159 protein-coding genes and 2 pseudogenes (1 of these 161 cut by a window edge) are annotated in these 172,756 nt (G+C 56.7%); 96 read left to right on the forward strand and 65 right to left on the reverse strand.

From position 1 onward, the window contains the following. From ASF29_RS02805 to ASF29_RS24830, 15 genes are all read left to right on the forward strand, one after another. Positions 1-490 carry the 3' portion of a TetR/AcrR family transcriptional regulator gene (locus ASF29_RS02805; protein ID WP_062448287.1) on the forward strand. Its footprint begins 143 nt before the window's first position, so the window shows 490 of its 633 coding nt (coding positions 144-633); its start codon lies beyond the left edge, outside the window; the stop codon is at positions 488-490. A gap of 172 nt (positions 491-662) precedes the next feature. Further along, the gene (locus ASF29_RS02810; protein ID WP_062448289.1) at positions 663-1,514 is read left to right on the forward strand and encodes a 3-keto-5-aminohexanoate cleavage protein; all 852 of its coding nucleotides are present in this window, start codon (positions 663-665) and stop codon (positions 1,512-1,514) included. 34 nt (positions 1,515-1,548) lie between these two features. Beyond that, on the forward strand, positions 1,549-2,682 hold the full coding sequence (locus ASF29_RS02815) for an alpha/beta fold hydrolase (protein WP_062448291.1): 1,134 nt from the start codon (positions 1,549-1,551) through the stop codon (positions 2,680-2,682). 16 nt (positions 2,683-2,698) lie between these two features. After that, positions 2,699-3,010 (forward strand): subunit of meta cleavage enzyme, encoded by a 312-nt coding sequence (locus ASF29_RS02820; protein WP_062448659.1) that lies wholly within the window; start codon positions 2,699-2,701, stop codon positions 3,008-3,010. Next, a complete protein-coding gene (locus ASF29_RS02825) occupies positions 2,998-3,849 on the forward strand; it encodes a 2,3-dihydroxyphenylpropionate 1,2-dioxygenase (RefSeq protein WP_062448293.1) in 852 nt (283 codons plus the stop codon). Before ASF29_RS02820 ends, ASF29_RS02825 begins: the two co-directional genes overlap by 13 nt. Continuing rightward, positions 3,842-4,966 carry an FAD-dependent monooxygenase gene (locus tag ASF29_RS02830; protein WP_062448294.1) on the forward strand — a complete coding sequence of 375 codons (1,125 nt, stop codon included), beginning with the start codon at positions 3,842-3,844 and terminating at the stop codon, positions 4,964-4,966. The genes ASF29_RS02825 and ASF29_RS02830 overlap by 8 nt, the downstream gene beginning before the upstream one ends. A gap of 3 nt (positions 4,967-4,969) precedes the next feature. Next, complete coding sequence (locus ASF29_RS02835) at positions 4,970-5,746, forward strand: alpha/beta fold hydrolase (protein ID WP_062448295.1); 777 nt, start codon at positions 4,970-4,972, stop codon at positions 5,744-5,746. A gap of 43 nt (positions 5,747-5,789) precedes the next feature. Then, positions 5,790-8,141, forward strand: a complete 2,352-nt coding sequence (locus ASF29_RS02840) for a xanthine dehydrogenase family protein molybdopterin-binding subunit (RefSeq protein WP_062448297.1) — start codon at positions 5,790-5,792, stop codon at positions 8,139-8,141. After that, a complete protein-coding gene (locus ASF29_RS02845) occupies positions 8,138-8,578 on the forward strand; it encodes a carbon monoxide dehydrogenase subunit G (protein ID WP_062448298.1) in 441 nt (146 codons plus the stop codon). Before ASF29_RS02840 ends, ASF29_RS02845 begins: the two co-directional genes overlap by 4 nt. 25 nt (positions 8,579-8,603) lie before the next feature. Then, complete coding sequence (locus tag ASF29_RS02850) at positions 8,604-9,092, forward strand: (2Fe-2S)-binding protein (RefSeq protein WP_062448299.1); 489 nt, start codon at positions 8,604-8,606, stop codon at positions 9,090-9,092. Between the two features lie 16 nt (positions 9,093-9,108). Next, positions 9,109-9,912 carry a xanthine dehydrogenase family protein subunit M gene (locus tag ASF29_RS02855; protein ID WP_062448301.1) on the forward strand — a complete coding sequence of 268 codons (804 nt, stop codon included), beginning with the start codon at positions 9,109-9,111 and terminating at the stop codon, positions 9,910-9,912. Between the two features lie 58 nt (positions 9,913-9,970). Next, on the forward strand, positions 9,971-11,254 hold the full coding sequence (locus tag ASF29_RS02860) for an MFS transporter (protein ID WP_062448303.1): 1,284 nt from the start codon (positions 9,971-9,973) through the stop codon (positions 11,252-11,254). 186 nt (positions 11,255-11,440) lie between these two features. Further along, positions 11,441-11,578, forward strand: coding sequence for a transposase (locus ASF29_RS25020; protein WP_280136417.1), 138 nt, complete (start codon positions 11,441-11,443; stop codon positions 11,576-11,578). Beyond that, positions 11,538-11,837 (forward strand): transposase, encoded by a 300-nt coding sequence (locus ASF29_RS24825; protein ID WP_280136414.1) that lies wholly within the window; start codon positions 11,538-11,540, stop codon positions 11,835-11,837. The genes ASF29_RS25020 and ASF29_RS24825 overlap by 41 nt, the downstream gene beginning before the upstream one ends. Beyond that, positions 11,801-12,199, forward strand: a complete 399-nt coding sequence (locus ASF29_RS24830; RefSeq protein ID WP_082453346.1) for an IS5 family transposase — start codon at positions 11,801-11,803, stop codon at positions 12,197-12,199. Before ASF29_RS24825 ends, ASF29_RS24830 begins: the two co-directional genes overlap by 37 nt. Before the next feature lie 18 nt (positions 12,200-12,217). Here ASF29_RS24830 and ASF29_RS02875 read toward each other — a convergent pair whose 3' ends face one another. The 3 genes from ASF29_RS02875 to ASF29_RS02885 form a co-directional block, all read right to left on the reverse strand. Then, positions 12,218-12,946, reverse strand: coding sequence for a hypothetical protein (locus ASF29_RS02875; protein WP_062448306.1), 729 nt, complete (start codon positions 12,944-12,946; stop codon positions 12,218-12,220). A gap of 307 nt (positions 12,947-13,253) precedes the next feature. Further along, positions 13,254-14,126, reverse strand: a complete 873-nt coding sequence (locus tag ASF29_RS02880; RefSeq protein ID WP_156462503.1) for a transglycosylase SLT domain-containing protein — start codon at positions 14,124-14,126, stop codon at positions 13,254-13,256. A gap of 103 nt (positions 14,127-14,229) precedes the next feature. Then, the gene (locus tag ASF29_RS02885) at positions 14,230-14,922 is read right to left on the reverse strand and encodes an SDR family NAD(P)-dependent oxidoreductase (RefSeq protein WP_348271298.1); all 693 of its coding nucleotides are present in this window, start codon (positions 14,920-14,922) and stop codon (positions 14,230-14,232) included. A gap of 188 nt (positions 14,923-15,110) precedes the next feature. On the opposite strand from ASF29_RS02885, the gene ASF29_RS02890 reads away from it, so the two are divergent. Next, positions 15,111-16,781 carry an FAD/NAD(P)-binding protein gene (locus tag ASF29_RS02890; protein WP_062448664.1) on the forward strand — a complete coding sequence of 557 codons (1,671 nt, stop codon included), beginning with the start codon at positions 15,111-15,113 and terminating at the stop codon, positions 16,779-16,781. 3 nt (positions 16,782-16,784) lie between these two features. Here ASF29_RS02890 and ASF29_RS02895 read toward each other — a convergent pair whose 3' ends face one another. The 3 genes from ASF29_RS02895 to ASF29_RS02905 all read right to left on the reverse strand — a co-directional run bounded on the left by ASF29_RS02895 (position 16,785) and on the right by ASF29_RS02905 (position 20,714). Further along, positions 16,785-17,528, reverse strand: a complete 744-nt coding sequence (locus ASF29_RS02895) for an MOSC N-terminal beta barrel domain-containing protein (RefSeq protein WP_062448308.1) — start codon at positions 17,526-17,528, stop codon at positions 16,785-16,787. Positions 17,529-17,627: 99 nt separating this feature from the next. Continuing rightward, complete coding sequence (locus tag ASF29_RS02900; RefSeq protein WP_062448309.1) at positions 17,628-19,475, reverse strand: ABC transporter ATP-binding protein; 1,848 nt, start codon at positions 19,473-19,475, stop codon at positions 17,628-17,630. 42 nt (positions 19,476-19,517) lie between these two features. Then, the gene (locus ASF29_RS02905; RefSeq protein ID WP_062448311.1) at positions 19,518-20,714 is read right to left on the reverse strand and encodes an aminotransferase class V-fold PLP-dependent enzyme; all 1,197 of its coding nucleotides are present in this window, start codon (positions 20,712-20,714) and stop codon (positions 19,518-19,520) included. Positions 20,715-20,814: 100 nt separating this feature from the next. On the opposite strand from ASF29_RS02905, the gene ASF29_RS02910 reads away from it, so the two are divergent. Beyond that, positions 20,815-21,654, forward strand: coding sequence for an IclR family transcriptional regulator (locus tag ASF29_RS02910; RefSeq protein WP_082453347.1), 840 nt, complete (start codon positions 20,815-20,817; stop codon positions 21,652-21,654). A gap of 15 nt (positions 21,655-21,669) precedes the next feature. Here ASF29_RS02910 and ASF29_RS02915 read toward each other — a convergent pair whose 3' ends face one another. The 5 genes from ASF29_RS02915 to ASF29_RS02935 form a co-directional block, all read right to left on the reverse strand. Beyond that, positions 21,670-22,167 (reverse strand): RidA family protein, encoded by a 498-nt coding sequence (locus ASF29_RS02915; RefSeq protein ID WP_062448314.1) that lies wholly within the window; start codon positions 22,165-22,167, stop codon positions 21,670-21,672. A 47-nt stretch (positions 22,168-22,214) separates the two neighbouring features. Next, on the reverse strand, positions 22,215-23,420 hold the full coding sequence (locus ASF29_RS02920; protein ID WP_062448317.1) for an amidohydrolase/deacetylase family metallohydrolase: 1,206 nt from the start codon (positions 23,418-23,420) through the stop codon (positions 22,215-22,217). Between the two features lies 1 nt (position 23,421). Beyond that, positions 23,422-24,300, reverse strand: coding sequence for an ABC transporter permease (locus ASF29_RS02925; RefSeq protein ID WP_062448318.1), 879 nt, complete (start codon positions 24,298-24,300; stop codon positions 23,422-23,424). Between the two features lie 12 nt (positions 24,301-24,312). Then, positions 24,313-25,254: an ABC transporter permease gene (locus tag ASF29_RS02930; protein WP_062448320.1), complete on the reverse strand. Its 942-nt coding sequence runs from the start codon at positions 25,252-25,254 to the stop codon at positions 24,313-24,315. A gap of 81 nt (positions 25,255-25,335) precedes the next feature. Next, a complete protein-coding gene (locus ASF29_RS02935) occupies positions 25,336-26,865 on the reverse strand; it encodes an ABC transporter substrate-binding protein (RefSeq protein WP_062448321.1) in 1,530 nt (509 codons plus the stop codon). Positions 26,866-27,098: 233 nt separating this feature from the next. Between ASF29_RS02935 and ASF29_RS02940 the strand changes: the two genes are divergently transcribed. Beyond that, positions 27,099-28,022 carry an ROK family protein gene (locus tag ASF29_RS02940; RefSeq protein ID WP_062448323.1) on the forward strand — a complete coding sequence of 308 codons (924 nt, stop codon included), beginning with the start codon at positions 27,099-27,101 and terminating at the stop codon, positions 28,020-28,022. Positions 28,023-28,078: 56 nt separating this feature from the next. Here the strand turns inward: ASF29_RS02940 and ASF29_RS02945 are convergent, their stop codons facing one another. Then, entirely contained in the window at positions 28,079-29,194 is a 1,116-nt protein-coding gene (locus ASF29_RS02945; protein WP_062448325.1) for a GTP-binding protein, read from the reverse strand. Positions 29,195-29,321: 127 nt separating this feature from the next. Beyond that, positions 29,322-30,383, reverse strand: a complete 1,062-nt coding sequence (locus ASF29_RS02950) for a D-alanyl-D-alanine carboxypeptidase family protein (RefSeq protein ID WP_062448665.1) — start codon at positions 30,381-30,383, stop codon at positions 29,322-29,324. Positions 30,384-30,844: 461 nt separating this feature from the next. Between ASF29_RS02950 and ASF29_RS02955 the strand changes: the two genes are divergently transcribed. The 7 genes from ASF29_RS02955 (at position 30,845) to ASF29_RS02985 (ending at position 38,421) form a co-directional block, all read left to right on the forward strand. Continuing rightward, positions 30,845-31,546, forward strand: a complete 702-nt coding sequence (locus ASF29_RS02955; RefSeq protein ID WP_062448327.1) for a FadR/GntR family transcriptional regulator — start codon at positions 30,845-30,847, stop codon at positions 31,544-31,546. Between the two features lie 77 nt (positions 31,547-31,623). Further along, complete coding sequence (locus ASF29_RS02960) at positions 31,624-32,598, forward strand: sialic acid TRAP transporter substrate-binding protein SiaP (RefSeq protein ID WP_062448329.1); 975 nt, start codon at positions 31,624-31,626, stop codon at positions 32,596-32,598. A 109-nt stretch (positions 32,599-32,707) separates the two neighbouring features. After that, a complete protein-coding gene (locus ASF29_RS02965; RefSeq protein WP_062448331.1) occupies positions 32,708-33,283 on the forward strand; it encodes a TRAP transporter small permease in 576 nt (191 codons plus the stop codon). Position 33,284: 1 nt separating this feature from the next. Then, positions 33,285-34,691 (forward strand): TRAP transporter large permease, encoded by a 1,407-nt coding sequence (locus ASF29_RS02970; protein WP_062448333.1) that lies wholly within the window; start codon positions 33,285-33,287, stop codon positions 34,689-34,691. Positions 34,692-34,754: 63 nt separating this feature from the next. Beyond that, on the forward strand, positions 34,755-35,810 hold the full coding sequence (locus ASF29_RS02975; protein WP_062448334.1) for an L-idonate 5-dehydrogenase: 1,056 nt from the start codon (positions 34,755-34,757) through the stop codon (positions 35,808-35,810). A gap of 11 nt (positions 35,811-35,821) precedes the next feature. Beyond that, positions 35,822-37,018, forward strand: a complete 1,197-nt coding sequence (gene uxuA / locus ASF29_RS02980; RefSeq protein ID WP_062448667.1) for a mannonate dehydratase — start codon at positions 35,822-35,824, stop codon at positions 37,016-37,018. Positions 37,019-37,020: 2 nt separating this feature from the next. Next, a complete protein-coding gene (locus ASF29_RS02985; RefSeq protein WP_062448336.1) occupies positions 37,021-38,421 on the forward strand; it encodes a mannitol dehydrogenase family protein in 1,401 nt (466 codons plus the stop codon). Between the two features lie 71 nt (positions 38,422-38,492). Here the strand turns inward: ASF29_RS02985 and ASF29_RS02990 are convergent, their stop codons facing one another. Next, complete coding sequence (locus tag ASF29_RS02990) at positions 38,493-40,379, reverse strand: MFS transporter (RefSeq protein ID WP_062448337.1); 1,887 nt, start codon at positions 40,377-40,379, stop codon at positions 38,493-38,495. A gap of 501 nt (positions 40,380-40,880) precedes the next feature. Between ASF29_RS02990 and ASF29_RS02995 the strand changes: the two genes are divergently transcribed. Then, the gene (locus ASF29_RS02995; RefSeq protein ID WP_062448339.1) at positions 40,881-41,915 is read left to right on the forward strand and encodes an aspartate-semialdehyde dehydrogenase; all 1,035 of its coding nucleotides are present in this window, start codon (positions 40,881-40,883) and stop codon (positions 41,913-41,915) included. Positions 41,916-42,142: 227 nt separating this feature from the next. After that, entirely contained in the window at positions 42,143-42,922 is a 780-nt protein-coding gene (locus ASF29_RS03000; RefSeq protein WP_062448668.1) for a lytic transglycosylase domain-containing protein, read from the forward strand. 25 nt (positions 42,923-42,947) lie between these two features. On the opposite strand, the gene ASF29_RS03005 is transcribed toward ASF29_RS03000, so the two are convergent. The 3 genes from ASF29_RS03005 to ASF29_RS03015 all read right to left on the reverse strand — a co-directional run bounded on the left by ASF29_RS03005 (position 42,948) and on the right by ASF29_RS03015 (position 45,314). Next, positions 42,948-43,589, reverse strand: a complete 642-nt coding sequence (locus ASF29_RS03005) for a carbonic anhydrase (RefSeq protein ID WP_062448341.1) — start codon at positions 43,587-43,589, stop codon at positions 42,948-42,950. A 75-nt stretch (positions 43,590-43,664) separates the two neighbouring features. After that, positions 43,665-44,540: a pyridoxal kinase PdxY gene (pdxY, locus tag ASF29_RS03010; RefSeq protein ID WP_062448343.1), complete on the reverse strand. Its 876-nt coding sequence runs from the start codon at positions 44,538-44,540 to the stop codon at positions 43,665-43,667. Positions 44,541-44,666: 126 nt separating this feature from the next. After that, positions 44,667-45,314, reverse strand: coding sequence for a GntR family transcriptional regulator (locus tag ASF29_RS03015; protein WP_062448346.1), 648 nt, complete (start codon positions 45,312-45,314; stop codon positions 44,667-44,669). A gap of 252 nt (positions 45,315-45,566) precedes the next feature. On the opposite strand from ASF29_RS03015, the gene ASF29_RS03020 reads away from it, so the two are divergent. The 6 genes from ASF29_RS03020 to ASF29_RS03045 all read left to right on the forward strand — a co-directional run bounded on the left by ASF29_RS03020 (position 45,567) and on the right by ASF29_RS03045 (position 53,207). Beyond that, positions 45,567-46,823: an NRAMP family divalent metal transporter gene (locus ASF29_RS03020; protein WP_062448347.1), complete on the forward strand. Its 1,257-nt coding sequence runs from the start codon at positions 45,567-45,569 to the stop codon at positions 46,821-46,823. 16 nt (positions 46,824-46,839) lie between these two features. Next, positions 46,840-47,607 (forward strand): 5-oxoprolinase subunit PxpA, encoded by a 768-nt coding sequence (locus ASF29_RS03025; protein WP_062448349.1) that lies wholly within the window; start codon positions 46,840-46,842, stop codon positions 47,605-47,607. 9 nt (positions 47,608-47,616) lie between these two features. Then, the gene (locus tag ASF29_RS03030) at positions 47,617-48,426 is read left to right on the forward strand and encodes a putative hydro-lyase (RefSeq protein ID WP_062448351.1); all 810 of its coding nucleotides are present in this window, start codon (positions 47,617-47,619) and stop codon (positions 48,424-48,426) included. Between the two features lie 7 nt (positions 48,427-48,433). Continuing rightward, positions 48,434-50,053 carry a 5-oxoprolinase/urea amidolyase family protein gene (locus ASF29_RS03035; protein WP_062448352.1) on the forward strand — a complete coding sequence of 540 codons (1,620 nt, stop codon included), beginning with the start codon at positions 48,434-48,436 and terminating at the stop codon, positions 50,051-50,053. Beyond that, entirely contained in the window at positions 50,050-51,771 is a 1,722-nt protein-coding gene (locus tag ASF29_RS03040; RefSeq protein ID WP_062448354.1) for a biotin carboxylase N-terminal domain-containing protein, read from the forward strand. The genes ASF29_RS03035 and ASF29_RS03040 overlap by 4 nt, the downstream gene beginning before the upstream one ends. Before the next feature lie 152 nt (positions 51,772-51,923). Beyond that, positions 51,924-53,207, forward strand: coding sequence for a glucoamylase family protein (locus ASF29_RS03045; protein WP_244473466.1), 1,284 nt, complete (start codon positions 51,924-51,926; stop codon positions 53,205-53,207). Here ASF29_RS03045 and ASF29_RS03050 read toward each other — a convergent pair. After that, the gene (locus ASF29_RS03050; RefSeq protein WP_062448670.1) at positions 53,204-55,099 is read right to left on the reverse strand and encodes a sugar phosphate isomerase/epimerase and 4-hydroxyphenylpyruvate domain-containing protein; all 1,896 of its coding nucleotides are present in this window, start codon (positions 55,097-55,099) and stop codon (positions 53,204-53,206) included. The genes ASF29_RS03045 and ASF29_RS03050 overlap by 4 nt on opposite strands. Before the next feature lie 120 nt (positions 55,100-55,219). On the opposite strand from ASF29_RS03050, the gene ASF29_RS03055 reads away from it, so the two are divergent. After that, positions 55,220-55,915 carry a TetR family transcriptional regulator gene (locus tag ASF29_RS03055; protein WP_062448356.1) on the forward strand — a complete coding sequence of 232 codons (696 nt, stop codon included), beginning with the start codon at positions 55,220-55,222 and terminating at the stop codon, positions 55,913-55,915. A gap of 51 nt (positions 55,916-55,966) precedes the next feature. Here the strand turns inward: ASF29_RS03055 and ASF29_RS03060 are convergent, their stop codons facing one another. The 5 genes from ASF29_RS03060 to ASF29_RS03080 form a co-directional block, all read right to left on the reverse strand. Further along, positions 55,967-56,836 carry a shikimate dehydrogenase gene (locus ASF29_RS03060; protein WP_062448357.1) on the reverse strand — a complete coding sequence of 290 codons (870 nt, stop codon included), beginning with the start codon at positions 56,834-56,836 and terminating at the stop codon, positions 55,967-55,969. 61 nt (positions 56,837-56,897) lie between these two features. Further along, positions 56,898-57,659 (reverse strand): amino acid ABC transporter ATP-binding protein, encoded by a 762-nt coding sequence (locus ASF29_RS03065; protein ID WP_062448359.1) that lies wholly within the window; start codon positions 57,657-57,659, stop codon positions 56,898-56,900. A 15-nt stretch (positions 57,660-57,674) separates the two neighbouring features. Then, the gene (locus tag ASF29_RS03070) at positions 57,675-58,514 is read right to left on the reverse strand and encodes a transporter substrate-binding domain-containing protein (protein ID WP_062448361.1); all 840 of its coding nucleotides are present in this window, start codon (positions 58,512-58,514) and stop codon (positions 57,675-57,677) included. A gap of 33 nt (positions 58,515-58,547) precedes the next feature. Next, positions 58,548-59,198 (reverse strand): amino acid ABC transporter permease, encoded by a 651-nt coding sequence (locus ASF29_RS03075; RefSeq protein ID WP_062448363.1) that lies wholly within the window; start codon positions 59,196-59,198, stop codon positions 58,548-58,550. A 10-nt stretch (positions 59,199-59,208) separates the two neighbouring features. Then, positions 59,209-59,877 (reverse strand): amino acid ABC transporter permease, encoded by a 669-nt coding sequence (locus ASF29_RS03080; RefSeq protein ID WP_062448365.1) that lies wholly within the window; start codon positions 59,875-59,877, stop codon positions 59,209-59,211. Positions 59,878-60,219: 342 nt separating this feature from the next. On the opposite strand from ASF29_RS03080, the gene ASF29_RS03085 reads away from it, so the two are divergent. Continuing rightward, positions 60,220-61,761, forward strand: a complete 1,542-nt coding sequence (locus ASF29_RS03085) for a cryptochrome/photolyase family protein (protein WP_062448367.1) — start codon at positions 60,220-60,222, stop codon at positions 61,759-61,761. A gap of 33 nt (positions 61,762-61,794) precedes the next feature. Here ASF29_RS03085 and ASF29_RS03090 read toward each other — a convergent pair whose 3' ends face one another. Continuing rightward, complete coding sequence (locus ASF29_RS03090) at positions 61,795-63,828, reverse strand: PAS domain-containing sensor histidine kinase (protein ID WP_062448369.1); 2,034 nt, start codon at positions 63,826-63,828, stop codon at positions 61,795-61,797. Positions 63,829-63,859: 31 nt separating this feature from the next. Next, positions 63,860-65,362 (reverse strand): ATPase domain-containing protein, encoded by a 1,503-nt coding sequence (locus ASF29_RS03095; RefSeq protein ID WP_062448673.1) that lies wholly within the window; start codon positions 65,360-65,362, stop codon positions 63,860-63,862. A gap of 476 nt (positions 65,363-65,838) precedes the next feature. Between ASF29_RS03095 and ASF29_RS03100 the strand changes: the two genes are divergently transcribed. Further along, positions 65,839-66,465 (forward strand): outer membrane protein, encoded by a 627-nt coding sequence (locus tag ASF29_RS03100; RefSeq protein WP_062448371.1) that lies wholly within the window; start codon positions 65,839-65,841, stop codon positions 66,463-66,465. 59 nt (positions 66,466-66,524) lie between these two features. On the opposite strand, the gene ASF29_RS03105 is transcribed toward ASF29_RS03100, so the two are convergent. The 14 genes from ASF29_RS03105 to ASF29_RS03170 all read right to left on the reverse strand — a co-directional run bounded on the left by ASF29_RS03105 (position 66,525) and on the right by ASF29_RS03170 (position 80,796). Then, complete coding sequence (locus ASF29_RS03105; protein WP_244473467.1) at positions 66,525-67,610, reverse strand: hypothetical protein; 1,086 nt, start codon at positions 67,608-67,610, stop codon at positions 66,525-66,527. A gap of 2 nt (positions 67,611-67,612) precedes the next feature. Further along, the gene (locus ASF29_RS03110; RefSeq protein ID WP_062448373.1) at positions 67,613-68,413 is read right to left on the reverse strand and encodes a tetratricopeptide repeat protein; all 801 of its coding nucleotides are present in this window, start codon (positions 68,411-68,413) and stop codon (positions 67,613-67,615) included. A gap of 87 nt (positions 68,414-68,500) precedes the next feature. After that, positions 68,501-69,796, reverse strand: a complete 1,296-nt coding sequence (locus ASF29_RS03115; RefSeq protein WP_062448375.1) for an LLM class flavin-dependent oxidoreductase — start codon at positions 69,794-69,796, stop codon at positions 68,501-68,503. A gap of 12 nt (positions 69,797-69,808) precedes the next feature. Continuing rightward, positions 69,809-71,152, reverse strand: a complete 1,344-nt coding sequence (locus tag ASF29_RS03120) for an MmgE/PrpD family protein (RefSeq protein ID WP_062448376.1) — start codon at positions 71,150-71,152, stop codon at positions 69,809-69,811. Continuing rightward, the gene (locus tag ASF29_RS03125) at positions 71,149-71,937 is read right to left on the reverse strand and encodes an amino acid ABC transporter ATP-binding protein (protein WP_062448378.1); all 789 of its coding nucleotides are present in this window, start codon (positions 71,935-71,937) and stop codon (positions 71,149-71,151) included. The genes ASF29_RS03120 and ASF29_RS03125 overlap by 4 nt, the downstream gene beginning before the upstream one ends. A gap of 12 nt (positions 71,938-71,949) precedes the next feature. Beyond that, complete coding sequence (locus ASF29_RS03130; RefSeq protein WP_062448380.1) at positions 71,950-72,732, reverse strand: amino acid ABC transporter permease; 783 nt, start codon at positions 72,730-72,732, stop codon at positions 71,950-71,952. Then, on the reverse strand, positions 72,729-73,475 hold the full coding sequence (locus ASF29_RS03135) for an amino acid ABC transporter permease (RefSeq protein ID WP_062448382.1): 747 nt from the start codon (positions 73,473-73,475) through the stop codon (positions 72,729-72,731). Before ASF29_RS03135 ends, ASF29_RS03130 begins: the two co-directional genes overlap by 4 nt. 23 nt (positions 73,476-73,498) lie before the next feature. Beyond that, positions 73,499-74,338 (reverse strand): transporter substrate-binding domain-containing protein, encoded by an 840-nt coding sequence (locus ASF29_RS03140; RefSeq protein WP_062448384.1) that lies wholly within the window; start codon positions 74,336-74,338, stop codon positions 73,499-73,501. 278 nt (positions 74,339-74,616) lie between these two features. Further along, positions 74,617-75,687, reverse strand: coding sequence for a sn-glycerol-3-phosphate ABC transporter ATP-binding protein UgpC (gene ugpC, locus ASF29_RS03145; RefSeq protein WP_062448385.1), 1,071 nt, complete (start codon positions 75,685-75,687; stop codon positions 74,617-74,619). After that, positions 75,684-76,511 carry a carbohydrate ABC transporter permease gene (locus ASF29_RS03150; RefSeq protein ID WP_062448387.1) on the reverse strand — a complete coding sequence of 276 codons (828 nt, stop codon included), beginning with the start codon at positions 76,509-76,511 and terminating at the stop codon, positions 75,684-75,686. The genes ugpC (ASF29_RS03145) and ASF29_RS03150 overlap by 4 nt, the downstream gene beginning before the upstream one ends. Further along, positions 76,508-77,410, reverse strand: a complete 903-nt coding sequence (locus tag ASF29_RS03155; protein ID WP_062448389.1) for a sugar ABC transporter permease — start codon at positions 77,408-77,410, stop codon at positions 76,508-76,510. The genes ASF29_RS03150 and ASF29_RS03155 overlap by 4 nt, the downstream gene beginning before the upstream one ends. A 118-nt stretch (positions 77,411-77,528) precedes the next feature. Then, on the reverse strand, positions 77,529-78,764 hold the full coding sequence (locus ASF29_RS03160) for a sugar ABC transporter substrate-binding protein (protein WP_062448676.1): 1,236 nt from the start codon (positions 78,762-78,764) through the stop codon (positions 77,529-77,531). A gap of 80 nt (positions 78,765-78,844) precedes the next feature. Further along, positions 78,845-79,750 (reverse strand): sugar phosphate isomerase/epimerase, encoded by a 906-nt coding sequence (locus ASF29_RS03165; RefSeq protein ID WP_062448390.1) that lies wholly within the window; start codon positions 79,748-79,750, stop codon positions 78,845-78,847. A gap of 11 nt (positions 79,751-79,761) precedes the next feature. Next, on the reverse strand, positions 79,762-80,796 hold the full coding sequence (locus ASF29_RS03170) for a Gfo/Idh/MocA family oxidoreductase (RefSeq protein WP_062448392.1): 1,035 nt from the start codon (positions 80,794-80,796) through the stop codon (positions 79,762-79,764). A gap of 132 nt (positions 80,797-80,928) precedes the next feature. Between ASF29_RS03170 and ASF29_RS03175 the strand changes: the two genes are divergently transcribed. After that, a complete protein-coding gene (locus tag ASF29_RS03175) occupies positions 80,929-81,945 on the forward strand; it encodes a LacI family DNA-binding transcriptional regulator (protein WP_062448394.1) in 1,017 nt (338 codons plus the stop codon). A gap of 48 nt (positions 81,946-81,993) precedes the next feature. Here the strand turns inward: ASF29_RS03175 and ASF29_RS03180 are convergent, their stop codons facing one another. The 5 genes from ASF29_RS03180 to ASF29_RS03200 all read right to left on the reverse strand — a co-directional run bounded on the left by ASF29_RS03180 (position 81,994) and on the right by ASF29_RS03200 (position 87,405). Next, complete coding sequence (locus ASF29_RS03180; protein WP_062448395.1) at positions 81,994-82,914, reverse strand: SMP-30/gluconolactonase/LRE family protein; 921 nt, start codon at positions 82,912-82,914, stop codon at positions 81,994-81,996. 28 nt (positions 82,915-82,942) lie between these two features. Continuing rightward, positions 82,943-83,890: an ABC transporter permease gene (locus ASF29_RS03185; protein ID WP_062448397.1), complete on the reverse strand. Its 948-nt coding sequence runs from the start codon at positions 83,888-83,890 to the stop codon at positions 82,943-82,945. Continuing rightward, complete coding sequence (locus tag ASF29_RS03190) at positions 83,887-84,828, reverse strand: ABC transporter permease (RefSeq protein WP_062448399.1); 942 nt, start codon at positions 84,826-84,828, stop codon at positions 83,887-83,889. The genes ASF29_RS03185 and ASF29_RS03190 overlap by 4 nt, the downstream gene beginning before the upstream one ends. Beyond that, positions 84,825-86,288 (reverse strand): sugar ABC transporter ATP-binding protein, encoded by a 1,464-nt coding sequence (locus tag ASF29_RS03195; RefSeq protein ID WP_062448401.1) that lies wholly within the window; start codon positions 86,286-86,288, stop codon positions 84,825-84,827. Before ASF29_RS03195 ends, ASF29_RS03190 begins: the two co-directional genes overlap by 4 nt. Before the next feature lie 100 nt (positions 86,289-86,388). Further along, on the reverse strand, positions 86,389-87,405 hold the full coding sequence (locus ASF29_RS03200) for an ABC transporter substrate-binding protein (RefSeq protein WP_062448403.1): 1,017 nt from the start codon (positions 87,403-87,405) through the stop codon (positions 86,389-86,391). 291 nt (positions 87,406-87,696) lie between these two features. On the opposite strand from ASF29_RS03200, the gene ASF29_RS03205 reads away from it, so the two are divergent. Both ASF29_RS03205 and ASF29_RS03210 read left to right on the forward strand, forming a co-directional pair. Then, complete coding sequence (locus ASF29_RS03205) at positions 87,697-88,929, forward strand: GAF domain-containing sensor histidine kinase (RefSeq protein ID WP_062448405.1); 1,233 nt, start codon at positions 87,697-87,699, stop codon at positions 88,927-88,929. Position 88,930: 1 nt separating this feature from the next. Beyond that, positions 88,931-89,662 (forward strand): response regulator transcription factor, encoded by a 732-nt coding sequence (locus ASF29_RS03210; RefSeq protein WP_062448407.1) that lies wholly within the window; start codon positions 88,931-88,933, stop codon positions 89,660-89,662. Between the two features lie 79 nt (positions 89,663-89,741). Here the strand turns inward: ASF29_RS03210 and ASF29_RS03215 are convergent, their stop codons facing one another. The 5 genes from ASF29_RS03215 to ASF29_RS03235 form a co-directional block, all read right to left on the reverse strand. Continuing rightward, complete coding sequence (locus ASF29_RS03215) at positions 89,742-90,551, reverse strand: DeoR/GlpR family DNA-binding transcription regulator (RefSeq protein ID WP_082453350.1); 810 nt, start codon at positions 90,549-90,551, stop codon at positions 89,742-89,744. 92 nt (positions 90,552-90,643) lie between these two features. After that, positions 90,644-91,651 (reverse strand): ABC transporter permease, encoded by a 1,008-nt coding sequence (locus tag ASF29_RS03220; RefSeq protein WP_244473478.1) that lies wholly within the window; start codon positions 91,649-91,651, stop codon positions 90,644-90,646. Between the two features lie 71 nt (positions 91,652-91,722). Continuing rightward, positions 91,723-93,267: a sugar ABC transporter ATP-binding protein gene (locus ASF29_RS03225; protein WP_062448410.1), complete on the reverse strand. Its 1,545-nt coding sequence runs from the start codon at positions 93,265-93,267 to the stop codon at positions 91,723-91,725. Beyond that, positions 93,264-93,881 (reverse strand): DUF2291 domain-containing protein, encoded by a 618-nt coding sequence (locus tag ASF29_RS03230; RefSeq protein WP_062448412.1) that lies wholly within the window; start codon positions 93,879-93,881, stop codon positions 93,264-93,266. The genes ASF29_RS03225 and ASF29_RS03230 overlap by 4 nt, the downstream gene beginning before the upstream one ends. Before the next feature lie 68 nt (positions 93,882-93,949). Then, a complete protein-coding gene (locus ASF29_RS03235) occupies positions 93,950-94,891 on the reverse strand; it encodes a D-ribose ABC transporter substrate-binding protein (protein WP_062448414.1) in 942 nt (313 codons plus the stop codon). A gap of 372 nt (positions 94,892-95,263) precedes the next feature. On the opposite strand from ASF29_RS03235, the gene ASF29_RS03245 reads away from it, so the two are divergent. The 22 genes and pseudogenes from ASF29_RS03245 (at position 95,264) to ASF29_RS03350 (ending at position 120,050) form a co-directional block, all read left to right on the forward strand. Continuing rightward, complete coding sequence (locus ASF29_RS03245) at positions 95,264-96,244, forward strand: TIM barrel protein (protein ID WP_062448418.1); 981 nt, start codon at positions 95,264-95,266, stop codon at positions 96,242-96,244. 46 nt (positions 96,245-96,290) lie between these two features. After that, positions 96,291-97,112 carry a transketolase gene (locus ASF29_RS03250; protein ID WP_062448420.1) on the forward strand — a complete coding sequence of 274 codons (822 nt, stop codon included), beginning with the start codon at positions 96,291-96,293 and terminating at the stop codon, positions 97,110-97,112. Next, positions 97,112-98,074, forward strand: a complete 963-nt coding sequence (locus ASF29_RS03255; protein WP_062448422.1) for a transketolase C-terminal domain-containing protein — start codon at positions 97,112-97,114, stop codon at positions 98,072-98,074. The genes ASF29_RS03250 and ASF29_RS03255 overlap by 1 nt, the downstream gene beginning before the upstream one ends. Continuing rightward, a complete protein-coding gene (locus tag ASF29_RS03260; protein ID WP_062448424.1) occupies positions 98,071-99,561 on the forward strand; it encodes an FGGY family carbohydrate kinase in 1,491 nt (496 codons plus the stop codon). Before ASF29_RS03255 ends, ASF29_RS03260 begins: the two co-directional genes overlap by 4 nt. Positions 99,562-99,648: 87 nt before the next feature. Beyond that, positions 99,649-100,902 (forward strand): extracellular solute-binding protein, encoded by a 1,254-nt coding sequence (locus ASF29_RS03265; protein ID WP_062448425.1) that lies wholly within the window; start codon positions 99,649-99,651, stop codon positions 100,900-100,902. A gap of 91 nt (positions 100,903-100,993) precedes the next feature. Next, the gene (locus ASF29_RS03270; protein ID WP_062448427.1) at positions 100,994-101,893 is read left to right on the forward strand and encodes a sugar ABC transporter permease; all 900 of its coding nucleotides are present in this window, start codon (positions 100,994-100,996) and stop codon (positions 101,891-101,893) included. Then, the gene (locus ASF29_RS03275; protein WP_062448429.1) at positions 101,890-102,774 is read left to right on the forward strand and encodes a carbohydrate ABC transporter permease; all 885 of its coding nucleotides are present in this window, start codon (positions 101,890-101,892) and stop codon (positions 102,772-102,774) included. The genes ASF29_RS03270 and ASF29_RS03275 overlap by 4 nt, the downstream gene beginning before the upstream one ends. Positions 102,775-102,809: 35 nt before the next feature. After that, positions 102,810-104,330, forward strand: coding sequence for a DUF5060 domain-containing protein (locus ASF29_RS03280; protein WP_062448430.1), 1,521 nt, complete (start codon positions 102,810-102,812; stop codon positions 104,328-104,330). 18 nt (positions 104,331-104,348) lie between these two features. Continuing rightward, positions 104,349-105,413 carry a sn-glycerol-3-phosphate ABC transporter ATP-binding protein UgpC gene (gene ugpC, locus ASF29_RS03285; RefSeq protein WP_062448432.1) on the forward strand — a complete coding sequence of 355 codons (1,065 nt, stop codon included), beginning with the start codon at positions 104,349-104,351 and terminating at the stop codon, positions 105,411-105,413. Between the two features lie 246 nt (positions 105,414-105,659). Then, positions 105,660-106,544: an AraC family transcriptional regulator gene (locus ASF29_RS03290; RefSeq protein ID WP_062448434.1), complete on the forward strand. Its 885-nt coding sequence runs from the start codon at positions 105,660-105,662 to the stop codon at positions 106,542-106,544. A 107-nt stretch (positions 106,545-106,651) separates the two neighbouring features. Continuing rightward, positions 106,652-107,563: an ABC transporter substrate-binding protein gene (locus tag ASF29_RS03295; protein WP_062448435.1), complete on the forward strand. Its 912-nt coding sequence runs from the start codon at positions 106,652-106,654 to the stop codon at positions 107,561-107,563. A gap of 70 nt (positions 107,564-107,633) precedes the next feature. Further along, a complete protein-coding gene (locus ASF29_RS03300) occupies positions 107,634-109,136 on the forward strand; it encodes a sugar ABC transporter ATP-binding protein (RefSeq protein ID WP_062448437.1) in 1,503 nt (500 codons plus the stop codon). Continuing rightward, entirely contained in the window at positions 109,126-110,109 is a 984-nt protein-coding gene (locus ASF29_RS03305; RefSeq protein ID WP_062448438.1) for a ribose ABC transporter permease, read from the forward strand. The genes ASF29_RS03300 and ASF29_RS03305 overlap by 11 nt, the downstream gene beginning before the upstream one ends. A gap of 38 nt (positions 110,110-110,147) precedes the next feature. Continuing rightward, positions 110,148-110,879, forward strand: a complete 732-nt coding sequence (locus ASF29_RS03310; protein WP_062448440.1) for an SDR family oxidoreductase — start codon at positions 110,148-110,150, stop codon at positions 110,877-110,879. Between the two features lie 71 nt (positions 110,880-110,950). After that, complete coding sequence (locus ASF29_RS03315) at positions 110,951-112,585, forward strand: FGGY-family carbohydrate kinase (RefSeq protein WP_062448442.1); 1,635 nt, start codon at positions 110,951-110,953, stop codon at positions 112,583-112,585. A 236-nt stretch (positions 112,586-112,821) separates the two neighbouring features. Beyond that, positions 112,822-112,968 (forward strand): annotated as a pseudogene (locus ASF29_RS03320) (SDR family NAD(P)-dependent oxidoreductase); the annotation flags it as partial. A 62-nt stretch (positions 112,969-113,030) separates the two neighbouring features. Then, positions 113,031-113,743, forward strand: a pseudogene (locus ASF29_RS03325) (SDR family oxidoreductase); the annotation flags it as partial. Positions 113,744-113,936: 193 nt separating this feature from the next. After that, on the forward strand, positions 113,937-114,443 hold the full coding sequence (locus ASF29_RS03330) for a sigma-70 family RNA polymerase sigma factor (protein WP_062448448.1): 507 nt from the start codon (positions 113,937-113,939) through the stop codon (positions 114,441-114,443). Positions 114,444-114,526: 83 nt separating this feature from the next. Beyond that, positions 114,527-115,480, forward strand: a complete 954-nt coding sequence (locus ASF29_RS03335) for a FecR family protein (RefSeq protein ID WP_062448450.1) — start codon at positions 114,527-114,529, stop codon at positions 115,478-115,480. Between the two features lie 108 nt (positions 115,481-115,588). After that, complete coding sequence (locus ASF29_RS03340) at positions 115,589-117,982, forward strand: TonB-dependent siderophore receptor (RefSeq protein WP_062448451.1); 2,394 nt, start codon at positions 115,589-115,591, stop codon at positions 117,980-117,982. Then, positions 117,982-119,217 carry an MFS transporter gene (locus ASF29_RS03345; protein ID WP_062448453.1) on the forward strand — a complete coding sequence of 412 codons (1,236 nt, stop codon included), beginning with the start codon at positions 117,982-117,984 and terminating at the stop codon, positions 119,215-119,217. Before ASF29_RS03340 ends, ASF29_RS03345 begins: the two co-directional genes overlap by 1 nt. A 107-nt stretch (positions 119,218-119,324) precedes the next feature. Further along, positions 119,325-120,050: a L,D-transpeptidase gene (locus tag ASF29_RS03350; protein ID WP_062448680.1), complete on the forward strand. Its 726-nt coding sequence runs from the start codon at positions 119,325-119,327 to the stop codon at positions 120,048-120,050. Positions 120,051-120,056: 6 nt separating this feature from the next. Here ASF29_RS03350 and ASF29_RS03355 read toward each other — a convergent pair whose 3' ends face one another. Continuing rightward, positions 120,057-120,674, reverse strand: a complete 618-nt coding sequence (locus ASF29_RS03355) for a hypothetical protein (protein ID WP_062448454.1) — start codon at positions 120,672-120,674, stop codon at positions 120,057-120,059. A 130-nt stretch (positions 120,675-120,804) separates the two neighbouring features. On the opposite strand from ASF29_RS03355, the gene ASF29_RS03360 reads away from it, so the two are divergent. From ASF29_RS03360 to ASF29_RS03370, 3 genes are all read left to right on the forward strand, one after another. Next, positions 120,805-121,233, forward strand: a complete 429-nt coding sequence (locus ASF29_RS03360; protein WP_062448682.1) for a DUF1810 domain-containing protein — start codon at positions 120,805-120,807, stop codon at positions 121,231-121,233. A gap of 326 nt (positions 121,234-121,559) precedes the next feature. Then, the gene (locus tag ASF29_RS03365) at positions 121,560-122,264 is read left to right on the forward strand and encodes a carbonic anhydrase (protein ID WP_062448456.1); all 705 of its coding nucleotides are present in this window, start codon (positions 121,560-121,562) and stop codon (positions 122,262-122,264) included. Between the two features lie 5 nt (positions 122,265-122,269). Beyond that, positions 122,270-123,841 carry a SulP family inorganic anion transporter gene (locus ASF29_RS03370; protein WP_082453351.1) on the forward strand — a complete coding sequence of 524 codons (1,572 nt, stop codon included), beginning with the start codon at positions 122,270-122,272 and terminating at the stop codon, positions 123,839-123,841. Between the two features lie 232 nt (positions 123,842-124,073). Here the strand turns inward: ASF29_RS03370 and ASF29_RS03375 are convergent, their stop codons facing one another. Genes ASF29_RS03375 through ASF29_RS03385 form a run of 3 tightly spaced genes read right to left on the reverse strand, consistent with a single transcriptional unit; the run spans position 124,074 to position 126,408 of the window. Next, on the reverse strand, positions 124,074-125,435 hold the full coding sequence (locus tag ASF29_RS03375; RefSeq protein ID WP_062448458.1) for a HAMP domain-containing sensor histidine kinase: 1,362 nt from the start codon (positions 125,433-125,435) through the stop codon (positions 124,074-124,076). After that, positions 125,432-126,091 (reverse strand): response regulator transcription factor, encoded by a 660-nt coding sequence (locus ASF29_RS03380; protein WP_062448459.1) that lies wholly within the window; start codon positions 126,089-126,091, stop codon positions 125,432-125,434. The genes ASF29_RS03375 and ASF29_RS03380 overlap by 4 nt, the downstream gene beginning before the upstream one ends. A gap of 5 nt (positions 126,092-126,096) precedes the next feature. Further along, positions 126,097-126,408 (reverse strand): PepSY domain-containing protein, encoded by a 312-nt coding sequence (locus ASF29_RS03385; RefSeq protein WP_082453353.1) that lies wholly within the window; start codon positions 126,406-126,408, stop codon positions 126,097-126,099. Between the two features lie 142 nt (positions 126,409-126,550). Between ASF29_RS03385 and ASF29_RS03390 the strand changes: the two genes are divergently transcribed. Next, on the forward strand, positions 126,551-126,823 hold the full coding sequence (locus ASF29_RS03390) for a PepSY domain-containing protein (RefSeq protein WP_062448463.1): 273 nt from the start codon (positions 126,551-126,553) through the stop codon (positions 126,821-126,823). A 73-nt stretch (positions 126,824-126,896) separates the two neighbouring features. Here the strand turns inward: ASF29_RS03390 and ASF29_RS03395 are convergent, their stop codons facing one another. The 3 genes from ASF29_RS03395 to ASF29_RS03405 all read right to left on the reverse strand — a co-directional run bounded on the left by ASF29_RS03395 (position 126,897) and on the right by ASF29_RS03405 (position 131,156). After that, complete coding sequence (locus ASF29_RS03395; RefSeq protein ID WP_062448465.1) at positions 126,897-128,906, reverse strand: hypothetical protein; 2,010 nt, start codon at positions 128,904-128,906, stop codon at positions 126,897-126,899. 216 nt (positions 128,907-129,122) lie between these two features. Continuing rightward, on the reverse strand, positions 129,123-129,593 hold the full coding sequence (locus tag ASF29_RS03400; protein ID WP_062448466.1) for a heme-degrading domain-containing protein: 471 nt from the start codon (positions 129,591-129,593) through the stop codon (positions 129,123-129,125). Between the two features lie 174 nt (positions 129,594-129,767). Beyond that, entirely contained in the window at positions 129,768-131,156 is a 1,389-nt protein-coding gene (locus ASF29_RS03405; RefSeq protein WP_062448468.1) for a gluconate:H+ symporter, read from the reverse strand. Positions 131,157-131,426: 270 nt separating this feature from the next. Here ASF29_RS03405 and ASF29_RS24785 point away from each other — a divergent pair, with 270 nt between their 5' ends. From ASF29_RS24785 to ASF29_RS03485, 17 genes are all read left to right on the forward strand, one after another. Next, positions 131,427-131,786: a hypothetical protein gene (locus ASF29_RS24785; RefSeq protein WP_210166794.1), complete on the forward strand. Its 360-nt coding sequence runs from the start codon at positions 131,427-131,429 to the stop codon at positions 131,784-131,786. 15 nt (positions 131,787-131,801) lie between these two features. Further along, complete coding sequence (gene gnd / locus ASF29_RS03410; RefSeq protein WP_062448470.1) at positions 131,802-132,806, forward strand: phosphogluconate dehydrogenase (NAD(+)-dependent, decarboxylating); 1,005 nt, start codon at positions 131,802-131,804, stop codon at positions 132,804-132,806. 617 nt (positions 132,807-133,423) lie between these two features. Continuing rightward, positions 133,424-134,101: an isochorismatase family protein gene (locus ASF29_RS03415; protein ID WP_062448685.1), complete on the forward strand. Its 678-nt coding sequence runs from the start codon at positions 133,424-133,426 to the stop codon at positions 134,099-134,101. 22 nt (positions 134,102-134,123) lie between these two features. After that, positions 134,124-135,050, forward strand: coding sequence for a polysaccharide deacetylase family protein (locus tag ASF29_RS03420; protein WP_062448687.1), 927 nt, complete (start codon positions 134,124-134,126; stop codon positions 135,048-135,050). Beyond that, on the forward strand, positions 135,050-135,973 hold the full coding sequence (locus tag ASF29_RS03425) for a polysaccharide deacetylase family protein (RefSeq protein WP_062448472.1): 924 nt from the start codon (positions 135,050-135,052) through the stop codon (positions 135,971-135,973). Before ASF29_RS03420 ends, ASF29_RS03425 begins: the two co-directional genes overlap by 1 nt. A 72-nt stretch (positions 135,974-136,045) precedes the next feature. Beyond that, positions 136,046-137,452, forward strand: coding sequence for a 3-isopropylmalate dehydratase large subunit (leuC, locus tag ASF29_RS03430; protein WP_062448475.1), 1,407 nt, complete (start codon positions 136,046-136,048; stop codon positions 137,450-137,452). Positions 137,453-137,462: 10 nt separating this feature from the next. After that, entirely contained in the window at positions 137,463-138,077 is a 615-nt protein-coding gene (gene leuD / locus ASF29_RS03435) for a 3-isopropylmalate dehydratase small subunit (RefSeq protein ID WP_082453369.1), read from the forward strand. Between the two features lie 55 nt (positions 138,078-138,132). Next, positions 138,133-139,350 carry an ABC transporter substrate-binding protein gene (locus ASF29_RS03440; RefSeq protein ID WP_062448479.1) on the forward strand — a complete coding sequence of 406 codons (1,218 nt, stop codon included), beginning with the start codon at positions 138,133-138,135 and terminating at the stop codon, positions 139,348-139,350. Positions 139,351-139,419: 69 nt separating this feature from the next. Next, complete coding sequence (locus tag ASF29_RS03445; protein WP_062448481.1) at positions 139,420-140,289, forward strand: branched-chain amino acid ABC transporter permease; 870 nt, start codon at positions 139,420-139,422, stop codon at positions 140,287-140,289. Beyond that, on the forward strand, positions 140,286-141,263 hold the full coding sequence (locus ASF29_RS03450) for a branched-chain amino acid ABC transporter permease (protein ID WP_062448483.1): 978 nt from the start codon (positions 140,286-140,288) through the stop codon (positions 141,261-141,263). Before ASF29_RS03445 ends, ASF29_RS03450 begins: the two co-directional genes overlap by 4 nt. Further along, the gene (locus ASF29_RS03455; protein ID WP_062448485.1) at positions 141,256-141,996 is read left to right on the forward strand and encodes an ABC transporter ATP-binding protein; all 741 of its coding nucleotides are present in this window, start codon (positions 141,256-141,258) and stop codon (positions 141,994-141,996) included. The genes ASF29_RS03450 and ASF29_RS03455 overlap by 8 nt, the downstream gene beginning before the upstream one ends. After that, positions 141,989-142,690 carry an ABC transporter ATP-binding protein gene (locus ASF29_RS03460; RefSeq protein ID WP_062448487.1) on the forward strand — a complete coding sequence of 234 codons (702 nt, stop codon included), beginning with the start codon at positions 141,989-141,991 and terminating at the stop codon, positions 142,688-142,690. Before ASF29_RS03455 ends, ASF29_RS03460 begins: the two co-directional genes overlap by 8 nt. A 56-nt stretch (positions 142,691-142,746) precedes the next feature. Next, the gene (locus tag ASF29_RS03465; protein WP_200925502.1) at positions 142,747-143,640 is read left to right on the forward strand and encodes an oxaloacetate decarboxylase; all 894 of its coding nucleotides are present in this window, start codon (positions 142,747-142,749) and stop codon (positions 143,638-143,640) included. Between the two features lie 16 nt (positions 143,641-143,656). Beyond that, complete coding sequence (locus ASF29_RS03470) at positions 143,657-145,057, forward strand: FAD-dependent oxidoreductase (RefSeq protein WP_062448491.1); 1,401 nt, start codon at positions 143,657-143,659, stop codon at positions 145,055-145,057. An 18-nt stretch (positions 145,058-145,075) separates the two neighbouring features. After that, positions 145,076-145,849, forward strand: a complete 774-nt coding sequence (locus ASF29_RS03475; RefSeq protein ID WP_062448493.1) for an aspartate/glutamate racemase family protein — start codon at positions 145,076-145,078, stop codon at positions 145,847-145,849. Then, positions 145,846-146,622: an aspartate/glutamate racemase family protein gene (locus tag ASF29_RS03480; RefSeq protein ID WP_062448495.1), complete on the forward strand. Its 777-nt coding sequence runs from the start codon at positions 145,846-145,848 to the stop codon at positions 146,620-146,622. Before ASF29_RS03475 ends, ASF29_RS03480 begins: the two co-directional genes overlap by 4 nt. Then, complete coding sequence (locus ASF29_RS03485) at positions 146,622-148,031, forward strand: MmgE/PrpD family protein (RefSeq protein ID WP_062448497.1); 1,410 nt, start codon at positions 146,622-146,624, stop codon at positions 148,029-148,031. The genes ASF29_RS03480 and ASF29_RS03485 overlap by 1 nt, the downstream gene beginning before the upstream one ends. A 4-nt stretch (positions 148,032-148,035) precedes the next feature. Here the strand turns inward: ASF29_RS03485 and ASF29_RS03490 are convergent, their stop codons facing one another. Together ASF29_RS03490 and ASF29_RS03495 are read right to left on the reverse strand one after the other, a co-directional pair. Next, positions 148,036-148,803 carry a GntR family transcriptional regulator gene (locus ASF29_RS03490; protein WP_062448499.1) on the reverse strand — a complete coding sequence of 256 codons (768 nt, stop codon included), beginning with the start codon at positions 148,801-148,803 and terminating at the stop codon, positions 148,036-148,038. Positions 148,804-148,853: 50 nt separating this feature from the next. Beyond that, positions 148,854-149,786, reverse strand: a complete 933-nt coding sequence (locus tag ASF29_RS03495) for a 3-hydroxyacyl-CoA dehydrogenase NAD-binding domain-containing protein (RefSeq protein WP_062448501.1) — start codon at positions 149,784-149,786, stop codon at positions 148,854-148,856. 375 nt (positions 149,787-150,161) lie between these two features. Here ASF29_RS03495 and ASF29_RS03500 point away from each other — a divergent pair, with 375 nt between their 5' ends. Further along, a complete protein-coding gene (locus ASF29_RS03500; RefSeq protein ID WP_244473479.1) occupies positions 150,162-151,343 on the forward strand; it encodes a RhtX/FptX family siderophore transporter in 1,182 nt (393 codons plus the stop codon). Positions 151,344-151,351: 8 nt separating this feature from the next. On the opposite strand, the gene ASF29_RS03505 is transcribed toward ASF29_RS03500, so the two are convergent. Further along, positions 151,352-152,308 carry a helix-turn-helix transcriptional regulator gene (locus tag ASF29_RS03505; protein ID WP_200925503.1) on the reverse strand — a complete coding sequence of 319 codons (957 nt, stop codon included), beginning with the start codon at positions 152,306-152,308 and terminating at the stop codon, positions 151,352-151,354. A gap of 161 nt (positions 152,309-152,469) precedes the next feature. On the opposite strand from ASF29_RS03505, the gene ASF29_RS03510 reads away from it, so the two are divergent. Then, a complete protein-coding gene (locus ASF29_RS03510) occupies positions 152,470-154,746 on the forward strand; it encodes a TonB-dependent receptor (RefSeq protein WP_062448690.1) in 2,277 nt (758 codons plus the stop codon). A 216-nt stretch (positions 154,747-154,962) separates the two neighbouring features. On the opposite strand, the gene ASF29_RS03515 is transcribed toward ASF29_RS03510, so the two are convergent. Then, positions 154,963-155,346 (reverse strand): DUF6180 family protein, encoded by a 384-nt coding sequence (locus ASF29_RS03515; protein ID WP_062448505.1) that lies wholly within the window; start codon positions 155,344-155,346, stop codon positions 154,963-154,965. Positions 155,347-155,518: 172 nt separating this feature from the next. Between ASF29_RS03515 and ASF29_RS03520 the strand changes: the two genes are divergently transcribed. Both ASF29_RS03520 and ASF29_RS03525 read left to right on the forward strand, forming a co-directional pair. Beyond that, positions 155,519-156,052 (forward strand): cytochrome b, encoded by a 534-nt coding sequence (locus ASF29_RS03520; RefSeq protein ID WP_062448507.1) that lies wholly within the window; start codon positions 155,519-155,521, stop codon positions 156,050-156,052. A gap of 81 nt (positions 156,053-156,133) precedes the next feature. Then, the gene (locus tag ASF29_RS03525; RefSeq protein WP_062448509.1) at positions 156,134-156,898 is read left to right on the forward strand and encodes a RibD family protein; all 765 of its coding nucleotides are present in this window, start codon (positions 156,134-156,136) and stop codon (positions 156,896-156,898) included. On the opposite strand, the gene ASF29_RS03530 is transcribed toward ASF29_RS03525, so the two are convergent. Genes ASF29_RS03530 through ASF29_RS03545 form a run of 4 tightly spaced genes read right to left on the reverse strand, consistent with a single transcriptional unit; the run spans position 156,827 to position 160,077 of the window. Then, positions 156,827-157,624, reverse strand: coding sequence for a class I SAM-dependent methyltransferase (locus ASF29_RS03530; RefSeq protein ID WP_062448511.1), 798 nt, complete (start codon positions 157,622-157,624; stop codon positions 156,827-156,829). The two genes, ASF29_RS03525 and ASF29_RS03530, sit on opposite strands and share 72 nt — an antisense overlap. Beyond that, positions 157,621-158,667, reverse strand: a complete 1,047-nt coding sequence (locus tag ASF29_RS03535) for a glycosyltransferase family 4 protein (RefSeq protein WP_062448513.1) — start codon at positions 158,665-158,667, stop codon at positions 157,621-157,623. The genes ASF29_RS03530 and ASF29_RS03535 overlap by 4 nt, the downstream gene beginning before the upstream one ends. After that, positions 158,664-159,062 (reverse strand): 6-carboxytetrahydropterin synthase, encoded by a 399-nt coding sequence (locus tag ASF29_RS03540; RefSeq protein WP_062448515.1) that lies wholly within the window; start codon positions 159,060-159,062, stop codon positions 158,664-158,666. Before ASF29_RS03540 ends, ASF29_RS03535 begins: the two co-directional genes overlap by 4 nt. A gap of 10 nt (positions 159,063-159,072) precedes the next feature. Beyond that, positions 159,073-160,077: a zinc-binding alcohol dehydrogenase gene (locus tag ASF29_RS03545; RefSeq protein ID WP_244473468.1), complete on the reverse strand. Its 1,005-nt coding sequence runs from the start codon at positions 160,075-160,077 to the stop codon at positions 159,073-159,075. A 154-nt stretch (positions 160,078-160,231) separates the two neighbouring features. On the opposite strand from ASF29_RS03545, the gene ribA reads away from it, so the two are divergent. The 3 genes from ribA to ASF29_RS03560 are packed head-to-tail and all read left to right on the forward strand — an operon-like array spanning position 160,232 to position 162,877. Next, on the forward strand, positions 160,232-161,338 hold the full coding sequence (gene ribA / locus ASF29_RS03550; protein WP_062448517.1) for a GTP cyclohydrolase II RibA: 1,107 nt from the start codon (positions 160,232-160,234) through the stop codon (positions 161,336-161,338). Positions 161,339-161,360: 22 nt separating this feature from the next. Further along, a complete protein-coding gene (locus tag ASF29_RS03555) occupies positions 161,361-162,125 on the forward strand; it encodes a CDP-alcohol phosphatidyltransferase family protein (protein ID WP_062448519.1) in 765 nt (254 codons plus the stop codon). Continuing rightward, entirely contained in the window at positions 162,122-162,877 is a 756-nt protein-coding gene (locus tag ASF29_RS03560) for an FkbM family methyltransferase (protein WP_062448521.1), read from the forward strand. The genes ASF29_RS03555 and ASF29_RS03560 overlap by 4 nt, the downstream gene beginning before the upstream one ends. An 8-nt stretch (positions 162,878-162,885) precedes the next feature. On the opposite strand, the gene ASF29_RS03565 is transcribed toward ASF29_RS03560, so the two are convergent. After that, positions 162,886-163,803, reverse strand: a complete 918-nt coding sequence (locus ASF29_RS03565; protein ID WP_082453354.1) for a lysylphosphatidylglycerol synthase transmembrane domain-containing protein — start codon at positions 163,801-163,803, stop codon at positions 162,886-162,888. 74 nt (positions 163,804-163,877) lie between these two features. On the opposite strand from ASF29_RS03565, the gene ASF29_RS03570 reads away from it, so the two are divergent. From ASF29_RS03570 to ASF29_RS03595, 7 genes are all read left to right on the forward strand, one after another. Then, positions 163,878-165,497, forward strand: coding sequence for a hypothetical protein (locus ASF29_RS03570; RefSeq protein ID WP_062448523.1), 1,620 nt, complete (start codon positions 163,878-163,880; stop codon positions 165,495-165,497). 201 nt (positions 165,498-165,698) lie between these two features. Continuing rightward, entirely contained in the window at positions 165,699-167,873 is a 2,175-nt protein-coding gene (tssI, locus tag ASF29_RS03575; protein WP_082453355.1) for a type VI secretion system tip protein TssI/VgrG, read from the forward strand. 8 nt (positions 167,874-167,881) lie between these two features. Continuing rightward, positions 167,882-168,736 carry a DUF4123 domain-containing protein gene (locus ASF29_RS03580; RefSeq protein WP_062448525.1) on the forward strand — a complete coding sequence of 285 codons (855 nt, stop codon included), beginning with the start codon at positions 167,882-167,884 and terminating at the stop codon, positions 168,734-168,736. Continuing rightward, on the forward strand, positions 168,729-169,292 hold the full coding sequence (locus ASF29_RS24255) for a hypothetical protein (RefSeq protein ID WP_156462507.1): 564 nt from the start codon (positions 168,729-168,731) through the stop codon (positions 169,290-169,292). The genes ASF29_RS03580 and ASF29_RS24255 overlap by 8 nt, the downstream gene beginning before the upstream one ends. A gap of 4 nt (positions 169,293-169,296) precedes the next feature. Next, entirely contained in the window at positions 169,297-169,989 is a 693-nt protein-coding gene (locus tag ASF29_RS03585; protein WP_062448526.1) for a hypothetical protein, read from the forward strand. A gap of 738 nt (positions 169,990-170,727) precedes the next feature. Next, entirely contained in the window at positions 170,728-170,985 is a 258-nt protein-coding gene (locus ASF29_RS03590; RefSeq protein WP_244473469.1) for a PAAR domain-containing protein, read from the forward strand. 4 nt (positions 170,986-170,989) lie between these two features. Next, positions 170,990-171,373 (forward strand): hypothetical protein, encoded by a 384-nt coding sequence (locus tag ASF29_RS03595; RefSeq protein WP_156462508.1) that lies wholly within the window; start codon positions 170,990-170,992, stop codon positions 171,371-171,373. Positions 171,374-172,756: the final 1,383 nt, after the last annotated feature.

The raw sequence follows: 172,756 nt of genomic DNA on the forward strand, positions 1-172,756 counted from the left end.
TACCGTGTTCGTCTATGCCGAGACGAAACGCGACCTGCTGTTTCTGATTGTAAACGATGGGCTTGAGGCGTGCATCCTTGAAGCGCGGTCGACCATCCGAGTGGAAAACTCTCTTTTACGCAATCTGCTGATCATCTTGCGGCGTCATTACCAGTATTTTGCTGAAAACCCCGTGCTCTCACGGGCTGCGCTACGGGAAATGTATTTTTACCAGTCCGGCAAACAGGCGGAGCGCTTCAATCGCACCCGGCATGCTCTGCGCCATCTGTTGATCGATCTTATCAGCGACGCAATGGAGCAACGAGCAATTGTATCGCACGAGGCACCCGAGCTGATCGCTCAAGCGGTGTTTGCTATTTATCAGGTCGATTTGCGAATCTGGCTTTCCGAAGACGATCTGGATATCGATCGTGGTACCGACAGGCTACGCCGCCAGATCGAAATCGTGCTCACCGGCCTTTCGCCGCAGGCATCCGCTCTTACCCTGTAAGCGCCCGCAATCTTTATTTTCAAAAATTGAGCATGATCAAATTGACAGCGTGATCGCGATATGCAATTTTTGATCATGCTCAATTTTCTGATGGAGGTTGGATGTTGAGCCGCACGGGTGCCATATCCCGTGACATATAGAGGCGCGAAAGTCGCGCCTTGGGAGGACATCGATGACTGAATTGAACACAACGGCGCCCCGCGACCGTGGCATTGCCATCGCGGTGGCTCCGAATGGCGGTCGCCGCTTGAAGGCAGATCACCCGGCGCTTCCGATCTCGCCAGACGAACTGGCCGAATGTGCCGTCGCATGTCTCGATGCGGGTGCAAGCATGATCCACGTTCATGTGCGCGACGATGATGGTCGTCATTCTCTCGACGTGGAGCGTTACCGCGCCGCTATCGCAGCAATCCGGGCTCGCGTGTCCGATCGGCTTATCATTCAGGTCACGACGGAAGCGCTTGGTCTTTTTAAACCCGCTGAGCAGATCGACCTTGTTCGGGTTCTTCGCCCGGAAGCCTGTTCGATAGCGCTTCGCGAAATCGCTCCTGACGCATCCTATGAGGGCGATTTTGCCGATCTGCTGGCCTGGATGCGTCGGGAGCGCATCGTTCCTCAGATCATTCTCTACGACAGCGTCGATCTGGAGCGCCTTGAGGATTTGCTGCAGCGTGGAGTCATTCCTGCTGACGACATTCCTGTGCTGTTTGTACTTGGTCGCTACACGACGCATCAGCAATCGAGCCCGCTCGATCTCTCGGTTTTCACCAGAAGTGCGGCCGTGCCTTTTGCCCATTGGAGCGTCTGCGCGTTTGGACGCGATGAGGCCGCCTGTGCAGTCTCTGCGGCGCTGATGGGCGGCAATGTACGCCTAGGCTTCGAAAATAACCTTCATCTACCGGATGGGACGACCGCAGCAGACAATGCTGCCCTGATAGCACCTGTCAGAAACAGCCTGCACCTTCTGGGGCGCAAAATTGAGACAGCCGAAACGCAACGTGCGGCGCTGGAGACGATCTGGTGATCGGGCCGCTGAAATTGAGTAATGGAGACGACTGATGCCAGCACCGATCGGTGAATTGACCGGACCAAGATCTCTTGAAAACGCCAAGGACTGGATGCGCGCCCGCCTCGGCAAACGTATTCATCCGCTTGGCCTGACCGACCCGAACACGACGATGGATACCATCGACGCGCTGGAGGGGCTGGATGGTGAAAACTGGGCAAAAGCCTGGATCGCGGCGGGACATGGTTACATGAGAAAGGCTGAGGAGCTGATCTCCACAGGTGATACGACCGCAGCGCGTGATGCCTATTATCAAGCCTATGGGTTCTATTTCCTCGGCCGGTTTCCGTGCCCGAACCACCCGGCCAAGGAAGAAAGCTACCGGTTGGAACTTGATGCCTACGCGAAATTCGGGGCACTCGCCGAACCACCCATCGTGCCGGTCAGCATTCCCTTCGATGCGCCTGATGTGCTCTCGAACGAAATCCGATTTTATCTGCGCAAACCCGTGGGTGTGGAAAAGCCCCCGGTCGTCATCATATGGGGCGGCGTCGATGCCTGGAAGGAGGAGATGACCGAGCTGTCCAACGCTCTGGTTTCGGCAGGTATCGCAACGATCGCAATGGATAATGTCGGTACTGGCCAGTCGCCGCTCAAAGCGCGCCGTGATGGTGAAATCCAGTTCAAACCAGTGATCGAATGGGTATTGCAGGCGGGCGATCTGGATGGAAGCCGCATCGGCCTGATTGGTCGATCCTTTGGTGGCCATTGGTCAACGAAATTGGCGCATCAGTTGCCGGAAAAACTTCGCTGCGCTGTCAACTGGGGCGGCGGTATCCACTTCATGTTCCAGAAGGAATGGGTTGAGGCCTCACGCTATCCCGACAGCTATCTGATGGAGCTTGTCGAGACCCGCAGCCGGATGCTGGGTGCGCAAAACGATGAAGAGTATGTCGACGGTTTCCGCGCCTTGTCCCTCCTCGATCAGGGACTTCTGTCTCAACCCTGCGCCCCTTTGCTGTTGGTCAACGGTAAGGAGGACAAGCAGTGCCCCATAGCCGACATCGATCTGCTTCTTGAGCATGGCAGCCCGAAATCGGTGCGTCTGTTTCCGGGCGGCCATATGGGCTTTGGCCCGCATACCGTTCCCACGATTGTCGCGTGGGTCGGCAATCACCTGAAATGATGTGAAGGAACGTTTCATGAGCAATTGGCGACTGATGATGCCGACCACGGAGGCCTATCTGCTGGATAAGGTTCTCTACGAACTCCACCATAAGCCGGATGATCTTGCTGCCTATAATGCGGACAAGGATGCTTATCTGGCACGGTTCAAACTCACTCCCGATATGGCTGCAAAGATCAGCGGCAACGATGTCGCTGGTCTCTACGAAGCCGGTGTCAATCCTTACCTGCTGCGCGCCCATTGCATCGGAGTGCGGATTCCCGAGGACGTATCGCTCGCTGCCCTGCGCAGCCTGATGAAAGAAGGAGACGACAAATGGCTGAACTGACGGGAATCTATACTGCGAGCCACACACCGGTGATGCTGAATTTCCCTGATCGCATCGCTGCGGATCTGCGCAACGAAATTTTCGGTGCCTACGAGGCGATGGGTCGGGATTTCGAATCCGGCAAGCCCGATGCATTGGTAGTCCTCTCCAATGATCATTTGCACAATTTCTTTCTCAACAATTTTCCGGCACTGTGCATCGGCGTCGGTGAAAGTTATGAAAGCCCGATCGAGCACTGGCTGAAAGCCAAACGGCGCGTCTTCGCCGGCGATCAGGCCTTCGGCGCCTATCTCTTGCAGGAGGCATTGAAAGCCGATTTCGACCCGTCTTTCTCCATGGACATGGTGTTGGACCACGGCTCGTTGACCCCGCTGGAACTGGCAGGGCTGGATCCGGACCTGCCGATCGTTCCGGTGCTGTTCAACTGCGTCCAGCCTCCGATGCCGACAATGCGTCGCTGCTATCAGTTCGGCAAATTCCTTGGCGACGCGATCCGCCGTTATGACGGTGTGAAGCGTGTGGCGATCCTCGCGACTGGCGGTATCAGTCATGATATCGCAACGCCGAGAATGGGTATGGTCAATCGCGAGTTCGATGAGACGTTGCTTCAGCTTCTCGAAGCTGGCGATCCTGATGCGGTGCTGACCTATGCAACGGAGCAGGTCCACACCGCCGGCAATGGGGCGGAAGAAATTCGCATGTGGATGGCGGCTATGGGTGCCGCTGGCGGCTTGCCCTTCCGGCGCGCCTATTACCGTGCCGTCAATGACTGGTACACGGGCATCGGCATCGGCCATTTCGGTCAGGCTGAACTGGCGGCGGCAAATCATCATGGCTGAAACGCGAAAGGCCCTCATCATCGGTGGCGGCATCGCTGGCATGTCGGCAGCCATCGCATTGCGCAAGGCCGGCCTTCAGGTGGACCTCTGTGATCAGGACCCGCATTGGCGGGTCTATGGTGCCGGTATCACTATTACCGGTCCGACGCTGCGGGCCATGGGCAGGCTCGGCATTCTCGATGCGGTACTGGAACATGGATATGCTGCCGATGGTATCGATATCTGCTCGATTGACGGCAAACCTTTGTTCAGCATCGATACGCGCAACGACGCGTTGGGAAATATTCCCAGTGCGGGGGGCATTCTGCGACCGACGCTGCATCGAATCATGTCGGAGCGGTTGCTTGCCTTGAACCCGACGCTGATGCTCGGTGTGACGGTCGATGCAATCGACTGGCACGACGATGTCGCCACAGTGCGCCTCAGCAACGGTGCGTCTGCTACCTATGATCTGGTGGTGGGCGCTGACGGGATCTATTCACGGACCAGACAACAGATGTTCGAGGCCGCACCGGTCCCACGCTATGCGGGGCAGATGTGCTGGCGGCTGATGATGGAACGACATCCCGCCATCGTGCGGCGAACCTTCTTCCTTGGAGGGCCCGCCAAGGTTGGTCTCAACCCCGTCGCACCGGATCAAATGTACATGTTCTATCTTGAGGCCCAGCCGGAGCCGGTCTGGCGTGACGAGGCAGGACAATACGAAGTTCTGCGAACGTTACTGCAAAGCTATGGCGGCGTCCTGCGTGAGGTTGCGGACAGTCTCAACGCGCGTTCGAACGTCATCTGTCGTCCGCTGGAAACGGTTCTGGCCGGTGAGACCTGGGTGCGATCGAACACCGTATTGATCGGTGATGCCGCCCACGCAACGACCCCTCAATTGGCGTCGGGTGCAGGTATGGGCATTGAGGACGGCTTGGTTCTGGGGGACGAAATTGCTCGCCACACGGATGTCCCGACCGCGCTTCAAAGCTTCATGCAACGACGCTACACGCGCTGCAAACTGGTTGTCGACTCCTCGCTGGAGATCAGTCGGCTGGAGCGGGAACGGGCCGCCCCGCAGATGCAGACCGCCGTTGTAGAAAAGGCGCTTGCGGCGCTGAACGAGGAGTTCTGAGAAATGTTCATCAGCGTCGATGGTCACAATCTCCACGTTGCTCTGCACGGCGATGAAAAAGCGCCGGTGCTGGTTCTTCTGCATTCGCTCGGAACATCCCATGACGTTTGGCAGGAGCAGGTGCGGGTGTTCAGCCGGTCGCATTATGTGATTTGCCCTGACTTTCGTGGCCATGGGTTGAGCGACCTTTCACAATCGCCTGTGACAATCGACGCCCTCTCGAGTGACGTCGTCGCCATCCTGACTCGGCTCGATGTGAAGGACTTTCATCTCGCTGGCATCTCCATCGGCGGACTGGTGGCGCAATGCGTTGCGGCGGCTTTATCCGACCGGGTGCAGACGATGACAGTGTTCGATTCCAATATCGTCAGCCTCGCCCCCCAGATGTGGAGGGACCGGGCGTCGAAAATCAGAGCAGATGGGTTAGCATCCATTGCTGGCGGCGTGTTGGCGCGATGGATGACGCCACAGGCGTTCGATACCAACGAAGGCCGGGGCCTTGCGACGATGCTCGCACGCATGTCGTCTGAAGGTTACGCCGCTGGCTGCGACGCGCTGGCCATAGCCGACTGTCGCCCCCATGCGCCGCATCTGACCATGCCGGTCTCGGTCGCCGTGGGAGAGTTCGACGAAGCAACGCCACCTTCGGCGAACAGAGCCCTAGCAGATGCCATTGCCGGAGCGAAGTTCCAAATCATTCCAGGCGCCGCGCATATTCCGCTTTTCGAACAGGCGGAGGCTGTCAACACGATCCTTGCACAATCCATCAGGGAGACCTGATCGAAGTTGATCGGGGTGTGGCAATGACAGGGAGGAGGGCCATATGACCATCGGAAAACCGGCATTAAGAATTGAAGATCGTCGCTTTCTGATTGGCCAGGGACGATACGTCGATGACATGACGTTGCCTCGCCAATGCCACGCGGCAATGGTGCTGTCGCCGCATGCCCACGCCGATGTCGTGTCGATCGACAAGAGCGAAGCCGTGGGCATGCCTGGCGTTCTAGCCATTCTGACTGGCGAAGATGTGGAAACAGACGGGCTGGGCAGCGTGCCGCCGTTCTTCATGCCCGAACTGTGGGGCGGGCCGCCCGGTTTTGCGACATTGCGGCCTCTGCTCGTCAGGGACAGGGTCCGCTTTGTTGGAGAGCGTGTGGCCATCGTAATCGCGGAAACGGCGGACCAGGCCCGCAACGCGGCAGATGCGGTATTCGTCGATTACGCCGAGCGTCCTGCGGTAGTGGATGCGGAGGCCGCCCTTGATCCCGGTGCGCCCGTCCTGTGGGACGAATGCGAGACCGGGAACCGTTCCGTCACGCTGAATTTTGGTGACGCTGAAAAGACGGCGAAAGCGTTTGATGCCGCGCATCTGGTCATAAATCGCAGTTTCGTCAGTGGCCGGGTCGCGCCGTTCTCGCTGGAGCCACGCGGCTGCATAGGCGACTACAATTCTGGTGAAGATCGCTATACGCTTTATACGAGTTCGCAGGATCCGCACGGCGTTCGCCGCGTTCTGGCGTCCGTCGTGCTGAAAATACCGGAATCGTCACTGCGTGTCGTTTCGCCCGATGTCGGCGGCGGCTTCGGTCTGAAAGCTCACATGCACCCCGAAGACGGGCTGGTTCTTTGGGCATCCCGGCGTGTGGGAAGGCCAGTCAAATGGATCGCAACCCGCAGCGAATCCATGCAGACGGACACGCAGGGACGGGGACAGACAGCACATGCCGAAATGGCACTGGACGCCTCTGGCCATATTCTTGGCGTCAGGGTGCGAGCCTTTCACAATCTTGGTGCATATTTCTGGGGTACGGCAACGCCGCCTCTATTCTTCTCGATGCAGCTTATTCCGGGCACCTACGCCATTCCCGCCGTAGATCTGGAAACCAATGCCGTGTTTACCAACATCGCGCCCTTATCGGTCTATCGCGGCGCTGGTCGTCCTGAAGCGGCTTTCGTCATCGAGAGGCTGATGGATGAGGCGGCCACAGCTCTTGGACTTGACCCACGCGAGATCAGGGCGCGCAACTATGTCTCCCCTGACCGGATGCCCTATCCCAATATGGCAGGACTGACCTATGACAGCGGTGATTTTCCCCGTCTGGCAAAAGAGTGCGCCGAGGTCGCAGACTGGGATGGCTTTGCCGCCCGGCGCATGGCGAGCGAGGAACGCGGGCGTCTGCGTGGCCGCTCGATCACGTCCTATATCGAAGTTGCCGGTGTCATGAACGAGCGGATGGAAATCCGTTTCGATCCATCTGGCACGCTGACCATTATTGCCGGTACTCATTCGCACGGGCAGGGACATGCAACGGTCTTCAGCCAATTGGTGTCCGAGTGGCTGTCGATCGATATGAAGGACATCCGCTACGTGCAGGGAGATACGGACAAGGTCCTGATCGGGCGAGGCACCTTTGCCGCACGCAGTTCCATGCTGGGTGGCACCGCCCTGCGAAAGGCTGCGGACGATCTCATTTTGCGCGCGTCAAAAATGGCGGCGATGCTGATGAAGTCGGAGGAAAGTGACATCGAGTTCGCCGATGGTCTGTTCCGTTCGCGTAGTTCAAATCAGACCATGGGGCTGAAGGATGTCGCCCGCTTCTTCTACCTGCCAGCGGGACCCGTCATGCAATTTTCGCTCGGCCTCTATGGCGAGGGAACCTCTGCAGGCAAGCCGGGGGCGCAGCCGAATTTTCCCAACGGATGCCAGGTTTGCGAGATCGAGGTGACACCGGAAACGGGTGAGATCAGCATCGATCGCTTCGTTTGCGTCGATGACGTTGGACGAGCACTCAATCCCATGATTTGCGAAGGGCAGATTCATGGTGGTTGCGCACAGGGCATCGGTCAGGCGCTGTTCGAGGAGGTTGTCTATGATGAAACAGGGCAGCTCACCACCGGTTCCCTTATGGATTACTGCCTTCCTCGTGCCGAGCATATGCCGGTCATTCAATCAAGGCTGGTCGAGATTCCAAGCGCATCCAACGTGCTTGGTGTGAAAGGCATTGGTGAATCGGGAACGATCGGAACCCCCGCTGCCATCGTCAACGCAATCTTGGATGCCGTCAGACCACTCGGCGTCGCCGATCTGCAAATGCCGGTGACAGCCGGAAAACTCTGGGATGCCATCCAGGCGGCAGGCAGCGCGCCAGCCGGAATGAAAGGACTGAACACGTGAATCTCGAAGGTAATTTTTTCGTCCCGCGTCCGCGCGCGGAGGTTTGGGGCCTGATCAACGATCCGGAGGTTTTGCGGCAAGCCATACCGGGTTGCCAGACTTTGGAGGCTGTCGATGAGGGATACACCGCTACAGTGACTGTCGCCATCGGGCCAGTAAAGGCAAAATTCAGTGGCCGCGTCCAGCTTCTGGATATCAAGGCACCGGAAAGCTACCGGATCGCCGGCGAAGGAAATGGCGGAATAGCTGGGTTCGCAAAAGGTGGGGCCAACGTCCAGCTGGAGGAGCAGGATGGCGGCACGGTCGTGCATTACACTGTCGATGCGAATGTTGGTGGCAAGCTGGCCCAACTCGGCGGACGGCTGATCGAATCGACCTCGCGCAAATTATCCCAGCAGTTCTTCGATCGTATTTCTGAAATTGCGCAGGCGAGCTGAAGTCGGCATTCGGAGGAGGAAAGCCATGTCTGACATCGAACTATCGATAAACGGCCAGCGGGTCCGCAAATCTGTCGAGGATCACCGTTTGCTGGTGTCCTTTCTTCGAGAGGATGTGGGGCTGACCGGAACCCATGTCGGCTGTGATACATCGCAATGTGGCGCCTGCGTGGTATCCGTCGATGGCGCGACCGTCAAATCCTGCACGATGCTTGCCGTGCAGGCGCATGGTCGATCTGTGACGACGATAGAAGGCGTGTCGAAAGACAATGTACTTCATGTCGTTCAGGACGCCTTTCACCGTCATCATGCCTTGCAGTGCGGTTACTGCACGGCAGGCTTGGTTATGACTGCAATTGATCTGATCGAGCGCGAAAAGGATCGGTTGACGCGAGACGGGGTTGCGCACGCATTGAAGGGCAACCTCTGTCGTTGCACAGGCTATCAGAACATCATCAACGCCATTCTGGATGCGGCGGCGCGTTTGAATGCCGAACCGCAGGCTGTGCAATGATGAAGGGGAAAAGGTGATGAGACCATTCGCCTATCATCGACTTGTATCTGACGAAGATCGTCTCTCCGTGCTGACAACATGTGACGACCCGAAATACATCTCTGGCGGCATGACATTGTTGCCATCAATGAAACTCGGTCTCGCCATGCCGTCCGACCTTCTTGATGTCACTGGACTGCCGGGCATGGCTGACATCACCGGCAATGGCAGCCGGGTGCGCATAGGCGCATCTGTCACCCACGCACAGATCGCAGAAAATCGGATGTTGCAGTCCGCTTGCCCGGCGTTGTGCGACCTTGCCCGCCAGATCGGTGACAGGCACGTTCGCAATCGCGGCACCATCGGCGGCTCCGTCGCAAACAACGATCCGGCGGCGGACTATCCTGCGGCACTCGTGGCGCTTGATGCCGAAATAGAGACGGACCGCCGCAACATAGCTGTTGCCGATTTTCTTCTGGGGATGTTCGAGACGGCGCTGGATGACCACGAGTTGGTGACGGCGATTGCCTTCGACACGCCCGATGCAGCGCGTTACGAAAAATTCCCTCATCCGGCATCGGGCTATGCAATGGCGGGTGTTTTTCTCTCTCGTACAGGTGGCGCGTATCGTGCAGGCGTGACCGGTGCCTCCGGTCAGGGTGCCTTTCGCTGGCACGATCTGGAGACGTTGCTGGATGAGGGTATGCCTCACGCAGAAATATCGAAACTGCAATTTGATGACCGCGATATCTTCGAGGATCGTCACGGCTCACGTGCCTATCGAGAAAACCTTATTCGCGTTCTGGCGATCCGGGCAGCAGCTTATGTCCACTCACAATAACGCACGCACGTTCTGAAAATATTCATTCATAATATCACTGTCACCGGGAGGAAACCACATGACAGACAATGCACTCAATGCCGCATCTGGGGAGGATGGGCAAAAGATGTCGAAAGGCAATCAAGGCACTGCGCTCGGTGCAACGACTGCGGCAACCGTGGGACTCGTCTTCGGCCCCAGCACCATTCTCCTGTTCCTTTTTGGTGCTTTCGTTGAGCCACTCTCAACGACTTTCGGATGGTCCAAGCCATCGATCCTCTTTGCTGCGACCATCGTGTCCTTGATGATCATGGTGATATCGCCGGTCCAGGGCTATCTTATCGACCGATTTGGCGCTCGACCTGTTGTTCTGGCATCCAGCGTTACGTTCGCGCTTGGTCTGGGTGGAATGTATTTCCTGTCGGGCAGCATCATCGCCTTCTATTTTATGTATGCATTGCTGCCGCTGCTGGCGATCGGCCTTTGGCCTGTTTCCTATCTGCGGGTGGTCAGCACTTGGTTTGAGCGTCGTCTTGGCCTGGCGATCGGTGTTGCCAATGGTGGTATCGGACTTGGAGCTGCGTTGCTCCCGCCGCTCATCACCTTTGCCATCCTCAACGGCTCGGTCCAATGGGCCTATGTCTGCCTCGGCGCGATTATTCTTCTCATTGTGCTGCCGGTCAACGCGCTTTTCCTTTATGAAGCACCGGCTGCGCCGTTGGCCAATACTGCCGGTTCTAGCGCTCAAAATGGCAAGAGTGATTTCAAAAGCCTCATCAAAACGCAGGGTTTTGTGGTTCTTGCGATCGCATTTTTCCTTCTTGGATTCGTCAATACGGGTCTTGTGACAAACCAGATTTCCCTTTTGATCGACAGCGGCGCAACGCCGCAGCACGCAGCCTTCGTCCAGTCGGTATTCGGTATCGCGGTGCTTCTCGGCCGGTTTTTGACGGGTGTCCTGCTGGACTACATGTCGGCAAAGCGTTTGATGAGTGCCGTCTGCATAGGCGGTGCCGCGGCCTGCCTTATTTATGCATCGGGACCGGCAGGCGGACTGGTCTTCGTTTGCGCTATTCTCATCGGCATGGTCTATGGCGCCGAGTTCGATGTCTTGAGCTACATCATCAAACGCAATTTCGGCCTGGCAGCCTTCGGTCGCATCTACGGCACGATATTCGCAGTCTTCCAGCTTGGCGCAGCACTGGGCGCAACGCTCTTGCCGCTAAGCCGCGCATATTTTCAGAGCTATGGTCCGGGCCTGATGGCCTATGCGACTGCGCTGGTCGTCAGCGGGCTACTTTTCGTGCTTTTGAAAGAGCAGTCAGCGAAAAATTCGGCTCCCGTTTCCGGCCTGCCGGCATAGCAATTGCCAACGTCGTAAGGGGATTGCGGCCTACATGCGCCGTACAATCAGCCTCTGATGACCGGTATTCGTTTCGGTGAAGCCTGATCTAGGGCCTGTTGACAAAGTGGATTCCCAAATCATCTCAAGCGTGATTCAAGACTGCCTTTTTAGGAGGCAGTTTTGGCTCGCGGCGACCTCACGGATATGGAATGGCGGATCATCGAGGGGCTGTTGCCCACCGAACGCGGCAGGAAGTCCCGGCCCTCGCATGATAATCGACGATACCTGAACGGTATGCTGCATGTTCTTCGGGTCGGATGCCCTTTGGCGCGACATGCATGAGCGCTATGGCAAGTGGAATTCCGTTTATGTGCGTTTTCGCCGTTGGGCCGAGCAAGGCGTTTGGGACGCTCTTCTTGAGACCTTGGTCGAAATGGGGCTGACGGATGATTGGCAACATATGATCGACAGCACCACGGTTCGCGGCCACTCTCAGGCAGCGGGCGCAAAAGGGGGACTTATCAGGAGGCTTTTGGTTGATCACGCGGCGGTTTTACGACGAAAATCCCCGCCCGTGCAGACGGTCAAAGACGCCCTCTAGGCTTCATCCTAACCGGCGGAGAGGCTTCGGACTACAGTGCCATTCCTGATCTGTTGACAATACCGGTCTGGAAACCGAGATTATTTCTTGCAGACAAAGGCTATGACAGTGACATTCTGCGTGAAGAACTCCTGACCCACGGGATCAGGCCGGTTATCCCGCCAAAGGCCAACCGGAAGAACCCGCCTGCCTGCGACTTCCGAGCGTACAAGGATCGAAACCTCATCGAACGGATGTTCAACCGTCTCAAACAGTTCCGTCGCGTGGCAACCCGATACGACAAGACACGACAATCCTTCTCCGCATTCCTAGCTCTGGCCGCCGCAAAGATATGGCTGCCATACTTTGTTGAAAGGGTTTAATTCTATGGCAAGCACAAATTATCCCCCTCTTCTGAACTGACTTGGTGTTATCTTCAACGCAAAAGGTATTTGGCTGAACGGGCCATAAATTCTAATGTTTTCTTGAATTTGCTCTGTCCAGATTTTCGAAAATTCGGTCCCAAGTACCTTCACGACTCTTCCGGTCGTCAACGGCTCACTCGTGATCCCCAGTCGAATAGACACAAGCCTGTAGCCATTACCGAAAGCGGCTTCGAGATTTTCGGGTTCTACCTTCACCGCTGTCGATGGATCGGTTGGCTTTGTAAAGGTCACCAGTGTCGGAAAGCTTGCTCTTGGAACTTCGCGTGTTTCTCGAGATGCTTGGATAGCCTCGTTTTCCGCACGAATTTGGTTCCTGAAGCCATCCGCTGTGATGTAAGGACGCTTAACAGGCTGCGGGCGAAAAACCTTATCAACGGCGGGGTGGTCATACGTTTTCAATAGCGCAAATAGATATTTGTTAGGGGCAACCTCGACAAATGCCGCCTCGCCTTTCAAATCATTCGTGAACCAGCCGCCGCTATCGCCAATCTTCGACCAATGCGGGCTTTCACTCCAAACGACACTTTGCACCGAATCGCCCGTGCGAACGCCGCCCGGCGTCTCCACAACGATGGTGACCTTCTGGTTCCATTGCCAGGAATGGAACCCGAGGATGTCACAACCACTCAAAAGAGTTGTGAGGCAAATAAAGATCGCACAGGTGTAGCTACGATATCGGGGCATCGTCTATCTCTTGATAGAAAAACTTGAAATGTTCGGCATGCAAGAAACAAATTTGCCGGACAATGTCAAAATTCGGAGTGCACGTCTCGGTAAATCCATCACGTCGGGTATTCAATAGATCGCGACGCGCCAACATAGCCTCATAAAACGCAGGCTTGAATGACGCTTCTCCTGATTTTAAAATCCACTTTGTCAACAGGCCCTAGATCATTGTAGCAGCCGGGAGGATCCAGGCTGCTACAGTGCTTATGCCGAGTAAGCCCCGTAATTTCCGAGCGGGTGGGCGTAAGGGGTAAACGTTACCATCTCACCGGTTTCGCAGAACGGTGCAGGGAACCGATGCGGCTCTGATCTTATCGCACAGACTGTTGGCTTCGGCGCGGGTTTCGCGGCCCAGTCTTGCGGCATAGCGAGGTCGGTTGCCGAAATTTCCACCGCGTTGCCGTACGATGAGTGCGCGCTCCTCGTTCAGTGGCGATGGCAGGCGGCTGATTGCGCGGGTAAACAGCGCCTCCACAACGGCAGGGCGGTAGTGAGCCGAAAGCTGAACGCCCCACGGGGCCCAGTCTGCCGAGCCTGCAAAAACCGGCTCCTGCATCCGTCTCGTTTGCGCCAGGACCACGCAGGCTTTGTGAAAGGGCGCAGCATCGTCAAGGTCAGGAGCTGCTACCTTGGGGGTAGCGTCCCGCCACGTCTCTATGGTCTGGCCGGTGATCGCAAAGACATAATCGCGGGTCTCGATCGGTAGTCGGCCATTCACAAGAAAGCGCGACAGACCGTTCTCACCTGCATTATAGGCCGCAGCTGCATAGCCGAAATTGCCGAAGCGGTTTTTCAGTTCCTTTAAATAAGCGGCTGAACTGTCGAGGGCGTCGATGACTTCGAAACTGTTGTTGAGCCCCCTGCTGCGGGCGGTCGATGGCATGAACTGTGCAATTCCTTCCGCGCCCTTGTAGTTTACGGCTTCAGGGCGAAATAGGCTTTCGCGCCAGATCAGACGTGCAAAAAAAGCAGCAGGCACCTCATGCGTCACTGCGAAATGCTCGATTGTTCGGCACAGATCGTCATTGAAGGTTTCTTTTTTGATGCAGATGGAAGACGTACTGCCCTTGCGTTCATAGAGGCATGACTTGTCGTCATCCGGTGCGGCTCGCACGCCACCGGCTATGGTGCACGTCATAGCGATCGTCAATGTAATCCATAGTGCCGTAAGGCAACGGTGGAAACTCATATCTTGCGCGCCCGACATCTGCCTAAGAGAGCTTTGATCCGTGATCTCTCGATTACCACGGTATTGTGGTGCCGTCATAGGCGATGAACGACCCTGATTGATCGGGTGTCAACATATTCAAAGCAGTTAAAATGTACGTTGCTGCCTGTTGTGGACTGACTGTGGGATGACCTGCGGCAAAGGGCGCGGACAATTCGGTTCTGACGGTTCCGGGATGGATGGCCGTCAGCACCATGGCCGGATGCGTTCTGGCATATTCGATAGCTGCGGTGTGAACCACCTGATTGAGAGCGGCTTTCGAGGCCCTATAGGAAATCCATCCTCCCAGCCGATTATCTTCGATTGAACCGACACGGGCAGACAAAAATGCGACGATCACGCGCTCCTTTCGATCCAGTCGCGGAAGGAAATGTTTGGCGATCAGCGCAGGCCCTACGGTGTTGATGGCAAATTGGCGCAGCATTCTGTCAGGGTCGATTTGCCGAACCGTCTTTTCTGGTGGGTGACCGTCGACCCCCAGTATGCCCGTTGCGCAAACGAGAAGCCGGATCGGCTTGTCGGCCAGGTGCTGTGCCGCCGCCTCCACGCTCGCCTCGTCCAGGATATCGATCTGTTTTTCGCTGCGCGACAGGGGGAATACTTCGCTCATATGGGGTTCGCGGCTCAGACGATCACAGAGAGCCGCGCCGATTCCGCCACTGGCACCAATGACCACGGACCCGAAACCGGGAGGGAGGGAATTCAACAGTTTTTCCGAAGGCTTTTCCATGGAAGGAGTAACGATTGACGGCCTTCTATGTTCAAAAATCCCACAGGCGGTGTGGAAGAAGGGCACGATCTCATATCTGCAGGTGTACCGAGGGAACTTCGAGGCGTCTTCTCGGTTTGATGGACGGCGCCAGCGGGCGTCTCGTCACGAGGTTTTTTCCACATATGACACCTAGAATTGCGATCATTGGATCCGGCCCAACGGGCATTTACACGTTGAAGGGCCTGGTCGGTCATGCCGCGCCGCTTTCCATCACGATTTTTGAAAGCGAGGCTGATCCGGGCAAGGGCACGCCTTATCATCCGGCTCTCAATGATCGGGCCATGCTGTCCAACATTGCCAGTATCGAGTTGCCGCCCGTGTGTGAGACGCTGATGGACTGGCTTTTGCGCCAATCCAATGAAGAACTGCAGCGGTTGGGGGTGGAACGTTCTTTGATCGATCCACGTGAGTTCTATCCGCGTGTTGTCCTCGGGGAATATCTGCATGCCCAGTTCACGCAGCTCCTGAACCTTGGCGTGGCTAACGGGCACACGATTGAGGTCAAGGCATCTCACCGCGTTGCGGATATCGAATTGCGTCCAACGGATATTCGTCTCAGTGTGACGGCACCTGATAGCGAGCAGCTCGAATTCGCCTTTGACCATGTCGTCATGGCCACTGGTCACGACTTTCCGGAAACGACGGAAATCAGGCCGGGATATTTCGTTTCCCCTTGGCCTGCCCCAGTGCTGAAAAGCATCAAGCCATGCAGGGTCGGCATTTTGGGGACCTCGCTGAGCGGTATCGATGCGCTGATCACGGTGGCGACGGCGCATGGCCGTTTTCTTCTCGATGAGCAGGGAGACCTGCAATACCACTCGCTGCCTGATACAGAAGCCCTGCATGTAACCATGATGTCCCGAAAGGGCGTTCTGCCTGAAGCAGACTTTTATCTCGAAGTTCCCTATCGACCGTTGGAAATCTGTACGGAAGCAGCGATTGAGAATCTGATCGCTACGCATCGCCACGGTTTGCTGGATGCCGTATTTGAGTTGTTCAAGGCTGAGCTTACGCTATGCGATCCCAGTTATGCTTCCCGTATCGGGCTTTCCCAATTGACGGTGGAAACGGTTGCCAAGGCCTATTTTCAGGATCGCGAGAGTACGCCTCCCTTCGTTTGGGCGGCGCGCAACCTCGCAGAGGCCGAGGCGAACAAGGTGAACCGATATGTGGTGGAGTGGCGTTATGCCATCCTGCGGATGCACGAAGTCATCGCATTGGCTATTCCACATCTGGATGAGACGGACCTCGAGCGTTTTCATAGACACTTCAAGACGGTTTTCGTGGACGACTACGCCACCGTTCCGCATGATTCCATACGGCGCCTGCTCGCACTCTACCGCGCTGGCAAGCTTGAGATCATGGCATTGGGCAATGATAGCGATATCGATAACAAAGCTGTAGAGCATGGGGCTGTCGTCAATGCCAAAGGCTCGAGCTATCAGTTCGACGCCTTTATTGACGCAACCGGCCAGCACACATTGTCAGCCCGAGACATCCCATTTCCGACGCTTAAAAAACAGGGTGTTGTTCGCAAGGCAAGCACGAATGCGGCAACAACACTTATCGGTTTCGAGCAGCCACAGGTGCGGACAGGTGGCATTGATCTGGACGACAAGTTCAGGCCGGTGTTTCAGGACAATCTCAGCAATCAGCTTTACTGTGGATCGATTGCTTTCCTGCTCCATAAGTTGCCGTTTGTGCAGGGCATCACCAGCGCGCAAGATATCGGAAAGACAGTGTCGCAGGCTATTCTCGAGAAAACGAGGGAAATGGCCCTTTCCGCAGCCTGACACTCAGCTTTTGCGGAGATGGACTTCATCGCCGACACTGATGGTGCCGGCGGTTTCGATGGAGGCGTAGAGGCCGAAATTGCGACGGTTGTGGCGCAATACGGTTCTGAGAATATCAGCGTTCTCAGGGATACCAGGTTGGGCAATGAGCGTCATGCCACACCTTTTTGTTTCTTCGGTGGCGCGAGCGACGAGGCCGGCACCGATCTGCAACTCATGCCCAATCCATGACTTCTCGCGAAACTCTGCTTCGCCGCTTGTTCTTAGCAGCAATGTCGGTCGAAAGCGTCGGGTTTGGACGGCGTCTTGACCCAGAAGTGTTGCGAGATGGTCCAATGCGCTTGTTGTAACGAGATGCAAAGGGCTGGGATCATATCGATTTTCTGCAGTTTTCACATCTGACGATGCTGCCGGATCATCACTGCGGTAGGGTCTTGCCGTGACATCGAAACCGAAGTGATCCGACAATCGAGCGGATATGACCGATCTAGAGGCGTTGATCCAGGTGCCATCGGGAAAGCCGATTTCGGTCGCTTCGCCATTAAGTCTTGAATTCAGAAATAACGCGGGACGCCAACGTTCCTGTTTTTCTGGCGCTGCGGCTTCTCCCGACTGGGTGTCCACTATGGCCCAGCACCTGTCACCTTGTATGCCGTGTTCCCTGACGTGAATGGATGCTAATTGCTCACCGCCGAGCGAGCTCACGGGATAGCGCCAGATTTCTTCGACCGTCCCCAAAAATGTCAATGCTGCCCCGATTTCTTACCGCTTGATCGCCAACAGGGAACTGCGTTGAGCGGGCCTGGTTCCATGCATACACACCAACAGCCATGTATTTCCGAGGTGTCATGTCTCTGCCACAAGGTGTCCGGCTGAAACTTCCCGAAAAACGGGCGGCATGATCTTGTAGTCCACCGGGCGGATCGGACTCTTCAGTTCTTCGACAGCGACAGTATTTTTCAGCCGGCGTCTATCCGGGTCCGGCACGGGGACCGCAGCCATAAGGCGCTTCGTATAGGCGTGTTGCGGATTGCCGAAAACCGCTGCGCGTGGACCGATTTCAACGATTTCACCGAGATACATCACCGCGACCCGGTGGCTGACGCGCTCCACGACCGCCATGTCGTGAGAAATGAACAGGAAGGCCAGGTCAAGGCTCTGCTGCAAATCCAGCATGAGATTGATAACCTGCGCCTTGATGGAAACATCGAGTGCCGAGACGCTTTCATCGGCGACGATGACTTTAGGCTGTAGCGCAAGTGCACGGGCAATGCAGACACGCTGTCGCTGTCCGCCTGAAAATTCGTGCGGATAACGCTTCTCCATATCGGGCGTCAGGCCGACTTTGGTGAGCATATCCGCAACCACGTCTCTGGCCTGCTTCCTATCGCCCATCTTGTGTTCCAGAAAAGGCTCGGCGATAGCGGCACCGACGGTCATACGGGGATTGAGCGAGGCGTATGGATCCTGAAAGATCATCTGCACGGACTTGCGCATTTCACGCATATCCTTTTTGTCCAGCGCCAACACGTCACGGCCTTCAACCATGACGGAGCCGCTGCTAGGCTCTATCAAGCGCATGATAGCGCGCCCGGTGGTGGATTTGCCGCAGCCGGATTCACCTACCAGAGAGAGCGTTTCCCCAGCATGAAGATCGAAGGAGACATCTTCCACCGCGTGCACGCGACCTGAAAGCTTGCCGAAAAGACCGGAGTGGATATCGAAGCGCTTGGTGAGGTTTTTGACCTCCAGCACCGGCTGACCGGTCGCCACCGTGTCACTCACCTCCACCGGTACATCGGACTCTCCAGTCGCGACATTGACGACCGGGAACCGACGCGGACGCTCGAAGTCCTGCATCGACCCCAGAACCGGTACGGCTGCTAGGAGTGCCCTTGTATAGGGATGCTGGCCGCGATGGAATATATCCGCCGTCGCGCCGGTCTCCACCTGCTCGCCCTGATACATGACGACTGTTCGATCCGCGATCTCTGCCACGACACCCATGTCGTGCGTGATGAAGAGGACAGACGTCCCTTCTTCATCCTGAAGCGTCTTGATGAGATCGAGAATTTGGCCCTGAATCGTCACGTCCAGCGCGGTCGTCGGCTCGTCGGCAATCAGCAGTCTGGGTTTCGTCGCCAGTGCCATGGCAATCATCACGCGCTGGCGCATGCCGCCTGAAAATCGGTGCGGGTATTCATCGAAACGGGATGCCGCAGAGGGGATGCGGACCTTGTCGAGAATGCGAATGGTCTCCGCCTTCGCATCGGCCTTGCTCATCGGGGTGTGGCACAGCAATGCCTCCGAAATCTGATCGCCGATGGTGAAGAGCGGATTGAGGCTCGTCATCGGCTCCTGAAAGATCATTGCGACATCGTTGCCGCGTACCTTGCGCATCTCATGCTCCGGTAACGCCAGAAGATCGCGACCGGCCAGAAGCACCCGTCCTTCGATGCGGCTGGTGTCTGGCTGCAGCAGGCGCATGATGGAAAGCGAGGTGACCGATTTTCCCGAGCCGCTTTCGCCGACGATTGCCACAGTTTCACCCGGCGCAACCGTAAATGAGATATCGCGAACGACCGGCTTCCACTTGCCGTCGACCATGAAGGAGGTACGCAGATTTTCGACCGACAGGACCGGGTCGGCCACCGTCCCTGCAATCGGCGTCTTCTGAGCGGCAAGTGTGGTCATGGTCGTTCCCTTTTCTCGTTGCGTCAGCGGGCTCTGGACATCTCAGTCCGGCCAGCGCAACGCGCCATCGAAGCGGTGGCGCGACAAATCCTCGAATGGTGTGGCAATGATCTCGTTGGAGGCGCGGGCCTTGTCGAGTTCCTCTGCCAGCCTCTGCGCCACGACCGTTTCCTGGCCGGGATGCAGGTTGCAGGGGTCGAGATAGAAGTAATGGTGCTCGACTTCGTGATCACGAACGATGATTGGCTGCGGCCCCTGTCTTAAAGCAGCCGCCAAATCCCAGGCGGTAATATGCGCTTCTTCAGGCGAGATGATAACGCGCATGCGGTCAAGCGGGTTGTTGGTAGGGTCCGGTTCGATCAGCGCGGTGACACCTGGACGATCCGCCAATGTCTGCTTCCACAGATTCAGGTAGCCGGTTTCCCGTTCGCGAATGCCCGTATGGTCACGCTTTTCCCATGCTTCGAGCGCCGCCATCACGCCATAGATACTTTCCTTGCCGACCTTCATGCCACGTCCGATCCCCATGTTTTGCAGGAAGGCGTTGCGCACGAGTTCTTTTCTTCCAGCCACGATACCCGACGTCGGGCCGCCCAGGAACTTGTGGCCGGAATAAAGTGCGATATCCGCGCCCTGATCGATGAATAGTTGCAGATCGTATTCCGAGGCCGCATCCACGATCACTGGCACGCCCCTGGCGTGGGCGATTTCCACGAACTCCTTGAGGTTCAGCAGGCCGTAATCAACGACATGGTGCGAGACGACATAAACTGCCGCTGCCGTCTTGTCGGTGATGGCATTTTCCATGTGATAGCGGTGGGTCGACGTCGCCTGACCGATCATGACCACCTTGCCGCCTGCGAGCCTGATCGATTGATCGACCGGTGCGCCATAGCTCACCACATGCCCCATCTGAAGCAGTACCTCGTTCTTCGGCGTTGAGGTTTCCGGAAGTTTCTCAATGGCGAGCAGGTCCGGACCGGTGATCGCGCCTGCGACCGCAAGGCTGATGCCAGACGAGCAGGAAGCCGTGACGAAGCCTGCTTCGGCACCTGTCAGCCGAGATATGATGACGCTTGCCTTGCGCTGAAGATCGTTGATTTCCACGAACTGCGGCAGGATGGCAGCCATTGCCCTGACGGCTTCCGGTACCACGATGGAGGCTCCCAGACTGGTCATTGTACCGGATACGTTGATTACCGGACGAAGGCCAAGTTGGGTTCTGATATCGTCGGACATTGTTATTCTCCAGTCTGTAAGCCATGGACGGCTTGGATTTCGGTTGCTCTGCAAACGGCTATGCCATAGTAATGCAATAGGTTCTTAAAGGTGTGGGAGTGTGATTTTGGATTTGAAAGCATCATCGGACGCTCATTCCGAAACGATATCCGCCGCTGAAAAAGGAGGTGACGGTCAGACGCGCCGCTCCCGCGTCAGTGGCATAGATCGCGCCCTTCAGGTCATTGATTATCTTTATGAAACCGGCTCGCCTGCCGGCGCCTATGCCATTGCCAAGGCGGTGAAGGCACCCTTGTCCACCGTTTACGTCATCATTGACGATCTGGTTGAGAAGAACATGCTGGCGCGCAATGCCGACGGCATGATCTGGCTTGGCGCACGCCTTTACCACTACGGGCTCGCCTACGCCCGATCGCTTGATTTCATGAGCGTCGCCACCCAGGAAATGCACGATCTTTGCCGCGAAGCTGGTGAGACGGTTCAGGTTTGCGGGCGCGATGCCGAGCACATGCTGGTGCTGGCCATGTCGGATGGCCCCAACCATTTTCAGGTCGCCTCGCGCGTGGGCACGCGCGTTCCGCTGAACTGGACAGCGTCGGGCCGGCTTCTTGTCGGTCACATGCCGGAGGAAGAGCGGGTAGAGCTGTTTAAGCGCGGTGCCCGTATTTCGCCCACAGGCCGTGCGACGATCGATGCGGCAACCCTGTCGGACGCGGCCCGCAAAGCTTTCGAGGAGCGGCTGTCCATTCAGGCGGGAGAATCCGATTACGCCGTTGCCTGTATTGCGTCCCCAATTGTCGATAATCGCGGAGACTGCGTGGCGACGATTTCCATCGTGCTTCCCGAACAAAAGATCGTTGCCGACAAGTCCGGCTACGCCGACCGCGTCAAGGCATCGGCAGCAAGGATCGAAAAGCTGATGGGCTGGCGTAACCACTGACCGTCTCCCTTTCCGTTACCCGTGCAGGGCGACAATAGCTTCGATCTCGACCGTGATATTACCCGGCAGTGAACCGAAGCCGACCGCTGATCGCGCGTGCTGCCCTGCTTCACCGAAAACGGCGTTGAAGAGGTCGGAGCAGCCGTTGATCACCTGCGGATGATCGAGAAAATCCGGCGCGGCATTCACCATGCCGAGCAGTTTCACGACCCGCCTCACGCGAGAAAGGTCACCCAGAGCATCGTGCATGACAGCGAGAAGGTTGATCCCGGTCAGCCGCGCATCGGAATAGGCCTTTTCGACCGTCACATCCGTGCCGACCTTGCCTGTGTGCAGAAAGCCATCAGCCTCGCGGGGGCCTTGTCCCGACAGATAGAGGATGTTGCCCTCGATGACGTGCGTCACGAAGTTAGCGATGGGTGGCGGGGCGGGCGGCAGTTCGATGCCGAGCGCGGACAGCCTGGTGTAAGGCGTATCCGATTTCGCGTCGGCTCTGATCGGGGACTGGGTCACACAAACTCCTGTGTCATGCAGAATTCTCTGACGCGATGTCACGGCGTCTAGCGATACGAATAGCCATGGCTGTGACGAACGAGCTTGCGGGCTCGAGGGATATAGCGGCTGGCCGCCGTCGCTTCCGCGCCTATGACGGCGTAGCGAGGTTCGAACAATTGTTTCAGTTGTGAAACATCGCCGTTGGAATCGGTGGCCTCGAGGTCGGAATCGATGACGTCGAAAACGGTGAAATCGGCCCGCGCGCCGACAGAGAGGCGGTTTTCCATATCGAGCTTGATGACTTCAGCCGGCGCATGCGTCACGGCATTGACTACCTTGTCGAATGGCATGCCGACAGACATCAGCTTCGACATCGTCGTCGCCAGATCCCAGACCGGAAAGTTCATGGAGTGGCCGTGCAGGTCGGTCGAAATGGAGTGGGGCAGAAGTCCTCGCGCAATGGCAGCTTCTGCAACCTTGAACGAGAAGGACGCGCCACCGTGGCCAATGTCGAGCCGTACACCTTCCGAGGCACAACGTTCGGCCAGATTGAACAGATCCTCGTCTTCCAGGATCGACGAGCCGGCTTTGCCGTTGAAGCAGTGTGTAACGACATCGCCGGGTCCGAGAATTTCGAGAACCTCGTCATAAAGCGCTGGCGGCTCGCCGACATGGACCATCATTGGTATCTTCAGAATTTTTGCGATCTTCTTGCCGAGCTTCACGGGCGTTACGCCCCAGGAGCCGGTGATGACGTGGCTGGCGCGCACTTTCAGGCCAACGATGTGTTCGCTATTTTCTGCGTAGCATTCGAGAATACGGTCAAGGTCGATGTCCCTGATATCGCGCAACTCGGCCACGCGATTACAGGCCACCAGGCCGATGGAACCGAGGTTCAAGAACGCCTTGATACGCTCCTTGGATGGCTCGATGATATACTCGCGGAAACCATGAAAATTGGCTTCCCCGGCAGAACCAGCGTCCACCAGTGTTGTGACGCCGCGCTCTGCACCGCACTCGGAAGGGCGGATCGAAATGTCGGTGCCGCCGTGCCATATGTGCACATGCAGGTCTACCCAGCCGGGAGAAATCCATGCGCCCTTGCCATCGATGCGGGTAGCCTCTGACGGTGCCGCGATCGATTGGCCGATGGCCGCGATCTTGCCGTCACCACCGACGAGAATATCGGTCGCGCCCGTTTGTGCCGTGTCTCCGAACGCCATCGGTTTGACGTTTGTGATGAGGAGCGGCTTGGTGTTTTCGCCGGTCATATTACAAATCCCTTCGCAGTCTTGGGTCGAGCATGTCCCGCAATCCATCGCCCACCATTTGCAGCGACAGCACGGAAAGAATGATGGCAAAGCCGGGGAAGTAGGTCATCCAGTCGGCCTGTCCGATGTATTGGCGACCGGCGGCAATCATTGTTCCCCAGGTTGGAATTTCCGGGCTGACGCCCAGGCCGAGAAAAGAAAGGCCGGCTTCGGCCAGCATGGCGCTGGCAAAAAGGAATGTCGCCTGCACCAGAATGGGTGAAAGTAGATTGCGCAGCACGTGCCGGGTCATGATGTGGAAGGTCGAAATGCCAAGCGCCTGAGCTGCCTCGACATAGGGCAATTCGCGGATCACCAGTGTCGAGGCGCGCACGATGCGGGCCAGACGTGGCGCATAGACAATCGAAAGCGCGACGATGACGGTGGTGAGGGACGGCCCGAGAGCCGCGACCAGCGCAATTGCCAGAAGAATGTCCGGAAATGCCATCATCGCATCGATCAGCCGCGCGATCGGCGTGTCCAGTCGTTTGAAGAAACCGGCCAACAATCCCAGTGTGACACCGATTGCCGCAGAAAGAGCCACCACCGATGCACCCACCAGCAGGGACAATCGACCTGCATAAATGGTCCGCGAAAAGACGTCCCGCCCGAATTCGTCGGTGCCGAACCAGAAGATCTCGCTTGACGGCTTCAGCCGGTTGACGATGGAAAGCTTGGATGGCGAATAAGGAGCAATCCAAGGTGCCAGAGCCGCCAGAATGACGAAAACGATCAGTATGATCAGCCCGAATGCGACCGTCTTGCGCTTCAAGAAGCGTCGCAAGAATTTCGATCCTTCGCTTGCGGCGGGTTTTGGCGTGGTCGCGGTAATATCTGCCATCCGTCTCGCCCCTTAGTATCGTACGCGAGGATCGATGGCCAAATACAGCATGTCGATCGCGAAATTGATGAGAACATAGAGCGCAGCGATCACCAGCAACGCACCTTGGATAACCGGATAATCCCGCCGCAGGACGGCGGACACCACAAGGCTTCCGACGCCCGGCAGTCCAAATACGGTTTCTGTTACGACCGCGCCCGAAATCAGCACGGCAGCCGTCAGCCCGATAACGGTCAGGATTGGAATGAGGGCGTTCTTCAGAGCATGCTTCATGATCACGCGGCGCTCCACGAGCCCCTTGGCGCGTGCAGTTCGGATGTAATCGTCGCCCAGTACGTCCAGCATGGAGGCGCGGGTAAAGCGCAGGATAAGTGCTGATGAAACGATGCCGAGTGCGAAGGCGGGAAGCGTCAGGTGGTACATCCGCTCCATGAAGCTGGAGCCCGGCCCGCCGTAGCCGGAGACGGGAAAGATGTTGAGCCGTACGGCGAAAAACTGCATGAGAATAAGCCCAAGCCAGAAGCTCGGGATGCTTGCTGCCAGCATGGCGATGGTGGTTGCCGCCTGATCGACGAAGGAACCCCGGCGGTAAGCCGCATAAATGCCAATCGGCAGTGCGATGATGGTGGCGATTGCCAGCGAAAAGACGGTCAGGAAAAAGGTGGGTTCGGCGCGATCCAGCAAGGCCGACGTGACCGGCATGTTGAGAAAGATCGACTGACCGAGATCGCCCTTCAGCATCTGGCCGAGATAGATGAAATATTGGACCAACAGCGACTGGTCGAGCCCCAGCCGTGTTCTCAAATCGGCAATGTCCTGCGCCGACGCATCCGGTCCGAGCATGACGGCGGCGGGATCGCCGGGTGTGACGCGCACAATGACGAAGACGATGGTCACGACAAGGAACATCACGACGATCATGCCGAAAAGGCGCTGAAGAATGTAACGGATCATGTAGATCTCTTCCCATGCCTCAAGCGAGGAACGTTTCCGAAGCCGGAGCCGCCGAGGGCGGCGTCCGGTCCGTCGAAAGCATTACTTCTTGATCGAGGCATTCCAGAAATACGGCCATGGGGCAGGATCAACGCCTTCGACCTTCTTGGCCTTGGCAGTCAGGCCGTTGAAGTCGCCGATCTTCATATATGGAATTTCCTCATACATGGCCTTTTGCACGTCGGCCCATAGCGCCAATCTCTTTTCCGGATCGGCTTCTGCGGAAAAGGCCTCCACCGTCTGCTTGCGTAGCGGCGTATCCCACCAGCCTGGAGAGGTCGGTGCCAGCGAGCCGATCAATGCCGGTTCGGGCAGGAACGGGCTATGGGTTATATAGATGTCCCAAAGGCCCTTATCGGCGCGGCGCTGGGTCAACGTTGCCCAATCCACCACCTGCATGTCGACCTTGAAACCGGCAAGTTTCAGATACTCCGCCGCGACCTGTGCCATCTTGTAGTGGAACTCGTACTGGCGGCTGGTCAGGATGCGGATCGGTGTCGTGCCGTCATAGCCTGCAGCCTTGGCGGCGGTTGCGGCACCTTCAGGGTCTGCAAGGTTATAGTTACCCTCGACGCCCGCATCCGTGCTCCAGACGTAGTTCTTTGGATAGATATCTCCATCGACCGTATAGAAATCGGTGCTGCCGAACGCAGCAGCCAGCATGTCTTCCATGCTAAGCGCCTGTCGGATGGCTTTACGCATCGCCACATCCTTGGCGAGACCCTCTGCCGTGTTGAACACGAACACGGGGTAGCCGAAGGGCTTCAACACAACGGGCTCGGTCGCTGAAGAGGATTTGATCTTGTCGAAGGATTCAACCGGGAGGCTGTCGATATAGTCATATTGACCCGAAACGGCTGCTTCCACACGGGTATTGGCGTCCGGGACAGGGACGAAGCGGATTTCATCCAGATATTGGTGGCGGGCTCCGCCATAGCCGTTGCTTTCGCCTTCGCGGGATTTGTAGCCGTCAAAGCGCACGAGCTGAATGTACTGGTCTGCCTTGCGTTCCTTGAGCATATAGGGACCGGTGCCGATGAATTCCTTCATCGGTTCATCCTGCTTTTCCGCAGGCAGGATGATGGCTGCCGAATTGTTGAAGGCCAGCAGCGAAACCAGAGGCGCGTAAGGCTGTTTGAGGGCGATCGTTACTGTGGAAGGATCGGTCGCTTCGATCTTGTCGATGAAGGATGCCGCCTGCTTGCCGCGCGATGCGACTTTTATCCAGCGGTTCAGCGAGGCGACGACATCATCGGATGCCATGTCGGAGCCGTCGTGGAACTTGATGCCGGACCGCAACTTGATCGTATAGGTTTTGCCATCAGCGCTGATCTCCGGCAAGCTTTCGGCCAGAAGTGGCGTCGCCTTCCAGTCCTTGTCGAAGGTGTACAGTGTCTCGAACATATGCTGCGTGACGATACCGACGAGATCAGCCGTCGACGCCATTGGATCGAGGGTCGGCGGTTCGCCGATTGTCGCAACATTGATCACGCCACCCTTTTCCTGTGCAGCAAGGAGGGATGGAGATGCGATCAATGCGGTAGCAAGTAGAAGTGCCAGCTTGAGTTTCATGCGAAGGCTCCCAGTTTTAGAAGTTCCATTATTATGTTATATAAAACTTTATAACAGAATATCCAAAACATCCCGCCTGTCAATCAGTCGCGCGGATTGTTCTGCGTAATCTCTAATGTAGCTGCTTCGATCTGCCGCTTATGCGAGACGAATTGACGTTTGTCTGGCATAAGGCCATGGCTTGAATTACTGCAAAAGAGGTCAATCGCGTTGCGCATGCCAGGAGTTTCAGTTTGATTGTTTGCTTCGATATTGGCGGCACTGCCATCAAGGGCGCCGCGGCCTTCGACAACGGTGATATACGCCCGGTCGCCCGCAGGCAGACACCACTCCACGATTTCGATGCGTTCGCATCGGTCTTGACGTCGGTCATTGCGGAAATTGGTGGAGAGCCGGAATGCGTCGCGCTTTCCATCACCGGCATTATCGATCCCGATACGAACAAGTCCTTTATTGCCAATATCCCGTGTGCGCATGATCGCTTTTTGAAGGCCGATCTGGAGGCGCGCTTGGGCCTTCCAGTCGTCATCGCCAACGATGCGGACTGTTGCGCGCTGGCGGAATACGGTGTGGGTGCAGGTCGTGGGCACCGCGTTGTCTTCAGCGCCATTCTCGGCACCGGCGTCGGCGGCGCACTGGTCATCGATGGGAAGCTGATCAACAGCGCAGGTGGCTTTGCTGGTGAATGGGGTCACGGACCTGTTGCCTCGACGCGTGCTGGAAATCCACCGCTGGATTTGCCGCGGTTTGCATGTGGTTGCGGCCTGGAAGGTTGCCTCGATGCGATTTGCAGCGCGCGCGGAATGGAAAAGCTGCATCGGCATCTGACCGGAGTTGAGATGGATGCAGAAGCTATTCTGGCTGAATGGCAGGCGGGAGATGCCGGGGCGACGCGCACGATCGACATCTTCATCGACATGCTGGCCGGGCCGCTGGCGCTGGTGGTCAACGTCACCGGCGCGACCATCGTGCCGGTCGGCGGCGGTCTCTCCAATTCGGCCCCACTCTTGTTCGAGTTGGATGAGGCAGTTCGCTCAAAGATATTGCGTCGATTTGCTCGCCCGCTTGTGGTGCGCGCACAATGCACCGTCGAGCCGGGTCTCGTCGGCGCTGCCGTTCTGGGCTTCGATGCGCTCAACCAAAAAGCAACTGCTTAAAAGCACTTGAAATGGTTATGGTGCTGATCCTCAAGTGCCCTTGAACATCAATGCACTTAGAACCGCATCCCCGGTACCGCCAGCGGATTGTCAGCGACCGCGTGGCGGTCCGGGGTGTCGATCTGGATTGCCCCGGTGAAGGCGCCAAAGAGGTCCTTGACGAAGGCCTCCGGTAAGTCGTCGGTGATCAGGACCATGCGCGTACGCTGATCCGATGGATCGGGCCATGCGGCGAGTCGCTGTGGCGGGTGAAAAATAGACTGCACGCCATGCAGCACAAGCGGACGCTCGGGCCTATCGGAGAGTTGGACGATGGCTTTCATGCGCAAAAGCTTTTCGCCATGGGCGGACCGCAACAGGTCCACGAACATTTCGAGGGCCATGGGTTCAATCGGGCGGTCATGCACGATTGAGAAGGACCGGATCGAGGCGTTGTGCCTGTTCACATCATGATGGTGATGATGGTGTTGATCATGATCGTGATGGCTGTGATGATCATGCGAGGCTTCTTCCCCAAGCCAGCGACCGACGTCGCCGATCTTGTTTGCAGCATCGTAGAGGCCGTTTTCGAGAAGTGCGACTGCAGGCCATGCTTCCTGATCGCCGTCTTCAATCGAGGCGCGGGGGTTGAGCGTCTCCAGCCTTTCCTTGAGGGTGGCGACCTGCTCTTTGCTTGCCAGGCTCTGCTTCGTCAGCACCAGCCTGTCTGCCACGGCCACCTGCTTCACTGCTTCGGCGTGCTTGTCCAGAGTGGAAAGCCCGTTTGCGGCATCCACAACCGTGACCACGCCGTTCAGCGAGAAATTCTGCGCGATGACGGGATTGCCAATGATGGATTGCATGACAGGCGCCGGGTCGGCCAGTCCAGTGGTTTCGATCACCACCCGGTTGACCGCCTTCAGCTTGCCGGTCTGAATCCCGTCCATCAGTTCAGCCAAAGTGTCGACCAACTCGCCGCGGACCGTGCAGCACAGGCAGCCTTCAGCCAATTCGATGATGCCATCGCCAGACCGCTCCACCAGCATGTGATCAATGCTGACATCACCAAATTCGTTGATGATGATGGCTGCATCCTGCATGGCAGGATCCTTCAGTAGCCGATTGAGCAGGGTCGATTTTCCCGCACCGAGAAAACCTGTGATGATGGAAACCGGAATACGATCAAGTGCCATAAGACGACCTGCGATGTTAATATATTACATTCTGAGACATGTCTTATAGCAAGAAAGTATCCCAGTGGAAGTAGGGAACGATGAGACGATACCGGCCACTTTTAAGAGCGTGTCGTTGAGTTACCTATCAGAAGGCCGGCCGCGGTATAGGGATCGGTACGTTTGCCACATCACCCTTGGCACTTGCGCCTGTCGTGGTGGTGTTGGCCGCCACCGTTTCGCTGCCGGGGATCAGTCCTGCATAGGAATAAACAGGCGGGCGCGTCATTTCGCGCACATAGGGCGATTTGATGATCATCCGGCCTGCCTCGTCACGGCTTTCGCTACGCACCTTGGCAGCCTTGGGATTGCAGATATCGGCGCTGATATCGTTGACGAACTGGGTTTCGCCATAGGGCGCCAATGATGCCAGCGAGACCCCTTGGCCGGATGGTGAGGTCAGCCCCATCTGCAGCAGTTCGGCTGACTGGTCGGTGCGGCCCGCAAGACTGTCAGCCCCCAGAACGACGCTGATGACCTGACGACCATTGCGCACAGCGGACGAAACCTGGTTGAAGCCGGAGGCGCAGATGAAACCTGTCTTCATGCCGTCCGCCCCTTCGAAACGGCCAACGAGCATGTTGTAATTTGCGTAGTTTTTCTTTCCGGTGCTGACGCCCTCCAGCGAAAAATAACCCGCATATTCGGGAAACTCGCGTTTGAGCAGCAATGCCAGAACGGCCAGATCGCGCGCTGTCGTATACTGTCCCTTGCCCGGCAATCCGTTGGGATTGACGAAATGTGTGGACGTCATCCCCAGGCGTGAGGCCTGCGCATTCATCTGGGTCACGAAATTATCAGTCGTGCCGCCGACAGTTTCTGCAATGGCCACGGCCACGTCGTTGGCGGATTTGATCAGCAGCAGCTTCAACGCACTATCGAGCGTCAACTTGGAACCGGCCTTGAAATACATCTTGCTGGCAGGCTGGTCGGCAGCCTTCTTGCTCATCACCACTTCCGTTTCGGGACTAAGCTTGCCGGACTTCATGGCGCTGAAAGCCAGATAGGCGGTCATCAGCTTCGTTAGCGAAGCGGGATACCATTTGCGAAACGCTTCCTGATGAGAAATCACCTTGCCGGTGCGTACGTCGATGACGATCTTGGGATTGGCCTGCGCCAAAGAGGTCGTCGCTACAATGGTAGCGCAGATGGCGGCAATGGTTTTTACGAGCCGCCCTGCGGCACGGTTCTGTCTCGATTGTTCCTGCAAGGCGTGTCCTCGAATTCCCGTCAGCGTTTCGGGATGTGCAATATGCATCATATATGGCCTAGCCATGGCAACAGGCATTGCCCATGTCACAACATCCACAACCACGGTTCGCATTTCCTTTGTGGTGAAAGCATAGACATCAGCGGGTTGCGCCGCGCAAGAGAAAACCGGCGGACATGACGCAATTTGATTGCGGATTGGCGGCCTCAGCGGTTTTGTTTGCAGTCTTGTCGGCGCCTCGACTGCGTAATGTACTGCCTTCTTTCCTGAACGACGAATGGGACGATGCGCGAGGTGGAATTCCCGAACGTCCTAAAGAAGTGTTGACTTTGACTTTTTTCCAGTTTTAGTAGGTTGTAATTGGTAAGACCATTTTACCAGATGAGATCGGGGAGGATTTCATGTTCGTGGCGTTGGAGCCGCGCCGCCTTCACCGGCAGGTCGCGGACCAGATTCGGTCATTGATCGAGGCGGGGGAGCTCGGTCACGGCGCAAAGCTTCCAGCTGAGCGTGATCTTGCCGAGCGTTTCGCCGTTTCCCGCCCTACCATTCGTGAAGCGTTGATCGTGCTGGAGGTGGAAGGCTATATCCAGATCCGCATGGGATCGGGCATTTACGTCAGCCAAAGGCCCACTCATCCGCGCCAGGTTTTACCTGTTGATGACAATGACAGTCCTTTCGAAATCCTTCAGGCGCGCAGCATCATCGAGGGCGCGATTGCGGAAGAGGCTGCGCGGGTTGCGACGGCAGAGGGCGTCCAGCGTCTGGATGATTGTCTGCTGCACATGGAAAAGGCCATCGGTGATCCAGCCGATATGCTGGTTCAGGACCGGGCGTTTCACACGGCAATCACGGACATCATCGGTAACGCTACGCTCCACCGATTTACCGGTCAGATTTTCGACCGCCGCATGACGCCCTACTTCGAGCGCCTTGCGAGCCATTTCGAAGGACCCAAAACGTGGCGTCTGGCGCTTGAGGAGCACAGGGTTATCAGGGACGCGATCGCAAAAAACGACATGGCGGGGGCGCGCGACGCAATGCGTCGCCACCTGACGCAGTCGCAAAAGAGGTTTTCCGAAAGCTTCGGGGAGGAGCTGTAGGAGAGGGAGGATCTCGCATGGAGAGAGATGCGGGATCAAAGACAGCAAACATCTGACATCAATCCGGGAGGGAACCTATGACGTCCAGATTCATCACCTTACTAGGCGCAACGGCCATCGTTGCGGCGTCCGCTTTGGCGGCACAGGCGCAGACCGCGCTAAAATGGGCCCACGTTTACGAAACATCAGAGCCGTTCCACACGGAATCGGTTTGGGCTGCCAAGGAAATCGAAAAGCGTACGGAAGGCCGTTACAAGATCGACGTTTTTCCCGCTTCCCAGCTTGGCAAGGAAGTCGATATCAATCAGGGACTTAAGCTGGGCACGGTGGATATGATCATCTCCGGTTCCAGTTTCGCTGCGCGTGATTACAAGCCGATCGGGGTAACCTATTTTCCCTATATCTTCCGGAATCCGGAGCATCTGATCGCTTACACAAAGAGTGATGTCTTCAAACGTCTGGCAAAGGGTTATCAGGACAAGACCGGCAATGTCATTGCCGCCGTCAGCTATTATGGGACGCGCCACACCACTGCCAACAAGCCGATCGCGACCTGTGCCGATCTGGCTGGTGTCAAGATGCGCGTTCCAGATGTTCCGGCCTATCTTGCCATGCCGCGTGCCTGCGGTGCCAATACGACCCCTATTGCATTTGCCGAAGTGTATCTGGCTCTACAGAACGGAACGGTCGATGCGCAGGAAAATCCGCTGACGACCATAGAAGCGAAGAAGTTTTTCGAGGTTCAGAAGAACATCGTGCTGACGGGTCACATTGTCGATCACCTTAACACGGTGATTTCCAAGAGCCGCTGGGCGAGCCTTTCTGACGAAGACAAGAAGATCTTTGTCGAGGTCATGCAGGAAGCCGCGACCAAGACCACAAAGATCATCGAGGAGCGTGAGAACAAGCTGGTCGATGAATTCAAATCCCGTGGTCTGACGGTGACTGAAGTCGATAAGGCGGATTTCGAAAAGAACGTTCTTGAAAAAGTGAAATTCGAAGATTTCGGCTATGACAAGGCTGACTGGGAAGCCATTCGCGCCATCAAGTAAATCCGTGTCGGGCGCGGTTGGACAGACCGCGCCGTTTTCTCGTTTTCTCAAGCAGCGCTGCGAACAGCTTTGTCCGCTTCCATCATGCTGCTCCAGCCGGGACAATTCAATGTCGCAGGAAACTCACACTCAGGTGACGCCTGAGGAACTTGCCCAAACCTTTGATGAAGCGCCGCCAAATGTCGATCTTACGGTTTATTCTTTTGAGGATTGGCTTACGCTTGGCCTTTTCTGGATCATGACAGGCTGCGTTTTTCTCCAGTTTTTCACCCGCTACGTCCTCAACGACAGCTATGCATGGACGGAAGAAATTGCGGTCAACTGCCTGATCGGCGTTGTCTTTCTCGGTTCGGTCATGTGCGTGCGCATGTCCCGGCATATCCAGGTGGATGTGCTCTACCATTATTTGCCGCCGCATGTGACGCGGGTCATGTCACTGTTGGTGGACGTGCTGCGTATCGGCTTCTTTGCTTATACCTCATGGCTGATGTGGCGTTATCTCGAACTCGTCGCAGACGAGGAGATGGTCACTGTCGCACTGCCCCGCAGCATCGTGTTTTACACTGTCTTTGCAGCATTCTTCCTGATGTTGCTCCGCTCCATTCAGGTTTTCATCGCCAATCTGCGGCGCGGTTATTCCGTTCTGGAAAGACCGGAAGAATTCCAGACCGTTGAGGAACTGTGACATGCTGGTATTGATCGGTTCATTTCTGCTTCTGATGCTTATTGGCCTTCCGGTCGCCATCTCGATGGCCGCATCGTCACTGATCTATATTCTCGCTTACAACGTCGCGCCTGACATCATCGCGGCGCAGCGCATGATTGCCGGTGTGGAAAGCTTTCCGCTACTGGCGGTTCCCTTTTTCATCCTGGCTGGAAACCTGATGAATGTGGCAGGCGTAACCGGCCGCATCTATTCCTTTGCTGTCGCTCTGGTGGGCTGGATGAAGGGCGGGTTGGCTCAGGTCAACATCATAGGGTCGGTCATCTTTTCGGGAATGTCCGGCACGGCTCTTGCAGATGCAGCCGGCATCGGCACGATCGAAATCAAGGCGATGAAAGACCACGGCTATCCCGTTGAGGCCGCCGTTGGCGTTACCGCCGCATCGGCGACCCTTGGACCAATCTTTCCCCCGTCACTGCCGTTCGTGATTTATGGAATGATGGCCAACGTTTCCATCGGCGCGCTGTTCATGGCCGGTATCGTTCCCGGCGTCGTCATGACCGTGCTGATGATGATCACCGTCGCGGTCTTTGCCTACATCAAGAACTGGGGCTCCGATACGCCTTTCAGCCTGCGCACCATATTCGGCGCATCACTGGAAGTCCTAGTGGTGATGCTGGTGCCAATCGGCGTCTATGTGCTGACGATGCTGGGAATGTCTCTCAACCTTGCCATCTTCATCGTGCTGGCCGTGTTGATTGCTTGCGACTGGTATTTCGATTTTTCCGCTGTCATGGCGCTTATGACACCGGTCATTCTCATCGGCGGCATGACGATGGGATGGTTCACGCCAACCGAGGCAGCGGTTGCTGCCGTGTTGTGGTCACTGTTTCTCGGTCTCGTGCGCTATCGCACCATGACGTTCAAAACATTGGCAAAGGCAACGTTCGATACCATTGAAACTACGGCCTCCGTTCTGTTTATCGTTGCAGCTGCCTCGGTTTTTGCATGGCTTTTGACCGTCAGTCAGGCCGCTCAAGTGCTTTCCGGAGCGATCCTGACGTTGACGGACAGCAAGTGGATTTTCCTCGTGCTGGTCAATTTGCTGATGCTGTTTGTCGGCTGCTTCCTGGATACGATCGCCGCGATCACCATTCTGGTGCCGATCCTTCTGCCGCTGGTGCTTCAGTTCGATATCGATCCGGTGCATTTCGGTCTCATCATGACGCTCAACCTCATGATCGGGCTGTTGCATCCGCCACTCGGAATGGTGCTGTTCGTACTGTCGCGGGTGGCAAGATTGTCGGTGGAGCGAACGACGATGGCCATTCTGCCCTGGTTGGTGCCGCTCTTCGTCGCGCTTTTGCTCATCACCTTCATTCCAGCCGTTACTCTCTGGTTGCCGACGGAAATGGGTCTGATCCGATAAGATACGGGTCTGCGCGGAACACCGCGCAGACCTCCTCACAGATTGAAAAGAAAGCAAAAATTCATGTCGACCCGCGTTGCGCGTCTTTATGGAAAACGGAACCTTAAAGTCGAAACACAGGACGTGAGGCCAGTCGGCGCCGGTGAGGTGCTGTTGCGCATGGCGGCCGGTGGTATTTGCGGTTCGGACCTGCATTATTATCAGGATGGCGGTTTCGGCCCGATTCAGGTGCGTGAACCCATCATTTCGGGTCACGAGGCCTCTGGCCATGTCGAAGCGCTGGGGGTAGGGGTTACCGGCCTGGATCTCGGTGCGCTCGTTGCCGTCAATCCATCTCAACCCTGTGGCAAATGCCAGTATTGCAATCAGGGACTGCCTATCCATTGCCTCGACATGCGCTTCATGGGAAGCGCGATGCGGCTGCCGCACGAGCAGGGTATGTTTCGCGATTGGCTGGTGGTCAAGGCTGAGCAATGCTTTGTCTTCGGGCAGGAGACAAGCCCGGGCGAGGCTGCCTGTGCTGAACCTCTCGCCGTTTGCCTGCATGCCGTCGCGCAGGCAGGCCGCCTCTCGGGCCGTCGCGTGCTTGTTACAGGAGCAGGGCCCATCGGACTGTTGACGGTGGCCGCTGCGCGGCATGCCGGAGCCGCCGAAATCGTCGTGACGGATATTGCCGATGCGGCGCTGGCGCGAGCGCCCGCCATGGGTGCCAGCAAAACGATCAATGTCCTTTGTGATCCCGAGGCGCTTGCACCCTATCAGGCGGACAAGGGCTCTTTCGACGTCGCGTTCGATTGCTCCGCCGCCGGTCCGGCGCTGCGCGCGGGCTTCGCCGCCATAAAGCCAAGAGGCACTATCGTGCAGGTGGGCGTGACGGGCGACATGACAATTCCGCTGAACGCACTGGTGGGCAAAGAGATCATCTGGCGTGGCTCGCAGCGTTTCGATCAGGAATTTGAACAGGCCGTGCAGTTGATCTCCTCGCGCAAAATCGATGTGCGGCCGATCATCTCTCATCAATTTCCGCTGAAAGACGCGGTCGCCGCATTCGAGCAGGCGGGTGACCGATCTGTTGCCTGCAAGGTGCAGATCACATTCGGCGCTCAAACTGATACGTGAAGGACAACGATATGAAACACACATGGCGCTGGTTTGGACCTATAGACAAGGTTTCAGTGCGTGACGCTGCGCAGGCTGGAGCAGAGGGCATCGTCAGTGCGCTCCATCACATGGAAACCGGTGCCGTCTGGCCGGTCGAGGAAATCGTCAAGCGGCACGAAGAGATCAAGGCGGGTGGGCTCTATTGGGATGTCGTGGAAAGCGTGCCGGTGTCGGAAGATATCAAGACACAGACCGGGGACTGGAGGACGCATATTGCCAACTGGCAGGAGACATTGCGGCGTCTGTCGGCAACTGGCATTCGCACGGTATGCTACAATTTCATGCCCATTCTGGACTGGACCCGTACCGATTTACGCTGGGACACCCGCCACGGTGCCAAGGCAATGCGTTTCGACCTGACGGATTTCGCCGCCTTCGACCTCCATATTCTCAAACGTCCTGACGCAAATGCGGATTACCCGGACTGGCTGATAGAAGAGGCTGCTCGGCGTTTCGCTGATATGCCCGATACGAAGATCATTGCGCTCAGCGTCAATATCGGTGCCGGTCTTCCGGGCTCTGCCGACGGTTACACGCTGGATCAACTTTTGGAAAAACTGCGGTCCTATCACGGTGTCGACCGGTCGAAGCTTCAGGCCAATCTCGTGGATTTTCTGTCCCAGGTCGTGCCAGTGGCGCAGGAGGTGGGCATCAATATCTGCGCCCATGGCGACGATCCGCCCTGGCCGTTGCTGGGGCTGCCGCGCATTCTTTCGACAGAGGAAGACTATGCACATATGCTTGGCCAGGTCGACAGCCTGGCAAATGGCGTAACGCTGTGCACCGGCTCGCTCGGCGCACGCGCAGACAACGATCTGCCGATGATCGCCAAACGATTTGCGGATCGGATTCATTTCGTTCACCTTCGCAACGTGACCCGCGACACCGAAACGGTACCATGCTCGTTTTTTGAGGACGAGCATCTGGAAGGTGCCACGGACATGGTGGCGGTCATTGCTGCGCTGCTCGATGAGGAAAAGCGTCGGCGCGCAGAGGGACGTGAGGACCATCGGATTGCGATGCGACCGGATCACGGGCAGGAAATTCTCGACGATCTGACGCGTGGTGCGCAACCGGGCTACCCTGCCATTGGACGTCTTAAGGGACTGGCAGAGTTGCGCGGTATCGAACGTGCTCTTTCGCATCCGAAGTTCGGAAGGGCCTAGCAATGGAAAGACTATCCAGTTCAGCGCACTTGAAATCCGCTATCACCAGCCCTGATTTTGATCGCAAGATGCTGAAGCCCGGCATTGTCCACATCGGGCTCGGCGCGTTCCATCGCGCTCATCAGGCTGTGTTTACGCAGCGGGCGCTTCAAAGGGATTTCGGTCCCTGGGGTATCGTCGCGGTCAATCTGCGTTCGCCCGAACCGGTTGACGCGCTGGCGAGACAGGATGGCCTTTATTCGGTTATCGTGCGCGGCGGCGAAGGCGACGAAGCTGAGGTCGTAGGCTCAACCGTAGACTGGCTCTGCGCAGCCCAGCGGCCAGAGCGCGTTCTGGATTATCTATCCAGTCCCGACATTCGCATCTTGACGCTCACGGTCAGCGAAAAAGCCTACGGGCTCGACCCTGTAACCGGTGGGCTTGATGTGAAACATCCTGCAATCGTTGCCGATATGGCCAGTCCCCACACGCCAACAGGCGTCATCGGTTTCCTCGTGGAGGGATTGGCGCTGCGTCTGCAAAAAGGTCTTGCACCTTACACCGTGCTTTGCTGCGACAACCTTCCCTCCAATGGCAAGGTCGTGCGCCGTCTGGTGTTGGAAATGGCTGAACTGAGAGACGCCGAGTTAGCGCGGTGGATTGCACAAAATGCCAGCTTTCCGTGCAGTATGGTGGATCGGATCGTACCCGCCGCGACGGATGAGACGCGGACGCGGGCGGCTGGACTTCTGGGGGTGGAAGACACGCTTGCGATTGAAACAGAGCCATTCATGCAGTGGGTCATTGAAGATGATTTCGTTGCGGGTCGTCCAAGCTGGGAAGCAGCCGGAGCCGTTTTCACGCAGTCCGTCGTGCCGTATGAGGACATGAAGCTGCGCCTGCTCAACGGTTCACATACGCTGATCGCGCATCTCGGTATCCTGCACGGTCTGGAATTCGTCAGGGATGTGATGGCACAGCCAGAATTCGTCGCAAAGGTGAAGCGTCACATGCAGGCGGCAGTTCTAACGCTCGATCCCGTTCCTGGCATCGATCTGCCTTTTTACATCAACCAGCTTCTGGAGCGTTTTGCCAATCCTACCATCGCCCATCGCAATGAACAGATCGCGATGGATACGAGCCAGAAATTGCCTCAGCGTATTCTGGCGGCAGCGGTCGAAACCTTGGAGGCGGGCAGGGATGCAGCCGAGTTTGCCTATGTTGTCGCACTGTGGATCGCCTCGATCCATAAACGTGGGGAGATGAACGATCCGCGCCGTGCCGAGATTCTCGCTGCGGCCCGTCAGGTCGATGACGCAGACCCTTCGGCATTCCTGTTTGAAGTCGAAGGGCTGTTTCCGGCTCAGCTGTCACAAAACAGAGCGTGGCGCGATATCGTCAATCGAGAGCTTGCCAGCTTGTAAGCCATGAGAACCACCGTTCAACGTGAAAACCCGGCGATATGTCGCCGGGTTTCTTTTTGGGTGGAGAAGGATCAATCCATTTTGTGGATATCGCGATCCTTGGTTTCGGGCAGGAAGAGCAGACCGACGACCAGCGTGATGCCTGCGAAGATGATCGGATACCAGAGACCGTAATAGATATCGCCCTTGGCGGCACTCATGGCGAATGCAGTTGCGGGCAAGAGGCCACCAAACCAGCCGTTACCAATGTGATAGGGCAGGGACATGCCGGAATAGCGGATACGGGTCGGGAAGAGTTCGACCAGAAGCGCTGCAATCGGGCCGTAGACCATCGTCACGTAGATGACGAGAACGGTGAGAACAGCGATGATGACGATCCAGTTGACCGCGGTAGGGTCGGCAACCATTGCGAAGGTGCCGCCGCCAGCCACCGTGTAGACCGTCATATCTGTCGCGCCATTCAACTCCGCAGGCGTCATCAGCTTGTCTGCCACCAGCTTATCGGCTGGTACCGTTTTGGCGGGTGTTGCGCGAACCGCATCGGCGTTGAGGCCGAGTTCCGGGTTGGCGGCTATGAAGGCATCCAACTTGGCAGCCGGAACCTGTGCGGCACCACGAACCAGCGGATAACCGCTGTCGTGAAGCGCGATGTTGATCTGCTTCTGGAACGTACGGTCGTTGGCGGCAGCGTTTGCACCGGCTGCAACAGCGTCATAGCTGGTCACCGTTGCATTGCCGATCTTGACTGTGGCTGGCTGGCCTGCAGGGCCTTCTACCACATCGTAAGGCACCGAGTTTCTGGTCAGGAACGAGGTTGCGATATCGCAGGACGTGGTGAATTTCGCCGTGCCTGTCGGGTTGAACTGGAAGCGGCAATCGCCAGGAGCAGCGGTGACCGTTGCACGGACAGAAGCCTGAGCCTGTGCCAGTGCAGGGTTACCTGCCCATGTCAGTGCCTTGAACAGCGGGAAGTAGGTCAGCATCGCCAGAACGAGGCCTGCCATGATGATCGGCTTGCGTCCCACCTTGTCCGACAGCCAGCCGAACAGAACGAAGAAGCCGGTGCCGAGCAGCAGTGCGCAGGCAACCATGATGTTGGCCGACTGCCCATCCACTTTCAGAATACTTTGCAGGAAGAACAGGGCATAGAACTGACCCGTGTACCAGACGACCGCCTGACCGATGACCGCACCCACGAGGGCGATGATGGCGATCTTGGCGTTCTTCCACTGGCCGAATGCTTCGCTCAGCGGTGCCTTGGAGGTCTTGCCTTCTTCTTTCATCTTTTTGAAGGCAGGCGATTCGCTCATCTTCAATCGGATCCAAACGGAAACGCCGAGCAGAATGACCGACAGAAGGAATGGAATGCGCCAGCCCCAATCGGCAAAGGCTTCGCGACCGACGGCGAACTGTACGCCAAGAATCACGACCAGCGACAGGAAGAGACCGAGCGTCGCCGTCGTCTGAATCCACGATGTATAATAACCGCGACGGCCATTAGGGGAGTGTTCGGCAACATAGGTCGCCGCACCGCCATATTCGCCACCCAGCGCCAGACCCTGCAGCATGCGCAGGATGATCAGGATGATCGGCGCTGCGATGCCGATCTGCGACGCGTTGGGCAGTACGCCGACGAGGAACGTGGAAAAGCCCATGATGAGGATGGTCACAAGGAACGTATACTTACGACCGACGAGATCGCCCAGACGGCCAAATACCAGCGCGCCGAAAGGGCGCACGAGGAAGCCTGCGGCGAAGGCGAGAAGAGCAAAGATATTGCGTGTCGTTTCGGGATACTGGCTGAAGAAGTTCGCGCCAATATAAATGGCCAGAGAGCCGTAAAGATAAAAATCGTACCACTCGAACACTGTTCCCAGAGAAGAGGCGAAAATCACCTTCTTCTCCTCGCCCGTCATGGGACGGGCCTTCTCCGCTGTCGCGGTTGCTACATTCGCCATTGTCTGTCCTCCACAGATGTCAAAACGACACATCGCAGCAGTCCGTTTCTCCCCCGGACTGCCCTTGCGGCACGATGCACCTGATCACAGAGTGACAGAAAATTAACAAAAGGAAGAGCGATGCTTTCGGCTTATGACTTTAGTCTAATGCGCGAAGGGCGCATTGCGGCCACACAACATCCCGTAGCCGTGATTGCAGGCTGAATTGCGGCGTGTTTGCGCTTGACAGAAACCGCAAACCCCATAATAGCTTTGCCTCGAAAAGGAGCGCGATCTTGATCGAACATGTGCATAACATGGTTGTCATGCAAAACCCGGCACAGCCTGCCGGTGATCAATCGTGCTTTGCTCACTCCACACGAATTACGGCCAAAACGACGATTAAAACCGTCTAACGTCTCTGGCCCGCCGCTCTCTCCCCGGTTTGGTCGGGGAAGAAGGAACCCGCCGACTTGCGGGGTCCCCTCACCAAAAAGAGGAGAGGCAGAAAGAGAGCTTATCATGGGTTTCAAAGTTGCAATTGCAGGCGCCACCGGTAACGTCGGTCGCGAAATGCTCAATATTCTCGCCGAGCGCGGATTTCCGGCGGACGAAGTCGTTCCATTGGCCTCCGCCCGCAGCCAGGGCACGGAAGTCTCCTATGGCGACCGCACGCTGAAGGTTTCCAACCTGGAGAATTATGATTTCTCCGATACCGACATTTGCCTGATGTCGGCGGGTGGCGATGTCTCCAAGAAGTGGTCGCCGAAGATCGGCGCGCAGGGCTGCGTCGTCATCGATAACTCATCCGCATGGCGTTACGATCAGGACGTTCCTTTGATCGTCCCGGAAGTCAATGCCGACGCCATCGAAGGTTTCAAGAAGCGCAACATCATTGCCAATCCCAATTGCTCCACGGCGCAGCTCGTCGTTGCCCTGAAGCCGCTGCATGATTTCGCCAAGATCAAGCGCGTCGTCGTCTCCACCTACCAGTCCGTTTCCGGTGCCGGCAAGGAAGGCATGGACGAACTGTTCCAGCAGACCCGTGCGGTCTTCGTGGCAGACCCGATCGAAGCCAAGAAGTTTACCAAGCGCATAGCCTTCAACGTCATCCCGCACATCGATGTGTTCATGGAAGACGGTTACACGAAGGAAGAGTGGAAGGTTCTGGCAGAAACCAAGAAGATGCTTGACCCGAAGATCAAGGTGACCTGCACCGCCGTGCGCGTTCCCGTGTTCATCGGCCACTCGGAATCGGTCAACATCGAATTCGAAAACGAAATCACTGCCGATCAGGCCCGCGATATTCTGCGCGAAGCACCCGGCTGCCTCGTCATCGACAAGCATGAAAACGGCGGTTACATCACCCCGGTCGAGTGCGCTGGCGAAGATGCGACCTATATTTCGCGTATCCGTGAAGATGCAACTGTCGAAAATGGTCTCAACATCTGGGTCGTTTCCGACAACCTTCGCAAGGGTGCAGCCCTCAATGCCATCCAGATTGCCGAGCTTTTGGTCAATCGTGGATTGATAAAGCCGCGTAAGGCAGCCGCCTGATACGGTTTTTTAATAAATATTAACTATAACCCGTCCACTCCACTGCGAGATGGACGGGTTTTTAGGTTTGTTGCTTATCACGGCCAGTTTATTTGCTGGTTATGATGTTGGCAGGCACTTTGAAATCAACACATTCTCTGTGACGTGGCCACAGGCTGGGTATCATCCCAAAATATTGAAGGCAGATTCTGATGCGGGCAATGAAAGCTTTTTCCGTTGGCGTGGTAATGGTTGCGGCACTGGCGGCAACACCGGTCTTGGCCGCGCAATGCGGTAATACCTCGGCGGGCTTCGATGCCTGGGTCAGCGCGTTCAAGCAAGAGGCAGCGGGCCGTGGCGTCAGCGCCTCCGTTCTGGACCGCGCTTTCTCGAATGTGTCCTATAATCAGGCGACGATCCGCGCAGACCGTGGCCAGCATAGTTTCAAGCTTTCCTTCGACCAGTTCATGCAGAAGCGTGGTGGTCAGGCGATCATTTCTCGCGGCAAGGCCATGAAGAAAAGCAATGCAGCACTGTTCGCCAATATCGAACGTGCCTATGGCGTGCCAGCCGGTCCGCTTCTGGCCATCTGGGGCATGGAAACGGGCTTTGGCGGTTTCATGGGCAATCAGCACACGCTGTCTGCGGTCGCCACACTGTCCTACGACTGCCGCCGTTCGGATTACTTCACGGAGCAGCTTTACGCGGCATTGAAACTGGTCGGCAGCGGTAACCTGAGCGTCACGGCCAAGGGTGCGGCCCATGGCGAAATCGGCCAGACGCAGTTTCTGCCGCTCAACGTCGTGCGCTACGGCGTAGACTTCGACCGTAACGGTCGTATCGATCTGGTCGGCTCGCGTGCCGATGCTCTGGCATCGACAGCGAACTTCCTAGTCGGTCATGGCTGGCAGCGCGGTGCTGGATATCAGCAGGGCCAGACGAACTTCTCGGCCATTCAGGGCTGGAACGCGGCCAGCGTTTACCAGCAGTCGATTGCTTACATCGGCAAGGCTATCGACGGCCAGTAGAACCAGCCGTCGATATCAGGATCGATCATACATCCGGGCGGCGAAAGTCGCCCGTTTTGCTGTCCATGACCCACAATTCGCCGGTCGAGATGTCGAACCATGCGCCGTGCAGTTTGACTTTTCCCGCCACTTCCTGCGCCTTGACGAAGGGGAAAGCGCGCAGGTTGCTGATGGAATTGCGGATGGAAACACGTTCCAGCGCGGTCTGACGCTCGGAGGCGGTCATCACGTCGTTGCTCTGGATTTGCTCGGCAGCGGATTTCACCATCTTCATCCACTTGCCGATGAAATCGCCCGGAGAAAGAGACTCGAAATTGGGATCGAGCGCGGCCTGAATGCCGCCGCAACGACCGTGGCCCATGACCACGATGTCTTTGACCTTCAAGACCTGCACCGCATATTCAATGGCTGCCGAGGTTGCGTGAAATTGTCCATCCGGCTCGAATGGTGGCACCATGTTGGCGACGTTTCTGACGACGAACAACTCTCCCGGCCCGCAGTCGAAAATGGTTTCCGGTGCGGAGCGGGAGTCACAACAGGCAATCAGAAGCGTCTGTGGCTTTTGACCCGTGTCTGCCAGTGCGCGGTAGCGTTCGCGCTCATGGGTGTAACGGCCCGTCATAAAGTTCTTGTAGCCGGTGAGAAGGTATTCTGGAAAATCGCTCATGATATCGCAGTACCGTTGTCTTGGGGCCGGGCTCGTCAATGAACCGGCCTATGTTGAAACCCGTTTTTCGCTCCGCTATGTGCGCTTGCTTCGCGAAGGATGCAAGAGATGACGCATATGAACCATGGCCATGGGTGTGGAAAGACTGGACGCATCCGTTTCCAGAGTCAGTTCGTTGACGCCGCGTTTCATGGTGCGTGCCAGCACTTCGAAGACGCTGGCCGTTGCCAGTTGCAGGGCCTTTTCATCGTCCATGCCCTGCAGCAGCCGTGCCAGAAACAGTGCGGCTATAAGATCGCCGAGCCCATTCGGCACATTGTCGATGGAGCGATGCTCGGCCAGTAGCGCGTGACGACCGCTGAGGAAAAGATTGCCGATCCCGCCCGCCATCATCGGAACGGCTGACGTCACCAGCATTTTCGCCGGTCCCAGCGCAAGAGCGGCATCCATGATCTCGTTGTTGGTTTCAAGCTCGGCACCGCTCATCCAGGCTAGTTCATAGCGGTTGGGCGTGCAGACGGTTGCCAGCGGTACCAGTTCGTCACGAATGGCCTGCGCCGTTTCAATCGGCACATAAAGCCCACCCTTGTCTCCCATCACGGGGTCGCAGACATAGATGAGGTCAGGGTTGCGATCTTTCATGCCTCGAATGAGCCGGGCGACGGAGTGCACCTGATCGGCGCTGCCGAAATAGCCGGTCAGGATGGCGCGAACTTCACCGGCCCATTTGGAGCCGGCCAGATCCTGCATGGCCTTGTCGAATTCGCCATTGTCGAAGCGCAACCGTGTCGAAGGTCCGTGACCGGGATGCCAGGGCATGACGATAGTCGGAACCGCCCAGACTGGAAAGCCAAGGGTTTCAAGCCCGAAAACGACAGCCCTGTTGCCGACGGAGCCACGCATGACGTGGCTGGAAATAACGATGACGGAGCCGTTGGTGTTTTCCTGCATGGCGTACTCATTCAGTTTGGCAACCGGTGCCGCGTCTGACGTCACGTCTTTGGCAGCATTCCCGGCCCGTCATGGCATATTGGCCCACCGCTTTCCACTGCTATGTCGCAGTGCAGGATACGGTAGCTATTTCCCGGCGCGTTCCAGCGCTTTCAGCACGGTGCGCTCGGAAAGGTTCAGATAAAGCTCCATCTGCGATGCTGCTTCCGTCACCTTGCCGCTTTCAACGAGGCCGAGGATTTGGTCATTCATATCCACGAAGGGAGAATGCAGCTGCTCTGGGTCGTTCAGAAGCCCGAAGCTGAGGCGCAGTTCCGCTGCGACACGCGCGTAAAAATCGCTCAGGCGGCTGCTGTCGGAAAGATCGACCACGGCGGCGTGGAAGCGCATATTGGCGCTGCCGACTTCACGCCAGTCACCCAGTTCGCGCTGTTTCTTGGCATGGTCCACCGCCTGCCGCATGGTGGCCACTGATGGATGCTTGGGCCATGCCTGACGCAGAGCGCCGCACTCCAGCATGCGTCGCACGCGGTAGATATCGATGATCTGGTCCGTGCTGGGCACTGAGACGAACACGCCGCGATTGGCCTCGTGCCGCAGCAGCCCATCCTTGGTCAGAAGCCGAAATGCTTCCCGCAGGGAATTGCGCGATACATCCAGACGTTCGCTGAAGGCGGCTTCCGACAGTCTTTGGCCGGGCGTCAACGCACCAATGATCAAGAGATCGCGAATGTCTTTAGCCACGCGGTCCGCTAGCGGCAAAGGTTCAGTCATGGCGGTCCTTCATCTGGTCGTCTGTGGCGGGCAATTGTGGTTGTTGCCGGTCCTCTATACCGGTTGCAATACCACAATTTATGAGCAGGACACGTAAAAATCCTGCTTATTTTCAACGCATTCGTCCCAAATATTGCGCAGAATGAAAGAACGATAAAATTTAATTGTTCAACAATATTGACAATTTTGTAGATGCGGCCAAAATCGCCTTAATGCATCCGCGAGGGGCGGAGCGCGACAAGGAGAAAATCCATGGATAAGAGTGAGCCGCAAGCGGCGAGCGTGGAGACGGCTGCGCAAAAATCAAAGAAGCAGCGCTATGCGCTTCTTTCCGCAATGTTCCTGATGTCGATGTCAGCCGTCGGTCCCGGTTTCATCACCCAGACGGCGACGTTCACCGTCAAGCTCGGCGCGGCCTTCGCCTTCGCCATCCTCATTTCCATTCTCATCGATTTCGTCGTTCAGGCCAATATCTGGCGCATCGTCACCATCACCCGCATGCGTGCACCTGCTATCGCCAATGCCGCCATTCCAGGCTCCGGCTATCTTCTGGCAGTCCTCGTCATCATCGGTGGTCTGTTCTTCAACGTCGGTAATATCGGCGGCGCAGGCCTTGGCTTCAATGCGATGATCGATCTCGATCCGAAAATCGGCGGGATCATCGGTGCGGTCGTTGCCATCGGCATCTTCCTGTCACGCCGCGCAGGCATCGCCATGGACCGCGTGGTCTTCGTGGCTGCTTTCGTGAAGCTTGCCCTGATCGTCTACGCAGCCATCGTCTCCGGCCCACCGGTTGCCAATGCCTTCAAGCAGACATTCCTGCCTGACACGATCGACTTCTTGACCATCACCACTATCGTGGGCGGCACGGTCGGCGGTTACATCACCTATGCGGGCGCGCACCGTCTGCTGGACCGTGGAACGGTGGGTGTCGAAAGCATCGGTGCCGTCAACCGCGCAGCCTTGAGCGGCATCGCAATCACAGGCGTCCTCCGCTACATCCTCTTTCTTGCCATCCTCGGCGTCGTTGCCAGCGGCACGGTCATCGATCTCTCGGGCAAGAGCGCCAACCCTGCCGCACAGGCCTTCCATGCCGCAGCCGGTGACATCGGTTTCCGCCTGTTCGGTGCGGTGTTCCTGGCATCTGCCATGACCAGCATCATCGGTGCTGCCTATACGTCGGTGTCGTTCCTCACGGCCTTCAAGCCCGAGATGACGGAACGCCAGCGCAACCTGTCTACGGTCGCCTTTATCGGCATCTCGCTGATCGCCTATATCCTCATCACCACGCCACCTGCGGCCATGCTGGTCTTCGTCGGTGGTCTGAACGGTCTTGTCCTGCCAATTGGCCTCTCCATCCTGCTGTTCGCGGCATGGAAGCGGTCCGATCTCATGCATGGCTACCATTATCCGCGTTGGTTGCTGGTGCTGGGCGCGCTGACCTGCTGCCTGACATGGTATATGGCCTACAAATCCGCTGGTGCGATCTTCGCATTGCTCGGCTACTAAAACGAGGGAGAGAGACATGGCATCCATCGATCTGAACAGCGATCTTGGCGAAAGCTACGGTGCATGGAGCATGGGAGACGATGGCGCGATGCTGTCAGTTGTTTCCAGCGCCAACATCGCCTGCGGTTTCCATGCGGGTGATCCCTCGGGCATTTACCGCACGGTCAAAGCTGCCGCTGAAAACGGTGTTGTCGTTGGAGCCCATGTCTCCTATCCAGACCGCGTCGGCTTCGGTCGGCGCGACATGGATGTGACGTCGGAAGAACTGATCGCCGATGTCATCTACCAGATCGGCGCGCTGCAAGGCATTGCAGCCGCTGCCGGAACCACAGTGCGTTACGTCAAGCCGCATGGCGCGCTTTACAACCGCATCGCCAATGATGCGCGCCAAGGCCAAGCGGTCATCGACGGCATCAAGGCCATCGACGCGTCGCTGGTGCTGATGGGTCTTGCCAATGCGCCCATTCTGGATCTTGCCCGCAAATCCGGACTGTCGGTGGTGGCGGAAGCCTTTGCCGACCGCGGCTATACGCCGCAAGGCCAACTCGTGTCCCGTCGTGAGGCCGGTGCGGTGCTGCATGATGCGGAGAAAATTGCTGATCGCATGGTGCAGCTTGCCCGTGAAGGCACGCTCGAAGCCATCGATGGCAGTATTATCACCATCGAGGCGCAATCCATCTGCGTTCACGGCGATAGTCCCGGTGCGGTTGCCATTGCCCAGCAAATTCGCAAGCGGTTCGAAGCCGAAGGCATCGATATCCGTTCTTTCGCGTCCAGCAAATAAGGAGCGTCCATGACGATCCCGACATCCTACCTCAACCACACGGATGCGACAGCCGCCCGCAAGGCACGCACCGATTATCGTAACGGTCTGGTCGCGCCAACTTCTGGCATCGCCCCCGGTTTTACGCAGGCCAACATGATCGTGCTGCCGCGCGACTGGGCCTTCGATTTTCTGCTCTATGCGCAGCGTAACCCCAAGCCTTGTCCGGTTTTGGATGTGTCCGATCCCGGCGTGCCGACCACCTTGCTCGCCCCCGGTGCTGATCTTCGCACCGATTTGCCGCTTTACCGCATCTGGCGCGACGGCAAGCTGGTCGAGGAAACGGCGGATGCCACCAGCGCATGGGCTGAACGGGACGATCTCGTCGCCTTCCTTATCGGCTGCAGCTTTACTTTCGAAACACCGATGGTGGAAGCGGGCATCGAAATTCGCCACATGACGGACAAGTGCAATGTGCCGATGTATCTCACCAACCAGCCCTGTCGTCCGGCAGGTCGGCTGAAGGGCAACATGGTCGTTTCCATGCGTCCCATCCCCGCCTCGCGCGTGGCGGATGCAGCGACGATTTCCGGGCGCTTTCCCGCCGTCCATGGGTCGCCCGTGCATGTCGGCTCGCCAGCAGAGATCGGCATTGCCGATCTTGGCAAGCCTGATTTCGGTGATGCGGTGCGCATCGAACCCGGCGAAGTACCGGTCTTCTGGGCGTGCGGAGTAACCCCGCAGGCGGCGGTCATGGCATCGGGTGTGCCGTTTGCGATTACCCATTCTCCCGGCCATATGTTCATCACCGACATTCCCGATTCCGCCTATCATGCGTGAGGAAAAGATGCGCTTTTTACCCGTCAGCCTCACGACCATTCTGGTGGAGCTTGCCGATCTCGATCAGACGCTTGCGCTCTTCGCATCGCTTGAGGCCGACCCTATCGATGGTATCGAGGAAACGGTTCCGGCGGCCCGCACGCTGATGATCCGGTTCCGGCCGGAGCGGATCGCGGCACAAGCCTTGGCTGATGAAATCGCCACGCGCGATCTCTCCGCAAAGATCGCGCCGTCCGACAAGCTGGTCGAAATTCCGGTGCGTTATGATGGCGAGGATCTGGCCGATGTCGCCGAGTTGACGGGGCTCAGCGTCGGAGAGGTCATTCGCCGCCACACGGACAGTGAATTCACCGTTGCCTTTTGTGGCTTTGCCCCCGGCTTCGGTTATCTGGTGGGTGGCGATCCCGCGCTGCATGTGCCGCGCCGCCAAAGCCCACGCACCCGCATTCCAGCCGGATCGGTTGCGCTCGCCGGTGCCTTCAGCGGCGTCTATCCGCAAAACAGCCCCGGCGGCTGGCAAATCCTCGGCACCACGCCGTTGAAAATGTGGGATATCGAACGCGAACCCGGCGCACTCTTCCAGCCTGGTTACCGTGTCCGGTTTTTCGACATGGGCAAGGCCGGGCGCAGCATCGAAGCTCCCGCTGCCAAACCTGCGGCTCCAAAAGTGGTCGCGAACAGCGACGCCGCACATTTCGAAGTGCTGGCAGCACCCATGCCCGCTGTCTTCCAAGATCTCGGGCGTTTTGGGCAGACGGGGCAGGGCGTCTCCGCCTCCGGCGCTCTTGATCGCTCCGCTTTCAACACGGCAAACCGCATCGTCGGCAACCCGGTCAATACGCCATGCCTGGAACTGACGCTGGGAGGCTTCTCCCTCAGGAGTTCAAGCTGTGCTGTGATCGGCGTTGCGGGCGCATCCTGCATCATAACAGTCAAATCCGAAGCCTACAGCTTCGAGGCCAGTCCCTATGCACCAATTTCGCTGGAGCCCGGCGATGTCGTAACGTTCAGCAATCCCTCTGCTGGCATGCGCTGTTATCTCGCTGTCCGTGGCGGTTTCGATGTCGCGCCGGTTCTGGGCAGTTCTGCAACCGATACGCTGGCCGTCGTTGGGCCGGAGAGTGTCGTGGCCGGTTCCGTGGTCACTCTGCGCAACGAGAAAAGCGGGCTTTCCAGCGTCTCCATCGATGAGGTTCCGGCTTTCGATCTGCCTAAGGCAGGTGACGTAGTAACGTTGGATGTCGTCTATGGTCCGCGCACCGACTGGTTCACGCAAAAGGGCATCGAAACGCTGACAAGCCAGCACTGGCAGGTCACACCGCAATCCAGCCGCGTCGGCATTCGCCTTGCAGGCGAGGTGCCGGTTGAGCGTAAGGACAGTGCGGAATTGCCGAGCGAAGGCACGGCCACCGGTGCCATCCAGATACCGCATAGCGGTCAGCCGGTTCTGTTCCTGGCCGATCACCCGCTGACGGGTGGATATCCTGTCATCGGCGCAGTTGCGGAATATCACCTCGATCTGGCCGGTCAGATACCCATCAATGCCAAAATCCAGTTTCGCCCGCTTGGGCCATTCACGGACATTCCGGCAAAAAAGAACACAGAATTTTCGGGAGACAAGCCATGAAGAAAGTGCTGATCGCCAATCGCGGCGAGATCGCGGTGCGCATCATCCGCGCCTGCCGGGATTACGATATCGCCTCCGTGGCCGTCTATGCCGATCCCGATCAGGATGCGCTTTTCGTGTGTCTGGCAGATGAGGCCTATGGGCTGGAAGGCGTGCGCCCTGCGGAAACCTACCTCGATATCGCCAAGCTGATTGCCATTGCCAAGCGCTCCGGTGCCGATGCGGTTCACCCCGGCTACGGCTTCCTGTCTGAGCGCGCAGAATTTGCGCAGGCCGTGATCGATGCGGGTTTGATCTGGATCGGCCCCGATCCTGACGTCATCAAGGTGCTGGGCGACAAGGTCGAAGCGCGGCGCATCGCTACCAGCGTTGGTGCACCACTCGTTGCTGGCAGCGACGGTCCGGTGTCGACCTCGGCTGAAGTTATCGCCTTTGCCGAACAACACGGCCTGCCGGTTGCCATCAAGGCGGCGCATGGCGGTGGCGGGCGCGGCATCAAGGTGGCGTGGAAAATGGAAGAGATCGCCGATCTCTACGAATCCGCCGTGCGTGAAGCCACGGCTGCTTTTGGGCGCGGCGAATGTTTTCTGGAACGTTTCCTCGACCGCCCGCGCCACATCGAAGCGCAGGTCATTGCCGACAAGCACGGCAATGTGGTCGTGCTGGGGACGCGTGATTGCTCGCTCCAGCGCCGTAACCAGAAGCTCATCGAAGAAGCGCCAGCGCCCTTCCTGACACCTGAGCAGCGCCAGAAAATCCATGACGCGGCCAAGGCGATCTGTGCGGCAGCGGGCTATTCAGGTGCCGGCACGGTGGAATTCCTGCTGGGCGTTGATGGCACGATTTCCTTCCTCGAAGTCAACACCCGCCTTCAGGTCGAGCATCCGGTGACCGAGGAAACGACGGGCATCGATCTGGTCATCGAGCAGTTCCGCGTGGCGGAAGGCCAGCCGTTGCGCATTCTCGAAACACCGGAAGCACGCGGCCATTCCATGGAGTTCCGTATCAATGCCGAAGACCCGGGTCGCGGCTTTCTGCCGACACCCGGCGCGATCACCGCTTTCGATCCGCCATCCGGCCCCGGCATCCGTCTCGATAGCGGCGTTGTGTCAGGCTCCACCATTCCCGGCGTTTTTGACTCGCTGATGGCAAAGCTCATCGTCACGGGCGTGGACCGCGATCAGGTCCTGCGCCGTGCCCGCCGCGCGCTGAAGGAATTCCGCATCGAAGGCATCGCCACGGTTCTGCCGTTCCACCGCGCCGCAATCGATACGGATGATTTCATCGGCACGGATGGTTTCAAGGTTCACACCCGCTGGATCGAAACCGATTTTGCAGATATGCCCGAAGCCATGGAGCGCCCGGCATTGCCTGACGATGGTACGATGACCCGGACGTGGCTTGAGATCGATGGGAAGCGCGTGGCCGTCGGCCTGCCAAATATCCTTCTGGCTGGCATCGGTTCTGCCAGTGGTGCAGCCAAGCCCGAACCAGCTATTGCGCCCGAAAACGAGGGACTTATTGCGTCAGTATCCGGCACCTTGCAGTCGTTCAAGGTGGCCGATGGCGATGAGGTTTCCGAGGGTGATCTGGTAGCGGTGATGGAAGCCATGAAAATGGAAACACAGATATTGGCATCCAGGTCCGGCAAGATCCGAATCCGCGTGAAGGAAGGCGATTATCTTCAGGCTGGAGACACCATAGCCAGCTTCGGATAGAGGCGGAATTTCGCGTTTGAGCGCTGCTGAGCAAACACACTGGCCGGAGCATCTTTTGTCGCACGCGATCCGGCCAGTACAAAAGCGCTATTAAATTGCCGGAATGTTTCGGTTAGTCTCGGGGTATTGCAAAAAAAAAGCTGGATAGCATTTTGGATACCAAGAGCCATTTATTAAACGCACAGAGCCTTACTCCTCAGCGTTCCCTCCCTGACGATATCGAGGAAATCCAGTACCGGACGTTCGAATATTTCTGGCTGGGAAGCCATCCCACGTCAGGGCTGGCGAGAGATCGCCTGCGGTCCGACGGAACTGCCATTAACGAGATTGCTTCGGTTTCCGGTACGGGCTTTTCCTTCATGGCCATCATCGTCGGTGCCGAGCGGCGGTGGATCACCCGCGATGAGGCGCTGAACCGTGTGATCACCATGGTGCAGGCCTTGCAAAAGGCAAAACGCTTCCACGGCGCATTTGCACATTTTCTCCACGCAGAGACCAGCGATGTCATACCTTTCGGGCCGAAGGATGATGGCGGCGATCTGGTGGAAACGGCGTTTCTGGTGCAGGGTCTGATCTGCGCCCGGCAGTATTTTTCCGGCTCGACCCTCGCAGAAATGCGGTTTCGCACAATCGCTCATGATTTGATCGCGAATGTCGAATGGGACTGGTACACCCGCGGCAAAGATGGCCCGATGTGGTGGCACTGGAGCCCAACCTACAGGTGGTGCTTCAACATTGCGATTGGCGGTTGGAACGAAGCACTGGTGTGTTACGTGCTGGCGGCAGGCGCGCATCGTCACCACATTGAACCGATCCATTATCATCAGGGCTGGGCTCGATCCGGCGAAATGGTCAACGGCAGTTCCTATCTGGGGACGACCTTGCCTCTAGGCGAACCGTTCGGCGGCCCACTGTTTCTGTCGCAATATTCCTTCTGCGGGTTGGACCCGCGTGGCCTGTCGGATCGCTACGCGAATTACTGGGAGCAGGTAGAAGCACATACCCGGATCAATTACAGTTACTGCCAGTCCAAATATCCCGATTCCGATTTCTGGGGCATGACGGCGAGCGATGGTCGCAACGGTTATCGCGTACACTCGCCAACTCAGGACGACGATGTCATTTCGCCCACCGCCGCCTTGTCAAGTTTTGCATTTTGTCCTGACGAGGCGACGAAAGCCGCACGCGCCTTCCTGAAATTCAAGGAGGGCAGGCTGATGGGCCGATACGGTTTCGTCGACGCATTCTCCCCGAACCACGACTGGATCGCAGACACCCATCTGGCGATCGATCAAGGGCCGATCGTCGCCATGATGGAGAACTATCGGTCCGGATTGCTTTGGTCGTTGTTCATGACCGCGCCGGAAGTTCAGCGGGGTCTGTCGCGCCTCGGTTTTAGCGTCGAGCGCCAGTCGCAGGAGGAAATGCCGCTCTAGGTCCGCGGCATTCCCGCTGGTCGCAGCAAGCGCCTCTGGGCGCCGATCCGGAAGGGTGCGTTCATCGCGCCATAGCCGTTATATTGGCCACGTCTCTCCACGATTTCGAAGAAGAAGCCTTCTCCGAAGGTCTGGCTGTATATCTGGAAATATTCGCCTTGATCGTCCCGATCATAAAGAATGCTGGAGGCGCGCAGGGCATCCGATAGTTCGGGCTCCAGTCCAAAACGCGCTTCCAGGTCGTCGTAATAATTGCGCGAAATGGGCAGGGCCTGAAACCCCCGTGCGTGGAGGTCTTTGGCGGTCGCGAAGATGTCGTTGGTTGAAAACGCGATGTGCTGAATACTGGTGCCGAAGCCCTCGGCCAGAAACTTGCCGGCAAATGTCTTGCGATTGTCCGCCCCGTTCATCGTCAGGCGGAAATCGGGCTTGGGCAGGCTTTCGATTGCCTGACTGCGGACCAGACCGCCGGGCTCGACCACGTCGACCATGGGCGTGCGGCGCATCGAAAAAATCGAGGTGTAGAATAGCAGCCACGTCAGCATTTCATCATAGCGTGTAGTCTGCGCGAGGTGATCTATGCGGGTCAGTCCGGCGCTGCCGTCTGTCCCTGCCAGTTGGATAAACTCTTTCTCCCAAATGGATGACAGGGCGGGGGAACCATCGAGGAAATAGATGACGCCGTTACCGACACCTTGAATGGCAGGAATGGAAGCTTCGCCGCTTCGGCGCGGCTCGAAGAATGTCGGAGCGCCCAACGCTGCCGCACGCGCCAGCGCATCCGCGGCATTGTCGACTTTTAGACCAAAGGCATAGGCATTCGTTCCATGCACGGAATAGGACGCGCCTGCAAAGCTGTCACCTGTGCTGTCCGTGTTGATGACGATGCGGATATCGCCCTGGGTGTAAAGTTCGACGTCGCGATTGCAGTGCCGCGCCGATTTGTTGAAGCCAAGCGTGAAGAGTAGCGTCTCAAGATCGGCTTTCTCGTTTGCGCCGGTGGTGAATTCCACGAATTCCACGCCGGTCGTTTCTACCGGAGCCGGCATATCCGGCACGGCGATACGAATATCCGGCTCCTGACGGTGAACCTTGTCCATCAAATTGACGAGCGAGCGATGGCCGTCTTCGGCGAGCAGGCGTGCTGAGCCACCACGAAACTGGTCGTTGAAGATTTCCAGCGACAGGGGGCCGGAGTATCCCGTTGCCGCGACGGCTTTCATGAACTCGACCACGGCGAGATCGCCTTCACCTGGCATGTTGCGGAAGTGGCGGCTCCAGTAGAGTAGATCCATGTCGAACAGGGGCGCATCCGCCAATTGGACGATGAAAATCTTGTCACCCGGTATGGAGCGGATCGAGTTGGGATCGATCTTACGTGACAGGGTATGAAAACTGTCGAGGATGATACCGACATTGGCGTGGTCTGCGCGGCGCACGACCTCCCATGCGTCGCGATGGTCGCTGATGTGGCGACCCCAGGCCAGCGCCTCGTAGCCGACACGCAGCCCGTGTTTCGCCGCTCTTTCTCCAAGTTCGTTGAAATCCTGGGCGGCACGGTCGATACCGCCGAGCGAAATGGGCGAGACGTTGGAGCAGATCAGCATGAGATCGGTGCCCAGCTCACCCATGATATCGAACTTTCGCTCTGCGCGTTCGAAAGCCCGCTGGCGATGATGATCCGGCATTCCCTCGAAATCGCGGAATGGCTGAAACAGGGTAATCTCAAGGCCATGGTCGCGCACCATTGATCGGACTTCTCGTGGAGACGCATCATAGGTCAAGAAATCGTTCTCAAAGATTTCCACACCTGAGAATCCGGCCTTGGCAATGGCCGCCAATTTTTCTGGAAACTCTCCGCTAATGGAAACTGTTGCGATGGATGTCCGCAGTGGCAGCGTTTGCTGTTCGGTGCCAGAGATGACCATATTGCCTTCCTTTCCAGCTTTATGTACTAATTAGTTAATAATGGCGGCTTCAATAAGGCCGAGCCGACGGGTTATGGGTGGAGAATGACGAAAGTCGCGAGTTCGAGCACTATCAGCGCCACACGGCAGCCGAAACGCGATCCGGAAGGCGTCCGTCGCGATATTCTGTCTGTCGCGATGGACGAGTTTTCGCAAAACGGCCTCTCCGGTGCGCGCATAGACGAGATCGCTGCGCGCACGCGTACGTCCAAGCGCATGATCTATTATTACTACGGCGACAAGGAAGGCCTGTACCAGCAAGCGCTGGAGAAGGCCTATGCCAATGTGCGCGGCGGCGAAAGCGAGCTTGAACTCGATGACATGGAGCCTCGAGCAGCGCTGGAGAAGCTCTGTCGTTTCACCTTCGACCATCACCGTCGAAACCCGGCCTTCATCCGCATGGTCATGATCGAGAACGTTCACCATGGTCGGCACATGCAGGCATCTGAAACGATCCGACAACTCAACCGCCCGGCGATCGGCGCGCTTGAAAACGTGCTGGCGCGTGGCCAGAGCCAGGGCATTTTCCGTGAGGGCATAGAAGCCTTGGAGCTTCACTGGCAGATCAGTGCATTGTCGTTCTTCAATGTGTCCAATGCCGCGACGTTTTCGTTCATTTTCGGCGACAGTCTTTTTACCGAAAACGGTCAGGAGGCGCTGTCGAAGCATGTTGCGGACATGGTGTTGCGCTATGTGCTTCGGGTCGATCATATCGGCGCTACCGAAAAAAGCGATGGGTGACGAGCGGCGCAGGCACGCGGTCCACATCGCATTTCGCGGTTGCAACGATGGTCATACCTTTGCCTCTTGCCTGCACAATTCGTTGAAATGGGCGCTCATGCGAGTGGGATCGGGCTCTCGGCCAGAAAACAGTCTGAATGCATCGACGGCTTGAAAGACGGCCATGCCCCCGCCGGGCAGCACCTGGCAACCCTTTTTCGTCGCTTTCGCGAGCAGTTCTGTCACCAGCGGCATGTAAACGATGTCGGCAACCCAATGCCGTGGCTGGATCAGCGCGGCGGATACCGGAATTCCGGGATGGGCAGGCATGCCGGTTGGCGTCGCGTGGATGAGGCCATCGGCATGCGGTAGCGAACTTTCGGCGCGGTCGACCGCATGAGCACGCTGGGCACCAAAGCGCAGGTTCAGCTTTTCGGCCAAACCTTCCGCGCGGCTGACATCCTGATCGAGAATGTCCAGGCGTTGAATGTCGAGCTTGAGCGCAGCATGTGCTACGGCCACGCCCGCACCGCCCGCACCGATGAGGAGGGCGCGATCCCGTTTTGCATCCGGTAGACCCCGCTTGAAACTCTCGTAAAAACCGTACCAGTCGGTGTTGTGTCCGACCCGCTTTCCATCACGAAAGACAACGGTGTTGACTGCACCCAGCATGCGGGCATCTTCCGACAGCTCGTCGAGATAGGCGATAACACGCTGTTTGAAAGGGTGGGTGATGTTGACACCCGCAAACCCGCGCCCTTCAGCTTCATCGAGAAGTTCCGGCAGGGCGTCTTCGGAAACCTTCCTGCTGTGGATATCGATCAACTCGTAATCATAGTGCATGCCATGAGCAGCACCCTCGCGCATATGCATCGCGGGCGTTTTGGATAGCTGGATATCGGCACCGATCAAGCCGACCTTCAAGGATGTTCTGTCTGTCATGTCGGCATTCTCATCGGTGGGAAACTGGTCTGGGCTGATCGCTTCAGGTCCATGGTGGACATCAATGATGGGCGAGGATTTCGCCCAGGAACGTGCGCGTCCGCTGGTGTTGAGGATTTTTGAAAAACTCTTCGGGTGGCGCCTCTTCGATAATCTCTCCCGAAGCCATGAACACCACGCGGTCTGCGACTTGTCGGGCGAAGCCCATTTCGTGGGTAACGCAGATCATCGTCATGCCGTCGCGGGCAAGACCGATCATGGTATCAAGGACTTCCTTGACCATTTCCGGGTCAAGTGCGGATGTAGGCTCATCGAAAAGCATGGCTTTCGGCTCCATGCAAAGCGCACGAGCGATAGCCGCACGCTGCTGCTGTCCCCCGGAAAGCTGTGCCGGATATTTGTCGGCCTGATCGAGAATACGAACACGCTCCAGATACCGGCGAGCGGTGGCTTCCGCCTCGCTCTTGGACAAGCCTTTGACGCGCATGGGGGCAAGGGTGCAGTTTTCGAGAATCGTCTTGTGCGGAAACAGGTTGAAGTTCTGAAACACCATGCCGACTTCACGCCGCACGGTATCTATGGCGCTGACCGAAGATGTCAGCTTCGTTCCCTCGACGGTAATCGTGCCTTCCTGAATGTCTTCAAGATGGTTGATACAGCGGATCAGCGTAGACTTGCCCGAGCCGGACGGGCCGCAAAGAACGATTTTCTCGCCTTTGCGAACCGACAGATTGATGTTCTTCAGTGCATGAAAGGCTCCATACCACTTTTCCACCGCTTCAAGAGCGATCAGCGGAACCTGAGTGTCGGCGGTTTGCAGCATGGGAGCCTCCTCCAATTACTTTACGGTGAAGGGGATATCGGGCAGTGATTCCGGGAAGGCCGGAACATCGCGCTTCATCCACTTGGTGTAGATTTTGGCGAGCTCGCCGTTGCCCTTGATCTTCACCAGAAATGCATTGACGGCTTCATTCCAGTCCTTCTCACCCGGACGTGTGCCGGCACCGTTGTAAAGCGTGGTCAGGTCGAACTTCGGCTCGTATTTTCCAGCAGCCGCTGCATTCAGCCGATCGCCGTAGAACTGATTTCCACCAACGACTTCCACTTGGCCGGAAATGAGGGCCTGGATGTTCGCAGCATCATCATCGAAGCGCAGGATGTTGGCTTTGGTGCCTGCGCCTGCGGTGATGGCCGTATCCATGGCGCTCGACTTGGGAACGCCGACAGAGACACCTGTCAGATCGTCATAACCGGCGATCTTCTTATCCTTCGGTCCATAAACCGACAGCACGTTGCCCGCATAAGGGATGGAATACTGGATTGTCTTTGCGCGTTCAGCCGTCATGCCCATGGTCGCAAACAGAACGTCGACCTTGCCGGTCATGAGTGCGGGGATGCGGTTTGCAACGGCCAGCGGAACGAACTCGGCCTTTACGCCGAGATAATCTGCGAATGCCTTGCCGATATCGGCATCGAGGCCGTCCTGTACGCCGCTCGAATTGACGAAGCCCCATGGCGAGTTATCGCCCTGAATGCCGATGACGACCTTGCCCTTGGCCTTGGCTTCGTCAACGGTACCGGCAAATGCATCGACCGGTGCGACGAATGGCAGGGCAACGGTTGCTGCGGCAAGCGCAAGCAACGTGCGGCGGTTCATTTTCAGGCTCTTGGATTTCATCTTTTGCTCCTCCTTACAAAGCTGATGACACGATTATCGTGAGGCGGTCTGAAGCCGCTTTTCGACGCCAGCGCCCCACAGGGAGAGCGGCCAGCAAATGAGAAAATATGTCAGGCCCACGATCGCGAACACGGTCAGGGGCTTGAACGTCTGGTTGGAAATGATCTGGCCCGCCCGCGACAGCTCTACGAAACCGACAATGGCTGCCAGCGACGTTCCCTTGATGAGTTGCACGAGAAAGCCGATGGTTGCGGGCAGGGAAATCTTGAAGGCTTGCGGCAGAACGATGTCTTTCATCCGCGATACATAGTGAAGCCCGAGCGCTTTGGCTGCCTCGGTCTGGCCTTTCGGAACAGCCTGGATTCCACCGCGCCATATTTCACCGAGAAATGCGCTGGCATGCAAGGTGAAAGCGATGGCGACTGCGAGCCATGCGTCTATGTTCAGGCCAAGCAGCGCGACACCGTAATACACGACGAACAACTGCATCAGCAGTGGCGTGCCCTGGAAGATAGCGATGTAACCAGCTGTGACGCGCGATGCGATCTTGTTGTCAGCTGTTCTTGCCAATGCCACGCAAAGGCCGAACACGCCGCCGCCAAAGAATCCGATCAGAGTGAGGGCCAAGGTCCATTTCAGACCCTGCATCAGAAAAAACAATTCGTTGGGACCGATAGACGTCATCGTTTTTACCTCACTTGACCGGATAGCTGAACGACAGGCGCGATATCAGTGCGAAAACGCCCATCATCAACGAGGAAATAACGAGGTAGAGCAGGGTGATGGAGAAATAGACCTCGAAAGACCTGAACGTTTCCGCCTCGATTCGTTGCGCAACCGAGGTCAGCTCATAAGCGGCAATCGATGTGCATACGGACGTCGTCAGGGTCAGCATGATGAACTGACTGGTAAGCGACGGATACACTGCGCGCAGTGCAGGTTTCAGAATGATGTGACGGAAAATCTGCGACCGACGCAGTCCGAGCGCCAGACCGGCCTCGATCTGCCCTTTCGGAACGGCATCCACACCGCCGCGGATGATTTCGATGGCGTAGGCGCCACCATTCAAAGCCAAGGCGACAACAGCCGTCGTCGTCGGGTTGAGCCGCAACCCCATCTGCGGAAGTGCAAAAAAGATGAAGAAAATCTGGACGAGAAACGGCGTGTTACGGATGAGTTCGACAAAGCCGATTACCAGGGCACGCAAAGGTTTGATGGAGGAGCCGCGGGCGATGACACCAAGAACGCCAATGATGGTCGCCAAAAACATGCCTGCAATCGCAAGCCCGATGGTTGCCAGGCAGGCAATAAAGAGTTCAGGCAGGCGGTCGTAGACTGCCGAAAAATCCAGCGTATATGCCATCTATCCTCCCACTCCCACAAAGTTCGATTGCCCAGCTCCCGAAGGTCGCGCAAGCAGCAAAACAACTTTGCTTAATCTTTCTTGCCGTCGACCTGGGCCTCCCGAGCTTTCAGCATCGACATAATGTTTGTACCAGTTAGTTCATTTCTGTCAAGCGTATGGGAAACCTGATCTTCAGGCCAAGGAAAAGACCGAGCAAGGTGCGACTTTTGGTTCGACAAGATGGCTAAAACCGAGAGCGGGTTTCAATATCCTAGGCTCACTGATCGACGAATTTCGTTTTAGCGCCTCATCCAGTTTCGATTCGGTTTCGTATAGCTTCCTACGGAAGGGTGCCGAACCATGACTCAGTGTAGGAATATTGTCTTCATTTTGGGCGATCAGCTCTCTCCAAGCGTTTCCAGCCTGCGTGAGGCAGATCCTGAACGTGATGTTGTTTTTATGTGTGAGGTGGCTGAAGAGACCACTTATGTTCGCCACCATCGCAAGAAGATCGTTTTCATCCTCTCTGCCATGCGACATTTCGCAGCCGATTTGGCTGCGGCAGGACACAGGGTACGTTACGTGCGTCTGGACGATCCCGACAACACCGGCGCGTTCACGACAGAGTTGAAAAGAGCGGTCGATGAATTGCAGCCGGACGCTGTGGTGGTGACGGAGCCTGGGGAGTGGCGGGTTTTGCAGGACATGCAAAGCTGGCAATCGAAGACCGGCGTGCATGTGGATATTCGCCCGGACGACAGGTTCCTTTGCTCTCACGACGCCTTCGGTCAATGGGCCGAGGGCCGTCGTCAACTGACGATGGAGTTCTTTTATCGCGACATGCGTCGAAAGACGGGGCTGTTGATGGACGGCGAACAGCCCTCTGGTGGTCGCTGGAATTTCGATAGCGAAAATCGGTCTCCCGCAACGCAGGATTTATTCCGCCCCAGTCATCCGCGCTTTAAGCCCGATAAAATGACGCGTGAGGTCATGGAACTGATTGAAGACCGTTTTCCCGACCATATGGGATCGGCCAAAGGCTTCGCTTTCGCGGTCACGCGTGAAGATGCCGAGATCGCAGCGGATGCTTTCATCTCCGATTTTTTGCCGAAGTTTGGCGAAACACAGGATGCCATGGTCTCGCGCGACCCTTTTCTCAATCATTCTCTTTTGTCATTTTATATCAATATCGGCTTTCTCGATGCGCTTTCCTTATGTCGAAAAGCGGAGCGCGCATATTTGGAAGGCCATGCTCCCATCAACGCCGTCGAGGGGTTTATTCGTCAGATCATCGGCTGGCGCGAATATATGCGCGGGATTTACTGGCTCCTAATGCCAGACTATGCCACGCGCAATTTTTTCGAAGCCAAGCGGCCTTTACCGGACTTTTTCTGGACCGGAAAAACAGCCATGGCCTGCCTCGCAACCGTCATCGGCGAAACCATTGAAAATGCCTATGCCCATCACATCCAGCGCCTGATGGTGACTGGTAATTTTGCGATGCTTGCCGGCCTCGATCCTTACGCGCTGCACGAATGGTATTTGGAAGTCTACGCAGATGCGTATGAGTGGGTGGAACTTCCCAACGTCATTGGAATGAGCCAGTTTGCAGATGGCGGGATACTGGGATCGAAGCCTTACGCGGCAAGCGGCGCATATATTTCTCGGATGTCGGACTATTGCCAGAACTGTCACTATGATGTGCGCCGCAAGACGGGTGAGGGGGCTTGCCCGTTCAACGCTCTCTATTGGGACTTTCTGGCCAGAAACGAGAAAAAGCTTTCCGCCAACCGACGCCTCGCGCAACCCTATGCCACATGGCGGAGAATGGAGGAGGCGCAACAAAAGTCCTATCGCGACAGCGCGCGCGCTTTCTTGAAAAAGCTCGACGACGGCGTTTGATGATCGCTGCACGCCTCATCGCCGCCGTACAACTTAGATGGATGAGCCGCTAGGTCCTGCTGTCGACGCCAAGACCTTGGAAATTTCCGTGGCGAGCTGATCCTGGGTATAGGGTTTGCCAAGGCGGGTGATTTCGAGATCCGTGCCTTCGGGCAGGTCGGCATAACCGGTAGCGATCAGGATAGGCAGGCCCGGTATCAGTTCACGTGCCCTGCGAGACAGTTCTGCTCCGTTCATACCCGGCATCGAGAAATCGGTGACCAAGAGGTCGAATGTCCGTTCTGCTGACAGTATTTCGAGAGCTTGCTTGCCGGAGCTGGCTTCCACGACTTCATGGCCCAAATCCTCCAACATATCTACGGAGCTCATGGCAATCAGGGCATCATCGTCGACCATGAGAATTCGCAGGTGCCTATCGGTTGCCAACGGAGTTGCGGTTGTGACGGGGGAAAGAGGAACCTGACTGGTGTTTTCTTCACTCACGGGAATCCAGAGTTCAGCGGTGGTGCCCTTGCCGGGCGTGCTTTGGAGAACGAGCGCGCCCTTCAACTGCAGGGCCAAGCCGTGGATCATCGAAAGACCGAGGCCGGTTCCCTTGCCGAGTTCCTTGGTGGAAAAGAACGGATCGATTGCTTTTTTAAGGGTCTCCGCGTTCATGCCGACACCGGTATCCGTCACCGACAGGACGATATAGTCACCCGCTGCAAGCTCTGGGGTGGTACGAGACACCCTGTCTTCGCGCAGACCGATGGTGATGGTGCCGCGTTCCACGGTGGCGTCGCGCGCATTCACCACAAGGTTCAGAAGTGCAAGTTCGATTTGGTTGGCATCGCCGAGAGCCAACCGCACATCCTTCTCGATTGCACGCTCGAGGACGATGCTCGATCCGACGGAGCGCCTCAGCAGGTCGTCCATGTCTTCAATGAGCTTGGGCATGTCGATAGGCTTGACCTGCAGGTCCTGCCTGCGTGCGAATGCCAGAAGACACTGGGTCAGGGAGGCACCACGCTTGGCGCCCTTCAGCGCGCCATCGATGAGACGCATCGCGCGCTCGTCCCCTGACACGTGTTTTGCCAAGAGTTCCAGATTGCCCATCACGGCCATGAGCAGATTGTTGAAATCATGGGCTACACCGCCCGTCAGTTGACCGATAGCTTCCATCTTAAGCGCCTGGCGAAGCTGCTCCTCAGCCTTTTGCCGTTGCTCGACTTCCGCCATGACAGTCTCATGGGCCTGAAGCAATTCAGCCGTGCGCTCCTCGACCCGAAGTTCCAGCGTCTCATTGACCTGACGCTGCCGTTCTGCAATTTCCCGACGCTCCGTAATGTCGGCGGACACTCCCACCATTTTCACGGGGATGCCATGTCTATTACGATAGAGTTGCGCCTTGATTTCCGCCCAGTGAACCGAACCATCGGCCCAGATCACCCTATATTCGATGGAGTATTCCTTGCCGTTCTCAATCGTGTCCCGCACCGCCGATTGCATGCGCGGACGATCTTCGGGATGGACGCCAGCCAACAACTGTTCATATCCGAAATCATCATTGCGTCCGTATCCGAAAATCGCCTTGCATGTATCCGAGCAAACGAGAGTCAAGGAGGCGAGATCGAGCTCCCAGGAACCTAGACGGCCCGCGCTGAGTGCTGTCTGTAGCCAGGATTTGCTGTCCGCAAGGGCTTCGATCTGCGTTCTGGCATGGAATTGCCGCAGCCTGTTACGAAAGGCCGTTCGCGAAACGCTGATGAAGGTTGTCGCGTGGAAAGGGCGTTCCACAAAGCTGACATTGCCCAAAATCTCCGACAGGCGAAGCGCGACTGGATTGCGATCCGGTCCGCCGCCACGGTGCGTCAGGACGATGAAGGGAAGATCGGACCATGCGGGCTGATTTCCGATCCAGTCTGAGAGCGGACGCAGATCTGCGGACCGCAACGTTTCTTCCGTCACCACGACGAAAGCGACGTCGTCGCCCATTTCTGAAACCATTGCCGGGATCGTCTCGACCGTCCGGGAAACGATCCCGGCCTCTGTCAGCAGGGATGCTGCGATCTGCGCATCTCGTCCCATGGGCGCGTAGACAAGGGCGAAATGTCCTGTATCAAAAATTTTCCGTACTCCCTTCCAAGGGAACGGTCATGGAATTATCACCGGTCAGGACAGGGACGCCTCGCAACACGCCTTGGAACGTTGACAGCGGTTCACCCAATGTCAGCCCTTTATCGCCTATTCTATATTCGCGGATCGTGTCCTCATGCAGACCAGTCCGCTTCTTGATAACGGAAACCGCGCGGCGCACCCGACCAGTCGCTTCGAAATAACGGAGAAGAATGACAGTATCTGCAAGGTAGGTGACATCCACGGGAGACTTCATATCGCCCACCAGACCGTGTTGGGCGACCGTCAGGAAGGTGTTTGCTCCTTGCCTGTTCAGAAATTGCAACAATTCGTGCATGTGCAGGATCAATGCGTTTTCTTCAGGCATAGCCGCTTGATAACCGTTGATGCTGTCGATCAGAACGGTCTTGGCATCATAAGTCGCGACCTGATCTCTTACGCGTTGCGCAAACTCTCCGGGGGAGAGCTCCGCAGCATCGAGTTGTTCGATATAAAGATGTCCATCGGTCTGCATCTGCTTGAGATCGATGCCCATCAGCTTCATGCGTTCGAACAGAAGCCCGAGTTCTTCATCGAAGACAAATACCGCTGCTTTCTCGCCCCGTTTTATCGCGGCCTCGACAAACTGGATACCGAAAATGCTTTTCCCCGTGCCTGCCGGTCCGATCAAAAGCGTGCTCGAGCCGCGATTGACGCCACCACCCAACAGGCCGTCCAGTCCGGTGATACCGCTGCTGAGTGTTTCCCGCGTAAAGGATGTCTTGTGTTCGATAGCCCGCAAGCGCGGGAAGACGGCAACGCCGCCCGTGCGAATGACAAAGTCATGGTAGCCGCCGCGATAAGCCTGACCGCGATATTTCAAAACCTTCACGCGGCGACGCTCGGACCCGTAATTTGGCGAAAGTTCTTCCAGATGAATAACGCCATGAACGACACTGTGAACCGTTTTGTCCAAAATATCGGCCGTCAAATCATCCAGCAGAAGCACGGTTGCGCCGGACTTGGAAAAGTAATGCTTCATTGCCAGAATTTGTCGACGGTAACGAAGTGAGCTCTGCGCCAGCAAGCGAATTTCGGAAAGGCTGTCGATCACAACCCGATCAGGCTTGATCCGCTCAAACGCATCGAAGATCAATCTGGTGGTTTCACCAAGCTCAAGGTCCGAAGAATACAGCAAGCTTTGCTGTTGATCGGCATCGAGCAGGCTCTCTGGCGGTACGAGCTCGAATATCTCGATGTTTTCGTTGAGCTCCATTCCGTGAGAAGCCGCGCTGTCGCGTAGCTCCTCTTCGGATTCCGAAAGGCTGATGTAGAGACAGCGTTCGCCTCGATTGGCACCTTCGATCAGGAACTGAAGTGAGATCGTGGTCTTGCCGGTACCCGGCGACCCCTCAAGCAAAAACACGTGTCGGCGGGAAAGACCACCGGACAAAACATCGTCCAGTCCCTCGACGCCCGTCATGGCTTTGCTTTTGGTCTCTTGCATGATCATTCCTGTTTTATGTCTGTTATCAATGACTTTATCATTAGTCGTCGCAAGCGAAACATTTTATATTATCCATCCATAAAATGTTTTTGAACACCTTCTGTTCCAATTGTGCGGTCTCGCACAGAGGTTCTACCTGCTCGAATTCTCAGGTTATTACGGGAAAACAGCTTGGTTGGAGCACGTCGAAGCAGTGCCTTCGATGAATAATTCCGGCCTCCATTTTCGTCGATGCTTCACCTTTTTGGAAGATGAAAGGGAGCGCGTGGTCCTCTGGCTTTGAGCGGACGGCCAAAATTAACGTGCTGTTATCCATACCATTAAAGTTTTAGTTAAAATTGAATGGAATTGAGGAACGGGTCTTATCTTTGTGCCATTTTCAGACCAAACGGCAGTCAGACGCGCAGTTGCGGATGCGTTTTGAAGATTGAGAGGCCAGCCGGGCCGTCTCGCATGGATAATGTTTGGAGTAACCAATGTCGAAGACCCTGAAATCTGTTGCAGCAATAGCCCTCGTTTCGTTTGCGGCGTCCCCCGCGCTCTCGGCCGATCTGTCGTCCTACGAAAGCCCTCCGGCTTACACCGAAGCTCCGTCGACATCCTGGACAGGTGCCTATGTAGGTGGTCATATCGGCGCGGCGATGCCGAGCGCCAATCCCTTCAAAGGTGGCAAAGGCCTGGCACTCGGCGTCCAGGGCGGCTACGACTATGATCTCGGCCCGGCCGTGATCGGCGGCGAACTCGAAGCGACGCATCTCGGCGATACAAAGGTGAAAGTTCCGAACGGCAACCTCAAAGAGCGCTGGCGCGCTGCCTTGAAGGCAAAGGCCGGTGTGAAGCTCGACGACACGCTGGTCTATGGCACCGCAGGTGTCACAGTCACAAGCCTGCGCGACGGTGGAAACGTCATTGGTCCTGATGGCATGAAGGAAGGTTACCTTCTGGGTGTCGGTGCCGAACACCGCTTCACGCCACAAATCTCAGCCAAGGTTGAATACAACTACGTGGCCACGGACGATGTCCGCACGTTCAGCAACGGCGTCGCATCGCATACGGATATCAGCGACAACGTCGTCAAGGGTGGCGTCAACTACCGCTTCTAATTCTGCAATCGACGGCGGGGCACCGACTCCGCCGTCTTTCACCGCCTGCTGCCCAACAGCTAGTATACCTGCACGCCCCGCTTCTCCAGCGTCTCCAAAACAGTGGCTGCAGCAGGGTCGCCCGAAAATCGGCCAGCCTTTTTCAGGGCAGGAAGGTCGAGCAATGCTTCGGTATTCTGCGTGGGAACGTTGACGCTGAGCTCTTCAAGCTTCGCCAGCGGAGCAAGAGCGCGGAGATCGACCACCTCGATCATCGAAATCACCGAAAAACTTTTCAGGTTGGGACAGAAGCGGATGCCGAAGAGATCCTTGATGTCGAAGACGCTTTCCTCACCGCTCCAGAAATACCAGGCAAACGGGTAGATCGTCGCCCCGCCGTCGAATTCCATCGTCTCGATGGCGGCGAGCAGTTCGTCCGTCAAAGGATAGTGCGCCAGATAATCCAGCGCCTCGGGAATGAGATCGTAACCTTCCTCTTCCAGATCGACCGGACGTCCGAGCACGTGAGTTGCGAGTTCTTCTGGTGTGCCGAGATCAAGCATTTTAGCGTCCAGAAGCGCCGACATCGCCGCGAGTTTGAGATTCACGTCCGAAAAAGGTGCTCCGACAGAGCCGTGCGGCGCTGGGTAGGGCGGTGCGGTTGCCTCGTTATATTCGGCTTTGGGATTGACGATGCTGATACCGTAGACGGTGTCGAATGTGATGTGAGCAGTGAGAAGCCCCTCGGGCAACTGTTTCGTTGCGGAACGAGCGCCTTTTCGAACTTTGCTTTCAGGCCCAATCTGGATGTCGGGCACTGCGGTGGGAAGCTCGGCAAGCGATATGCCCATGGGGACGCCAGCGACGGTGTGGTCGAAACGCGAGTTGAATTCTATTTTGCCGATCAGACCGTTTTTATCGATCTGTACGATCACACCGACCGATCTCTCCATGATGTCGATCAGGCCACCCTTGTGTGGAGCGGGCGCGCGCCAGCCTGATCCCATCGCTTTTTCGACCGCGGAAACGGGTATGCCCGGGCGTAAAGCCGCAAGGGCATCGGCATCAACCGAATTATTGGACGCAGCCATTCCTTCTCGTGAGAGAGCCCAGGCAGCCAATGCGGCCCCGCCGATGAGAAAATCCCGCTTGTGCAAGACAGCCATGCCTATTGGTCACCTTTCAGCCATAGCTCCATCATCTTCTCATCATCGGCTTTCGCGCCTTTTTCGTCGCCTGCCTGTCTGCGGGCGGCAGCACGAAAGCCGTAAACTCCGGAATCGTTAGGGGCGAGTTTGAGAGCTGCGTCGAAATCGGCGATGGCGCGAGAGTTGTTGCCGTCGTTGGAATAGGCAAGACCGCGATTGGTGAGTGCATGTACGTTTTCAGGGTCAAGACTGAGTGCTTGGTTAAGATCGCTCATCGCCAGCTCGGGTCTTCCATTCCAGCTCTGGATAGACGCTCGGGTCACATAGAACTGCGAGTTGGAGGGTTCAAGTCGGATTGCAGTGTCGAGGTCGCGCAGCGCTGCGGTCAGATCACGAGCATAGAGTAGATTTGCCTTGCCGCGCCGCCAATAGGCATCCGCCAGGTTGGGAACCAGGGCAATGGCGCGCTCGTAATCAGCCATGGCTTGGGTGTAGGCTTTTCCCGTTTCCGGCGCAGCGAGATCGGCCCTGTCCAGCAGAGCTTCCGCAAGGTCTCGGCCATTAAGCCCTGCCGTATCGACCAGCTTGTCACACGCTTCCCGCGCTTTTTTGTGCTGCTCGAGAATGGCATTCGCGTCCGCTGTGGGCGATGCTTCTGCGCTGCCGTGACGGCACAAATCCCGAAGAACCGTCATCGACGTGGCCCCGTCCGGCTGCGTTTGCTGCCGGGTGTCGCTTCCGACCGCCACCGATGGAACGGCAATGGCGATCAGAAGGCTTGTGATGGTCGTTAGCTGTATGGCGCGCAGATGTGATGGCATATGCAATCCTCCGGGTCTATTTTGAACACGGATTGGCGCGAGGTTCCAGGCCCGTTGATCGCAGGCCCGGACGCAGGCAGCTGCACCTTATAGTGCCGGACGCTTCAGGCCCAGATGATCGCGCAGGGTCGAGCCCTCATAATCCTTGCGGAAAAGACCCCTTTCCTGGAGGATGGGTACGACGAGTTGCGTGAAGTCTTCAAGCCCTTCGGGGAAGAAGGGAGGCATGATGTTGAAGCCGTCAGCTGCGTAGCTTTCAAACCATTCCTGCATACGGTCAGCCACCTCTACGGGCGTACCGAGGACGATGTGGTGACCGCGTCCCGCTGCGACACGCAGAGCCAATTGCCGTATTGTCAGATTTTCCCGTCGCGCAAGTGCGGTCAGAAGCTCGGCGCGGCTTCGCAGTTGGTCGGAGATTGGCAAATCCGGCAACTGACCATCGGGATCGTAGTCGGTCAGGCTGTCACCAATACGCTCTTCGAGGAGCGGCATCGCGCTTTTCAGATCGGTCCACTGGTCAAGTTCGGCAAGCTTCTCTGCAGCTTCCTTCGATGTTTTCCCAATGACCGGCAAAAAGCCGGGCATGACAGCGACATCGCGCGCCTGGCGGCCGAATTTCTCGACCCGTGATTTGAGGCTTTTGTAAAATGCCTGCGCCTCGGCAAGGCTTTGCTGAGCGGTAAAGACGACGTCAGCCGTGCGAGCAGCGAGATCCTGGCCGGGGCCGGAAGACCCGGCCTGAATGAGGATCGGATGCCCTTGAGGCGACCTTGGAATATTGAGCGGGCCTTTTACCGAATAATATTTGCCATTGTGATCGAGCACATGGACCTTCGACGGATCGGCATAGACACCACTCTGCTTGTCTTTGATGAAAGCGTCGTCGTCCCAGCTATCCCAGAGTCCGCGTACCACGTCGACGAATTCTTCGGCAACCGCGTACCGCTCGTCGTGTTCTGGATGCGACTTGGAGAAGTTATTGGCCGTGCGGGCATAGGATGTCGTTACGATATTCCACGCGGCGCGACCGTTGCTGAGATGATCTATGGACGAAAATGCCCGTGCCGTGTGGTACGGTTCGCCGTAGGTTGTCGATGAGGTCGCGGCAAGACCGACCTTGTCCGTCACAAGTGCCAGCGCAGCCAGCAATGTCAGGGGCTCAAAGCGAGCTATCGTGGAGGGATGGGCGTCAACGCCGCTTGTCAGCCCGTCCGCCAGAAAAACCATGTCGAATTTCGCCTGTTCGGCCGTCTGAGAAACACGGCGCAACAAATCGAAATTTTCGCTGCCGGCTTCGGCTTTCGGATGCCGCCAGCCGGAGACGTGGTGGCCAGCTCCTTGCAGGAAAAGGCCGAGGTGGATTTGTCTTTTGGTACTCATTGCAATGTCTCGTCAAATGGAGGGCTGGTTAAGCAGGGAGAGCAGCAAAGCAAGGTCTGCTTCGCTGTTCATGCTGCGGACAAGCTCTGGAATGTCTCTGAAAGAGGTACTGTCTTTCGTTGCGGTCCGAAATTTGTCGGATGGATCGGTGACGCCCGGTAAACCGTCGAAACGACGGGTTTTTGTTTGCCCATCCTTAAGGGCGATATCAAGCACCACGAACCGTGTCTTCGGATCGCTCGACATGCGCGGCGCGGTCTCATCGTGACGACGACTGACGCGGGTCGCCAGCGCCATGATGCGATCGCTGACCGGCTGGTCGTCGAAGTGGTCGAGCCTGAGTGCGCCGTTGAGCAAAGCAGTAGCGAATACGTATTCCGGACTGAAGCGGGCCTCTATGCCATTGGTCGGATTGGTCACGACCAGAGCAGCATCGGCCCCGGGCGGGTAGGTCAGTGTAATCGCCTCTATCTGATCCGCGGTCAGACCTTCGTGGTGGAGATCAATGCCGAGCGAGGCGACGGGATGGCTGGCCGTGCAGCAGGGATAGGCCTTCAATGTAAGGCCGGGCTGGACGATCTGCCATGGCTGTCCCCAGCTTTGTACGGTCAATTCCGGTTTTCCGGCGCCAAAGGCATAAGCGGAATGAAACCCGACTGGATTATCAAGGAAATCTGGAGCGCCACTGAAACCCCTGGCGGCCAAACGCGCAGCCAACAGACCGGAGCGGGCAGCCATTCCTGCATGGTACGGCTTGGCATCAAACCCGAATTGTAACCGCAACCCGGAAGCCTGCGTTGCGGCGAGGCCAAGCGCAGTCGCTGTTTCGTGTTCTGAAGCGCCCGTCAGATGGCAGATTGCGGCTGCTACTCCGACGGGTCCAAGTGTTGCTGTGGCGTGAAAACCATTCTCATAATGTTTGGAGCCCAATGAAAGCCCAAGCCTCGCCATGGACTCCAGTCCGACCACATAGGACGCCACGAAAGACTTGGCGCTGAAACTCCGCTCTGCCGCAAAAGCCAGCAGAGCTGGAACGATGACCGTCGTGGGGTGGCCGCGGACACTCGCATGAACGTCGTCATAGTCGAGCACATGCCCCGCATACGCATTGATCAACGCCGCATTATAGGGATCAGTCTTGTGACCCCGACCAATAAGCACCGATTGCCCAGGGAGGAGACCAAGCGTGTCGATCAGAATATCGGTGGTGCGATCTGTAGCGCCTGCAATCGCACACGCAAGAAAATCGATGATTGCGACGCGGGCCGTCTGCATGGCGATTTCGTCATCGCTCGGATCGGATGCGGCGATTGCTCCGGCAAACGCCGCGGTGAGAGGAGCGTTCGACATGGTCATATTCCTTCACCATGACCGACTGCGCTGCGTGCGCCGCTCAAACCTCCTACGAACTGTCGGATACGTAGATTCTCGGAGGTGTGGAATATCTGGCGCGGCGAACCGTGATCAACAATCCTGCCGTTTTCTGTAAACACGACGGTATCACTGATTTCTTCGGCAAACCGCATTTCATGTGTGACGAGTATGCTCGTCATGCCATCGCGAATAAGGTCGCGGATGACCCACAGCACTTCCCCTACGGTTTCCGGGTCCAGCGCTGATGTTACTTCATCGAAAAGAACGAGTTCAGGCTTCATGGCGAGTGCGCGGGCAATCGCCACGCGCTGCTGCTGACCTCCGGACAATTGACCCGGATAGGCATCTGCCTTTTCCGACAACCGTACCTTTTCCAGCAACTCGCGAGCAAGCTTGGTGGTCGCTGCTCTGTCTGCTCCCAGAATGCGTGTGGGTGCCAGCACGATGTTGTCGAGAACGGTCAGATGCGGAAAGAGATTATATTGCTGAAAAACGATGCCGACACGTTTGCGCAGTTCTATCCGTTCGCTTTCTTTTGTCAGTTCGTCGACCCGGGTGCCAGCCACCGTGATCTTTCCGCTCTGAGGCGTAACCAGCGCATTGATGCAGCGCAAAATCGTCGATTTTCCAGATCCTGACGGTCCGATGATGGAGACAGCATCACCTTTGTTGACAGTTAGGTCGATGCCTTTGAGAACGCTTGTTTGCCCGAAAGACAGGTGTACGTCTTCCAGCTTTACGATCGCGGTGTCTGTGGATGTGTTCATGAGATGAATCCTTTACCCCGCACTGAAGCGCTGTTCCAAACGACGGGTGAGGCGAGCGATGGGGTAGCAGAGCGTAAAGAACGCCGCCATGACCACGACATAGGCGATGACGGTGAAGTCGAGACGTCTTACAGCGGTGCTGGCATCGGTGGCCGCATGCATGAGTTCATGGACACCCACCAGCGACGCAAGCGAGGTACCCATGGCAATCGACGAGGCGACGTTCATCCAGGCCGGAAGCGAACGGCGGATACATTGTGGCAGGATGACGAAGCGCAGCGCCTGCAAACGTGAAAAGCCCAGCCCCTTGGAGGCTTCCCATTGCGTCGTCGGTATGGAAACCACGGCGCCACGCGTGATTTCCGCAATATAGGCGCTGGCAAGCACGGCAAGCCCGATAACGGCCTTTATCCAATCAGGAAAGGGCAGGTAGTTTCCAAACAAAACGATCTCGAAAGGAAAGATGTAGGTCGTGGCAAAGATCAGCACGAGAGCGGGCGCATTGCGAAAAATCTGGACGTAGATCGCTGCGGGCCACCGGATCACCCAGTAAGGTGCCAGTTGCATGAGGCCGAGCAGAATGCCCGCGGTCGTTCCGAGCGTGACCGCGCAAAGCGTGATCAGGATGTTCATCGAAAAACCGGAGGCGAGGTAGGGTATCCAGTCTACCAGTTCCCTGCCAAGCGTGGGATCAATCAGCGACCATGCGATGACCAGCAATGGCATGGCCACGAAGCCGAGATAGCGCAAAATATGGCCGGTCTGTTTCGTCGTGGGGGGCGCAGAATTGCTCATAGTCCATACCCCGGCACGGCGAGTTTACGTTCCACCCATGCGCCCAGACGGGCAATGACGAAATTGATAAGGCTGAAAAAAGCGAGAAGAACGATCATCAGTTCAACCACATTGTCACGCTGCGTCCAGACCATGATCGAAGCATATGTAATTTCGCTGACGGCAATCGCATTTCCAACAGTCGTCGATTTCACCAGACTGATCAGGCCGTTGACGATAGCCGGTAGCGACGCTCGTAAAGCGAGCGGAATTTGCACGTAGCGCAATATTTCGAACCGGCTGAACCCCATACCCCGTGCAGCCTCTACCATGGACGAGGGCACCGCCTCGATGCCGCCGCGGACGGCTTCGGCATGCAGTGCGGCGACGTGGAGACCGACAACGGCGACAACCCAGAAGAACGGAGACAGCGGATTGTTTTGTGCTCCCCCGACCATATTCGACACCACGGTGTTCAGGACGAGGAAGCTGAACATCAGTTGCACGAGTGTGGGGGTATTGCGGGTGAGTTCTACGAACGCGCGCACCGGCGCAGAAAGCCAAAGCCTGCCCGATGTCAGGCAGGCGGCAAAGATCAGTCCAAAGACGAGGCTGACGGGTATCGTTATGGCGACCAGATAAAGCGTTGTCAGGAAACCATCCCGCCATATCTGCGCTTCATAACCTGTCGTCAGAAACTCGTAATTAAGTCCCAGCCTCCCCGTCAAGGCGACGAAGAGGCCGGTCAAGTCCAAATCCTGCATGAGGCTTTACCGCTGTTGGATGCTCACTGTGCAGCAGAAAGCTTCTTGTTTTCTTCCTCTAGATACTTTGTGTTCAAGAGGCGGTTTGCCTTCGCCATCTCAAGCATTTTGCCAGACTTGTGGAGCTTCTTCACGGTTTCATCAAGCGCCGTCTGTGTGTCTTTTTCGCCTTTGCGAAGCCATATCACAGAATCCGATGGGATGAGTTCTGTCGGAAACGGGATGGCATAGTCTTTCCACTCATCAGCGCGGTCGACAAGCAACAGACCGACAGTCGCGCCGACGTGGACTGCGGCGACGCAGTTGCCGCCCTGCAAGGCGAGCAGGGACTCCGGTTGGCTAGGCAGACCCTTGACGATTGCCCCATATTCCTCAGCAAGCGGCTGCGCGTAGTTTGAGCCCTGCGAGATGCAGACCGGCTTGCCCTTGAGATCGGCCCAGTCTTTCAAGCCGCTGTCTTTGCGCACGACAGCGGCGCCGCCTGCACGGTCGTATGGCGTAGGAACATAGTCAAGAATCTTTGCGCGATCCTCGGTGTACTGCATGTTTGCGATGAGGATATCGACTTTACCCTGCTGCAGGAATTGCACGCGGTTCGGAGGCGTAACGGTGACGGTTTCAAGCTCTACGCCCAGATCAGCAGCCAGGGCCTTGGCAAGATCGACATTGTAACCCTTTTGTTCCTGCGATTTTGGATCGATGAAACCAAACGGCGCGCCGGACAGAATGACGCCCACGGTGAGCTTGCCGCGCCCCTTGATGCGATCGAGTGTGGCATCTGCCGACGCCGAAGTGGATGCCAATGCTGCAAGTGTGAGAGACAGTCCGAAGAAAACGGCTTTGGGAAAGGTCTTGAAAAACATCGAAGGCTCCTGATTTCCTGCGGAACCTAGTCAAACCTTGGGGCGGTTGCGAGGAATCCTATTCTTCAGACGGGAAATTTGAGAAAAAACGCATCTCAATTGAGCATCCAATGTCGAACATTTGTCTAGTGGCGTTCTGCGTTTTAAAATATCGATTCAAACCAGCAAGCATCAGCCATGACGCGGCGAGTTTGAGGCAGCCTAAATAGAGCGGAAGTGGCCAAGTGTTTGTTTGTGTGGTGCACAATTCGGGGTGGTGCGTCGGCACTCTGCTGTCGTCATTCGATCCGCATTTCCGTGTCGTCATCAAACAGGTGAATGTGTTCCGGCACGAAATTCAGGCCTATGGTTTGTCCATTGCTGATCGGCACACGTCCGTTGACCACCACGACACATTCAGGCGTCGTTGCGGTGGTGACATAGGTCGTTGAGCCGGTCGATTCCACCATCGCGACCGGTACGTTCAGCGCACCAGAACTGTTTTCGGCAATTATGAGATGCTCAGGCCTCAACCCGACAATAAGCTTTCGATTGGCAGGAATGGTGCGATGCAGATTGATCGTCTGCTGCTCTCCAAGATCAAGAATGAGTGTTTTACCATCCGCTCCCGCCGTCGCCGGAATGAAGTTCATGGCAGGCGACCCGATGAAGCCTGCAACGAAGCGGTTCACGGGGCGGTCGTAAAGCTCAAGCGGTTGACCCTGCTGTTCGATCACGCCCTGGCGCATCACGACCACATGGTCGGCCATCGTCATCGCTTCGATCTGGTCATGCGTGACGTAAACCGATGTCGCGCCGAGCCGGTCATGGAGCGCTCTGATTTCCTTGCGCATATGCACCCGCAAGGCGGCATCGAGGTTGGATAGGGGCTCATCGAACAGGAAGGCCTTTGGGTTGCGGATAATCGCCCGGCTCATCGCAACGCGCTGGCGCTGTCCGCCGGAGAGCTCGCGCGGATAACGATGCAGCAGGTCTGACAGGCCGGTAATAGCCGCCACATCCTCTGCCGCTTTTCTGGCTTCTGCCTTTTTGGTGCCGCGAATGCGCAGGCTATAGGTCAGGTTTTCCTCGACCGTCATGTGCGGGTAAAGCGCATAGGACTGGAACACCATCGCCAGATCGCGCTTGCGCGGCGGCACGTTGTTCATCTTTTCGCCAGCAATGACGAGATCGCCTGCCGAGATCGATTCCAGCCCTGCAAGGGAGCGCAAAAGCGTAGACTTGCCGCAACCGGATGGCCCGACAAGTGCGACAAAGGCACCCTTGCGAATGGTAAGATCGATGTCCTTCAGCGCGTGATAGGCACCGTAATATTTGTTGACGCCCGACAATTCGATTTGGTTGGTCATTTGAGAGCTCCCGATGTGAGGCCGGAAACGATGCGGCGCTGCAAGAGGACAAAGATGGCAAGGATCGGGGTCACATACATGGTGGCATAGGCCATGATGTTGTTCCATTCGCTGGTGTTTGGACCCATGAAGGAGTTGAGGCCGACGCTTGCGGGCTGCAACTCGACATTCTGGATCATCGACTTGGAATAGACGAACTCTCCGAAGGCCTGCATGAAGATGAGAATGGCGCTGACGAGAATGCCATTGCGGGCAAGCGGCAGCACGATGTTGATGAACGCGCCGATGCGGGAATTGCCATCGACCAGCGCGGCTTCCTCAAGCTCCATCGGAACGGCCATGAAGGTGGCTCGAACCAGCACGACGAAGAAGGGCATGCTTTTTGCCGCAATGGCCAGAATGACGGCAAAGCGGGGATAATCCAGCAAACCGACCTGCGAGAAGCCGACGAAGATCGGCGTGATCATCAGAGATGCAGGCAGAACCTGCAGCATCAGGATGAGAAACAGCCCGATATCCACCCAGCCATTGCGATACCGCGCCAGAACATAGGCGCAGCCGGTGCCGAGAACGGCGATCAGCGCCACTGAGCCGAAGGCTATCAGCGTCGAGTTCCAGAGATAACGGCCCATGTTCCGGCTTTCCCAGACATAGACGAAGGTGTTCCACTGTGCTGTCGATGGCCAGAAGCTTGGCGGCGTGGCGAACATCTCCGAGCCGGTTTTCAGCGCCGTGATATACATCCAGTAAAGAGGAAACAGATAGATGGCCGCCATGATGATGGCGATTGCGAGCATCAGGCGATTTCGGCCAGTTTCACTCATCCGCGCACCTCATGACGTGTCGAGCGCACATAGACGATGGCCGCAAACATCACGAAGACGGTCATGATGACCGAAATCGTCGCGCCCTTGCCAAAGTCGTATTGCCGGAAGGAAAGGTCCCAGGCCCAATATTGGGCGACATTGGAGGAGTTGTTCGGCCCGCCATCCGTGATGGCAGCGAAGAGATCGAACTGTTGCAAAGTGAAGATCAGCCCGAGCGAAATGATCGCACCGATGGTGGAGCGCATCATCGGCAACGTGATCGTCCAGAAGCGCTGCCATGCGTTGGCACCATCAAGCTCCGCAGCCTCATAGAGATCGTCGGGAATGGACGACAGGCCGACAGATAGCAGGATCATGTTGAAAGACGTGCCGAGCCAGATATTGGCAAGGATGACGGCCCATAGGGAGAAATGCGGATCTGAGCGCCAGAAGATATTGCTGTCGATCAGGCCGCTTTCGCGCAGAAAGAAGTTCAGAACGCCGAAATCACCCGACAATATCCAGTTCCAGATCGCGCCGACCACCAGACCGGGCATGACCCAGGACACCAGAAACAGTCCGCGCAGCCATGAAGAACCGGGAAATTTTATCCAGAAAAACAGCGCGAGGCCGAAGCCGACGAGAAACTGGCCGGCGATGGAGCCGACCACGAAAATGACGGTGTTGTAGAGAATGGGCAGGGTTTCGGGTTGTTTGAAAAGATCGATGTAGTTTTTGAAGCCTACGAAGGGCCGGATCATGCTTCCGAGGCTGAACATGTCCACTTCCTGAAAGCTCATCAAGATATTGTAGAGCAGCGGGAGGCCAGCCAGAACGAACAGGAAGGCGAAGGGAACACCGACCAGCCCGATATCGAAGCCGCGCCCATCCGTGATGCTGGAAACTATCCTTTTCATGGAAACCTCGTATGCGCCGGTGGGGAACCGCCCGACACCGAAGCGTCAGGCAGTTCCCTCCGGGAGGAAGGGTGGATGGCACGCATGCCATCGGTTTCTTAAGGCAGGCGGTCGAACCTCAGCCTTCGATGAGCTTGATCTTCTCGGCTGCCTGATCGAGCGCGGCTTTCGGCTCCATCTGTCCGGTCAGCGCCGCTTGGATGGCATCCTGAATAGCCTTGGAAATCTTCGGCCATTCGGGCGAGGGGCCGCGTGGCTTGGCATATTTCAGCTGTTCCACGAAGGTCTTCAGTGCCGCATCTTTCAGCGCATTGCCGGTTGGCGGGATCGGAAGATCGGAACGGGCAGGGATCTGGCCGAAATCCTTGTACATCGTCGCATCCTTGGAGGCGAAGAACTCAAGAGCCTTGAAGGCCTCTTCCGGGTGTTTGGTATTGGAGAAGATCGCCCAGTTGTAGTCACCCATGGCCGAAGACCGCTCGGCACCCTGCTGGGGAACCGGCAGCAAGGCGGTGCCCCAATCGAATTTTGCCTCTGCCAGCATTCGGTCGATTTCCCATGGACCGGAGATGGCCATGGCGGCATTCCCCGCGTTGAAGGTTGCCGTGGAATCCCACTGGCTGCGCGTCAGCGTATCGGGAGACGTCATCTTGCCGTCCAGCAATTGCTTCCAGATCGTCAGTGCACGGACCGCACCATCGCTGTTGATGGACTTATAGGTTGCGCCGCCCATCTGTGCCCACGGCAGGAACTGGAAGGTGCCTTCCTCATTGGCCTTGGCCGAGAAGGTGATGCCATACACATTCTTGGACGGGTCGGTCAGCTTCTTTGCCGTTTCCAGCAGTTCATCCCAAGTCTGCGGTGGCTTTTCCGGGTCAAGCCCAGCGGCCTTGAACAAATCCTTGTTGTAATAGAGCGCAATCGTATTCGTGGCTTTCGGCACGCCATAATATTTGCCGTCCCATGTTGCGGAGGCGAGCGGGCCGGGGAAGTAATTCTCAGGCTTGATAACCGTCGATTTGGCAATCATGTCAGTGAGGTCGAGAAAGGCTTTTCGAGACGCGAACATCGCATGGTTGGGATTGTCGATGGTGATGATATCAGGTGCGTTGCCGGTTGAATAAGCGCGCATCGCTTCGCTCACCACGTCATCGAATTGTATCTGGCGATACTCGATCTGGATGCCGTTTTTTTGCGCGTTGAATTCCTTGATGAGGTTCGGCGCTGGCTGAATGTCGCGGTCGAGCGACCACAGCGTCAACTTCACGTCTTCTGCCTGCGCGCTTATGCCGAAGAGTGAAACGCTCGTTGCAAGCGCCGTTGCTATGGCAATCGTGTAATTGCGGATACCCATGTTCTCCTCCTTGTGGTTATCCATGTTTCATCGATCGGGATGCGCACTCCTCCGCGCGGCATCCCTTTGCATTGCAAGCGTTAGACCGGATCGACAACGAAGCTGCCGCCGCGCGCCTGCTTCAGATGGTTGAGCCCGTGAACCTGCCCCGTCATTTCCAGCGCGTCTCGGTAAACCGGATCATGCCAGCCTTCGATATCGATGGAGCCGGACCAGCCAGCCAGCCGCAGTTCGGAAATGATGTCTGTCCAGTTGCTGTCACCAAAGCCGGGCGTGCGCATGAACACGAAGGGATGTTTGCCGAAAATGCCGTGTTCACGAATGACGTCCCAGCGAATGGTCGCATCCTTGCCGTGAACGTGGAAGATTTTCGAAGCCCATTTGCGAATTTGCGGCAGGGGATCGATGAGGTAGACCATCTGGTGGCAGGGCTCCCATTCGAGACCGATATTGTCGTCAGGCGTCTCGTTGAAGATGAGTTCCCACGCATCGGGATTGTGCGCGATGTTCCAGTCGCCGGTTGCCCAGTTGCCGTCCATTGCGCAATTCTCGAATGCGATCTTCACGCCTTTGTCGGCTGCGCGTTTGGCAAGCTCGCTCCACACCTGCTTGTAGCGTGGCAGGCTGTCGGTCAGCGGTTTGTTGCGGATTCGACCGGTAAAGCCGGCAACGCAGGTAGCGCCGAAGTGGTGGGCATTATCGATGCAATCCTTCCAGCCCTGCAAGGTCTGAAGGTCCATATCAGTTTCCTCCAGCGGATTGCCGAACATACCGATGGTGGAGATCGTGATGTCGCGATCTCCGATGGCTTCACGGCATCGTTTGCCGAGTTCGGCGATATCCTGCCCGTTGGTCGTCTGCCAGAAAAACGGCTCGAAACTCTCAAATCCCATATCGGCGATCTGCGCGATGCGCTCGGCGGCCTGACCTTTGGTGGCGCTGACCATGGTTCCGATGCGAATGGATTGTCCCTGTAGATTGCTCACTATTCCGGTCCTTATGCTGCAATGTCGACGGGCTGGCCTGACTTGGCGCTTTTAATCGCGCCAAGCACCATGGCCAGGCTTTTGATGTTGTCGTGGCTGACGGTTTCCGGTTCGCGACCGGTGCTGACGGCATCGATGAAATCGGCAATCACGCTGGCGTGGCCGTGGGTTTCATCTTCGCTATCAGGGGGCGGGACATCGACGGGCGTAAAGCCGTGCAGCAGCCCAGGCTCTGTCCCGGCAACAGCCGCCTTGAACGTCTCTTCGCCATCCCAGGTCAGCATGCCCTTAGAGCCGACGATGCGCCACGCGCTTTCCCAACTGGTCCGTTCACCCTCAGCGCACCAGGAGCCGCGATAGGTGAAGACGACATCATCCGCAAAACGGAAGATGGCATTGGCCGCAGCACCGTGCGCATACCAGGAGCCGACGGGGTTGGTTTCGACACAATAGACCGAGAGCGGGGACTTGCCTGATACGAACCGCGCAGCATCGAAAGTGTGAATGGCCATGTCGAGAAGCAGAACGTTGTCCATCTGCTCACGAAATCCGCCGAAATGTGGGCCCAAAAAGAAATCGCAGTGAATGCCGGTCACCTGACCAATGACGCCGCTTTCGACCAGACCACGCATGCGACGAACGCCGGAGATAAAACGCCGGTTTTGAACGACTGCGTGAATACGCCCCGCATCTTTGGCAGCGCGGCGCAAATCTTCGGCTTCCGTCATGGATGTCGCCATCGGCTTTTCGCTCAACACATGGCAGCCATGGGAGAGGCCGATTTTGACCACCGAATGGCGGGCGACAGGGATGACCACGTCAAAGAGAATGTCTGGCTTGGTTTCCGTCAGGACGGATTCCAGATCGGTGCCGATCACGGCGTTCTGAATATTGAACTCGGCAGCAAGCGCCTCGGCTGTCGCCCGGTCCAGATCGACCAGACCAACGATCCTGACAGCCTCTTGCATCTGCGGTGTGGCTTGTAACGCGCGGAACCAGCCTTTGGCCATAGCTCCGCATCCACACAAAACGGCATTGTATGTCACTGAAATCCTCCTCCTACGGCAACCGAAACTCCTCTTCCGGTTTTCCGTAAACGTTTACGATACTATGGACAGGCGGCTATTTTTGTCAATACTGTTTGCGAAATCGCTTTGAGAGCCGTGGAAAGGCACTTCATGAAGGGCATTCGCCAGCTGGCAGAACATCTTGATATTTCTATCGGTACGGTCTCCCGTGCCTTGAATGGAAAAGCGGATGTCAATGAAGAAACGCGTCGCCGTGTTCTCGAAGCAGCCGACAGGCTGGGCTATGTTGCCAACCAGTCTGGACGTTCCCTGCGCAAGGGATCGACCGGTGTCATTGGTTTCATGATGCAGACCGGGCCGGAGATTACCGGCCAGGGAGACACATTCTTCATGAGTGTCTTCGACGGCGTGCAGACCGTCTTTGCCCGGCATAAGCTCGATCTGGTGGCACTGCTCTGCTCATCTGACGAAGACCCGGATGCCTACCTCCAGCGTGTCGTGGCGCGGGGTTTTGCCGATGCCATCATTCTCTCCGCCACCCGTCTCCACGATGCCCGTTTCGAACTGCTCGCCCGCCACAACATTCCCTTCATAACCCTTGGACGAAGCCAGACGGATGTCGGTCAGCCCTGGATCGATCTTGATTTCGAGGGCATGGCGGAAGTCGCCATCGAAAGACTGGTAAAGAGTGGTCACCGGCATATCGGTCTTATCTGGCCACATGGCGATCTCAATCTTGGCCATGTGTTTGTTCAGCAGGCTCGTGATGTGCTCGGTCGGCACGGTCTATCTTTGGCAGACAACCACATCTTCCGCGCAACGCCGAGCGAAACGGGCGGATATGGCGTCGCTCGCCAGATCATGGCCTGCGAAACCCGCCCGACGGCTGTGGTGCTCGTCAATGAAACGCTTGTCACGGGGCTCTATCGTGGACTGGAGGAAGTCGGCTTGATGCCCGGCAAGGATATCGCCATCATCGGGCGGCAGAGCTCCCAGGCGCAGTTCCTGCAGCCAAGCCTCACCTGCTTCAGCCTGTCCCTTCGTGATCTTGGCATCAGCCTTGCCGAGAGCCTGTTATCCGTCATGCCGGAGTACCAAGCGCACTATCCCGATGCCGTCAAACGCAAGCTTTGGCCTATGGAGTTGATCGAAGGGCAAAGCGGCTGAGGTGTTCAATGATGTTATCCATCGCCCCTTGCGACTGAGGAGATCAGTTCAAGGATATTGCGCGCCTGACGCCGCCACATAGATCGAATAGAGCGACTTCGATGCCGTGATAAACAACCTGTTCTTGCGCGGCCCACCGAAGGTAAGGTTCGCCACGGTCTGCGGTATCTTGATCTTGCCCAGCAATGTGCCATCGGGCGAGAAACAGTGAACGCCGTCTCCGGCGCTGGTCCAGAGATTGCCAGCGGCATCCAGACGGAAACCGTCAGGCAAGCCGTTGTCCAGCGCGCAGAATTCCTGCCCGCCAGTCAGACGCTTGTCGTCAACCACATCGAAAACGCGAATATGGCGGGGGCGGGTGATGTCGTGACTGGATGAGCTATCGGCGACGTAAAGCTTGGTTTCGTCTGGCGAGAAGGCAAGACCGTTGGGCTGTCCGAAGTCATCCACCACGATGTCGATTTCGCCTGTCGATGGATCGAGCCGGTAGACATTGCGCGTCGCCTGCTCCGGCTCCGATTTGTATCCCTCGTAATCGGAGAGGATGCCGTAGGTCGGATCGGTAAACCATACGCTGCCATCGGAACGGACGATGACATCGTTGGGCGAGTTCAGGCGTTTGCCATGATAGCTATCGGCAAGCACTGTGATGGAGCCGTCCACCTCGGTACGGGTAACACGCCGTGTTCCATGTTCGCAAGACACCAGTCTGCCCTGCCGGTCACGCGTGTGGCCGTTGGCGAAATTGGAGGGTTGGCGAAACACGGAGACGCCGTCTTCCGGTACCCAGCGCAAAATGCGCTGGTTGGGTATGTCGCTCCACAACAGGCAATTGAGGTCGGAGAACCAGACCGGGCCTTCGGCCCAGCGGCAGCCGGAATAGAGTTCTTCAAGCTCTGCATTGCCGACAATCAACTGGCGGAAACGCTCGTCGCGAATTTCGTAGAGGGAAGACTGGTCTGTCGGCATGGGCTTGATCCGAAAATTGGGGTCGCGTTCAGCGCAGCTTTTTAGGGCCGCTCGCAAGAAGAATGACGGAGATGATGATAAGGCCGGTGAGGATGAGGCGGATGCCTGCACCAAAGCCGTAAGTGTTGAGCATGGACACGACGAGGAACATGAAAAGCGATGCGCCCCATATGCCCGGAACATTGGAATCGCCACCCGCAACAGCCGTGCCGCCGATGACCACAACGGCAATCGACATCAGCAGATATTCGGCACCCATGTTAAGCGCGGCACCACCTGAGAAGCTGGCCAGCAGGTACCCGGCGATGGCTGCAAGCACTGCGCAAAGCACGTAGGTGATGAAGCGCGTGCCATCCACCGGTATGCCGGTCATTCTGGCGGCAAAGGTGCTCTGGCCGATGGCGGATATCCAGCGTCCGTAAAAGCTTCGGTCTAACAAAACCCAAGCGATTGCGGAGAGAAAGAGCGCCACAAGGGCGACGTTGGGAATGCCGAATGTGCTGGAGATGGCGAAATCGGCCAGCATCTGTGGCGGCTTGATGCGCAGGCCGCGATTGGTCCAGATGGCCGTGGATTGCACGATGAAGCTCATCGACAGGGTGGCGATGATGGGCGGAATGCGCAGAAGTTTGATGAGCGCATAATTGCCGATGCCGACCGCAACACCGATGCCGATGGCAACCAGCAGACCGGGCAGGATGAGATGATCCGACACATCCATGAACTTCAGCGCAACGGTGCCTGACAGCGTCATGGTGGCCGGTACGCAGAGATCGATATTGCCCGGCCCGAGCGTGATGACGAACATCTGCCCGATGCCGACGATGACGGAGAAAGCGGCGAATGTCAGTGCCGCATGCGACAGGCCGAAGGAACTGGAACCGCCGGTAAACAGCACGGTGATAATCCACACGGCAATGGTTGCGGCGAAAGACCAGATCCAAGGCTTCTTCGAAAATCTCTGTAAGGCACTCATTGGTTTTTCTCCCGCTTTTCGAGACGGTTCAGCAGCAGGCGAAGGCCAAGCACGACGATGAGGATGGCGCCCTGCGCACCGATCTGCCAATCTGGCGAAATGCGCATGAAGGATAGAAACGAGCCCGCCAGTGTCAATGTCAGTGCACCGATGACGGCACCGATGGGCGAGACGCGACCGCCGACGAATTCACCGCCGCCCAGAATGACACCGGCAATGGACAGCAGCGTGTAACGCAGTGCGATATTGGCATCCGCCGAGGTGGTGAGGCCGACCAGCGCAACGCCTGCCAGCACCGCGAAGAAACCAGCCAGGGCAAAGGTCGCGGCGCGGATGCCGATGACCGACCAGCCGGAGCGTTCGACAGACCGGAAATTGCCACCCACACCGCGCATCAGCACGCCAAAGGATGAGCGCATGACGATGTAATGGGCAATAGCGGCAATCACGATGCTGGCGACGATGGCCATGGGAATGAAGGGCGGTTTTGCCGTCATGATCGTGCGTATCCACGCAGGCGCCTGACCGCCCGGCGATGGCAGCAACAGAACCGCCAGCCCGCCCCAGACAAAGCTCATACCCAGTGTCACGACAATGGAGGGCAGCGCACGGATATGGATGATCGCGCCCATGGCGGCATAGACGGCAATGGCGGCTGCGAAGATCAGGATGCCGACCAGCGGCGAACTCTGCAGAAACGTCGCCGTCACGCAGGCGCAGAAGCTGACGAATGTTCCCATCGACAGATCGAGATCGTTGACCGACATGATCAGCATCTGCGCGATGGTGGCAAGCGCTATGGGAACGGCCAGATTGAACAGCAGGTTGAGGCCCGTATAGCTCATGGCGCGTGGCTGCATGTAGAACACGGCTATCAACAGCACGGCGAGAGATGCAGCCGGAATGATGAGGCGCAGGGCGTTGGCGGAAAGTTTCATGCGTGCGCGTCTCCCGAAAAAGATGCAGCAAGCACTGCCTGTTCGTTGATATCATCGCCTGTGAGTTCAGCCTGAATGCTGCCTTCGCGAAACACATAGACGCGGTCGCAGAGGCGGATTTCGTCCATCTCTGTCGAGTACCAGATGAAGGTGCGGCCATTGGCAGCTTCGCTGCGCAGGATTTCGTAGACTTCCTGCTTGGTGCCGATATCGACGCCACGCATCGGGTCGTCCATCAGCACGGTGCTGGCTGTGGTGGCCAAGGCGCGGGCAAACAGCACCTTCTGCTGGTTGCCGCCTGACAGAGAGAGGATTTTGTTGTCCACATCAGGCGTGCGGATTTCGATGCGTTTTTTCCAGCTGGCACCGAGTTCGTCTTCCTTCGCACGATTGACCAGACCCGCCGGTGAAAAGTCACGCAGGGATGCGATGCTGAGATTTTTCAGAATGCTCCACAGCGGAAACGTGCCGTTCAGGCTTCGGTCCCCGGCAACGAAGGCGATGTCCTGATGGCGGGTCGGAAACCAGCTGCTGTTGCGGGAAAGATAGAGGTCCAGCAAGGCTTCCGTCTGACCGTGACCACCTAGACCAGCAAGCCCGATGATCTCGCCACGATAGGCCTCGAAGGATAATCCCTGTCCTTTTCTCGGCGGCATGGAGAGGACGGTCGGACCAGTCTTGCGTTCCAGTGAACGCTTCCAGCCTTGCTCCTTCACCACGCTACCCATGGCTTCCACGAGAGTTTTGTTCGTGAACTCGCCAGCAGCACGGTCCGCCACCACCTTGCCGTCCTTCATCACCACGACGCGGGTCGCGGTGGAGAGAATTTCGCCGAGAATATGGGAAATCAGCAGCACCGCGCCGCCGGTGCGCACGAAGCGGCGCACATAATCCATCAGCTGTTCGGCAAGCCCCGCATCGAGCGAGGATGTCGGCTCATCCAGAATGACCAGCTTCGGCTCTTCGTTGACGCCAGCAAAATTGATGGCAATTTCCACCATCTGCCGTTCGGCGATGGAGAGTTCCGAAATGGTCAGATCACAATCGATGCCATGGCCGGGGAATATCTCGTCCAGCTTGTTGCTGATGAGAGAAAGCGCGCGGTTGCGCCAATTGCTGCCCTTCATGTCGGTGTGCATGATGCGGACATTTTCGTTGATCGTTAGGTTTGGGCAGAGCGACAGTTCCTGAAATACGCATCGCACGCCGCTTGCCCGCGCTGCGGCAATGCCATAGCTGCTCGGCTTGCCGCCATAGGACACAGACCCCTCATGCGGCGTCAGCCCGCCATTGATGACGTTGACGATGGTGGATTTTCCCGCGCCATTGTGGCCGACGAGGCCGAGGCACTCGCCAGAGCGAATGACGAGATCGGCGCCATCCAGCGCTTTTACGGCACCGAACACCACCTTCACGCCCCGCGCTGCGACGACTTCCTGTGTGGATATCACTTCGTTCATGAGCAGTTACGCCAGTTTTGCGGCTTCAAGCCACGGCTTTACATCCATCGCAGCGCCGCTGGGCGGCACTGCGATGTCTTGGTGCTGGGAGGGTCTGCGCTTACTTGGCGGAAGCAATGACCTTCTGTGCATCTTCCAGGCTGTATTCGACGTTCGCGACGCCGCCCTTCTGGGTGTTCTTGAGGTTTTCCTCAAGATTGGCCTGATCGATACGCAGGAATGGAACAGTCAGATCCTTCTTCACGTCCTTGCCGTCGAGGATCTGCTGCGCGACCCAGAAGGCGAGTGTGGAGACGCCGGGGGCGATGGAAACCGACATGGTTTCATAGCCGCTGGCATCCTTCTGCTGCTTCCACCACTGCAACTCGTCTTCACGGTTGCCCATCACGATGGTCGGTGTCGGGCGCTTGGCAGCAGCAAATGCCTGTGCGGCACCGTAACCATCACCACCCTGGGTGACGACAGCAGCCACTTCCGGCAGGCTTGGCAGAATACCGGCGACAGCACGCTGGGCCACATCCTGCGCCCAGTCGCCGTTCACGGAACCGACGATCTTGAACTGGGTGTTCTTGGCAACGCCAGCGGCAATACCTGCGTGAATTTCGTCATCGACGGACACACCGGCAAGACCACGAATTTCCAGCAGATTGCCGCCCTTCGGCATCTTCTTGGCGAGGTAGTCGATCTGGCTTTCGCCCATGGCCTTGAAGTCCACGGCAATGCGCCATGCGCAGGGTTCGGTCACCGTGCCATCGAATGACACGACGGTGATACCGGCGTCGCAGGCTTCCTTGATGGCGCCGTTCAGCGCGGTCGGCGAAGCGGCATTGATGACGATGGCATCATAGCCCTGCAGAATGAGGTTCTGAATCTGGGCCGCCTGTTCGGTTGCCTGGTTTTCCGCTGTCGTGAACGGGTCGGCAGCGGCGACGGTGCCAGCCTTGACGGCGTCCTTGGTAATCTTGTCCCAGCTGGTCAGCATGGCCTGACGCCATGAATTGCCTGCGTAATTGTTCGAAAGCGCGATTTTTTTGCCGGATGTATCGGCATGTGCAGTCATAGGCAGCGTCGCACATGCGACAGCGACCGATGCCAGAAGCATCTTCCTGATAGCCATTGATTTTTCCTCCCTAGTGGCCCACCCGTCTCCGGGCAAAGAAACCTTCGCGACGCCTCCTCGACATCATCAAAGATTTCCGTTGCACTGAGGCTCCTTTCCTCAGTACTAATGAAGCATGAACGGGAAAGCCTTTGTTGTACAGGCTGTTCACGGGAATCAGCATGCGGGTTCCCGCAGAATTTATGCGGATTTACGCAGGACAGGAGCGCGACTGCGGCGCAAGATATTGTCCACGGTGTGACGCGAATGAGTGTCCGCCGTTGCAGACGCTTGGGAGGGCGTCCGCCAATGCTCGACACACCAAGATCATCGCTGTTTCACCACTATATGGGCATTTCCCGACTGCTGGCCGGGCAGCTGGAATTCAATGCCATTATTCAGGCCGTCGCCACCGAGATCACCCACATCATTCCGCATGATCATCTGGATGTCTGCATCAAGCTCATCGATGGCAAATATCACATCGCCTATGAGAGCGGCATGGACAGCGCCTGGAGCCAGCAGCCGCCCGCACTTCTCACCGGCAGCCCCATACGCTCGCTTCTGTCGGGCGAGGTGGACTTCCTCCTGAGTGGTGACGCCTGCTGCGATCCGCGCTTTCATTTCGAAGGCTCCTTTTCCAGCCCGATCATCGAACTCGGTCTTCACAGCCGCCTGCATGTTCCTATGAAGGTCCATGGGGATATCATCGGCGCGCTGAGCTGCTCGTCATTGGAAGCCGATGCCTACACGATGGAAGATGTGGCCAATGCGCGCGCGGTGGCTGATCTGCTGGCACCCTATTTCTTCGCGATCCGCGCCGCCGATCAGGCCAAACGATCCGCCATCGTGGAGGCTGAGGCCCATGCACGCGAGGAAGGATTACGCCTTGGCGCGCTCAAACTGACGCAGGCCTTGGAGGCGGAACGCCAGCGCATCGGCATGGATTTGCACGATCAAACCCTTGCCGACTTGACCCGGCTTGCGCGGCGCATGGAGCGGATGACGCATATCTCCGATCTTTCTGGAGAAATGCTGGAACCCTTGGTCCGCAGCCTTCAGCATTCCATGCAGGATTTGCGGCAGATCATCGAGGAAGCCAAACCGTCGATCCTCCAGCTTTTCGGTGTCGTTCAGGCCATCGAGAACGATCTGGAGCGCTCGGTGCGTGACAGCGGGCTGGCAATCGAATGGACTGTGGTCGATGAAACGGATGGCCGGATCGAAGCGCTGGAACAGACGGTGGCGACCTCCGTGTTTCGTATCGTGCAGGAGGCGGTCAATAATGCCATCCGCCATGGCCAACCGCAGACCATCACCGTGCATATCCAACCCATCGATGGTCGGTTGCGCATCGTCGTCCGAGATGACGGAAGCGGCTGCGGCAAGCATGCCGCCGTTCACGGCCATGGCATCGGCAACATGAAGACCCGCGCCCGACTGATTTCCGCCCGTTTCGAGATGGGGCACAACCGACAGGGTCCGGGAACTTTCGTCAGCATTACCTTGCCTGACAACGCGCAGATATTCGGGGAGACGTAAGATGGAAGTTCTGATCGTGGAAGACGACGTTCTCCATCGCTCCTACCTGAATGAAGCCGTGCGCGCAGCACTTCCGGAATGCAATCACGTTATCGAAGCCGAGAACGGCAAGACGGGCGAAAAGTTGGCGCGGGAAAACCGGTCTGCCCATATCGTCATGGATTTGCAGATGAGCGAGCGCAACGGCATCGAGGCCGCGCGCACCATCTGGAAAGAGCGTCCAGATACCCGCATTCTATTTTGGTCGAACTACTCGGATGAGGCCTATGTCCGCGGCGTGTCGCGGATTGTGCCTGATGGCGCGGCCTATGGCTATGTGCTCAAATCCGCTTCCGACGACCGCCTTCGGCTTGCGCTACGCAGCATTTTTATCGAAGCCCAATGCGTCATTGACCGCGAAGTCCGGGGAATGCAGGAAAAGAGCCTTGGCCGTGTCAGGGGCTTCAGCGACTCTGAATATGAAATCCTTGTCGACGTCGCTCTGGGTCTGACGGACAAGACCATTGCCCGTCGCCGCAACCTGTCCCTCAGAAGCGTCCAGAACCGCCTCCAAAGCCTTTATGAGAAACTCAACGTCTACCAGACGGTGGGCGAGAGCGAACCCGACGGCCAATACAATCTCCGGACACGCGCGGTAACCGTGGCGTTTTTGCGAAAGCTGCTGAATTACAGCGCATTGGAGCGCGCGGAACAGGACCTTGTCAGTTGGACCGCATCAAAAAATAGCCGGTAGATGTGACACGAATTGCATCAAACAGCCAAAGCATTTTCAGGTGAATCAGAACCCGCTAGGTTCCGTGACGCTTTGTGGTTTACTTGGCGATCAAGACTTCGATGCCGCGCTTTTCGAACTCGCGGGCGTCGCGGTCCGAAATTCCATCGTCGGTAATGAAGGAGTGGATGACGTCCAGGGACCCCAGCCGGGTAAAGGATGAACGATTGATCTTCGTGGAATCGGCGACGAGATAGACGTGAGCTGCGGCCTTTATCATGGCCTCTTTCAGCTGAAGGTCTGCAAAACTTGGATAGGTCAAGCCGGTATCCAGCGCGACACCCGCTGTGGCCAGAAACAGCTTACCGGCAAAGATGTTTCTGAAATACTCGACGGATTTGTCGCCGGAGAGGGAGAGGGTCGGCGATTTGAACTGGCCACCGGGCATGTGAACGGCAAAGCTGGGGACCGAGCCTAGAATGATGGCGATGTTGAGCGCGTTGGTGATCAAGGTGAGGTCACGTCGGCTCGTCAATCTGGTTGCGATCTCGGTTGTGGTTGTCCCGGCGTCTAGGATCAGTGTCTCGCCATCCTTGACAAGACTGGCGGCAAGAGCGCCGATGCGTCGCTTCTTGTCCATATTGTCCTGATGGTGGAGCGTCATGGTGCCGGTCTGCGGTGCCGCCGTGTTGAGATATGCGCCGCCGTGTTCGCGGGTGATGAAGCCTTCGGTTTCAAGCCGCTCGAGATCTTGGCGGATCGTTGCTTCGGAAACACGGAATGCGCCCGCCAGCTCCCTGACGCGGGCCGAACCTTCCTCCTGCAGCCATTCCAGAATGCGGCGACGCCTCGGTTCCGACAGCAGGCCGATCATCGATTCCGAAGCATCGTGATCATCTTTCGCTTCCATCTATGGTCCACCTAAACTTAGAATCGAAAAGCGCTCGAAGTAACGCCTCTTTCTGCTAGACCGTTACAGCAATGGTCTTCAGCTTCCAATCCTCAATTGACATTCTGCTGTAGAACCACACGGGCCTGAAGCTTCTGTTGCATCTGGTCAACGACAACAGCCGCGATAATCACAAGTCCCTTGATAACCGTCTGCCAGAAGGACGAAACACCCATCATGATCAGGCCATCGGCCAAGATGCCAATGACGAAGGCTCCGACGATGGTGCCTGCTATGCGACCGCGACCGCCCGACATCGATGTGCCGCCCAGGACGGCTGCTGCGATTGCATTCAACTCGAAGGTTTCACCGGTTGCCGGGTGACTGGCCTGAAGTTGAGACGAGATGATGAGGCCAACCAGAGCTGCGCAAACACCGGAGAACATATAAACGAACAGCTTTATGCGATCGACGCTGACGCCGGAGAGGGCAGCACCGCGTTCGTTTCCACCCACGGCATAGATATGGCGACCAAGCGGCGTGCGGCTGGCGAGATAGGCGGCCAAAAGCGCAACCACCACCATGATCCAGACGGATACTGGAAGACCCAAAAGAGTGCCGGAGCCGATGACGCGAAACGTGTCTGATCCGTAATCGGGATTGCCCGAAAGGTTTGGAAAGGTCCGCCCATCGGAAAAGAGCAACGCCGCACCTCGCGCGACATAGAGCGTGCCAAGGGTCGCTATGAACGGAGCAACATTGAGTTTTGTGATCAAAAGCCCGTTTATCCACCCGATGAAGACACCAACGACGAGGACGATGAGGCAAATTTCAATCGTGTTGAACTGGATGCTGTAGGCCAGGCCGAGAAAGCCGAGGTCTATGCCGTAGAGCACCAGATAGCCCGCAACCATGGCGCAAAGGCCTACGATAGAGCCGACGGAGAGATCGATGCCGCCTGCGATGATGACGAAGGTCATGCCGATGGCCAGCACCGCATTCAGCGCCACATGTTTGGAAATGATGAGCATATTGCCGGTCGAGAGGAAATTCGGGGCAGCAAAAGCAAAGAACGCAAAGACGAGGATGAGCGCTACGAAAGTGCGCATGTGCAGAAGCATCAACAGCGCAGACGTGCGGGATCTGGAGCCCCCGATGACGGTCTTGGCGTTGGCTGCGGCATCGATGTTGCTCATTGTGTTTCAACCCTGTTGAGATTGGGCGTCGCCGCAGAAATCACGTCTGCCGCATTGGCACCTGCCGGGAACTGACCGGTCAGCCTGCCGTTTGCCATGACAAGAATTCGATCGGAGAGGGCAAGAACCTCTTCCAGATCGGATGTTACAAAAAGAATGCCCAGACCTTCGCCTGCCAAACGCCGCATGGTCCGGAAAATCTCCGCTTTTGCGCCGATGTCGATTCCGCGTGACGGCTCGTCCATCAGAAGGATTTTTGGTTTTGTCATCAATGCCTTGCCGATGACGACCTTTTGCTGGTTGCCGCCTGAGAGGCTGGAGACGGGATGTTCGAGGCTGGCGATTTTAATGGCCATGCGCTTGACGAATTCTGCGGCCTTTGCAGCTTCTGCCTTCAGGTTCAGATGAAATGCGCGGGTGAAATCGTAAAGCGACGACATCGTCAGGTTCTCGCGGATCGACATGATCTGCACCAGCCCATCGCGCTTTCTGTCCTCCGGTATCAGAGCAAGACCACGGTGAATGCGTCCGGCAACACTCTTCTCCTTCAGCGGTCGTCCCGCGATGAACAGTCTGCCGGATGAATTCGGATGCTGGGCCATGATACATTCCAGCAGTTCCGAGCGGCCCGCACCCATCAGGCCGTAAAGCCCGACGATCTCGCCCTCGCGCACCGATAGTGACATATGGTCCACGGCATATCCGCCAGCCGGGCTTGGAAGGCATATGTCTTCGACCCGAAAGATTTCCGTGCCCAGCGCATGCTCGACTGTCTTGGGAAACTCCTTGGAAGCACTGCCGATCATGTTGGCGACGATCCAGGGTATGTCGACGCCTTGCATCGAGCGTGATCCGGTAATGACCCCGTCACGCAGGACGGTGATATAGTCGCCGATGCGGATCAATTCTTCGAGCCGATGCGAAATATAAACGATGCCGACGCCTTGACGCTTCAGATCACCGATGACCCTGAACAGAACTTCGACTTCGGCGGCCGAGAGGGCCGATGTCGGCTCGTCGAGGATCAAAATGCGCGCGTCGCCTGCGAGAGCCTTGGCGATTTCGACGATTTGCTGTTGACCGATCCTAAGATTGCCAAGTGGCGTGTCTGCGTCGATATTCTGCTCAAGGCGCTTCATCAAGGCCTGGGCTGCTGCTGTCTGAGCGTGACCGTCGATGTGGATGCCACCAATTGTTTTTTCGTGCCCGACGAAGATGTTTTCTGCCACGGTCAAATTTGGGAAGAGGTTTAATTCCTGAAAGACGATGCCGATCCCGTGCTTTGCGGCATCGGATTTATCCGCAAACGTAATGGCTTGACCGTTCAGCTCTATCGAACCGCTGTTCAGTTGTTCGACGCCCGCAATGATTTTCATCAGCGTCGATTTGCCGGCACCATTTTCGCCGACCAGTACGTTGACCGCGCCCATGCGCAGATCGAAGTCGACACTCTTGAGAGCCTGGGTCCCCGGATAGACTTTCGATCCATTTCGGATCGACAAGCCGATCGGATGACGTTCAAAGGGGGCTGCCTCGCTCATTGCGCGACCTCTATGGAGACGGGCACCACAAGCGGTTTTTCGCTGGCCGAGCGGATGACGACGGCACCAAGGAAGCTGATCTTCTTGCCTTTCAGCGGGACATCTGCCGACGGAAGTTTGGATACGGCCTTGTCGTTCAGGGCGCGACCAAGTTTGGCGTATTCGATCTGATCGCGGAATGTCGAGAAATCATACAGCGCCGTCGTGTCCCGCAATGCGGTACCTTTGACCACAGGCCCCAACTGCAGCGTCGCATCTGCCGTTCCGTCGCCATCGAGATCGATATCCGCCGTGGCGGCTTTCGATGCGCGGTTTTCATCGACAACGGTTGCGCTGCCCTTGACGGCAAAGTTCCAGCCGCCACCAGCACCGCCCACACGCACGCCCTGACTTTGCCCCGCCTTATCCAGATCGTTCTTGATTGCGTTGCGCAGGGTGGCCAGATCGACTGCTTTTTTGGTGAGCGCAGGAACGAGCTTTGCATCGAATGTCGTTTCGACAAGCTCGGCAATCGGATCCGCGCCAGGGCCAGCGCCATAATCGGTCTTGACAAGCTTGCAGCCGGATAGTGAGGCAGCGAGCAGGCTTGCCACAAATAAAGGTCTGATCTTCATGGGTATCCCGCACTTCTTGAAAGCAGTCCCGCCCGGTGCGCACTTGCGACCGGGCGGTTATGGCGGTGTTACTTGGACAGCGCAAAGGTCTCGAGTTTGGATGCGTTGTCAGCGTTGACGAGGATGCAATCCATCAACTGCTTTTCTTCAAGGCCGGTCTTGCCTGTCTTGATGAACTTGTCGGCCTGCTCGACGGCAAGCTGCGCCTGCTGGTAGGCCGGTTGCAGGACAGTCGCCTTGATGCCACCCTTCTTGATGGAGTCGCGAACGTCATTGGACCCGTCAAAGCCGACCACGATGACATCCTTGCGGCCTGCCGCTTCAAGCGCAGCATAGGCACCCATGGCCATGGTGTCGTTGCCGGATATGACACCCTTGATGTCGGGATGGGCCTGAAGAATCGACTCCATCACCGTATAGGCTTCGGTCTGGGACCAGTTTGCCGTCTGTTTGGCAACTAGCTTCATGTCCAAATACTGGTCGATGACGTCATGGTAGCCCTGTGAGCGAATACCGGCATTCGTGTCGGATTCCTTGCCGATCAGCTCGGCGTAGTTGCCTTTTTCGTCCATCAGCTTGACGAACTCTTCCGCCCCGAGCTGTGCACCTTGGTAGTTGTTGGACACGATTTGCGAAACAGCGACGCCGGTGGTGGTGATTTCCCGGTCGATCAGGAACGAGGGGATGCCCTTGTCCTTGGCCTTCTGTACAGCCGCGACGGACGCGTCTGCGCCTGCATTGTCGAGAATGATGGCCTTGACGCCAGCGGCGATCGCGCTGTCGAACAGTTCGTTCTGCTTATTGGCGTCATCGTCGTGGACAAGCACCATCGTTGCGTAACCCAGTTCCTTCGCCTTGGCAGCAGCACCATCTGCTTCGGCCTTGAAGAACGGGTTGTCGTGGCTTGGCGTAATGATTGCGATGGTATCCGCCGCGAGCGCGGTTCCCGCCATGGCCCCGGCAACACCAAGAGCGATTACGGACATCAATAGACGTTTCGTCAGTTTCATAAGGTCCTCCCAGAACTAAACCACCCTCCAGTGGCGTGTTCCGAGACTATTGATCACTTTCGTTTATTGTCAATATGTTTTTATTCACGAAATTTTTCCTCATCAATCGAAACTAATAATGCCGATTGTTATTGCATTGCAGCAATCTTTTCAGAGCCAATGAGGATCAAAAGTCAATGAGGCGGCTTGATCGTGACGACGTTTTGTGTAAATTCATCATCAAACGAAAGAAAACGAAAGCAATCATCAGTCGATGGCGAGAGCTTGGAGAGCCTTTGGGAGGCGATTTCCGGTTCGTTGCGGCTTTCGTCAAGCGTCAATGTCTCGCCGGCCGAGTGGCTGCTTGTCCGCTGAGTAAAATGGAGGAAGTACATGAGCGAACAACGTTATGGCGCCGGAATTTGGCATTTCGCCACCTATCTCGATCGTTATGCGACCGATGGTTATGGCGCGCCGCGCAGCGTCATCGATGCGATCGATCTGGCCGGTCAGGTCAAGGATTTGTCGGTGGTCGACATCAATTATCCTTTCTTCGGTGGTGACTTCTCCAATGCTCAGGTGAAGGAAGCGCTTGATCGCAACAAGCTCGGTGTCATCGGTATCACGCCTGAAATCTACACACGTGAATTCGTGAAGGGCTCATTCACCAATCCAGATGCCGGCGTCCGTCGACGTACTCACGAACTGGTGACGGAAGCATGCGATCAGGTTCGTTATTTCGGGGCTGATTACGTCAAGCTCTGGCCTGGTCAGGATGGCTGGGACTATCCGTTCCAGGTCGACTACGGCACATTGTGGAAGCATTCGCTCGATGGCGTCGGCCAGCTCGCCAGCGAAAATCCTGATTTGAAATTCGTCATTGAATACAAGCCGCGCGAGCCGCGCGTGCGGATGAGCTTTGGCTCGGTTGCGCGCACACTTCTGGGGATCGAAAAGATCGGTTTGCCGAATGTTGGCATTCTGCTCGATTTCGGCCACGCCATCATGGGCGGGGAGTCGGCGGCGGACAGCGCCCAGCTCGCAATCGATTACGGCCGTCTTTTCGGCATGGACGTCAACGACAACTATCGCTCCTGGGATGACGATCTGGTTGCAGGCAGCCTGCATCCCATTGAAATCTTCGAGTTCTTCTATGTGCTGCGAAAGAACAAATGGGAAGGTGTATGGCAGCTCGATCAGTTCCCGTTCCGTGAAGACAGCATTGCGACGGCAAACCACGCCATCGACTTCCTAAAGGCTGCATCCAAAGGTCTCGATGCGCTCGACATTGACGCCTTGCGCGAAGCGCAGAGCCGTCACGATGCCATTGGTGCACTGAAGATTGCTCAGAAGGCCCTGTTCGGCGCGATGTAAGCGCCGAACGCACGGCTGAAGAAATGCTACTGAAAGGCCAGCATCCATGTTGAAGAACGACATCGCCGATACGATCCGGGAGAAAGCCTTGTGGATGCGCCGCAGGGCCTTCACAATGGTTTTCGACGCCCAACTCGGCCACCCCGGCGGAGACTTTTCGGCGATCGACATTATCGCGACACTCTATTTCGGCGTCATGCGCTATGACCCCAAAAACCCAGATATGGCAGATCGTGATCGTTTCGTGATGTCGAAGGGGCACGCGACGGGCGCGCTTTATACGGCTCTCTGCGCTGCCGGTTATTATCCTGAAGACTGGCTGAAGACCTACATGCAGCCGCAATCCAAGCTGAATGGCCATCCAAACCGAAATTATCTGCCGGGCGTCGAAACCAATACCGGGCCGCTGGGTCACGGTGTGCCGGTGGCACTTGGTATTGCGATTGCGGGACAGATGACCAGCAGCGATTACCGGACCTTCGTCCTGACAGGGGATGGGGAATTGCAGGAAGGGTCGAACTGGGAAGCAGCCATGACGGCGGGTAACCGGAAACTTGGCAAATTCACGCTCATCGTGGATCGCAACCGTCTGCAACAGGGCATGGGCACCGAGGAAACCAATGGTCTCGATCCGCTCGACGACAAGTTCCGTGCCTTTGGCTGGGACGTGGAAGTCGTCGATGGCCACGATATTCATGCACTGGTCAGCGTGCTCTCCGAGCCGCCGGGGGGGCGGACGAAACCGCTTTGCATTATTGCCAATACGACCAAGGGCAAGGGTGTTTCCTTCATGGAAAACAAGGCCTCCTGGCATCACGGCGTGCCGAATGCCGAACAATACGATACCGCTATGGAGGAACTGGTCTAATGGCTGCTCCCGCTGCAAAACAAGAAGGTTTTCATGATTGTCGCGATGCCTGGGCTCGCACGATCGAAGAGCTTGCCGCCAACGATCCGCGCATCGTCGCCGTTGTCAACGATTCCGTCGGCTCCTCGAAGTTGGGTGGCTTTCAGAAGACATTTCCGGATAGGTTGATCAATGTCGGTATTGCCGAACAGAATATGGTCGGCGTCAGTGCAGGTCTTGCCAATGGGGGCCGAATTCCTTTCGTCTCGGCAGCGTCGTGCTTTCTGACTGGCCGTGCGCTTGAGCAGATCAAGGCCGACATCGCTTACGCCAATTTCAACGTCAAGCTGGTCGGCCAATCCTCCGGTGTGGCCTATGGCGAGCTTGGCCCCACCCACCATTCCATCGAGGATTTCGCTTGGCTGAGGCCGCTGAATAACATCACCGTCATCGTTCCCGCCGATTCCTGGGAAACCGCGGAGGCGGTCAAGTGGGCAGCGGCGCATGAAGGTCCTGTGTATATCAGGTTGAGCCGTATGCCGGTCCCCGATCTTGCCGTAGCCGATCGCACGTTCCAGCCGGGCAAGGCAGAAGTGGTCCGTCAGGGCAAGGACGTTACGCTCATCGCCTGCGGAACAATGGTGCACCTGGCCGCGCAGGCAGCCTTGGCGCTGGAGAAAGAAGGTATTTCAGCGCGTGTGCTGAATATGGCAACGATCACGCCACTCGATGAGGCGGCAATTTCAATTGCGGCAGACGAAACAGGTGCCATCGTCACCATTGAGGAGGCCAATATTCATGGCGGTCTCGGCGGCGCCGTTGCCGAACATACGTCGTCCGCGACACCTGTGCCCGTCGAACGCATGGGCTTCCCCGGCTTCGTTCCGACTGGTTCGGTGGAGTGGCTGTTTGATCACTTCGGTCTGACAGCTGCCGGAATTGCGAAGACGGCGCGCAAGGCGATTGGACGCAAACGCACATGACCGGCGGGCATGTCATAGCCATCGATCAGGGCACCAGCAGCACGAAAGCCATTGTTGTGGATGCTGCGGGCCGGGTGGTGGCCAAGGCGTCTGCGCCTTTGAAGTCTAGCTATCCGAAGCCCGGCTGGGCAGAGCAATCGGCTGACGACATCTGGGCAAGTGTCCAGGCGGTGATTGCGCAGATCGTAAAAGGCGGTGACTTCGACATTGCCGGGCTGGCAATCGCCAATCAGCGCGAAACACTCGTCGTGTGGGACGCGGCGACCGGCAAGCCTGTTGCACCCGCCATCCTGTGGCAGTGCCGTCGCACCGCAACCGTATGCGAAAAACTGATCGCTGGTGGTGCGGACCCCATGGTCGTTGAGGCAACAGGACTTTCCATCAACGCACTGTTCCCAGCCTCCAAGCTGGCATGGGTTCTTGAAAATGTGCCAGAGGCGCGGGGTCTTGCGGATGATGGTCGGCTTTATGCCGGTACGGTGGACAGCTGGCTTCTCTACAAACTCACAGGCGGACGTGAATTTTCGACGGATCATTCCAACGCGTCTCGCACGCAACTGTTCAACACCGGCACGTTGCAGTGGGACGAAACAATGTGCGAATTGTTCGGTGTGCCATCATCGGTGCTACCGCCTGTTCGGGCGTCAGACAGCCGTTTTGGCGACGTCGCGCAAGGCGTGACGGCTCTCGATGGAGGTATTCCCATCCTTGCAATGATGGGCGACAGTCATGCCGCACTCTACGGCCACGGTGTTCGTGCACCCGGGCTGGTCAAGGCGACCTACGGCACAGGCTCGTCATTGATGACCCTGACATCGCAGAGAGTGCTTTCGGAAAACGGCCTGTCTGCCACGATTGCGTGGAGCGATGCGGACGGCGTCGTGTATGCACTTGAAGGAAACATTACGGTGTCGGCGCAGGCCGCTGCTTTCGCTGCCGATATGCTCGGTCTACCCAATTCCGCGGCGCTTTCCGACTTATCGCAGACTGTTGCAGACAGCGGTGGGGTCACATTTGTTCCCGCCTTGGCAGGTCTTGGCGCGCCACACTGGAATGACCATGTTTCAGGCACGATCTCCGGCATGACGCTGGCAACGAAGCCTGCTCACATTGCCCGGGCAACGCTTGAGGCCATCGTGTTGCAGATCGCCGATGTCTTCTCCGCGATGGAAAAAGATATCGGGTCGCGGCTGGATGGATTGCTGGCCGATGGTGGCGCGTCTTCGAACGATTTTCTAATGCAATTGCAGGCGGATATTCTTAATCGATCCGTGACGCGCAGCGATCAGGCCGAGGTCGGCGCGATCGGTGTCGCCACGATTGCGCTACGCAGTCTTCATGCCACGTCCCAGGTCTCTGATGCATCTCGATCAGTCTTTGATCCACAGGCGGATGCGGCTGACTGGCGTTGCAACACCAAGCGCAACTGGACGTCCCTGTTGGCGCAGCTAATGGCCAACCCAGACAAAAGAGGGTCGATGGCCTGAAACCACATCAAAAGGTGTGCGTGGCACCCGCCAGCAATCTCAACGGGAAGCGTGCATCCATATGAATATCAAGATGAGGAGGAGAAAATGTTGAGATTCTCGAGGAAACTAAAAACTGTTAGTTTTGCGGCCCTTGCCGCAGCCACCATGGCCGTCACGTCCGTCAAAGCGGAAGATTTGACCTTATGGACGCTGAATTTCGATAACAACGCGGCCAATCTCGCGTTGAAGAAAGTTGCTACCGATTTCGAAGCGGCAAATCCTGGCACGAAGGTCCAAATCGTCCAGCGTGGCGTCGATGAACACAAGACGGCACTGCGGGTAGCGGCAGGTTCCAACCGTGGCCCCGATATCTATTTCAGCTGGGCAGGTCTGGGCCTTGGTGGCGAGTACGTAAAGGCAGGTCTGTCCCTGCCTCTCGACAAATATTACACCGAATACAAATGGAATGACGAGCTGCTGCCGTCAGCCGCCGCCTTCGCCGATCTTTATGCCGGTGGAAAACAGGGTGTGCCTTTCACCTTCAAGGGAGAAGCTGTCTACTACAACAAGAAGCTTTTCGAACAGGCTGGCATCAAGGATGAACCAAAAACCTATGAAGACCTGTTGGGTGCTGCGCAGAAGTTGAAAGATGCGGGCATCCCGGCGTTCACGTTCGGCGGAACGGTTAACTGGCATGTCATGCGCCTGATGGATGTCATTCTGGAAACCAAGTGCGGTGCCGAAAAGCATGATGCGCTCAAGTCGATGAAGCTGGATTGGTCCAAAGAGCAATGCGCTACGGATTCCTTCGCCGAATTCGCCAAATGGACCAAGGACTTTACGCTGCAGCCATTCATGGGTATCGACAACAAGCAGTCCTACAGTCTCTTCACCGCTGGGCGTGCGGCCATGATGCTGGAAGGTGACTGGCTCGTCGGTCAGTTGCAGGGAACCGGCGTAAACCTCGACGACTACGGAATTTTCCCGTTCCCGACCAACACCAATCGTCTCTATGGCTTTGCTGAATATAATTACATCAGCACCAAGAGCAAAAGCCCCGACATGGCGGCCAAGTTCCTGGATTATTTCCTGTCCACGAAGGTGCAGCAGGATCTGGTCGGTCAGATCAGCGCGATCTCCGTCAATAAAAACGTGACATACACCAATCAGAAGCCGCTTGAAGCCGAATGGCTCGAAATCTTCAAGACCTACAACAAGGTCTACATGAATGGTGACCAGGCCTTCCCGCTCGATGTGACAACAGAATATTTCCGCGTCATCAATGAAGTTGCCTCCGGCAATGTCGAGCCAGCTGAAGCTGCCAAGCAACTTCAGACCTTCATCGCGGGTAGAACCTGATTTCTGCCCGAGCGCGAGCCTGCCATTCGTCAGCGGGCTCGCGCAATCCATATTCAGGAGACCAGCAGCCTCGTGCTGCCTGGAGGAGAGCATGTCTTTAAAACGGACCTCGCATGACCCACGCGCACAGGCTTTCATTATGCTCGTGCCAGCGCTGGCGATCTATGCCATCTTCGCGCTTTACCCGATGCTCGACGTCGTGATTTTGAGTTTTCAGAAATGGAATGGGCTCGATCCCGAGCGTCAGTTCGTCGGGTTTTCCAACTACTCCGCGATCTTCACGCGTGATCCCGTATTCTGGGTCGCTTTCCGCAATACCGTCATCTGGACGTTGATGAGCCTGATCTTCCCGCCAATCGTGGGACTTCTTCTTGCGCTCAGCCTCAATCAGAAAATTTTCGGGCGCAACAGTCTGCGCGCCATTTTCTACCTGCCGGTGATCATTGCCCCTATCGCGGTCGCGACGATGTGGAAGTGGATGTACGATCCTTTCTTTGGTCTTTTCAGTCAGTTGCTGACGGATTGGGGTTTGCAGAGCTGGATCAAGGATTGGCTTGGCAACCGCGATATCGCGCTCTATTCGGTTTTCGTTGCATATCTCTGGCAGACCGTCGGTTTTTCGATGGTTCTCTTTCTGGCTGGCCTTCAAAATGTTTCGCAGACCCTCGTTGAGGCTGCGCGTATCGATGGTGCTGGCCGCTGGGCAGTCTTCAAGCATGTGACGCTTCCGGCGTTGCGTCCGACCCTGACCATCGTACTGGTACTTTCCATCATCTCGTCGCTCAAGGCTTTCGACATCGTCTATGGCTTGACCGGCGGCGGTCCTGCCCAAAGTACGCAGATGCTGGCGTTGTGGGCCTTCACGCAGGCGATGCAGATTTTCGATTTCGGCCGCGGTGCAGCGATTTCGGTCGTGCTGCTCCTCATCACCATGACGATCGTCATCCCTTATCTGCGGTGGTCGCAGAAGAACGAGGAGGTGGAAACATGACCGTCATTCAGCCCGATGTTCCATACGGCAAGGATGATATCGCGCCATCCTCCGCGAAAAGAGACCCGGTCCTGATCGGACTTTGGATCGCACTTCTTCTCGTTGCACTGATCTGGGTGGCACCCTTCGTCTTCATCGTTTTCACATCCTTGAAGACACCGGCTGCCGTAACGAGTACCGGTGCATTCATGCCGCCCACGCAGCTTGCTTGGGACAATTACTCAGGAGCGTGGAGCCGGGGAAATTTTGCCAACTCCTTCTTCAACAGCGTCATCATCACGATTATAAAAGTGCCGCTGGGGCTGGCATTATCCGCCATGGCGGCCTATGCGCTGGCCAAGATCAGGCTGAAAATCGGCAAGCTTCTGCTCCTGCTTGTCGTGTTCGGCACGATGATCCCCTTTCAGGTCATGCTGGCGCCCCTGTTTACGCTGGTAAATTCCTTTGGGCTCATCGATACCTATCCCGGCGTTATTCTGCCCTACATTGCCTTTGGCGTTCCGTATCAGGTCTTTATCCTTCACGGATTTTTCAAAGGCATTCCGAAGGAGCTGTCCGAGGCTGCCCTGATCGATGGAGCCACGCATTTCACCATCTTCCGGCGCATATTCCTTCCTGTGTGCCTTCCCGTCCTTGCCGCGTTGTTCATCCTGGACTTCGTTTCAACATGGAACGAGTTCGCCATGGCGCTGGTGCTTCTTCAGGACCAGAACATGTGGACGCTGCCGCTGGGGCTGATGTCGTTCCAGGGCCAGTTTTCAAACAATTACGGCCAGCTCAACGCAGCGATCGTCATGACCGTGCTGCCCGCAACGCTCGTCTATCTGATTTTCCAGCGCTACTTCGTATCCGGACTGACGTCCGGTGCGGTGAAGGGCTGAGGTAAATCCAAATCATGCTTTCAGGAGAATACAAGATGTCGGACGCAAATGTCGAAAAGTGGGGCGTATTCGAGGCGTCGTTCAAGGGGCCATCAGATGGCAACCCCTTCGTCGATGTGGCTTTCGAAGCCATTTTCACACATAAGAGCAGGCATGTTCGCGTCCCTGGTTTCTATGATGGAAATGGCACGTACCGTGTCCGCTTCATGCCCGATATCGAGGGTTCATGGACATTCGAGACCAACTCCGAGACAGCAGAACTATCGGGAAAGAGTGGTGCCTTCACCGCAACGGCCCCGTCTGTAGGCAATCACGGCCCTGTCAGGGTCAGAAACAAGTTCCATTTCGCGTATGCCGATGGCACTCCGTTCTTTTCCTTCGGCACCACCTGCTACGCCTGGACGCATCAGCCGCTTGAGATGCAGCAACAGACTTTGGATACGTTGGAAAAAACGCGCTTCAACAAGATCCGCATGGGCGTGTTTCCAAAGGACTATCCATACAACGTCAATGAACCACTGCATGATTGCTTCGACAAAAAAGCTGATGGTAGCTACGACTTCGACAGGCCGAATGTCGCGCTGTTCCAGCATTTCGAAAAGCAGGTCGCAGCCCTGTGCGAACGCGGTATCGAGGCCGATATCATCATGTTCCATCCCTATGACCGGTGGGGATATGCCGATATGCCCGCCGAGCAGGATTACCGTTATGTCGCCTATCTGGCGGCGCGCCTTGCTGCCTACCGAAACGTCTGGTGGTCGCTTGCCAACGAATATGATTTTCTTCTCGACACAAAGCCCATGGCGCAGTGGGATCGCTATTTCCAGATTCTGGAAGAGAACGATCCCTACCAGCACCTTCGCTCAATCCACAATGGCAATGTGACTGCGAATTACGATCACCGCAAACCTTGGGTGACGCACACATGCATTCAGAACCCTGATGTCAAGCTCACACAGGAGTGGCGCGACACCTACGGCAAGCCCGTCGTCAACGACGAACCGGAATACGAGGGTGATATCCTCGAATCTTGGGGTAACCTCACAGCCAGGGAACTCGTGCATCGGTATTGGATCACGATGACCCGTGGTGGTTATGCGGGACATGGTGAGACCTATTCCCACCCACAGGATCTGATCTGGTGGGCCAAGGGCGGCCAACTCCATGGCGAAGCTTGGAAGCGCATTGGTTTCCTAAGGGATTTGCTGGAAGCGGATGTCAGGAACGGCCTTGATCCGCTCGGTCCCGTCACCCAATGGCCTTGGTCACGTGTCTCGGGTGCCCGAGACGGCGATGGCGATTTCCGGCTTATCTATTTCGGCGAGCATCAACCCATAATCTGGTCGTCGGGATTGCCGATGGATGGCGATGATTACGAGGTAGATCTCATCGATACATGGGAAATGACGATCACGCCCGCGAAGAAGGTGGCGGCGCCCATTACCCATCCGGTGCGTCATGGCGCAGTGGTGCGTGGCGGCAAGCCGGATGCGGCGTTCGGGGTTGAAATTCCGCGCAAGCCTCATCAAGCGCTTCGCGTCCGCAAGACGCGATAGAAGGCCGGGAGCACAGATATGTCGAGCTTGAGCATAAGCAACGTCAAGAAATCCTTCGGTGCCGTCAATATTATCCACGGGGTCGATGTCGAAATAGCCGATGGCGAATTCGTCATTCTTGTTGGTCCTTCGGGGTGCGGCAAATCCACCTTGCTGCGCATGATCGCCGGACTGGAGGATATCTCCGGCGGACAGATCAGTATCGACGGCAAGGTGGTCAATGATCTTCAGCCGAAAGACCGTGACATCGCCATGGTCTTTCAAAACTACGCACTCTATCCGCAAATGACCGTGGCGCAGAATATGGGGTTCGCGCTTGAGCTCGCTGGCGTCAAAAAGCCGGAGATCGAGAAGAAAGTTGGAGAGGCCGCAGCGATTTTGGGGCTTGAACCGCTTCTGCAGCGCAAACCGGGCCAATTGTCCGGCGGTCAGCGGCAGCGTGTGGCGATGGGACGGGCGATTGTGCGCGATCCGAAGGTGTTCCTCTTCGACGAACCCTTATCGAACCTCGACGCAAAATTGCGGGTGAAGATGCGAGCGGAAATCAAGGCGCTGCATCAACGCCTCAAGACTACGATCGTGTATGTCACCCACGATCAGATCGAAGCAATGACGATGGCCGACAAGATCGTCGTACTTCAGGGAGGCCGGGTCGAGCAGATCGGCACGCCACTGGAACTGTACGATCGTCCGAAGAATATCTTCGTCGCAGGTTTTCTCGGATCACCAGCAATGAATTTCCTTGAAGGCACCGTGAGCGAGGGTGATGTCATCACGCTCAAAGGTGGCTCACGAATGACGCTGTCGCGAACACCTCGAGACCGACTTGGGTCTCCGGTTCTATTAGGAGTTCGGCCCGAGGATATTGCGATCGGTGCGGACGGCGATGTCAAAGCCACAGTCAAACTTATCGAACCAACCGGGTCGGAAACGCATGTTCTGGTGGACGTAGAAGGCCAGGAGCTAACCTGGATCGTTCGCGACCGCGTCGACCTCGAGCCAGGCCAATCTGTACACCTATCCTTCAAAACGAAGAATGTTCATTTTTTCGACTTGAAGACCGAGCAACGTCTCGAAGCCTAGAAGGGGCGTGGCGGCGATCTTTCATGGCATCATAACTGCCATCAGCGGGTGCGCGGTGGGGTTTTCTCACCTTCGCCCTGCGAATTATTGCGCAGTGCAGCGTCAAAAAAGTATCAGCTTAAACTTCGCGATGATGTAGATGCGCAGGAAAATCAGTGCTTAATATCCTCCCGTTGACGGAATATGCAAAATCGGAGGTTTGCATTTCTGGTCACTTGTCTTTCGCGCTCGGTAGGAGGAGACGCTGTGCAACCCGATCTGGAACTCGTCCATATCCGCAAAGGCGAATCCTTCGCAGCCTGGACGCACGGCTATCCATTTCGCACCGTTCGCTGGCACTATCACCCTGAATACGAGATACATCTGGTCGTTGCGACCTCCGGCCGCTTCTATATCGGCGACCACATCGGCCGCTTCGAACCGGGGCAGTTGATCGTTACCGGCCCCAACCTGCCGCAAAACTGGATTTCCGAGATCGAGCCGGATGAGATCGTGCCTGCGCGTTCGCTGGTCATCCAGTTCCCTCAGAAATTCGTCGAGGATAGCATTGCTGGTATGGTGGAGATGGAGGCGATTTCTCCGCTGCTAGAGCGCAGCCGACGCGGCTTACTCTTCGACAAAGACACCAGCGATGCGGTGCGCCCGCTGATCGAAACGCTGATTGAAACACGCGGCCTCAAGCGATTGGCCCTGTTTTGGGAAATTCTCGATGTGCTGGCCACTGCGCCGGAGCCTGAGGTTCTGGCCAGCTTGAGTTACGAACTCGATCTGTCGAACATCCATGAATGCGGTGTCAACCGTGCGATTGCCTATCTGCGCGAACATCTGACCGACGACATTGATGAGCGCGATCTGGCCGAGATGGTCGGCCATAGCCCGAGTTCGTTTTCGCGGGCCTTCAAACGGCACACCGGCACGACGCTGGTGCGCTACCGCAATCAACTGCGGGTCGATCTCGCCTGCCTGGCGCTGCTGACTCGGCCTGAAACAAAAATTGCCGAAATTTGCTACGAGATCGGCTTTTCGAACCTGTCCAATTTCAACCGGCATTTCCAGAAACTGAAGGGAATGCCGCCCTCGCAATTCCGCGCAACTTTCAACGCCAACGGAGCCTTCAAAGCCGCGGGATAAACGAAACACGTCCATACCCCTTCGCGGGGAACAGCAATTCGGGAAGCGTGGTGCTTTCCGGAAACGGACAGGCTTTGCCTGTCGTCGTCCAAAGGGAGGAAGCCGGGATGAAAAAGACACTGACCGCGTTGTCGATTGCCGTCGCCACACTGGCGGCAAGTTCGGCTCTTGCGCAGGATGCCAAGCTCAAGATCGGCATGACCTTTCAGGAAATGAACAATCCGTATTTCGTATCGATGAAGGAAGCGCTGGATGAGGCAGCAAAATCCATCGGTGCAGAGGTGATCGTCACCGATGCCGCACATGATGTCGCCAAGCAGATTTCCGACGTAGAGGACATGCTGCAGCAGAAAATCGACATCCTGCTTCTCAACCCAACCGACTCCGCTGGCGTTGAAGCTGCGGTGCAGGCAGCCAAGGCACAGAACGTTATCGTCGTTGCGGTGGATGCCAATGCCAACGGTCCGGTCGATACGTTCGTCGGATCGAAAAACAAGGATGCCGGTTACCAGTCATGCCAGGCACTCGGCAAGGCCATTAACGGGGAAGGTGAGGTTGCGATCCTCGACGGCATCCCTGTCGTGCCGATTTTGCAGCGTGTCGAAGGCTGCAAGGAAGCGCTTGCCGAATTCAAGGGCATCAAGCTGGTCGACACACAAAACGGCCGTCAGGATCGCTCGGTCGCACTCGGCGTGGTCGAAAACATGTTGCAATCGCGCCCGAACCTGAAGGGCATCTTCTCTGTCAATGACGGAGGTGCGATGGGCGCTCTTGCCGCCATTCAGGGTTCTGGCCGTGACGTCAAGCTGACCTCAGTCGATGGCGCACCCGAGGCCGTCAAGGCTATCGCCGAAGGCACGCAGTTCGTTCAGACCACGGCGCAGTTCCCGCGCGACCAGGTACGCGTCGGCCTTGCCATGGCGCTTGCCCAGAAGTGGGGTGCGCGCGTGGTGCCGAAGGAAGTACCAATCGATGTGCGCCCCGTCACCAAGGAAAACGCTGCCGATTTCAGCTGGTAAGCGCCTTCCAAGCGTCACCCTCGCCACAAGGCGAGGGTGATCCCTATCCATTCAATTGCGGGAGGAAACGATGCTCGAACTCAGAGGCATCAAGAAGAGCTTCGGCAAAATCGAGGTTCTACATGGCGTCGATCTGACCGTGCAGGCGGGCGAAGTTCATGCTCTCCTGGGCGAGAACGGTGCCGGCAAATCCACGCTGATGAAAATCCTGTGCGGTATTCTCAAGCCCAGCGAAGGCGAAATCCGGATCGATGGTGAGGCACGTCAGTTCGCCGACTACAACGAAGCCATCGATGCAGGCATCGGCGTGGTCTTTCAGGAATTTTCGCTGGTTCCTTATCTGAACGCGGTCGAAAACATGTTTCTGGCCCGCGAAATTGTAAATGGCCTCGGGTTCATGAAGCGGGCCGCTATGCGAAAACGTGCTGGCGATATCATGAAACAGCTCGGCATCACCATTCCGCTCGGCGTTCCTATTCGCAGCCTTTCGGTCGCGGAACAGCAATTCGTCGAAATTGCCAAGGCGCTGGCGCTCGATGCCCGCATTCTCGTTCTGGACGAGCCGACCGCAACGTTGACGCCTGCCGAAGTCGAGCACCTTTTCCGGGTGATGAGAAGCCTTCGCGCGCAGGGCGTTGCCATCATCTTCATCTCGCATCACCTGGAGGAAATCTTCGAGATATGCGACCGCATCACCGTGCTTCGCGATGGCGAATATGTCGCGTCTTGCGATGTTGCCGAGGTGGATCAGTCGCGGCTTGTCGAGATGATGGTTGGACGCCGGATCGAGAACAGTTTTCCGCCAAAGCCTGTCATTCCTGCCGAAGCAAATGTCGTTCTCGATGTCGAGGAAGTCCAGCTTGCCAAGGGCGGCCCTGTTTCCAGTTTCCAATTGCGGGCAGGGGAAATTTTAGGTTTTGCCGGTCTGGTGGGTTCCGGTCGAACGGAAACGGCGCTGGCCATGCTGGGTGCCTACCCCGCCACGCGCTGCAGGCTGCGGATGAATGGCGTGGAGATACGCTTTGCCGACCCTTCCGAAGCACTGGCTGCCGGTATCGGTCTTCTGCCCGAAAGCCGGAAGGAACAGGGGCTGATCACCAGCTTCCCCATTCTGCATAACGTCTCGCTCAACAATTACGGCAAATATCTTCTCGGCCATTTCTTCATCAACCGCAGCCGCGAGCTGAGCGATACACGCGCGGCGATGCAGAGTGTGCGGGTCAAGGCGCCAAACCCGCATGTACGCGTCGATACTCTCTCAGGCGGTAATCAGCAGAAGGTCGTGATTGCGCGCTGGATCAACCACAATATGAAAGTGCTGATCTTTGACGAGCCGACACGCGGTATCGATGTCGGGGCCAAAACCGAGATTTACCAGCTGATGCGCGATTTCACTGCGCGCGGCTATTCCATCATCATGATTTCGTCGGAGCTGCCGGAAGTGATCGGCATGTCCGACCGGGTCTGCGTTTTCCGCTCGGGAGGCATCGTCGCGACCGTGGAAGGCGACGCAATCACCTCCGAAGAGGTGATGACCCACGCAACAACCGGGAGAACACGACATGTCGCATGATGCGGACGCTATTACCGGCGCTCAGGCAGAGGCCGCGACGCCAATCTGGAAATCGATCATCCATTCGCCGCTGGCGTTGCCACTGGCCGGTTTGATCGTTGTCTCATTGCTCATGGGTTTTGCCTCGGACAACTTCTTTTCCGTTTCGAACATTCTCAATGTTTTGAGACAGGTCTCCATCGTCGCTATCCTCGCCGTCGGCATGACCTTCGTCATCCTGACGGGCGGCATCGACCTTTCTGTCGGTGCGGTCATGGCGCTGGCGGGTACGATTGCAGCTGGGCTTATGGTGCATTTCGGCATGCCGGGCTGGGCTGGTTTGCTCGCCGGTGTCGCTCTAGCGATCGGGCTTGGACTATTCAACGGTATTCTTGTCGCCTGGGGCCGCATGCCAGCCATCATCGTCACCCTTGCCACGATGGGCATCGCTCGCGGTGCAGGCCTGATCTATTCGGGCGGTTACCCGGTCTCTGGCTTGCCCTCGTGGATTTCCTGGTTCGGCGTTGGCCGCATCGGTATCATTCCAGTGCCGGTGATTGCCATGGTCATTGTCTATGCACTGGCCTGGGTCCTATTGGAACGCACCGCCTTCGGACGCCATGTCTATGCCATCGGCGGCAATGAGACGGCTGCGAAACTCTCAGGCGTCAAAACCGGTCGTATCAAGCTTGCCGTCTACGCCCTCTCAGGCCTTACCGCTGGTCTCGCAGCCATCATCCTGACCGGCCGCCTGATGTCCGGCCAGCCGAATGCGGGTGTCGGTTTCGAACTCGATGCCATAGCCGCCGTCGTTCTTGGTGGTACGGCTATTGCAGGCGGGCGCGGCTTGATCCTCGGGACGCTGATCGGCGCGGTGCTTCTCGGCATTCTCAACAATGGCCTGAACCTCATGGGCATCAACCCGTATCTGCAGGACATCATCCGCGGCTTCATCATCCTTCTCGCCATCTACATCGCGCGCGAATGGCGCTGACCGAAAACCTCCCAACCATACATCACAGGAGAAACCAAATGGCTCAATCACTGGAAGGCAAGATTGCCGTCATCACCGGCGCTGCCTCGGGCATCGGACTAGCGACCACCGAAAAGCTGCTGGAAAATGGCTGCACCGTCGTCATGGTCGACTGGAACGAAAAAGCGCTGAATGAGCTTGTCGCCAAGCTCGGCAAAAACGCCATTCCACAGGTCACCAACCTGCTCGACGCGGAAAGCTGCGCGGCAATGGTGCCGGAGATTCTCGCGAAGGTCGATCACATCGACATCCTCTACTGCAACGCTGGCACCTATATAGGTGGCGATCTGACCGAAACGACAGCCGAAGAGATTGACCGTATGCTCAATCTCAATATCAATGCGGTCATGAAGAACGTGCATGCCGTCGTACCGCATATGAGCGAACGCAAGACCGGCGACATCATCGTCACCAGCTCGATTGCCGGGCATTATCCGACCCATTGGGAGCCGGTCTATGCTGGCTCCAAATGGGCGGTCACCTGCTTCGTTCAGACCATGCGCCGCCAGATGATCCCCCACGGGGTGCGCGTCTCGCAGGTTTCTCCAGGCCCCGTGCTGTCGGCGCTGCTGGCGGATTGGCCGGAAGAAAACCTTCGCAAGGCAAAAGAGTCCGGTAGCATCATCGACCCGTCGGAAGTCGCAGATGCTGTGGAATACATTCTGACACGCAATCGGAATGTGACGATCCGCGATATGCTGGTGTTGCCGACCAATTTTGACCGCGTCTGAGTATGATAAAGGTGTCGTCGCGCCTTGGTCTGCGGACATGGCGCGACGATTTGCAATGAATGGAGGATGTTATGGACGGATATTTCATCGGCGTTGATGTCGGTACAGCGTCTGCACGCGCAGGTGTTTTCGATGCTGCTGGCACGCTGCTGGCTTCTGCCAAGCATGACATCCTCATATTTCGCGATGATAGTGGTCACGTAGAGCAATCAAGCGCGCAGATATGGGACGCCGTCTGCGCTGCGGTCCGCGATGCGGTTGGGTCTGCCAGCATTGATCCGGCCTCCGTTGCTGGTCTGGGTTTCGATGCAACCTGCTCGCTGGTGGTCGAGGGTGCCGCTGGCGGTGTCGGCGATCCGCAGCACCCGGAACGCGACATCATCGTCTGGATGGACCATCGCGCGATAGGACAGGCCCGCCGGATCAACGCGATGGGACATACCGTCCTGTCCTATGTCGGTGGCGTCATCTCGCCGGAGATGCAAACACCGAAACTGCTCTGGCTGAAAGAAAACCGACCTGAAATTTATTCAAGCGCCCGGCATTTCTTCGATCTGACCGATTTTCTGACCTGGAAAGCGACTGATGCTTTGGAGCGCTCATCCTGCACGGTCACCTGCAAATGGACTTATCTCGCTCACGAGGGTCGCTGGGACGAAAGCTACTTTGAAGCTATTGGGCTGGACGACCTCGCCTCAAACGGCTTCAGCCGCATCGGTGCGTGCATCGTTCCTCCCGGCACTCCGCTTGGCGCGGGCCTGACGCCTGATGCGGCACAAGCGATGGGTTTGCGGCCCGGCATTGCCGTCGCCGCAGGGCTGATCGATGCGCATGCGGGTGGCGTCGGCACCGTGGCCGCACGGGGCGGCGCGGAGAACCCTGCCGCCTGCCTCGGTTATGTCTTTGGCACATCCTCCTGCACCACGACTACGACGTCAGAACCGGTTTCCGTGCCGGGGGTCTGGGGGCCATATTACTCTGCCATGGTGCCCGGCATGTGGCTCAACGAAGGTGGTCAGTCTGCTGCTGGCGCGGCAATCGACCAGTTGCTCAGCCTGCATCCCTACGCAGAAAAGGCAAAGGAGGAGGCCGCGCGCGAGGGCTTAGGTCTGCCGCAATGGCTTGCTGCGCGCGCACTGGCCTCGGTTGACGACCCATCACAAGCGGTGTTTCTTGCTGGTCAGTTGAACGTCGTTCCCGAGTTTCTCGGCAATCGCGCACCCTTCGCCGATCCTTCAGCGCGTGCGGTTGTTATGGGTTTGGGGATGGAAACCGGCTCTGAAAATCTGGTGGCGCTGTATATCGCAGGTCTTTGCGGTCTCGGCTACGGTCTGCGCCAGATCATCGACACGCAGGCTGAACATGGTGTCTCTATCTCTTCGATTTCGGTATCGGGCGGTGCCGGAACCCACAAGCTGACCCGCCAGATTCTGGCGGATGCGACCGGCGTTGCCGTCGAGGTGACGGCCTGCCCTGAGCCGGTTCTGTTGGGTTCTGCCATGCTGGCCGCCGTTGCGGCGAAAACCTATCCCGATTTGCAGACAGCCATGCCCGCCATGTCGAGCCTTGCCGGTCGAAGTGAGCCGGCTTCTGGCCCGGTCAGGGCTCTGCATGAGGCACGCTACAAGGCCTTCCTCAAAATCCAAAAAATGGCGCGCGAGGTGCGCGACGACATCGAGCCATTATTGACCGCAGGCTCACACTAACCGCCACAACACGCGCATATCTGGAGGAGTGGCTATCCGCTGCTCGACGNCCGAAGACGTTGCCGCCAAAGACGATGGGGGCGATGGAAAGGCCGGTTGGGCTCTGCATGAGGCACGCTACAAGGCCTTCCTCAAAATCCAAAAAATGGCGCGCGAGGTGCGCGACGACATCGAGCCATTATTGACCGCAGGCTCACACTAACCGCCACAACACGCGCATATCTGGAGGAGACACCATGCAGTTTTCAGGCAAATCCGTCATCATCACCGGCGCCGGCAAAGGCATCGGCCGGGCCTGCGCCAAGATCATGGCGGAGCGAGGGGCAGACGTTATCGCCCTCAGCCGCATGAGGCACGCTACAAGGCCTTCCTCAAAATCCAAAAAATGGCGCGCGAGGTGCGCGACGACATCGAGCCATTATTGACCGCAGGCTCACACTAACCNGCAAATCCGTCATCATCACCGGCGCCGGCAAAGGCATCGGCCGGGCCTGCGCCAAGATCATGGCGGAGCGAGGGGCAGACGTTATCGCCCTCAGCCGCACCGCCTCCGATCTCGACAGTCTGCGCGCTGAAATCGGCGGACGCTCGGTTGTCGTTGACCTCGCCGACCCGGCAGCGACGCGTCGGGCCATGGCCCAAGCCGGAACAGCGGATTTCCTCATCAACAGCGCTGGCATCAATGTGCTGGAGTCGAGTTTCGACATGACGGAAGAGGGCTACGAAGCCGTTATGGGCATCAACCTGCGAGCAGCCCTCATCACATGCCAGGAGTTTGGCCGCGCCCGTGTCGCAGCTGGCGGTGGCGGCGCTATCGTCAATATCACCTCCATTGCCGGACATCGCGGCTTTACCGAGCACCTATGCTACGCCGCCTCAAAAGCGGGGTTGGAAGGTGCTACCCGTGTCTTCGCCAAGGAATTCGGACCGCACGGCATTCGCGTCAATGCCGTGGCACCAACCATAACACTCACCGAACTCGCAGTGGCTGCCTGGAGCGATCCGGTCAAGTCGCAGCCGATGATGGTCCGCCACCCGGTGGGTCGCTTTGCCGAGGTTGACGATGTAGCACGCACGATTGCCGTTCTTCTTTCGTCGGATACGGCCATGGTCAACGGTGCAGTCTTGAGTGTCGATGGGGGCTTTCTCGCCGTCTGACGGTATGACCCTCATATCATCCGCTGGGCACTCAACCTTGATACGAGCGAGGTCACGACCCGACTTGGCTTTTTTTGGCTAGCGTCATTGCTGAAGCCGCTATAAAGATGATTATAATAATCATGTATTCGGGCGCTTAGATCGAGGCAGTTGGTCGCCTTGGGCGACCGCAGCTGTTGAGCGAAGTCCGTTTATGAGTAGATCATTGCTGCACCTTTTGGCGACGGAAGAAGAGGGTCGGCTGATCCGCTTTTTCCAGCAACGTCTTCGAGACCGAGAGGACGCAGCTGACGCGATGCAGGAGACCGCTTTGCGGGCATTGCAGGTCTCGCAAGCGACCTTGATTGAAAACCCGAGGGCATATCTTTTCCAGATCGCGAAATCCGTTGCGCGATTGACGATCATGCGGCAATCGCGGGACCGCTCCTTGTCGATACCCTTGGAAGAGGGGCTTGCGGTGCCCTGCGACAGACCAGATCAGGAACACATCCTCGCTGCACGCCAACATCTTTCCATCATGGCGCGCGAGATAGAGAGCTTGCCTAAACGCTGTCAGGAAGTGTTCGTGCTGAGCCGTATTCATGGATTGTCCAATGGAGACATCGCCGCCAGGCTGGGCATATCTCGCAACATGGTCGAAAAGCATATTATAAAAGCCTTGCTACACTGCCGTGCGGTTCGCGCAAAAATAAATCTATGAGGGAACGTCAGGCGCTCGTCTCTTTCTCACTCCTTATATAGAGATGAACAGTTACATCGAACTTCGAGAACGGCGATCTTCCCATGCGTGAACACCAGAGCGAACCGCTTGCTGATGGTCTTGCCGAAGAGGCAGCATTTTGGGTGGCGCGTATCCAGTCAGCCGACGCGACAGAGGCAGATCACCGCGCGTTTCAGGAATGGCTGGCCCGCGACCTGGCGCACCACCGCGCCTATGAAGAATTGAGAGACCTTTGGAGCGATATGCGGGATGTGCGTATTGCTCATCCGGGGGATCGGAAACGCATTGCTTCGGGCCGGAACATCGCCACCACCCTTGGTGTCGTCTGTCTCTTGAGCCTGGCGGCGTTTGTGGGGCAGCAAAGCGGTATCGTCGATCGGTTACAGGCGAACTACTACACGACGGTCGGTGAGACCAGCGTCGTTACGCTTGAGGATGGGACTCGTGTCACTCTCAACACCGACGCCGCTATCCAGACACACTATACGGATCACGAGCGTCGCATCGTTCTCCTGCGCGGGGAAGCCTTCTTCGACGTAACCAGCAACCCGCACCGTCCCTTCCTTGTCGACAGTGATGGATTGACCGCGAAGGCGCTGGGTACCCATTACTCGGTGAGATCAGCAAATGGCGCTTTGCCACAGGCGGTTCAGGTCGAAGAAGGTCAGGTCGAGGTGGCGACACCTGCCGGGAAGGACCTTTTGGGGGCAGGCGATGTGCTGACTCGTGACACCGGCGGAAAACTGGTGCGCTCCAGGCAAGACGTTGCCAGCAACACGGCTTGGCGGGATGGAAAACTTGTCTTTTCGGGGCAGCCACTGCGCGAGGTTCTGAAAACTCTGGCGCAATATCGCCATGGCAAAATTGTTGTCCTTGATGAGAATGCCGCTCGACTGAACGTTTCCGGCATCTTCGATCTGAACGACACCGATCAGGCCCTTCGTATTCTGGAAGCCGATCTTCCTGTTGCCGTGACGAGACTGTCCGGCATGATGGTGATTGTTCGGTCCCGATAATTTTTCGCCTGACGACGTCAGGAGGCAAGCGCCCTTTTCACTCTAGGTCAACAGAAAGCATTGCGCCGTTGCGCGATGAACTGCTGATCAGGTGTGGAAGGGAATAGGATGACTTTTGCGAAAAGGCTAAACAGGCGACTTTCGCTGACGACTGCAATACTTGGGCTGTCGGTCGCGAGCCTGTCGGGTCCAAATGATGCCGTAGCGCAAAGTGCCTCTCCCGCGCCTGTCGCAAACACCCTGTCCGTACCTGCCGGGCCGTTGGAAAACGCCATTCTGGCCCTCGGTCGTCAAGCCAATCTCCGCATGCTTTATCCCTCGGCGATTACCAGAGGTAAAACGACACCGGGCGTCAAAGGCCCCCTTTCCGTTTCGGCAGCGGTGACTCAACTGCTTGCGGGATCGGGTTTGAGTTTCACGGTCACCGGTTCAAACACCGTCCGTATTTTCGATCCTTCGGTTGCTGGCAATCAGGCCGCAGTCGGTGCTGGTGGTTCTACAGTCCTCGAAACGATTGTCGTTGACGGCAATGGGCAGGACGGGGTGGAAGGCATAGTGCAGACGAATGGCTATGTCCCCAAATCCGGCCGCACGGCAACCAAGACGGATACGCCTGTCGCAGAAACGGCGCAGTCCGTGTCTGTGGTCAGCCGCAAGCAACTGGATGACAGGCAGCCGCAGAATGTAACGGAAGCGATAAGTTACACGCCGGGTGCCCGTGGTGGGCAATTTGGCGGCGAGCCGAGATATGATTCCTTTCGCGTCAGAGGCATCGACCTCCAATATACAGGCGTATTCCGTGATGGATTGCGCCAGATAAACAGCCCGAACGGCCTGTTCCGTCTCGAAACCTACGGTGTGGAAGCCCTGACTGTTTTGCGCGGTCCGGCCGCATCGATTTATGGTGCAAGCAGCGCCGGCGGTCTGGTCGACATTATCTCCAAACGCCCGACCGAAGAGCCGTTTCGGGAAGTCGAGCTGCAATATGGTTCCTATGGGCGCGCTCAAGCCGCATTCGATATTTCGGGGCCCGTTACGGATGATGGTTCCGTCCTGTACCGACTGACAGGAGTTGCACGCGACGCTCGAAACGAAGTGAAAGCTGTCAAGGACGACCGTGTCATGATCGCGCCTGCCGTGACGTGGAAGCCGGATGAGGGGACCACCTTCACTGTTCTCGGCGAGTATATGGATTCTACGACTGGTGGGACCTGGGGCTACATCAACAACTATGGCCCCGACGGCGTTTCATTGGGGGCGACTCCTGTCTATGGCGGCGATGCCCGTTTCAACGATTTTCGGCAAAAGCAGTGGCGCATTGGTTATGAACTCGAACATGAGCTCAATGACGCGCTGACGTTGCATCACAAGCTGCGTTACTCCGAACTCTCGTCTGACCAAGAATATGTTTTTGATCGTTGGCCCGGCGTCGTCTACGAAGACAACAAGGGCGTGTCCACGGATACCTATCTGGAAGGCGAATTTCAGACTGGAAAGGCGCAGCACAAGCTTATCGCCGGCGTGGACTACAGCTTCATGGAGTACACCTCCCGACAAGGCAGCGGCGCAACTCAGTTCACGGACACGTCCACCTATGTGCCTGTCGCAACTACCTTTGAACGCCAGAAACAAAACGCGATCGGCGTCTACATTCAGGACCAGATCGAGGTAGATGCATGGCGCATCGGCCTCGGTTTGCGGCACGATTGGCATGACAGTGAATTTTCGAAGGATGGTGTCCATTACGCTCGAAACGATAGCGAAACGACATGGCGCGCGTCGATCGGTTACGTGACGCCCTGGAACATCATGCCCTATGTCAGCTATGGAACCTCTTACCTCGCCAATCCAGGCGTGCCCTTCGGGGCAACGGCTCAGGCCCAGCCAACGCTTGGAGAGCAATACGAAATCGGGGTGAAATATGAGGTGCCCGACAAAAACCTCCTCGTTTCGGCTGCTTACTTCGATATCGATCTGGAGAATGCAAGCGTCTACACGTTCGACACATCGGTCAACAGGAACGTGCTGCGGCAACTCGATTTGCACTCCCGTGGCGTCGAACTGGAAGTGACGGCGTCTCTGGACAATGGCTTGAGCTTTACCGGCGGCTATTCCTACAACGACGCCGAAATCAAAAAGCTGACGGCTCAAACCGTTGGCAATCAGTTCAACTCAGCACCCTATCATTCGTTCTCGCTTTGGGCAGACTACGACATTCAGGAGGGGGCGTTGGAAGGGCTCGGCATCGGTGCCGGTATTCGTTACGTCGGCTCGAGCTTTGGTGACGACCTTCATACCCCGGTTTTGAACAACAGTGCGCGCACCTTCGTTGATGCAGCCGTTCGATATGACCTCGGTCAACTCAACGGTGCCATGGAAGGCGTCAAGCTGCAGGTCAATGCGACGAACCTGCTCAATGAGGTCAATCAGGTTTGTACTGCCGGGTTCTGCTATTACGATGAAGGTCGGAAAGTCGTTGCCAGCGTCAAGTATCGCTTCTGATGCTGCAGAACACCTCTACACATGAAAGGCCGTCGCCTGCCGCCGTTTTCGCTGCGGTTGGCGGACTTTATATCGGCCAGAGTGTCATCGGCGGATTGACGTTTTTAGGCCTCCCTGCGGTTTTAAGAGCCGCAGGTCTTCCGCTTGACCAGATCGGGCTGCTGTATCTGGTCGTTTTGCCATGGGCTCTTAAATTTCTCTGGTCGCCCTATGTCGAGCGTTACCGGTTACCTCGGGTGGGCAGGAATAGATCCCGCATCATCGTGGGTGTGGGCATTGCCCTATGTGCAATTGGTCTTGTCATCCTCGCATTCACCGGCCCGTCTCCGGTCAGCCTGGCCATCGGCATTCTCTTCGTCGTTGCCGTGATTACGGCAACTGTCGATATCGCCTGCGATGGCTATGCGGTCGAGATGCTTGCGATTGCGCATCACGGATGGGGAAACGCTGCACAGGTCGGAGGTTCCTATCTCGGCTCCGCAATCGGGGCGGGTCTGTTTCTGGTCCTTGTCGATCATTACGGCTGGAAAGACGCTACATTGGTCATGGCAGGTCTTTTGCTGCTGCTGGCGCTGCCTTTCGTTTTCGGCCCGGCTGCCAGGACAAGGGTCGAGACCCGTGACGGCGCACCATCTCTCATCAATGCACTCAAACGTCCGCATGTGCGAAAAGGATTACTTGTCGCAGCGCTTTACGTCGCCGCTCAAAAATGGGGGTTGGCGATGCTTGGCCCGTTTCTTGTCGACTACGGCTTCGATCTGGCGACACTGGGAACGTTTAACGGTGCAGGTAGCATGGTGGTGGGTTTTGGCGGCGCACTTTTAGGTGGGCTTCTGGTTCGCGTCTATGGCTCTTCGCGCGTTCTTGTCGTGTCGATCATCGCCCAAATTCTTCTTCTTTGTGTCTTTGCGGCCTTCAGTCTTCATCGGGAGATCGCGCAGTGGATCGTCATGACGGTTGCGGTGATCAGTTCATCCTGTGTCATGTCCATCGGTTTCGTCGCTCTCTATGCCTGCTTCATGGGCTGGTCCGATCCACGGCAAGCGGGGATCGATTTCACATTGTTTCAATGCATGGATGGCATCGTCAGTATGGTTGGAGGCATTGGTGCGGGTGCGATAGCGGAGCGCTTCGGCTATCACGTCGCCTTCTTCGTCGCTGCCGCCGTTTCGTTGTGCGTTATGCCGATGATATCGATACTCTTGAGGTCGCAGCGTTTACCTCCGACATTGTGAGGCCGAGACCAGCCCGTATCGCTGCCTATCCCAAGGATGTGATCCAGACCTGTCTTGCTACAGGCGCCGGTTTAGGCAATGACGAGGCACCTCATATCTGGATTCTCATCATGACTCGTATAGAGCGTCTGACCCGACGCAGCTTCGTCTTTGGCACGATTTCGGCAGCAGCGGCACTGGCAGGCTGCCAGACCGCGACCACGCCTGCACCCTTGCCGCAGGTCGCACGTCGGCCCATACTGCCGCCCGATGACGCGGAACTGAAGTTGCGATACGCAGCGCTGGAGGATGGCGGTCATTCCATTCCGGCAATTCCCTATCAGCAGATTGACCCTAAATATTATCGTCAGCGCGTGAACGATCCGACCGGAGAAAAACCCGGCACCGTTGTCGTTGATACCGGAAACCGCTTTCTCTATGTCGTAGAGCCCGGTGGGACTGCCATGCGTTATGGCGTCGGCATTGGCCGGGATGGATTTGCCTGGGAAGGAGAGGGTGTCGTGCACTGGCGGCAGGCGTGGCCGCGCTGGAAAGTGCCGGACGAGATGATTGCGCGTTCTCCTGGTCTTGCGCGTTACTCGGTGGAAAATGGCGGGATGGATCCGGGCATCAAGAACCCGCTGGGTGCTCGCGCCCTTTACATTTTCCAGAATGGAAAGGACACGCTTTATCGTCTGCATGGCTCACCCGAATGGCAGTCGATCGGAAAGGCGACGTCTTCCGGCTGCGTGCGGCTGGTCAATCAGGACGTTATCGATCTCTATACCCGCGTGCCATACCATGCCCGCATCGTCGTGCATCAACGGCCGTTATCAGGCGCAGCAGCAGTCTAGCGGCCTTCACCGCAGAAGCCCGTCCTTGTCGAAGTCTGCCCATCCCGACAGCTCGGATGATGATCGGTTCGACGCTCGGTTTGACCCAGCCTTTTTTAGCGAGCGCGTCAGCTTTGCCTGATGCGCAGCGCGACGCCTGTTCTCGGCTTTGGTGACAAGATCGTGCTCTCGCCACTCATCGACGATGCCGCTGTTGAGGATGTCCTCGACGATGCGGGGGTCGAAGACGTGGAAGGTGATCCGTTTGGCGCGCCCGCGCAATCTCACGGTTCTGATGCCGCCACTCGGCAGACGCCCGTCATCCAGCCACCGCCGTCGTTCCGTCGTGGAAATCGTCAGTATATCTTCGATTTCCCTCGGCAGAATCGGCAGGCTTTCCATGGTTTTCAGAGCGTTTGTCACGGTGGCGCAGCCAGCTTCGAACTCCTCCTCGTCTTCCTCTGGAAGAGTAAGAATAAGCGTCATGCCTCCGATATCTAGCTGTTTGCGAATGGGCCAAGGTAGCTTTGCGCGGAGTTCCATCAAAATACCTTTGGCCCGCACGGCAGAACCCATGGTCGCCACCGGAGACAGTGTCCATGTTTGGTTCAATGTCGGGACGAGGGTCGCTTTGATCTTTGCCATTAAGGCATAGATGGTTCTTGGCCTCCTGCTGGTCAACATGTGCAAGATCATTTCCAGAACCAAACGAGACTGGAACAGTTAGGCTTCTGACGGTGACAGAATTCCGGCGGTGAAAACACGCCCCATAGAAATTAAAGGAGAAGGCATGCAGTTCGATCTTGATCGCTTCATTGCTGCGCAGGAGGCTCTCTATGAGATTGCGCTTGCAGAACTACGTGCCGGCAAGAAGCGGTCGCATTGGATGTGGTTCATATTTCCGCAGATCGCCGGACTTGGCCGCTCCGAAACTGCCCGTTTCTATGCCATTTCCGGTCAGGCGGAAGCGGCAGCCTATCTTGATAACGACTTGCTTGGCTCCCGACTGCTGGAGTGCACCGAAGCGATGCTGAGCCACTCGGACAGGAGTGCTCATGCTATTCTCGGTTCTCCGGACGACATGAAATTCCGGTCCTGTATGACACTATTTTCTGCAGTTGGCGGGCCCGGGTCGATCTTCGAAAAAACCATCCAGCGCTTCTATGGTGGCGAAGCTGACGAAGAAACCATTGCTCGCCTCTAACGAAATCTCCTAAGCGAAACTCCCGTCTCGTCATTCTGCGCATGTGCATTGCACAAACACGCGGCCTGCAAATGGTTGGGGGTAAGATTTAGGAGGGCTGTTTCCGAAAGAGTCGAAATTGCCCGTCTAATCGCCTAGGAAAGAATGAATATTAGATAATAACGTTATTGATGTTGTTGATTATCGTCTGACTGTAGAGAATTTCCCACCCACTCCTCGTCAGCTACTTGTCATTTTAGCCTCCGTAATTTGTGCAGTGCGAATAGTCGCTTCACTGAGGCGCGGGCCGTCACAGGGCCTCGTCTGAACAGAGGAAGGATACAAGCATGGACGATTTGCTTAAAGGTCTCAGCAGTTTTCGGGATGACGTTTTTCCGCATGAGGCATCGCTCTACCGCCGTCTGGCCAAAGAGGGTCAGCAACCGCAGGCGCTGATCATTTCCTGCGCCGACAGCCGGGTCATGCCGGAAACGATCACTCAGGCCAATGCGGGCGATCTGTTCGTTTGCCGCAATGCCGGAAACATCGTGCCACCGTTCCAGACCGCCAATGGCGGGGTTTCCTCGGCGATCGAATATGCGGTCGTTGCGTTGAACGTTCGCGACATCATCGTTTGCGGACATTCCGATTGCGGCGCGATGAAAGGTCTCTGCCACCCGGAGCGCCTTGGCAGCATGCCCAATGTTGGGGCCTGGCTTCGTCACGGACACGCCGCACACTCCATCGTCTGCCAGGCCTATCCTCCTGATATCGATGAGGAGCAGCGTGTGCGTGCGGTTGCCATGGAAAATGTCGTCATTCAGGTTGCGCACCTTCAGACGCACCCATCGGTCGCCGCAAGCCTCGCGCGCAACGAAATGACACTGCATGGCTGGTTTTTCGACATCGATTGCGGCAGCGTGCTGGCCTATGACGGTCAGAGCTCGCGCTTCCGGGATGTCGCCGATAGCGAGCCAATTCCCGTTGCCGTCAGTGGTCGTGCGGAGCCTCATGTCGTTCCCGAACCCGCAAACCTTGCAATGGCGGGGTGACGGCAATGAGCAACAAAGCGTGGACTGAGGGCGACGAAGGTCGCCCGCTCACCAAACCGTTTGCAACGACGATTGCGGATTTTGCAGCATCGATCGTTGTCTTCCTCGTCGCAGTTCCCCTGTGCCTTGGCATTGCGATAGCGTCCGGCGTGCCTGTTGCCATGGGTCTGATATCCGGCATCATCGGTGGCATCGTGGTTGGCACCCTTGCCGGGTCTCCCCTCCAGGTGTCCGGCCCCGCTGCCGGACTTGCCGTCATTGTATTCGGCTTTGTGGACCAATACGGCATTGCCGCGCTGGGGCCCGTGCTGATGCTGGCCGGTATTCTACAAATCCTGGCAGGTTTCCTGCGGATCGGGTCGTGGTTTCGCGCCATTTCGCCTGCCGTCGTCCACGGCATGCTGGCGGGTATCGGCATCCTGATCATCCTGGGTCAAATCCATGTGCTCATGGATGCGAAGCCAGCGGCGGGTGCGATAGAAAACGTGGTGGCGATTGATGAGACGGTCGGACATCTCTGGCGGGACGGCATGACCAGCCATCTCAGCGCATTGCTGATAGGACTGGTGACGCTTGCATTCATGCTCGGATGGGAAAAACTGCGCCCGCAGTCCATGAAGCTTGTTCCCGGCGCATTGATCGGGGTATTTGTCGCCACTCTTCTTGCCGCAATGCTTGATTTGTCGATCCGTCGTGTCGAGCTTCCGGCGTCTCTCTTCGATGCGGTAACGATACCCGGCGTGGAAGAGTTTGCACGATTGCAGGAGCCCGGCCTTCTGATTGCCGCGATCGTGATTGCGGTTGTTGCCAGTGCGGAAACGCTTCTGTCTGCCGCAGCGGTGGATCGGATGCATGACGGGCGACCGGCGCGCTTCAACAAGGAACTGTTCGCTCAAGGCATCGGTAACGGTCTGTGCGGCATGCTTGGCGGTCTGCCAATCACCGGCGTCATCGTGCGCTCTTCTGCAAACGTGCAGGCGGGTGCCAAGACACGGCTTTCGACGATCATGCACGGCACATGGATCCTGTGCCTGATAGCGTTGGCGCCGCAAGTGCTGGCAATCGTTCCCTTGACGGCGCTTGCGGCCGTTCTGCTCGTCACCGGTTGGCGTCTCGTCAGCCTGCAGCATGTGCGGACGCTGTTCGGCCACTACGGCTGGATGCCGGTTGCAATCTGGACTGTAACGGTCACCATGGTGGTGGTGCAGGATCTGCTGGTGGGCGTCACCGTGGGGCTTGCCCTGTCGCTGCTGCAGATCATTCCGCATCTGCGCCGCCGTTTTCGCATCGAGCGTCAGGAAAGCGAAGATGCGGTGGTGCTCAATCTGGCAGGTGCTGCGACATGCACGAACGTGCCGTCGATCCTCTCGGCCTTCGAGAGTGTTCCGCCGGGTCACAAGGTGGAACTCAAGGCTCAGGACCTTCAGTATCTTGATCACACCTGCGCTGAAACCATCAGCGAATGGCTGAAAAGAGAAAAGCGCAGCGGAAGAAAGATCGAAGTGACGGTCGGCGGATCGGAACGTCATTCAAGCGTCGCGCCCCAGTTCAAGCGCTTCTACGCAGAGGTTGCCTGAGCGCGCTCATGATACGGAAGGGCAGGGCACAACCTTGCCCTTCCGGCACTTAGAGCGTTTCCTTGTTAAATGGAAACAGTTCTGTTGGTTCAAACGGGATCGACTGATTGTCTGGACGGCGCGTGCCGTAGCCTTAGCATACGGCCAACCGTGGGGTATGCCCTTCGCCAATCGCCTTTGTCCTGACGAAAATCTGCTCCGGCAGAACGTTTCCATTTAACAAGGAAACGCTCTACGTACCGAACCCGATGCGAACCTGCAGTCCTGACGTTCTGCGGTTGTCGATGGACAGAGCAAGCCCATAGACGTCGCAAATTTCCCTGACGATGGACAGGCCAAAGCCGGTTCCCGGCACCTTTGCATCCAGCCGCACACCCCGCTCGGTCATGGAGCTTATCTTGTCGAGATCGACGCCGGGTCCGTCATCGCTGACGGTCAGGCCGTTTTGGGCGTAGGCAATGACGATCTCCGAACTAGCCCATTTGACCGCATTCTCGATCACATTTCCAACCAGTTCCCGCAGGTCGTGGGGATCGAGCGGCAGTACCACCGAAGGGGGTATATCGACATGCCACGTCAAACTTTCTCCCTTGGGCGTTCTTTGAAGAGTACGAATGATCTGATCGGTGATCTCGCGAAGATTGGCATCGGACTGACGCATGCCCGCATTCGTTACGATCCGGCTGCGCGCCAGTTCGGCATCGACATGGCCTTTCATGTAGGCCAGCAGCTGCTCAATCTCGTCTGCCATCTCGGTCTCACCCTTTTCTCTCAGGGTCAGTGCATCATTGCCCAGGATCGTCAGCGGCGTCTTCAACCCATGGGCCAGATCGCCAGCCCTCTGGCGAGCCTTTTCGAGAGAGTGGGACTGCGCGTCCAGCAGACGATTGATCGCCTGTTCGACCGGCCGAAATTCGATGGGCAGCACGTTGTCCAATCTCTCCGCCCGTCGCTTCCTGATGGTGTCGAGCGCGGATGTCAGCGTCGAGATCGGTCGCAGCCCGAAGAAGACCTGAACGAAAGATGCGGCAATGAGAAAGATCGCAAGCCCTGCGAGATAGGGGGCGAGATCTGCCGCAAACTGGTATCCGGCATCCTCCAGCGGTTTGGTGTCTGCTGCGACGATGACATCGAGGGTCTTCAGACCGGTTGCGGTTGGCACCATGATCTGACGCATCTGCGCTGTCAGTGTCGTTCCCTCTGGACCTGCTACGGCAAAGCGGTGAACCACGCCATCCGGGGCGAGATCGCCGGGTACATCGAGCGTAAAATCCCAGAGCGACTGCGAGCGTAGTCTGCTGTTCGAGGTGCTGTCGCCGATCTGCCAATAAAGCCCGCTATAGGCGTCGGTAAATCGCTTGTCGATGAAGCCGTTTGGACGTTGCAGTTCTCCTTGCGGCGATACCCGCAATGTCGCCGCGATGTTATTGATATGGCCGGTCAATTCCGCATCGAGCCTGCGCTCGACATTTGTTGAGAAAACCGAGACCATGAAGACACCGGCCAAGGTCAGCGCACATGGCACGGTGATGAGCGAAACAATCAGGAAGCGGCTGCGAATGGACAAAGGGCGCTTCCGGTGCAGCTTTTTCATGCCTCTCCGATCCGGTAACCGTAGCCTCGCCGCGTTGAAATCACGGTCTTGCCGAACTTCTTGCGCAAGCGTCCGATCAGCACTTCGACCGAATTGCTCTCGCGCTCGAAATCCTGTGCGTAGAGCTGTTCGGTCAACTCCATCTGAGACACGTGGCGGTCCCCATGCGCCATGAGATAGGTCAGGCAGCGATATTCCAGCGGTGTCAGGTCGACCGGTATGTCGTGTAAGGATGCGACTTTTGTCCGTGGATCGATACTGAGCCCGCCTGCCCGAAGGACGGGCGATGCCGTTCCCTGAGACCGCCGGATGATCGCACGAAGGCGGGCCAGCAGTTCCGGCATCTGGAAGGGTTTCGCAAGGTAGTCATCAGCACCGGCATCGATCCCCTCGACACGTTCCTGCCAGCTGCCGCGCGCGGTCAGAATGAGAACCGGCAATTCCCGCTCGCTTTGGCGCCAGCGCTTGAGCACGGACAGTCCATCAAGTTCTGGCAGGCCAAGATCGAGAACGGCCGCAGCGAAGTCTTCGCTGTCGCCGCGAAACCAGCCTGCCTCTCCGTCCTTCTCATGCTCAACCACGTATCCATTGGACGCAAGGTGACGGGTAACGTCTCGGGTGATCAGTGGGTCGTCCTCGACAAGCAGAATACGCATTGGCCTCAATCGTCTTCATTGTCTACGTCAAGGACACGGGCGTCCCGCGCGTCCATTTCGATTTCGACCAGACGGCCATTGGCCTGGAGCACCTTGAACTCATAGATGAACTTGCCGTCATCCTCTTCCAGCTCGACCTTGATGATCTCACCGGGGGCCACCTGATGCACATGGGTTTGAAGTTCGGAAAGCGGAAGAACCTCGCCGCGCGCGACAGCATCGCGCAACCTGTCCAGCCCGCTATCATCCGCATGTGCAGGGCAGGCAAGGGCAAAGACAACCATCAGAGATGCAGATGTGGAAACGAAACTATTCATTCTCAGTCTATATCAGGCTTTAGCTGAAATTTCGCTGACACGGCGCGTCAGCCATTCCTCAGCGGGACATTGGTACTGTGCGATCACTCCACGAGCAAGACGCCTGGACGAACACAGTGAAGCCCAAACAGAGGAACATCCCATGAAAATTCTCGTCGCAACAGCTATCGTAATCACCGCTTTTGCAGTCACGGCTCACGCAGATGACGACCGTCGCTGTGGAAATGTCCCGATCGCAGACTGGATGAGCGAAGCAGACCTGCGAACAAAAATCGCAGCCCTCGATATCGAAGTGCGTGAGATCGATATCGATGACGGATGCTATGAAGTCGAGGCTCTCAACAAGGATGGACGCGAAGTCGAAGTCTCGTTTCACCCGCAAACGGGTGAACAGGTTCACGTCGATGCGGATTGAGCCGTAAAATACGAAGGACAAGGGGGAGGGCCCCCTTGTCCGAATTCTTCACGATCTCTCGCGCTGTTACCTCTTATTCAGCCGTTGCCTGAATATCGACCCTGTCGAGCAAGAGCATCGGGTTTTGAGATGCGGCAACGAAATCAAGCAGGCCGAGGCCGTTCGGACCGGTCGCCTTGGCGGTCACGGTCAATGTGCCGGGATCGTTGATAAAGCGAAGCAATGCTTCCGTGGCATTTTGAAGCTTCGGTTGCTCGCCCGCGATCTGCATCAAGACGACGTTGGCACCTAAGGTCAGCGCGCCGCGAACCTGATCTTCGGTCATATCGTTCTGCAGAGCATAGAGCTTGATCGCCTTCGCCATCATGCCTTCGTCTTTCACCGTGAGTTTGATTTCACGACCCGCGAGCCCCAAAAGCGCTGCCTGAGTGCGGTTGATATCGAGGGAGAAGAACTCCTGCGTAAAGCCGCTGATATGGCCGATGAGATTGATGCTCCCGAAATCCTTGCTGCTCAGAGAGATGTCCCGGATATTCAGGCTGTCGTTTGGTTGATCCCATCCTGCGGAAAATCCATAGGAAAAGGTAAGCGCCTCCATTCCCAACTGGCGTGCCAGGATGAACACCTCGTCCGAGGAATCCGCGGGGACTGGCAGAGAAAGATCATCCTGTCTAATGTCGACATCGGTCGGTATGCCGTTAATGGGCTTTGTCAGTCCCATCTCGAAGTTGCGAAGCGAGAACTTGACGCGTTGGGGCGTCGCGGTTGTGTCTCCGTCTGGCTGTTCCGGCGCGGTGGCATCGATGTTGACGCCGCCTAGACGGATTTTCCCAAACTCAGGCATGAGGCGGCTGAACTGAAAGTTTGCAAGTTCGGCCTCATCACGCCCGACGATTTCGGAGAGACCTTCAACAGTCGAACCCCAGTCGAACCCTTTCAGGCTGACCTCGTCCACCCCGATTGTGTCGTCGCCGCTTCCGATCTTCATGCCATTCATGGCGAAGTCGATTTTTCGACCGTCCATCTGCATGTCCATGCGGGCGATTTCGGCCTTGACCCGTTTTCCCGTCGACGGCTCTTCCTTATTGGGGACGTCCGCCTTGAAGCCCAGCAACTGGATGTCGCTCTTGCCGATCATGTCGATAAGAGACAGGACCTTGCTGAAAAGTGCCTTCTGCTCGGCTGGTGGAAGCTCTTCGGGATTTTTGTTCGCCGTCAGCGCTGCCATGGTCTCAGCCAGCGGCGTCGTCGGCATGCGAATGCTAAAGCCGTCGCTGCGGACTTCGTCGTATCCAAAACGTCCGTCGCCTTCCGAGAACGCAATGTTCTTGACGGAGAGCGGACCGTAAACGGGTTTGGGTTCCTTGTCTTCGGGGCCCGCTTTTTCCGTGTAAATTCTGGCGAGGTAGGCGAGGTCGATATCCTGACCGCTTATGACCCCGTTCGATCCGGTCACATGCTTCTTTTTTAATTCGCCGGTTGCATCCGGCAAATCCATCTGGATGTCATAAGTGGCACTTTCGACCGAGTAACGAGCAATACGGCCTTCAGCAATATCGGCAAGAGTCGCGTTCTTGTAAACGATTGTCTGCTGGACGGTGGGGAAGGATTGAGTAAACGTCATCTCGGGCGTGGAAATGCTTTTTGCCGCAAACCGCTCGATCCGCTTTGAAAGAGCACGTGCATCTCCCTGGCCCACAACGTCCTGCTCACGCTCGACCGCCACATTCTCGACGCGCGCATGCGCCATCGAGACTTTCCCGGTGGGCACTTCGATGTTGACGTCCTTCATCTCCAGAACGCCATCCAGAAACGGAAATCTCGGGCGACCATCAATCGCTGCGATTTGAATGGTCTTGCCATCCTCAAGCGGCAGGCTCAGGTCCCGCACATGAACCTTCAAGAGAAAGTCGACATCGACAGAGCCAGCCGTTGCGCCGCTGCGTGCAATCAGTTCGTTGACCTTGTTTTCGTAAAAAATCTTGGCCCCGACGCCACCGGCGGCGACAATTGCGATAAGCGCCACAGAAATCCAAAGCGCCTTGGATCCCCGCTTGCCGGTCTGGGATTGTCCCTGTTCCACGAAGTTGTCCTCTCCAACTATTAAGCTGAAGGTCTTTTAAGCACGCGAAAGTTGCTTAGCAAGTGGGTGTGGTCACGCCATGAAGAAAGCCGCGAAACACGGTCACAGCCCCGGTGCTAAGGTTTAGAGAAGGTGCCGACCGCGATGGTCGTCGCCCCCTTATCGCAACACTGGGGCCACTCCGTCACTCGGGTGGAAATGCAAGCCTCAGTTTCTTCAAACGCCCAGCAGTTCCTTGAGGCATTCGGTGATCATTGCGTGATCCTGCACGTCTGGAAGTCCACTTACCGCAACTGAACCGACAAGAGTGCCTCCACTCAACACCAGTGGAAAACCACCGCCGCTGGCGACGTATTCGGTGACTGGCAGCCCGAACTTGGTATTGAAGTCATAGCCTTTCGCTTCCGACTCAAGCCTGACCCTCAGCGAGCTGCGATGAAAACGATGGACCACGGCGCATTTGCGTTTGGTCCATCCGAAGTTATCGATTGTCGCTCCGGGCAGCAGCGTGGCAAACACGACATCGTTTCCATGCCGCACCTCGATCGCGACCGGATGGTTTTGTTCTGAGGCCCTCTGCCGCAAAAGACTGCCGAGGGTCCATGCAAAATCATAATGAAAAGTCGGGATCAGAAGTGACTGCTCTTCCGCCTTCAGCGTTTCGATTGTGGGCGTTTCAACGGGCATCTAACATCCTATAAAAAATCAAACTCGCCCGACATTACCAATCCTGCATATTTGCACCAGTCGCTTTTCCGACATGGCAGACGCAAACAGCGCCGGGTTTATAATGTCTGCCCGGCAAAGGGATGAAACGGGTCATTCAGAACGAAGTCATCGAAAAAATGCTTCTGCCCCCTTTTAAAGCAATGGCGGTAGGAGGTTCATCAGCAGCACCATGATCAGGCCAACCACCGAAACGATCGACTGGACGACGGAAATCGTTGCGGTTGCCTCGCCCATCGACATTCCGAATGTTTCCTTCACCAGCCAGAATCCGGCGTGGTTGGCGTAGTTGAAGAAGAGCGAGCCGCAGCCGATCGACAAGGCGAGCAGAGGCACGTTCAGAGCTTCGCCTCCCGCAAGAGGTGCAAGCAGACCGGATGCCCCAACGATGCCGACCGTGGCAGAGCCGGTGGAGACGGATAGAAGCATCGAAATAATCCAGCCGAGGATCAGCGGAGAAAGCGCAAACTGCTGGCTGAGGTGGACGATCGCATCACCGACTTTTGCATCTGTCAGCACATGCTGGAAGGCGGCGCCTCCGGCGATGATCAGCAACACATTGGCAATTGGCTTGACGCTGGCGGACATAGAGTTGCGCAGCTCCTCGGAGACGCCGCCACGCGCAAAGACCAGCACCCACGCAGCAAACAAGACCCCGATCAGCATTGCGATCACAGGATCTCCTAGAAAGCCCGTAATCCGGACGATTGCCGACTCCTTCGCGAAGACCACTTCGGCGACAGCATTTGCGAGCATCAACAACGCCGGCAGCAATGCAGTCAGGAGGCTTATGCCCAAGCCGGGAGGGGATTTGACGGGGTCGCCTTCCGCAGTCGCCTGGGAATATTGATTGATCAGAGCTTGTTCCGGTTTCACCGTGAGCCTTGGGGCGATGAAGGCGCCGTAAATCGGGCCGCCAAGCACAATCGCCGGAATGGCTGCTATGAAGCCATACAGCATCGTCGCACCGATGTTCGTGTTTAGCGATGCGATTGCGGTGAGAGGACCGGGATGCGGCGGTACCATGCCGTGCATAGCCGCAAGTGCGGCGATGACCGGGACCCCGACATAGACATAGGCCGAGCCGCGAACCGCCGATGTAGCCTCGAGCTTGCGCGCAACACTGAAGATCAGCGGCAGCAGCACGACGAGCCCGACCTCGAAAAACATTGGAATGCCGATGATGAAGGCAGCACCCGCCATCGCCCAGGGCAGCAGCCGCGTCGGTGTTTTACGGATGATGATGTCAGAAATACTTTCAGTCACGCCGGAATCAGCAAGGATTTTCCCCAGCATGGCACCGAGAGCCACGACCAGACCGACAGCGCCCAAGGTATTGCCCGCGCCGCTTTCGATCGACTTGATCAGCTTGTCTGTCGGCATGCCGGTCAGGAGACCAACGGCAATCGATGTGATGATCAGTGCGAGTAAAGGGTGCAGCCTGATGCGAGAGACGATCAAAACCACCAGAAAAACGACACCACCAAACGCAGTCAGAAGAAGCTGAGTATCAGACAGGGTCATAGTCGCTCCGAAAAAATAGAGCCCAATTCGGTTGCCGTTGTAAGGGCGTCTCATCAGGCGGATGCAGAAGGCATTCGCTTGTTTCCATGTGAGCGAAGCCTTGAAGGGTGGGATTCCGTTAAACGCCTAGTTCGCCCTGTTCGTCAATAGTTGCCGACACAAGAGTACCAGGACGCGATCGGGACTTTTGGCTTCGCCACCGCACCACAGGCGCGTAGTTTCGCAAAATTACAAAAACTTAAGTTGTCCGGTGGGATCCCGGAGCCTAGCTTGGATGTTGAAGCCACATTCGGCAGGAATGTCGAACCGTCGGTGGGATGTTCGCTTCTTTCGCAACGCGGAGCGTTCATTCGTTCAATATCAGGGTTTCCGCCATTGAATATGGGCAGAACATTTATTCTCCAGACAGAACTATCTTCGTTCCAGCTAAAAGTCCCCGTGACGGATCAGCACCGAACACGGGTGCGAAAACACGGCGTTGCCTCACACACGACGCCGATCCGGCAGTTCAAGAAATGCCAGACGGTGTTACTATCGACTTTGCCTTCCTCTGGCCGGGGGCGGGCCATTGAACAAACCAGAGTTTTGCCGCTTGCCTCGGCGAATAACGCGACTGAAACGGTCGAATGAAAACGGAGTGTAAAAATGCAGATTGCAATGGTCGGACTCGGACGAATGGGCGCCAATATGGTGCGTCGTCTTCTTAAATACGGCCACGACTGCGTCGTGTTTGACGTCAATCCAGACAATGTCGCAGCACTTGTGAAGGAAGGCGCCACCGGCGCGACTTCGCCGGAAGACCTTGTGGCAAAGCTTTCACCACCGCGCGCCGTCTGGCTTATGCTGCCCGCCGCGATCACGCCCAAGATCGCCCGCGACTTTGCTGCCAAACTCGAAAAGGGCGATGCCATCATCGATGGCGGCAACTCCAACTATCGCGATGCAATCGATCTTGCGGCAGAGTTCGCCGGGCGTGGCATCGATCTCATCGACACCGGCACATCGGGCGGTGTTTGGGGGCTGGAACGCGGTTATTCGCTGATGATCGGCGGACCGAAGGCTGCGGTCGAACGTCTCAATCCGATTTTTGCCTCTCTCGCACCCGGTGCTGGGCAGGGCATTGCCGCTGATCCGACAACCGGGACTGCGCCCATGGGCTATCTGCATTGCGGCCCCTCCGGTGCGGGCCACTTCGTCAAGATGGTTCATAATGGCATCGAATACGGCGTAATGGCTGCCTATGCCGAAGGATTGAATATCCTCAAGGCGGCAAATGCGGGAACCCGCGCCCGCGAAGCCGATGCGGAAACCGCCCCGCTTGCCCACCCGCAATATTATCAGTTCGATATCGATCTTCCAGCCGTGACCGAAGTGTGGCGACACGGCTCGGTCATCAGTTCCTGGCTTCTGGATCTTACGGCGGAGGCGCTAAAGCAGGATCCGCATCTGGAGTACTATGACGGGCGTGTTTCGGATTCTGGAGAAGGGCGCTGGACCCTTCAGGCCGCCATCGAGACAAGCGTTCCCGCGCCTGTGCTGTCGTCTGCCCTCTTCGAGCGATTTTCCTCACGCGGTGAGGCGGAGTTTTCCGGCAAGGTGCTCTCCGCGATGCGCCACGCCTTTGGCGGCCATCTGGAAAAAGCGAAGTAAAAGGCGTGTCATCGAGCATGGAGCTTTCCGACATGCTCGCAAATGCTTGGTAACTTGATCTGTAGGACCAGATCACACGCCATCACCATTCAGCATGATGGTGGTGGCGTTGACGCGCCTGTCGCTCAAACCCATCGCACCCGCCGATGTGCTGTTGCGTGCCCGCTCGCCATGAGAGCGGAGGCGGCACCCGGTCTGCAAAATAACCAGATCGAACCGCGCTGTCCTGCAGCAGATGCTGAGCGCACCTAACTCTGAAAAAGAGTAGCCCGGTGCGCAATCGTGCGAGACACATCCAACTCATCGAAAAACCCTCGAGATCCCTTTGATGGATTCGGGCCATTCCGCATCTCTGATCGGCGGGCAGGATGATTGGAAGATCACATTTTCTGACAGCTGGCAGCTCTGGCTGCCCAATTTATCAGCATAGAATCCGTTGCCTGCAAGGCATCTGCACAGACAAAATGCGTCTTTGAAAAAGACATCAAATGGCTTCGAAAAGTGGCTTTACAAATGATATAAAGTGATAACAATAGAAAGAATAAAGCGTCCCCTCTGCTGAGGAAGCGGCCCGCCTGTCGGACCGTGTGGAGGGTCGCAAGACACAGGAGGCCGTCATGGAAAACTCATCGCTTACCGCGCGTCAATTGTACGAGCAGGCCAAAGCTAACCCCACGCGCAGACGATTTGGGTTCGGCCGCAAGCCGATGCTGATCAATATCGATTTGCAATGTGCTTACACGTCTCTCGGCGAGTTCGTGACGGCATATGAGACCGATCCCCGGCAGCTGGAATACGTCAATACGCTGTCCGGTCTCGCCCGCGACAAGGGCCTGCCGGTGACGTGGACCTATGTTGCCTACATGGAATCGGGCGAGGATTGTGGCGTCTGGGGCACTCGCACCGACACGCCTGACTCCCTGCAAAACATCAAGGTCGGCTCGCGCCGGGCCGAGTTCGATCCCCGCCTTAAGATCGATCACGTCAAGGACATCATCCTCAACAAGCGCATGGCATCGCCTTTCCATGAGACCAATCTTCAGTCGCTGATGGTCTGGCACCAGTGCGACACGGTTGTTTTGACCGGCGGCTCGACATCCGGCTGTATCCGCGCCTGCGTGGTGGATTCGATCTCTCGCGGCTACCGGGTCATCGTTCCCGAAGAATGCGTGGCCGACAAGCATGAGAGCCCGCATTTCGCCAATCTCTATGACATTTCCGTCAAATATGGCGATGTGATTCCAGTCTCGGATGCTATCGCCTGGTACGAGGCCTATCAGCCGGAGGTACGTTGAGATGGCTGGCGAGGCGAGTGCAATGAAATCGGACCTCGGGCTCTATGATTATCTGCCCTGGCCGAACCGCCCAAAGATCGTCTGGCCCGGCAACAAGAAGATTGCCGTCTGGATCGCACCGAACATCGAGTTCTACGAATACAATCCGCCGAACAATCCCACCCGCACACCCTGGGCGCGGCCTAACCCGGATGTCCTGCAATATTCCCACCGGGATTACGGCAACCGTGCCGGTTGGCAGCGGATGATGGCGGCGATGGATAGGGCCGGTTTTCGCGGCTCTGTTTCGCTTAATGTCGCGCTGTGCGATCACCATCCTGAAATCATCAAGGCCTGCGCGGATCGTGGCTGGGAGTTCTTCTCCCACGGCATCTACAACACGCGTTATGTCTATAATCTCGATATCGAGCAGGAGCGCGCGATCATCCGCGATGCGTTCGATACGGTGCGTAAACACACCGGTCAGGAGCTGGCGGGGTGGCTCTCGCCTGCATTGTCCAACAATTTCTGGACGATGGATATTCTGTCGGAAGCGGGCATCCAGTACACCTGCGACATGTTCCATGACGACCAGCCGATGCCGGTCAAGGTGAAGTCCGGCAAGCTGATTTCTATGCCGTACTCGCTCGAGATGAACGACGTCATCGTCTACAACAGCCAGAAGGTCACGCCGCGCCACTACGGCGAAATCATCAAGCGGCAGTTCGATCAGCTTTACAAGGAAGGCGATGAAAGCGGCACGGTCATGTGCATTCCGCTGCATCCGTACCTTGTTGGTCAGCCGCATCGCATCGACGCCTTTGCCGAAGCCATCGAATATATCGCAGGGCATGACGGCGTGTGGCAGACGACAGGCCGCGAAATCGCAGCCGCCTATCACGCCACCGGTGCCTATGACGCTATGAGTGCTGCCATGGTCGCCCATAAATCCGGGAAGGGAGCGCGCTGATGTCTATGCCTGAAGACTATCTCAACTATCCCGCCCGTCGGTACGGCATGGACCATGATCGCTACGAGTGGAGCGACATGTTCTCCCGCAAGCCGATTGCGTGGCCGGATGACGCGCGCATTGCGCTGTCCATCATTACCCATGTGCAGCATTTTCCGCTCGACATGCCCTCCAAGCCGTTCAAGGCACCGGGCGCGTTGTCCATGCCTTACCCGGATTTTCGCTATTACACGAACCGGGATTACGGCAATCGCATCGGCATTTTTCGCATTCTCAAGCTGCTTGCGGAAAAGGAGCTGGAAGCCAGCTTTGCCATCAATGGCGTGATTGCCAAGCGTTATCCGGCGCTGATCGACGCTGTGGTGCGGGGCGGGCATGAGATCATCGCGCACGGTCTGGATATGGGCAAGGTCCATCATTCCGGCCTTGGCGAAGACGAAGAGAATGCCATTATTGCCGAGGCATTGAGCCTGCTGCGCGAGGCGAGCGGACAGAAGGTCGAGGGTTGGCTGTCGCCGGGTCGCGCGCAGGGTTTCAATACGCCTGATCTTCTGGCGCGCAACGGTGTTGCCTATAGCCTTGATTGGGCAAACGACGATCTTCCCTACGAGATGCAGACGAAAAACGGCTCGCTGCTCGCCATGCCCATGGCCTATGAGACGGATGATCGCGTTGTGGCCGACGAGTATTTCCAGTCGGAAGCCGAATGGATGCAGCAGGTCAAGGACCGCTTCGACGTTCTCTACCGCGAAAGCGCGCAATATGGCGGTCGTGTCATGAGCCTGCCTTTGCACAGCTGGGTGTCCGGCATGCCGTATCGCGTCGAATATCTGCGCGAAGCCCTTGATTACATTCTGTCGCATGAGGGTGTGTGGAACGCACCCGCAGGTGACATCTGCGCGGCTTTCCGTGCCGCTGGCTGAATGCGTTGCCGTTGAGGTGAGCGGCTACGGCTGCTCACCGAACGCTTTTTGAAGAATAGAAAGACAAGGTTCATGGCGCAAGCAGTCGCACCGCGCACAATGTTGGGCAAGATTTGGGATGAGCACGAGATATTGCGCCATCCTGCTGGCCCATCTTTGCTTTACATCGACCGCGACATGATTCACGAAGGCAGCTTCCATGCCTTTGCCGATCTCAAGCGGCGTGGCCTGAAGCCTCGGCGTCCGCAGCAAATCTTCGGTGTTGCCGACCATTACGTGCCGACACTGGGCCGAAAGTCGAGCGATGCGGCAAGCCCCGCCATCGCCCACATGATCGACACTTTCGATGAGAATATGGAATGGGGCGGCGTGCGCCATTTCGGCATATCGAGCCGGGAACAGGGCATCGTGCATGTGATGGCACCGGAGCAGGGTATTACTTTGCCGGGTCTCACCATCGTCTGTTCCGATAGCCATACTTCGACACAAGGGGCGCTGGGCGCCATCGCCTTCGGTATCGGCCAATCCGAAAACGCCCATGTTCTGGCCACCCAGACGCTGTGGCAGTCTCGTCCCAAAACCATGCGCGTCACTATTGATGGCGTGCTGGGGCAGGGCGTGACCGCCAAGGATGTTATGCTGGCGCTGATCGCGAAGATCGGCGCAGCCGGTGCCGGTGGCCACGCCATCGAATTTACCGGGCAGGTGGTGAGGGGCCTCTCCATCGAGGGACGGCTGACGCTTTGCAATATGTCGATCGAGGCCGCGGCCCGCTTCGGCATGGTTGCGGCGGATGAAACGACATTTGCCTATGTCAGAGGCCGCCATTTCGCGCCATCGGAGCAGGAATGGGACGGCGCGGTTAGCCATTGGCGCACGCTTGCCAGCGATAGCGATGCCTTCTTCGATGCCGAAGTTTCCTTGGACGCTGCGGATATCGCGCCCATGGTAACATGGGGCACCAGCCCGGAAGATGCCGTTTCGATCACTGGACGCGTTCCCGATCCCTCGACATTTGACAGCGTAGAAAAGCGCAAGGCGGTGACGAAGTCGCTGGAATATATGGAGCTTGCGCCCGGCACGGCTCTGGATGGGCTGAAGCTGGACAAGGTTTTCATCGGCTCTTGCACCAACAGCCGGATCGAGGATTTGCGCGCTGCGGCATCCATTCTGAAGGGTCGCAAAGCGATGATACCGGCCATCGTCGTGCCGGGATCGACACAGGTGAAGGCACAGGCCGAAGCCGAGGGCATTGCCCGCATCTTCCTTGAAGCAGGTTTCGAATGGCGCGAGTCGGGCTGTTCCATGTGCGCGGCGATCAATGGTGACGTCGTTGGTCCCGGTGAACGTTGCGCCTCCACCTCCAACCGCAATTTCGTCGGTCGTCAGGGGCCCGGGGCGCGCACGCATCTGGTCAGTCCGGCCATGGCCGCTGCTGCTGCCATCAGCGGCTGTCTCACCGACGTGCGCAGGATGTGAGGGGACAATGATGAAAGCATTCATTCGCGAAACATCCACGGCAGTAGCCATTCCCGGCGTCAACTGTGATACGGACCAGATCATTCCCGGTCGCTTTTTGAAGGCAGACCGCGCGCAGGGATATGGTCAGTTCCTGTTCCACGACATCCGTCGCGACGAACAGAAAGAACTGGACCCATCGTTTCCGCTGAATAAGCCGGGTGCCGACGCCGCGACCATTCTTCTTGTCGAAGACAATTTCGGATGCGGATCGTCCCGCGAGGGTGCGGTTTACGCGCTGGTGGACCACGGCATTCGGGCGGTCATCGGGCCGAGCTTCGGCGATATCTTCTTCAACAACGCCCTTAAAAATGGGCTTGTGCCAGTTCGTTTGTCCGCAGATCATTGCGAGTCACTGGCGGAGCATCTCAACCGGTTTCCTGACGCAGAGGTTACGGTCGATCTGGAGTCCGCCGAACTGATCCTGCCAGGTAATCTCGGCACGCACCCCATCACCATCGATCCCTTCGCGCGCGACTGTATCTTACGCGGTCTTGATGAGATCGAGATGACGTTCACCTTCATGGAGCAGATCACCGCCTTCGAAACGGATCGAATGGCGTCGCATTCCTGGCTGAGCCGTTGACGGGCGGACCAGCGAGTTTCTTTTGCCGTCTCATAAAAAAAACTGGGAGCATAAAATGACATTCAAAATCGAACGACGCGACCTTTTAAAGGTCTCCGGAGCGCTAGCCGTCAGCCTGGCTGCGCCTTCCATTCTGCGCGCGCAGACACCAACCATCAAGGTTGGTGTCATCGAGCCGCTGACAGGCAACCTCGCCTATAACGGCACACAGAGTGCTGCCGGCGCAAAGTTTGCGGCGGAAGCCATCAATGCCGCAGGCGGCATAAAGTCGATGGGCGGTGCCAAGATCGAACTCGTCGTGGTGGATGCGCAGAGCCGCCCGGAAGCCGCCGCCGCGGCCGTCGATACGCTGATCGAGGCCAATGCCTGCGCCTTCACCGGTGCCACTGCCTCTGCTCTCGGCCTTGCGTCTTCGCAGGCAGCAGCAAAATATAATCTCGCGCAGGTCTTCTCCATCGGTACCGCCGAAACCGTCGTAACACGCGGCCTGCCCAACGTTTTCCGTTTCACGCCGGGCGTCAACAAATGCACCAGCGTTGCGCTCGAAAACCTCAAGCTGCTCAATGCAGGCGCTGGCAATTCCATCAAGACAGCGGCCATCGTCCATGAAGACGGTCCCTTCGGCTCCAACATGGCGAAAATCCTGGCCGAGCAACTGCCGAAGCAGGGCATCGAAGTGGTCGAGACCATCTCGCACCCGACACCGCAGCGCGACTTTTCCAACATCGCGCTCCGCGTCAAGGCGTCAAAGGCCGATATCCTCATTCCTTCGAACTACATCAACGAATACACATTGATGGCGCGCGCGCTCAACCAGCAGCGCGTCGAACTCAAGGCGATCTATTCCATCCTTGGCGGCGCTGCATCCAACATCAAGTTCGTTCGCGAGAACAAGGAAGTCGCTCAATACGTGATGGACTGCAATCACTGGTACGATCCGTCCAAGGACCTGTCCAAGGCGCTCGCTGCCAGCGTTGCTGCTGCAAAGCTCGACCTGACCTATGACGTGATGGTGTCCTATGCGACGATACAGGTCATTGCCGACGCTCTGGAGCGCGGCGCTTCGGCTGATCGCCAGAAGATGATCGAGGCTCTGGCCGCATCGACCTTCGACAAGTCCATCATGCCTTATGGTCCCACGAAGTTCGTCAATGGCGACAATGTCAACTCGCGGCCTGTGAACACGCAGATCCGTGGAGACAAGATCGAACTGGTCTTCCCGAAGGAATATGCGACCGCAGAAGCGGTCTTCCCGATCCCTGCCAAAAACTGACACGGTCTCGCCCCCACGGACGTCAATGTCCCTGGGGGCGCTCTTCAAACGACAGAGAGGCGAGCCCTGATGTCAAGTCTGATCTTACCTGCCGTGTTGAGCGGCCTGATGATGGGAGCCGTCTATGCGCTGGTAGCGCTGGGCCTGACCCTCATTTATGGCGTGCTCCACATCATCAACTTTGCGCATGGCAGCCTGTTGATGCTGGCGCTTTACGCCGTCTATTTCCTGTATTTCTATTTCGGCGTCGATCCCTATCTCGCCATTCCCATCGTTCTTCCGGCCTTCTTCGCGCTCGGTTACGTGTTGCAGCGTTTCCTGATTGCGCCAATGAGCAGCGGCTCGGAACAGAATGTTCTTCTCATCACGCTCGCTGTGTCGATGATCATCGACAATCTGGCGCTCTACTTCTGGACGTCGAATACCCGCACGGCGGATATAGCCTATGCCTATGACACGGTCGAAGTGCTGGGTGCCTATCTGCCGCTTGGCCGTGTGATCGCTTTCGGTGCAGCACTGGCCGTCGCACCGCTTCTCTGGTGCTTCATGGCCTATACCCGCACGGGCTCTGCCATTCGCGCCGTGGCAATCGAGAAACGCGGTGCGGAACTCGTCGGTATCGACGTCAACCACACCTATGCCATCTGTTTCGGTATCGGAACGGCCTGTGTGGCGCTCGCGGCCTGCCTGTTGCTGCCGACATTCTACATCACGCCACAGGTTGGTTACACCTTCGTCCTCGTTGCTTTCACCACGGTTGTGCTGGGTGGAATGGGCAGCCTGCTGGGTGCTTTGGTCGCCGGTCTGCTGCTTGGCGTCATCGAGTCCCTCTGCGGTCTCTTCCTCGGCGAAAGCCTTGGCCAGATCGGTATCTTCCTCGCCTTCATCCTCATCCTTCTCTTCAAACCGTCAGGGCTTCTCGGGAGGGCAAGGACATGAGACCTCAATCCATCGGGCAGATTGCCCTCATTGCGGCAGCTCTTGCTTATCTCTTCGGCGTTTATTTCGCGTCCTCTCCAGTGTGGATGGGTTTTACCATCAACGCGCTGATCGTCGCGGTTGTCGCCCTGTCGTGGAACATCACCGGGGGTTTCGGTGGAATGTCGTCCTTCGGTCATGCAGCACTGTACGGAACGGGTGCCTATGCCTCGGCCATCCTTCAGGTGCAGTACGGCGTCAACGCATGGGTCGGCTTCGGTGCTGGCATTCTTGCGGGTGCCGCCATGGGGGCTTTCATCGGCGCGCTGGCGTTTCGTTATGGCCTGAAGGGTTCCTACTTCGCGCTCGTCACCCTGGCCTTTGCCGAAGTGCTGCGCATCTGCGCTTCCTCCTTCGATTTTACCGGCGGTGGCAGCGGACTGCAATTGAAGCTGGTTCCCGGCGTTGCCAACCTGCAATTCAATGACCGCACGATTGCCTATACCGCTCTTCTGGTCGTGGTGGCACTCATCATGGCGCTGACGGCTCTCATCAAATATTCCCGTTTCGGTGCTTATCTCATCGCCGTCAGGGAAAACGAGGATGCTGCCCGCGCGCTTGGTATCGACACCTACAAGATCAAGGTGCAGGCCATGGCGATCTCAGGTGCCTTTGGTGGTCTGGCCGGTGTGCTGTATCTCCAGCTCTGGCTCTTTATCGACAGCAACGTGGTCTATGGCAGCGCCGTTTCCATCGAAGCGCTGATCGGCCCGATCATCGGCGGTGCCGGTACGATCTGGGGTCCGCTGCTCGGCACGCTCGGCCTGCATCTTCTCGGCGAAGGCGCGAAACATCTTCTGCCGAATGCGCCCGGTCTGAACTTCGTGCTTTACGCGATCGTGCTGATCTGCGCGCTGCGCTTCCTGCCAAACGGTCTTGTCGGCCTTGCGGGCAAGCTCGGCACCTTCAAGAAGAAGGAGGACGACAATGCTTGAGGTTCGTAATCTTTCCAAAAGCTTCGGCGGCTTGAAGGCCGTCACGGATGCCTCGCTCGATGTGCCCGAAGGCTCCATCGTCGGACTGCTCGGGCCGAACGGCGCAGGCAAGACGACCTGCTTTACGATGATTGCCGGTTTTACCAAGGCTGACGAAGGCACGGTGCGCTTTCAGAGCAAGGACATCACCGGACTTGCGCCGCACAGCATCTGCGCACTGGGCATGATCCGCACCTTCCAGATCGTTCAGCCCTTTGCCGGGCTCACGGTTCAGGAAAACATCGCTGTCGGTGCCTATCTCCATCACCACGACCGTCGCGAAGCCATGTCGGTGGCGCGCGATGTTGGCAAGCGGCTGGGCATGGGCGCGATGCTTGATCGCCCTGCCTCTTCGCTGACCATTGCGGGTCGCAAACGGCTTGAGCTTGCGCGCGCTCTGGCGACCGGTGCGAAGCTGCTGCTGCTCGATGAGGTCATGGCGGGCCTGATACCCTCTGAAATCACCGAGATCGTCGGCATCATCCGTAAAATCCGCGAGGAGGGGCACACCTTCCTGATGATCGAACACGTCATGCAGGCGGTGATGCAACTGGCGGAAACGGCCTATGTGCTGAACCAGGGCAAGATGATTGCCCATGGCACGCCGCGCGAACTCGTCAAGGATCCGTCCGTGGTGGAAGCCTATCTCGGCCACGGTGCCGCAGCCCGCTTGCAGGAGGAAAACCATGCTTGATATCAAGGGTATCCGCGCAGGCTATGGCTCGATGAGCGTGCTGCAAGGCATCGACATGCGCGTCGACAACGGCGAAATCGTCGCCTTGTTGGGCTCGAACGGCGTGGGCAAAACCACGCTCAACAACGTCATATCGGGTTTCATCAAGCCAAGCGCCGGATCGATTTCCTTCAAGGGCGTGACCATAACAGGTAAAAATGCGCGTGACATCGTGGCGCTTGGTATCGCCCATGTGCCGGAAGGGCGAAAGGTTTTTCCCAATCTCTCGGTTGGCGAAAATCTTAAGCTCGGTGCGTTTCGTCGGGCCAGCAAAAACACCAAGCAGAATTTCGAGCGCATCTGCGAGATCTTCCCAAGGCTTCGGGAACGAATGAACCAGCTTGCAGGCACGCTGTCTGGCGGTGAACAGCAGATGCTGGCCATCGGTCGCGGCATGATGTCGGAACCAGAACTGCTCATTCTGGATGAGCCATCTCTCGGCCTGTCCCCCATCATGGTCGAAGAGATGTTCGGGCTGATCACCAAGATCAATGCCGATGGTGTTGCCGTACTGCTGGTGGAGCAGAATGTCATGCAGTCGCTGGGTGTCGCCAAGCGTGCCTATGTCATCGAACAGGGCCGTTTCGTCATGCAGGGAGAGGCCGCAACACTGCTGGCCGATCCGCAGTTGCGCCAGGCCTATCTCGGAATGTGAGACGCTGCCCCGGATGGAGTGAGCCGGGGCTAATTTACGGAGAAATGGAGAATACAATGTCCCTTACACGTACCCAACGTCTGCGGCAGTTACTCGCAGGCGAACGAGCCCTCATGGCTCCTGGCGTGGTCGATGCCATGTATGCCCGCCTTGTGACCGAAGCCGGTTTTGACGCCATGTATATGACCGGTGCTGGCACCTCTGCCACGCGGCTGGGCTATCCCGATGTGGGTCTGCTGACCATGACCGAGATGGTCGATAACGCCACCCGCATCGCCGATGCCTCCGATATTCCGCTGATTGCCGATGCCGACAATGGTTTCGGCGGTCCGCTCAACGTGCGCCGTGCCATTCAGCTTTATGAGCGCGGTGGCGTGGCTGCGGTGCATCTGGAAGATCAGGTGCTGCCGAAGCGCTGTGGCCATCTGGCGGGCAAGCAGATCGTTTCAGCCGAAGATATGGTGGCGAAGGTCAAGGCCGCCGTCGATGCGCGTATCGACGAGAATTTCGTCGTCATCGCCCGCACGGATGCGCTGGCGCTGCATGGCCGCAATGCCGCCTTCGATCGTGCGGAAATGTACCGCGAAGCCGGTGCCGATGTCATCTTCATCGAGAGCCCCGGCCCGGATGATCTGCCGCATATCGCCCCGCGCTTTCCCGGCATTCCGCTGCTCTACAACATGGCGACCTCGGGCAAGACGCCGTTCCTGACACGGTCTGAAATCGAAGCGCTGGGCTTCAAGCTCATTATCTATCCGAACTGGTTGCTGCTTTCGGCATGCGAAGCCGCGCGCAAGACGCTTCAGGTCTTGAAGACCGAAGAGACCATAGCGTCCGTCGCGCCCAACGTCATGAACTTCAAGGAGTTCTTCGACATGGCGCGCATGCCTGAAATCCAGGAACTGGAAGCGCGCTACGGCACACCGGAAGCAAACCGCACCAGCTATTGAGCAGGAGATTTGAGCCATGGCAGTGCTATCTGCGGAAGGCGTGACGTTCGATTTTGAAATGCCGGTGGTCGTCGTAGGGGCAGGGGCCTGCGGTCTGGTCGCAGCCCTTGCGGCCCATGATGCGGGGCAAGAAGTCATGGTGCTGGAGCGGGACGAGAACCCGACGGGCTCCACCTCGCTGTCCGCCGGTCTCATTCCCGCACCCTGCACCCGTTTGCAGAAGGAAGCCGGTATCGAGGACAGCCCCGAACTTTTCGCTCAAGACCTTGTCGCGAAAACCCATGACCATACGCCGCACGATATGGCGCTGGTCGCTGCACAGACCGCAGGTCCGATGATCGACTGGTTGATGGACACGCATAAGGTCGAGTTCGAACTGGTCACGGGGTTCACCTATCCCGGCCATTCGCGCCTTCGCATGCACGGCCCGAAAAGCCGCACTGGTGCCGACCTGGAACAGTCGCTTCTTTCTGCCGTGTCCAACGCCGATATCGATGTCGTGACAAATGCGTCCGTCGAAGACCTCTATGTGGCTGCGTCTGGTCGCGTCACCGGTGTTCGTTTCCGTCGACCCGATGGAGCGCTGGAAATGCTGGGCTGCAAGGCGCTCGTTCTCGCCTCTTGCGGCTTTGCTGGCGATGTCGCGCTCGTCCAGAAATACATCCCGGAAATTGCCGATGCCGAGTGCTGCGGTCACCTGTCCAACACGGGCGATGCCGTGAAATGGGGCGCACAGATCGGCGCGGCGCTGGCCGACATGGGTGCCTATCAGGGGCACGGATCGGTCGCTCACCCGCATGCCTTGCCGCTGACATGGGCCGTCATCACCAAGGGCGGCATTCTTCTCAACACGCAAGGCCAGCGTTTTTCCAACGAGATGCGTGGATACTCCGAACATGCCGCAGAAGTCGCCGCACAGCCGGACCATATTGCCTGGGATATCTACGATGCCAAGGGCGATGAGGCCGGGATGGGCTTTTACGATTACCGCGAAATTCGCAAGCTCGGTGCCATCAAGACGGCAAACAGTCTGGAGGAACTTGCCACGGTAACGGGGCTTTCGCTTGCTGCCATTCGCGAAGAATTCGAAGCCATCGAAACATCCGCACGCACTGGCGAGCCAGACCGTTTCGGTCGCAGCTTCACGCAGGATCAGGTGCTGAGCGCGCCCTATTATGCGGTCAAGGTCAACGGTGCACTGTTCCACACACAGGGCGGTTTGGTGATCGATGCAGAGGCGCGGGTGCTGCGAGAAGATGGCACGGCTTTGCCGAACCTGCTGGCAGGCGGTGGTGCGGCGCGTGGCGTGTCTGGAGATTCCAATTACGGCTACCTGTCCGGCAACGGCCTTTTGACGGCGACCAGCTTTGGCCGGTTGGCTGGCATCACCGCGGCGCGGATTGCTGCTGAAAGCTGAAAACAGGAGGAGAACGTGATGAAGAAGGTTATGGTCATCGTACCGTTTCCCATGGGACAGGATGATCTCGCCCGCAGGCAAGCGCAGATGAAGGCGGTCGATCTCGGCCCGGATATCGAGTTTCACTATCGCGCCGTGCGGGTTGGGCCGAAGAATTATTCGAGCCAGCACGATATGGCGCTGGCCGATTTCTCGATCCTCGATGCTGGTCTTGATGCCGAGAAGGAAGGTTTCGACGCCGTCTGCATCGACACCATGTCCGACAGTGGCATGTCGATGCTACGCTCGGTTCTGACCATCCCGGTCATTGCGCCGGGCCGCCACTCCATGCTGATGGCGCAGATGCTGGGTGACAAGTTCTCGATCCTGATGATGTGGGATCGCTGGAAAATGCTCTACACCAAGACACTGGGTGAGCTTGGCATGGAGCACAAATGTGCCTCGATGCGCTCGATTGGGGTGACGCCTGATAATAAGAGCCTGCTTGCCGGCAAGGAAGATGAAGTCTTCCCGCTTCTGCTGGACGCGGCGAAAAAATGCGTCGAAGAGGATGGCGCGCAGGTGCTTATCCTCGGCTCCACCACGATGCATGAGGCGCACTCCTGGCTGTCCGCCCGCATCGGCGTTCCCGTCATCAATCCCGGTCCGCTGACCTACAAGCTGGCATCGATTGCGCTCGACCTGAACCTCACCCACAGCAAGGCGACATGGCCGACGCCGCTTTCGCCCAAGCATGACATGATCCGCGCCATCGGTGCTGCCGGTGCGGCCTATTTGGAGGGCGGTCAATGACCCGCATTCTCGTCATCGTTCCCTTCGCATTGGATGAAGAAGGTGTGCGCAATCGCCAAGCGCAGTCGCAATACGTGCCCCTGCCTGCGGATTGGGAACTGACCTATCGCCCGGTCACCTGCGGCCCGACATCCTTCATGTCTCCGCATGACTGGGGGCTGATGGACCTCGCCATTTTTGAGGCCGGGTGCAACGCGCAAGACGAAGGTTTTGACGCCGTCTGCATCGACACGATGTCGGATAGCGGTATGGTCATGCTGCGCTCGGTTCTCTCCATTCCCGTCATCGGCGCGGGCAAGGCTTCGATGCTCTATGCGCTGACGCTCGGTGGCAAATTCTCGGTACTGGCGCAGTGGGAGCCGGCACTGCCGCGATACCGCAAGGCCATCCGCGAATATGGTTTCGACCGTCAATGCGCCTCGGTACGCAGCTTCGATCAGCCGCCGGATTTCTCCAACCTGTTGGGCGGCAAGGAAGACAGCGTTTTCCCGCGTATGCGCGACGTTGCCATGCGCTGCATCGAGGAAGACGGAGCGGAGGTCATCTGCCTGGGCTCAACGACCATGCATCAGGCCGGAGAATATCTCGCGGCGAACCTGCCGGTGCCCGTCGTCAATCCCGGTCCACTGACCTACAAGCTGGTCGAGACCTTTCTCGCGCTCGGCCTCACCCATGGCGCAGATGTCTATCCGCCACCCGTCGAACCGCGGCTGGATATGTTGCACGCCATGATGAAGGCGGGAGCTGAAGCCGAACGCAAAACGAAAGGCTGATGACGATGCAAAGTGCTGCCACCCCTCTGGCTCTAGCCGCGGCCAAGACGAATTTTACAACGGCAGCTAAACCGGTCCGTGCGGCCTACCGCGATTTCGTGCTCGATACGATTGCGGTGATGGCGGCAGGTGCCGCGCATCCGTCGGTGATCGATGCACGTCAGGCGTTCGTTGAGGCTGATGGAGGCGGTCTTTCGTCCGCGTTGGGGTTTGGTCAACCTTGCGCAGCTGGCACGGCAGGGCTCGTCAATGGCGCAGCGATGACCGTGCTGCAGTTGCAAGATGGTCATCGTCGTGCCCGTGGTCATCCCATGAGCCACGTTCTTCCTGCTGCGTTGGCTGTTGCCGAAGAAACGAAGGCATCGGTGCAGGCATTTCTCAATGCGGTCATGGCTGGATATGAGGTTTGTGCACGGATTGGCTCAGCCTTGGGCGGCATGCAGCCATTGCTGCATGATACGGGAACATTCGGCTGCATAGGTGCGGCGGTCGCGTCTGCTTATCTCCTCGGTGAAGATATGGAAGAGCATGCCCGTGCCGCCCTGATCGAAGCTGCCATCGGAAACGCCGCAGCGGTGGCGCTTTTTCCGTTTCGCGATACCTGTATGGAGGGCGCTGGCGCTCATCATTTGTTCGTTGGCCTCGGCGTGCAGAACGGCATTACGGCGGCGCGCGGTGCAAAGGCAGGTTTACTTCCCTCCATTGCGACGCTCGAACGCTTCTTCGGTCCGCGCGCAGGCGACGCTTTCTCCCCATCGGTGATGGTTGAAGGCATCGGCGAAGATGCAGGATGGTCGCACTTCGAAATCACCAGCGCCTATCTGAAATGGCATCCCGTCTGCGCACATCTCGGACCGATGCTGGATTGCATCGAGCTTCTGCGTGAGCGAATGGGTGAGTTCAATGCAAAGCATTTGGTTGAAGTCCGAATAGACGTCTACCCGACGGCCCTTCAGTACGATTCTCCCACGCCAACCAGCGATCTTGCTGCCCGTTTCAGCTTTCGTCATGCCGCAGCGCTGGCTTTGTGTTTTGGCCCGTTGCGCCACGATGGTTTCGGTAGGGAACGTCTGGAACACGCTGAGGTGTCGAGGGTGATCAAAAAAATCACTCTCAACTCCGACGGTCAATTTGATGCGCTCTATCCGTCCAACCGCCCGACGCGTGTGACCCTGTTGTCTTCGGATGGGAATACCGAGAGCGTGGAAGTATTGATTCCGAAGGGCGATGGAGAGCGTGCTTTGTCACGCGCCGATGTTGATTTGAAAGCTCGACGCTTGCTCGACTCTGCCTGGGGAGAGGGGCAAAGCGGTCCTTTGTTCGCCCTCATAGACGGCATTGATGGCGACTTGGCAGACGATTTTTTAGTCGAACTTGGCAAGCTGTTAAGGCGTCCGCTGGCAACGTGACGGGTCAATTGCCGAGCGAGAAATCCTTGCCATCTTCCCGCTTCAGCGAGACGCGATATTCATAGCGGTCGGCCCGGTAGAAAATTTCTGCTACATAGAACGGCTTCAGATCGGCGTTGAAGAACACGCGGTTCACCAGCATCAGCGGAGCGCCGACGGGAATCTCCAGATGCTTGGCGGCGTAATCATCCGCAAGCGTCGCGGTTAGGGTTTGTTCCACCTGTTCAACCACCACACCGGTTTTCTGGACCAGATCGATCATATTGGTGGTCGCCAGGTCCTGGCGGTTCAGCGTTTGGCCGATCTCCGGCAGGAGATAGGCAATAGATAGCGAATAAGGGCGTCGGTCGAGGGAGCGGATGCGGACGGCCCTTATCAGTTCCGTGGTGGGTGGGACGCCCATCTGCTCGCAGATGCGGGGCGGCGCTTCACCGAGATCGAGGCTGACGACCTTCAGCCGCGTATTCTTACCCACCGTGTTGAGGTAGCTGAACAGGCTGTTGATGTTGGACACAACGACGCGGTTGAGTTTGTTTTCCTTTGATCGGTCTGTCACATAGGTTCCGCGTCCCCGCGTGCGCGTGACCAGGCCTTCCGCCGTCAGCATCTCCATGGCCTTGCGGATGGTGATGCGGCTCACCGAAAAGCTTTCGGAAAGCTCCGCTTCGCTCGGCACCGGTACGTCGATGGGGTAATAACCCTTGACGATGCGTTCGCGCATGACCGCATAAACACGATGATAAAGCGGGGTTGGGGAATGTCGTTCGGCCATATATGCGTAGATCCATAGAGATTAGAAAATAAGGAAGTGAGCGAAGCTCGTTAGACGCGGCGACCTTTCAGGGCGCGCTGTACAGCAATCAGCCCGTCATCGCGCATCGCCTCCAGTTCGGACAGGTCTCTGCCGCGCGTTTCGGCGGCGATGCCGTCAACGAGTTTTTCTTGCGTTGCGGCATCGAGGCGTGGCGAGCCGAGGTCCTGCCAGCGACGTTCCTGGCTGGGCCCGAGATGCGAGAGATAATGTGCAATGCCGCCCGTGCCGCCGCCGAGATGATAGGCCATATGCGAACCGACGACAGACCAGCGAAGGCCGGGCCCGTAAACGAGCGCCGCATCGATATCCTCGACCTCCGCAATGTCTTCCGCCACCATGTTGACCGCCTCCCGCCACAGCGCCGAAGACAGGCGATTGGCGATGTGCCCCACGGCTTCCCATTTCAGTCTGACCGGATGGCGTTCCAGCCTGCGGTAAAAGGACGCCGCAGCATCAAGGCGCTTGTGGTCACTGCCATAGAGTTCGACCAGCGGCATCAGATGCGGCGGGTTGAAAGGATGCGCTGTGATGAGCCGTGACGGATCGGCCATCTCGGCACTCAACTCCGACCAGACCAAAGACGAGGTGCTTGAAGCGATGGTGATGCCTGCTGGAGCACATGTTTCAATCGCGGAGTAAAGTTCACGTTTCAGCGGCACGTTTTCAGGTGCGTTCTCCTGAACCCAGATCGCGCCGGATACGGTATCCGCCACGTCTTCCGTCAAGCGGAGTTCGCCCGGTGCAGGCAGGGTCTGAGCCAAGTCTGCAATCTGCGCCATCGCCGCATCGATGCGGGCAGTGACGTGATCGCGACCAGAAGCGGCGGGCTCGAACAGCGCCACGTCATATCCATAGGCCAGAAAAAGCGCGGCCCAGCTCGTCCCGATCAACCCGCCGCCGATCACCGCTATCGTCTCGCGACCGCGCCCCGCATCATTCATTTGCTCCGCCCAAAACCGTTTCTGTTTCTGAAGGAACAATCTCATAGCGGGTCGCACGGCGCAATTTAAAAGATCATAAGGTTATGTCATTTATACCATTTATATTGGTGGTCTAGCGCGACATCGAGGAAATCCGCGCCGAACGCGGTTCGTCATTGTCTTAACCGGGTTCGCTCATATCCAAGCCTTGCGAATTGTCTGGAATTAAACATGATGATATTTATCCTGTTTAATTTACCGGCACGCGACGATGTTTGACGCAAAACGTTCAAGTCCTATGCGATCCCGGTCGAAGAATTCGGTTCCTGCATGGCCAATATAAATGAGACGATTTCTGACCGCGCTGTTTTGACGACGCCATTCGAGCGGCGGTTGATGGGCGTGTTGGGCGGTCTCTATCTCGCTCAGGGTATTCCGACCTATCTGCTGTTGGTTGCGCTGCCGCCGATCATGCGGGAAAGCGGCGCTTCGCGCACAGCTATCGGCTTGTTTTCCCTGCTTATGTTGCCCTTGATCCTTAAGTTTCTGGTGGCGCCATTGGTGGACCGCTGGTCGCCGTGGCCGAAGATCGGGCATCGCCGTGGATGGGTGGTGCCTACCCAGCTTCTGGTGAGCGCCGGTATTGCGTCGATGGCTCTGGTCGACCCAAGCAATGTCTCGGTGCTCTTTGCCATCTGCATTTGCATCACCGTCATCTCCTCCATTCAGGACATTGCAACGGATGGTTATGCGGTGCGTCAGTTGACGGACCGGACACGATCCATGGGCAATGCCGTGCAGGCTGGGGCCGTGGCGCTGGGTGTTATCATTGGCGGGACGGCGGCTCTGGTCGTCTTCCATCTTGCCGGATGGCAGACCATGATCCTTCTTGTTGCAGCCTTGTCTCTGCTGCCGCTTGCCGCTGCTGTCGCCATGCAGCCGGAAGCGCAGACTGCGGAGAAAAGCCAGAAGCCTGCGAGCCTGCTTGGCTTCTTCCGCCGCCCGAATGCCTGGCTGATCCTGGGTTTTGCGCTGACATATCGGGCAAGCGAAGGCCTCGTTCGCGGCATGGAAGGCACCTATCTGGTCGATATCAAGGTGCCCACAGACTGGATCGGTTATCTCTCGGGCGGTGCTGCTGCAACGGCTGGGCTGATTGGTGTGGCGATTGCCGCATTTCTCATCCGCAAGGCGGGATTGACAGCCACGCTCATTCTTCTGGGTGGTCTGCGAAGCATCTGCTTCCTGGCATTTACCCTGAACGCGGCAGGCGTTCTACCCGGTATCTGGGTGGCGCTTTCGGCGTCAGCGTTTCAGACACTGATCCGCTATATGGAACTCGTCGCCATCTATTCCTTCTTCATGAAATCCTCATCGCATGATCAACCCGGCACGGATTTTACCATCCTCACCTGTGCTGAACTCATCATTTACATGGCTGGTGCATCGGTCGCCGGTATCGTGGCCGACAAGCTTGGCTATCCCGCGCTGTTTTCCACGGCGACCATCATCTCGCTCGCTGGCATGGCGCTGTCTGTCTGGTTTTTGCGCAGGCTCGGCCGGGCACGCGTCGCTTAACGCAGCCGTCACGCTTCCTCGTTCTGCCCTGTCATACGCCGCAAATCCGTGGGCCGTATACCATAACGGCTGCGGAACGTCCGGTTGAAATAGGACAGGTCGTTGAACCCGATGCTGTAGACGATCTGGCTAATGGGCGTTGCCACAGTATCCGCCAGAATAAGCGTTTTGGCCAATACAAGCCGCCGCTCAAGTACATATCTTGAGAATGTCGTGCCGGTGCGACTGAAAATCTTCTGGATGGCGCGCGGCGTTATGCCTTCATGCTTGGCGACATCGGTGATCGAAAATGAGCCGTCCGCCAGCTTCTCCTCAATCAGCGCCTTCATCGATTCAACGCGGTTTTGCGGCGCGTCTGACGGGCTTGCATCCTCCTTCACCTGCTGCGCCAGAACGGGTAGTAGCGAATAGAAATGCGCGACCATCATGCTGGCATGGTCTTTGTCCTGGTTGTCTTGTCGTAAGAGGTAGCCTGCGTAATTCGTCAGCAATTGCAGAGGCAGGCACTCTGCTTGAAACCGTCGAAGCAGCAGGCTATCGAGCGACTTTCTGAACGGTACAGTGGCCAAATGCGGCAGATGTGCACAATCCAGCCTGCCACCCTCTGGCAGCACAAGATCCGTCGAGGTGTCCGCTGGAAGTAAAATGACGTCGCGCGACGCCAGCGTGAAAGTGTGCTTTCGGTGATGAATGATGAGCGGTCCATCCGTTGCCCGAAGCATAACGATATCAGGCGTGCCAATTCCCTTTGCGGTGAGGCGTAGCGGCGTTTTGGGGAGATACAGCGTTGCGAGCGAGAGATCGACGTGTTTCCAGAATAGCCCTGTCACACCCGCCAGGTCTCCATCCTCGACTGTGATCGTCGCTTCACCCAACATATCCAGCAAAATGGTGCGGCAAACGAGCCTGCTTTCCGAGTCGGGCAGAGAAATGGTCCCGAGTTTGAGCGGCCGAATTATTTCCATTACAAATCAACCCGTCTTAATCGTTGATGTTCGCAATTATCCAAAACGTGTTCGTTCCCATCCAAGCACTTGGACGTCTTACCTCATAAAACATGATAAAAACAGTCTTGTATTCTTAGCAGTTGGACGGCTGCGGCGATTTTTTGCGAACCGGGGGCGAAATGAACGGAAAATGGAATATTGGTGTTAGCCTGCTGGCTATCGCCGTTGCAACAGGTTTGCATGCAGCAGCGCAAGCGCAGGATGCCTCCTCCGAAAATACGCAGGCGAGCGGCGGCTCGACGGTTCTGGAAACGATCGTGGTAACCGGTGGCCGCTCTCCGCAACAGATTTCAGAAACCGCCAAGACAATCTACGTGGTGGAAAGCGAAGAAATCTCCTCGCAGGCCAACGCCGGAAAGTCCGTTCAGCAGATACTCGCCGACACGGTGCCAAGCTTCGACCCTGCCAGCGACGGTGCCAGAACCTCTTACGGTCAAAACCTTCGCGGGCGTACCGCTCTCGTACTGATCGATGGCGTATCCATGAACTCCGCCCGAGGACTGAGCCGCCAGTTCGACTCGATTGATCCGTTCAATATCGCGCGCATCGAAGTGCTGTCCGGTGCGACAGCCATCTACGGTGGCAATGCGACCGGCGGCATCATCAACATCATCACCAAAAAGGGCAAGGATGCCCCAACGGGCATGCACAGCGAAGTCACCGTTGGTGCGGAAACAGGCTTTGCCGGGAGTCAGGATTTCGACCGCTTCGCCAAGGGCGCGGTGACCTATAATGCCGAAAACTGGGATGCACGTCTTTCCATCTCCGGTAATCGCAGTGGCGCTTACTACGACGGTAACGGTGATATGGTCACTCCGGACATCGTTCAGACGTCTACTGCTTTCAATAAACGACTGGATTTTTTGGGTTCCGTAGGCTTTCAGATCGACGACACACGTCGCTTGGAGCTTTCGGGTCAATATTACGATAGCAGGCAGGACTCCGACTACGGACTTTATTACGGAGCCAATCTCAGTGGCTTTCTGACCAGAAACCCTTCACTTTTTGAAACGCGAAATGGGTACGAATCCGATTTTAACCCTCGCACTCAACGCACGATGTTCAATGCTACCTACACGGACGAAGATTTCCATGGTCAGCAACTGTTGCTTCAAGGCGCTTTTCGTAAGGAGCGCATTTCGTTCAGCCCATTCCCGGCGTCCAACCCTTTATCAACACCTTACGGTTTTTACTTTGGCGGAAGCGCGCAGGACACAGATTACTTTTCCGGCAAGGCTGCGCTCGTTGCGGAACCGACAGATAAACTGAAAATTACCTATGGTATCGACGCGGATCACGACGCTCTATCGTCTCACCAAAACGTTTTTGACTATGCAACAGCCTCGTCGAGCGGCGGGCTTGATTTCGATACGATTGGAATAGCAGGTCTTTATCCAGATATTAAGGTTTCCACTGTCGCTGGCTTTGCAGAGGCGTCGTACGAAGCCACGGATCGCCTGACGTTGACCGGTGGCGCAAGATATCAATTCGTCCATACGAAGGTTTCTGATTTCGTCGGGGCTGCACAGCAGGTCGCGATCATTCAAGGCGCTGGAACCTCTGCCGATACCATTCCGGGAGGCAGTGTCAGCTACGACGACTTCCTGCTGAACTTCGGCGCTACCTACGAAATCAATAATACCCAGCAGGTCTATGCAAATTTCAGTCAAGGCTTCGAGTTGCCTGATCCTGCCAAATACTATGGCGTCGGCAGTTATACGCGCGTCGGAAACAGGTATGTCTTGAACAACAGCGTAAACGTGGCAGATTCTGCGCTGCAGGCTATTAAAACGAACTCCGTGGAAGTCGGATACCGTTTTGATGATGGCACCTATACTATGGAAACCGCAGCCTATTATTCCTTGTCCGACAAATCCATTACGCTTGACCGCACATCCCTTGCTGTGAGCGTGCTGAATGAAGACAAGCGTGTTTACGGCATTGAAGGCAAATTAGGAGCAAAGCTCGATCACGGTTTTGACGTCGGGGTGTTGGGCCAATGGGTTCGCACCGATGTGAAGGGTGACAATGGCTGGGAAAAGGCGACTGTACAAAATGCCAGTGTTTCCAAGGTCGGCGGTTATGTCGGCTGGTCGGACGATGCGCTCAGCCTCAAATTTACTGGACAGCATATTTTCGATCTGACGGATGCCGACAACTTCAAGATCGAAGGTTATACGCTTTTCGACCTCACTGGCGGCTACAAATTTGAGACAGCCGATACGACACTGAATTTCGGCATTCAGAATCTCTTTGATACGGATTACACCACCGTATGGGGCTCTCGTGCAAAAGCACTTTACGGCGGCACGGTGGGCCAATCCGTCGCCAACGAAATCTTCGACTATAAGGGACGTGGTCGTACCTTCGCCGTTTCGCTGACGAAAGTCTTCTGATGGATCATCGGGGTGGACGGCGATATCGTCTATCCCTTCGGGCAGGCCTCATCTGCCCAGGCGTCCCACCCTGCAGTGTCTCAACTCCCGTACCTCAATGGCATGCAAGCCGTTGAGGTACTCTGAAGAGCTTTTCCTCTATGTTTCTACGGGGCAGAAGCGGAGTGCTACGTCCTGCTGCGTCAACCGGTTTGTGGGCCGCAAGGTTGCGCAGACCTACTTCTTTGCAGCCATGATCGCTGCTTGAACGTCGTCAGCATACTGACCGAGGGGTCCTTTCCCGTTTCGGTAGTCGATACCCTGAACGACGCTTACGGTCGTCGTCTCGACTGTAATACATTGAACGGTGAAGACACCGTGTCCTTCCTTACCTCCGCTGACAAGGATGAGCTGTCCCGGGAAACTTTGCACATTCGCCTCATAGCCTGCCTTTGCGGCTGCATGTTCCACGACTGCGCCACAGGTTTCGATGTCGAGTGAGGCTTCGGGCGTCCGCTCGACATAATAGGTCAGATTGAAGTCATTGCTTTGTGCGAAAACCGGAGCGGTCTGCCCCAGACATGCAACGGCAGCGATCGTAAGTGTCAAAATCTTCTTCATGCGGTTTCCTCCAGAAGCATTTTCCCGTCATTGGCGTCCTTTATTCTCGCTTACAGATGCCATGGCAAGCGACGGGACTGTCCATGGTGTGATCCCCCCTGTTTCCGGCCGCGTAAAACCGTGTACTCTGCCGACATGGTGGACGTCGCCTGTTTCTGGAGGAGGAAGACGAATGACCGCTGACCCGACACATCATGTCACGAAATACAGCAGGGTTTCGCGGGCGTTACACTGGATCGTGGCACTGCTTGTCTTCCTGACATGGCCGCTGGGTCTGATGATCGGTTTCGTCAAGGACGAGGTCAAACTCGATTTCTATCTCGTCCATGAAAGCCTTGGCTTCCTCGTTCTCTGGGTCATGTTGCTCAGGGTTGGCGCCCGGCTGTTTGCGCCTGCCCCGCCTATTCAGGGGTCAGCGATGGAACGCATGGCCGCACACACGGTCCACGGTTTGTTCTACGTCTTTTTGATCATCATGCCTGTCTCGGGTTTTCTGGCAACCAACGCCCATGGTTTCCCACTGGAATGGTTCGGTCTGGTGCCGATCTGGAGCCCGCTTGCGAAGTCACCGCAGATTGCGCCGACTTTGTCCGCCATCCACGAATGGAGCGCATGGATCGTTTTGGCGCTTTTCACGTTACACATGCTGGCAGTGATCTTCCATCATCTGATCCGCCGAGACACCACGCTTTACCGTATTCTTTAGACAGGGATGTCGATGCGCAACCTTCATATGACTGACAGGCTCTGGACACGGCTCCTCTCTATCCGCGATGGGAAAGATGTCATGAAAAGAGCGGAGGCCGATGCTGCTCTGACGCTTTACGGTCCCATCGCCTCGGCACGTCAGGGTTTCGTTCTGGCGCAAGTGGGTCAGTCACTGGATGGTCGCGTCGCGACGCCAAGCGGAGACGCGCGTGACATATCCGGGCCGGATGGCCTTGCCCATCTTCATCGCTGCCGCGCTCTGGTCGATGCGGTGATTGTGGGTATCGGTACTGTTCAGAATGATAATCCGCGCCTCTCGGTTCGCGAAGTAAAAGGTCCCAGCCCCACCCGCGTCGTGATCGATTGTCGCGGCGAGTTGACCGGCAATGAGGGACTTTTTCACGATGGTGGCGCTCCGGTGATCGTCGTTCAGGGGCATGATGCACCAGACGCGATGCACGGTGCCGCCGTCATCAAGCTCACGCGCGGGCCTGCCGGGCTTGATCCTCATCACATTCTTGAGCATCTCGCCAAGCGCGGCTTGACGCGAATACTCGTCGAGGGTGGGGCAAGGACAATCGCCCGCTTCATCGACGCGAACCTTGTCGATCGGCTCCACGTCGCCATATCACCACTGATCATTGGCTCGGGTCCGTGTGGCATTTCCTTGCCGCCGATTGCCGAACTCTGTAACGCGCACCGCCCCACCGCTGATATTTACGCGCTTGGAAGTGATGTGCTGTTCGACTGTCGCTTGAAGACCGAAAAACCCTCAGTGATGCGGAACAGCCAGGATATCCGTATGGCCGACGATACAGACGCTGCCCTCTACGCCAGTGTGTAACCGGCGAAAGTCGAGCCACTCCTTAAAAACATCATCGTCCGTGTTTCCAATTTCATGGACCGGTCGCTGAAGCCCTTCCAGAAAATCCGTTTGCAACTGCGCCATGTCGGTACCAAGCCGCCATGGGCTCTCGGCGCTTTTCACCGAAAAGCCGCTGGCTCTGCACAAGGTAGAGAGATGATCTGACGCATCCGGGCCAAGCGCCGGCCCGAAACCTTTGTCAAAGCGCTGATGTTGGTTGAAGTCTTCCACGATCTGTCCATCCAATGGATGAGGAACGGTCCACTCCATCTTTCCATCATAATTCAGCGCCGCATAAAGCCCGATCTTGCGAGCGGCGAGCTTCTCTACGAACAGGTCGCAGAATTCAGCCGAGCAGAGGTCGAAAAGAGCTGATGCCGTTACGATATCGACGCCATCCAGCAGCGTTTCATCAAGATGGTTTAGATCCTGACGATGAAACTCGACGCTCTCTACAGCGCCGATCTGGCGCTGTGCCTCGTCCAGAAGAGCCACTTCATAGTCCAGAAGCTTCCAGGTTGCTCCGGGCACCAAAGGCGAAAGCGAGCGATAGGTCGATCCTGTGCCGCATCCTATGTCCATGATGGTCCGCGGCTGGGGACGCAGGCTCAGATATTGCGTGAATGTGTCCAGCAGAGAGACTGATCGCGCGCCGCGGTCGGCAGGCTCTCGAAGTTTCAGCCAGTCCTTGTCAAAGCCGCTCATAGCAATGCTTTCAATCTGTTGGAAATGATCTCTGATGTATCTGCCCAGCTTGGCAGCAGCGTACCGGCGCGGGCTGCTGCCTGTGCGCGGCGCTCCCGATCGTGGGGATCGGTTAGCAGAGCCTGGAGAGCCGCCGCAGTTGCGTCCACATCATCCACAGGCACCAAAAAACCTGCATCTTCGGGAACGACATCCGGCACCGCACCTGCCGCACAGGCAACGATCGGCAGGCCGTGAGACAAAGCTTCTGCGAAGACCATGCCGTAACCCTCGTAGCGGCTGGCCAGCGCAAAAATATCAGCATGTTCGTAGGCCGCCGCCACATCATCGGATTCCCCGGCCAAGACGATGCGATCCGAAAGCTGTTCCTTTTCAATCTGATCGGCGAGAGCCTGCGCAACGGTCGGGTCCAAATTCCTGCTTCCGATAATGGTTGCCTGCCAATCAAGATGAGCGAGTTTTTTCAGCGCAGCGATCAGAATGTCGTGTCCCTTACGCTGCGTAAGAGATCCAACTGAGAGGATTTGCGGGATTTTGTTCGGTAACCTGTGTGTTTCAGAGGGCTTTGCCGTTCCGGGAACGGCCACGTTGATTTTCTCAGGCGGTACCGCGAAATTTTCGGCCAGCTCTCGGGCCGTCATGGGAGACGTCACGATAACATGGCGCGTAGCGGCCAACGCCGTCTTTTCGCTTTGCCGAAGCGGTGCCTGCTGTTCTTCACTCAAACCGGTTTCAAGTGCCAGCGGATGATGAACCAGTGCAACGATACTAAGGCGTTGTGCCTCACGCTTGGCCCACACGTCCATAACGCCGAAGGCAAGGCCATCGATCATCACGAGACTGTTGTCTTCGAGCGTAGAAAGCCGTCTCTCCGCCTCCTGCAGCGTCAGTGCGCTCGGTGAGGGAAAGCCCTCACCGAGCGCTAGAAGGTCGACATTCCAACCGAGGTCGCGAAGACCCCTTATGACTTCCCGGTCATAACCATATCCGCCGGTCTTGAGTTCAAGATTTCCTGGATAGGCAAAGGTGAGGTGTGGTTTCAAAGATCCGCCTCGTACCAGCCACGGGCTGCGTGCGATTCATGCAACGTCACTTTCAGGCGCGAAATCCGATGACTTCCGGGGCCGAGACGCTTTGCCGAGACCGCAGCCGCAAGCTGATCGAAAATATGTTTTGCGATGACCTCCGTCGTGCTGACTCTGCCTTTGAAGACATCGAGTTCATCGAGATTCTGGTAGTTCAGCGGCTTCAGGACGTCGAAAAGCACAGTCGTTGCCGCCCCGATGTCGACCGCCAGACCGTCTTCATCGACGTCCTTGGTGAAAAAGGCCGCGTCGACGACAAAGGTTGCGCCATGCATGCCTTGCGCCGGCCCGAAAACCGGCCTTGGAAGGCTGTGGGCTATCATGATGTGATCTCGAACTTCGACTGCGAACATGGTCTCTCTTTCATTCATAAACGATGCGGTGGCAAAGCGTGTCCTGCGATGACAGGATACGTGGATAGTCGATGGCCAGATCAGTAAAGGCTGTCTCGCCGGAAATCAGGTGATCGACACGGTCGTCGTGAAGCAGTTCGAGCGCCTTCGCCATCCTTCGCGAAAACGTCCAACGGGCCTTTCTCGATGCGGGAATTGAGCCGACTTGCGAACTGATGAGTGAAAGTCGCTTGGAGTGAAACGTGCCACCCAGCGGGATCGTCACGGACTTGTCGCCGTACCAGCTCGCCTCCACGATCCGCGCCTCCACTCCTGCATGCTGGATGGCATCTGCCAGAGCCGCACCCGATGCCGAAGCGTTGATAAGCACGTCAAACTCACCATCGAGACCGCTGGCCTCGACGAAGCGGATGCCCATCGCTTGTGCATGAGCGCGGCGCTTAGCATTCATATCAACCAGAACCGTCTCCGTGCCGGGAATGCGGCCCGAAAGGTTGGAGATCAAGGTACCGACGACGCCACCGCCGAAAACCGCCACGCGGTCACCGGGTTGAATACGGGCATCCCAGACAATGTTGAGCGCGGTTTCCATATTGGCGGCCAACACTGCGCGTGCGGGTGGGAGATTGTCCGGCAGCACGGAAATCATATCTTTCGTCGTGACGAAGAAATTCTGGTGAGGGTGAAGGCAAAAGACGGTCTTACCGACAAGCTCCTCCGGCCCGGCCTCCACTGTGCCCACAGCAGAATAGCCATATTTCACCGGGAACGAAAAATCGCCTTCCATATGGGGCCCGCGCATCCGGTCGAACTCTTCTTGTGGCACGGCACCCTTGAAGACAAGAGATTCCGTGCCCCGACTGATGCCGCTGTAGAGGGTGCGGACGAATACCTCGTCGCCGTTGATGGATTCGACGGCGCTTTCCTTAAGGACGCAATGATTTGCTTTTTCGATCCAGAGTGCTCGACACGTCGCCTTATGACGCGGGTGTGCGGTGATGGTAGGAGATGCCAAAAGGGTGATCCCATTAAATGCTTGTTCAATGGAGCGTATTGCCGAGACGCGCGTTTTGTTCCGTGCAGGTTGCCAAAATAAATTTCAGTCCCGCGAGAAATCCACTCACGATCTTCTCCGTAAAAAAACAATAACGCTAGGAAGAGAATGTCATATGTCGCCTATCAGTCAGCAAGCTTTCCAGTTCACCACGCCTGAGATCGAAGTCGAGCGCGCTGTTTCCGAGCTACGTTTCGGTCGACCCATCATTCTGACATCCGGCCCACGAAAATTGGCCGTTCTGGCACTGGATGCCGTCTCACCCTCTTTGTACGATCAATTCGCCATAGCGACGGAACGCCGCCATACTCTCTTGCTCACCGCTCCGCGTGCCAGCCGTCTCGGCATTATCGGAAACGGGGATGTATTGACGCCACTGTCCGGTGTGGATTTCGAGCAAGCTTCTGGGCTGTCCTATGTTTTGGGGGCTGCTGGGCCAACCAAGTGGGTGGAAGCCGACGAACTAGCATCGAAAACAGCTGAATTGGCGCGGATCGCGTTGCTTCTGCCGGCAATGGTTCTCGCAGACGTCTCGGCTTCTCACGAGAGATTTGCGGGATGTTGCCAGTTGTCGGCCTCTCGCCTCAACGGTGCAGACGCTGCGCGTCAGAGGTTTGAAAAGGTCGTTCGCACACGCGTCCCTCTCAAGGATTTGGGCGATTGCGACTTTGTCGTTTTCCGGGGTGGACTTGCGCAGAAGGATCAGGTCGCAATTGTCGTCGGAAAACCGGATGTCTCGCGCACTGTGCCCATTCGCATCCATTCCTCGTGCATCACCGGTGACCTCTGCGGCTCGCTCAAATGCGACTGCGGCGATCAGCTACGCAACGGCTTGGCGCTTTTGAAGCAGGCAGGTGGCGGCGTGTTGCTCTATCTCGATCAGGAAGGACGCGGAACCGGTATCGGTGCGAAAATGCGAGCCTACGGTTATCAGCATCTGGGTCTCGACACGATCGATGCGGACGCTGAGCTTGGCCTTGCAGAGGACCACCGCCGGTATGAGGCAGCGGTTGCCATGCTGCGGCACATGAATATATCAAAGGTGGCTGTCTATACCAACAATCCGACAAAGATCAGTGCGCTGAGAGCAGGGGGTATCGAGGTCGATGCACGTGCTGCGGTGACAGGAACAGTGACAGCAGAAAATCAGAACTACCTCCGCACCAAAACTCTTCGGGCTGGGCATCTCATGGACATCAAGACTTTGGTTGCAGCCGAGTGAGTGCGCTGATCGGGAGGAATGAATGGCTCTGATCCACGGCGAGGTGCCCAATGGCCTCAAGGGGCGAAGACCCCTCGTTCACAATACATTGGCGCATCTTGCCTGCCTGATGTTGGGTACAATTATTGTTGCTCTTCTGGTCCGCACGGAGATGTCTCTTGGCTGGGATTTCGTGGCCGCTTCCGTGCTTTCACTGTCGATCATCTTTGGCTTCGTGATGTATCTTCTTCCAGGTTATCCACACCGAAGGTTTGGCTATGCCAACATGGTCACGGCGTTCCGGGCGTCGCTTGTCAGCCTGACCGGTGCAACGGTTCTGTGTTTTGAAAGTCTGCACAAGACCGACACCGTTCTCTGGGTACTGGTCGGGGTCGTGGTGTTTGCGCTGGCTCTGGATGGGATCGATGGCTATCTCGCGCGTCGGTATCGCCAGGAGTCCGAACTCGGCGCGCGCCTCGACATGGAAGTGGATGCTCTCCTTATTCTGGTGCTTTCGGTCGCTGCAGCAATGATGGATAAGGCCGGTGCCTGGGTGCTCATGATAGGTCTGATGCGATATATCTTCGTCGCCGCAGGCTGGGCTGCACCATTTCTCAGCGCCGACTTGCCCCCGTCGCTCCGACGCAAGTTCGTTTGTGTGGTGCAGGTTGTCACCCTTTGCCTGATTCTGGTTCCCGCCATTACGGTCCCGATGTCAGCCTATCTGGCAGCTGTCGCACTCGCGATGCTGGTCGTTTCCTTTGCCATCGACGTCGTCTATCTCGTGCGCCAGCGGGTGAGGGCATGACAATCGCCTCCAATCTGTCGCCTTCGCTGGGGTTCGCGCGTTCGCTCGTCGTCTACTACGGGCAGCCATGGCGGCGTTATGCGCTGAAATGTTTTTATCGGTCTCTTGTCGCGCCTGGTGATCTTGCCTTCGATATCGGCGCGCATGTGGGCAGCCGAACGCGGACGTTGCTGGATATTGGTGCGAAAGTCGTTGCTATCGAGCCTCAGCCGATGTTTGCGGATTTTGTCGAAAAGCGTTTTGGCGACGAGCTTGAAGGCTTTGAGCGCGTCGCCGTCGGTCGTGCACAGGGGCAGGTCGAGCTATTGATCTCAAGCCGCCACCCAACAGTCACCAGCGTCTCCAGCAGCTTCGTGGACGCTGTCAAACAAAGCGTGGGCTTTGCCCATGTCGACTGGGACAGGAAAGTCACCGTGCCGATGGTGACGCTGGATGATTTGATCAAGACATATGGCTTGCCCAGCTTCTGCAAGATCGATGTGGAGGGAGCAGAAGCCGAAGTGCTATCTGGTCTCACCAAGCCGATCGATCTCGTCGCTTTCGAATATATCCCCGCCATGCCGTCAGTCGCGTCTCAAGCCATCGCGATGCTGCAGGCGCTCTCCGATTATCGTTTCAACCGCGTCGAGGGAGAAACGCATCGCTTCGTGTCTCCAGAATGGAAGGCGGGTGCTGAAATTTTGGCGGAGTTGCAATCCATGGCGCAAGATGCACCGTCCGGCGATATCTACGCCAAGGTGAAGCGAACGTGAGATTGCCATCACGCGTCGCGTGGCCGCTTTCGGAAAGCCACTGCGGCGAGGAAGACGATGCCTGGCGCTGCCCCTACGAGCGAAAGCCACCCATAGGTGATGCTGGCGGCAAGGCCATCGACGGACGATGCTCCCAGCATAGGCCAAAGCGCCATCGCCGCAGCCTCACGAGTGCCCCAGCCACCAAAGCCGGTTGGAATGAGCATTGCGACGAGACAGAAGGGAATGACCGTCAGACACGCGACCCAAGGCAGCTGCGACCCCGTCGCCTGCGCCGCGATGAAGAACACGCCAATATAGCTTGCAAGAATGCCGACGCTGGTGACGGCTTGAAAAAGCCAGGCCTTTCGCCGGACAAAAACCTGCATAAGCTCCCCATTGAGCGTGCTTATGGCTGCGCCACTCCGCTTTTTCAGCAACACGGCAATTATGGTGATGACACTCACCGTAATCGCGATGATGAGGATATAGCGCATCTGATGGCTCAAATCGTCGCGGGTGATGAATGGCCAGATGGCGAGCCCGGTCGCTGCCAAAGCAAAAAACGCAATCTGCCCGGACAGTCTTTCGAAGACCACCGCCTTGGCCGGTTGCTTCCAGCCGCCCGGCTCGTCACTGCGCATCCTCCAAGCTCTCACTGCATCGCCGCCCACGCCGCCGGGCAGAGTCTGGTTGAGAAAGCTCGCGACATAATATTCCCTGATCGCCTTGAACCGCCCAATATTTTGGCCCAGACGAGCGGACGTGAAGCGCCACCGCAATGCCGAAAGAACGATCTGCACCTGCACCAGCACAAGGCATCCGATGATAGCGCCCCACGAAATGCGCGCAAGCGACTGGTTGAGCGCCGCCAAATCGGTGCGAAGGATGATCGCAGCAAGCACGGCCAGCGTCACGACGGATGCAACTATTCGCAGTTTGTTCAAGCGCGGCGGCCTTTGTATGATGGTTGTTTTTCCAGCAGGCCTATACGAGCCGTATCGGAAAGCGGATTGAAGTAATGGGCAACATCGGATCAGCTCGTGAATACATTAACTTGAAAGCGGCCATCGGTGCAGCGCTGTTCTCCGTTACCGCTTTCCTCGCCTTCACGCTGCCTGACAACCCCGATGCACTCGGCGCAAGCAATTTTGCCCGGCTACCATTGGAATGGCCACTCATGGCTCTCTTGGCGCTGGTCACACAGGGATGGCTGAGGCGCGTCATCATCTTTGTCTGCGGCTTCATCGTCTTTCTCGTTCTGTTTCTGAAGACCGCCGACATCGGCGTGCGAAGCGCGTTTCAGCGGCAGTTCAATCCCTATCTCGACCTGAAAATGCTGATGGATGGCTGGAACCTGATATCCGGCACGATCGGCACCCCGGCAGCCGTTGCCGCGCTGGTCGGTGGCATCGTCCTCGTCCTTTTGGTGGCAACGGTATTCCTCAAGTCACTGAAGTGGATGGCGCAGTCAAAGGGACGCCTGAGGCACCTGCTGCTGGGAGCCTTTGCGGCCATCTTGGTCGCTGGTGTGGGGCTGCTCTTGCTCGGGACGCAAAGGATCACCCTCGCGACGCCCACCTATCTTTCCGCACGGCTCAATCTCATCGTGCGTTCCGTCGCGGACATGCAGGTTTTCGAACGGGAACTCGCAACAGGCATCGGCCCGCGCGACGGAAAGAACCTCTTTCAGGCGGTGAAGGGCAAGGATGTCATTCTCATCTTCGTGGAATCCTACGGACGGTCCGCTGTCGAAGATCCTCAATACGCCAGCGTCACGTCACCGAGATTGTCCGAAATGGATAAACAGATCGCAGCGGCGGGCCTTTATTCCGCAAGCGGCTGGATTACCTCTCCCACGGTTGGTGGGCTAAGCTGGCTTGCCCACGGCACCTTGCTGTCAGGACTGTGGGTCGATAGTCAGGCCCGCTACGATCGGCTGATGATCAGCAGCCAGCCGAGCCTGAACCGGTTGTTCTCACAGGCGGGCTGGCACAGCGTGGCTGTCATGCCCGCCATCACCATGGACTGGCCGGAGGCTGACTATTTCGGCTACGATCAAGTCCTTTCGGCGTCAGGCCTGGAATATAAGGGCAAGCCCTTCAACTGGGTCACGATGCCAGATCAATACACCCTGTCCGCCTTTGATCGCCTTGCGATAAAGCCCGCTCATGCGCGCGGCCAAAACGTGATGGCGGAAATAGCCCTCATTTCCAGCCATGCGCCCTGGACGCCGGTCCCCAAACTCATCGACTGGAACGCGGTAGGCGATGGATCGGCTTTCGATCAACAGGCTACCAGCGGGGATGCCCCCGCGGTCGTGTGGGCCAATCCCGATCGCGTCCGCGCTCAGTATATCCAGACCATCGATTATTCTCTGGCAACACTGGGCGATTTCATCGCCCGGCAGGGACGTGGCGCCACCTACATCATTCTTGGCGATCATCAACCGGCGTCCATTATAACGGGGCCGGGCGCATCAAGAGCGGTACCGGCACATATCATCACCGATGATCCGCAACTCATGTCCCGTTTTTTGAAAGACGGTTTCACCAGCGGCATGAGCCCGACAGGTGAAACACAAGAGCAGCCTATGGATGAATTCCGCGACCTATTGATCGATAGCCTCAGCGGCCGTTAGCCAATTCACTCGAAAAAACAATCGCAGCCTCTCGGCCAAGTTCACGCTTCGGGCGACCGAATTCAATATCCGATTCAACGGAGCTCGATATAGTTGCGCAAATTGATAAATTTCTCATTGTTGACACAATTATTGATTGAATTATGTTTGGTTTTTGAAGTTTGATTGATATTTTATCCCATCCGTTCACCGGGGTTCCCCATGACCGACCAGCCATCGTCCGCCGATTTCATCCAGGCCAGCCGTGTTTTGAAGGTCAAGTCGCCTCTCGGCGAAGACCAGTTGCTGCCCGAGCGCATGGTGATCAACGAAGGTGTATCACAGCTTTTCGAGATACAGTTAAATGTCCGCGCCAAGAAGGAAGCGGTGAAGCCGGAAGAACTGATTGGTCGTCTGGTCGATGTGTCGGTCGAAGTTCAACAGGGCGATGGCGAGGATGGCAGTGGCGTGCGCCGTCCTTTCAATGGGCTGGTGACCGACCTGCATGAGGGGCCACCCATCACCCGCGGCCTGCGCTCCTACGCCATGACGATCCGTCCACAAATGTGGCTGCTGTCGCGCCGTTCAGACTGCCGCATCTGGCAAAACAAGACCTCTATCGACATCGTTGAAACGCTCTTTTCCGAACATGGCATTCCGGCACCGGATACGTCCGGGATCATTAAACCTCCGCCTGCACAAGAGTACAGCGTCCAGTTCAACGAGACGGACCTTGATTACCTCTTGCGTCGCTTTCAGGAGGACGGTCTTTTTTACTGGTTCAGCCACGAAGACGGCTCTCACAAGCTGCATGTGGCGGATACCGCCAATGGCTGGCTTGGACCTTCACCGTCTGCACAGGGTGAAGGCAGAGTGAGATTGGCACAGGGCTCGTCGGATCGCAACCACATCAACGACTGGGCCCGTCGCTTTTCCTACGTGCCGGGTCAGCGTGCAGGCGCCGATTGGAATTTCGAGACACCGAGGATGGTGCCGGGCACAATGACACCGTCTTTGGTGCAGATGCCGGATGCAACCAAGCGGGAGCTTTACGAATACCCTGCCCGCATCAAGACCGTGGAAGAAGCGGAGCGTGCCCAGAAGCTGAGGGCTCAGTCGATCGAAGCCGACCATGACCGCGTTTTCGGCGGATCGACATCCCGCATCCTCGAGGCTGGTCGCCGGTTTACCCCCTATGAGGAAGCCCATCCGGAACACGAATACGAAGAGCATGTAATCATCCGGGCCAGCCACACCATCGTGGATCGCTCGTACGAGACCAACAGCAACGAGCCTGAATACCGCAACCAGTTCGAGGCCATTCCGGCCCGCGTGCCGCTTACCCCGCATCGTACGACCAAACGCCCGAAGATCGAAGGCACACAGGTGGCGATTGTTGCGGGACCTGACGGCGAAGAAATCCACCCGGATCAATATGGCCGCATCAAGCTGTGGTTCCCGTGGGACCGCAGGGCCAAGAAGGATGGCACGGATACGTGCTGGGTGCGCGTAGCGCAGAACTGGGCAGGCGCCACCTGGGGTGGGCAGATCATTCCGCGCATCGGTATGGAGGTAATGGTTGCGTTCGTGGATGGTGATCCCGACCGCCCGCTGGTGACGGGGGTGGTGCCGAATGCGCGGCAGACGGTGCCTTATGAGTTGCCTGCAAATAAGACCAAAAGTACGTTTAGAACTCAAACGCATAAGGGGCAGGGGTTTAACGAGTTAAGTTTTGAAGATGAAAAAGATAATGAAGAAATTTTTGTCCATGCGCAGAAGGACCTGAACAAGAAGGTTCTCCATAACAATACTGCGCGAATTGATAATCATTTTCTCGAATCTGTTGGCGGTAACAAAGCGGTCGAAGTTGGAAATAATTTTGATAAAATGATAGGCGGAAATTTTTCGATCGCTGTCGGACCGAATAGTTATGGTATCCTCTCAGCTTCCGCTGATATTGCCAGCGATTATGGCATTGCGGGTGCCGTATCCTTTTGGCCAGAAAATTACTCAAGAGGAAATGGCTATTTTAATATAACAGTCGAAAAGGGGATGAACGAATTTGTTGGCACTGATGCAACTGAGCAGATATCTGGTTCGAAATCGGTAAGTGTTGGTAAAAAAATGAGCTACTCTGTGGGGGAAGAGCTTGAGATACGCGTAGGGCGAAAATTGACGTTTGTGGTAGGCAGTACGAGATTCGAAATGGATCATGTAGGCAAAATTATATCGCAAGCGGCTCTTACCAATTTGCTAAAAGGTGGGGCGGCAGAACTCACAATTGGTCCTGGTCCAATTCTGTATTCGCCGTTAATTGTTGCAGGTGAGACTCCTTTTCAGGCGACAGACTGTCTTAAAAAGCTAGCCAATGAAAATAAGCCATTCATTGGCTTATAGGCAGTGATATGAAATATATAGATATTGTGCAGGATTTTCAGAAGTACTTGAGAGAGATAAGTAATTCATTATATTTAGTAATGGACGGTGCGTGCTTTGAAGATCTTCCTGATAATTTGAGAAGAGAGAGATTAAAACATATTTCTCTTTATCTTGAAAATGTCGATCCTGATAGAAGTAGGTCAGGACCATTTCTAGTAGAAATTGGAGACCGATTAGAAGATATTTTTTATATTTTCAGAAACCATGACGTCGGAGTTTTTTGGATATGGAGTTTGTCATTTGATGAATTATGTAAGCATCTGAGAAGTATAAATTTAATATACTTGGAAGGTTCAGGTGTTTCCTTGTTTCGTCACTATGATCCTGTGGTTTTGGAAAATATCCACGGAGTTCTATTGCCTGGCCAAAAGAAACGTTTAATTGGCAGAGCAGACGGAATATTAATACCATGTGACGAGGGAGATATCAGAAAGATTGTAATACGTGATGATGTCCCTTCGTCATCCGGAAGTCTCCGTTTGACATCCAAACAGGTAGAAGAAGTTGAGTTAAGGCATATTACCGTGCGGCTAAGGTCAGATATACTTAAATTTAATGATATTGCTAATATTCATTACTCTCATGAAAGTGTTTTTAAAGCAATTCGCTGGTCACATGAGATCTTGAAGAAAAGGTCTAAGCCCACGATGTTGGATTATTATGATTTAGCTACGATTTATTGTTTGTATGGTGAGGACGCACTGCTGCGATCAGGCATGTTGGAGTTTTTAGAAACAGCACAGTTTCCGATAAGTGACGCTCGAGCCTTATTAAATTTTCTGTGTCAAAATGCTCTTGAGAAGGAGTCTATTGGTGTCTGATTTTGCTCTCGATGTCGGGAAAATGCTACTTCAGGGTGCTGGCCGTGGAGCATCCACAGGGAGAACTGGGGGTGTTTGGGGCGCACTTTCGGGAGCAGTTCTTGGAGCGTCGATTGAATCCCAAAAAGCCACAATAGCTAATATCGAAGAACATAGAAAAAAAATAATCGCCGACCATTCGGCTACCGCAGCTAGCGCGGTCGTGGCTGGATGTAATTCTCATCGTGGTCGTTGGCAGGCTCAAGGCATAGCTGCAAACCGAGCCGAGTTGAATGAGTCGAACAAATGGGCGTTATGTGACCCGTTACCTAAGCCCTTGGGAAGAATTTTATTAACTCACCTTTCTGCGAAGACCAATTTCACTGATTCTCATTTGCGTGCACCGGCGTTTATCCAAGCCTCTCAATGGATAAATAATGTCGCTCCTTCCGGCGTTGGGCCAATGAAACGTTCGTTTACTGGAGAGGGTTTATTTAATCTCCAGAGGCTTTATGGCATGAAAGACACCCCCCGGGTAGATGTGGAAGTTCAAGCCGGAATAGCCTTTGTGGGATGAAAAGATGACTTATTCGGAGTTTACGAGGTTGCTTAGCGATACTAATTTTAACGATTTCTGGAAGGACAGCCTTACATTTAACTATCTCCGCCTTTTTTGGGCGAAAACATTGGGGTCTAAGCAATGGTTTCAAGAGGAACAATGGCAAATTGACGGGCTTTCTGGGAATGAGCGACCTGAAGGTGATGCTCTACTTGAAAGTTATAGTTTGACTGCGGGAAGTGCAGAAGATTGGAACCAGGCTCGGTTTGTTTTCACAAACCGTTTTTTATCTACGGCTCGACTTTTGTACGATGTTCGTGTTTTGCAAGGTGCAATAATCCCCGCAAATGATCCTTTGGGGGCGGCTGATCAGCTAAGAAGGTTTATTTTAGACCTTACAAATTCAGATTTAGAAAGTGAAGAGTGGCGAGATTTAGCTCGTAGACATGTACCGCTGGAGATTTGGGCTGAAGGTCAGGAGAAGGGTGATCTGAAGCTCTTTTTTGTCATTGAGCATTCTGATCAAACCGTTGAAGATATCTTGTGCCTACTTGAATCGGCTGCTTCAAAAAAATTCGATCCAGAGTTCTGTCACGATTTGTCCGAGAAATATATGAAGGAACAGTATGGCCGGTCTGAAGTTGATTTCTTACTTCCGGAATGGTTAAAGGAGCTCCGTCATACATTTATAGGTAAATTCGCTACACGGGATTAGATTGGCTGGAACCGTTAGAGGCAGACGTGGCAAATCTTGAATACTTTGCGAGTGAACCGCCCCGGCTTTGCCAGAGACCGTTTGTTTTAAGTTATGCTGCCAACAACGATGCCTTGTCACAACTCGCAATTGACACAATCAAGGCTTTTTGGAAGTGATAGAATTTGTAAAATTTTCGCTTCGAATTGTAGTTTATTTCTTTTTCGTCCAATTGTTTGATTTTGCCTTCTTAGCGGGGCATCTGTACGCGGAAAAAAATTCTCAAAATATAATTTTTGCTGTTATTTGTCTGATAATCGGTATTTTAATCTCGCTTTTCTTAGCTAACGTTCTTGCTAAAAGGGCAGGTAGGAATTGGTCTTCGAATGTAGCGCGATATGGAGAAAGTAATGCTGTCGCTCGGGGAAGGATGGTATGTGAGTTAATTGCATTGATTGGGATATTGAGTTCTTTACCACTTGCATACAGATTTGGTGGAGTTTTTTATGGTAATTTTATTGCGCCAATACTCTACGGGATGATATCATATCTATTTTTTGTTTTAATAGTATTAGGAGTGTATGGGATTACTTTTCGTCGTAATCAATAGGCAGATGATTGTGATTAGTGGTAATAGAATTAGGATGCTATAATACCGCTAGCTCACCGCCGCACTGACATTGGCTCTGGCCACTCGTGCCACTTTCCGCCTACGCTTGCTACAGGCGGAAGCCCGAACGTGTTTGTGAAAAAAACCTAATGCGCGTAGGTGATTCCTATGTGCCTCACCGTTGCCGGGTTTGCCCAGAGCCCGTTCACGGGCGTAAGCTCGCCGCTGGCTCGTCGACTGTTTTCATCAATGGCAAGCCTGGTGGTCGCATTGGCGATGCCATTGATTGCGGTGGCCAAGCGCAAACAGGCTCTCCAAATGTGTTCATCGGCGACGAAGGTGAAGCAGGCGGCACGGAGTGCCAGAAGAACATGGCATCCCAATCCAAGTCGCTAGTGCGAAGATAGGCTGATGCATGCTGGGGCTACTGATGAGAGCGGATTGTCGTCAGTCGCGCAGGCGTTGTCGAAGGCGATTTCGGAGCTTTCGGCTGATAAAGACAAGCGTGTCTACGCTGTCATGGACGGATCGCAGTTTGATGATCTGTTGCGCTTGCTGAAGCAAGCCGATGTCGCGCATCGCCGGCTCTATCGCTATGCCGGTGGCGATTATTCCGTTATTCTTTGTGGCCCTTGGCTTGTCGATCCTTATCAGGCAAGTGTGTCATCGACGTCCTTTGAGCCCATCCCAGATGTCAATGATGACAACGCTTCGGACGATCAGTTGGCGCAGCACCGGCATTGCTGTCATGTAATTCCAGTGTGTTCGGAGTCATCCAGGTTGTCGAAGAGGTAATAATGCAGAAAAGCGGGAAAGCGAAATTATTCAGTATAGTGGCTGTAGTAATCGCCGTATTTATCACTGTGCGGCAAGCGACCGCGCAGTACGGTTGGTTCGGGGTTACTTTCGGAGAATTTTCCTTTCTGTTTTGGATGTTTGTAGCGATTTGGCTTGTCAGCGTGGCAGCCGTGCTTCGTTGGGCGAGAAAGTGGTGGATACTCATAACTTTACCTGTCATCCTCTTTCCCGTTTGGATGTCAGCGGTTGTCGTGTTTAAGTGCGTTCGCGGGAACTGCTTCTGAGTGATGCCGCGGCAATTACGACACACACGTCGAGAGTAAAGGATGGTTAATGATCATATCTTTTACAATTTGGTTTGGAGTCCATTGATCGATGGGTTCAAGCCCGTATGAGGCCTTTGGTGCCCCCCATTCTCCGAAGGGATATTTTGTCTCAGTTCATTGGCCGGGCTCCTCCAAAGTGGCCATGAACATTAAAAGGGGCACAGATATACGGCAGGCGAATCAGATCGAGAATGGCAGGGGTCGGAAGCCCTGTTCGTCGAGCGCTGGCTTGTCCTCCCAAATGTAATTTCCGGCGGTCCAATGTTGGTGCTCACAGCAGGAAAACCCCAGACTCTCCTGAAAACTGGAGGGAAGATATGTCTTAATTTATCACAATCAAAATAGGAAAATATTCATATTTTGATTTACGACGAGAGATTTTTCCTTTATGGTATTTGAAGTCGCGTTCTCGTGCTGGCAGCCCCAGGCGAAGAAGGTGGCGGGTTTTGTTTTGATGGTACTCAGTTATCTGAGCAGAACTCGATAAATGAAATGCGCGCTGTGCAGGCGGAATAACCCGTTGGTGACCCTATGGGCAGAACGGGCTTTCTTATTGCGCGTCGATGTATTTCGAGCGTGGCTGAGTTTGGAATGCGGATAGTGGCAGAGAAGTAGGAAGACGAGGAAGATTAGATTTCAGCCTGGCGTGCGGGCCCGGATGCTGGCTGGAAATGCGGTTTGATAATTGGGGGCGCTGAGAGGTGCCACACATATACAGTTACGAGGTAGCTTTCAGCGCCCCGTTGAAATGGCTTGTTTAGCTTATGGTTGAACGAGCAACGAATGGTGATGACGCGAGCTCAGTCAGTTGCGCGAACGAATAAGTGTGTCTTGCAGGAAAGAGGTGAGATCGAAGAGTAAAGTATAAAGATATAAAATCACTAAACTCACAATGCTGCATATATAGAAATATATATTTGCAGATCGACTTTGCACGTTAATATATAAATTATAAGCAATCAAACGTACGGATAGTCTGGATAAGTGCGCGTATTTTTGGACGGAAACCAGTCGGAAAGCTCGGAATCGACTGCAAATGAAGGGATTTGGCTAT

Source organism: Rhizobium sp. Leaf262 (genome assembly GCF_001422245.1).
Taxonomy (GTDB): Bacteria; Pseudomonadota; Alphaproteobacteria; order Rhizobiales; family Rhizobiaceae; genus Agrobacterium.

Bases quoted from the DNA above. Each gene is read 5' to 3' on its own strand.
- ASF29_RS03445 (WP_062448481.1), top strand. From the start codon at position 139,420: ATGTCAAGTCTGATCTTACCTGCCGTGTTGAGCGGCCTGATGATGGGA.
- ASF29_RS03375 (WP_062448458.1), bottom strand. From the start codon at position 125,435: ATGAAAAAGCTGCACCGGAAGCGCCCTTTGTCCATTCGCAGCCGCTTC.
- ASF29_RS02880 (WP_156462503.1), bottom strand. From the start codon at position 14,126: ATGACGTGCACCATAGCCGGTGGCGTGCGAGCCGCACCGGATGACGAC.
- ASF29_RS03510 (WP_062448690.1), top strand. From the start codon at position 152,470: ATGAACGGAAAATGGAATATTGGTGTTAGCCTGCTGGCTATCGCCGTT.
- ASF29_RS03175 (WP_062448394.1), top strand. From the start codon at position 80,929: ATGAAGGGCATTCGCCAGCTGGCAGAACATCTTGATATTTCTATCGGT.
- ASF29_RS03405 (WP_062448468.1), bottom strand. From the start codon at position 131,156: ATGACCCTGTCTGATACTCAGCTTCTTCTGACTGCGTTTGGTGGTGTC.
- ASF29_RS03185 (WP_062448397.1), bottom strand. From the start codon at position 83,890: ATGAGTGCCTTACAGAGATTTTCGAAGAAGCCTTGGATCTGGTCTTTC.
- ASF29_RS03065 (WP_062448359.1), bottom strand. From the start codon at position 57,659: ATGCTGCAAACCGCCGACACTCAGGTTCCGCTGATCGCTCTTGAAGCG.
- ASF29_RS03020 (WP_062448347.1), top strand. From the start codon at position 45,567: ATGGATAAGAGTGAGCCGCAAGCGGCGAGCGTGGAGACGGCTGCGCAA.
- ASF29_RS02965 (WP_062448331.1), top strand. From the start codon at position 32,708: ATGTCGCAGGAAACTCACACTCAGGTGACGCCTGAGGAACTTGCCCAA.
- ASF29_RS02860 (WP_062448303.1), top strand. From the start codon at position 9,971: ATGACAGACAATGCACTCAATGCCGCATCTGGGGAGGATGGGCAAAAG.
- ASF29_RS03340 (WP_062448451.1), top strand. From the start codon at position 115,589: ATGACTTTTGCGAAAAGGCTAAACAGGCGACTTTCGCTGACGACTGCA.
- ASF29_RS02850 (WP_062448299.1), top strand. From the start codon at position 8,604: ATGTCTGACATCGAACTATCGATAAACGGCCAGCGGGTCCGCAAATCT.
- ASF29_RS03270 (WP_062448427.1), top strand. From the start codon at position 100,994: ATGTCTTTAAAACGGACCTCGCATGACCCACGCGCACAGGCTTTCATT.
- ASF29_RS03400 (WP_062448466.1), bottom strand. From the start codon at position 129,593: ATGCCCGTTGAAACGCCCACAATCGAAACGCTGAAGGCGGAAGAGCAG.
- ASF29_RS02970 (WP_062448333.1), top strand. From the start codon at position 33,285: ATGCTGGTATTGATCGGTTCATTTCTGCTTCTGATGCTTATTGGCCTT.
- ASF29_RS03220 (WP_244473478.1), bottom strand. From the start codon at position 91,651: ATGCTTCTGCACATGCGCACTTTCGTAGCGCTCATCCTCGTCTTTGCG.
- ASF29_RS03110 (WP_062448373.1), bottom strand. From the start codon at position 68,413: ATGCCATCACATCTGCGCGCCATACAGCTAACGACCATCACAAGCCTT.
- ASF29_RS03580 (WP_062448525.1), top strand. From the start codon at position 167,882: ATGAAATATATAGATATTGTGCAGGATTTTCAGAAGTACTTGAGAGAG.
- ASF29_RS03190 (WP_062448399.1), bottom strand. From the start codon at position 84,828: ATGAAACTTTCCGCCAACGCCCTGCGCCTCATCATTCCGGCTGCATCT.
- ASF29_RS02840 (WP_062448297.1), top strand. From the start codon at position 5,790: ATGACCATCGGAAAACCGGCATTAAGAATTGAAGATCGTCGCTTTCTG.
- ASF29_RS03595 (WP_156462508.1), top strand. From the start codon at position 170,990: ATGCATGCTGGGGCTACTGATGAGAGCGGATTGTCGTCAGTCGCGCAG.
- ASF29_RS03505 (WP_200925503.1), bottom strand. From the start codon at position 152,308: ATGGAAATAATTCGGCCGCTCAAACTCGGGACCATTTCTCTGCCCGAC.
- ASF29_RS02855 (WP_062448301.1), top strand. From the start codon at position 9,109: ATGAGACCATTCGCCTATCATCGACTTGTATCTGACGAAGATCGTCTC.
- ASF29_RS02935 (WP_062448321.1), bottom strand. From the start codon at position 26,865: ATGAAACTCAAGCTGGCACTTCTACTTGCTACCGCATTGATCGCATCT.
- ASF29_RS03245 (WP_062448418.1), top strand. From the start codon at position 95,264: ATGAGCGAACAACGTTATGGCGCCGGAATTTGGCATTTCGCCACCTAT.
- ASF29_RS03090 (WP_062448369.1), bottom strand. From the start codon at position 63,828: ATGGGACGAGATGCGCAGATCGCAGCATCCCTGCTGACAGAGGCCGGG.
- leuC (WP_062448475.1), top strand. From the start codon at position 136,046: ATGGCGCAAGCAGTCGCACCGCGCACAATGTTGGGCAAGATTTGGGAT.
- ASF29_RS02990 (WP_062448337.1), bottom strand. From the start codon at position 40,379: ATGGCGAATGTAGCAACCGCGACAGCGGAGAAGGCCCGTCCCATGACG.
- ASF29_RS02985 (WP_062448336.1), top strand. From the start codon at position 37,021: ATGGAAAGACTATCCAGTTCAGCGCACTTGAAATCCGCTATCACCAGC.
- ASF29_RS03260 (WP_062448424.1), top strand. From the start codon at position 98,071: ATGACCGGCGGGCATGTCATAGCCATCGATCAGGGCACCAGCAGCACG.
- ugpC (WP_062448385.1), bottom strand. From the start codon at position 75,687: ATGACCAACCAAATCGAATTGTCGGGCGTCAACAAATATTACGGTGCC.
- ASF29_RS03380 (WP_062448459.1), bottom strand. From the start codon at position 126,091: ATGCGTATTCTGCTTGTCGAGGACGACCCACTGATCACCCGAGACGTT.
- ASF29_RS03500 (WP_244473479.1), top strand. From the start codon at position 150,162: ATGGGCGTGTTGGGCGGTCTCTATCTCGCTCAGGGTATTCCGACCTAT.
- ASF29_RS02890 (WP_062448664.1), top strand. From the start codon at position 15,111: ATGACACCTAGAATTGCGATCATTGGATCCGGCCCAACGGGCATTTAC.
- ASF29_RS03135 (WP_062448382.1), bottom strand. From the start codon at position 73,475: ATGCAGGATTTGGACTTGACCGGCCTCTTCGTCGCCTTGACGGGGAGG.
- ASF29_RS03195 (WP_062448401.1), bottom strand. From the start codon at position 86,288: ATGAACGAAGTGATATCCACACAGGAAGTCGTCGCAGCGCGGGGCGTG.
- ASF29_RS03205 (WP_062448405.1), top strand. From the start codon at position 87,697: ATGCTCGACACACCAAGATCATCGCTGTTTCACCACTATATGGGCATT.
- ASF29_RS03100 (WP_062448371.1), top strand. From the start codon at position 65,839: ATGTCGAAGACCCTGAAATCTGTTGCAGCAATAGCCCTCGTTTCGTTT.
- ASF29_RS03200 (WP_062448403.1), bottom strand. From the start codon at position 87,405: ATGGCTATCAGGAAGATGCTTCTGGCATCGGTCGCTGTCGCATGTGCG.
- uxuA (WP_062448667.1), top strand. From the start codon at position 35,822: ATGAAACACACATGGCGCTGGTTTGGACCTATAGACAAGGTTTCAGTG.
- ASF29_RS03150 (WP_062448387.1), bottom strand. From the start codon at position 76,511: ATGAGTGAAACTGGCCGAAATCGCCTGATGCTCGCAATCGCCATCATC.
- ASF29_RS02830 (WP_062448294.1), top strand. From the start codon at position 3,842: ATGGCTGAAACGCGAAAGGCCCTCATCATCGGTGGCGGCATCGCTGGC.
- ASF29_RS03160 (WP_062448676.1), bottom strand. From the start codon at position 78,764: ATGGGTATCCGCAATTACACGATTGCCATAGCAACGGCGCTTGCAACG.
- ASF29_RS03080 (WP_062448365.1), bottom strand. From the start codon at position 59,877: ATGGCATATACGCTGGATTTTTCGGCAGTCTACGACCGCCTGCCTGAA.
- ASF29_RS03300 (WP_062448437.1), top strand. From the start codon at position 107,634: ATGCTCGAACTCAGAGGCATCAAGAAGAGCTTCGGCAAAATCGAGGTT.
- ASF29_RS25020 (WP_280136417.1), top strand. From the start codon at position 11,441: ATGGAATGGCGGATCATCGAGGGGCTGTTGCCCACCGAACGCGGCAGG.
- ASF29_RS03315 (WP_062448442.1), top strand. From the start codon at position 110,951: ATGGACGGATATTTCATCGGCGTTGATGTCGGTACAGCGTCTGCACGC.
- ASF29_RS03460 (WP_062448487.1), top strand. From the start codon at position 141,989: ATGCTTGATATCAAGGGTATCCGCGCAGGCTATGGCTCGATGAGCGTG.
- ASF29_RS02825 (WP_062448293.1), top strand. From the start codon at position 2,998: ATGGCTGAACTGACGGGAATCTATACTGCGAGCCACACACCGGTGATG.
- ASF29_RS03040 (WP_062448354.1), top strand. From the start codon at position 50,050: ATGAAGAAAGTGCTGATCGCCAATCGCGGCGAGATCGCGGTGCGCATC.
- ASF29_RS03385 (WP_082453353.1), bottom strand. From the start codon at position 126,408: ATGAATAGTTTCGTTTCCACATCTGCATCTCTGATGGTTGTCTTTGCC.
- ASF29_RS03590 (WP_244473469.1), top strand. From the start codon at position 170,728: ATGCGCGTAGGTGATTCCTATGTGCCTCACCGTTGCCGGGTTTGCCCA.
- ASF29_RS02920 (WP_062448317.1), bottom strand. From the start codon at position 23,420: ATGACCGGCGAAAACACCAAGCCGCTCCTCATCACAAACGTCAAACCG.
- ASF29_RS03370 (WP_082453351.1), top strand. From the start codon at position 122,270: ATGAGCAACAAAGCGTGGACTGAGGGCGACGAAGGTCGCCCGCTCACC.
- ASF29_RS03420 (WP_062448687.1), top strand. From the start codon at position 134,124: ATGAAATCGGACCTCGGGCTCTATGATTATCTGCCCTGGCCGAACCGC.
- ASF29_RS02930 (WP_062448320.1), bottom strand. From the start codon at position 25,254: ATGATCCGTTACATTCTTCAGCGCCTTTTCGGCATGATCGTCGTGATG.
- ASF29_RS03235 (WP_062448414.1), bottom strand. From the start codon at position 94,891: ATGAAACTGACGAAACGTCTATTGATGTCCGTAATCGCTCTTGGTGTT.
- ASF29_RS02945 (WP_062448325.1), bottom strand. From the start codon at position 29,194: ATGGCACTTGATCGTATTCCGGTTTCCATCATCACAGGTTTTCTCGGT.
- ASF29_RS03585 (WP_062448526.1), top strand. From the start codon at position 169,297: ATGACTTATTCGGAGTTTACGAGGTTGCTTAGCGATACTAATTTTAAC.
- ASF29_RS02975 (WP_062448334.1), top strand. From the start codon at position 34,755: ATGTCGACCCGCGTTGCGCGTCTTTATGGAAAACGGAACCTTAAAGTC.
- ASF29_RS03455 (WP_062448485.1), top strand. From the start codon at position 141,256: ATGCTTGAGGTTCGTAATCTTTCCAAAAGCTTCGGCGGCTTGAAGGCC.
- ASF29_RS03335 (WP_062448450.1), top strand. From the start codon at position 114,527: ATGCGTGAACACCAGAGCGAACCGCTTGCTGATGGTCTTGCCGAAGAG.
- ASF29_RS03465 (WP_200925502.1), top strand. From the start codon at position 142,747: ATGTCCCTTACACGTACCCAACGTCTGCGGCAGTTACTCGCAGGCGAA.
- gnd (WP_062448470.1), top strand. From the start codon at position 131,802: ATGCAGATTGCAATGGTCGGACTCGGACGAATGGGCGCCAATATGGTG.
- ASF29_RS02960 (WP_062448329.1), top strand. From the start codon at position 31,624: ATGACGTCCAGATTCATCACCTTACTAGGCGCAACGGCCATCGTTGCG.
- ASF29_RS03210 (WP_062448407.1), top strand. From the start codon at position 88,931: ATGGAAGTTCTGATCGTGGAAGACGACGTTCTCCATCGCTCCTACCTG.
- ASF29_RS03130 (WP_062448380.1), bottom strand. From the start codon at position 72,732: ATGAGCAATTCTGCGCCCCCCACGACGAAACAGACCGGCCATATTTTG.
- ASF29_RS03355 (WP_062448454.1), bottom strand. From the start codon at position 120,674: ATGGCAAAGATCAAAGCGACCCTCGTCCCGACATTGAACCAAACATGG.
- ASF29_RS03495 (WP_062448501.1), bottom strand. From the start codon at position 149,786: ATGAATGATGCGGGGCGCGGTCGCGAGACGATAGCGGTGATCGGCGGC.
- ribA (WP_062448517.1), top strand. From the start codon at position 160,232: ATGTCGCCTATCAGTCAGCAAGCTTTCCAGTTCACCACGCCTGAGATC.
- ASF29_RS03105 (WP_244473467.1), bottom strand. From the start codon at position 67,610: ATGGCTGTCTTGCACAAGCGGGATTTTCTCATCGGCGGGGCCGCATTG.
- ASF29_RS02875 (WP_062448306.1), bottom strand. From the start codon at position 12,946: ATGCCCCGATATCGTAGCTACACCTGTGCGATCTTTATTTGCCTCACA.
- ASF29_RS03555 (WP_062448519.1), top strand. From the start codon at position 161,361: ATGGCTCTGATCCACGGCGAGGTGCCCAATGGCCTCAAGGGGCGAAGA.
- ASF29_RS02900 (WP_062448309.1), bottom strand. From the start codon at position 19,475: ATGACCACACTTGCCGCTCAGAAGACGCCGATTGCAGGGACGGTGGCC.
- ASF29_RS03265 (WP_062448425.1), top strand. From the start codon at position 99,649: ATGTTGAGATTCTCGAGGAAACTAAAAACTGTTAGTTTTGCGGCCCTT.
- ASF29_RS03425 (WP_062448472.1), top strand. From the start codon at position 135,050: ATGTCTATGCCTGAAGACTATCTCAACTATCCCGCCCGTCGGTACGGC.
- ASF29_RS03025 (WP_062448349.1), top strand. From the start codon at position 46,840: ATGGCATCCATCGATCTGAACAGCGATCTTGGCGAAAGCTACGGTGCA.
- ASF29_RS03225 (WP_062448410.1), bottom strand. From the start codon at position 93,267: ATGAGCGAGGCAGCCCCCTTTGAACGTCATCCGATCGGCTTGTCGATC.
- ASF29_RS03345 (WP_062448453.1), top strand. From the start codon at position 117,982: ATGCTGCAGAACACCTCTACACATGAAAGGCCGTCGCCTGCCGCCGTT.
- ASF29_RS02955 (WP_062448327.1), top strand. From the start codon at position 30,845: ATGTTCGTGGCGTTGGAGCCGCGCCGCCTTCACCGGCAGGTCGCGGAC.
- ASF29_RS03415 (WP_062448685.1), top strand. From the start codon at position 133,424: ATGGAAAACTCATCGCTTACCGCGCGTCAATTGTACGAGCAGGCCAAA.
- ASF29_RS03030 (WP_062448351.1), top strand. From the start codon at position 47,617: ATGACGATCCCGACATCCTACCTCAACCACACGGATGCGACAGCCGCC.
- ASF29_RS03295 (WP_062448435.1), top strand. From the start codon at position 106,652: ATGAAAAAGACACTGACCGCGTTGTCGATTGCCGTCGCCACACTGGCG.
- ASF29_RS03570 (WP_062448523.1), top strand. From the start codon at position 163,878: ATGGGCAACATCGGATCAGCTCGTGAATACATTAACTTGAAAGCGGCC.
- ASF29_RS03280 (WP_062448430.1), top strand. From the start codon at position 102,810: ATGTCGGACGCAAATGTCGAAAAGTGGGGCGTATTCGAGGCGTCGTTC.
- ASF29_RS03085 (WP_062448367.1), top strand. From the start codon at position 60,220: ATGACTCAGTGTAGGAATATTGTCTTCATTTTGGGCGATCAGCTCTCT.
- ASF29_RS03470 (WP_062448491.1), top strand. From the start codon at position 143,657: ATGGCAGTGCTATCTGCGGAAGGCGTGACGTTCGATTTTGAAATGCCG.
- leuD (WP_082453369.1), top strand. From the start codon at position 137,463: ATGAAAGCATTCATTCGCGAAACATCCACGGCAGTAGCCATTCCCGGC.
- ASF29_RS03075 (WP_062448363.1), bottom strand. From the start codon at position 59,198: ATGACGTCTATCGGTCCCAACGAATTGTTTTTTCTGATGCAGGGTCTG.
- ASF29_RS03305 (WP_062448438.1), top strand. From the start codon at position 109,126: ATGTCGCATGATGCGGACGCTATTACCGGCGCTCAGGCAGAGGCCGCG.
- ASF29_RS03525 (WP_062448509.1), top strand. From the start codon at position 156,134: ATGAAAAGAGCGGAGGCCGATGCTGCTCTGACGCTTTACGGTCCCATC.
- ASF29_RS03440 (WP_062448479.1), top strand. From the start codon at position 138,133: ATGACATTCAAAATCGAACGACGCGACCTTTTAAAGGTCTCCGGAGCG.
- ASF29_RS03540 (WP_062448515.1), bottom strand. From the start codon at position 159,062: ATGTTCGCAGTCGAAGTTCGAGATCACATCATGATAGCCCACAGCCTT.
- ASF29_RS02815 (WP_062448291.1), top strand. From the start codon at position 1,549: ATGCCAGCACCGATCGGTGAATTGACCGGACCAAGATCTCTTGAAAAC.
- ASF29_RS03530 (WP_062448511.1), bottom strand. From the start codon at position 157,624: ATGAGCGGCTTTGACAAGGACTGGCTGAAACTTCGAGAGCCTGCCGAC.
- ASF29_RS03250 (WP_062448420.1), top strand. From the start codon at position 96,291: ATGTTGAAGAACGACATCGCCGATACGATCCGGGAGAAAGCCTTGTGG.
- ASF29_RS03490 (WP_062448499.1), bottom strand. From the start codon at position 148,803: ATGGCCGAACGACATTCCCCAACCCCGCTTTATCATCGTGTTTATGCG.
- ugpC (WP_062448432.1), top strand. From the start codon at position 104,349: ATGTCGAGCTTGAGCATAAGCAACGTCAAGAAATCCTTCGGTGCCGTC.
- ASF29_RS03035 (WP_062448352.1), top strand. From the start codon at position 48,434: ATGCGCTTTTTACCCGTCAGCCTCACGACCATTCTGGTGGAGCTTGCC.
- ASF29_RS02925 (WP_062448318.1), bottom strand. From the start codon at position 24,300: ATGGCAGATATTACCGCGACCACGCCAAAACCCGCCGCAAGCGAAGGA.
- ASF29_RS03215 (WP_082453350.1), bottom strand. From the start codon at position 90,551: ATGGAAGCGAAAGATGATCACGATGCTTCGGAATCGATGATCGGCCTG.
- ASF29_RS03055 (WP_062448356.1), top strand. From the start codon at position 55,220: ATGACGAAAGTCGCGAGTTCGAGCACTATCAGCGCCACACGGCAGCCG.
- ASF29_RS02995 (WP_062448339.1), top strand. From the start codon at position 40,881: ATGGGTTTCAAAGTTGCAATTGCAGGCGCCACCGGTAACGTCGGTCGC.
- ASF29_RS03515 (WP_062448505.1), bottom strand. From the start codon at position 155,346: ATGAAGAAGATTTTGACACTTACGATCGCTGCCGTTGCATGTCTGGGG.
- tssI (WP_082453355.1), top strand. From the start codon at position 165,699: ATGACCGACCAGCCATCGTCCGCCGATTTCATCCAGGCCAGCCGTGTT.
- ASF29_RS03155 (WP_062448389.1), bottom strand. From the start codon at position 77,410: ATGAAAAGGATAGTTTCCAGCATCACGGATGGGCGCGGCTTCGATATC.
- ASF29_RS03275 (WP_062448429.1), top strand. From the start codon at position 101,890: ATGACCGTCATTCAGCCCGATGTTCCATACGGCAAGGATGATATCGCG.
- ASF29_RS03180 (WP_062448395.1), bottom strand. From the start codon at position 82,914: ATGCCGACAGACCAGTCTTCCCTCTACGAAATTCGCGACGAGCGTTTC.
- ASF29_RS03070 (WP_062448361.1), bottom strand. From the start codon at position 58,514: ATGAAATCCAAGAGCCTGAAAATGAACCGCCGCACGTTGCTTGCGCTT.
- ASF29_RS03000 (WP_062448668.1), top strand. From the start codon at position 42,143: ATGGTTGCGGCACTGGCGGCAACACCGGTCTTGGCCGCGCAATGCGGT.
- ASF29_RS03365 (WP_062448456.1), top strand. From the start codon at position 121,560: ATGGACGATTTGCTTAAAGGTCTCAGCAGTTTTCGGGATGACGTTTTT.
- ASF29_RS03390 (WP_062448463.1), top strand. From the start codon at position 126,551: ATGAAAATTCTCGTCGCAACAGCTATCGTAATCACCGCTTTTGCAGTC.
- ASF29_RS03060 (WP_062448357.1), bottom strand. From the start codon at position 56,836: ATGACAGACAGAACATCCTTGAAGGTCGGCTTGATCGGTGCCGATATC.
- ASF29_RS24825 (WP_280136414.1), top strand. From the start codon at position 11,538: ATGTTCTTCGGGTCGGATGCCCTTTGGCGCGACATGCATGAGCGCTAT.
- ASF29_RS03485 (WP_062448497.1), top strand. From the start codon at position 146,622: ATGACGATGCAAAGTGCTGCCACCCCTCTGGCTCTAGCCGCGGCCAAG.
- ASF29_RS02820 (WP_062448659.1), top strand. From the start codon at position 2,699: ATGAGCAATTGGCGACTGATGATGCCGACCACGGAGGCCTATCTGCTG.
- ASF29_RS03450 (WP_062448483.1), top strand. From the start codon at position 140,286: ATGAGACCTCAATCCATCGGGCAGATTGCCCTCATTGCGGCAGCTCTT.
- ASF29_RS03015 (WP_062448346.1), bottom strand. From the start codon at position 45,314: ATGACTGAACCTTTGCCGCTAGCGGACCGCGTGGCTAAAGACATTCGC.
- ASF29_RS03120 (WP_062448376.1), bottom strand. From the start codon at position 71,152: ATGACCATGTCGAACGCTCCTCTCACCGCGGCGTTTGCCGGAGCAATC.
- pdxY (WP_062448343.1), bottom strand. From the start codon at position 44,540: ATGCAGGAAAACACCAACGGCTCCGTCATCGTTATTTCCAGCCACGTC.
- ASF29_RS03475 (WP_062448493.1), top strand. From the start codon at position 145,076: ATGAAGAAGGTTATGGTCATCGTACCGTTTCCCATGGGACAGGATGAT.
- ASF29_RS03560 (WP_062448521.1), top strand. From the start codon at position 162,122: ATGACAATCGCCTCCAATCTGTCGCCTTCGCTGGGGTTCGCGCGTTCG.
- ASF29_RS02835 (WP_062448295.1), top strand. From the start codon at position 4,970: ATGTTCATCAGCGTCGATGGTCACAATCTCCACGTTGCTCTGCACGGC.
- ASF29_RS02905 (WP_062448311.1), bottom strand. From the start codon at position 20,714: ATGTCCGACGATATCAGAACCCAACTTGGCCTTCGTCCGGTAATCAAC.
- ASF29_RS03330 (WP_062448448.1), top strand. From the start codon at position 113,937: ATGAGTAGATCATTGCTGCACCTTTTGGCGACGGAAGAAGAGGGTCGG.
- ASF29_RS03520 (WP_062448507.1), top strand. From the start codon at position 155,519: ATGACCGCTGACCCGACACATCATGTCACGAAATACAGCAGGGTTTCG.
- ASF29_RS03230 (WP_062448412.1), bottom strand. From the start codon at position 93,881: ATGAAGATCAGACCTTTATTTGTGGCAAGCCTGCTCGCTGCCTCACTA.
- ASF29_RS03480 (WP_062448495.1), top strand. From the start codon at position 145,846: ATGACCCGCATTCTCGTCATCGTTCCCTTCGCATTGGATGAAGAAGGT.
- ASF29_RS02810 (WP_062448289.1), top strand. From the start codon at position 663: ATGACTGAATTGAACACAACGGCGCCCCGCGACCGTGGCATTGCCATC.
- ASF29_RS03140 (WP_062448384.1), bottom strand. From the start codon at position 74,338: ATGTTTTTCAAGACCTTTCCCAAAGCCGTTTTCTTCGGACTGTCTCTC.
- ASF29_RS03115 (WP_062448375.1), bottom strand. From the start codon at position 69,796: ATGAGTACCAAAAGACAAATCCACCTCGGCCTTTTCCTGCAAGGAGCT.
- ASF29_RS03005 (WP_062448341.1), bottom strand. From the start codon at position 43,589: ATGAGCGATTTTCCAGAATACCTTCTCACCGGCTACAAGAACTTTATG.
- ASF29_RS03310 (WP_062448440.1), top strand. From the start codon at position 110,148: ATGGCTCAATCACTGGAAGGCAAGATTGCCGTCATCACCGGCGCTGCC.
- ASF29_RS03255 (WP_062448422.1), top strand. From the start codon at position 97,112: ATGGCTGCTCCCGCTGCAAAACAAGAAGGTTTTCATGATTGTCGCGAT.
- ASF29_RS03125 (WP_062448378.1), bottom strand. From the start codon at position 71,937: ATGAACACATCCACAGACACCGCGATCGTAAAGCTGGAAGACGTACAC.
- ASF29_RS03095 (WP_062448673.1), bottom strand. From the start codon at position 65,362: ATGCAAGAGACCAAAAGCAAAGCCATGACGGGCGTCGAGGGACTGGAC.